Origin of the sequence: Micromonospora sp. AKA38, assembly GCF_027925725.1 — a bacterium.
In the GTDB taxonomy this organism is placed as follows: Bacteria; Actinomycetota; Actinomycetes; order Mycobacteriales; family Micromonosporaceae; genus Micromonospora.
Genome location: NZ_BNEI01000005.1, coordinates 1,990,169 through 2,220,854 on the forward strand (window position 1 = coordinate 1,990,169; position 230,686 = coordinate 2,220,854).

Annotated in this window: 188 protein-coding genes and 1 pseudogene (2 of these 189 cut by a window edge); 76 read left to right on the plus strand and 113 right to left on the minus strand. The window is 73.6% G+C overall.

Going from position 1 to position 230,686, the window contains the following annotated elements; all coding sequences use genetic code 11:
* The 5 genes from TPA0908_RS25785 to TPA0908_RS25805 all read right to left on the minus strand — a co-directional run.
* Positions 1 to 700: the 5' portion of an ABC transporter ATP-binding protein gene (locus TPA0908_RS25785; RefSeq protein WP_281942107.1), read on the minus strand. It extends 221 nt beyond the left edge of the window; the window shows 700 of its 921 coding nt (coding positions 1-700); the start codon lies at positions 698 to 700; the stop codon falls past the left edge of the window.
* Between the two features lie 91 nt (positions 701 to 791).
* Positions 792 to 1,469, minus strand: coding sequence for a response regulator transcription factor (locus tag TPA0908_RS25790; RefSeq protein ID WP_281942109.1), 678 nt, complete (start codon positions 1,467 to 1,469; stop codon positions 792 to 794).
* On the minus strand, positions 1,466 to 2,647 hold the full coding sequence (locus TPA0908_RS25795) for a sensor histidine kinase (protein WP_281942111.1): 1,182 nt from the start codon (positions 2,645 to 2,647) through the stop codon (positions 1,466 to 1,468). The genes TPA0908_RS25790 and TPA0908_RS25795 overlap by 4 nt, the downstream gene beginning before the upstream one ends.
* 135 nt (positions 2,648 to 2,782) lie before the next feature.
* Positions 2,783 to 3,124 carry a DUF190 domain-containing protein gene (locus tag TPA0908_RS25800; RefSeq protein ID WP_281942113.1) on the minus strand — a complete coding sequence of 114 codons (342 nt, stop codon included), beginning with the start codon at positions 3,122 to 3,124 and terminating at the stop codon, positions 2,783 to 2,785.
* On the minus strand, positions 3,121 to 7,350 hold the full coding sequence (locus tag TPA0908_RS25805; protein ID WP_281942115.1) for a putative inorganic carbon transporter subunit DabA: 4,230 nt from the start codon (positions 7,348 to 7,350) through the stop codon (positions 3,121 to 3,123). The genes TPA0908_RS25800 and TPA0908_RS25805 overlap by 4 nt, the downstream gene beginning before the upstream one ends.
* A 92-nt stretch (positions 7,351 to 7,442) precedes the next feature.
* Between TPA0908_RS25805 and TPA0908_RS25810 the strand changes: the two genes are divergently transcribed.
* Positions 7,443 to 7,988, plus strand: coding sequence for a carbonic anhydrase (locus TPA0908_RS25810; RefSeq protein WP_281942117.1), 546 nt, complete (start codon positions 7,443 to 7,445; stop codon positions 7,986 to 7,988).
* A gap of 98 nt (positions 7,989 to 8,086) precedes the next feature.
* Here the strand turns inward: TPA0908_RS25810 and TPA0908_RS25815 are convergent, their stop codons facing one another.
* From TPA0908_RS25815 to TPA0908_RS25845, 7 genes are all read right to left on the minus strand, one after another.
* Complete coding sequence (locus TPA0908_RS25815; RefSeq protein WP_281942119.1) at positions 8,087 to 9,253, minus strand: M20/M25/M40 family metallo-hydrolase; 1,167 nt, start codon at positions 9,251 to 9,253, stop codon at positions 8,087 to 8,089.
* Position 9,254: 1 nt separating this feature from the next.
* Positions 9,255 to 10,016 (minus strand): amino acid ABC transporter ATP-binding protein, encoded by a 762-nt coding sequence (locus TPA0908_RS25820; RefSeq protein WP_281942121.1) that lies wholly within the window; start codon positions 10,014 to 10,016, stop codon positions 9,255 to 9,257.
* Entirely contained in the window at positions 10,013 to 10,870 is an 858-nt protein-coding gene (locus TPA0908_RS25825; protein ID WP_281942123.1) for an amino acid ABC transporter permease, read from the minus strand. Before TPA0908_RS25825 ends, TPA0908_RS25820 begins: the two co-directional genes overlap by 4 nt.
* 112 nt (positions 10,871 to 10,982) lie before the next feature.
* On the minus strand, positions 10,983 to 11,924 hold the full coding sequence (locus tag TPA0908_RS25830; RefSeq protein WP_281942125.1) for a transporter substrate-binding domain-containing protein: 942 nt from the start codon (positions 11,922 to 11,924) through the stop codon (positions 10,983 to 10,985).
* Positions 11,925 to 12,016: 92 nt separating this feature from the next.
* Positions 12,017 to 12,901: a MurR/RpiR family transcriptional regulator gene (locus TPA0908_RS25835; RefSeq protein ID WP_281942126.1), complete on the minus strand. Its 885-nt coding sequence runs from the start codon at positions 12,899 to 12,901 to the stop codon at positions 12,017 to 12,019.
* A 71-nt stretch (positions 12,902 to 12,972) separates the two neighbouring features.
* Positions 12,973 to 14,400: a hypothetical protein gene (locus TPA0908_RS25840; RefSeq protein ID WP_281942128.1), complete on the minus strand. Its 1,428-nt coding sequence runs from the start codon at positions 14,398 to 14,400 to the stop codon at positions 12,973 to 12,975.
* A 131-nt stretch (positions 14,401 to 14,531) separates the two neighbouring features.
* Positions 14,532 to 15,797 (minus strand): cyanophycinase, encoded by a 1,266-nt coding sequence (locus tag TPA0908_RS25845; protein ID WP_281942130.1) that lies wholly within the window; start codon positions 15,795 to 15,797, stop codon positions 14,532 to 14,534.
* A 201-nt stretch (positions 15,798 to 15,998) separates the two neighbouring features.
* On the opposite strand from TPA0908_RS25845, the gene TPA0908_RS25850 reads away from it, so the two are divergent.
* Together TPA0908_RS25850 and TPA0908_RS25855 are read left to right on the plus strand one after the other, a co-directional pair.
* Positions 15,999 to 17,477, plus strand: coding sequence for an arabinofuranosidase catalytic domain-containing protein (locus tag TPA0908_RS25850; RefSeq protein WP_281942132.1), 1,479 nt, complete (start codon positions 15,999 to 16,001; stop codon positions 17,475 to 17,477).
* A 64-nt stretch (positions 17,478 to 17,541) separates the two neighbouring features.
* The gene (locus tag TPA0908_RS25855) at positions 17,542 to 20,298 is read left to right on the plus strand and encodes a beta-L-arabinofuranosidase domain-containing protein (protein WP_281942134.1); all 2,757 of its coding nucleotides are present in this window, start codon (positions 17,542 to 17,544) and stop codon (positions 20,296 to 20,298) included.
* Between the two features lie 194 nt (positions 20,299 to 20,492).
* Here TPA0908_RS25855 and TPA0908_RS25860 read toward each other — a convergent pair whose 3' ends face one another.
* The 14 genes from TPA0908_RS25860 to TPA0908_RS25925 form a co-directional block, all read right to left on the minus strand.
* Positions 20,493 to 21,482, minus strand: coding sequence for a LacI family DNA-binding transcriptional regulator (locus tag TPA0908_RS25860; RefSeq protein ID WP_281942136.1), 990 nt, complete (start codon positions 21,480 to 21,482; stop codon positions 20,493 to 20,495).
* Between the two features lie 360 nt (positions 21,483 to 21,842).
* Positions 21,843 to 23,345: an L-arabinose isomerase gene (araA, locus tag TPA0908_RS25865; RefSeq protein WP_281942138.1), complete on the minus strand. Its 1,503-nt coding sequence runs from the start codon at positions 23,343 to 23,345 to the stop codon at positions 21,843 to 21,845.
* Between the two features lie 26 nt (positions 23,346 to 23,371).
* A complete protein-coding gene (gene yjfF / locus TPA0908_RS25870) occupies positions 23,372 to 24,364 on the minus strand; it encodes a galactofuranose ABC transporter, permease protein YjfF (RefSeq protein ID WP_281942140.1) in 993 nt (330 codons plus the stop codon).
* Positions 24,361 to 25,434 carry an ABC transporter permease gene (locus tag TPA0908_RS25875; RefSeq protein WP_281942142.1) on the minus strand — a complete coding sequence of 358 codons (1,074 nt, stop codon included), beginning with the start codon at positions 25,432 to 25,434 and terminating at the stop codon, positions 24,361 to 24,363. Before TPA0908_RS25875 ends, yjfF begins: the two co-directional genes overlap by 4 nt.
* Complete coding sequence (locus TPA0908_RS25880; protein WP_281942144.1) at positions 25,431 to 26,972, minus strand: sugar ABC transporter ATP-binding protein; 1,542 nt, start codon at positions 26,970 to 26,972, stop codon at positions 25,431 to 25,433. Before TPA0908_RS25880 ends, TPA0908_RS25875 begins: the two co-directional genes overlap by 4 nt.
* 74 nt (positions 26,973 to 27,046) lie before the next feature.
* The gene (locus TPA0908_RS25885; protein ID WP_281942146.1) at positions 27,047 to 28,045 is read right to left on the minus strand and encodes an ABC transporter substrate-binding protein; all 999 of its coding nucleotides are present in this window, start codon (positions 28,043 to 28,045) and stop codon (positions 27,047 to 27,049) included.
* Positions 28,046 to 28,136: 91 nt separating this feature from the next.
* Positions 28,137 to 28,820 carry an L-ribulose-5-phosphate 4-epimerase gene (locus tag TPA0908_RS25890; protein WP_199199749.1) on the minus strand — a complete coding sequence of 228 codons (684 nt, stop codon included), beginning with the start codon at positions 28,818 to 28,820 and terminating at the stop codon, positions 28,137 to 28,139.
* Entirely contained in the window at positions 28,817 to 30,499 is a 1,683-nt protein-coding gene (araB, locus tag TPA0908_RS25895; protein ID WP_281942149.1) for a ribulokinase, read from the minus strand. Before araB ends, TPA0908_RS25890 begins: the two co-directional genes overlap by 4 nt.
* A 627-nt stretch (positions 30,500 to 31,126) precedes the next feature.
* Complete coding sequence (mmsB, locus tag TPA0908_RS25900) at positions 31,127 to 32,377, minus strand: multiple monosaccharide ABC transporter permease (RefSeq protein ID WP_281942152.1); 1,251 nt, start codon at positions 32,375 to 32,377, stop codon at positions 31,127 to 31,129.
* Positions 32,374 to 33,912 carry a multiple monosaccharide ABC transporter ATP-binding protein gene (gene mmsA, locus TPA0908_RS25905; protein ID WP_281942154.1) on the minus strand — a complete coding sequence of 513 codons (1,539 nt, stop codon included), beginning with the start codon at positions 33,910 to 33,912 and terminating at the stop codon, positions 32,374 to 32,376. The genes mmsB and mmsA overlap by 4 nt, the downstream gene beginning before the upstream one ends.
* An 84-nt stretch (positions 33,913 to 33,996) precedes the next feature.
* The gene (gene chvE / locus TPA0908_RS25910; protein WP_281942156.1) at positions 33,997 to 35,136 is read right to left on the minus strand and encodes a multiple monosaccharide ABC transporter substrate-binding protein; all 1,140 of its coding nucleotides are present in this window, start codon (positions 35,134 to 35,136) and stop codon (positions 33,997 to 33,999) included.
* Positions 35,137 to 35,333: 197 nt separating this feature from the next.
* The gene (locus tag TPA0908_RS25915) at positions 35,334 to 36,659 is read right to left on the minus strand and encodes an extracellular catalytic domain type 1 short-chain-length polyhydroxyalkanoate depolymerase (RefSeq protein ID WP_281942158.1); all 1,326 of its coding nucleotides are present in this window, start codon (positions 36,657 to 36,659) and stop codon (positions 35,334 to 35,336) included.
* 82 nt (positions 36,660 to 36,741) lie between these two features.
* Positions 36,742 to 38,112, minus strand: a complete 1,371-nt coding sequence (locus TPA0908_RS25920; protein ID WP_281942160.1) for an endo-1,4-beta-xylanase — start codon at positions 38,110 to 38,112, stop codon at positions 36,742 to 36,744.
* Between the two features lie 189 nt (positions 38,113 to 38,301).
* Positions 38,302 to 40,179 (minus strand): BTAD domain-containing putative transcriptional regulator, encoded by a 1,878-nt coding sequence (locus TPA0908_RS25925; protein WP_281942162.1) that lies wholly within the window; start codon positions 40,177 to 40,179, stop codon positions 38,302 to 38,304.
* A 137-nt stretch (positions 40,180 to 40,316) separates the two neighbouring features.
* Between TPA0908_RS25925 and TPA0908_RS25930 the strand changes: the two genes are divergently transcribed.
* The gene (locus TPA0908_RS25930; protein WP_281942163.1) at positions 40,317 to 41,240 is read left to right on the plus strand and encodes a hypothetical protein; all 924 of its coding nucleotides are present in this window, start codon (positions 40,317 to 40,319) and stop codon (positions 41,238 to 41,240) included.
* Here TPA0908_RS25930 and TPA0908_RS25935 read toward each other — a convergent pair.
* Entirely contained in the window at positions 41,204 to 43,078 is a 1,875-nt protein-coding gene (locus TPA0908_RS25935; RefSeq protein ID WP_281942165.1) for an AfsR/SARP family transcriptional regulator, read from the minus strand. The two genes, TPA0908_RS25930 and TPA0908_RS25935, sit on opposite strands and share 37 nt — an antisense overlap.
* Before the next feature lie 186 nt (positions 43,079 to 43,264).
* Between TPA0908_RS25935 and TPA0908_RS25940 the strand changes: the two genes are divergently transcribed.
* The 8 genes from TPA0908_RS25940 (at position 43,265) to TPA0908_RS25975 (ending at position 53,424) form a co-directional block, all read left to right on the plus strand.
* Complete coding sequence (locus TPA0908_RS25940; RefSeq protein WP_281942167.1) at positions 43,265 to 44,197, plus strand: STM4015 family protein; 933 nt, start codon at positions 43,265 to 43,267, stop codon at positions 44,195 to 44,197.
* 22 nt (positions 44,198 to 44,219) lie between these two features.
* The gene (locus TPA0908_RS25945) at positions 44,220 to 45,326 is read left to right on the plus strand and encodes an STM4014 family protein (protein WP_281942169.1); all 1,107 of its coding nucleotides are present in this window, start codon (positions 44,220 to 44,222) and stop codon (positions 45,324 to 45,326) included.
* Positions 45,314 to 46,117: an STM4013/SEN3800 family hydrolase gene (locus TPA0908_RS25950; protein ID WP_281942171.1), complete on the plus strand. Its 804-nt coding sequence runs from the start codon at positions 45,314 to 45,316 to the stop codon at positions 46,115 to 46,117. Before TPA0908_RS25945 ends, TPA0908_RS25950 begins: the two co-directional genes overlap by 13 nt.
* Positions 46,114 to 47,439 carry an STM4012 family radical SAM protein gene (locus tag TPA0908_RS25955; protein ID WP_281942173.1) on the plus strand — a complete coding sequence of 442 codons (1,326 nt, stop codon included), beginning with the start codon at positions 46,114 to 46,116 and terminating at the stop codon, positions 47,437 to 47,439. The genes TPA0908_RS25950 and TPA0908_RS25955 overlap by 4 nt, the downstream gene beginning before the upstream one ends.
* The gene (locus TPA0908_RS25960; protein WP_281942176.1) at positions 47,436 to 48,305 is read left to right on the plus strand and encodes an STM4011 family radical SAM protein; all 870 of its coding nucleotides are present in this window, start codon (positions 47,436 to 47,438) and stop codon (positions 48,303 to 48,305) included. The genes TPA0908_RS25955 and TPA0908_RS25960 overlap by 4 nt, the downstream gene beginning before the upstream one ends.
* Positions 48,306 to 48,581: 276 nt before the next feature.
* Positions 48,582 to 50,024: an arabinofuranosidase catalytic domain-containing protein gene (locus TPA0908_RS25965; RefSeq protein WP_374709261.1), complete on the plus strand. Its 1,443-nt coding sequence runs from the start codon at positions 48,582 to 48,584 to the stop codon at positions 50,022 to 50,024.
* A gap of 60 nt (positions 50,025 to 50,084) precedes the next feature.
* Positions 50,085 to 51,533 carry an arabinofuranosidase catalytic domain-containing protein gene (locus TPA0908_RS25970; protein ID WP_281942180.1) on the plus strand — a complete coding sequence of 483 codons (1,449 nt, stop codon included), beginning with the start codon at positions 50,085 to 50,087 and terminating at the stop codon, positions 51,531 to 51,533.
* A 196-nt stretch (positions 51,534 to 51,729) separates the two neighbouring features.
* A complete protein-coding gene (locus tag TPA0908_RS25975; RefSeq protein ID WP_281942182.1) occupies positions 51,730 to 53,424 on the plus strand; it encodes a serine/threonine protein kinase in 1,695 nt (564 codons plus the stop codon).
* A gap of 6 nt (positions 53,425 to 53,430) precedes the next feature.
* Here the strand turns inward: TPA0908_RS25975 and rph are convergent, their stop codons facing one another.
* On the minus strand, positions 53,431 to 56,040 hold the full coding sequence (gene rph / locus TPA0908_RS25980) for a rifamycin-inactivating phosphotransferase (RefSeq protein WP_281942184.1): 2,610 nt from the start codon (positions 56,038 to 56,040) through the stop codon (positions 53,431 to 53,433).
* Positions 56,041 to 56,471: 431 nt separating this feature from the next.
* Between rph and TPA0908_RS25985 the strand changes: the two genes are divergently transcribed.
* From TPA0908_RS25985 to TPA0908_RS26020, 8 genes are all read left to right on the plus strand, one after another.
* A complete protein-coding gene (locus TPA0908_RS25985) occupies positions 56,472 to 60,626 on the plus strand; it encodes a SpoIIE family protein phosphatase (protein WP_281942185.1) in 4,155 nt (1,384 codons plus the stop codon).
* Complete coding sequence (locus TPA0908_RS25990) at positions 60,623 to 60,922, plus strand: STAS domain-containing protein (protein ID WP_281942186.1); 300 nt, start codon at positions 60,623 to 60,625, stop codon at positions 60,920 to 60,922. The genes TPA0908_RS25985 and TPA0908_RS25990 overlap by 4 nt, the downstream gene beginning before the upstream one ends.
* Before the next feature lie 291 nt (positions 60,923 to 61,213).
* Positions 61,214 to 63,196, plus strand: a complete 1,983-nt coding sequence (locus TPA0908_RS25995) for an alpha-L-fucosidase (RefSeq protein WP_281942187.1) — start codon at positions 61,214 to 61,216, stop codon at positions 63,194 to 63,196.
* Between the two features lie 92 nt (positions 63,197 to 63,288).
* Positions 63,289 to 64,359: a sugar ABC transporter substrate-binding protein gene (locus TPA0908_RS26000; protein WP_281942189.1), complete on the plus strand. Its 1,071-nt coding sequence runs from the start codon at positions 63,289 to 63,291 to the stop codon at positions 64,357 to 64,359.
* Positions 64,356 to 65,897 carry a sugar ABC transporter ATP-binding protein gene (locus TPA0908_RS26005; protein ID WP_281942191.1) on the plus strand — a complete coding sequence of 514 codons (1,542 nt, stop codon included), beginning with the start codon at positions 64,356 to 64,358 and terminating at the stop codon, positions 65,895 to 65,897. The genes TPA0908_RS26000 and TPA0908_RS26005 overlap by 4 nt, the downstream gene beginning before the upstream one ends.
* Positions 65,890 to 66,936 carry an ABC transporter permease gene (locus TPA0908_RS26010; RefSeq protein WP_281942193.1) on the plus strand — a complete coding sequence of 349 codons (1,047 nt, stop codon included), beginning with the start codon at positions 65,890 to 65,892 and terminating at the stop codon, positions 66,934 to 66,936. Before TPA0908_RS26005 ends, TPA0908_RS26010 begins: the two co-directional genes overlap by 8 nt.
* Positions 66,937 to 67,075: 139 nt before the next feature.
* The gene (locus TPA0908_RS26015; RefSeq protein ID WP_281942195.1) at positions 67,076 to 68,317 is read left to right on the plus strand and encodes an enolase C-terminal domain-like protein; all 1,242 of its coding nucleotides are present in this window, start codon (positions 67,076 to 67,078) and stop codon (positions 68,315 to 68,317) included.
* The gene (locus tag TPA0908_RS26020) at positions 68,314 to 69,195 is read left to right on the plus strand and encodes an amidohydrolase family protein (protein WP_281942197.1); all 882 of its coding nucleotides are present in this window, start codon (positions 68,314 to 68,316) and stop codon (positions 69,193 to 69,195) included. Before TPA0908_RS26015 ends, TPA0908_RS26020 begins: the two co-directional genes overlap by 4 nt.
* A gap of 9 nt (positions 69,196 to 69,204) precedes the next feature.
* Here the strand turns inward: TPA0908_RS26020 and TPA0908_RS26025 are convergent, their stop codons facing one another.
* On the minus strand, positions 69,205 to 69,900 hold the full coding sequence (locus tag TPA0908_RS26025; RefSeq protein WP_281942200.1) for a FadR/GntR family transcriptional regulator: 696 nt from the start codon (positions 69,898 to 69,900) through the stop codon (positions 69,205 to 69,207).
* A gap of 157 nt (positions 69,901 to 70,057) precedes the next feature.
* On the opposite strand from TPA0908_RS26025, the gene TPA0908_RS26030 reads away from it, so the two are divergent.
* From TPA0908_RS26030 to TPA0908_RS26045, 4 genes are read left to right on the plus strand one after another with little or no spacing between them, the layout of a single operon-like run.
* Positions 70,058 to 71,002, plus strand: a complete 945-nt coding sequence (locus TPA0908_RS26030) for an aldo/keto reductase (protein WP_281942202.1) — start codon at positions 70,058 to 70,060, stop codon at positions 71,000 to 71,002.
* 19 nt (positions 71,003 to 71,021) lie between these two features.
* Positions 71,022 to 71,339: an L-rhamnose mutarotase gene (locus TPA0908_RS26035; protein ID WP_281942203.1), complete on the plus strand. Its 318-nt coding sequence runs from the start codon at positions 71,022 to 71,024 to the stop codon at positions 71,337 to 71,339.
* Complete coding sequence (locus TPA0908_RS26040) at positions 71,336 to 72,361, plus strand: zinc-dependent alcohol dehydrogenase (protein WP_281942206.1); 1,026 nt, start codon at positions 71,336 to 71,338, stop codon at positions 72,359 to 72,361. The genes TPA0908_RS26035 and TPA0908_RS26040 overlap by 4 nt, the downstream gene beginning before the upstream one ends.
* A complete protein-coding gene (locus tag TPA0908_RS26045; RefSeq protein ID WP_281942209.1) occupies positions 72,358 to 73,119 on the plus strand; it encodes an SDR family oxidoreductase in 762 nt (253 codons plus the stop codon). The genes TPA0908_RS26040 and TPA0908_RS26045 overlap by 4 nt, the downstream gene beginning before the upstream one ends.
* 83 nt (positions 73,120 to 73,202) lie before the next feature.
* On the opposite strand, the gene TPA0908_RS26050 is transcribed toward TPA0908_RS26045, so the two are convergent.
* Both TPA0908_RS26050 and TPA0908_RS26055 read right to left on the minus strand, forming a co-directional pair.
* Positions 73,203 to 74,852, minus strand: coding sequence for a glycoside hydrolase family 27 protein (locus TPA0908_RS26050; protein WP_281942211.1), 1,650 nt, complete (start codon positions 74,850 to 74,852; stop codon positions 73,203 to 73,205).
* 104 nt (positions 74,853 to 74,956) lie between these two features.
* Positions 74,957 to 77,032, minus strand: a complete 2,076-nt coding sequence (locus tag TPA0908_RS26055; RefSeq protein WP_281942213.1) for a family 43 glycosylhydrolase — start codon at positions 77,030 to 77,032, stop codon at positions 74,957 to 74,959.
* 310 nt (positions 77,033 to 77,342) lie between these two features.
* On the opposite strand from TPA0908_RS26055, the gene TPA0908_RS26060 reads away from it, so the two are divergent.
* Complete coding sequence (locus TPA0908_RS26060) at positions 77,343 to 77,822, plus strand: hypothetical protein (RefSeq protein WP_281942215.1); 480 nt, start codon at positions 77,343 to 77,345, stop codon at positions 77,820 to 77,822.
* A 77-nt stretch (positions 77,823 to 77,899) separates the two neighbouring features.
* Positions 77,900 to 79,216 (plus strand): MFS transporter, encoded by a 1,317-nt coding sequence (locus TPA0908_RS26065; RefSeq protein WP_281942218.1) that lies wholly within the window; start codon positions 77,900 to 77,902, stop codon positions 79,214 to 79,216.
* Here TPA0908_RS26065 and TPA0908_RS26070 read toward each other — a convergent pair.
* On the minus strand, positions 79,167 to 81,356 hold the full coding sequence (locus tag TPA0908_RS26070) for a carbohydrate-binding module family 20 domain-containing protein (protein WP_281942220.1): 2,190 nt from the start codon (positions 81,354 to 81,356) through the stop codon (positions 79,167 to 79,169). The two genes, TPA0908_RS26065 and TPA0908_RS26070, sit on opposite strands and share 50 nt — an antisense overlap.
* A 297-nt stretch (positions 81,357 to 81,653) precedes the next feature.
* Here TPA0908_RS26070 and TPA0908_RS26075 point away from each other — a divergent pair, with 297 nt between their 5' ends.
* Both TPA0908_RS26075 and TPA0908_RS26080 read left to right on the plus strand, forming a co-directional pair.
* Complete coding sequence (locus TPA0908_RS26075; RefSeq protein ID WP_281942222.1) at positions 81,654 to 82,478, plus strand: hypothetical protein; 825 nt, start codon at positions 81,654 to 81,656, stop codon at positions 82,476 to 82,478.
* A gap of 109 nt (positions 82,479 to 82,587) precedes the next feature.
* Positions 82,588 to 83,151, plus strand: coding sequence for a GNAT family N-acetyltransferase (locus TPA0908_RS26080; protein WP_281942224.1), 564 nt, complete (start codon positions 82,588 to 82,590; stop codon positions 83,149 to 83,151).
* 77 nt (positions 83,152 to 83,228) lie between these two features.
* Here TPA0908_RS26080 and katG read toward each other — a convergent pair whose 3' ends face one another.
* The 3 genes from katG to TPA0908_RS26095 form a co-directional block, all read right to left on the minus strand.
* On the minus strand, positions 83,229 to 85,505 hold the full coding sequence (katG, locus tag TPA0908_RS26085) for a catalase/peroxidase HPI (protein ID WP_281942226.1): 2,277 nt from the start codon (positions 85,503 to 85,505) through the stop codon (positions 83,229 to 83,231).
* Positions 85,506 to 85,548: 43 nt separating this feature from the next.
* Positions 85,549 to 85,977 carry a Fur family transcriptional regulator gene (locus TPA0908_RS26090; RefSeq protein WP_281942228.1) on the minus strand — a complete coding sequence of 143 codons (429 nt, stop codon included), beginning with the start codon at positions 85,975 to 85,977 and terminating at the stop codon, positions 85,549 to 85,551.
* 119 nt (positions 85,978 to 86,096) lie between these two features.
* Positions 86,097 to 87,095: a glycoside hydrolase family 11 protein gene (locus TPA0908_RS26095; protein WP_281942231.1), complete on the minus strand. Its 999-nt coding sequence runs from the start codon at positions 87,093 to 87,095 to the stop codon at positions 86,097 to 86,099.
* A gap of 384 nt (positions 87,096 to 87,479) precedes the next feature.
* Between TPA0908_RS26095 and TPA0908_RS26100 the strand changes: the two genes are divergently transcribed.
* Positions 87,480 to 87,890, plus strand: coding sequence for an ArsR/SmtB family transcription factor (locus TPA0908_RS26100; protein WP_281942233.1), 411 nt, complete (start codon positions 87,480 to 87,482; stop codon positions 87,888 to 87,890).
* Positions 87,887 to 88,354 carry an SRPBCC family protein gene (locus TPA0908_RS26105; protein ID WP_281942236.1) on the plus strand — a complete coding sequence of 156 codons (468 nt, stop codon included), beginning with the start codon at positions 87,887 to 87,889 and terminating at the stop codon, positions 88,352 to 88,354. The genes TPA0908_RS26100 and TPA0908_RS26105 overlap by 4 nt, the downstream gene beginning before the upstream one ends.
* Positions 88,355 to 88,372: 18 nt before the next feature.
* On the opposite strand, the gene TPA0908_RS26110 is transcribed toward TPA0908_RS26105, so the two are convergent.
* Positions 88,373 to 89,236 (minus strand): NmrA family NAD(P)-binding protein, encoded by an 864-nt coding sequence (locus TPA0908_RS26110; RefSeq protein WP_281942238.1) that lies wholly within the window; start codon positions 89,234 to 89,236, stop codon positions 88,373 to 88,375.
* Between the two features lie 85 nt (positions 89,237 to 89,321).
* On the opposite strand from TPA0908_RS26110, the gene TPA0908_RS26115 reads away from it, so the two are divergent.
* Positions 89,322 to 90,044 (plus strand): TetR/AcrR family transcriptional regulator, encoded by a 723-nt coding sequence (locus TPA0908_RS26115; protein WP_281942240.1) that lies wholly within the window; start codon positions 89,322 to 89,324, stop codon positions 90,042 to 90,044.
* A 22-nt stretch (positions 90,045 to 90,066) separates the two neighbouring features.
* Here the strand turns inward: TPA0908_RS26115 and TPA0908_RS26120 are convergent, their stop codons facing one another.
* Positions 90,067 to 91,032 carry a PaaX family transcriptional regulator gene (locus TPA0908_RS26120; protein WP_281942242.1) on the minus strand — a complete coding sequence of 322 codons (966 nt, stop codon included), beginning with the start codon at positions 91,030 to 91,032 and terminating at the stop codon, positions 90,067 to 90,069.
* A gap of 187 nt (positions 91,033 to 91,219) precedes the next feature.
* Here TPA0908_RS26120 and TPA0908_RS26125 point away from each other — a divergent pair, with 187 nt between their 5' ends.
* On the plus strand, positions 91,220 to 92,575 hold the full coding sequence (locus TPA0908_RS26125; protein ID WP_281942244.1) for an extracellular catalytic domain type 1 short-chain-length polyhydroxyalkanoate depolymerase: 1,356 nt from the start codon (positions 91,220 to 91,222) through the stop codon (positions 92,573 to 92,575).
* A 101-nt stretch (positions 92,576 to 92,676) separates the two neighbouring features.
* Here TPA0908_RS26125 and TPA0908_RS26130 read toward each other — a convergent pair whose 3' ends face one another.
* Positions 92,677 to 93,654: an aldo/keto reductase gene (locus tag TPA0908_RS26130; RefSeq protein WP_281942246.1), complete on the minus strand. Its 978-nt coding sequence runs from the start codon at positions 93,652 to 93,654 to the stop codon at positions 92,677 to 92,679.
* An 80-nt stretch (positions 93,655 to 93,734) separates the two neighbouring features.
* Here TPA0908_RS26130 and TPA0908_RS26135 point away from each other — a divergent pair, with 80 nt between their 5' ends.
* Together TPA0908_RS26135 and TPA0908_RS26140 are read left to right on the plus strand one after the other, a co-directional pair.
* Positions 93,735 to 94,874, plus strand: a complete 1,140-nt coding sequence (locus tag TPA0908_RS26135; RefSeq protein ID WP_281942249.1) for a sensor histidine kinase — start codon at positions 93,735 to 93,737, stop codon at positions 94,872 to 94,874.
* Complete coding sequence (locus TPA0908_RS26140; protein WP_281942251.1) at positions 94,871 to 95,527, plus strand: response regulator; 657 nt, start codon at positions 94,871 to 94,873, stop codon at positions 95,525 to 95,527. The genes TPA0908_RS26135 and TPA0908_RS26140 overlap by 4 nt, the downstream gene beginning before the upstream one ends.
* A 5-nt stretch (positions 95,528 to 95,532) precedes the next feature.
* Here the strand turns inward: TPA0908_RS26140 and TPA0908_RS26145 are convergent, their stop codons facing one another.
* Positions 95,533 to 95,739: a hypothetical protein gene (locus TPA0908_RS26145; RefSeq protein WP_374709245.1), complete on the minus strand. Its 207-nt coding sequence runs from the start codon at positions 95,737 to 95,739 to the stop codon at positions 95,533 to 95,535.
* A 306-nt stretch (positions 95,740 to 96,045) separates the two neighbouring features.
* Between TPA0908_RS26145 and TPA0908_RS26150 the strand changes: the two are divergent.
* Positions 96,046 to 96,186, plus strand: a pseudogene (locus TPA0908_RS26150) (DUF397 domain-containing protein); the annotation flags it as partial.
* A gap of 186 nt (positions 96,187 to 96,372) precedes the next feature.
* On the opposite strand, the gene TPA0908_RS26155 reads toward TPA0908_RS26150, so the two are convergent.
* The 14 genes from TPA0908_RS26155 to TPA0908_RS26220 all read right to left on the minus strand — a co-directional run bounded on the left by TPA0908_RS26155 (position 96,373) and on the right by TPA0908_RS26220 (position 111,848).
* Complete coding sequence (locus TPA0908_RS26155) at positions 96,373 to 97,389, minus strand: ABC transporter permease subunit (protein ID WP_281942254.1); 1,017 nt, start codon at positions 97,387 to 97,389, stop codon at positions 96,373 to 96,375.
* Positions 97,386 to 98,264 carry an ABC transporter ATP-binding protein gene (locus TPA0908_RS26160; RefSeq protein WP_281942256.1) on the minus strand — a complete coding sequence of 293 codons (879 nt, stop codon included), beginning with the start codon at positions 98,262 to 98,264 and terminating at the stop codon, positions 97,386 to 97,388. The genes TPA0908_RS26155 and TPA0908_RS26160 overlap by 4 nt, the downstream gene beginning before the upstream one ends.
* A gap of 127 nt (positions 98,265 to 98,391) precedes the next feature.
* Complete coding sequence (locus tag TPA0908_RS26165) at positions 98,392 to 99,843, minus strand: glycoside hydrolase family 19 protein (protein ID WP_281942258.1); 1,452 nt, start codon at positions 99,841 to 99,843, stop codon at positions 98,392 to 98,394.
* 6 nt (positions 99,844 to 99,849) lie between these two features.
* The gene (locus tag TPA0908_RS26170) at positions 99,850 to 101,592 is read right to left on the minus strand and encodes a type IV secretory system conjugative DNA transfer family protein (RefSeq protein WP_281942259.1); all 1,743 of its coding nucleotides are present in this window, start codon (positions 101,590 to 101,592) and stop codon (positions 99,850 to 99,852) included.
* Positions 101,589 to 103,352 (minus strand): ATP/GTP-binding protein, encoded by a 1,764-nt coding sequence (locus TPA0908_RS26175; protein ID WP_281942260.1) that lies wholly within the window; start codon positions 103,350 to 103,352, stop codon positions 101,589 to 101,591. Before TPA0908_RS26175 ends, TPA0908_RS26170 begins: the two co-directional genes overlap by 4 nt.
* Positions 103,349 to 104,848 (minus strand): SCO6880 family protein, encoded by a 1,500-nt coding sequence (locus TPA0908_RS26180; protein WP_281942261.1) that lies wholly within the window; start codon positions 104,846 to 104,848, stop codon positions 103,349 to 103,351. Before TPA0908_RS26180 ends, TPA0908_RS26175 begins: the two co-directional genes overlap by 4 nt.
* A 20-nt stretch (positions 104,849 to 104,868) precedes the next feature.
* Positions 104,869 to 106,170: a hypothetical protein gene (locus TPA0908_RS26185; RefSeq protein ID WP_281942263.1), complete on the minus strand. Its 1,302-nt coding sequence runs from the start codon at positions 106,168 to 106,170 to the stop codon at positions 104,869 to 104,871.
* Positions 106,163 to 106,909: a hypothetical protein gene (locus TPA0908_RS26190; protein ID WP_281942265.1), complete on the minus strand. Its 747-nt coding sequence runs from the start codon at positions 106,907 to 106,909 to the stop codon at positions 106,163 to 106,165. Before TPA0908_RS26190 ends, TPA0908_RS26185 begins: the two co-directional genes overlap by 8 nt.
* A 2-nt stretch (positions 106,910 to 106,911) precedes the next feature.
* Positions 106,912 to 107,280: a hypothetical protein gene (locus tag TPA0908_RS26195; protein WP_281942267.1), complete on the minus strand. Its 369-nt coding sequence runs from the start codon at positions 107,278 to 107,280 to the stop codon at positions 106,912 to 106,914.
* 61 nt (positions 107,281 to 107,341) lie between these two features.
* On the minus strand, positions 107,342 to 108,031 hold the full coding sequence (locus tag TPA0908_RS26200; protein ID WP_281942269.1) for a hypothetical protein: 690 nt from the start codon (positions 108,029 to 108,031) through the stop codon (positions 107,342 to 107,344).
* Positions 108,028 to 108,531, minus strand: coding sequence for a hypothetical protein (locus tag TPA0908_RS26205; RefSeq protein WP_281942271.1), 504 nt, complete (start codon positions 108,529 to 108,531; stop codon positions 108,028 to 108,030). Before TPA0908_RS26205 ends, TPA0908_RS26200 begins: the two co-directional genes overlap by 4 nt.
* Positions 108,532 to 108,740: 209 nt before the next feature.
* Positions 108,741 to 109,967 carry a ricin-type beta-trefoil lectin domain protein gene (locus TPA0908_RS26210; protein WP_281942273.1) on the minus strand — a complete coding sequence of 409 codons (1,227 nt, stop codon included), beginning with the start codon at positions 109,965 to 109,967 and terminating at the stop codon, positions 108,741 to 108,743.
* Between the two features lie 129 nt (positions 109,968 to 110,096).
* A complete protein-coding gene (locus TPA0908_RS26215; protein ID WP_281942274.1) occupies positions 110,097 to 111,182 on the minus strand; it encodes a zf-HC2 domain-containing protein in 1,086 nt (361 codons plus the stop codon).
* Positions 111,183 to 111,281: 99 nt separating this feature from the next.
* Entirely contained in the window at positions 111,282 to 111,848 is a 567-nt protein-coding gene (locus TPA0908_RS26220) for a sigma-70 family RNA polymerase sigma factor (protein WP_281942276.1), read from the minus strand.
* Between the two features lie 439 nt (positions 111,849 to 112,287).
* Between TPA0908_RS26220 and TPA0908_RS26225 the strand changes: the two genes are divergently transcribed.
* Positions 112,288 to 113,877, plus strand: a complete 1,590-nt coding sequence (locus TPA0908_RS26225; RefSeq protein WP_281942278.1) for a ricin-type beta-trefoil lectin domain protein — start codon at positions 112,288 to 112,290, stop codon at positions 113,875 to 113,877.
* A gap of 74 nt (positions 113,878 to 113,951) precedes the next feature.
* Here the strand turns inward: TPA0908_RS26225 and TPA0908_RS26230 are convergent, their stop codons facing one another.
* On the minus strand, positions 113,952 to 115,436 hold the full coding sequence (locus tag TPA0908_RS26230; RefSeq protein ID WP_281942280.1) for a S8 family serine peptidase: 1,485 nt from the start codon (positions 115,434 to 115,436) through the stop codon (positions 113,952 to 113,954).
* Positions 115,437 to 115,633: 197 nt separating this feature from the next.
* Here TPA0908_RS26230 and TPA0908_RS26235 point away from each other — a divergent pair, with 197 nt between their 5' ends.
* Positions 115,634 to 117,643 carry a hypothetical protein gene (locus TPA0908_RS26235; protein WP_281942282.1) on the plus strand — a complete coding sequence of 670 codons (2,010 nt, stop codon included), beginning with the start codon at positions 115,634 to 115,636 and terminating at the stop codon, positions 117,641 to 117,643.
* On the opposite strand, the gene TPA0908_RS26240 is transcribed toward TPA0908_RS26235, so the two are convergent.
* The 7 genes from TPA0908_RS26240 to TPA0908_RS26270 all read right to left on the minus strand — a co-directional run bounded on the left by TPA0908_RS26240 (position 117,604) and on the right by TPA0908_RS26270 (position 125,925).
* Positions 117,604 to 119,457 carry a hypothetical protein gene (locus TPA0908_RS26240; protein ID WP_281942284.1) on the minus strand — a complete coding sequence of 618 codons (1,854 nt, stop codon included), beginning with the start codon at positions 119,455 to 119,457 and terminating at the stop codon, positions 117,604 to 117,606. The genes TPA0908_RS26235 and TPA0908_RS26240 overlap by 40 nt on opposite strands.
* A gap of 118 nt (positions 119,458 to 119,575) precedes the next feature.
* The gene (locus TPA0908_RS26245) at positions 119,576 to 120,061 is read right to left on the minus strand and encodes a hypothetical protein (RefSeq protein WP_281942285.1); all 486 of its coding nucleotides are present in this window, start codon (positions 120,059 to 120,061) and stop codon (positions 119,576 to 119,578) included.
* A 69-nt stretch (positions 120,062 to 120,130) separates the two neighbouring features.
* On the minus strand, positions 120,131 to 121,075 hold the full coding sequence (locus tag TPA0908_RS26250; protein WP_281942286.1) for a hypothetical protein: 945 nt from the start codon (positions 121,073 to 121,075) through the stop codon (positions 120,131 to 120,133).
* 41 nt (positions 121,076 to 121,116) lie between these two features.
* Positions 121,117 to 122,769 (minus strand): class I adenylate-forming enzyme family protein, encoded by a 1,653-nt coding sequence (locus tag TPA0908_RS26255; RefSeq protein ID WP_281942288.1) that lies wholly within the window; start codon positions 122,767 to 122,769, stop codon positions 121,117 to 121,119.
* 109 nt (positions 122,770 to 122,878) lie between these two features.
* Positions 122,879 to 123,643 (minus strand): ABC transporter permease, encoded by a 765-nt coding sequence (locus TPA0908_RS26260; RefSeq protein WP_281942290.1) that lies wholly within the window; start codon positions 123,641 to 123,643, stop codon positions 122,879 to 122,881.
* A gap of 2 nt (positions 123,644 to 123,645) precedes the next feature.
* Positions 123,646 to 124,623: an ATP-binding cassette domain-containing protein gene (locus TPA0908_RS26265; protein WP_281942292.1), complete on the minus strand. Its 978-nt coding sequence runs from the start codon at positions 124,621 to 124,623 to the stop codon at positions 123,646 to 123,648.
* 150 nt (positions 124,624 to 124,773) lie between these two features.
* The gene (locus tag TPA0908_RS26270) at positions 124,774 to 125,925 is read right to left on the minus strand and encodes a glycosyltransferase (protein ID WP_281942294.1); all 1,152 of its coding nucleotides are present in this window, start codon (positions 125,923 to 125,925) and stop codon (positions 124,774 to 124,776) included.
* A 71-nt stretch (positions 125,926 to 125,996) separates the two neighbouring features.
* On the opposite strand from TPA0908_RS26270, the gene TPA0908_RS26275 reads away from it, so the two are divergent.
* The 3 genes from TPA0908_RS26275 to TPA0908_RS26285 all read left to right on the plus strand — a co-directional run bounded on the left by TPA0908_RS26275 (position 125,997) and on the right by TPA0908_RS26285 (position 128,746).
* Positions 125,997 to 126,935 carry a 3-oxoacyl-[acyl-carrier-protein] synthase III C-terminal domain-containing protein gene (locus tag TPA0908_RS26275; protein ID WP_281942297.1) on the plus strand — a complete coding sequence of 313 codons (939 nt, stop codon included), beginning with the start codon at positions 125,997 to 125,999 and terminating at the stop codon, positions 126,933 to 126,935.
* 12 nt (positions 126,936 to 126,947) lie between these two features.
* The gene (locus TPA0908_RS26280) at positions 126,948 to 127,766 is read left to right on the plus strand and encodes a serine/threonine-protein kinase (protein ID WP_281942299.1); all 819 of its coding nucleotides are present in this window, start codon (positions 126,948 to 126,950) and stop codon (positions 127,764 to 127,766) included.
* A gap of 131 nt (positions 127,767 to 127,897) precedes the next feature.
* On the plus strand, positions 127,898 to 128,746 hold the full coding sequence (locus TPA0908_RS26285; protein WP_281942301.1) for a hypothetical protein: 849 nt from the start codon (positions 127,898 to 127,900) through the stop codon (positions 128,744 to 128,746).
* A 383-nt stretch (positions 128,747 to 129,129) separates the two neighbouring features.
* On the opposite strand, the gene TPA0908_RS26290 is transcribed toward TPA0908_RS26285, so the two are convergent.
* Entirely contained in the window at positions 129,130 to 130,032 is a 903-nt protein-coding gene (locus TPA0908_RS26290; RefSeq protein WP_281942302.1) for a LysR family transcriptional regulator, read from the minus strand.
* A gap of 203 nt (positions 130,033 to 130,235) precedes the next feature.
* Between TPA0908_RS26290 and TPA0908_RS26295 the strand changes: the two genes are divergently transcribed.
* The 3 genes from TPA0908_RS26295 to TPA0908_RS26305 are packed head-to-tail and all read left to right on the plus strand — an operon-like array spanning position 130,236 to position 132,517.
* Entirely contained in the window at positions 130,236 to 130,385 is a 150-nt protein-coding gene (locus tag TPA0908_RS26295; RefSeq protein WP_281942303.1) for a hypothetical protein, read from the plus strand.
* Complete coding sequence (locus TPA0908_RS26300; RefSeq protein WP_281942305.1) at positions 130,382 to 131,674, plus strand: MFS transporter; 1,293 nt, start codon at positions 130,382 to 130,384, stop codon at positions 131,672 to 131,674. Before TPA0908_RS26295 ends, TPA0908_RS26300 begins: the two co-directional genes overlap by 4 nt.
* Before the next feature lie 48 nt (positions 131,675 to 131,722).
* Entirely contained in the window at positions 131,723 to 132,517 is a 795-nt protein-coding gene (locus tag TPA0908_RS26305) for a GNAT family N-acetyltransferase (protein WP_281942307.1), read from the plus strand.
* A gap of 118 nt (positions 132,518 to 132,635) precedes the next feature.
* Here TPA0908_RS26305 and TPA0908_RS26310 read toward each other — a convergent pair whose 3' ends face one another.
* The 6 genes from TPA0908_RS26310 to TPA0908_RS26335 form a co-directional block, all read right to left on the minus strand.
* Positions 132,636 to 133,658 (minus strand): histidinol-phosphate transaminase, encoded by a 1,023-nt coding sequence (locus TPA0908_RS26310; protein WP_281942309.1) that lies wholly within the window; start codon positions 133,656 to 133,658, stop codon positions 132,636 to 132,638.
* Complete coding sequence (locus tag TPA0908_RS26315; protein ID WP_281942310.1) at positions 133,655 to 134,932, minus strand: FAD-dependent oxidoreductase; 1,278 nt, start codon at positions 134,930 to 134,932, stop codon at positions 133,655 to 133,657. The genes TPA0908_RS26310 and TPA0908_RS26315 overlap by 4 nt, the downstream gene beginning before the upstream one ends.
* A complete protein-coding gene (locus tag TPA0908_RS26320) occupies positions 134,929 to 136,629 on the minus strand; it encodes a prenyltransferase/squalene oxidase repeat-containing protein (protein ID WP_281942312.1) in 1,701 nt (566 codons plus the stop codon). Before TPA0908_RS26320 ends, TPA0908_RS26315 begins: the two co-directional genes overlap by 4 nt.
* On the minus strand, positions 136,626 to 137,654 hold the full coding sequence (locus TPA0908_RS26325) for a UbiA family prenyltransferase (protein ID WP_281942314.1): 1,029 nt from the start codon (positions 137,652 to 137,654) through the stop codon (positions 136,626 to 136,628). Before TPA0908_RS26325 ends, TPA0908_RS26320 begins: the two co-directional genes overlap by 4 nt.
* Entirely contained in the window at positions 137,651 to 138,670 is a 1,020-nt protein-coding gene (locus tag TPA0908_RS26330) for a polyprenyl synthetase family protein (RefSeq protein ID WP_281942316.1), read from the minus strand. Before TPA0908_RS26330 ends, TPA0908_RS26325 begins: the two co-directional genes overlap by 4 nt.
* Before the next feature lie 209 nt (positions 138,671 to 138,879).
* Positions 138,880 to 139,902 carry a methyltransferase gene (locus TPA0908_RS26335; RefSeq protein ID WP_281942318.1) on the minus strand — a complete coding sequence of 341 codons (1,023 nt, stop codon included), beginning with the start codon at positions 139,900 to 139,902 and terminating at the stop codon, positions 138,880 to 138,882.
* A gap of 159 nt (positions 139,903 to 140,061) precedes the next feature.
* Here TPA0908_RS26335 and TPA0908_RS26340 point away from each other — a divergent pair, with 159 nt between their 5' ends.
* The gene (locus TPA0908_RS26340; RefSeq protein ID WP_281942320.1) at positions 140,062 to 140,925 is read left to right on the plus strand and encodes a TauD/TfdA dioxygenase family protein; all 864 of its coding nucleotides are present in this window, start codon (positions 140,062 to 140,064) and stop codon (positions 140,923 to 140,925) included.
* A gap of 9 nt (positions 140,926 to 140,934) precedes the next feature.
* Here the strand turns inward: TPA0908_RS26340 and TPA0908_RS26345 are convergent, their stop codons facing one another.
* Complete coding sequence (locus TPA0908_RS26345) at positions 140,935 to 142,128, minus strand: cytochrome P450 (RefSeq protein ID WP_281942322.1); 1,194 nt, start codon at positions 142,126 to 142,128, stop codon at positions 140,935 to 140,937.
* 144 nt (positions 142,129 to 142,272) lie between these two features.
* Between TPA0908_RS26345 and TPA0908_RS26350 the strand changes: the two genes are divergently transcribed.
* Together TPA0908_RS26350 and TPA0908_RS26355 are read left to right on the plus strand one after the other, a co-directional pair.
* Positions 142,273 to 143,454 (plus strand): nucleotide disphospho-sugar-binding domain-containing protein, encoded by a 1,182-nt coding sequence (locus TPA0908_RS26350; RefSeq protein WP_281942325.1) that lies wholly within the window; start codon positions 142,273 to 142,275, stop codon positions 143,452 to 143,454.
* A 22-nt stretch (positions 143,455 to 143,476) separates the two neighbouring features.
* Entirely contained in the window at positions 143,477 to 144,679 is a 1,203-nt protein-coding gene (locus TPA0908_RS26355) for a cytochrome P450 (RefSeq protein WP_281942327.1), read from the plus strand.
* A gap of 4 nt (positions 144,680 to 144,683) precedes the next feature.
* Here TPA0908_RS26355 and TPA0908_RS26360 read toward each other — a convergent pair whose 3' ends face one another.
* On the minus strand, positions 144,684 to 146,096 hold the full coding sequence (locus tag TPA0908_RS26360; protein WP_281942329.1) for a condensation domain-containing protein: 1,413 nt from the start codon (positions 146,094 to 146,096) through the stop codon (positions 144,684 to 144,686).
* A 65-nt stretch (positions 146,097 to 146,161) separates the two neighbouring features.
* On the opposite strand from TPA0908_RS26360, the gene TPA0908_RS26365 reads away from it, so the two are divergent.
* The 3 genes from TPA0908_RS26365 to TPA0908_RS26375 are packed head-to-tail and all read left to right on the plus strand — an operon-like array spanning position 146,162 to position 148,487.
* Positions 146,162 to 146,887: a 4'-phosphopantetheinyl transferase family protein gene (locus TPA0908_RS26365; RefSeq protein ID WP_281942331.1), complete on the plus strand. Its 726-nt coding sequence runs from the start codon at positions 146,162 to 146,164 to the stop codon at positions 146,885 to 146,887.
* On the plus strand, positions 146,881 to 147,162 hold the full coding sequence (locus TPA0908_RS26370; RefSeq protein WP_281942333.1) for a phosphopantetheine-binding protein: 282 nt from the start codon (positions 146,881 to 146,883) through the stop codon (positions 147,160 to 147,162). The genes TPA0908_RS26365 and TPA0908_RS26370 overlap by 7 nt, the downstream gene beginning before the upstream one ends.
* Positions 147,159 to 148,487 carry a glycosyltransferase family 2 protein gene (locus TPA0908_RS26375; RefSeq protein WP_281942335.1) on the plus strand — a complete coding sequence of 443 codons (1,329 nt, stop codon included), beginning with the start codon at positions 147,159 to 147,161 and terminating at the stop codon, positions 148,485 to 148,487. Before TPA0908_RS26370 ends, TPA0908_RS26375 begins: the two co-directional genes overlap by 4 nt.
* Before the next feature lie 106 nt (positions 148,488 to 148,593).
* Here the strand turns inward: TPA0908_RS26375 and TPA0908_RS26380 are convergent, their stop codons facing one another.
* From TPA0908_RS26380 to TPA0908_RS26395, 4 genes are all read right to left on the minus strand, one after another.
* Positions 148,594 to 149,838, minus strand: a complete 1,245-nt coding sequence (locus tag TPA0908_RS26380; RefSeq protein WP_281942707.1) for a beta-ketoacyl-[acyl-carrier-protein] synthase family protein — start codon at positions 149,836 to 149,838, stop codon at positions 148,594 to 148,596.
* Entirely contained in the window at positions 149,835 to 150,095 is a 261-nt protein-coding gene (locus TPA0908_RS26385) for an acyl carrier protein (protein WP_107155127.1), read from the minus strand. The genes TPA0908_RS26380 and TPA0908_RS26385 overlap by 4 nt, the downstream gene beginning before the upstream one ends.
* A 39-nt stretch (positions 150,096 to 150,134) precedes the next feature.
* Entirely contained in the window at positions 150,135 to 151,415 is a 1,281-nt protein-coding gene (locus tag TPA0908_RS26390; protein ID WP_281942338.1) for a cytochrome P450, read from the minus strand.
* A 94-nt stretch (positions 151,416 to 151,509) separates the two neighbouring features.
* The gene (locus TPA0908_RS26395) at positions 151,510 to 152,304 is read right to left on the minus strand and encodes an endonuclease/exonuclease/phosphatase family protein (RefSeq protein WP_281942341.1); all 795 of its coding nucleotides are present in this window, start codon (positions 152,302 to 152,304) and stop codon (positions 151,510 to 151,512) included.
* Positions 152,305 to 152,526: 222 nt separating this feature from the next.
* On the opposite strand from TPA0908_RS26395, the gene TPA0908_RS26400 reads away from it, so the two are divergent.
* Both TPA0908_RS26400 and TPA0908_RS26405 read left to right on the plus strand, forming a co-directional pair.
* Positions 152,527 to 152,868, plus strand: coding sequence for a GlsB/YeaQ/YmgE family stress response membrane protein (locus TPA0908_RS26400; RefSeq protein ID WP_281942342.1), 342 nt, complete (start codon positions 152,527 to 152,529; stop codon positions 152,866 to 152,868).
* A complete protein-coding gene (locus tag TPA0908_RS26405) occupies positions 152,868 to 153,407 on the plus strand; it encodes a P-loop NTPase family protein (RefSeq protein WP_281942344.1) in 540 nt (179 codons plus the stop codon). The genes TPA0908_RS26400 and TPA0908_RS26405 overlap by 1 nt, the downstream gene beginning before the upstream one ends.
* 37 nt (positions 153,408 to 153,444) lie before the next feature.
* On the opposite strand, the gene TPA0908_RS26410 is transcribed toward TPA0908_RS26405, so the two are convergent.
* From TPA0908_RS26410 to TPA0908_RS26420, 3 genes are read right to left on the minus strand one after another with little or no spacing between them, the layout of a single operon-like run.
* The gene (locus TPA0908_RS26410) at positions 153,445 to 154,386 is read right to left on the minus strand and encodes an acyltransferase domain-containing protein (protein WP_281942346.1); all 942 of its coding nucleotides are present in this window, start codon (positions 154,384 to 154,386) and stop codon (positions 153,445 to 153,447) included.
* Positions 154,387 to 154,439: 53 nt separating this feature from the next.
* Positions 154,440 to 154,610 (minus strand): hypothetical protein, encoded by a 171-nt coding sequence (locus TPA0908_RS26415; RefSeq protein WP_199199507.1) that lies wholly within the window; start codon positions 154,608 to 154,610, stop codon positions 154,440 to 154,442.
* 54 nt (positions 154,611 to 154,664) lie between these two features.
* Positions 154,665 to 155,948 (minus strand): multidrug effflux MFS transporter, encoded by a 1,284-nt coding sequence (locus tag TPA0908_RS26420; RefSeq protein ID WP_281942349.1) that lies wholly within the window; start codon positions 155,946 to 155,948, stop codon positions 154,665 to 154,667.
* Between the two features lie 169 nt (positions 155,949 to 156,117).
* Between TPA0908_RS26420 and TPA0908_RS26425 the strand changes: the two genes are divergently transcribed.
* Together TPA0908_RS26425 and TPA0908_RS26430 are read left to right on the plus strand one after the other, a co-directional pair.
* Positions 156,118 to 156,720, plus strand: a complete 603-nt coding sequence (locus TPA0908_RS26425) for a TetR/AcrR family transcriptional regulator (RefSeq protein WP_281942351.1) — start codon at positions 156,118 to 156,120, stop codon at positions 156,718 to 156,720.
* A 26-nt stretch (positions 156,721 to 156,746) separates the two neighbouring features.
* Positions 156,747 to 157,415: a lysophospholipid acyltransferase family protein gene (locus TPA0908_RS26430; protein ID WP_281942353.1), complete on the plus strand. Its 669-nt coding sequence runs from the start codon at positions 156,747 to 156,749 to the stop codon at positions 157,413 to 157,415.
* Between the two features lie 103 nt (positions 157,416 to 157,518).
* Here TPA0908_RS26430 and TPA0908_RS26435 read toward each other — a convergent pair whose 3' ends face one another.
* Positions 157,519 to 158,574: a LacI family DNA-binding transcriptional regulator gene (locus TPA0908_RS26435; RefSeq protein ID WP_281942355.1), complete on the minus strand. Its 1,056-nt coding sequence runs from the start codon at positions 158,572 to 158,574 to the stop codon at positions 157,519 to 157,521.
* A 461-nt stretch (positions 158,575 to 159,035) separates the two neighbouring features.
* Between TPA0908_RS26435 and TPA0908_RS26440 the strand changes: the two genes are divergently transcribed.
* The 4 genes from TPA0908_RS26440 to TPA0908_RS26455 all read left to right on the plus strand — a co-directional run bounded on the left by TPA0908_RS26440 (position 159,036) and on the right by TPA0908_RS26455 (position 164,125).
* Positions 159,036 to 161,153 (plus strand): cellulase family glycosylhydrolase, encoded by a 2,118-nt coding sequence (locus TPA0908_RS26440; protein ID WP_281942357.1) that lies wholly within the window; start codon positions 159,036 to 159,038, stop codon positions 161,151 to 161,153.
* A 274-nt stretch (positions 161,154 to 161,427) separates the two neighbouring features.
* Positions 161,428 to 162,021, plus strand: a complete 594-nt coding sequence (locus TPA0908_RS26445) for a TetR family transcriptional regulator (RefSeq protein ID WP_281942359.1) — start codon at positions 161,428 to 161,430, stop codon at positions 162,019 to 162,021.
* Between the two features lie 116 nt (positions 162,022 to 162,137).
* A complete protein-coding gene (locus TPA0908_RS26450; RefSeq protein ID WP_281942361.1) occupies positions 162,138 to 163,334 on the plus strand; it encodes an SRPBCC family protein in 1,197 nt (398 codons plus the stop codon).
* Positions 163,331 to 164,125, plus strand: coding sequence for an alpha/beta fold hydrolase (locus TPA0908_RS26455; RefSeq protein ID WP_281942364.1), 795 nt, complete (start codon positions 163,331 to 163,333; stop codon positions 164,123 to 164,125). The genes TPA0908_RS26450 and TPA0908_RS26455 overlap by 4 nt, the downstream gene beginning before the upstream one ends.
* Positions 164,126 to 164,130: 5 nt before the next feature.
* On the opposite strand, the gene TPA0908_RS26460 is transcribed toward TPA0908_RS26455, so the two are convergent.
* Positions 164,131 to 165,027 carry a LysR family transcriptional regulator gene (locus TPA0908_RS26460; RefSeq protein ID WP_281942365.1) on the minus strand — a complete coding sequence of 299 codons (897 nt, stop codon included), beginning with the start codon at positions 165,025 to 165,027 and terminating at the stop codon, positions 164,131 to 164,133.
* 95 nt (positions 165,028 to 165,122) lie between these two features.
* Between TPA0908_RS26460 and TPA0908_RS26465 the strand changes: the two genes are divergently transcribed.
* Complete coding sequence (locus tag TPA0908_RS26465) at positions 165,123 to 166,172, plus strand: saccharopine dehydrogenase family protein (RefSeq protein WP_281942367.1); 1,050 nt, start codon at positions 165,123 to 165,125, stop codon at positions 166,170 to 166,172.
* 177 nt (positions 166,173 to 166,349) lie between these two features.
* Here TPA0908_RS26465 and TPA0908_RS26470 read toward each other — a convergent pair whose 3' ends face one another.
* The 3 genes from TPA0908_RS26470 to TPA0908_RS26480 are packed head-to-tail and all read right to left on the minus strand — an operon-like array spanning position 166,350 to position 169,789.
* Entirely contained in the window at positions 166,350 to 167,003 is a 654-nt protein-coding gene (locus TPA0908_RS26470; RefSeq protein WP_281942369.1) for a nitroreductase family protein, read from the minus strand.
* 45 nt (positions 167,004 to 167,048) lie between these two features.
* Complete coding sequence (locus tag TPA0908_RS26475) at positions 167,049 to 167,756, minus strand: VOC family protein (RefSeq protein ID WP_281942371.1); 708 nt, start codon at positions 167,754 to 167,756, stop codon at positions 167,049 to 167,051.
* Positions 167,757 to 167,782: 26 nt separating this feature from the next.
* Positions 167,783 to 169,789 carry a putative bifunctional diguanylate cyclase/phosphodiesterase gene (locus tag TPA0908_RS26480; RefSeq protein ID WP_281942373.1) on the minus strand — a complete coding sequence of 669 codons (2,007 nt, stop codon included), beginning with the start codon at positions 169,787 to 169,789 and terminating at the stop codon, positions 167,783 to 167,785.
* A 218-nt stretch (positions 169,790 to 170,007) separates the two neighbouring features.
* Between TPA0908_RS26480 and TPA0908_RS26485 the strand changes: the two genes are divergently transcribed.
* Positions 170,008 to 170,556 (plus strand): hypothetical protein, encoded by a 549-nt coding sequence (locus TPA0908_RS26485; RefSeq protein WP_281942375.1) that lies wholly within the window; start codon positions 170,008 to 170,010, stop codon positions 170,554 to 170,556.
* 337 nt (positions 170,557 to 170,893) lie between these two features.
* The gene (locus tag TPA0908_RS26490) at positions 170,894 to 173,065 is read left to right on the plus strand and encodes an AfsR/SARP family transcriptional regulator (protein WP_281942377.1); all 2,172 of its coding nucleotides are present in this window, start codon (positions 170,894 to 170,896) and stop codon (positions 173,063 to 173,065) included.
* Positions 173,066 to 173,093: 28 nt separating this feature from the next.
* Here the strand turns inward: TPA0908_RS26490 and TPA0908_RS26495 are convergent, their stop codons facing one another.
* Positions 173,094 to 173,648 carry a murein hydrolase activator EnvC family protein gene (locus TPA0908_RS26495; protein ID WP_281942378.1) on the minus strand — a complete coding sequence of 185 codons (555 nt, stop codon included), beginning with the start codon at positions 173,646 to 173,648 and terminating at the stop codon, positions 173,094 to 173,096.
* Between the two features lie 84 nt (positions 173,649 to 173,732).
* Entirely contained in the window at positions 173,733 to 173,996 is a 264-nt protein-coding gene (locus TPA0908_RS26500; RefSeq protein ID WP_281942379.1) for a hypothetical protein, read from the minus strand.
* A gap of 126 nt (positions 173,997 to 174,122) precedes the next feature.
* Between TPA0908_RS26500 and TPA0908_RS26505 the strand changes: the two genes are divergently transcribed.
* Complete coding sequence (locus TPA0908_RS26505; RefSeq protein WP_281942381.1) at positions 174,123 to 175,016, plus strand: hypothetical protein; 894 nt, start codon at positions 174,123 to 174,125, stop codon at positions 175,014 to 175,016.
* An 89-nt stretch (positions 175,017 to 175,105) separates the two neighbouring features.
* Here TPA0908_RS26505 and TPA0908_RS26510 read toward each other — a convergent pair whose 3' ends face one another.
* The 4 genes from TPA0908_RS26510 to TPA0908_RS26525 form a co-directional block, all read right to left on the minus strand.
* On the minus strand, positions 175,106 to 176,041 hold the full coding sequence (locus TPA0908_RS26510) for a peptidoglycan-binding protein (protein WP_281942383.1): 936 nt from the start codon (positions 176,039 to 176,041) through the stop codon (positions 175,106 to 175,108).
* Positions 176,042 to 176,331: 290 nt separating this feature from the next.
* The gene (locus TPA0908_RS26515) at positions 176,332 to 176,709 is read right to left on the minus strand and encodes a UBP-type zinc finger domain-containing protein (RefSeq protein ID WP_281942385.1); all 378 of its coding nucleotides are present in this window, start codon (positions 176,707 to 176,709) and stop codon (positions 176,332 to 176,334) included.
* 109 nt (positions 176,710 to 176,818) lie between these two features.
* Positions 176,819 to 177,049 (minus strand): ferredoxin, encoded by a 231-nt coding sequence (locus TPA0908_RS26520; protein ID WP_281942388.1) that lies wholly within the window; start codon positions 177,047 to 177,049, stop codon positions 176,819 to 176,821.
* A complete protein-coding gene (locus TPA0908_RS26525) occupies positions 177,046 to 178,266 on the minus strand; it encodes a cytochrome P450 (protein WP_281942390.1) in 1,221 nt (406 codons plus the stop codon). Before TPA0908_RS26525 ends, TPA0908_RS26520 begins: the two co-directional genes overlap by 4 nt.
* Before the next feature lie 62 nt (positions 178,267 to 178,328).
* On the opposite strand from TPA0908_RS26525, the gene TPA0908_RS26530 reads away from it, so the two are divergent.
* A complete protein-coding gene (locus TPA0908_RS26530) occupies positions 178,329 to 178,589 on the plus strand; it encodes an SDR family oxidoreductase (RefSeq protein WP_281942392.1) in 261 nt (86 codons plus the stop codon).
* A 38-nt stretch (positions 178,590 to 178,627) separates the two neighbouring features.
* Here TPA0908_RS26530 and TPA0908_RS26535 read toward each other — a convergent pair whose 3' ends face one another.
* The 7 genes from TPA0908_RS26535 to TPA0908_RS26565 all read right to left on the minus strand — a co-directional run bounded on the left by TPA0908_RS26535 (position 178,628) and on the right by TPA0908_RS26565 (position 185,102).
* Positions 178,628 to 179,218, minus strand: coding sequence for a hypothetical protein (locus tag TPA0908_RS26535; protein WP_281942394.1), 591 nt, complete (start codon positions 179,216 to 179,218; stop codon positions 178,628 to 178,630).
* Positions 179,215 to 180,549 carry a hypothetical protein gene (locus TPA0908_RS26540; RefSeq protein WP_281942396.1) on the minus strand — a complete coding sequence of 445 codons (1,335 nt, stop codon included), beginning with the start codon at positions 180,547 to 180,549 and terminating at the stop codon, positions 179,215 to 179,217. The genes TPA0908_RS26535 and TPA0908_RS26540 overlap by 4 nt, the downstream gene beginning before the upstream one ends.
* Positions 180,546 to 181,346, minus strand: coding sequence for an ABC transporter ATP-binding protein (locus TPA0908_RS26545; protein ID WP_281942397.1), 801 nt, complete (start codon positions 181,344 to 181,346; stop codon positions 180,546 to 180,548). The genes TPA0908_RS26540 and TPA0908_RS26545 overlap by 4 nt, the downstream gene beginning before the upstream one ends.
* 27 nt (positions 181,347 to 181,373) lie before the next feature.
* Entirely contained in the window at positions 181,374 to 182,177 is an 804-nt protein-coding gene (locus tag TPA0908_RS26550; protein WP_281942399.1) for a cupin domain-containing protein, read from the minus strand.
* A complete protein-coding gene (locus tag TPA0908_RS26555; protein WP_281942401.1) occupies positions 182,174 to 182,731 on the minus strand; it encodes an RNA polymerase sigma factor in 558 nt (185 codons plus the stop codon). Before TPA0908_RS26555 ends, TPA0908_RS26550 begins: the two co-directional genes overlap by 4 nt.
* Before the next feature lie 113 nt (positions 182,732 to 182,844).
* The gene (locus TPA0908_RS26560) at positions 182,845 to 183,987 is read right to left on the minus strand and encodes a glycoside hydrolase family 53 protein (RefSeq protein ID WP_281942403.1); all 1,143 of its coding nucleotides are present in this window, start codon (positions 183,985 to 183,987) and stop codon (positions 182,845 to 182,847) included.
* A gap of 11 nt (positions 183,988 to 183,998) precedes the next feature.
* Positions 183,999 to 185,102 carry a cellulose binding domain-containing protein gene (locus TPA0908_RS26565; protein ID WP_281942405.1) on the minus strand — a complete coding sequence of 368 codons (1,104 nt, stop codon included), beginning with the start codon at positions 185,100 to 185,102 and terminating at the stop codon, positions 183,999 to 184,001.
* A 123-nt stretch (positions 185,103 to 185,225) separates the two neighbouring features.
* Between TPA0908_RS26565 and TPA0908_RS26570 the strand changes: the two genes are divergently transcribed.
* Together TPA0908_RS26570 and TPA0908_RS26575 are read left to right on the plus strand one after the other, a co-directional pair.
* Positions 185,226 to 186,212 (plus strand): TIGR01777 family oxidoreductase, encoded by a 987-nt coding sequence (locus tag TPA0908_RS26570; RefSeq protein WP_281942406.1) that lies wholly within the window; start codon positions 185,226 to 185,228, stop codon positions 186,210 to 186,212.
* 56 nt (positions 186,213 to 186,268) lie between these two features.
* Entirely contained in the window at positions 186,269 to 187,783 is a 1,515-nt protein-coding gene (locus TPA0908_RS26575) for a cellulose binding domain-containing protein (RefSeq protein WP_281942409.1), read from the plus strand.
* Positions 187,784 to 187,861: 78 nt separating this feature from the next.
* Here the strand turns inward: TPA0908_RS26575 and TPA0908_RS26580 are convergent, their stop codons facing one another.
* Positions 187,862 to 190,291, minus strand: a complete 2,430-nt coding sequence (locus TPA0908_RS26580; protein WP_281942411.1) for an ATP-binding protein — start codon at positions 190,289 to 190,291, stop codon at positions 187,862 to 187,864.
* 263 nt (positions 190,292 to 190,554) lie between these two features.
* Here TPA0908_RS26580 and TPA0908_RS26585 point away from each other — a divergent pair, with 263 nt between their 5' ends.
* Together TPA0908_RS26585 and TPA0908_RS26590 are read left to right on the plus strand one after the other, a co-directional pair.
* Positions 190,555 to 193,311, plus strand: a complete 2,757-nt coding sequence (locus TPA0908_RS26585) for a glycosyltransferase (RefSeq protein ID WP_281942413.1) — start codon at positions 190,555 to 190,557, stop codon at positions 193,309 to 193,311.
* Positions 193,311 to 194,765: a radical SAM protein gene (locus TPA0908_RS26590; RefSeq protein WP_281942415.1), complete on the plus strand. Its 1,455-nt coding sequence runs from the start codon at positions 193,311 to 193,313 to the stop codon at positions 194,763 to 194,765. Before TPA0908_RS26585 ends, TPA0908_RS26590 begins: the two co-directional genes overlap by 1 nt.
* A 4-nt stretch (positions 194,766 to 194,769) precedes the next feature.
* Here the strand turns inward: TPA0908_RS26590 and TPA0908_RS26595 are convergent, their stop codons facing one another.
* The 10 genes from TPA0908_RS26595 to TPA0908_RS26640 are packed head-to-tail and all read right to left on the minus strand — an operon-like array spanning position 194,770 to position 206,174.
* Positions 194,770 to 196,011: an MFS transporter gene (locus TPA0908_RS26595; RefSeq protein WP_281942417.1), complete on the minus strand. Its 1,242-nt coding sequence runs from the start codon at positions 196,009 to 196,011 to the stop codon at positions 194,770 to 194,772.
* On the minus strand, positions 196,008 to 197,771 hold the full coding sequence (locus tag TPA0908_RS26600; protein WP_281942419.1) for a carbamoyltransferase family protein: 1,764 nt from the start codon (positions 197,769 to 197,771) through the stop codon (positions 196,008 to 196,010). The genes TPA0908_RS26595 and TPA0908_RS26600 overlap by 4 nt, the downstream gene beginning before the upstream one ends.
* Before the next feature lie 37 nt (positions 197,772 to 197,808).
* The gene (locus TPA0908_RS26605; RefSeq protein ID WP_281942422.1) at positions 197,809 to 199,167 is read right to left on the minus strand and encodes an ATP-grasp domain-containing protein; all 1,359 of its coding nucleotides are present in this window, start codon (positions 199,165 to 199,167) and stop codon (positions 197,809 to 197,811) included.
* Positions 199,155 to 199,400 carry a hypothetical protein gene (locus TPA0908_RS26610; RefSeq protein ID WP_107155089.1) on the minus strand — a complete coding sequence of 82 codons (246 nt, stop codon included), beginning with the start codon at positions 199,398 to 199,400 and terminating at the stop codon, positions 199,155 to 199,157. The genes TPA0908_RS26605 and TPA0908_RS26610 overlap by 13 nt, the downstream gene beginning before the upstream one ends.
* Before the next feature lie 11 nt (positions 199,401 to 199,411).
* Positions 199,412 to 200,338 carry an ornithine carbamoyltransferase gene (locus tag TPA0908_RS26615; RefSeq protein WP_281942423.1) on the minus strand — a complete coding sequence of 309 codons (927 nt, stop codon included), beginning with the start codon at positions 200,336 to 200,338 and terminating at the stop codon, positions 199,412 to 199,414.
* Positions 200,335 to 201,393, minus strand: a complete 1,059-nt coding sequence (locus TPA0908_RS26620) for an ornithine cyclodeaminase (protein WP_281942425.1) — start codon at positions 201,391 to 201,393, stop codon at positions 200,335 to 200,337. Before TPA0908_RS26620 ends, TPA0908_RS26615 begins: the two co-directional genes overlap by 4 nt.
* A complete protein-coding gene (locus tag TPA0908_RS26625; RefSeq protein ID WP_281942427.1) occupies positions 201,390 to 202,310 on the minus strand; it encodes a diiron oxygenase in 921 nt (306 codons plus the stop codon). Before TPA0908_RS26625 ends, TPA0908_RS26620 begins: the two co-directional genes overlap by 4 nt.
* A complete protein-coding gene (locus TPA0908_RS26630; protein ID WP_281942429.1) occupies positions 202,307 to 203,317 on the minus strand; it encodes a pyridoxal-phosphate dependent enzyme in 1,011 nt (336 codons plus the stop codon). The genes TPA0908_RS26625 and TPA0908_RS26630 overlap by 4 nt, the downstream gene beginning before the upstream one ends.
* Positions 203,318 to 203,321: 4 nt before the next feature.
* Entirely contained in the window at positions 203,322 to 204,725 is a 1,404-nt protein-coding gene (locus TPA0908_RS26635; protein WP_281942431.1) for an amino acid permease, read from the minus strand.
* Between the two features lie 3 nt (positions 204,726 to 204,728).
* Complete coding sequence (locus TPA0908_RS26640) at positions 204,729 to 206,174, minus strand: coproporphyrinogen-III oxidase family protein (protein WP_281942432.1); 1,446 nt, start codon at positions 206,172 to 206,174, stop codon at positions 204,729 to 204,731.
* Positions 206,175 to 206,647: 473 nt separating this feature from the next.
* Between TPA0908_RS26640 and TPA0908_RS26645 the strand changes: the two genes are divergently transcribed.
* Complete coding sequence (locus TPA0908_RS26645; protein WP_281942434.1) at positions 206,648 to 207,139, plus strand: YbaK/EbsC family protein; 492 nt, start codon at positions 206,648 to 206,650, stop codon at positions 207,137 to 207,139.
* Positions 207,140 to 207,142: 3 nt separating this feature from the next.
* On the opposite strand, the gene TPA0908_RS26650 is transcribed toward TPA0908_RS26645, so the two are convergent.
* Together TPA0908_RS26650 and TPA0908_RS26655 are read right to left on the minus strand one after the other, a co-directional pair.
* Positions 207,143 to 208,357, minus strand: coding sequence for an MFS transporter (locus TPA0908_RS26650; protein ID WP_281942436.1), 1,215 nt, complete (start codon positions 208,355 to 208,357; stop codon positions 207,143 to 207,145).
* Positions 208,354 to 209,319 carry a GNAT family N-acetyltransferase gene (locus TPA0908_RS26655; RefSeq protein ID WP_281942438.1) on the minus strand — a complete coding sequence of 322 codons (966 nt, stop codon included), beginning with the start codon at positions 209,317 to 209,319 and terminating at the stop codon, positions 208,354 to 208,356. The genes TPA0908_RS26650 and TPA0908_RS26655 overlap by 4 nt, the downstream gene beginning before the upstream one ends.
* A 493-nt stretch (positions 209,320 to 209,812) precedes the next feature.
* Here TPA0908_RS26655 and TPA0908_RS26660 point away from each other — a divergent pair, with 493 nt between their 5' ends.
* The 7 genes from TPA0908_RS26660 to TPA0908_RS26690 are packed head-to-tail and all read left to right on the plus strand — an operon-like array spanning position 209,813 to position 219,046.
* Positions 209,813 to 210,829: a RidA family protein gene (locus tag TPA0908_RS26660; protein WP_281942441.1), complete on the plus strand. Its 1,017-nt coding sequence runs from the start codon at positions 209,813 to 209,815 to the stop codon at positions 210,827 to 210,829.
* Entirely contained in the window at positions 210,826 to 211,434 is a 609-nt protein-coding gene (locus TPA0908_RS26665; protein ID WP_281942443.1) for an anthranilate synthase component II, read from the plus strand. The genes TPA0908_RS26660 and TPA0908_RS26665 overlap by 4 nt, the downstream gene beginning before the upstream one ends.
* A complete protein-coding gene (locus TPA0908_RS26670; protein WP_281942444.1) occupies positions 211,427 to 212,833 on the plus strand; it encodes a coproporphyrinogen-III oxidase family protein in 1,407 nt (468 codons plus the stop codon). The genes TPA0908_RS26665 and TPA0908_RS26670 overlap by 8 nt, the downstream gene beginning before the upstream one ends.
* Positions 212,834 to 212,840: 7 nt before the next feature.
* A complete protein-coding gene (locus TPA0908_RS26675; RefSeq protein WP_281942445.1) occupies positions 212,841 to 214,163 on the plus strand; it encodes a chorismate-binding protein in 1,323 nt (440 codons plus the stop codon).
* 14 nt (positions 214,164 to 214,177) lie between these two features.
* On the plus strand, positions 214,178 to 215,974 hold the full coding sequence (locus TPA0908_RS26680; RefSeq protein ID WP_281942447.1) for a carbamoyltransferase family protein: 1,797 nt from the start codon (positions 214,178 to 214,180) through the stop codon (positions 215,972 to 215,974).
* A complete protein-coding gene (locus TPA0908_RS26685) occupies positions 215,964 to 217,763 on the plus strand; it encodes an anthranilate synthase family protein (RefSeq protein WP_281942449.1) in 1,800 nt (599 codons plus the stop codon). The genes TPA0908_RS26680 and TPA0908_RS26685 overlap by 11 nt, the downstream gene beginning before the upstream one ends.
* Positions 217,748 to 219,046, plus strand: a complete 1,299-nt coding sequence (locus TPA0908_RS26690; RefSeq protein WP_281942450.1) for a YncE family protein — start codon at positions 217,748 to 217,750, stop codon at positions 219,044 to 219,046. Before TPA0908_RS26685 ends, TPA0908_RS26690 begins: the two co-directional genes overlap by 16 nt.
* Here TPA0908_RS26690 and TPA0908_RS26695 read toward each other — a convergent pair.
* From TPA0908_RS26695 to TPA0908_RS26710, 4 genes are read right to left on the minus strand one after another with little or no spacing between them, the layout of a single operon-like run.
* Positions 219,008 to 220,558 (minus strand): amino acid adenylation domain-containing protein, encoded by a 1,551-nt coding sequence (locus TPA0908_RS26695; RefSeq protein ID WP_281942452.1) that lies wholly within the window; start codon positions 220,556 to 220,558, stop codon positions 219,008 to 219,010. The two genes, TPA0908_RS26690 and TPA0908_RS26695, sit on opposite strands and share 39 nt — an antisense overlap.
* Positions 220,555 to 221,316 carry a hypothetical protein gene (locus TPA0908_RS26700; protein ID WP_281942454.1) on the minus strand — a complete coding sequence of 254 codons (762 nt, stop codon included), beginning with the start codon at positions 221,314 to 221,316 and terminating at the stop codon, positions 220,555 to 220,557. The genes TPA0908_RS26695 and TPA0908_RS26700 overlap by 4 nt, the downstream gene beginning before the upstream one ends.
* A gap of 14 nt (positions 221,317 to 221,330) precedes the next feature.
* Positions 221,331 to 224,264: a type I polyketide synthase gene (locus TPA0908_RS26705; RefSeq protein ID WP_281942456.1), complete on the minus strand. Its 2,934-nt coding sequence runs from the start codon at positions 224,262 to 224,264 to the stop codon at positions 221,331 to 221,333.
* Positions 224,261 to 227,689: a non-ribosomal peptide synthetase gene (locus TPA0908_RS26710; protein WP_281942458.1), complete on the minus strand. Its 3,429-nt coding sequence runs from the start codon at positions 227,687 to 227,689 to the stop codon at positions 224,261 to 224,263. The genes TPA0908_RS26705 and TPA0908_RS26710 overlap by 4 nt, the downstream gene beginning before the upstream one ends.
* Before the next feature lie 206 nt (positions 227,690 to 227,895).
* Between TPA0908_RS26710 and TPA0908_RS26715 the strand changes: the two genes are divergently transcribed.
* Together TPA0908_RS26715 and TPA0908_RS26720 are read left to right on the plus strand one after the other, a co-directional pair.
* On the plus strand, positions 227,896 to 229,182 hold the full coding sequence (locus TPA0908_RS26715; protein WP_281942461.1) for an MFS transporter: 1,287 nt from the start codon (positions 227,896 to 227,898) through the stop codon (positions 229,180 to 229,182).
* A gap of 86 nt (positions 229,183 to 229,268) precedes the next feature.
* Entirely contained in the window at positions 229,269 to 230,324 is a 1,056-nt protein-coding gene (locus tag TPA0908_RS26720; RefSeq protein ID WP_281942463.1) for a thioesterase domain-containing protein, read from the plus strand.
* Between the two features lie 60 nt (positions 230,325 to 230,384).
* Here the strand turns inward: TPA0908_RS26720 and TPA0908_RS26725 are convergent, their stop codons facing one another.
* Positions 230,385 to 230,686: the 3' portion of a copper resistance CopC family protein gene (locus tag TPA0908_RS26725; RefSeq protein WP_281942465.1), read on the minus strand. Its footprint extends 238 nt past the window's final position; the window shows 302 of its 540 coding nt (coding positions 239-540); the start codon falls outside the window, past its right edge; its stop codon occupies positions 230,385 to 230,387.

Consider the following 230,686-nt stretch of genomic DNA (forward strand, 5'->3'; position numbering starts at 1 on the left):
GCAGCGCCGTGGCCTGGGGTGAGCGCACCCGTACGGTGCCGCGGGAGGCCCGGCGGGTGAACTCGGCGAGCGACACGTCGGCGATCAGCCGGCCCCGGCCGACCACGATCAGATGCTCGGCGGTCTGGGCCATCTCGCTCATCAGGTGCGAGGAGACGAAGACCGTCCGGCCCTCGGCGGCGAGGCCCTTGAGCAGGCCGCGGATCCACCGGATGCCGTCCGGGTCGAGGCCGTTGACCGGCTCGTCGAGCATCACCACCGCCGGGTCGCCGAGCAGCGCGCCGGCGATGCCCAGCCGCTGCCCCATGCCGAGCGAGAACCCGCCGGCCCGCCGGCCGGCCACCTCACGCAGCCCGACCAGGTCGATCACCTCGTCGACGCGGCGGCGGCCGATGCCGTGCGTGGCGGCCACGGCGAACAGATGGTTGCGGGCGGACCGGCCGGTGTGCACCGCCTTGGCCTCCAGCAGCGCGCCGACCTGGCGCAGCGGGTCCCGGTGCGCGACGTAGCGGCGGCCGTTGACCCGTACGGTCCCGGCGGTCGGCGCGTCCAGGCCGAGGATCATCCGCATGGTGGTGGACTTGCCGGCGCCGTTGGGACCGAGGAAGCCGGTCACCACGCCGGGCCGGACGGTGAAGGTCAGGGCGTCGACGGCGAGCTTGTCGCCGTACCGCTTGCTCAGGTCGTGGGCTTCGATCATGTGCTCAACCCTGGCCCGCGTAGCCCGGCCGGCGCGTCGGCCGGACGCGGACACCTGCGCGTACCGCGAACGCGGTACGCGGACGGCCCGGCTACCGCGCCGGCGGGTCGGCCCGGACCAGGCCGCTCTGGTAGGCGATCACCACCAGTTGGGCCCGGTCCCGGGCGTCGAGCTTGGCCATCGCGCGGTTGACGTGGGTCTTGGCGGTCAGTGGGGAGACCACCAGCCGCTGGGCGATCTGCTCGTTGCTCAGCCCGGCGGCGACCAGCGTTACCACCTCGCGTTCCCGTTCGGTGAGCACCCGCAGCCGCTCCGGGGTGGCCCCGGGCCGCGGGTCGGGCTGGGCCAGGAACCGGGCGATCAGCCCACGGGTCGCCTTCGGGGACAGCAGCGCCTCCCCGGCCGCGACGGTACGGATCGCGTCGAGCAGTTCGGCCGGTTCCACGCCCTTGCCGAGGAAGCCGCTGGCGCCGGCGCGTAGCGCCTCGAAGACGTACTCGTCGACCTCGAACGTGGTCAGGATCAGCACCCGTACGCCGGCCAGGTCCTCGTCGGCGGTGATCTCCCGGGTGGCGGCCAGGCCGTCGAGGTCGGGCATCCGGATGTCCATCAGCACCACGTCGGCGCGGGTGGCGCGGGCCCGCTCGACCGCCTCCCGCCCGGTGGCGGCCTCCCCCACCACGCACAGGTCCGGCGCGGAGTCGACGAGCGCGCGGAAGCCGGCGCGGATGAGGGTCTGGTCGTCGGCGAGCAGCACCCGGACGGTCATGCCACCTCCTGCGGGATCGGGGCGGGCAGTTCCGCGCGGACCCGGAAGCCGCCGCCGGGCCCGGCGCCGGCGTGGAACGCGCCGCCCACCGCCTCGGCCCGCTCCCGCATCCCGAGCAGGCCGAGACCGGTTCCCTGGTCGCCGGTTCCGCTCGGGCCGGGCCCGTCGTCGCGGATCTCCACCACCACGCCGGCGCCGGTGTACGTGACGCCGACCGTGACGGCCGCGCCGGGCGCGTGCCGGTGGGCGTTGGTCAGCGACTCCTGGACGATCCGGTAGGCCGCCACGTCGACCGTGCTGGGCAGCGGCCGGGGCCGGCCGGTCAGGGTCCAGCGCACCGGTTGGGCGGCGGCGAAGCCGTCGACGAGGGCGTCGAGGCGGCCCAGGCCGGGCGTCGGCTCGGTCGGCGCGTCCGGCTCACCGCGCCGGAGCAGGCCGAGCAGGGTGGCCAGTTCGTCCAGCACGGTGCGGGTCGCGGACCGGACGTGCCCGAGCGCCTCCTCGGCCGCGTCCGGCCGCTCCCGCAGCAGGTGCCCGGCCACCCCGGCCTGCACGTTGATCAGCGCGATCTGGTGGGCCACCACGTCGTGCAGCTCCCGGGCGATCCGGAGCCGTTCCTCCACCACCCGGCGGCGGGCCTCCTCCTCGCGGGTCCGTTCGGCCCGCCGCGCCCGCTCCTCCAGCACCGCCACGTAGGCCCGCCGGCTGCGTACCGCGTCGCCGGCCGCCACCGCGACGCCGAACCAGAGCAGCAGCACCACGACCGCCGGGTCCAGCCAGCCCACCCCGAGCGCGACGACCGCGCCGCCGCCGAGCACCAGGCCGCTCGCCGCGCCGGCCGCCACCGCGGTCCGCCGGTCGGTCCGGGTCGCCACCGTGTACGCGGCCAGCGCCACGGTCAGCACGAACGGCCCGCGCGCCTGTTGCACCAGCAGCGCGGTGGCCGCCGTGGCGGTGACCAGCGCGAGCACCGGCAACGGGTGGCGGCGGCGCAGCACCAGCGCGCCGCATCCGGCCAGCGCGAGCAGCACCGCGCCGACGGTCAGCGGGTCGCGCGGGGGCCCGCCGGGCGGGTTCACCGGGAGCAGGCTGACCACGAAAAGCAGCGCGGCCAGCAGCGCATCGGTCACGGTCGGGTGCGCCCGGGCCACCCGACGCCACCGCGCGACGCGTCCCATGCGGTCACCGTACGACACCGTTCGGGCGGGCACCCCGACGGGACGGATCCCGCCGGGGCGCCCGCCCGGCTCGCCGGGTCGGCCCCTACCGTCGTACCACCCGCCGGGCGGGCGGCCGGGGACGGTCCCCGGCGGTCACGCCGCCGCCCGGTCGGCGCCGAAGTACTCGGGTCTGCTGACCCAGGCGTCGCTGACGAACATCACGCCGGGCCGCTGGGCCAGGATGTCGCGCAGCCCGGTGACCACCGGCTCGGCCCGGCCCGGCGGGAGCACGGCGATGACCATGACGAGTCCGGCCCGGTCGTTGAAGAGCAGCCGCCCCTCGTGGGTGCCGTGGTGGCCGAAGCCGGAGACGCCGCTCAGGCTGGTCCAGCCGCTCACCCCGGAGGCGTGCAGCAGGGTGCGGACCGCGTCGGCGTCGTCGGCGCGCGTGACCACCTCCACCTTGACCATGCGGGTCAGTCCCAGTTCGTTCATGCCGTGTACTCCTTCTCCGTCGCGGGCGCCGGGTGGCGCGCGGGCGGCTCGGTGGCGGGTGCGGTGACGTGGCGCGGGGCGGGCAGCGCCCGCCACGATCCACCCGGCGCGGGCTCGGACCACGCGCCGGTGCCGGGGTCGACGACGGTCAGCGACAGCCACCCGCCGTCGACCAGGTGGCGCAGCCCGGGGTTGCGGCCCAGCACCGCGTCGACCAGGTGGTGCGGGGCGCGGACCACCGCGAGCAGCCGCAGCGGCTCGTGCGCCGGCCGCGTGCCGTCGGCGACCGACTGGAGCGGCAGACCGAGGCGCAGGTCGCCGCCGGATCCGGAGAGGACGCCGAGCGCGTCGCCGAGCACGGTGTGCACGGTCTTGGTGCCCGCGCCGAGCCGCTGCGGGTCGACAGTGGAGAAGTAGTACTGGAGGTTGATCCAGGCGGCCACCACGAGCGGGCCGGTCATGATCGCCTCCAGCGCCGCCGCGTCCCGGTCGCCGGTCCAGTCGTAGGAGTGCAGGAACGTCCGGCAGCCGAGGTCGACGCCGGCGGTCAGCTCGCGGGGCGCGGCGATGAACGCGGCGTTGCCGGCCAGCGCCCACTCCGGGCGGACCTGCGCCCAGTCCCCGGCCCGCCGGGGCAGGCGGCGCGGACGCGGCCGGCCGGGCAGTCGCGCGGCCCGTTCCGCGCGCAGCCGCGCGCCCGCCCCGGCCAGCCGGCCGGCCAGTTCCTCGACCGCCGGTCGCAGCCCGGCGGGCACGGCGTCCAGGTCGAACAGCCGCACCTCGTCGGTGACGGTGTCGTGCTCGCCGGCCAGCACGTGCGTGCCGTCGGGCAGGTGGATGCCCCGGTCGGTGAGGGCCGCGCGCACCTCGGGCCGGTTGAGCATCCCGGCGGCGAGACGGGCGCTCACCCCGCCCCGGTTGCCGCCGCAGGCGCCGCAGTCCAGCGCGGCGGCGTACGGGTTGTTGGCGCTGGTGGCGCCGTGCCCGCAGAGCAGCACCAGCGGCGCGAAGCCGGCGGTGAGCCCGATCGTGCGCAGCGTCGCCTCGGCGTAGTAGACCTGTTCGTCGAGGCTCATGGCGGCGGTCAGGTCGGCGACGGTAGGTGCGGTGTGGTCGGCGGGCGGCAGGAACCGGCCCGGGGCGGCGGCCCGCAGGAGCAGGGCGGCGGTGGCGAGCACGCCGGCGACCTCGACGAAGGCGAACGCGCCGACCGGGTTCGCCTTGGCGGCGGCGTAGGCGCGTCGCCATGCCTGCCGGGAGCGCGCCGCGTGGCCGGCCCGCGCCGCCTCGACGGTGGCCACCGGTCGCATGAGGACCGGGCAGCGGTCCCGCCCGCGCCGGGCGCCGGCGGTCACGGTACGCACGGGCAGGCCGAAGAAGCCGGCGAAGCCGTACGTGTCGACCGGCCCGGTCGCCTCCAGGTGGCGGCGCAGGCCCTCGCTGCGCACGTCGATGCAGAACACCGCCTGGGCGCGCGCCGGGACGTCGACGGCCGGCCGGTCCACGCCCCGGTCCAGCCGGTACCGCAGCCGTCGCCGGTACGCGTGCTCGGCGGCGGCGAGCCACACCTCGGACTGCCGGGACGGGGTCAACTGGCAGGCCACCTCCCGCAGCGTGGCCACGGTCTCCCCGGGCAGGCAGGCCAGCGTGGCGACGTCGACGTCGAGCGCGCCGGCGAGTCGGGCGAGGGCCTCCGGGGTGATCCCGGCGGACCTCGGGAGCGTGGCGGGTGTCGCGGCGGCGATCGAGTCCAGCACCGGGGGCAGCTCCAGGTGGCGCTGGGCGGCGGCGCCGGCGAGCGCGTACTCGTAGGTGAGGCGCACGGCGAGCAGGTCCAGTGGGCTCAGTGCCGGCCCCTGCCCGGGGTTGGCCTGGGCCCAGCGGGCGTGCCCGGCCCAGCCGGGCAGCCGGAGCAGGGACCGGGACAGGTAGGTGGACCAGGCCGCCGGCGGCACCCCCATCGCGCGCAGGAGCACCGCGACGGCCTGCTCGGGCGCCTCGGGCAGTGCGTCGACGAGCGTCGCGAGACCGGTGACGCCCCGCCGGGCCAGGGCCGGATCGGCGCCGGCCATCCGCCGCCAGCGCGCCCAGCAGCCCGCGTCCGTCGGGCCGGGGACCGGCCAGAGCGCCGCCGGGCGTCCGCTGTGCGCCGCGCACCAGGCGGCCACCAGGTCGTCGACGTCCGCGGTGGTCCGGGTGCCCAGCGCCCGGTCGAGCGTCTCGGCGAGGGTGTGCGGTCCGGCCTCGCCCGGGGTGCGGGGGCGGGGCCGCGCGGGCAGCTCGGCGAGCCGGCGCCGCGCGACCGCGAGCAGGTCGGCCGGTGGGGGCGGCCCGTCGTGCACCGGGTGGCCCAGCACGGCCAACTGGAGGTCGGTGACGTCGATCCGCCGGTGGCCGAGCAGGACCGCACCGGCGGCGCGCGGTGGTGGCGGGAGCACGGCGGCAAGGTCCGTCGGGGTGATCCGGCCGTCGCGCAGCCGCTGCCGGTACTCGGCGGCCGGCAGGTAAGTCCGCGTGCCGGCGAGACCCCGCAGCTCGGCGGTGGCCCGGGCGAACGGCACGCGTTCCCGGCCGGCGAGCGGGTTCACCGCGACGAAGGCGTCCAGCGGTCCGACGGCGCCGACGTGGTCGGCGGCGGCGGTCGCCGCGGCGACGACCCGCGCGCCGTCCGAGCGGTCGAGCAGGCCGGGGCGCGGCACGGTGAGCGCCGCGGGGGTCGGCCCGCCGGGCGGGGCCGTCCGGCGGGCCCGCGGCACGGCGGCGCCGTCGTGCCAAGCCCACCACCAGAGCGTGGCGCTCGGCCGGCGGCGCAGCACGGCCCCGGCGACGGCCACCACGGCGAGCACGCACGCCACGGCGCCGACGCCGAGCAGGCTCGTCCCGGACGGCAGCGCCAGCCAGCGGTCGACCACCCGCCCGGCGACGAGATGTCCGCCGGCCAGCGCCGCCACGGTGCCGGTGAGGGCAGCGGCGGTACGGGCCGGCAGCGCCCGGTCGGCGAGGGCGGACCACACGGCGGCGAGCGCGGCGGCGGCGACCAGCGCGGCGCTGAGCGCACCGCTCGCGGTGGTCCCGAGCAGCAGCTCGGTGGCGAGCACGGTGACGATCACCGTCGCGGCGGCGAGGACGCGGGACCGGGTGGGTGGCGGGCCCTCCGGTCGTGGCGTGCCGGCGGCGCGGGCCTGCGCCTGGAGCGCGCCACCGGCGGAGAGGAACGCGTACGCCTTGTAGACGGCGTGCCCGACCAGGTGCACGGCGGCCAGCCCGAACGCGCCGAGCCCGCACTGGGTGAGCATGAACCCCATCTGCGCGACGGTGGACCGGGCGAGGGTGCCCTTGACGTCGGTGCGCACCGCGGCGAACAGCAGCCCCGAGACGGCGGTGACGAGGCCGACGAGCACCATCGCCGGCATCATCCCGGGCGCGGCGGTGACCACCGGCGCCAGTGTGATCATGAGGAACCCGGCCACGTTGACCATTCCGGCGTGCAGGAACGCCGAGACCGGGGTCGGCGCGTCCAGGGTGGACGGCAGCCAGCGGTGCGCCGGCACCTGCGCGGACCGGACCATGGCGGCTGCCAGCAGCAGCGCGCCGGCGGTGGCGAGCAGCCACCCGGGCCGGTCGCCGGCGGTGGCGCGCACCGCGTCCAGGTCGGCGTCGCCGGCGGGCGTGACCAGCAGCGCGAGGCCGGCGACCAGGGCGGCGTCGCCGGCGAGGAACAGTCGCCGGGTCCGGCGGGCGGCGGCCCGCACCCTGGGCTGGTCCCGGTAGTGGCCGATCAGGCCGACCAGCAGGTGCCCGGCCGCGATCCAGCCGACGGCCAACTGCACCAGGCTGGGTGCGGTGGCCATCACCAGCGTCGCGGTGGTGGCCGCCGCCACCCGGCCCTGGAGCGCGCGGGCGCCCGGCTCGCCGTCGAGGTAGCGGCGCGCGTAGCCGGCGACGACGGCGGCCAGCCCGCAGACGAGCAGCACGAACAGCGCGGTGAACCGGTCGACGCGGACGCCGACGGAGAACGCCGGCCCGAGCGTGTCGACGCGGGTGAGCACGCCCGGTACGGCCGGGTCGGCCGCCACCCGGACCAGCAGCGCGGTGGCCGCCACCGCGCTGAGACCGAGCAACGCGCCCACCACCCGGGCGGCCCGGCGCGGGTCGGGCACCGCCAACGCGCCGAGCACCGCCGACGCGGGCCCGATCAGGACTCCCAGGACCAGTGCGACGTCCATCGCCACCTCCTTCAGACAAGCGCACTCTATTACACGATTTCTAATTCGTGTATCGTGAGACGCACGACAGTGGCTCGTCACGAGGAGCAGTGATGGACATGACCGGATCGCCGCCGCAGGGATGGCCCGTCAGCCCGAGCTTCGCCCTCGCCCGGCTGCGGGCGGGACACCACCGGTTCCGGGTGGGCGCGGCGTCCACGCCGTTCGCCCCGGCCGGCGCACCGGTGGCGGCGGTCCTCTCCTGCGCCGATCCGCAGCCGGAAGCGGTGACGGTGTTCGGCGGCGCCGACGTGTTCGCGGTCCGCGCCGCCGGTCTGAGCACCGGGCCCTCGGTGCGGGGCAGCCTGGAGTACGCGGTCGGTCACCTCGGCACACCGCTGGTGGTGGTGCTCGGCCACACCGCCTGTTCGCTGCCGCACGGGAGCGGACCCGAACGGGTGCGCGCCGCGCTCGCCGCGCTGCGCCGGCACTCCCCCCTGCTCGACCGGGCGGTACGCGCCGGCCGCTGCGGCCTGCACGGCATGGTCTGGCACGACGCGGAGCTGACCCTCGTCGAGGTGCGTCCCAGCGCCCCGCCACCGGTCCGGCGCGTCGGCCGCCTGCGACCGCCGAACCGGGCCGGGGCCCGGCTGGCCTGAACCGGGACGGCGCTCAGGGGTTGCCGCGCGGGCCGAACCCGGGCGCGACGCATTCCGGGCAGGCCGTGGCGAGCCGCCGGGCCAGGCCCAACCCGACGCTACGTGTCGGCTCGGCCGAGCGCGTCGACCAGGCCGGCCAGCAACGCCACCCGCGGCACCACCGAGTCGAGATCGAGCCACTCCCCCGGGCTGTGGTCGGCCCCGCCGACCGGGCCGAGCCCGTCCAGCACGGTCGCGCCGGCCTCGGCCAGCAGGTTGGCGTCGGCGCAGCCACCGGTCGCGGCGTGCGACACCGGTACGCCGAGCCCGGCGCCCACCTTCGCGGCCAGCTCGGCCAGCCGGCGCCCGGCCGGGTCCGGCTCCCACGGCGGGGTGGGCGCCTGCACGGCCAGCTCGGCGTGCACGCCGGAGACGAGCGGCGCGGCGACCAGCCGGCGGATCTCGGCCAGCGCGGCCTCGTACTCGCCGGTGCGCCAGGCCCGCAGGTCGACAAGCATCCGGGCCCGGTCGGCGACCACGTTGGGCCGGCCGCCGGCCTCCAACGCGCCGACGTTCACCGTCACCCCGGGCCAGCGGCCGTTGAGCTGGTCCAGCGCCACGGTCAGCCGGGCGGCGGCGAGCAGCGCGTTGGCGCCGCGCTCCGGTTCGATGCCGGCGTGCGCGGCCCGCCCGCGCAACGTCACCGCCAGGTCGGCGACGCCCTTGCGGGCGGAGACCAGGTCGCCGTTGTCGCGGGCGCACTCCAGGCAGAGCGCCACGTCGGCCTCGGCCCCGAGGGTACGCAGCAGCGGCCGGCTGCCCACCGACCCGATCTCCTCGTCCGGCGTGCAGACCAGCACCAGTTCGCCGTACCGGTGCCGGTCCAACGTGGCGAGCACCTCGACGGCGGCGAGTCCGGCGAGCACGCCGCCCTTGTCGTCGCTGACCCCCGGCCCGTACGCCCGACCGTCCTGCACCCGGAACGGGCGGGCGGCGGCGGTGCCCGGCGGGAACACGGTGTCCAGGTGGCCGGCGAGCAGGATCCGGCGGGTGCCGGCGCCCCGGCGGCGGGCGACCAGCACGTCGCCGAGCGGCCGGCCGGCCGGGTCGGCGACGGGTTCCCGCTCGACGGACAGCCCGGCGCCGAGGCACCAGCCCTGCACCAGGTCGAAGACCTCCCGCAGCCCGTCGACCTGGCCGGAGCCGGAGTCGACCGCGACCAGTCGGGCGAGCCGGTCGTGGTACGCGGTCAGCCGGTCACCGGCGGCGCGCAGCAGCGGGTCCATGTCAGAGCACCTTGTCGAGGAAGGCGCGGGTGCGCTCGTGGCGGGGTCGGCCGAGCACCTCGTCCGGCGGGCCGGCCTCGACCACCACGCCGTCGTCGAGGAACGCGACCTGGTCGGCGACCTCGCGGGCGAAGCCCATCTCGTGCGTCACCACCACCATGGTCATGCCGTCGGCGGCGAGCCCCTTCATCACGTCCAGCACCTCGCCGACGAGTTCCGGGTCGAGCGCGGAGGTGGGCTCGTCGAAGAGCATCAGTTTCGGGCGCATGGCCAGCGCCCGGGCGATCGCCACCCGCTGCTGCTGGCCGCCGGAGAGCTGGCTCGGGTAGTGGTCCGCGCGCTCGGCCAGCCCGACGCGGTCGAGCAGGCGCATCGCCTCGGCGCGGGCGCGTTCGCGCGGGGTGCGCAGCACCCGCACCGGCGCCTCGGTGACGTTGCCGAGCGCGGTGAGGTGCGGGAACAGGTTGAACCGCTGGAACACCATGCCGATGTCCCGGCGGCGCACGGCCACCTCGCGGGCCTTCAACTCGTGCAGCTTGTCGCCCTGGCGGCGGTAGCCGACCAGCTCGCCGTCCACCGAGAGCTGCCCGCCGTCGATGCGTTCCAGGTGGTTGACGCAGCGCAGGAACGTCGACTTGCCGGAGCCGGAGGGGCCGAGCAGGCAGGCCACCTCGCCGGGGGCCACGGTCAGGTCGATGCCCTTGAGCACCTCGACCGGGCCGAACCGCTTGGTCACGCCCTCGGCACGGACCATCGCCGTCATCGCACGCCTCCCCGGGCGAAGCCGCGGCCGAACCGGCGCTCGATCAGCCACTGGCCGACGGAGAGGAGGCTGACCAGGGCGAGGTACCAGATCGCCGCCACCAGGAGCAGCGGGATCACCTTGTAGTTGTTCTGGTAGACGCTCTGCACGGCGGTCATCAGGTCCCGTCCGGCGATGATCGACACGAGCGCGGTCGACTTGAGCATGGTGATGGTCTCGTTGCCCATCGGCGGGATGATCACGCGCATGGCCTGGGGCAGCACCACCCGGCGCAGGGTGAGCGTGGGGCCCATGCCGAGCGCGGCGGCGGCCTCGGTCTGCCCGTCGTCGACGGCCAGGATGCCGCCGCGGATCACCTCGGCCGCGTACGCCATCTCGTTGAGCGACAGCGCGAGCACGGCGGCGACGGTGCCGGTGATCACCACGCTGGTGGGGCGGTCGAACAGCACGGTGCCGGTGAACGGCACGGTGAGCGTGATCCGGGGGAACAGCGCGCCGAGGAACCCGAAGAAGATGATCTGCACCAGCAGCGGGGTGCCGCGGAAGACCCAGATGAACGTCCACGAGACGCCGCGCAGCACCGGGTTGTCGGAGAGCCGCAGCACGGCGAGCAGGACGCCACCGGCGGTGCCGAGCAGCATGGCGAGCAGCGTGAGCCAGAGCGTGGTGACCACGCCGTCGAGCACGTAGTCCTGGAACAGGTAGTGGGCCACGGTGCGGGGTTCGAGGTTGGGGCTGGTCAGCAACGCCCGCAGGAACATCGCGGCCAGCCCGGCCACGACCAGCGCGGTGAGCCAGCGGCCGTAGTGGCGGACGGGGACGACCCGTACCGTCGGGGTTTCGGTGGTGGTCATCGTGGGAGTGCCTCCGGCAGGGGTGCGGCGGTCGCCGGGCGCCTTCGGGCCCGCCCTCACGGAGTCGAAAGGGCGCCCGGCGACCGCGGTTCGGGGGGCGGTGGTCCGCCGGTCAGTCGATGGCCTGGTCGACGGTGGCCTTGTCGATCGCGATCGGGGTCTGCTTCCAGTGGGCCAGGATCTTGCCGTAGGTGCCGTCGTCGATCAGGGACTGCACGGCGGCCCGGTACGCCTCGGCCAGCTCCTTGTTCGCCTTGAGGAACCCGAAGCCGTTCGGGCTGGCCAGCCAGCCGTTGGGCGAGGACGGGTCGTCGACCAGCTCGGCCTTGCCGGCGAGCGAGCCGGCGGTCTCCACCAGGTTGACCCGGGTGGCGGCGACCACCTGCACGTTGCCGGCGATCAGCGCCTGCACCGCCTGCGGGTTCTCCGGGTACTCCTTGATCTCCAGCGGCCGGCCGGCGCAGCTCTGCTTGGCGTACGTGGCCAGGTTCTTCGCCTGGTTGCTGGCCTTCTGCACGGCGACCGTCCGGCCGCAGAGGTCGGCCACCGTCTTCACGCCGAGCGGGTTGCCGGCGGCGACCAGGAACCCGGTGCCGGAGGCGGAGTAGTCGACGAACGTGGCGACCTGCTGGCGTTCCTTCTTGTCGGTGATGCCACCGGCGATGGCGTCGTACTTGGCGGCCTGGAGGCCGGGCACCAGGCCGTCGAACGGCTGCTGGGTGAAGGTGGCCTTGAGGCCGAGCCGGGCCGAGGCGGCCTGGAACAGGTCGGGGTCGAGGCCGACGAACTGGTCGGTGCGGCCCTCCACCTTGAAGTCGACGAACGGCTGGTAGGGGGCGTTGGTGGCGACCGTGACGGTGCCGCGACCGCGGACGTCGGACGGGACCTTGGCGGCGACGGCCTTGTCGGTCTCGACCGGTCCGACACCGTCGATGGTGACCGAGACGGGCTTGATCTCGTCGGTGGCGCCGCCGGTGGCGGCGCCACCGCAGGCGGTGGTGGCGGCGAGCAACGCCGTGGTCGCGCCGACCAGAGCGAGGGAACGGATGCGCATGGGGAGTCCTTCCGGGGGCCGGATCAGCCAGCCCCCGGACTGTAACTCACGTTACGATCTCGGTGGGGTTACAGTTTTTTGTAACGGACGTTTCAGTGGTCGCCGAACGCCTGCTGCGCCCCCTCCATCGCCTTCAGCCGCGCGCCGGCCACCGGGCCGAGCCTGTCGATCAGCGCCGCGACCAGCGTCTCCACCAACGCCAGCGTGGGCACGAAGCTGTCGTACGGCGACGGCGAGTCGACCCGGGCGGGCAGCACCACCTCGGCCAGCCCGGCCACCGGCGACAGCCAGCGGTCGGTGAACAGCACCACCCGGGCGCCCCGCGCGGTCACCTCCCGGGCCAGCGCCAGCGTCGGCTCCTCGTACCGGCGGAAGTCGAAGAGCACGACGAGATCCCGCTTGCCGACGTCGACGAGCATGTCGGCGCGCGCCACCGGCCCGGGCGGCAGCAGCCGGCTGTTGCCGCGCACCTGCATCAGGTGCAGCACCAGGTAGTTGGCCACCAGCGCGGAGAACCGGCCGCCGGCCGCGGTGACCCGGAACTGCTGGTCGGCGAGGAGCCGCACGGCCGCGTCCAGCTCCCCCCGGGGCAGGTCGGCGAGCGTGCCGGCCACCGCCGCCGGCAGCGTCGCCGCGGCCCGGGGCAACGCGCCCTCCGGCGGCGCCCCGCCGTGCTCGGCGGCCCGGTAGGCGGTCAGCGGCGAGGTCTCCCGCTCCGCCAACTCGTCGCGCAGCGCGCGCTGGAACTCCGGGTACCCGCCGAAGCCGAGCCGGGACAGCAGCCGCAGCACGGTCGGCGCGCTCACCTCGGCGCGTTCGGCGAGCGCGGCCACCGTGCCCAGGCCGGCGGAGGGATAGGCGGCGAGCAACGTGCGGGCGACCCGGCGCTCGGCCGGGCTGCACTCGCCGAGCCGCCCACGGATCAGCGCCGCGACGCCCACCACGTGCGGATCGTCGACAGCTTCGGAGTTCGGCACGAGCAGAGCGTAACGGCCCACCGGCCCGTGGGCGGGCGGGCGTCGCCCGCCCGCCCACGAACCCCGTCCGGTCAGGACTTCGTGATCGCGCAGGCGTAGTCGGCGGCGCCGGAGCCGGCGTACGCCTCCAGGTCGAGGTGGTAGGTGGCCGAGCCGGAGGCGGTCCGGGTCAGCGTGACCGACTCGTCCGTCCCGGCGCCGTCGTTCACCGACCGGGTCAACGTGCTGCCGGTGGCGCTGAGCAGGTACAGGTCCGCGTCGTAGGCGGACGGCACCGCGCAGTTGACGGTCAGCGTCTGTCCACTGCCGAGCGTGAGCGAGAAGTAGTCCCGGTCGGCGGTGCTCTTCATGTCCCCGGTGACGGTGGCCGGGTAGGTCAGGCCGGAGATGTCGTTCGCGGCGGTCCGGGAGTCGTTCGGCTCCACCTCGGCGTAGGACGACCCGCCCGACGGCGGCGGGGTGGACGAGCAGTCGGTCACCGGCGTGCCGCTGTAGAGGCTGCTGTCCGGCACGCCGGCGCGCACGCTGCGCAGGTAGTAGCCGCAGGTGGGGCGGTTGGCGAAGTCGTAGCTCTGCCCGTCGCTCAGCTTCCAGATCTTGACGCCGGTGTAGGTGAGCGGCTGCCCGGACACCGCCACCTCGGGCTGGTGGTCGCCGAGCACCACGTACGCGCTCGGGCCGCTGAGCGTGGCCCGGCCGGCCCGGTCGACGTAGAGCGACGCGCCCTCCTCGACGCCGACGCCCCACGCCTTGCCGCCGGCGACCAGCCCGTCCTTGACCGCGCGGGCCACGAACGCGATGGTCCGGCCCATCCGGTCCCGGGTGACGAAGTGCGAGTCGTTGATCGTGCCGGCGTAGTTCGGCCAGCGGAACATGCCGGTGGTGAACGTCAACGACCTGTCGTACGGGTTGGCCAGCGCGGTCGCCGAGGTGGTGCTCGCGGTGCAGGCGTCGTAGACCACGTCGCTGTTGACGTGGTGCCCGGCGCTGCCGCCGCCGACGCCGCCGCCCTTGGCCACCACCGACTCGACCGACGCCTCCAGCGCGGTGCCCTTCCAGGCCACGTAACGGCACTGGTCGCCGCCGGCGAAGTAGACGAACTCGGCGTTGCGGATGTCCGCGTTGACCTGACTGTTGTTGCCGTCCGCGGTGGCGGTCAGGGTGAGCGTGGTGCAGGAGTTGACGCCGGCCAGCGGCGTGATCACGTCGCACTCCGGGGTGCCGGAGCCGGAGCCGGCGACCACCACCACGTCGATCGCGCCGGTGCCGCCGCGGATCGCGTCGACCGCCCTGGTCATGGTGGCGGTGACGATGCCGCCGGAGCCGTTCATGGTGTACGCCGGGCCGGACCAGCTCGCCCGGCTGGCGTCCGTGGCGCTGCCCTGACGTACCCGGGTGACCTGGGCGTGTGCGGCGGTGACGCCGAGCGGGGCGACGGTGAGCAGCGCGGCGGCGGCCGCCGTCACGGCGAGCCGGCGAGAGTTGCGGGAAGGGGACATGGGCACCTCCGAGGGGCCACGAAGCGATGAAACAGAAGTTACATCCATTACGTTCACTGCTCAATAAGTAACTTCTGTTACATGCCGGTGACGGCGGCGCCGAGCACCCGGCCCGACGCCGCCCGCCCGCGTCAGGCCGGTCGGATGCCGACCACCACATCGGTGAACGTGGTGGCCGTCGCGCCGCGCCAGGCCGCGAAGCCGGTGCCCCGGGTCAGCCGCGCCACCCACATCGGGTCCTTCTCGTACGACGTGCCGCCGACCGCCACGCACCCGGCACGAGCGGCCAGACCGTCCTCCACCAGCCCGACCATGGCGTAGTCGTAGAAGACGTCCTCGGACGGCGTCGCGGCGCACGCGCCGGCGGCCGGCCGGACGCGCGACTTGCCGGCGGCCGGCACGAGCCGCCAGTGCGGCGCGTCGTACGCGTCCCCGGCGGTGAGCCGGCTCCACCGCACGCCCTCGATCCCCCACACCCCGCCGTGGTCGGTGACCCGGGCCCGACGCAGGTCCAGCACGCCGACCCCACGCTGCCCGAGCACCCGAAGCGACTGCCGCCGGCCGCCGACGCCGGTCACCTCCAACGCGGTGTTCTCGTCCAGGCCGAACACCCGGTTGTGCCCGGTGTCCGAGGCGAGGCGGATCGACCGCGCCTCCCGCCCCCGGCGGGAGAAGTGCGTGTCGACCAGCCCGGCGGTGAAGAACCCGAACCCGCCGCGCGGCAGGTAGCCGAGCACGTCCGGATCGTCGAAGTAACCCGGCTTCGCACCGTCGCGCAGCCCCGGCTCGGTGGAACCACCGGTGATCATGTCCCGGCCGGCCATGATCTGCGCGCCGGCGCTGGTGCCGGCGACCACCGCGCCGCCCCGCAGCTTGCGCCGGATCGCGGCCAGCGCCGCGCTGTCCCGCTGCGCCGCGCCCCGGGTCATCGTGGTGACGTAGCGGTACTGGTCGCCACCGCCGAGGAAGAACCCGGTCATCGACTCGATCTGCCGGACCACCGCCGGATCGTCGGCGGCGCCCGGGTGGTCCAGGTCGATCGGGATCCACCGGGCGTCGGCCACCCCGTAGGAACGGAACAGATCGGCGTAGTAGTCGCCGTTGCAGACGCTGTTGTTGCAGTCCGGCGTGCCGGCGTCGGGATCCTCGGCGGGCACCGGCGCGCCCGCGGTGAGGATGCCGATCCGGGCCTTTCCGGGGCCGCCGGCCAGCCGGACGATGTCGTCGTAGATCTCCCGGTTGTCGTCGGCGAGCGCGCCGCCGACCAGCACCAGACTGCCGCCGTGGCGGTGCGGGTGGGACCCGGTGGCGGAGGCCGGGACCGCGGCGACCGGCACACTGAGCACGACCGCCGCGCAGGCGCCGACCCCCAGGGTCAGCAGGCGGTTCAAGGGCATGGTTGCTCCTCACAGAACCGTGAGGGCGGGCCGCGAGCAGAGCGTACGGCATCCGTGCCGCAGCGACAATGTTGAGAGCGCTAACATCGCCTCTCGTTGATCTCTGACGCCAACGAAGCGTTGACAGTCGACTATGTAAACGCCACGCTAAGAGCGATTGTTAGCGTTAACTTGGTCGTCATCTCCGTTGGAGGAGGATCGATGGACCCCACCACCACCCGTCGTCGCCTGGCGGTCGCGCTCGCCCCCCTGGCCCTGCTGGTCGCCGTGACCGCGTCCGTGATCGGCCCGACCGCGTCCCCGGCGCGCGCCGCCGGCACCGGCCCCTGCGACATCTACGCCGCCGGCGGCACGCCCTGCGTGGCCGCGCACAGCACCACCCGCGCGCTCTACGGCGCCTACGCCGGGCCGCTCTACCAGCTGCGCCGCGCGTCCGACAACACCACCCGCGACGTCGCGGCGCTCGCCGCCGGCGACGTCGCGAACGCCGCCACCCAGGACACGTTCTGCGCCAACACGAGCTGCCTGATCAGCGTCATCTACGACCAGTCCGGCCGCGGCAACCACCTGACCCAGGCCCCGCCCGGCGGGTTCTCCGGCCCGGCGGCCGGCGGCTACGACAACCTCGCCGACGCCACACTCGCCCCGGTCACGCTGAACGGCCGCAAGGCGTACGGGGTGTTCGTGGCGCCCGGCACCGGCTACCGGAACAACAGCACCAACGGCATCGCCAAGGGCGACCAACCCGAGGGCATGTACGCCATCTTCGACGGCACCCACTACAACGGCGGCTGCTGCTTCGACTACGGCAACGCCGAGACCAACAGCCGCGACAACGGCAACGGCACCATGGAAGCCATCTACTTCGGCAACATCAAGGTCTGGGGCTACGGCACCGGCAACGGCCCCTGGGTGATGGCGGACCTGGAGAACGGCCTCTTCTCCGGCGTCAATCCCGGCTACAACGCCAACGACCCGTCGGTGAGCCACCGGTTCCTGACCGCGATCGTCAAGGGCGAGCCGAACCACTGGGCCATCCGGGCCGGCAACGCCCAGTCCGGCGCGCTGTCCACGTACTACAACGGGCCCCGTCCCAACGCGCCCGGCTACAACCCGATGAAGAAGGAAGGCGCGATCATCCTCGGCATCGGCGGCGACAACAGCCACGGCTCCGCCGGCACGTTCTACGAGGGCGTGATGACCTCCGGCTACCCGACCGACGCCACCGAGAACGCGGTCCAGGCCAACATCACCGCCGCCGGCTACGCGGCGGCCACCGGCGGCAGCCGGCAGAACGTCGAGATCGTCGGCGGCCAGTCGGGCCGCTGCGTCGACGTGCCGAACGGCAGCACCACCAACGGCACCCAGGTGCAGCTCTGGGACTGCTGGGGCGGCACCATGCAGCGCTGGACCTACACCGCCGCCCGGCAACTCCAGGTGTACGGCAACAAGTGCCTCGACGCCGAGGCGTCCGGGACCACCGCCGGCACCCGGGCCATCATCTGGGACTGCAACGGCCAGGCCAACCAGCAGTGGAACCTCAACGGCAACGGCACCATCAGCAGCGCCCAGTCCGGGCTCTGCCTCGACGCCACCAGCCAGGGCACCGCGAACGGCACCAAGGTCGCGCTCTGGACCTGCAACGGCGGCGCCAACCAGCAGTGGAACCTGCGCAACTGATCCGGCGGTCGGGCGGGCGACGGCCCGCCCGGCCGACCCCGTACTCCCGTCCCGGAGGCTTCGCATGCCCGCTCCCCTCATGAACCGCCGGATGCTCCTGCGCACGACCGGCGCGACCGCCGTCGCGGCCACCGCCGGCGCCGCCGTCGGCTCCCTCACCGGCGGTGGCGCGGCCGGCGCGGCACTGGCCCCGGCCCGCCCGGACATCGGCGTCTCCGCGTACGCGTTCGACCCCGGCCAGGTACGGCTGACCGCGAGCCGCTGGCTGGACAACCAGAACCGCACGCTGGCCTACCTGCGTTTCGTCGACGTCAACCGGCTGCTCTACAACTTCCGCGCCAACCACCGGCTCTCCACCGCCGGGGCCGCCACCAACGGTGGCTGGGACGCGCCGAACTTCCCGTTCCGCACCCACATGCAGGGCCACTTCCTGACCGCCTGGGCGCAGGCCTGGGCGGTGACCGGCGACACCACCTGCCGGGACAAGGCGGTCACCATGGTCGCCGAGCTGGCGAAGTGCCAGGCCAACAACGGCGCGGCCGGCTTCAACACCGGTTACCTGTCCGGCTTCGGAGAGTCCGACTTCACCGCGCTGGAGGCCCGGACGCTGAGCAACGGCAACGTGCCGTACTACTGCGTCCACAAGACGCTGGCCGGTCTGCTCGACGTGTGGCGCCTGATCGGCAGCACGCAGGCCCGTGACGTGCTGCTGGCGCTCGCCGGCTGGGTCGACTGGCGCACCGGCCGGCTCACCTCGGCCCAGATGCAGGCCATGCTCGGCACCGAGTTCGGCGGCATGAACGCGGTGCTCACCGACCTCTACCAGCAGACCGGTGACGCCCGGTGGCTGACCACGGCGCAGCGCTTCGACCACGCCGCCGTGTTCAACCCGCTCGCGTCGAATTCCGACCAGCTCAACGGACTGCACGCGAACACCCAGGTGCCGAAGTGGATCGGCGCGGCCCGGGAGTACAAGGCCACCGGCACCACCCGCTACCGCGACATCGCCACCAACGCCTGGAACATCACGGTCGGCGCGCACACGTACGCCATCGGCGGCAACAGCCAGGCCGAGCACTTCCGCGCGCCCAACGCCATCGCCGGCTACCTGCGCAACGACACCTGCGAGGCGTGCAACACCTACAACATGCTCAAGCTGACCCGGGAGCTGTGGCAGCTCGACCCCGACCGGGTCGGATACGTCGACTTCTACGAGCGGGCGCTGCTCAACCACATGATCGGCCAGCAGAACCCGGCCGACAGCCACGGCCACGTCACGTACTTCACCCCGCTGAACCCGGGCGGTCGACGCGGTGTCGGCCCGGCCTGGGGCGGCGGCACCTGGAGCACCGACTACAACTCCTTCTGGTGCTGCCAGGGCACCGGGCTGGAGACCAACACCAACCTCGCCGACGGCATCTACTACCACAACGGCACCACGCTGACCGTCAACCTGTTCCTGCCCTCGGTGCTCACCTGGAGCCAGCGCGGCATCACGGTCACCCAGAGCACCTCGTACCCGGTCTCGGACACCACGACGCTCACCGTCACCGGCTCGGTGGCCGGGTCGTGGACGATGCGGATCCGGATCCCGTCGTGGACCACCGGGGCGACCGTCAGCGTCAACGGCACGGCGCAGGGCATCGCCACCACGCCGGGCAGCTACGCCGTGCTGACCCGCGACTGGGCCGCCGGGGACGTGGTCACGGTCCGCCTGCCGATGCGGGTGACCACGGTGGCCGCCAACGACGACGCGGCGGTCCAGGCGGTCATGTACGGGCCGGTGGTGCTCTCCGGCAACTACGGCAACACCACGCTGAGCGCGCTGCCGACGCTTGACGTCGCCTCGGTCACCCGGACCGGAGGCAGCTCGCTGGCGTTCACCGCCACCGCGAACGGCGCCGCCGTCAACCTCGGACCCTTCTACGACGCGCACGGGTTCAACTACACGGTCTACTGGCGGGCCGGCACGGGCGGCGGCGGTGGCGGCGAGGCGAGCTTCCGGCTGGCCAACGCCGCCAGCGGGCTCGTGCTGGGCATCCAGAACATGTCCACCGCCGACGGCGGGCTCGCCCTCCAGTGGGGCGACACCGGCACCGCCGACCACGACTGGCAGCTCCTGGTCGACGGGTCGGCGCTGAAACTACGCAACGTCAACAGCGGCAAGGTGCTCGGCGTGGAGAACATGTCCACCACCGACAACGCGCGGATCCTCCAGTGGGCCGACAACGGCACCGCCGACCACCTCTGGACCGTGGTCGACGTCGGCGACGGCACCCACAAGCTGCGCAACGTCAACAGCGGCAAGCTGCTCGGCATCTCCGGCGGCTCGACCGCGCAGGGCGCGACGGCGGTGCAGGACCCGGACAACGGCAGCGCGGACAACCAGTGGCGTTTCCTGCCCAACGGCGCCCGTCGGCTCCAGAACCTCGGCAGCGGGCTCGTGCTCGGCGTGCAGGACATGTCCACCGCCGACGGCGGGCTGGTCATCCAGTGGGGCGACTCCGGCACCGCCGACCACCTCTGGACCGCGCTCGTGGACACCGGCGGCTACCTGCGGCTGCGCAACTCGAACAGCGGCAGGGTGCTCGGCGTCGAGGGCGGCTCCACCGCCGCCGGCGCGCGAATCGTCCAGTGGGCCGACAACGGCGCCGCCGACCACCGCTGGCGGCTGCGCCACGGCGGGAACGGCTACTTCCGGATCCAGTGCGCGAACGGCGGTCGGGTGCTCGGCCTGAGCGGCGGCTCCGGCAGCCAGGGGGCACAGGCCGTGCTCGGCGACGATTCCGGCGCCGCGCACCAGCGCTGGCGCTTCGTCTGAGACTCGGGGTACGCGTCGCGGCGCCCCGCCCCGCGTACCTCCGTGGTGACGCCGTCGCCGCCGGGCCGGGCGACCCGGCGGCGACGGCTCCGCCCCGCCGCGCGAGCCGGCTGACCGGACACGCCCGGGGACGCCCGGTCGGCAGCCGCCGACGCCGTCCGGCGAGCGGCGGGGCCGATATGGCCAAGAGCGGTTCAGCGCACCGGGGGCGGGCCGACGCTGCGGCGCGGGACCAGCGTCGGCGCGATGGTCTGTCGCAGCGGCCCGACGCTGGCGGACTCGATCTGGGTCAGCAGCAGATCGAGGCTCGCCCGGGCCACCGCCCCGAAGTCGGGTCGCACGGTGGTCAGCGGCGGGATGAAGTAGGCCGCCTCGGGCACGTCGTCGAAACCGACCACGCTGATGTCGTCCGGCACCCGTCGGCCGTGCTCGTGCAGCGCCCGCAGCACACCGAGCGCCAGGTGGTCGTTGGCGGTGAAGACGGCGGTGACCTCCGGCATCCGGGCCAGCATCTGACCGCACCGGTAACCCGCCGCGGCCGACCAGTCCGCCGGGACCAGCGGCGGCACCTCGGCGCCGGCGAGCCGCAGCGCCTCGCGCCAGCCCTCGATCCGGCCGGCGCTGTCGAACCAGTCCGACGGGCCGGACACGTGCCAGACCGTCCGGTGCCCGGCGTCGAGCAGGTGCTGGGTGGCGGCCCGGGCACCGGCCACCTGGTCCACCGTCACCAGCGGGATCGGCCGACGCGGATCACCGTCGACGGTCACCAGCGGCACGTCGTGGGGCAGCCGTTCCAGTGCCTCGCCGGCCGACTCGACCGGCGCGATCACCACGATGCCGGCCACCCGGTGCGCGAGGTGACGCTCCACCGCGGCCGAGATGGACCGGTGGTCGAGGTCGCTGACGCTGCCCACGCTGACCGCGAAGCCGGCCTCGGCGGCGGTCTGCTCCAGCGCGGCCAGCAGCGAGGCCGGGCCGTAGAGCGTGGTGTTCTGCGCGACCACGCCGATCACCTGGGACCGGCCGGTGACCAGCGCGCGGGCCGCGCGGTTGGGTCGGTAGCCGAGTTCGGTGATCGCCGCCTGGACCCGTAGTCGGGTCTGCTCCCGCACATTGGGATGCCCGTTCAGCACCCGGGAGACCGTCTGGTGCGAGACGCCGGCGAGGCGTGCCACGTCCGTCATCGCAGGACCGCGCACGGCCACCTCACTTTCGCCACTGCCCACGTGGCCGCACCGGGTCGACGTCGACCGGGCCGGCCCGGGTGGCGACAGTCTACGCCAGTTGTCCCACCGGTCACGGTACGGTCGATCCACCGTTCGCGTCATCCTGTCGGATTATCGGAGAATTGACGACGAGCCCATTCCCCATTCGTGGCGACCACGGGGAAGCCGCAGCTCCGGACCGGTCGAAGGACCGGGGTGGGGCATTTCCGGCGAGTGCCGGCACCCCACCCCGGGCAATTCTCCGGCGCGTCAGGGGCGGAAATGGTGACCCGCGTCACGGCGACCGAACCGGTTTCCGGTGCAGAACTGCCGGCGCGATCAGAATCCGCGGGCGAGCCGGTAGTACGCCTGGTTCCAGCGCAACTCGTCGGCGAAGCGGTGCGCCTCGGTGTCGCCGTCGATGACCACCAGCTCGGTACGCGTCATCGCGGCCAGGTCGCGCAGCTCCTCCACGCCCACCGCCTGGGAGAGCACGGTGTGGTGCGGCGCGCCCGCCGTGATCCACGCCTCCGCCGAACCGGACAGGTCCGGCCGGGGCCGCCAGACCGCGCGGGCCACCGGCAGCCGGCGCAACGGCTGCGGCGGCGGCACCACGTCGACCACGTTGGCCACCAGCCGGAACCGCTCCCCCATGTCGGCCATGCCGAGCACCACGGCCGGGCCGGACGCCGCGTTGAAGACCAGTCGGACCGGGTCCTCCCGCCCACCGATGCCGAGCGGGTGCACCTCCGCCGTCGGCACGTCGGCGGCGATGCTCGGGCACACCTCCAGCATGTGCGCGCCGAGCACCAGCTCGTGCCCGAACGTCAGGTCGTAGGTGTAGTCCTCCATGAAGGACGTGCCGCCCGCCACGCCGACGGCCATCGCCTTCAGCGTCCGGACCAGCACGGAGGTCTTCCAGTCCCCTTCCCCGCCGAAGCCGTACCCGTCGGCCATCAGCCGCTGCACCGCGATGCCGGGGAGCTGACGTAGGCCGCCCAGGTCCTCGAAGTTCGTGGTGAACGCGCGGAAGCCACCGGTGTCCAGGAACGTGCGCAGACCCAGCTCCTGGCGGGCGGCGTACCGCAGCGCGTCGTGCCGCTCGCCGCCGGGACGCAGCGCCGCGTCCACCCGGTAGGTGTCGTCGTACTCCTTGACCAGGTCGTCCACCTGCGCGTCGGCGACCTGGTCGACCGCGTCGACCAGGTCGTTGACGCCGTAGGTATTGACCGAGACGCCGAACCGCAGCTCCGCCTCGACCTTGTCCCCCTCGGTCACCGCGACGTCGCGCATGTTGTCGCCGAACCGGGCCAGGCGCAGCGTTTGCATCGACGACCGGCCGACCGCCGCGCGGGCCCAGGCCGCCACCCGGCCGACCACCCGCGGGTCGGTGACGTGGCCGGCGATCGTCTTGCGGGCCACCCCGAGCCGGGTCTGGATGTACCCGAACTCGCGGTCGCCGTGCGCGGCCTGGTTCAGGTTCATGAAGTCCATGTCGATGGTGTCCCACGGCAGCGCCACGTTGGCCTGCGTGTGCAGGTGCAGCAGCGGCGTCTGCAGCGCGTCCAGCCCGGCGATCCACATCTTCGCCGGCGAGAACGTGTGCATCCAGGCGATCACCCCGACCGCGCCCTGCACGGCCGCGTCCCGGCACACGGCCAGGATGTCCGCGCTGGAGGTCAGGACCGGCTTCCAGCACACCCGGACCGGGATGTCCGGCGAGGCGTCCAAGCGGGCGGCGATCTCCCGGGACTGGTCGGCGACCTGCCGGAGCGTGTCCTCGCCGTAGAGGCCCTGGCTGCCGGTGAGGAACCAGACCTCGGGCTGGGGGTGAGTTGCCATGTTGTTGCCTTCCGCGCTAGGAGCCGTCACTTGAACCGGATGCCGATGAGGCGCTGGAGGAGGATGAACGCGAAGAGCAGCCCGCCGATCACGATCTTCGTCCACCAGGAGTTGAGGCTGCCGTCGAACGTGATCAGCGTCTGGATGACGCCGAGCACCAGCACGCCGAGGACGGTGCCGAAGACGTAGCCGGACCCGCCGGTGAGCACGGTCCCGCCGATCACCACCGCGGCGATCACGTCCAACTCCATGCCGATGCCGATCAGCGGCGCGCCGGAGAGCGTGTAGAACGACAGCAGGATGCCACCGATCGCCGAGCACAGCCCGCTGATGGTGTAGACGGCGATCCGGGTGCGCCCGACCGGCAGGCCCATCAGCAACGCCGACTGCGCGTTGCCGCCGACCGCGTACACGTTGCGGCCGAACCGGGTGTACGCCAGCACGTACGCGGCCACCAGGACCACCGCGAACGCGATCAGCACACTGATCGACACGAAGTTCCCGGCCGGATTGCCGATGCGCTCCTGGGACATGCCGGTCCAGAAGCCGTCGGTGATGGAGATCGAGGCGCCGCTGATGAACGTGCACATGCCCCGGGCGAAGAACATCCCGGCGAGCGTGACGATGAACGGCTGGATGTCGAAGAAGTGGATCGCGCAGCCCATCAGGAACCCCAGCGTCGGGCCGATGAGCAACGCGATGACGAGCACCAGGGCCGCCGGCATCCCGTCGCGCAGCAGCGCGGCCGACACCATCGTGGTCATCGCCACCACCGAACCGACGGACAGGTCGATGCCGCCGGTGAGGATCACGAACGTCATGCCGACCGCGACCACGAGAAGGAAACCGTTATCGATGAAGACGTTGAAGACCACCTGGACGTTGGAGAAGGCGCGGTACTGCGACACCCCGATGCCGTACATGACCAGCAGCAACGCGAGTGTGGCAAGCACCGGGACGTGTCGCCGGGGCAGGCTGGGCCGCCAGGACCGGACGGTGGACAACGACGTGCTGGTCATGCCGGCACCTGCTCCTTCTCCCGCTGCGGCGTGGCCGGACCGGGCTCGACGCCGCGCCGGCGCCGCCACCGGAACCGGGCCCGGAAGGCAGGGGCCTGGATCAGGCAGACGGCGATCACCACGACGGCCTTGAACAGCAGCGACGTCTGCGGCGAGATGTTCATGGCGTACACGGTGGTGGTCAGGGTCTGGATGATCAGCGCACCGAGGACGGTGCCGCCCAGCGAGAACCGGCCGCCGGCCAGCGAGGTGCCGCCGATCACCACCGCGAGGATCGCGTCGAGTTCGATCCAGAGCCCGGCGGCGTTGCCGTCCGCGCTGGACACGTTCGCGGTGACCATGAAGCCGGCGATCGCGGCGCACGCGGCGCTGACCACGTAGACGAGGAAGACGATGCGTCGGGACCGGATGCCGGCCAACCGGCTGGCCTCGGCGTTGCCGCCGACCGACTCCACGATCAGCCCGAGCGCGGTACGCCGGGTGAACGCGGCCACCAGCAGCGCCGCGGCGAGCGCGATCAGGATGGCCAGCGGCAGCGTCAGGACGTGCCCGACCCCGATGGCCCGGTAGGGCTCGGAGTTGATCGTGAGGATCTGCCCCTCGGTGACGAGCTGGGCGATCCCCCGACCGGCCACCATGAGGATCAACGTGGCGATGATGGGCTGGATGCCGATCACCGCGACCAGCACCCCGTTCCACGCGCCGAGCACCAGCGCGACGCCGAACGCCAGGGCGAGCGCGGTGAGCACGGTGGACAGGCTGTTCGGGTCGGCCGACTCGCTGATGTGCAGGCAGGCGATCGCGCCGCTGATGGCGCAGAGCGAGCCGACGGACAGGTCGATGCCGCCGGTGGCGATGACCAGGGTCATGCCGAGCGCGACGAGGATCAGCGGCGCGCTCAACCGGAGAATGTCGATCGGGGTGCCGTACAGGTGGCCGCTCTTGACCTCCACGGCGAGGAAGCCGGGCCGGTAGACGGTGTTCGCGGCGAGCATCACCACGAGCACCAGGACCGGCCAGAACAGGCGGTGCCCGGTCAGCGGGCGGAGGCGTTCGGTGACGGTGTTCATCGGTTCACCTCCTCCCGGGGGGTTCCGCTGGCGATGGTGCGCATGACGCGGTCGGCGTCGAGCGAGCTGTCGTTGTCGAGCTGGGCGACCATCTCGCGGTCCCGCATGACCGCGACCCGGTGGCTCAGGCGCAGCACCTCCTCCAGCTCGGCGGAGATGAACAGCACCGCCATGCCGCCGTCGGAGAGCTGCACCACCAGCTTCTGGATCTCGGCCTTGGCGCCGATGTCGATGCCGCGGGTGGGTTCGTCGAGGATGAGCAGGCGCGGCTCGGTGATGAGCCAGCGTGCCAGCAGCACCTTCTGCTGGTTGCCGCCGGACAGGTTGCGCACCGGCAGCTCCGGGTTCGCCGGCCGGATGCTGAGCGCCTGGACGTACTTCTGGACCAGCTCCTCCTGCCGGCGGCGCGGGATCGGGCGGAGCCAGCCGCGCGCGGCCTGCATCGCCAGCATCATGTTCTCCCGGACCGACAGCTCCGGGACGATGCCCTCCGCGCGGCGGTTCTCCGAGCAGAAGCCGATGCCCCGGTCGATGGCCTGGATCGGGGTACGCAGCGGCGCCCGGCCGCCGTCGACGAGGACCTGACCGTGGTCGGCGCGGTCGGCGCCGAAGATCAGCCGGGCCACCTCGGTGCGGCCGGAGCCGAGCAGACCGGCCAGGCCGACCACCTCACCGGCGTGGATGCGCAGGCTGAACGGGGCGACCGCCCCGCGCCGGCCCAGCTCCGTGGCGTCCACCAGCGGAGCTCGCCCGTCCGGCGCGACGGTGGCGCGTTTCTGCTGCTCGTCGAGCCGTTCCAGCACGTCCAGCTCCTGGCCGATCATCTTCTCGACCAGGCTGAACTGGGGCAACTCCTCGGTGCGGTACTCCCCCACCAGGGTGCCGTTGCGCAGCACCGTGATGCGGTCGGCGATGCCGTAGACCTGGTCCAGGAAGTGCGTCACGAACAGGATCGCGATCCCCTCGTCCCGGAGCTGGCGCATGATCCGGAAGAGCTGGGCGACCTCGCCGGCGTCCAGGCTGGAGGTCGGTTCGTCGAGGATGAGCACCCGGGCCCGCACGTCGATCGCCCGGGCGATGGCGACCATCTGCTGCACGGCGAGCGAGTACGTCCCGAGCGGCGCGGCGACGTCCAGGTCGAGGTCGAGCCGGGCCAGGAGCGCCCGGGCCCGGCGACGCGTCTCGCCCCAGCGCACGGCGCCCAGCCGGCGGGGCTCCCGGCCGATGAAGATGTTCTCCGCCACCGACAGGTTCGTGCAGAGGTTGATCTCCTGGTAGACGGTGCTGACGCCGGCCGCGGCGGCCTGCATCGGGCCGGAGAAGGACACCTGCTCACCGGCGAGCGTGACGGAGCCGGCATCGGTGCCGTAGACGCCGGTCAACACCTTGATCAGGGTCGACTTGCCGGCGCCGTTCTCGCCCATGAGGGCGTGGACCTCGCCCGGGAACAGCCGGAAGTCGACGTCGTGGAGCGCGCGCACCCCGGGGAAGGTCTTGCTGATTCCGGTCATGGTCAGGACCGGACGGTCACCCGTCATGCCATCGGACCTCTTCTGAAACGGTGGTGGCACGGGGGCCGCCGTCGGTGCGACGGCGACCCCCGGTGTGGGGCTCAGTACTTGCGGTTGGGCAGCGCTTCCTTCGCCTTCTCCTGCGTGAAGGTGGTCTCCTCGGTCTCGATCCGGGGCGGCACCTCCTCGCCGGCCTTGACCTTCTTGGCCAGGTCCATCAGCTGCGGGCCGAGCAGCGGGCTGCACTCGGCGATGAAGTTGAACTTGCCGTCCGCGAGCGCCTGCATGCCGTCCTTCACCGCGTCCACGGTGATGATGGTGATGTCCTTGCCGGGCACCTTGCCGGCCGCGGTGATCGCCTCGAGCGCGCCCAGGCCCATGTCGTCGTTGTGCGCGAAGAGCACGTCGATCTTCGGGTTGGCCTTGAGGAACTGCTCCATGACCTGCTTGCCGCCGGCGCGGGTGAAGTCACCGGACTGCGACGCGACGATCTTCAGGTTGGGGTTGGCCGCGATGGCCTCGCCGAAGCCCTTCTTCCGGTCGTTCGCCGGCGCCGAGCCGGTCGTGCCCTGCAGCTCGACGATGTTGACCGGACCGGTGGCCGCCTTCTTCTGCTCCACCAGCCACTCACCGGCGAGTCGGCCCTCCTTGACGAAGTCCGAGCCGAGGAACGTCTTGTAGAGCGACTTGTCGGCCGAGTCGACCGCGCGGTCGGTCAGGATCACCGGGATCTTGGCGTCCTTGGCCTCCTTGAGCACGGTGTCCCAGCCGGACTCCACCACCGGCGAGAAGGCGATGACGTCGACCTTCTGCTGGATGAAGTTCCGGATCGCCTTGATCTGGTTCTCCTGCTTCTGCTGCGCGTCGTCGAACTTCAGCTCGATGCCGGCCTGACCCGCCGCCTCCTTGATCGAGGTGGTGTTGGCGGTCCGCCAACCGCTCTCCGCGCCGACCTGGGAGAAGCCCAGGACGAGCTTGTCACTGCCGCCGCTGCCGGAATCGCCGCCGGTGTCGCTGTTGCCGCACGCGACCATGCCGCCGGCGAGCAGCACACCGGTCAGGACCGCGATCACCGTACGGGCCGTACTCCTGGTTCGCATTGTTCTCCTCGGGGTGGGGTGATCCGGGCGCGCGACCGGCGGGCCGGGGCGACCGGTTGTGGTGGTGGGATGAGGTGGTGCTGGTCCGGGGTCACCCGGCGGGCGGGCGCTGGCCGTACACGTTCTGGTAGCGGTCGTGGAGCGAGTCGACGTCGGCCGACGCGATCGGCAGCGGCGGCCCGAGCGCGCGGGCCAGGTGCGCGGTGCGGGCGACGTCCTCGCACATCACCGCCGCCTTGACCGCCGCGCGGGCGTCCCTGCCGATGCTGAACACGCCGTGGTTGCGCATGAGCACCGCGGGCGAACGGTGCCCGGACAGCGTGCTGACGATGCCCTTGCCGATGTCGTCGCCGCCGATCAGCGCGAACGGACCGACCGGGATCTCGCCGCCGAACTCGTCGGCCTGCGCGGTCAACCAGCACGGGATCGCCTCGCCCCGGGCCGCCCAGGCGGTGGCGTAGCCGCTGTGCGTGTGCACCACGCCGCCGACCTCGGGCATCGCGCGGTAGACGTAGGCGTGCGCGGCGGTGTCGCTCGACGGCGAGCCGGCACCGTCGACCACGACCCCGTTGAGGTCGCAGACCACCATGGTGTCGGCGGTCAGGTCGTCGTAGTCCACGCCGCTCGGCTTGATCACCATCAGGTCCTGGCCGGGGACGCGCGCCGAGACGTTGCCGGCCGTCCAGGCCACCAGGCGGTAGCGGGTCAGCTCGCCGTGCAGGCGGGCCACCGTCTCGCGGAGCGCGGTGACCTGCCGGGCGATGTCGGGGTTCATCCGACCACCTCCAGGGCCGGGTCGGCGGGCGTCACGGCGGCGTCCACCGCCGCGTTCCGGATCGCCCGCAGGCGGAGCATGACGTCGTTCGCGCCGCGGCCGAAGTGGTCGTGCAGCGCCCGGTACTCGGCGTAGAGCGCGTCGTACGCCCGCACGTTCTCCGGGATCGGCCGGTAGACGGCCTCGTCCACCCGCCCCATGGCCGCCGACGCCTCGTGGATCGACGGGTAAGCCCCCGCGGCGACCGCCGCGTGGATGGCCGACCCGAGCGCCGGCCCCTGGGCGGAGCCGATGATGCCCAGCGGCCGGTTGGTGACGTCGGCGTAGATCTGCATCAGCAGGCGGTTCGAGGTGAGCCCGCCGGCCACCACCAGGTCGTCGACCGGCACGCCCGCCTCGGCGAACGCCTCGACGATCATCCGGGTGCCGTACGCGGTGGCCTCCAGCAGCGCGCGGTAGACGTCCGCCGGCCGGGTGGCCAGCGTCAGCCCGACGACCAGCCCGCTGAGGTCGTGGTTGACCAGCAGCGAGCGGTTGCCGTTCCACCAGTCCAGCGCCACCAGCCCGTGTGCGCCGACCGGCTGGGCGGCGGCCAGCTCGGTGAGCCGCTCGTGCGAGTCGAGGCCGGCCGGGGCGGCGTGCCGCACGAACCAGCCGAAGATGTCCCCCACGCCGCTCTGCCCGGCCTCGAAGCCCCAGGCGCCCGGGCTGATGCCGCCGTCGACCACGCCGCACATGCCGGGGACCTCGGCGGGGTGGGTGCCGTTGAGCACGTGGCAGGTGGAGGTGCCCATGATCGCCACCAGCCGGCCCGGGCGCAGCGCCTGCGCGGACGCGGCGGTGACGTGCGCGTCGACGTTGCCGACCGCGACCGCGATGCCCTCCGGCAGCCCGGTCCAGGCCGCGGCGCGGGCGCTCAGCACGCCGGCCCGGTCGCCCAGCGGCAGCAGCGGGCCGTCCAGCTTGGCCACGAAGTCGGGGAAGCCGGGGTCGAGCGCGGCGAGGTACTCCGGCGACGGGTAGCGGCCGTCCTGCCGGATGCCCTTGTAGCCGGCGGTGCAGGCGTTGCGCGTCTGGACGCCGCACAGCTCCCAGACGATCCAGTCGGCCGCCTCGATGAAGCACTCGGCCCGCCGGTAGACCTCGGGGTCCTCGGCCAGGATCTGCAACCCCTTGGCGAACTGCCACTCGGCGGAGATCTTGCCGCCGTAGCGGCCGATCCACGGCTCGCCGCGCTCGTGGGCGAGGGTGTTGATCCGGTCGGCCTGCGGCTGCGCGGCGTGGTGCTTCCACAGCTTGACCCAGGCGTGCGGCCGGTGGCGCAGCTCCGGGACCTCGCACAGCGGCGTGCCGTCGGCGAGCGTCGGCAGCACGGTGCAGGCGGTGAAGTCGGTGCCGATGCCGACCACCCGGGCCGGGTCCACCCCGGCGGCGGCCAGCGCGGCCGGCACCGCCTCGCGCAGCACGTCGCGGTAGTCGTCCGGGTCCTGCAGGGCCCAGTCCGGGGGCAGCGCCGGGCCGCCGTCGGGCAGGGCCGTCTCGATCACCCCGTGCCGGTACTCGTGCACCGCGGTGCCGAGTTCGGCGCCGTCCCGGACCCGCACCACGAGCGCCCGCCCGGACAGCGTGCCGAAATCGACCCCGACCACGTACCGGTCGGTCGCCTCCACGTCGCTCATCTACACCTCCACCGCGTCACGGAGTTAGTGTTAGCGCTCACATATACATCCGTCAAGACACCTCCGCGCAACGGCTGCGTAACGGAGCCGACGGCGACGCTCCGCCCTCCGCCGCCGGCGCGGGGACCGGCCCGCCCAGGTCGACGGGAGATCCACCACCGACGCCGGCGACCGACGGTCGACACCCGGACGAGGCGCATTGTTAGCGACAACAATCGATACCCGAGGGCCGATGAGCGAGCGGATCGGGCAGCGACCCGAAGGGATGTCCGGAGACCCGCCGCGACGCCCCGCAGAAGCGCTCTCAACGGCCTGTTTCCGACCCGACCGGCGGCCGGAGGGCCGCCCGGGCGACCATGCCGCGACGGGCACAATGATTTACACAGTTTGATGTCAGCGATAACATTTCTGACCGCGCCGTGTCGCTGTGCGCCCCGGACGGACGACCCGGCAGCGCCCTCGGAGGGACGGCCGGGGCCGCGGCGGGTGGCCGATCCGGTCGGGCGCCGGCGCGGGTGTGGACAGTTGACATCGGACGCGGAACGACACGACAACTGTCGGCCGCCGCGGGTGCACGACGGCGACCGGTCGGCCGGCCGGACGGCGCACCCCCGTCCGGCCGGCCGCTCACCGGCTGCCCGCGGCCCGGCGCTTGTTCCAGATGTCGAACGCCACCGCGGCGAGCAGCACCAGCCCCTTCACCACCGACTGGATCGACTGGTCGATGCCCATGAGCTGCATGCCGTTGCTCATCACCGCCATGATCAGGCCACCCACCATCGCGCCGACCACGGTGCCCACCCCACCGGTGACCGCCGCGCCGCCGATGAAGGCCGCCGCGATCGCGTCCAGCTCGAACATGTTGCCCGCCGCCGGCTGGGCCCCGTTGGAGCGCGACGAGTAGATCACGCCGGCCACCGCGGAGAGGAAGCCCATGTTGACGAAGACCCAGAAGTTGACCGTCTTCACCCGCACGCCGGACAGCGTCGCCGCCGGCAGGTTGCCGCCGATCGCGTAGACCTGGCGACCGAAGACGGTACGGCGGGTGAGCAGGCCGTAGACGAGCACCAGCACGGCCAGGACGATCAGCACGATCGGCAGGCCCCGGGCGTGCGCGAGCTGCCAGGCGAACCACATGACGACGGCGCCGACCACCGCCACCCGCAGCACGAAGAGCGGGAACGACTCCACCGGCTGCTCGTGGCGGACCCGGGCCAGCCGGGTCCGGAACACGCTCGTCGCGTACCCCACCACCGCGAAGACGCCGATGAACAGCGTGAACGCGTCGAAGCCCTGCCCACCGAGCAAGCCGTTGAGGAAGCCGGCCGCGACCCGCTGGTACTCGGCCGGGAACGGCGACAGCGAGATGTTGTCCAGCACCCGCAGCGTCAGGCCACGGAACAACAGCATGCCGGCCAGCGTGACGATGAACGCCGGAATGCCGGCGTACGCGACCCAGAGACCGTGCCAGGCGCCCACCGCGACGCCCACGGCGAGCGCGGCGAGGATGCCGACCCACCACGGCATGCCCTCCCGGATCACCAGCACGGCGGAGACCGCGCCGGTCAGCGCCACCACCGACCCGACGGACAGGTCGATGTGCCCGCCGATGATCACGATGACCATGCCGATCGCGAGCACCAGGATGTAGGAGTACTGAAGAACGATGTTGGTGAGGTTGCCGGGGCTCAGCGAGACGCCGTCGGTGAGGATCGCGAACAGCGCGACGATCACCACCAGGGCGATGTAGATGCCGCTCTGCCGCAGGTTGCCGAGGATCAGCGTCCGCGGGTCACTGGTCCCGGTCTTCAGGGTGGCGGCCGCGCCGGCGTCGGGCGCGTCGACCTTCGGGGAGGTGGCGGGCTTCGTGCTGGTCATCCGACGAGATCCCTGTCCTTGGTCATGAGTTCCATCAGGTTCTCCTGGGTGGCGTCGCCCACCGGCACCTCGCCGGTGATCCGGCCGGCCGCCAGGGTGTAGATGCGGTCGCACATGCCGAGCAGCTCGGGCAGCTCGGAGGAGATGATGACGACGGCCTTGCCGTCCGCCACCAGGCGGTTGACGATCGTGTAGATCTCGAACTTCGCCCCGACGTCGATGCCCCGGGTCGGCTCGTCGAGGATCAGCACGTCCGGGTCGGTGAACAGCCACTTCGCCAGCACGACCTTCTGCTGGTTGCCGCCGGAGAGCTTGCCCACCACCGACATGACGCTCGGCGCCTTGATGTTCATGTCGCGCCGGCCCCGCTCGGCGACCGTGATCTCCGCGTTGCCGTCGATCCAGCCGTTGCGCGCGAGCTTGCCGAGCGCGGCGGCCGAGATGTTGCCCCGCACGTCGTCGATCAGGTTGAGGCCGTAGTGCTTGCGGTCCTCGGTCGCGTACGCGATGCCGGCGGCGATCGCCTCGGCCACCGTGCGGGGCCGCACCTGGCGGCCGTTGACGAAGACCCGGCCGGTGATGTCCCGGCCGTACGCCCGGCCGAACACGCTCATCGCCAGCTCGGTGCGGCCGGCGCCCATCAGGCCGGCGATGCCGACCACCTCGCCGGCGCGGACCGTGAGTGAGGCGTGGTCCACCACCAGCCGGTCCTGGGTCGGGTGGCGCACCGTCCAGTCCTCGATCCGCAGCACCTCGGCACCGGGCGTCGACGTCCGGGTCGGGTAGAACGCCGCGAGGTCGCGACCGACCATGCCGCGGATGATCCGGTCCTGGGTCGCCGTGCCGTCGCCCATGTCCAGCGTCTCGACCGTGCGGCCGTCCCGGATCACGGTCGTCGAGTCCGCGACCGCGGTGATCTCGCCCAGCTTGTGCGAGATCATGATGCAGGTGATGCCCTGGTCGCGGAGCCGCCGCAGCAGGTCCAGCAGGTGCGCCGAGTCGACGTCGTTGAGCGCCGCGGTCGGCTCGTCCAGGATGAGCAGCCGCACCTTCTTGGACAGCGCCTTGGCGATCTCCACCAACTGCTGCTTGCCCACCCCGAGCTGGATCACCGGGGTCACCGGGTTCTCGTGCAGCCCGACCGAGCGCAGCAGCGCCGCGGCCTCCGCGTTGGTCCGGTGCCAGTCGATCAGCCCGGCGCGACCACGGCGCTCGTTGCCGAGGAAGATGTTCTCGGCGATCGACAGGTACGGCACCAGCGCCAACTCCTGGTGGATGATGACGATGCCGTGGGACTCGCTGTCCCGGATGCCCCGGAACCCGACCGGCTCGCCGTCGAGGACGATCTGCCCGTCGTAGCTGCCGGTCGGGTACACCCCGGACAACACCTTCATCAGGGTGGACTTGCCGGCGCCGTTCTCGCCGCAGATCGCGTGGATCTCGCCGCGCCGGACGGCGAGCGAGACGTCCTGGAGCGCGGCCACTCCGGGAAAGGTCTTCGTGATGTTCCGCATTTCGAGGATGTGATCGCTCATGGAAACCGTCCTGCTCGTGGCCGTCGCGTCGGTGCGCCGGCGGGCCCGGCGACAGGTGCGTCACCGGGCCCGCCGGAGAGCGGCTCAGCCGGCCCGACCGGCGGCGACCTCCTCGGCGGTCAGGTAGCCGGAGTCGATCAGCGCCGACTTGATGTCGTCCTTGTAGACGGTCTGCACCGGCAGCAGGAACGCGGGCACGACCTTGACGCCGTTGTCGTACGCCTTGGTGTCGTTCGCCTTGGGCTCCTGCTTCTTGAGGAACGCCTCGGCGGCGACCACGGCCTGGTCGGCGAGCAGGCGGGTGTCCTTGAACACGGTCGAGCTCTGCACGCCGTCGTTGATGAGCTTGACGGAGGCGACCTCGGCGTCCTGGCCGGTGATCACCGGCATCTTCTTGGCCCCGCCGCGGTAGCCGGCGTTCTGCAGGGCGGTGATGATGCCCCGGGAGATGCCGTCGAACGGCGACAGCACGCCGTCGACCTTGCTGCCGTCGTTGTAGCTGGAGGTGAGCACATCCTCCATCCGCTTCTGCGCGGTCTCCTGCTGCCAGCGCAGGATGGCGATCTGCTCGATCTTCGTCTGACCCGACTTCACCTTCAGCGTGCCGGCCTCGAAGTACGGCTTGAGCGTGTCCATCGCGCCGTTGAAGAAGAAGTGGGCGTTGTTGTCGTCGAGCGAGCCGGCGAACAACTCCACGTTGAACGGGCCGGTCGCGCTGCCCTTCGAGCCGTCCTTGTTCTGCAGCCCGAGGCCGACCAGGAGCGCGTTGGCCTGCGCCACGCCGACCTTGTAGTTGTCGAAGCTGACGTAGAAGTCGACGTTCGGGCTGTTGCGGATGAGCCGGTCGTAGGAGATGACCGGGATCTTCGCCGCCGCGGCGGCCTGGAGCTGACCGCTGAGCGCGGTGCCGTCGATCGGGGCGATCACCAGCACGTCCGCGCCCTGCGTGATCATCTGGTCGATCTGCTGCGACTGGGTGGGGATCTCGTCGCCGGCGTACTGCAGGTCGACCTTGTAGCCCTTGGCCTGGAGCTTCTCCTTCACCGAGTTGCCGTCGGCGATCCACCGCTCCGAGGTCTGGGTCGGCATCGAGACGCCGATGGTCAGGTCGCCGGGCTTGGCCGAGCTGGTGTCCCCGCCGCCACCCGCGCCCTCACCACTGCATGCGGCCAGGCTGACGGCGATCGCGACGCCACCGAGCGCGGCCAGAAATCGTCTGCGCACGAGCTTCCTCTCCCCTGCGTACTCACGGACCCACGGATAACCCTCCTCGGAGTGTTAACGCTCACAAGATTCACCGTCAACCGATGACGGGAAATGCGCATGTCTCGGTCTCGTAACAAGGCTCGGCTACGGCCGGCCGGTTCGCCCGCGGTGTCCGGCGGCGCGACGACGGATCGTCGCGCCGCCGGAGACGTGCCTCAGAGGGCGGCGCAGGTCGGGGTCAGCCCCGACGCGCTACCGGTGCCCTGGAACCCGAACTCGGTGCTCTGACCGGCCCCGAGCTGGCCGTTGTAGTCCACATTCGCGAACCGCACCGTGCCGGTGCTACCACTGGCGGTCGCACTCCACGTGTTCGTCACACTCGCCCCACCGGGCAACGTCAGACTCACCGCCCAACTCCGCGTACCGGCCGAACCCGCCGTCACCTTCACCGTCGCCACGAACCCACCGGTCCACGAGTTCAGCGACACCGACGCCGAACACGCACCCGGCACCGGCGGCGCCGGCGTCGTCGGACTCGGCGGCGGCGTGGTCGGGCTGGGCGGCGGGGTGGTCGGGCTGGGCGGCGGCGTGGTCGGGCTCGGCGGCGGGGTGGTCGCCCCGGTGCCGTCGAAGCCGAGGAACCGCACCGCCTGGGCGGCGTCGAACGGAATCGAGTGGCCGTAGCCCTGGAAGCTGATCGCCTCGACCGGCGGCGTCCCACCGGTGCCGCCGTAGCGGGTCCGGGTGGCGCTGGCCTGCGGGTAGTCCGTCATGCTCGGGGTCTGCGAGACACCCAGCACGTTCGTCCACTGCTTGATCTGCTCGCCGAAGTTGACGTAGCTCAGCGTGGTGTCCGTGGTGCCGTGCCAGATCTGCATGCGGGGACGCCGGCCGGTGTAGCCGGGGTACGCGTTGCGGACCAGGTCACCCCACTGCTGCGGGGTCTTGGTGATCCGCCCGCCGGAGCACTCGCTGTTCCACTCCGAGCCGTTGGTGGTGGCGAAGCAGCCGAACGGCACGCCCGACGAGCTGACCCCGGCGTGGAAGACGTCCGGGTACACGCCGGCCATCACGTTGGTCATCATGGCGCCGGACGAAGCGCCGGCGACGCCGATGCGGGCCGGGTCGACCGGGTAGCGGCCCGTCACGTAGTCGATCATCGACTTGAGACCGACCGGGTCGCTGCCGCCACCGCGCCGCAGCGCCTGCGGCGACGACACGTCCCAGCACTTGCTGCTGCGGGTCACCGACGGGTAGATCACGATGAACCCGTAGCGGTCGGCCAGCGGGCTGTAGCCGGAGCCGGTGTGCATGGCCGGACCGCTGCCGGTGCAGTAGTGCAGGACCAGCAGCAGGGCCGGCCGGGCCGGGAGCCGGTCCGGCACGTACAGGTGCATCTGTAGGTTTGTCGGGTTGGTGCCGAAGTTTGTCACCTGGGTGAGCGCGGCGGCGGACGCCGGGCCGGCGGCGCTGACGACGGCGACCGCCGTCGTCAGCGCCGTCGCCAGCACGGCCGCGAACAGCGCGATCTTGGCTCTCATCGACGGTTCCTCCAAGGCGGGGGGACGGGAGGGAGGCCGCCGGCCCGGCCCACGGTGCGCGCGGGCCGGGCCGACGACGGGCTCAGAGGGCGGCGCAGGTCGGGGTCAGCCCCGACGCGCTACCGGTGCCCTGGAACCCGAACTCGGTGCTCTGACCGGCCCCGAGCTGGCCGTTGTAGTCCACATTCGCGAACCGCACCGTGCCGGTGCTACCACTGGCGGTCGCACTCCACGTGTTCGTCACACTCGCCCCACCGGGCAACGTCAGACTCACCGCCCAACTCCGCGTACCGGCCGAACCCGCCGTCACCTTCACCGTCGCCACGAACCCACCGGTCCACGAGTTCAGCGACACCGACGCCGAACACGCACCCGGCACCGGCGGCGCCGGCGTCGTCGGACTCGGCGGCGGCGTGGTCGGGTTGCCCGGCGTGGTCGGCGGCGGGGTGTTGGACCCTCCCGCGTTGAGCGCGTTCAGCACCGACGTGTACGCGGCCTTCTTGTTGCCGGCGCAGTCGAAGAGCAGCGCGTTGTCCGAGCCGCGCCACGAGTCGCAGTCCCGCACGCCCCACACCGTGATGCCGGTGCAGCGCGACACCGCCATGCAGGACCGGGTGACCGTGCCGAAGATGTTCGCCTGGTTACCGCCGGTCATCACGTCCAGCTCGGTGATCTGCACGTCCACGCCGAGGTCGGCGAAGCGCTGGAGGTTGGCCTGGTAGTCGCCCGGAATCGTGGTGCCCAGGTGCGACTGGAAGCCGACGCAGTCGATCGGCACGCCCCGGGACTTGAAGTCCCGCACCATGTTGTAGACGCCCGTCGACTTCGCGTTGACCCCGTCGGTGTTGTAGTCGTTGTAGCAGAGCTTCGCGCCCGGGTCGGCGGCCCGTGCGGCCCGGAAGGCCGCCTCGATCCAGTCGTTGCCGGTGCGCTGGAGGTTGGAGTCGCGGCGCCCACCGCTGCCACCGTCGGCGAACGCCTCGTTGACCACGTCCCAGGCGTAGATCTGGCCACGGAAGTGCGTGGCGACCTGGGTGACGTGGTTGATCGCGGCGTTGCGCAGCGCGGTGCCGGACAGGCCCTGCGCCCAGCTCGGCTGCTGGGCGTGCCAGAGCAGGGTGTGGCCGCGCACGCTCATCCCGTTGGCGCGGGCGTGGCTGACCAGCCGGTCACCGCCGGTGTAGCTGAACCGCCCCTGCTGGGGCTCGGTGGCGTCCCACTTCATCTCGTTCTCGGGCACCACGGAGTTGAACTCGCGGTTCAGCACCGTCACGTACGTGTTGTCGGACAGCTTGCCGGTGGCGACCGCGGCGCCGAAGTAGCGCCCCTTCTCGGCCGCCGACGCGCCCAGGGTCGTGCCGGCGCTGGCGTGGGGCGCCAGCGCCACCGCCATGCCGGCGGCTAGCGCGCCGGCCAGCAGGCTGGTGGACAGCAGGGCTCTCATGGGTCTCATGCGGATTCCTCTTCCGGGGTTGCAGCGGTGGTGGTGCGAGACCTCGTCCCGCCTCGACGGCGGTGCCGAGGGTCCGGCCAGCGCGGCTCGCCCGGTGAGCCTTGCGGTGCCTGTGCCCTGCCATCGACTGTGAGCGATAACATGCGGCACGTCAAGACGCGGACCGCAGCCGGCTGCGGCCGACGCCGGCTAGCCCGCCCCGCCCGAGGGCGCCGGCACGGCGCCGGAGCGGCCCGGCTCGGCCGCGAGCAGCCGGGCGGCGAACTGGTGCACGGTGCGCAGCATCGTGTACCGGGGACGCGCCGCGTGGTGCCGGGCCGTCAACAACGACTTCGCCACCAGCCCGTCGAGCACCACCCGGGTACCCGGTCGCCACCGGGGCGCGACGCCGCAGACCCGGTCCACCTCGTCCAGGCCGAAGAGCCGGGGCAGCCCACCGAGGCGGACGAAGCACCAGCGCTCGGCCGGAGTCAGGCAGTCGAGGCTGCGGTGCAGCGCGGCGGACAGCGACCGCCCGGACACCGGCTGCCCGGGCCGTCGGGGCGGCTCCAGGGTGGCGAGCGGGTTGTCCAGGTGGCGCAGCAGCTCGTCCAGGGTCCGGTCGGCCATCCGTTCGGCGGCCAGCTCGACGGCGAGCGGCAGCCGGTCGACCAGGCCGCAGATGGTGGCCACCGTGCCGACCTCCTCGACCCCCAGCTCGAAGCCGGGTCGGGCCCGAGCGGCCCGGCGGGCGAACAGCTGCACGGCGGGCATGCCGCGTACCCCGTCCGGGCCGGTGGTCAGCGCCGGCAACGGCGGCAGGCGCCACACCGACTCGTAGGGCAGGCCGAGTGGCTCGCGCGAGGTGACCAGCACGGTGACCCGACGCCCGGCCCGCACCACGTCGTGCACCAGGCCGGCGCAGGTGTCGGTGAGACGGTCGACGTTGTCCAGCACCAGCAGCAGGTGCCGGTCGGCCAGCAGCCGGGCCACGGGTGCCGGGTCCGGGCCGGCCCGGCGGACGCGGCGACGGACCGCCCGCAACGCGTCGGCCGGGGTGCGGGCGGCGGCGAGGTCGACGGTGACGACGCCGTCGGCGTACCCCTCGCCGGCCCGCTGCGCGACGGCGGCGGCGAGCGCCGACTTGCCCCCGCCCGCCGGCCCGGCGACGGTGACCACCCGCTGCTCGGCGAGCAGGCCGGACAACGCGGCGAGGTCGGCCTCCCGGCCGATCAGGTCCGCGTCGTCCCGGGCCGGGTCCGGTCCGGACGGTCTCCCGCCGGCCGCGTCGCGGGCCGGCGGAGGCGTCCCGGGTCGGCGCGGCGCGGGACCGCGTCGCAGCTCACGGCCGGCGGCGGCCAGTTCCGGGCCGGGTTCGATGCCCAGTTCGGCGGTGAGCCGGGCGGTGATCTCGGCGAGCCGGTCCCGGGCGGTCGCCCGCCGACCGGTCCGCGCCAGCACGCTGACGTGCCCGGCCTGCACGGCCTCGTGCAGCGGCTCGGCGGTGGCGAGCCGTGCCGCGACGGCCAGCACCTCGTCCGGCCGGTCGAGGTCCAGACCGAGACGGACCAGATCGAGGCCGGCGTTGACCCATTCCCGGCGGAGCGCGGCGACCGTCTCCGACCCCGGCAGCAGCGCGCGCAGGTCGGCCAGGTCGGGATCGGACCAGCCGGCGACCGCGGCGGTCAGCAGCGCGAACGCGGTCGTCCGGTGGGCTCGGCGCGCCAGGACGCGGGCCGCCTCGGTGAGCCGCCTGAACCGGGGCAGGTCGACCTGGTCCGGGTGCAGCTGGAGGCGGTACGCCCGGGGCGCGGAGACGATCACGTTGGTACGGGCGTGCCGGGGCGACGCCGGCTCCAGCGCGCGCCGCAACCGCGCCACGTAGGTGTGCAGGAGACGGCTCCCGCTGGGCGGCGGACGGTCGCCCCACAGCGACCGGGCGAGTTTCTCGATCGGGAGGTTCTCCCCGACGTGCAGGGCCAGCAACGCCAGCAACGCGCGCTGCTTCGACGGACCGAGCGCCACCGGCGTGCCGCCGTCGTGGACCCGGACCGCGCCGAGCACGGTGACGGAGAAGTGACGTTCCACGGACCGGTGATTCCCTCCCCTGACCGCTCCCTGTCTGCGCGTCAAGAATGCTGCATACCGCTCGTGCCACGCTTCTTCGTGTTTGCCGGCCCGGCGCGGAACTCTCGGCCCGGACGCGGACCAGGGGAGGATCGTCAATGACCACACTCGCCAGACCCACCGCCAACCGCCCGCTCACCCGGGACCGCCGCCCGATCGCCGCGGTGGTGGCCGTGGCCGGGGGCCTGCTGCTCGCCATGCTCTGGTCGTTCGAGCTGGTCGACCACGTGATCGGTGACTCCGTCGCCAACTCCGTGCTCGGCACCGACGCCAAGCAGACCGTGATCGGCGGGTCCGCGGCCGGCGCCCTGTTCGCCTTCGTCTCCGGCTTCGCCGGCACGTTCACCGCCTGCAACATCGCCGTGTTCGGCGCGCTGCCGGACGTCGCCGGCCGGGCCGACGGGTCGCGCCGGGGGCGCGTCGCCGCCGTGCTGGCGCCGCTGGGCTGGCTGGCGCTCGGGCTGGTGTCGGTGGCCGCGGTGTACGGCTTCGTGGCCGTGCTGATCGGGTCCCGGCTCCCCCAGCTCTCCACGGCCACCGTCGGCTCCGGCTTCCCGGTCCGGCTGGTGCAGGCGTCCGTGGTGTTCGGGCTGATCGGGCTGGCGTTCGCCGCGCTCGGCCTGGCGGCGCTGGGGCTGCTCCCGGACCCGTTCGCCAACCGGCCCACTGCCCGCCTGGTGACGCTCGGCGCCCTGGTCGGCGGCTTCCTGGTCGGGCGGCCGTACCCGCTGTTCCACAAGCTGCTGGAGCAGGCGGTGGACAGTCACAACCCGTTCTACGGCGCGCTGGCGCTCGTCCTCCAGTCGCTGGGCAACATCCTGGTGATGGTCGTGCTGGCGCTGCTGCTGGTGCTGGGCACGCGCGGCGGCGTACAGCGGTGGTTGTCCCGGCCCGGCCGGGCCGGCCTGCTGGTCGGCGTCGCGCTGCTGGTGCTCGGCGCGTTCCTGGTCTTCTACTGGGACGTGCGGCTGCCCGCCAAGTTCGGCTACGGCTGGTTCCCGACCATGCCCTGGAACGCCTGACCGTCGTCCCCGTCGCGCTCACCGGCTGCGGCCACCGCCACGGTGCGCAGCAGCCGGTAGCGGGCGCCGTCCGGGCCGGCGTCCGGCTCCAGCAGGCACTCGTCGGCCAACCGGTCGAGCACGTCGCGCACCTCGCCGCCCGGAACGATGCCGGCGCAGCGCGCGACCGCGTCGTCCGGGGAGAAGCGCAGCTCCCCCCGGGCCAACCGGGCCAGGCACGCCCGGTCGGCCGGGCGCAGCGGGGCCAGGCTGCGCCGCAGCGCCGAGGTGAGCGACCGGTGGTGCCGCGGGTGTCCCCGCCGCCGCGGTCGCAGCAGGCGGAGCGGGTCGGCTACCCGCCGGAGCAAGCCGTCGAGACTGTCGGTGTAGAGGCAGGCGGCGGCGAGTTCCAGGGCCAGCGGCAGCCCGTCCAGCTCGCGGCAGATCCGGGCCACCGTCGGAGCGTCGGCCGGCGACAGGCGGAAACCGGGGCGTACCAGCCGGGCCCGGTCGACGAAGAGGCGCACCGCCGGATTCGCGGCCAGCGTGTCCACGTCCGCCGGCCCGGGCACCGGTAGCGGGCCGAGCCGGAACACCGCCTCGCGGGCCGGCCCGGGCCGGCGGCGGGAGGTGACCAGCACGGCCGTGCGGGGGCAGCGGTGCCGCGCGTACTCGATCATCTCCGCGGCGCGCCCGGCCAGGTGCTCGACGTCGTTGAGCACCAGCAGCATCCGACGCTCCCCCACGACGCGCAGCGGATCGGCGGTGGCCGCCAGCCCCAGCGTCTCGGCGAGCAGGCGCAGCACCGCGCCGCAGTCCTGGGCCTCGGCCGCGTCCACGGCGGCGACGCCGTCCGGGAACACGGCGGCGACCCGTTCGGCGACCGCCAGGCCGGTGGCGGACTTGCCGCAGCCGGCCGGGCCGACGATGGTCACGTGCCGGTGCGCCACCAGCAGCGTCGCGCAGTGTGCGACCTCGGCATCACGGCCGATCAGCGTGCCGACGGCCGGCCCCGGCCCCCGCCAACCGGACGGCCGTGCGGTCCACGGCCGGGCCGGGGCGCCCGACGCCGCCAGGGCCGGGGCGTCCCCGGCGCGCAGCAACGCGGCGTGGATGCGGCGCAGTTCCGAACCGGGCTCCACGCCCAGCTCGGCACGGAGCCGGGCCCGGACGTCGAGGTAGTGGTGCACGGCGGCGGCGCGCTGGCCGCTGCACGCGAGCACCTCCAGGTAGCGGGCCTGCACCGCCTCCTGCAACGGCTCGGCGGCGGCGAGCCGTTCGACCACCGGCACCACCTGCGAGGTCTGCCCCAGGGCGACCGCCACCGAGGCGTACAGCAGGCCGGCGTCGACCCAGGCGGCGCGCAGCGCGGTGACGTGCCGCGGACCGGCCAGCAGGCCGGTGAGGTGGGTGAGCGTCGGGTCCCGCCACAGGTCCAGCGCGGTGGCGAGCAGTTCGAACGCGTCGTCGAGCGCGCCGGCCGCCCGCCGGCTGCGGGCCCGGCCGAGCAGTGCCCGGAACAGGCACGCGTCGACGTCCTCCGGGGGGACGTCGAGTCGGTAGCCGCCGGGCACCGACGCGATGACGTTGGTGCGGGCCCGGGGCGCGGTGTCGGGCTCCAGCGCCTGGCGCAGCCGGGCGACGTACGTCCGGACGAGGTGTGCGCCGCTGTCCGGCGCGTCGTCGCCCCAGAGCGCCTCGGTGAGCGCGCCCAGCAGGACCGGCTGCCGGGGGTGCAGGGCGAGGTAGCCCAGGACCGCGCGTTGGCGGGCGGGACCCAACGGGATCTCCACCGGGCCGCGGAGCGCGGCGACCGGCCCCAGCACCCTGATGCGGACCGGGTCCACGGCAGCGGCCATGTGCGCCTCCCCCCACCGGGAGGCTAGGCGACCGACAGGCGACTGTCCATGACGGAGCGCCACCTGCCGATGACCCACCGCACAACTGGCCGGCATTGCGCACGGCAGGAGTCCGCCGCCCCTGGTCGTGTCGGGGCCGCCTGTTACGGTTCCGCCGCCCTTGCCGCTGCCGCACCGGAGGTTGGTGTGATCAATTCGCACGTCTCGTCGTTCGCCGGGTTGCCGGTCCTGCCGTTCACACCGGGAATGGCGCTGCCGGCGGATCCGTCCGCCGTGGCCTGGCGGTTGGAGGTCGAGGAGTTCGACGCCGACCCGACCGAGTTCGCCGGTCTGGTCCGCGCCCTGCTCGACGAGGTGCCGGCCGAGGCGGTACGCGCCGTGGTGGTGGGCGAGTGGGGCGAGGCGTACGAGCGCCCGCTGCCGGTGGACCTGCTGGTCGACGCGGCGTCGAAGTGGACCGGGCTGCGGGCGGTGTTCCTGGCCGACCTGGTCGCCGAGCAGTGCGAGATCTCCTGGCTGACCCACGGGGACGTCACGCCGCTGCTGGCCGCGTGCCCGGCGCTGGAGGTGCTGTGGATCCGCGGCGCGCAGGGGCTGCGGCTGGAGCCGGTCCGGCACACCGCGCTGCGCGAGCTGCGGATCGAGTCCGGCGGCCTGCCGGCCGAGGTGGTGCGCGCGGTCGCGGCGTGCGACCTGCCGGCGCTGCACCGGCTGGACCTGTGGCTCGGCGTCGCCGACTACGGCGGCGACGCCACCGTGGACGACCTGGCCGCGGTGCTGGCCGGCGACCGGCTGCCGGCGGTGCGGCACCTCGGGCTCTGCAACGCGGAGCACGCCGACGCGATCGCCGCGGCGGTCGCCGACGCGCCGGTCGTCGGCCGGCTGGAGGTCCTCGACCTGTCCATGGGCGTGCTCGGCGACGCCGGCGCGACGGCGCTGCTGGCCGGGCAGCCGCTGACCCACCTGCGCCGGCTCGACCTGCACCACCACTACCTGTCCGAGGAGGTGGCCGCGTCGGTGGTCGCCGCGCTGCCCGGCGTCGAGGTCGACGTCTCCGAACCGCAGACCGCCGACACGTACGACGGTCGGCACTACTACTACACCGCGGTCGGGGAGTGACCGGCGGCGGTGGCGTGCTGACATGCGACTGACCGTGGTGGGCAATCCCGCGAACCGCCGGGTGGCGCTGTTCACGAGCGCGGTGCGCGCCGCGGGGCTGCCCACCCCCACCGTCCTGCCCTGGGCGGACGTGCTGACCGGGGCCGTCCCGCCGCCGGCCGGCGAGCTGGTGCGGGTCGACTCCCCGGGCGAGGATCCGCACGTCGACCGTCTGCTGCGACGGTCGGCCACCGCCGCCCGGCACGGCGAGCTGATCGGCCTCGCCGACGCGTACGCCGGTCTGGTGGCCGGGCTCGACCGGGTCGCCGCCGGGGGCGCGGAGCTGCTGAACCCACCGGCGGACGTCGCGGTGCTCTGCGACAAGCGGCGCTGCCACGCGGTGCTGTCGGCGGCCGGCGTGCCGGTGCCGGCCGCGCTGCCGCCGGTCGGCGGTTCCGCCGGTCCGCCACCGGCCGGCGGTTATGACGCGCTGCGCGAGGCGATGGCGGCGGCCGGGTGGCGTCGGGTGTTCGTCAAGCCGGCGCACGGGTCGTCCGCCGCCGGGGTGCTCGCGCTCGCGGTCGGTCCGCGCGGCGTGCGGGCCGACACCACCGTCGAGCCCACCCCGGACGGGTTGTTCAACTCGCTGCGGGTCCGCCGGCACACCGACGAGGCGACGATCGCCGCGATCGTCGACCGGCTGGCCCCGGACGGCCTGCACGTCGAACGGTGGCTGCCCAAGGCCGGCCTGCGGGACCGGGTGGTCGACGTGCGGGTGCTGGTGGTCGCCGGCCGGCCGACGCACGCGGTGGTGCGCGCCGCCCGGGGCCCGCTGACCAACCTGCACCTCGGCAACGCCCGGGGCGACCTGGCCGAGCTGCGCGCCGCGGCCGGCCCGGCGGGCTGGTCGGCGGCGATGGAGACCTGCGAGCGCGTCGCCGCCTGCTTCGCCGGCTCGCTTCACGTCGGCGTCGACCTGATGTTCCTGACCGGGTGGCGCCGGCACGCGGTCGCCGAGGTGAACGCGTTCGGCGACCTGCTGCCCGGCGTGCTGACCGACGGCCGGGACAGCTACGCCGAACAGGTGCACGCGCTGACCACCGGCCGGTGGCGGCGGTGGCGGGCGGGGGTGGCCGCATGCGCGGCCTGATCGGCAGCCACGACCTGCTCCTGGTCACGCTGGACACGTTGCGCCACGACGTGGCCGCCGAGCTGGCCGCGACGGGGCGGACGCCGCGGCTGGCCCGGGCGCTGCCCGGCGGCCGGTGGGAGCGCCGGCACTCTCCCGCCAGCTTCACCTACGCCGCCCACCACGCGTTCTTCGCCGGCTTCCTGCCCACGCCGACCACGCCGGGGCCGCACGAACGGCGGTTCGCGGCGGCGTTCCCGGGCAGCGAGACGGCCGGCGCGGACACCTGGGTGTTCGACGCCCCGGACCTGCCCACCGCGCTCGCCGCGGTCGGCTACCACACGCTCTGCCTGGGCGGGGTCGGTTTCTTCAACCGGCGTACCCCGCTCGGCGCGGTGCTGCCCGGCCTGTTCGCCGAGGCGCACTGGGAGCCGGAGTTCGGCGTCACGTCCCCCACCTGCCTGGACGCCCAGCTCGACCGGCTGGCCGAGGTGCTGGCCCGGGTGCCGGCCGCCCGGCCCTTGTTCACCTTCCTCAACGTCGCCGCGCTGCACCAGCCGAACCGGCACCACCTGCCCGGCGCCGAGACCGACAGCCGGGCCAGCCACGCCGCCGCCCTGGAGTACGTCGACGGCCGGATCGACCGGCTGTTCCGGCTGGTCACCGGTCGCGACCGGCCGGTGTTCACGATCATCTGCTCCGATCACGGCACCGCCTACGGGGAGGACGGCCACACCGGCCACCGGATCGGCCACGACGTGGTGTGGACCGTCCCCTATGCCGACTTCACCCTGCACCCGGGAGAATGGTGACCAGCACCGAACCGAGCCTCGACGGCTCCGCCTACCAGCAGTATCTCTACGCGTACCCGCACAAGACCTCCTACCGGGCGCTGCGGCCCCGGCCCCGGCTGGCCGACGTGTGGCGCGCCGAGGCGCGGGACGCGCTCTTCCTCTACCTGCACGTGCCGTTCTGCGAGATGCGGTGCGGGTTCTGCAACCTGTTCACCCGCGCCAACGCGCCGGCCGAGCAGGTCACCGCGTACCTACGTCAGGTGCGCCGGCAGGCCGGGCGGGTCGCCGAGGCGCTCGGCGCGGACGCCGGGTTCGCCCGCGCCGCGTTCGGCGGCGGCACCCCGACCTACCTCACCGCCGACGAGCTGACCGCGTTGTTCGCCGTCGCCACCGAGACACTCGGCGCGCGCCTGCCGGGCGTACCGCTGTCGGTGGAGACCTCGCCGGCCACCGCGACGCCGGACCGGCTCGCGGTGCTCGCCGCACACGGCACCACCCGGGTGAGCATCGGCGTGCAGAGCTTCCTCGACGTCGAGGCCCGCGCCGCCGGCCGGCCGCAACGCCGCGCCGAGGTGGAGACCGCGCTGGCCGCGATCCGGGACGCGCGGATCCCGTCGCTGAACATCGACCTGATCTACGGCATCGACGGGCAGACCGCCGACACGTGGCGGCAGAGCCTGGACGCGGCGCTGGCCTGGCGGCCGGAGGAACTGTTCCTCTATCCGCTCTACGTCCGGCCACTGACCGGCCTCGGGCGGCGGACGCACGCCCGCGCCGACTGGGACGCCCAGCGCCTCGCGCTCTACCGGCAGGCGGTGGAGACGCTCGGCGCGGCCGGCTACCGGCAGGAGTCGATGCGCCAGTTCCGCCGGGCCGACGCGCCGGCGCCGGACGGTCCGGGCTACTGCTGCCAGGACGACGGCATGGTCGGACTGGGCTGCGGCGCCCGCTCCTACACCACCGCGTTGCACTACTCCTTCGACTACGCGGTGAGCGTGACGCAGGTGCGCGCGGTGCTCGACGACTACCTCGGCCGTCCCGCCGACGACTTCGCGTACGCCGAGTTCGGTTTCCGGCTGGACGACGCGGAGCAGCGTCGCCGCTGGCTGCTCACGTCGCTGCTGCGCGTCGACGGGGTGGACGCCGACGCCTACCGGGCCCGCTTCGGGCGACGGCCGGTCGACGACTTCCCGCAGCTCGGCCGGCTCGTCGAGCGGGGCTGGGCCACCGACGGCGGGCTGCGGCTCACCGCGGCCGGGCTGGCCCGCTCCGACGCCGTCGGCCCGTGGTTGACCTCCGCCGAGGTCCGACACGCGATGACCGGGTACGCGTTGCGATGACGCTGTCGATCCTCTACCGCGGCCCGCTGGCGAGCTGCAACTACGACTGTCCCTACTGTCCGTTCGCCAAGCGGCAGGACCCGCCGGAGCTGCTGCGCGCCGACCGGGCGGCGCTGGCCCGGTTCACCGGCTGGGTCGCGGCGACCACCGACGTGCGGCTGTCGGTGCTGTTCACGCCGTGGGGCGAGGCGCTGACCCGGCGCTGGTACCGGGACGCGATGGTGTCGCTGTCGCACCTGCCGCACGTGGACCGCGTGGTGGTGCAGACCAATCTCGCCGCCCGCGTCGACTGGCTGGCCGACGCCGACCCCGGCTCGGCCGCGCTCTGGACGACCTACCACCCGGGGCAGGTCGAGCGGGCGCGGTTCCTGGCCCGCTGCGCGCGCCTGACCGAGCTGGGCATCCGCTACTCGGTGGGGGTGGTCGGCCTGCCCGAACACCTCGACGAGGCGCGGGCGCTGCGGGCCGCGTTGCCGCCGGCGGTCTACCTGTGGGTCAACGCGGCCGAGGGTCGCCGTTACGACGCCGAGGAGGAGGCGACCTGGACCGCGCTGGACCCGCACTTCGGCTACAGCGTCCGGCCGCACCTGTCGCTCGGCCGGCCGTGCCACGCCGGGGAGACCGCCGTCTCGGTGCTGGGCGACGGCACGGTCCGCCGCTGCCACTTCATCCCCACCCCGATCGGCAACCTCTACGACGGCTCGTGGCGGGCCGCGCTGAAGCCCCGCGGGTGCGACACGGCGGTCTGCGACTGCCACATCGGGTACGTCCACCTCAAGCCGCTCGGCCTGCGGGAGGTGTTCGCCGGTGGGGTGCTGGAGCGGATCCCGGCCGGCTGGCCGTCGCCGGTCACGACGCCGCGCTGACGGCTGGTCGAAACGGTTCCGCCCATTGACAGGCATCTGATGTTAACGCAAACATTGACGGGTGCCTCTTCGTCGGGGGGCACCGGGAGCTGAGCACATCGCACCGCCGCCGGTCCAGGGCAGACCGGCGCTGCTCGCGTCGGCTGACCGAGGAACGGCAGGGGTCGACAACCGGCCGTTCCCCGCGCGAGGCACACATCATACGAATGATGTGAACGCTAACTTCGCCTCGGTCGGTCGTCACCCCCGCTCACGGACCGGGAGGTCCCCGTGCGACTGACGCACCATCCCCGCCACCGGGCGGCGTTGATCGCCGCCGCCACCACACTCACGCTCACCACCGCCGGCCTCACCGCCACCCAACTGCCCGCCGCGGCCGCCACCGGCTGCGCGGTCAGCTACACCGTCTCCTCGTCCTGGCCCGGCGGGTTCGGCGCGAACGTGTCCGTCACCAACCTCGGCGACCCGGTCAGCAACTGGCGGCTGACCTGGACGTTCGCCGCCGGCCAAACCGTCACCCAGTACTGGAACACCACCATCACCCAGACCGGCGCCGCCGTCACCGCCGCCAACGTCTCCTACAACGGCAACATCCCCACCGGCGGCAGCACCAGCTTCGGCTTCAACGGATCGTGGACCGGCAGCAACCCCGCCCCCACCAGCTTCGCGCTCAACGGCACCACCTGCACCGGCGGCGTCAGCACCCCACCCACCACGACCCCACCACCGACCACGCCGCCACCCACCACCCCACCGCCGACGGGAAACGCGCCATGTGACATCTACGCCGCCGGCGGCACGCCGTGCGTCGCCGCGCACAGCACCACCCGCGCGTTGTTCCGCGCCTACACCGGGCGGCTCTACCAGGTGCGCCGCGCCTCCGACAACACCCCCCGCGACATCAACGCGCTCAGCGCCGGCGGGCCCGCCGACTCCGCCGTACAGGACTCGTTCTGCGCCAACACGAGCTGCCTGATCACGGTCATCTACGACCAGTCCGGCCGGGGCAACGACCTGACGCAGGCGCCGCCCGGCGGGTTCTCCGGCCCCGCTCCGGGTGGGTACGACAACCTCGCCGACGCGAAGGCGGCACCGACCACGGTGCTCGGGCACCGGGCGTACGGGGTGTTCGTGGCGCCCGGCACCGGCTACCGCGACAACAGCACCAACGGCATCGCCAAGGGCGACCAACCCGAGGGCATGTACGCCATCTTCGACGGCACCCACTACAACGGCGGCTGCTGCTTCGACTACGGCAACGCCGAGACCAACAGCCGCGACAACGGCAACGGCACCATGGAAGCCATCTACTTCGGCAACATCAAGGTCTGGGGCTACGGCACCGGCAACGGCCCGTGGATCATGGCGGACCTGGAGAACGGGCTGTTCTCCGGCGTCAACGCCGGTTACAACGCCAACGACCCGTCGATCAGCCACCGCTACCTCACCGCGATCGTCAAGGGCGAGCCGAACCACTGGGCCATCCGGGGTGGCAACGCGCAGTCCGGCGGGCTGTCCACGTTCTACGACGGTAAGCGGCCGAACGTCGCCGGCTACAACCCGATGAAGAAGGAAGGCGCGATCATCCTCGGCATCGGCGGCGACAACAGCCACGGCTCCGCCGGCACGTTCTACGAGGGCGTGATGACCTCCGGCTACCCGACCGACGCCACCGAGAACGCGGTCCAGGCCAACATCACCGCCGCCGGCTACCGCTGACGGCCACCCGTCACCGCCGGCTGACGCCCGGCGGTCCACCACTCAGCAAGGAGATCATCCATGTCCCGTCCCTCCCGGCCGCGGTGGGCGTTCATCGCCGCCGCCGCGCTCACCCTCACCACCGCCGGGCTCACCGGCACCCAGTTCGCGTCCGCCGCCGCCGCCGGCTGCTCCGTCAGCTACACCGTCTCCTCGTCCTGGTCCGGTGGCTTCGGCGCGAACGTGTCCGTCACCAACCTCGGCGACCCGGTCAGCAACTGGCGGCTGACCTGGACGTTCGCCGCCGGCCAAACCGTCACCCAGTACTGGAACACCACCATCACCCAGACCGGCGCCGCCGTCACCGCCGCCAACGTCTCCTACAACGGCAACATCCCCACCGGCGGCAGCACCAGCTTCGGCTTCAACGGATCGTGGACCGGCAGCAACCCGGTGCCCACCAGCTTCGCGCTCAACGGCACCACCTGCACCGGCGGCGTCAGCACACCGCCCACGACGACGCCGCCGACGAGCACCCCACCCACCACGCCGCCACCGAGCACCCCGCCACCGGGCGGCGACGGGCCGTGTGACATCTACGCGGCCGGCGGCACGCCCTGCGTCGCCGCGCACAGCACCACGCGGGCGCTGTTCCGCGCCTACAGCGGGCGGCTCTACCAGGTGCGCCGCGCCTCCGACAACACCACCCGCGACATCACCACGCTCACCGCGGGCGGCCCCGCCAACGCCGCCGCGCAGGACTCGTTCTGCGCCAACACCACCTGCGTCATCACCTGGATCTACGACCAGACGACGCGGGGCAACAACCTCGGCTACCAGGGCGCCGGCGGCATCGGCGGCGCGGTGCAACCGGCCGTGGCGAACCGCGAGGCGATCACGGTCGGCGGCGCGAAGGCGTACTCGCTGTTCATCCCCGGCAACAGCAGCTACTGGCGCGACGGCCACCTGACCGGCGTCCCGACCGGCAGCGCGCCGGAGGGCATGTACATGGTCACCAGCGGCACGCACGTCAACAGCGGCTGCTGCTTCGACTACGGCAACAGCGAGACCACCCGCCGGGCCGACGGCGCCGGCGCGATGGACGCGATCAACTTCAGCACCAGTTGCTGGTTCGGCGGCTGCTCCGGCAGCGGCCCCTGGGTCCAGGCCGACCTGGAGTGGGGTCTCTACCCCGGCGGCAGCCAGACCTGGAACCCCAACCAGCGCGCCTTCACCAGCAAGTTCGTCACCGCCACGCTGAAGAACAACGGCACCTCACGGTTCGCCATCAAGGGCAGCAACGCCCAGTCCGGCAACCTGTACACGCTCTACGACGGGTCGCTTCCCCCCGGCTACAGCCCGATGAAGAAGCAGGGCGCGATCATCCTGGGCAGCGGCGGCGACTGCTGCATCGACAACAGGAACCAGAGCGTCGGCACGTTCTACGAGGGGGCCATGGTGGCCGGCTACCCCTCGGACGCGACGGAGAACGCGGTCCAGGCCAACGTCGTGGCCGCCGGCTACCGCTGAGCCGATCCGGCCGCCGCCCGGTCCCACGGGGCGGCGGCCGGATCACGGGCGGACCCGGTCGCCGTGGACGGGACGCCGCACGCCGGGCAGGCCCGGGACGGACGGTAGGCTGCGGGCGGTCATCGGGGCGTCCGAAGGGGAACTGCGTGACAGGCGTGTCGGTTCGCGGGACGGTTGCGGCCTGCGGAGGCCCGGAGTGAGCGAGGGACTGCGTCCCGGTGACCCGGTCCGGCTCGGTGGTTACGAACTGCTCGGCCGGCTCGGCGAGGGCGGCATGGGCAGCGTGTTCCTGGCCCGGTCGCCGCAGGGCCGGCAGGTGGCGGTCAAGGTGGTCCGCGCCGAACTGTCCCACCACGACGAGTTCCGGGGCCGGTTCCGCAGCGAGGTGAACCGGGCCCGCCAGGTGCCGCCGTTCTGCACCGCCGAGGTGCTGGACGCCGACCCGGACCACGACCCGCCGTACCTGGTGGTGGAGTACGTCGACGGGCCCAGCCTGGTGCAGGTGGTCCGGGACCGGGGACCGATGACGGCGGCCGGCGTGCACGGCATCGCGGTCGGGGTGGCCACCGCGCTCACCGCCATCCACGGCGCCGGCGTGATCCACCGGGACCTGAAACCCGCCAACGTCCTGGTCGCGCCCGGCGGGATCAAGGTCATCGACTTCGGCATCGCCCGCGCGTTCGAGGCCACGAGCCAGCACACCCGGACCGACCAGATGGTCGGCACCGTCGCGTACATGGCTCCGGAGCGGTTCGAGAGCGCATCCGGCCAACGCACGGGCCCGGCCGCGGACATCTTCGCCTGGGGCGCCGTGGTCGCCTTCGCCGCGACCGGCCGGACGCCGTTCGGGGGCGAGTCCGCCACCGCCACCGCGATGCGGATCATGACCCAGCCGCCGGACCTGACCGGTCTGGACGGCCCGCTGCGGGAGCTGGTCTCCCGGGCGCTGGAGAAGGAGCCGACCGCCCGGCCGACGGCCCGCGACCTGCTCGACGGCCTCTTGACCGCGGCCTCGCCGCCGAGCGGGGCCGCCGTCCGGACCGCCGGGCCGACAGTGCCCGGCGCGGCAGCGGAGAGCGGCCCCGGTGTCGGCCCCGCCGCCGGCGCGGGAGCGAAAGCCGGTCCCGCACCGGGAGGCGGCCCCGACGGCGCGGACCGGGGCGTCCCGGCGGATCCGGGCACGGCCACGACGCGGCGCCGCCGACTCATCGGGATGGCCGCCGGCGCCGCCGTGATGGCGGTGCTGGTGCCGGCCGCGCTGTACGGCGCGGACCTGGTGGGCGACCGGTCCGGTTCGACGCCCACCGGCTCCGCCGGCAGCGGTTCGCCGACCAGCGGCGGCACGCCGTCCACGTCGCCGGCGGCCGGCGGGCCGACCACCGGCGGCACGCCCTCCGCGACGGCGTCCCGGACCCCGGGCGGATCGCCCTCGGCGTCGGCCGACCGGACCCGGGCCATGCTGGCCGGGCAGCGGCGGGTCCTGCTGCACGTGGTGGAGATCGACCGGGACCTGTCGCTGCCGTTCGACGGTGAGCTGACGGTCGGCGACGGCACCGGCAAGGACGCGCTCTTCGTGCTCGAACCGGTAGGCGTCGACTTTATGATCAAGTCGGTGAACCCGGACATCGCGCACCGTCCGTGCCTCGGCGTCAAGCTCGACCCCGAGGGGTACGCGTCCCTGGTGGGCGCCGAGTGCGAACCCACCGGGGCCACCGTGTTCAGCATCACCCGCGAGGGCAAGGACGACAAGGGCCGCACCTCCTACTCGATCATCAGCGACAAGTACGGCGTGGTGCAGTGGGAGGACACCGAGAAGGAGATCTACGTCCAGGAGATGGGCGACGCCCCGATCGACACCACGTTCAGCCTGGTCGACCGCGGCGCCGCCTGAGCCCCCTCAGGTCAGCAGCTCGACGTACCCGCCGGAGCCGTGCACCCGGATCCGCTGCCCGTCGCGGATCAGCCGGGTGGCCCGCGGCACGTTCACGACGGCCGGCAGGCCGTACTCCCGGGCGATGACCGCGCCGTGGGTCATCGGGCCGCCCACCTCCGTCACCAGGCCGGCCACGGCGACGAACAGCGGCGTCCAGCTCGGGTCGGTGTGGACCGTGACGAGGATGTCGCCCGGTTCGACGTCCGCGCCGGCCAGGTCGAGGACGATCCGGGCCCGCCCCTCCACCGTGCCGGTCGACACCGGCACGCCGGCCAGCGCGCCGCTCGGCACGTCGTCACGCCGGTACGCCCCGTGGACCGCCTCGCCGTCCGAGGTGAGCACGCGGGGTGGCGTGAGCGCCTGGTGGAACCGGAACGCCTCCGCGCGCTCGCGGATGAGCCGCGCGTCCACCCGGCGCGTCCGCACCGCGTCCCGGAACTCGTCGAAGGTCAGGAAGAAGACGTCCTCCCGGTCGGGCAGCACACCGTCCCGTACCAGCCGGTCGGCCTCCGCCATCAGCGCCTGCTTGTAGACGAGGTAACGGCTCACGATGCCGTACTTCGGGTACTCGCGGTAGCCGATGAAGGTCCGGACCCGGTCGATCATCCGTTGGGTCTCGTCGGCCTTGCGGTCCCCGTCCGGCAGGGCCCGGAGCCGGTCGAGCACCTCCCGGGCCTTCCGCCGGACCGCCTGCCGGCCCTCCGCGAAGCGCCGTCCGGCGGCGCCGGGCGCGACGTTCCGGACGTGGTCGAGGATCAGCGGTACGAGGGTGGCCGGGCGCTCGCTCCACCGTGGTCGGGTGATGTCGATCTCGCCGACGCACCGCATGCCGTACCGGTCGAGGTAGTCCTGGAGGGCGTCGCGTGCCTCGCGTCCGCCCGGCAGTTTCGGCAGCTCGTCCAGGAAGCCGTCGTCGTCCGCGGCGTCCCGCAGGAACGCCACCACCTCGGGGTGGGGGCGGATGACGTCGGCGACGTCGAGCAGCGCCAGCCCCATCTCCGAGGTGACGTTGCCGGGGGCGGACAGCGTGAGCGTGTCGGCGGCGTTCCGCTCGCCCAGCCACTCCCCCAGCTTGTCGTTGAGCCACCAGGTGGCCTCCATGCCGGCCATGATCGCCTGCATGTTGACCGGGTCGACGAGGGCCCGCTTGTGCTCCGGGAACGCCTCCGCCACCAGGAAGTCGAACAGCGCCGGCCCGGTCCGGGTGCCGATGTCGCGGCGCAGCGCGGCGATGCTGGCCCGACTCCGCTCGATCAGGGCCGTGACGACGGCCGGGTCGGTCTCGATCGTCGCCGACGGCAGCCCGGGGGGCGGACCGGCGGGGCCGTCGTCGGGCAGTGTCGGCACGACGTCACCGCGGTCCAGGATCGTCTCCAGCGCGTCCCTGGTCAGCGGATCCGATCTGGTCATCAGGTCCAGGAAGGCGGCCCGGCCCGCCGGTGTGGCCAGGTGCCGGGTGGCGTCGACGAACAGCCGGCCACCGGCCTCGTGCATCGGCGCCATGGCGGTCAGCCGCCACATCGACAGCCCCAGCGGCTTCATCGCGTCGGTCATCATCTGCTGGTGGCCGACCGAGAGGTAGACGTAGTTCTGCCCGTCGTCGACCACCGGAACCGGGAACAGCGTGGTGATCGGGCGGCTCTGGAGAATGTGGAGGTCGCCGTCGGCCAGGGCCCACTCCACGTCCTGCGGGCCGCCGAACCGCGCCTCGATCCGCCGCCCGAGCCGGACGAGACGGACCACCTGCTCGTCCGTCAGCGCGGGTTGCTCCCGCCGGGCCGGATCGACCGCCTCGGTCCGCGTCCCGCCGCCCGGGACGGCGCGGACGGCCCGCGGCTTGGTGGCGATGGTCCGGGAGCGGACCCGGTCGTCGCGCACCGTGAACACGTCCGGGGTGACCAGTCCGGAGACCAGGGCCTCGCCCAGACCGAACCCGGCCTCCACCGAGGCGACCTTCCGGTGCCCGCTGACCGGGTCGGCGGTGAACAGAATCCCCGCCGCGTCGGGAAGCACCATCCGCTGCACCACCACGGCCATGTGCACCGTACGGTGGTCGATGCCGTTGCGGAGGCGGTAGGTCACCGCCCGCTCGGTGAACAGCGACGCCCAGCACCGGGCGACGTGGGTGCGGATCTCGTCCGGGCCCATCACGTTCAGGTAGGTGTCCTGCTGGCCGGCGAAGGAGGCCGTCGGCAGGTCCTCGGCCGTCGCGCTGGACCGCACCGCGTAGGCGGCGTGCGCGCCGAACCCGGCCAGCGCCGCACCGATCGCCGCCGCGACCTCGCCCGGGACGGCCGCCTCCTCGACGACGCGGCGGATCTCGGCGCTGACCGTCCGGATCGCCTCGCGGTCGTCCGGGCGCAGCCGGGAGAGCCGGTCCAGGGACCCGTCGAGCGCCGGCAGGTCCGCCACGGCCCGCCGGTACGCGTCGGTGGTCACGCAGAAGCCGGGCGGCACGCTCACCCCGTCGAGCCGCCACAGCGCCCCCAGGTGTGCGCCCTTGCCACCGACGGTGGCGACCTGCCTCTCGTCGATCTCGTCGAACCCGACCACGTAGCGTCCGGCCATCGTCATGCCCCCCGTTTTTCCAGCTCATCCGCGTCCGGCCGACGATTCTGCGGCATGACCGGGGTCTTGCGGCAAGCCCCGGGGTGCGATATACGTTAGAGGTGGCAGGGAGGGTGTCTCCCTGCCATCGCTGTTTTCCGGCCCTCTCCCTCACCATCGGTGGCGTCCGGCAGCGCGCTCCGGTCCGCGCACACCCACGCCTCGGCCGGCGACGACGCGAAGCGTCGCAGCGACCGGGCGGGCAGCGGCCGGGATTGTGGCACTCCCGACGGCGGTCGGTGGCATGGCGGGGACGCCCTGAGGGCAAGACCGGAACGGAGAGCTACTCTGAGGGGCCGTTCGGGCGACTCGATGACAGGTTGTATCCGGATTTGTCGCCCACGGTGGTGCCTCGACCTGGACGAGCGGGATCTGCTGTGGTGAGGGAGACTCGGGCGATGACCGGCGCTGGCACCGACCCGCGGACACGTGCCGACGTGTTCGCCGTCGACGGTGAGATCGGCCCGGAACTGGCCCGGGTCGACTGGTCGGCCCATCCGCTGGGGCAGCCCGACGCGTGGCCGCAGAGCCTGCGGACGGCGGTGCGCATCCTGCTCTCCTCCCGCTTCCCGATGTGGATGGCCTGGGGCCCCGAGCTGACGTTCTTCTGCAACGCCGCATACCGCCGCGACACGCTGGGCCGCAAGTACCCGTGGGCGTTGGGCCGACCGGCGAACGAGGTGTGGGCGGAGATCTGGGCCGACATCGGCCCCCGCATCGACACCGTGCTGCGCACCGGCGAGGCGACCTGGGACGAGGGGCTGCTGCTGTTCCTGGAACGCGCCGGCTACCGGGAGGAGACCTACCACACGTTCTCCTACAGCCCGCTGCGCGACGACGACGGCACGCTGGTCGGGATGCTCTGCGTGGTCAGCGAGGAGACCGAGCGGGTCATCGGCGAGCGCCGGATGGCCACCCTGCGGGACCTCGGCTCCGACCCGAGCGTGATCCGCACCGAGCAGGAGACGCTCGCCTTCGCCGGTCGCCAGTTGGGGCGCAACGCGCACGACCTGCCGTTCACGCTGACGTACCTGTTCGGTGACGAGGGCGACGCGCGGTTGGCGGAGGCGACCGGGTTCGCCGCCGGCCATCCGGCGGCGCCGGCCACGCTGTCGCTCGACGACCCCGACGCGGTCTGGCCGGCACGGGCGGTGACCGAGGGGGACCTGGTCCGGGTGCCGCTGGACGCCGCCGTGTTCCGCGGCCTGCCGACGGGCGCCTGGCCGGACCCGCCGACCGAGGCGTTGCTGGTGCCGCTGCGCCAGCAGGGCGACACGCCGTACGGGTTCCTGGTGGCCGGGCTCAACCGCTACCGGGCTCTCGACGACGGCTACCGCGGGTTCGTGGAACTGACCGCCGGGCACGTGGCGACCGGGATCGCCAGCGCCCGCAGCTACCAGGCCCAGCAGCGGCGGGCCGAGGAACTCGCCGAGTTGGACCGGGCGAAGACCGCCTTCTTCTCCAACATCAGCCACGAGTTCCGCACCCCGCTGACGCTGATCATGGGACCGGTGGACGAGTTGCGCGGCCGGCTGCGGGACGCCGACGGGCCGATCCGCGAGGAGCTGGAGGTCATCCGACGCAACGGGCTGCGCCTGGGCAAGCTGGTCAACAGCCTGCTCGACTTCTCCCGGATCGAGGCCGGCCGGATGCAGGCCCGCTACCAGCCGGTGGACCTCGCCGCGGTGACCGCCGACCTGGCCAGCGTCTTCCGCTCGGCGATCGAACGCGCCGGCCTGACCTTCGAGGTCGACTGCCCGGCCCTGCCCGAGCCGGTGCACATCGACCCCGGCATGTGGGAGAAGGTGGTGCTCAACCTGCTCAGCAACGCCCTGAAGTTCACCTTCGACGGCACCGTGCGGGTCGAGCTGCGCGCCGAGCACGGGCAGGCCGTGCTGCGGGTGGTCGACACCGGCATCGGCGTCGCCGAGGAGGAGATGCCCCGACTGTTCGAGCGGTTCCACCGCATCGAGAACGCCCGCTCCCGCTCCGACGAGGGCAGCGGCATCGGGCTGGCCCTGGTCAAGGAGCTGGTCACGCTGCACGGCGGCACCATCACCGCCAGCAGCACGGTGGGCCGCGGCACCGCGTTCACGGTCCGGCTGCCGTTCGGCGACGCCCACCTGCCGGCCGACGCGATCACCGCGGCCGGCTCCGGCCGCGTGCCGGTCTCCGCCGAGCCGTTCGTGCAGGAGGCGCTGCGCTGGCTGCCCGGCGAACCGACGGCCGAGGTCGTCCCGGAGGACGCGACACCGGTCGAGGGTCCCGCGCCGGCCCGGCCGGGGCAGGTCCCGGCCCGGGTCCTGGTCGCCGACGACAACGCCGACATGCGCGAGTACCTCACCCGCCTGCTGCGCTCGGCCGGGCACCGGGTGCGGGCCGTGGCCGACGGCCAGGAGGCGCTTGAGGCCGCCCGCACCCAGACGCCGGACCTGGTGGTCAGCGACGTGATGATGCCCCGGCTGGACGGCCTGCAACTGGTGGCCGCGCTGCGGGCCGACTCCCGGACCGCCGGCACGCCGGTGCTGCTGCTGTCCGCCCGCGCCGGGCAGGAGGCTTCGATCGAGGGGCTGGAGGCCGGCGCGGACGACTACCTGGTCAAGCCGTTCCCGGCCGCCGAGCTGCTGGCCCGGGTGCGGGCGAACGTGGAGCTGGCCCGGCTGCGCAACCACCATGCCCGCTGGCGCACCGCGCTCATCGACTCGTTGCAGGAGGCGTTCTTCGTCTGCGACGAGGCCGGCGCGGTCGTCGAGATCAACGCGGCGTTCACCGACATCCTCGGCTACGGGCCGGAGAGCCTGCCCTACCTGCCGGTGCAGCCGTGGTGGCCGGACCCGGAGGCCGAGCCCGAGGCACACCGTCAGGTGTCCGCCGCGTTCTCGGTGCTGATCGACCAGACGAAGGGCGCCTTCACCGTGCCGGTGACCCACCGCGACGGGCACCGGCTCTGGATCGCGACCGCGTTCAACCAGGTCGACGACCCGGACACCGGACGCCGGGTCATCGTGGGCACGTTCCGCGACGTCACCACCGAGCACTACGCCGTGCAGCGGGAGACCGCCCTGGCCGGGTTGAGCCTGCGACTGTCGCAGGCGGACGATCTCACCGACGCCCTGCACGGGGTGCTGGACGAGATGCGCAAGCTGTGGCGCGCCGCCGGCGTGGTCACCGCCGTCTTCGGCGACTCCCCCGGGCCCGGCGTCACCGCGACCGACCCCCTGCTGCGGTGGGACACGCTGCCCGACGAACGCCGGCAGGCGCTGCTCGCGTTGCGGGACACGCCGCTGCTGACCCCGGTGGCGACGCCGGCGCACGGTGCCGGCATCGCGCTGGAGCATCCGGACGGCACCATGGCGCTCTGGATCGACCTGGGCGAGAAGCGGCCCTTCACCGAGCAGGACCAGACGCTGCTGGCGCTGCTCGCCGGCCACGTCGCCCAGGGGCTGCACCGCGTGCACCAGATCGACCAGCAACGCGAAACCGCTCTGGCCCTGCAACGGGCGATTCTCGGACCGTCCCAGCTTCCCGCCGGCTTCGCCGTGCGCTACGCCCCCGCGTCGCTTCCGCTCAAGGTCGGCGGCGACTGGTACGACACGGTCGAGCTGCCGGACGGACGCATCGCTATCGTGGTCGGCGACTGCGTCGGCCACGGCCTGCGGGCCGCCACCGTGATGGGGCAGTTGCGCAGCGCCTGCCGAGCGCTGCTGTTGCAGGACGCCAGCCCCGCCCAGACGCTGATGGCCCTGGACCGGTTCGCCGCCCTGCTCCCGGGCGCGCAGTGCGCGACCGTCCTCTGCGGTGTGCTGGACCCGGCGACGGGCCGGCTGCGCTACTCCAGCGCGGGGCATCCACCGGCCATCGTGGTGCATCCCGACGGCACGCCCGAGTTCCTCGACCAGGGCCGGTCCCGGCCGCTCGCGGTCCGCACCGGGCGGGAACGCCCGGAGGCCGAGATCACCGTGCCGGCCCGGGCCACGCTCATGCTCTACACCGACGGCCTGGTCGAACGGCGCCGTCAGCCGCTGACCGCCGGCATCGGCCGGGCCACCGCGGCGATCCAGGAGGGCCGGGGCATCCCGGTCGAGGCGCTGGCCACCGAGGTGATGGCTCAGCTCACCCCGGAAGGCGGGTACGACGACGACGTGGCTCTGCTCCTCTACCGCCACCCCGGGCCGCTGGAGTTGGACTTCCCGGCCGAGTCGTCGCGGCTGGCCGAGGTGCGCACCGCGTTGCGCGGGTGGCTGGACCGGTGCGGGCTGGCCCCGGCGCACTCCTACAACGTCCTGGTGGCCGCCGGTGAGGCGTGCGCCAACGCGGTCGAGCACGGCCACCGGGACAGTCCCGGCGGGCGGATCCGGCTGCGCGCCGCCGCCACCGCCGACGCGCTGCGGCTGAGCGTCACCGACAGCGGGCACTGGCGGGACCGGGACCGGCCGTCGGACCCGCACCGGGGCCGCGGGCTGGTGCTCATGCGTGCTCTGATGGACTCCATCACGGTGACCCCGGGGGCCACCGGCACCACCGTCGACATGCAGGCAAGGATCATCCGATGAGCACGGCCCTGACGCTCACCACCGGCAGCGACCCCGACGGGGGGCGCGTGCTGACCGCGGTCGGCGAGATCGACATGAGCAACGCGGCCGACTTCGCCGCCGCGCTCGACGACGCCGTCCGACCCGACGGCGACCCCCTCGTGGTGGACCTGACCGCGGTGGAATATCTCGACAGCGCCGGCCTGGCCGTGCTGTTCCCGCACGCCGAACGCATCGCGCTCGTCGCCAGTCCGCTGCTGGAGCCGCTGCTCACCATCTCCGGGCTGGCCGATCTGACCACCGTCCGGAGCGGTTGAGGCACCGGCCGGGGGGCCCGCGCCCGCCACGGCCGCACCGAAGCCGGTCGGAGCCGTCCTCTCACCCGGTCTCCGCAGCACCGCGCCCCGTCGTCGTGCAACTTTTAGAGACGTCGATGTTAGCGTTAACGCAGGTGGCAACGTCGGCGCAGCATTCATAAGACGTATGGCCTTCCAATTGGCCGCTGTCCACGGGACCAAAACGTTGACGTTACGCAGATGTAACGCTTAACGTCTGATGTCTCAGTCATGTGAGCCCCCTCACCCACCACCGCTTTCGGAGGGATCACCATGTCCCGTCCCCACCTCACCCGCCGTTCGCTCCTGGCCGCTCTCGGTGCCGGCGGCGCCGCGGCCGCCGTCGGCGGCGTCCTCCGTCCCGGGTCCGCCGCCGCCGCCATCCCCGGACCCGCCAGCTACGCCGAGACGTGGGCGTCGGTCGGTCAGCACCCGGCCGCGCCGGAGTGGTTCCAGGACGCCAAGTTCGGCGTCTACTTCCACTGGGGAGCGTTCAGCGTTCCGGCGTACGCCAACGAGTGGTACCCGCGCAACATGTACAACAACGGCTCCAACGAGAACAACCACCACAAGTCCGTCTACGGTGACCCGTCGGTCTGGCCGTACCACCACTTCATCAACGGCGCGAACGACCGGTCGGGCCGGTTCGTGCAGTTCGCCCCCCGGCTGCGCTCGGCCGGCGGCAACTTCGACCCCGGCGAGTGGGCCCAGTTGTTCGCCGACGCCGGCGCCAAGTTCGCCGGGCCGGTGGCCGAGCACCACGACGGCTTCTCCATGTGGAACAGCCAGGTCAACGAGTGGAACTCGGTGGCCCGCGGCCCACGGCTGGACCTGCTCCGCCTGCACACCGACGCCATCCGGGCCCGCGGCCTCAAGGTCATGGTCGCCATGCACCACGCGTACAACTTCACCGGCTTCTACCAGTGGGCGCCGCAGCAGTCCGACGCCAGCCTGCGCAAGCTCTACGGGCAACTGGGCACCGCGGCGGAGGAGCAGCTCTGGTACGACAAGCTCCGCGAGGTCATCGACCAGGCCCAGCCGGACATGATCTGGCAGGACTTCAACCTCAGCCGGATCAGCGAGGCGCAGCGGCTGCGGTTCCTGGCCTACTACTACAACCGGGCCGTGGCGTGGAACAAGGAGGTCGTCGCCACCTACAAGGACGGGTTGGACCTCGGCGGCACGGTCTTCGACTACGAGCGCGGTGGTCCCGCCGCACTGCGTCAGCCGTACTGGCTCACCGACGACAGCATCAGCAGCTCCAGTTGGTGCTACACGGTGGGGATCGGCTACTACTCGCTGAACCAGATGCTGCACTCGCTGCTCGACCGGGTCAGCAAGAACGGCAACATGGTGCTCAACATCGCGCCGACGGCCGACGGCACCATCCCCGACGGACAGCGCAGCATCCTGCTCGCCATCGGTGACTACCTGCGCCGCTTCGGCGAGTCCGTCTACGCCACCCGGGCCTGGACGACGTACGGCGAGGGCCCCACCCAGATGGGCGGCGGTTCGTTCAGCACCCCGCGCGCCGGCACCGCCCGGGACATCCGGTTCACCCGCAGCAAGGACAACCGGGTGCTGTACGCCACGTTCCTCGGCTGGCCGGGCAGCACGGCCACCGTCACCACGCTGGCGTCGGGCCGGATCAACCTCGGCACCCTGACCGGCGTGCAACTGCTCGACGCCAACGCCGGCAGCTACGTCAACCTGCCGACCCGCACCCAGGACTCCGGCGGCCTGCGGATCACCATGCCGTCCGCCGGCGCGCCGTTCAACGCGCCCGCGTACGTGGTCAAGCTGACGTTCAGCGGCCCGATCCCGACGCTCGGCGGCGGTTCGACCACCTGGCAGCGGATCACCAACGTGACAAACGGCCTGGCGCTCGACAGCGGCGGCAACGTCGCCTCCGGCTCCCCGCTGAAGCAGTGGAGCTGGGACGGCAGCACGAACCTCCAGTGGCAGCTCGTCGACCTGGGCACCGGGTACCACCGGATCGTCAACCGGACCAACGGCATGGTCGTCGACGGCTTCGGCCAGACCACCAACGGCGCCGCCGCCCAGCAGGCGCCCTGGAACGGCGGCAACAGCCAGCAGTGGCAGCTCACCGACCAGGGCAACGGGCGGTACCGGATCGCCAACCGGGCCACCGGCCTGGTGCTCGACGGGGGCGGCCAGGTCGCCTCCGGTTCCCCGGTCAAGCAGTGGAGCTGGGACGGCAGCACCAACCTGCTGTGGACCCTCGCCACCGTCTGAATCCCTGAATCCACGTCCGACGCGTGCGCGTCACGCACCCCCGGCGGTGCTGGCGACACGCGTCGGACGACGTTCCGACCTGGAGGACCACGATGACCCGTAGAGCTCTGCTGGGGCTGGGCCTGACGATGACGCTCGTCGCCTCGGCCACGCTCGCCGCCGGCTGCGGCGACGGTGCGGGGAAGGACAGCGACTCGGGCGGCTCCGCCCCGCTCGTCGGGGTGGACTACCCCCGATCCGACACCGACTTCTGGAACTCGTACATCAAATACGTGCCGACGTTCGCCGACGAGCTGGGCGTCGCCCTGAAGACCACCAACTCGCAGAACGACATCGCCAACCTGATCTCGAACGCCCAGACCTTCATGAGCCAGGGGGTCAAGGGCGTGGTGATGGCCCCGCAGGACACCGCCGCGATCGCGCCGACGCTCCAGCAACTGGCTGCCAAGAAGATCCCGGTGGTCACCATCGACACCCGCCCGGACTCCGGCGAGGTGGCGATGGTGATCCGCGCCGACAACCGCGCCTACGGCACCAAGGCGTGCAAGTTCCTCGGCACCAAGCTCGGCGGCAAGGGCAAGGTGGTGATGTTGCAGGGCGGCCTCGACTCGATCAACGGCCGGGACCGGACCGAGGCGTTCCACGAGTGCATGCGCGCCGACTACCCGGGCATCACGGTGTTCGGCGAGGCGACCGACTGGAAGGCCGACGTGGCGGCCAGCAAGCTCCAGACCCGGTTCGCGTCGGACCCGGACCTCAAGGGCATCTACATGCAGTCCTCGTTCGCGCTCTCCGGCACGCTCCAGATCCTCAAGCAGCGCGGCCTCCAGGTCCCGGCGAGCGACCCGAAGCACGTCTTCGTGGTCTCCAACGACGGCATCCCGGAGGAGCTGGCCGACATCGGCCGGGATCTGATCGACGCCACCGTCAGCCAGCCCGCCGACCTGTACGCCAGGTACGGCCTGGAGTACGTGAAGGCGGCGATCGACGGCAAGACGTTCCAGCCCGGCCCGACCGACCACAACAGCACGATCATCCAGGTGCGGGAAGGGCTGCTGGAGGACCAGCTCCCGGCGCCGCTGGTGACGAAGGACGGCGCGCCGGTCGCGGGCGAGCCCACAGTGAAGTTCGACGACAGGTCCCTGTGGGGCAACACCGCATGAGCGTCCGCTCACCCGCCTCGACCGACGGGCCGGCCGGCGACCTCCGGCCCGTCGTGGAGGCCGTCCACATCACCAAGCGTTTCGGGTCGACGACCGCCCTCTCCGACGCCGGCATCGTGGTCCGGCCCGGCGAGACGCACGCCCTGGTGGGCCGCAACGGCGCCGGCAAGTCGACGCTGGTCAGCATCCTCACCGGCCTCCAGGCGCCGGACGAGGGCGCGGTGGCCTTCGACGGCCGGCCCGCGCCGCCGCTCGGTGACCGGGCCGCCTGGCGGCGGCGGGTGGCCTGCGTCTACCAGAAGTCCACGATCATCCCCACGCTCACGGTGGCCGAGAACCTGTTCCTCAACCGGCACGACCGCGGTCGCGGCGGGCTGATCCGCTGGTCGCGGCTGCGCCGCGCGGCGCAGGACCTGCTGGCGACCTGGTCGGTCGACGTGGACGTGCGGCAGCCCGCCTCGACCCTGTCGGTCGAGCAGCGGCAGTTCGTGGAGATCGCCCGGGCGCTGTCGTTCGGCGCCCGGTTCATCATCCTCGACGAACCGACCGCGCAGCTCGACGGCGCCGGCATCAACCGGCTGTTCACCCGGCTCCGTGACCTGCGTGCCCACGGGGTGACCTTCCTGTTCATCAGCCACCACCTCCAGGAGATCTACGAGATCTGCGACCAGGTGACGGTCTTCCGCGACGCCCGGCACGTCCTCACCGCACCGGTGGCCGAGCTGAGCCGTCCGGCCCTGGTGGCGGCCATGACCGGGGAGGACGTGACACTGCCGGAGGCCGACCACCCGCCGCTGCCGGCCGACGCCCCCGTGCTGCTGTCCGTCCGCGACCTGGTCACCCCGTCCGGCGCCGAACTGTCCCTGGAGACCCGGGCCGGCGAGGTGGTGGGCATCGCGGGCGGCGGCGGCAGCGGCAAGGTCGAGGTGGCCGAGGCGATCGTCGGCCTGACCCGCCGCGCCGGTGGGACGGTCGCCGTCGACGGGCGCGTGCTGCGGCCGGGCAGCGTGCCCGACGCCCTCGACGCCGGGGTGGGCCTGGTGCCGCAGGACCGACACCGCGAGGGCATGGTGCCACTGCTGTCCATCGCGGAGAACGTCACGATGACCGTGCCGGAGCGCATCGCGCGGCGTGGGCTCATCTCACCGGGACTCCGGGACGCCGTGGCCCGCACCGCCATCACCGAGCTGGCCGTCAAGGCGGCCGGCCCGCACGTCCCCGTCGCCGACCTGTCCGGGGGCAACCAGCAGAAGGTGGTGATGGGCCGGGCGTTGGCCAACGACCCGAAACTGCTGGTGCTCATCACGCCGACGGCCGGCGTCGACGTGCGGTCGAAGCAGACCCTGCTTGGTGTGGTGGAACAGGTACGCCGCCGGGGCGCCGCCGTACTCATCGTCTCCGACGAACTCGACGACCTGCGGATCTGTGACCGCGTCCTGGTCATGTTCGCCGGGCGGGTCATCCGCGAGCTGGCCCACGGCTGGCCCGACAACGAGCTGGTAGCCGCCATGGAAGGGGTGGATCTCCACCATGCCTGAGACGCTGTCCACCACGACGTCGCCGCCGGCCGGGGCGTCCCCGCCGGCCCCGCCGTCGCCCTCCGCGCGGAGCCTGGTCCTCACCCGCCTTCGGGACCTGGCCCTGGTGCCGGCGATCGTCGCGGTCGCCGTCGTCGGCTCGCTCGTGAACCCCGTCTTCCTCAGCGCCGACAACCTCCTCAACGTGCTCCAGAGCATGTCGGAGATCGCCATCCTGGTGCTGGCGCAGACCATCGTGCTGATCACCGGCAAGATGGACCTGTCGCTGGAGTCCACGTTCGGCCTGGCTCCCGGCATCGCGGCCTGGCTGGTCGTCGACCCGGCCCTCACCCGCGGTCTCGGGCTCGACGTGCTGCCCGACGGCCTGGCGGTGCCGGTAGTCCTGCTCGTCGGCGCCCTGGTCGGCGCCGTCAACGGGCTGCTGATCGTCCGCTTCGGCCTCAACGGCTTCATCGTGACGCTGGGCATGCTGATCGTCCTGCGCGGACTGCTCACCGGGATCTCGGGTGGTCAGACGTTCTTCGCGCTGCCCGAGTCGATGACCTATCTCGGCTCGGCCACCTGGTTCGGCGCGCCGGCGTCGATCTGGGTGTCGCTGCTGTTGTTCGCGGTCGGGATCGTGGTGCTCGGCTACACCCGTGTCGGCCGGGCGTTGTACGCCATCGGGGGCAACGCCGACGCCGCCCGCGCCGCCGGCATCCGCACCGACCGGGTGTTGTGGGCCGCGCTCGTGGTGGCGAGCGTGCTGGCCGCGCTCGCCGGGTTGCTGATCAGCGGGCGGCTCGCCGCGGTGCCGGCGGCGCAGGGCGACGGCGCCATCTTCCAGGTGTTCGCGGCGGCGGTCATCGGCGGGGTCAGTCTCAACGGCGGCAAGGGCAGCGTGTTCGGCGCCTTCACCGGCGTCCTGCTCCTCTTCATGATCATCAATGTGCTCACGCTCGCCGGGGTGCCCGCCCAGTGGACCAACTTCCTCAACGGCGCCGTCATCCTGGTCGCCCTCACGGTCTCCCGGATCACCGGCGGCAAGGCGCAGACATGACGCCCGCGCCACGTCCGGCGCCGCCGACGAGCCAGCCCACCTCGACCGACCGGGAGAACAGTTGTCCGAGCACGTCACATCCGTAGAGACCATCGATGTCCGGTTCCCGACGTCGCGCCACCGCGACGGCTCGGACGCGATGAACCCGTTCCCGGACTACTCCGCCGCCTACGTCATCCTGCGCACCTCGGCCGGCGCCGAGGGACACGGCCTCGTGTTCACCGTGGGGCGGGGCACCGAGATCCAGATCCGGGCCCTGCGGTCGCTGGCCCCGATGATCGAGGGCCAGCCGGTCGACGCGCTGGTCGCCGACCCCGGGGCGCTCGCGCGCCGGTTGGTCGGCGACAGCCAGATCCGCTGGCTGGGCCCGGAGAAGGGGGTCGTGCACATGGCCGCCGGCGGCCTGGTGAACGCGGTCTGGGACCTCGCCGCCCGGCGGGCCGACAAGCCGTTGTGGAAGCTGCTCGCCGACCTCACCCCGGAGCAACTCGTGGCGCAGGTCGACTTCCGCTACCTGCGCGACGCCCTCACCGAGGACGAGGCGCTGGCGCTGTTGCGCGCCGCCGTCGACGGGCGGGCGGACCGGGAGCGCCGCCTGCTGACCGAGGGCTTCCCGGCGTACACCACGACGCCGGGCTGGCTCGGTTACGACGACGACAAGCTGGCCCGGCTCTGCACGGAGGCGGTCGCGGCCGGGTTCCGGCTGATCAAGCTCAAGGTGGGCGGGGACCTCGCCGACGACGTACGCCGGCTGGGCATCGCCCGCCGGGCCGTCGGGCCGGACGTGCGCATCGCGGTCGACGCGAACCAGGTGTGGGGGGTGCCCGAGGCGATCCGCTGGATGCGCGAACTGGCCCCGTTCGACCCGTACTGGATCGAGGAGCCGACCTCACCCGACGACATCCTCGGGCACGCCGCCGTCCGCTCGGCCGTCGCCCCGACGAAGGTGGCCACCGGCGAGCACGGGCACAACGCGGTGATGTTCAAGCAACTGCTCCAGGCCGGCGCCGTCGACGTGGTCCAGATCGACGCCTGCCGGGTCGCCGGGGTCAACGAGAACCTGGCCATCCTGCTGCTCGCGGCGAAGTTCGGCGTGCCGGTCTGCCCGCACGCCGGCGGGGTGGGGCTGTGCGAGCTGGTGCAGCACCTGGCCATGTTCGACTTCGTCGCCCTCACCGGCAGCACCACCGACCGGGCCATCGAGTACGTCGACCACCTGCACGAGCACTTCGCGGATCCGGTCCGGATCCGCGACGGCAGTTACCTCGCGCCCCGCTCCCCCGGCATGAGCGCGGAGATCCTCGCGCCCTCGCTGGCCGACTACCGCTTCCCCGACGGACCCCGGTGGGCGGTGGCGACGACCGGAGCCGCACTCACATGATCATTGACGCGCATCACCACCTCTGGCAGCCCGACCGTGGGTACCACTGGCTCGACGACCCGGCGCTGGCGGCGATCCGCCGCCCCTTCACCCCCGCCGACCTGACCACCGAACTCGCCTCGGCCGGCGTGGACGGCACCGTGCTGGTGGAGGGCGGCCGTTGCCACCCCGACGAGGCCGCCGAGTTCCTCGGTCACGCCGCGGACACGCCGGCGATCCTCGGCGTGGTGGCCTGGGTCGACATCGCCGGGGGCGAGGTCTCCGCCACCGTCCGGCGCTACCGGCACCTGCCCGGCGGGGAGCTGCTGGTCGGGGTGCGGTCGCAGGTCCAGGGCGAGGCGGACCCCGACCACCTCGACCGTCCCGACGTACGGCGCGGGCTCGCCGAGGTGGCCGACGCCGGCCTGGTGTTCGACCTGGTGATCCGTGCCGACCAACTGCCCGCCGCGGCGCGGGCGGCCCGGGCGGTGCCGCAGCTCTCGTTCGTCCTCGACCACCTCGGCAAGCCGCGCATCGACCGGGGCGCCGCCGGGCTGGCCGGCTGGCGCGACCCGCTCGCCGCGCTGGCCGCCAGTCCCAACGTCACCGGCAAGCTGTCGGGCCTGGTCACGGAGGCGGCACCGGACTGGTCGCCGGCCGACCTGAGCCCGTTCGTCGAGGTCGCCGTCGGCGAGTTCGGCCCGGACCGTCTGATGTTTGGCTCGGACTGGCCGGTGTGCCTGCTCAGGTCGGACTACCCGGGGGTGCGGCGGGCCCTGACGGCCGCGCTGCCGCCCCTGTCGCCCGGGGACCGGGGGGAGATCTTCGCCGGCACCGCCGTGCGCACCTACCGCCTGACACCACCGGCCGAACCGGCCGCGCCCGGGCCGGCGAGATGAGCCGGCCGGTCAGGCGTCCCCCGCCTGGGCGGCGAGCACGGTCCGCAACCACGCCTCGGAGGTGTTGACATGCATCAGCGCGGTGGCCTGGGCGAGCAACTGGTCGCGCGACCGCAGGGCGAGGTAGATCGCCTGGTGTTCGTCGATCGTCTTGTGTGCCGCGTTGGCCTCGATCAGCCCGCGCCAGACCCGGGCCCGCAGCGTACGGCCGGAGAGCCCGTCGAGCAGCGAGGTGAGCGTCTCGTTGCCGGTGGTCGCGACCACGGTGTGGTGGAAGGCGGTGTCGAACTGGATGAGCTTCTCGGCGTCGTCGGCGGCGGCCCGCATGTCCTGCAGGATCCGGTCGAGTTCCGCCAGCTCGGTGTCGGTCATCCGCAAGGCGGCGAGGCCGGTGGCCACCGGCTCCAGCATCCGGCGGACCTCCATCACCTCCAGCAGCGTGTCGTCGCGCAGCAACTCCACCGCGACGCCGAGACCCTCCAGCAGCAGCCGCGGGGCGAGGCTGGTCACGTAGGTGCCGTCACCGCGACGCACGTCGAGCACCCGGGCCGACTCGAGCACCTTGACCGCCTCCCGCACCCCGCTGCGCGACAGGCCCATCTGCGCGGCGAGCTGCGGCTCCGGTGGCAGCCGCGCGCCCGGCGGCAGCTCACCGCTGGAGATCATGCCGCGGATCCGCGCGATCGCGTCGTCGGTCAGTGCCATTGCCGCCCCCTTCGGGCCGGCCCACCGGGTGCCCTGGAAGTGGCTCCGTCGCCTGCGGTGGGCAGCAGCCGTTCCCACCACTATAGATTCATCCGACGTCTGCCCGACTCCGGCCGTCGTCGCCAGCCCCGCCGTCCGCGGAAAGGGTCCTGACGCCATGCGATACCGTCCGCTGGGCCGCACCGGCCTGACCGTGTCGATGCTCGGGTACGGCGCCTCCCCCCTCGGCGGCGTCTTCGGCCGGATCGACGAACGGGCCGGCATCGAGGCCGTGCGCGCCACGCTGGAACTCGGCGTGAACATCATCGACGTCTCGCCCTACTACGGCGCCACCACCGCGGAGACGGTGCTCGGACGCGCCCTGCGTGGCGTCGACCGGGCCAGCTACGTCCTGGCCACCAAGGTCGGCCGGTACGGCGAGGCGGCGTTCGACTTCTCCGCGGCCCGCACGGTCCGCAGCGTCGAGGAGAGCCTGGCCCGCCTCGGCACCGACCACCTGGACCTGGTCCAGTGTCACGACATCGAGTTCGGCGACCTCGACCAGATCATCGGCGAGACGTTGCCCGCGCTGGCCCGCCTGCGCGAGGCGGGGAAGATCCGCTTCATCGGCGTGACCGGCTATCCCCTGGCCGCGTTGCGCCGGGTCGCGGCGGCGGTCCCGCTGGACACCGTGCTGTCGTACTGCCGCTACACCCTGCTGGACCGCGCGCTGGCCACGGCCGAGCCGGAGTTCACCGCCCGGGGCACCGCGGTGCTGAACGCCTCCCCGCTGGCCATGGGGCTGCTCTCCCGGCGCGGCGCACCCGACTGGCATCCGGCCCCGCCGGATCTCCGCCGGGCCGCGACCGCCGTGGCCGACCTGTGCGCGCGACGTGGCGTCGACATCGCCCGGGTCGCGCTCGGCTTCGCCGCCGCGCCGACGCGGTTCGCCACCACGTTCGTCGGTTCCGCCGACGCCGCGGACATGGCCCGCAACGTGCGCTGGGCCCTGTCCGAGCCCGATCCCGACCTGCTCGACGACATCGAGAAGCTGCTGACGCCGGTACGTGACCTCGCCTGGCCCAGCGGCCGACCGGAGAACACCCCTATCGGAGAGGCATGAGGTGCGACGTTACGGCTGTGTGATCCGGCTGCGGCCGGACCACCGGGAAACCTACCTGCGGCTGCACGCCGCCGTCTGGCCCGGCGTCGAGCGGACGCTGCGGGCGGCGCGCATCCGCAACTACAGCATCTTCCTGCACGGGGACCTGCTGTTCGGCTACTACGAGTACGTCGGCGACGACCACGACGCGGACCAGCGTCGGATCGCCGCCGATCCGCAGACCCAGGCGTGGTGGCGGCTGACCGACCCCTGCCAGGAATCGCTCGCCGAGCCCGGCTCCGGCCACTGGTGGGCACCGATGCACGAGGTTTGGCACCTGACCGAGGAGGCTTGGTGAACCGCAGCGCGCACTACGTCGGCGACCGGAGGTTCGTCGTCGAGGACACCCGGGAGGTGCCACCCGGCCCCGGCGAGGTACGCATCGCGGTGACGTACACCGGCATCTGCGGCACGGACCTGCACGTCGCGCACGGCGCGATGGATCACCGGGTCCACGTGCCGGCGGTGATCGGGCACGAGATGTCCGGTCGCGTCGCGGAGATCGGCCCGGGCGTCACCGACCGGCGGGTGGGCGAGCCGGTGACGGTGATGCCGCTGGACTGGTGCGGTCGGTGCCCCGCCTGCCGGGCCGGCCACCAGCACATCTGTCACCGGCTGAACTTCGTCGGCATCGACTCCCCCGGCGCGATGCAGCGCTCCTGGACGGTGCCGGCCCGGATCGTGGTGCCGCTGCCGGACGACCTGCCACTGGCCGAGGCTGCCCTGGTCGAGCCCACCGCGGTGGCCGTGCACGACGTGCGGCGTTCCCGCCTGACGGCGGGCGAACACGCGGTGGTCATCGGCGCGGGTCCGGTCGGTCTGCTCATCGGCGCGGTCGCCCGGGCGGCCGGCGCCACGGTGACCGTGCTGGAGATCGATCCGCGACGCCGCGCGCTCGCTGTCGACCTCGGCCTGTCCGCCGTGGACCCGGTGGCGGCGGACCCGGTGGGACTCGTCCAGGAGGCGACCGAGGGCGCCGGCGCCGACGTGGTCTTCGAGGCGTCCGGGTCGGCAACCGGGGTACGCCTCGCGACCGACCTGCTCGCCGTGCGCGGGCGGCTGGTGGTGGTGGCGATCCATCCCACGCCGCGGGAGGTGGACCTGCACCGGATCTTCTGGCGCGAGCTGGAGGTGATCGGGGTACGGGTCTACCAGCGGGAGGACTACGCCGAGGCGGTGCGCCTGGTGCACCGCCGGGAGGTGCCCGCGGCGCGGCTCATCTCCCGGATCGTGCCGCTTGACGACGTGACCGAGGCGTTCCGGGCGCTCGCCGCCGGCGGCGACGTGAAGGTGCTGGTCGACTGTGGAGGTGGGGTGTGAACCCGTTCGACCTGAACGGCCGGCTCGCCGTGGTCACCGGCTGCCGGCGCGGGATCGGCCTGGCGATGGCGGAGGCGCTGGCGGCGGCGGGCGCGGACGTGATCGGCGTCAGCGCCGCCCTGGAGGAGACCGGCAGCGAGGTCGAGGCGCGGGTGACCGCGCACGGCCGCTCGTTCGTGCCACACCGGTGCGACCTGGCCGACCGGGCCGCCGTGCACGCGCTCGCCGGGTGGCTGGGCCGGCGGGAACGGCCGGTGGACATCCTGGTCAACAACGCCGGCACGATCCGCCGCGCCCCGGCCGTCGCGCACCCGGACGAGGACTGGGACCAGGTGCTGGAGGTCGATCTCACCGCCCCGTTCGTCCTCGCCCGCGAGGTCGGTCGGGACATGGTCCGGCGCGGCTCCGGCAAGATCATATTTACCGCCTCGATGCTGAGTTTCCAGGGCGGCGTGACCGTGCCGTCCTACGCGGCGGCGAAGTCGGGGATCGCCGGGCTGACCCGGGCGCTGGCCAACGAGTGGGCACGCCACGGCGTCAACGTCAACGCGATCGCGCCCGGCTACATCGCCACCGACAACACCCAGGCGTTGCGGGACCAGCCGGAACGCGACCGGGCGATCGTGGAGCGTATCCCGGCCGGACGCTGGGGCCGGCCCGAGGATCTCGCCGGGGCCACCGTGTTCCTGGCCTCGGAGGCTGCCGCGTACGTGCACGGCACGGTGCTCGCGGTCGACGGGGGCTGGCTCGCCCGCTGACTCCCCCGGCACGCGGCCGTCTCACGACGACGCGCCCCGGCCGGACCTGGTGGACCCGGCCGGGGCGACGTCGGGTGGACGTACTAGCGCACCGTCCATCGCTGGTTGGCGGCGGCGGTGCAGGTCCACTGGATCACGGTGGTGCCGTTGGCGGTGGCGGCGCCGTTGACGTCCAGGCAGAGGCCGGACTGCTGGTTGCGGATGGTGCCGTCGCTGTTACGGGTCCACCGCTGGTTGGCGGCGCCGGTGCAGTCCCAGATCTGCGCCTTCGTGCCCGCGCCGGCGTTGGCCGGCGAATCCAGACACTTGCCCAGCGCCTGGATGGCGTCCCCGCTGAACGTCCACCGCTGGTTGGCGGCGCCGTTGCAGTCCCAGATCACCGGCTGGGTGCCGTTGGCGGTGTTGCTCTGCGGCACGTCCAGGCAGCGGCCGGAGGCGGCGCTGACGAGCGCCCCGCCGGTGGTCGGGGGCGGGGTGCCGGTGCCGCCGCCGCTGACCCGGTAGACGACCGTGCCGTGCCCCGGAACGGTGGCCGAGATGGCGCCGGAGGTGGTGCTGGTCGCGTTGGTCCACGCGTCCAGCAGGGTGAACGACGTGCCGGTCTTGCCGATGGCGGCGGCGGTCGTGGAGATCGTCGTGCTGGCGCTGCCCTGGTTGAACAGGGCGACCGCGACGTCACCGTTGGCCAACCGCTTGGCCAGCACCCGCCGGGTCCCGTCGAACGACACCTGACCCGCCTGCAACGCCAGCGGGTCCTGACTGATCCCGATCAGGTTCGCGTTCTTCAGGATCGTCTGCGTGGCCGCGGTCATGTTGCGCAGGTCGTTGCCCGCGATCAACGGCGACGCCATCACCGCCCACAACGCGAAGTGACTGCGCATCTCCGTGTCGGTCATCCCACCCCGACCGACCTCCAACATGTCCATGTCGTTGAACGCACCCGGCTTCGCCCGCCCCGCCAGCGGCACCGTCACGTCGACGATGTTCTGGATGCCCATCGGGTAGCCGTTGGTCTGACCGGTGTTCCACGCGTTGGTGATGTCCTCCGTGGTCCGCCACATGTTCGCCACGTCACCCCAGTCCCGCTGCGGACCGGTCTTGGAGTGGATGCTGTTCGAGTTGATGCTGTAGACGATCGGCCGGCCGGTGGCGGCGAGGGCGTCGCGCATGATGTTGAACACGCGTACCTGGTCGTCGATCGTGCCGCTCGGCGAGCACCAGTCGTACTTGAGGTAGTCCACCCCCCAGGCCGCGAACTGACGGGCGTCCTGGGCCTCGTGCCCCTGGGCCCCGGTCGAGCCGGGATAACTGTTGAAGTACTGCGCGCACGTCTCGGTCAGCGGCCCCTGGTAGATGCCGAACTTCAACCCCCGGCCATGGATGTAGTCACCGAGGGCCTTCATCCCCGACGGGAACCGACTCGGGTCACCCTGGAGGTTCCCCGCCGAGTCCCGGTTCTGGTTCATCCAACAGTCGTCGACGACGACGTACTGGTAGCCGGCGTCCCGCATCCCGGAACTGACCATCGCGTCGGTCATCTGCCGGATCAACGTCTCGTTGATGTTGCAACCGAACGTGTTCCAGCTGTTCCAACCCATCGGCGGCGTACGCGCCGCGCCGTTCTCCAGCGCCGAGGCCGTGGACGGGCGCAGGCCGACCAGGGCGCCGGCCAGCAGCAGTCCGGCCGCCAGGACGGCGGTGGCCCGGCGGCGGGCCGAGCTGAGGTGTCTCATCGGTCATCCTCTCCGCGACGGTGGTACGCCCGCCGCAGGCGTTTTCCGGTGGTGGTCAGGGCAGCGCGCGGGCCGGGCGCCGATACGCGCCCGGCCCGCGCCTGTCACGGGGTGGTCAGGTCGAACCGGCGGACGGTGGCCGCGCCGCCGAGCGCCTGGGTCGCGTAGTTGAAGATTCCGAAGCGGTAGCCCATGAAGAACTGCCAGGCGTTGTTCAACGTCAGCGCGTTGCCCAGCGGGACGAAGTTCGTCCCGTCGGTGCTGTAGGAGAAGGTCGCCTGCCGCCCGCTGCCCGGTCTGATGTCGGCCTTGGCCCGCAGCCAGATCCGACCACCGCTGACCGCCGCGCCGGCGATCTCGGTGCCGGTGTTCGTGGTGCGCCAACCGCTGTCCATGGTCAGGTTGTTGGTCATCACCACCCTTGTCGCGCCGTTGTCCCGGCGTACGCCGATCCAGGCCGACGAGTCCCGCAGCATGGCCAGCCCGGTGCGGTCGCCGTCGCGCATCGTCGAGTAGTCCAGTTCGACGGTCGCCGTCGACGTCGGTCCCTGGATCCGCCGCGTCACCGTGTTGCGCGCGCTGTAGAGGTCGTTGGTGACGGTCGCCGTCTGCAGCCGGAGCCCGTCACCGACCGACCACCTGGTGTTGTCCGGGTTGTGGTTCCACTCCCACTGGTGGCTCAGCGTGGTGCCGGTGAACGTGTCCGCGCCGGTCATCGGTTGCACCGGGCGGGTCGGCAGCGGCGACGGGTAGGAGCTGCCCCAACCGCCGTTGACGGTCTGGATCTGGGGCCAGCCGTCGCTGGTCCAGGTGATCGGGGCGAGGGCGGGCACGCGACCACCGGGGTACGCGTCCACGAACGCCATGTAGTACCACTGGCCGTTCTGCGTCTGCACCAGGCCGCCCTGGTGCGGCACGCCGCCGCCGGCGATCGGGCCGGGCATGTTGAGCAGCACCTGCCGCGTCTCGTACGGTCCCCAGGGGCTGGTGGAGCGCAGGATGTACTGACCGTTGGCGGGCCGGGTGACGAAGATGTAGTAGTAGCCGTTGCGCTTGTAGAAGCGGGAGCCCTCCAGCGTGCCGATGGACGAGGGCGTGGTGTAGACCTGCTGTGTGCGCACCTGGCTCAGGCCGTCCGCGGACAGTTGCGCGACGCTCAGGGTGCTGTTGCCGTAGGCGACGTACATGGTGTCGTTGTCGTCGATGAGCAGGCCCGCGTCGTAGTAGCAGTTGTTGATCTCGGAGCGCTTCTGCCAGGTGCCGCTGACCGAGGTCGAGGTGTACACGTACGACTTGTTGAAGTCGATGCACCCGATCCAGTAGAACGTGCCGTTGCTGCTGCGGTAGTTCAACGTCGAGGCCCAGATGCCGTTGACGTACGCGCGGGCGCCGTTGAGGTCGTACTTGGTGCCGAAGTCCAGCCGGGGCACCGAGTGCCCGGCGATCTCCCAGTTGACCAGGTCGTAGGAGCGCAGCACCGGCGCGCCCGGCGAGTAGTGCATGGTCGACGAGGACATGTAGTAGGTGTCGCCGACGCGGATGATGTCGACGTCGGCGAAGTCCTGCCAGACCACCGGGTTGGTGTACGTCGACCCGCCCGGGGTGCCGCTGTCGCCGAGCTTGACCAACTGCCACTGCTGGTTGTTGCCGCCCCAGTCGCTGTACTGCACCACGTTCGCGCCGTCCGCGGTCGAGGCGTTCTGCACCTCGACCGCCTTGCTGGAGTGCCGGGCGATCAGCCGCACGTAGCCGCCGGCGGAGTCGGCGAGCCGGAACTGCTGGTTGGTGGCGTTGTTGTCCGACCACTGGACGATGCCGGCGCCGTCGGCGGTCGAGACGCCGGAGACGTCCAGCACCTTGCCCGAGTGACGCGAGCGCAGCCGGTAGTAGCCGCCGCCGGAGTCGACGAACTGCCACTGCTGCCAGGCGCCGTCGTTGCGGGACCACTGGGTGATCCGGGCCCCGTCGTTCGTCGCCTGGTTGTACACGTCGAGCGCCTTGCCGCTGTTGCGGTTGACCAGCACGTACCACGCGTTGGTGTCGACGGTCGCCGCCGACGCGCCGGACGGCGTCACCGCGACGATGCCGGCGCCGAGCAGCACCGCCAGCGTCGCGGCCACGACGCGCGACCACCGGCCGCCACGTCCCACCCGGGCCGCGAGTCTATCGATTCGCACCATGCTCCTCCTTCGTTCGGGCCGGCGCGCGGTGCGAGGACGACGGGCAGCTCAGTCTGTTAGCGCTAACATGCGAGCTGCCACGTGAGAGGGGTGCGCGCCCGGGCCGGGCGGGCACTCCGGACCGCCGACGATGCGCCACGATTCCGGAGATGCACACATCGACTGTGAGCGATAACACGGCGGACGTCAAGTCGTCACAATCATCGATGCCGCCGGGTGGGCGAGTTGGTGGTCGGTCGCCGCGGACCGGCAGGACCCCACGGTCCCGGGGCGGCTCGTCGACGGGGATGTGTCAATGTAATGTTGACAGATGACTCCGGAGCTGGCGCGCCTGTCCGAGATCGGTGCCGCCCGGGACCGGTTGGACGAGCGGGAGCTGGAGCTGATCGACCGGGCCCGGCACGACGGCGCGACCTGGGCCGCGATCGCCGACGCGTTGGGGTTGAGCAGCCGGCAGGCCGCCGAGCAACGCCGGCAACGGCTCGTGGCGGCCCGCCGGTCCCGACTGGGACGGCTCGACCGGGCCTGGTCGGCCGAGGTGGTGGCGCTGCGGGCCGCCGTCTCCGACCTGCACCGCTGGATCGCGGCGGACCGGGCGTGGAACAGCCGGTTCCGCCGCGCCGCGCTGGTGCGCGACACCACCGCGTCCGCCCTCGACGCCGAGCCGGGGCCGTTGTACGCGCTGGCCGCGTACCTCATGGCGGACCTGGCCGGCGTCGGACCGCGACTGCCCGCGCCGGCCCGCGGCGCGGCGGACCGCATCACCGCCGCACTGTCAACGAAGAATTGACGTCGCCGGACAGCATTGCCGCCATCCCACTCAAGAAATCAGGATGTGAGTCCTCCCCGCTCAACGTTGGAGGGCTCATGCGCCGCAACGCCGCACTGTTCGTGGCCATCTCGCTGCTGTCCGGGCTCGGTGGCAGCGCCATGGCCCTGGTCGCCGGCGTCTGGGTGCTGGACCTCACCGGCTCCACCGGGCAGGCCGCGCTCGCCGGGCTCTGCGTGTACGTGCCGGTGCTGGCCGGACCGTGGCTCGGCGGGCTGCTGGACCGGGCGCCCCGGCGACCGCTTGTCATCGGCGTCAACCTGGCGCTGGCCGCGGCCCTGCTCTGCCTGCTCGCGGTGCGCGGACCGGACCAGACCTGGCTGATCTTCGTGGTCGCCGCCGCCTACGGGGTCAGCTACGTGCTGATCGACGCCGGCGAGACGGCGCTGCTGCCGGCGGCGCTGTCCCCGGCGCAGCTCGCCGACGTCAACGGCTGGCGGTCCAGCGCCCAGGAGGGCATGAAGCTGGTGGCGCCGCTGGCCGGCGCGGGACTCTACGCGTGGCGGGGCGGCTACCCGGTGGCCGTGCTCAGCGCCGCCGCGCCGGTGCTCGTCGCGCTCCTCTACGCCGCGTTGCGGTTACCCGCCACCGGCGGCGTCCCGGCCACCGCCGACTCGCCGACGTCGCCGCCCGACCCGGCGGCGGGACGCCCGCCCGGCCTGCGGGCCGGGCTCGCCGCCCTCCTCGGCCGGCGCGCGGTGCGCGTACCGGTGACGCTCGCCGCCGTGTCGATCGCGATGTCCGGCTTCACCACCGCCGCGCTCTACACCGTGGTGACCACGGATCTGGCCCTGCCGTCGACGTTCCTCGGCGTGCTGGCCAGCGCGCAGGGCGGCGGGTCGGTGCTCGCCGGCCTGGCCGTGGGGCGACTCGTCGACAGGTGGGGCGCGGTCGCGGTCGGCGTCGCCGGCACCGCGCTGTTCGCCGCCGGCTGCCTGGGTCGGTGCCTGCCCTGGTCGCCGGTGACCGTCGCCGCCTCGGCGGTGATCGGCGTCGGTCTGCCGTGGACGCTCGTCGCCGCCGTCACCGCGGTCCAGACGCACACGCCGCCGGCGCTGCTCGGCCGAATCTCCGGCACCGCGAACACGCTGATGTTCGGGCCGATCACGCTGGCCATCCCGCTCGGCTCGGCGGCCGTACGCCTCGGTGGCCGGCCGCCACTCGTCGCCGCCGCGGTGACCTGCCTGGTCGTGGCGCTGCTCGTCGTTGCCGGACGCGGGCGGCGACCCCACGCGCCTGACCGTTCCCGCCGGCCGGGCGGTGGACGCGGCCCGTCCCCGAACTGCGGGGACGGGCCGCGCACGGTCAGCGCCAGGTGTCGGTGGCGGTGCGGGTGCCGCCGGCCGGCGTCGTGAAGCTCCGGTTCGCACCGGACTCCCAGGTCACCGAGCCGTCCGGGTTCTTCTTGACGTACTTGTACTCGACCGCGGTGTTCGGCGGCAGGTCGACAGTGGCCCGCCAGACCGGGTAGGTGGCCGGGGAGAGCGCGACCGCGTTCGCCGGGTTCCACCCGCCCAGCGCCGCCACGTCGCCGACCACGAACACGTTCTGGCCGTAGGCCGTGGTCGCGGTGACCGCGAACGAGGTGGCCACCGCTGTCGAGACGGTGTCGCCGCGGAACGTCTCGGTCACCGCGTACGTGCCGGCGGCCGGCGTGGTGAAGCTCCGGTTCGCGCCGGTCTCCCAGGTCACCGCGCCGGCGGCGGTCACCTTGACGAACTTGTACTCCACCGTGCTCGACCGGGGCAGGTCGACGGTGGCACGGTAGGTGCCGCCGCCCTGCGCGGTGAGCCGGACGCCGTTGGCCGGCGCCCACGACCCCAGCTCGGGGACGCTGCCGACGACGTACACGTCCTGGCCGGCGCTCGGGGTCGCGCTCACGGTGAACGTGGTGGCGACCCGGTCGGTGGGGCTGGTGGTCGGGCTGGCCGTCGGCGACACCGTCGGGGAGGCGGTCGGCGACGGGCTCGTGCCGGGCCGCGCGCCGACGTGGACCGCGACCGCGCCGTTGGCCGGGACGGTCACGGTGGCCCGGCCGCCGGAGACGGTCACCGTGCCGCCGGTGCAGCCGGCGGCGGTGGCGCCGCCCGCGATGACGTCGCAGTACCGCCCGTCGGCCAGGCCGGTGGTGAACGTGGCGGTGGTGGCGGTGCCGGAGTCGTTGATGCCGATCCACGCCCGGTCGCCCCGGTGGAAGCCGATCACGTTGCTGTTCACGGCGGTGAAGTCCGAGACCGTCTTCACCGGGCGGGCCGCGTTGGCCCAGCCGACCATGCCCTTGATGCCGACGCTGCGGGTCAGACAGTTCCAGGCCGCGCCGCAGACCGTGTCGGTGACACGCCCGGTGCCGTCGCTGGGCGGCGACTGGTTCCGGTTGGACCAGGTGAAGCTGTCGTAGACCGACGGCTTGCCGTGCGGGTACGCCAGCGCGAAGTAGTTGGCGAGCACGTAGTCGCTGCCGTTCTGGTACGACAGCACCACCCCGTCGCGCTCCAGGTCGTGGTTGGTGACCATGGCGAAGACGTTGGCGCTGGGCGCGTCGAGGTTCCAGCTCGGCACGTTGGCCAGCGAGGAGATGGAACCCAGGAACGCCGAGCGGATGCCCTTGGCGTACCCGAAGTCGAGCACGTCGCCGTTGCCGGTGAACGCCCGGGCCTGCAACGCCGGGTTGCTGGCGCCGTCGAAGATCTCCTGCGCGACGTACGGGCGGCGGCCCTCCGCCACGGTGTTGTTCAGCTTGCCGAGGATCGCGGCGAAGTCGTCCTTCCTGACGTGCTTGACCGCGTCCACCCGGAAGCCGTCGACACCGAGGCCGATCAGGTCGTTCAGGTAGCCGGCGATCTTGCTGCGGACCGCGTCCTTCTCGGTGTAGAGGTCCGACAGGGACAGCAGCTCACAGCTCGTCACCTGGGACTCGTTGTTCCAGTCGCTGATGCCGCCGGAGGTCGGGCAGTTGTCCCCCGGCCGGTGGAAGTCCCCGCTGCCGTAGGGCACCGCCGGATAGCTGTAGCCGCTGAACTCGGTGCCGGCGTACCCGCGCGTGCCGGCCGGGTTGTTGGTCCCGGCCATGTGGTTGACCACCGCGTCCACGTAGACCCGGACGCCGGCGGCGTGGCAGGCGGTGACCATGGCGGCGAACTGCTGCCGGTTGCCGAACCGGCTGTCCAGCTTGTACGACACCGGCTGGTACACCTCGTACCAGGGGTGCACGCCGTCGGGGCTGTTCGGCAGGCTGACCGACTCCTGCGGCGGAGCCACCTGCACCGCGCCGTAGCCGGCGGGGCCGAGGTGGTCGGTGCAGGCGGCGGCGACCGAGGGCCAGTTCCACTCCCAGAGGTTGGCGGTCACCTCACTGTCGTTGAGGACGGTGGCGGCGCGGGCGGGGGTGGCGGTGGTGGCAGCGGCGACGACCGCCGTCCCGCCGGTCGCGACGAGCGCGGCGGCGAGCAGCAGGCGAGCGACGCGACCACGCGGGTGTGGCCTGGGGGATTGCATGGCAGGGGTACCTCTTCCGGGTGCTCGAAAGGGTGCGTGGGGGCGGACGGCCATCCGGGTAGCGAACACCATGCGGGATTCATGAAAGTCTTTGCAATAGCTTGCGGCAAACTTTTCGAAACCGGTCCGCAACATCGACCGTCCTGAGACGCCCATGAGCAGGCCAAACGCGCCCCTGACGCGCCCGCGGGCGGATGGCAAGAATTCCAACGCTGTGGGACCGCCGGCACGACGGTTGACCGGGGCCGGCATGATCGGGGCAGCCGCACCGCCTCCCGCACCCCGAAGGGACCCGTCATGGCACACGCCCCGACCACGCCCACCCGCGGACCGGCCCGGCGGCTGCTGCCCGCGCTGGCGGGGCTCGCGCTACTGGCCGCGGCCACCGGCTGCGGCGGCGCGGCCGAGCCGGTGAGCGGACCGACGAGCACCGGCCCGGCCGGCACCTCCGCTCCGACGAGCCCGTCGACCGACCCGAGCCGGGACGGCGGCACGACAGTGGACGGACGCACCGTCCCCGCAGTGGCGCCCGGACTCGGCTTTCCCGACGGCAGCAAGGTCGACACCGTGTTCGGCGACCCGTCCTCGGCGACGGTGATCCTGACCGCTCCCCCGCCGGAGCAGGTGCTCACCCACTACCGTCAGGCCGGTCCGGCGGCCGGGTACCCGGTGGGCACCGACACCGCCGGGACGCTGCACCTCGCCGGGCGCGGCTGGACCGTCGCGGTCATCACCAGCTCCCGGGACACCACCGTCACCTTCGCCCGCGCGCAACCGGCCGGGACGACCGCGCCGCCGCAGGACGACACCGAGGTCGCGCTGACCGGCCGGGACCTGGGCGTGACGAACCTGCCGTTCAACTTCCGCTTCCCGCCGGGCAGCCGGCTGCGCGACCTCTCCGACACCACCGCCGGCGCGCGGCTCACCCTGGTCGAGCCCGCCCCGGAGCGGGTGCTCGCGTTCTACCGCGACCACCTGCCCCGGGGCTTCTTCGACGTCACCGGCGACCGCACCGTCGACGGGACCACCACCATCACGTTCGACAAGGACGACGGCGAGTGGACCGGCACCATCGAGGCGACCGACGACCTAATCACCGTCACCACCGTGCACCACCGGTAGCCCCGGATCCTCCGGGCGCCGACCACGTTGAGCGCCACGCCCCACAGCAGCGCCGCGGTCGCCGGGAAAAGCTCTGGGCAGCCCGACATGCTTCCCGCATGATCGGCTCGTGGAAACCTACCTGGAGACCGAACGCCTGCTGCTGCGCCGGTTCACCGCCGACGACGCGGACCTGCTGATCGAGTTGGACAGCGACCCGGCGGTGATGCGCCATCTGACCGGTGGCAGGCCGACCCCGCCGGAGACCATCCGCGAGCGCTACCTGCCGAACGTCCTGGCCGGCTACCAGAAGTGGGACGGCGACCTCGGGGTGTTCGCCGCACACGAGAAGGACGGCGGCGCGTTCGTCGGCTGGTTCATCCTGCGTCCGGCGCCCCAGGGCCCGCTCGACGACGTGGAACTCGGCTACCGGCTGCGGCGGGCGGCCTGGGGCAACGGCTACGCCACCGAGGGCTCACGGGCGCTGCTGGGCAAGGCGTTCACGGAGCTCGGGGTGCGCCGGGTCTGGGCGGACACGATGGCGGTCAACCAGGGTTCGCGCCGCATCATGGAGAAGCTCGGCATGACACTCGTGCGGAGATTCCCCACCCCCGCCGACATCGGGGTGATCGAGGGCGCCGAGCACGGCGGCGTGGTCTACGAGATCACCAGGGAACGGTGGCAGCGGCAGTAGCCGCCTGCCGGCCGGAAGACCGGACGAGCCCCGGCCGATCCGTGACGGATCGACCGGGGCTCGCCGGTGCGCGCGGATCAGGCCAGGTCGAACCGGTCCAGCTCCATCACCTTGGTCCAGGCGGCGACGAAGTCGGTCACGAACTTCTCGCGGGCGTCCTCGCTGGCGTAGACCTCGGCCAGCGCCCGGAGCTGCGAGTTCGAGCCGAAGACGAGGTCGACCGCGGTGGCGGTCCACTTCACCTGGTCGGTCGCCACGTCCCGGATCTCGTACACGTGCTCCTCGGACTCCGACGCCTTCCACCGGGTGCCCGGGGAGAGCAGGTTGGCGAAGAAGTCGTTGGTGAGCACACCCGGCCGGTCGGTGAGCACACCGTGCGCCGCGCCACCCACGTTGTTGCCGAGGGCGCGCAGGCCGCCGACGAGGACGGTCATCTCCGGCGCGCTCAGGCTGAGCATGTACGCGCGGTCGACGAGCAGCACCTCCGGCTCGGTCTTCTCGCCCGGCCGCAGGTAGTTGCGGAACCCGTCGGCACGCGGCTCCATCACCCGGAACGACTCGACGTCGGTCTGCTCCTGGGTGGCGTCGGTGCGACCCGGGTGGAACGGCACCGTCACCTCGACGCCGGCGTCCCGCGCCGCCTTCTCGACCGCGGCCGAGCCGGCCAGCACGATCAGGTCCGCGAGCGAGATCTGGGCGCCGCCGGCGGCGTTGAACTCCCGCTGGATGCCCTCCAGGGTCGCCAGCACGGTCGCGAGCTGCTCGGGCTGGTTGACCTCCCAGTTGCGCTGCGGCTCCAGCCGGATCCGCGCGCCGTTGGCCCCACCGCGCTTGTCGGTCGAGCGGTAGCTCGCGGCCGAGGCCCAGGCGGTGGAGACGAGCTGCGCGGTGGTCAGGCCGGAGTCGAGCACCTTGGCCTTCAGCGCGGCGACGTCGGCGTCACCGACCAGTTCGTGCTCGGCAGCCGGCACCGGGTCCTGCCAGAGCTGGGCCTCCGGCACCCACGGGCCGAGGAAGCGGCTGACCGGGCCCATGTCGCGGTGCAGCAGCTTGTACCAGGCCTTGGCGAACGCCAGCGCGAACTCGTCCGGGTGCTCGAGGAAGCGGCGCGAGATCTTCTCGTACGCCGGGTCGACGCGCAGCGACAGGTCGGTCGTCAGCATCGTCGGCTTGTGCTTCCGGGCCGGGTCGTGGGCGTCCGGGATGATCTCCTCGGCGTCCTTGGCGACCCACTGCTTCGCCCCGCCCGGGCTGGTGGTGAGCTCCCACTCGTAGCCGAACAGGATCTCGAAGAAGCGGTTGCTCCACTCGGTCGGCCGGTCGGTCCACGTCACCTCGAGGCCGCTGGTGATGGTGTCCCCGCCCTTGCCGCTGCCGTACGTGCTCAGCCAGCCCAGGCCCTGGTTCTCCAGCGGGGCGCCCTCGGGCTCCGGACCGACGTGGTCGTCGGCGACGCCGGCGCCGTGGGTCTTGCCGAACGTGTGGCCACCGGCGATGAGCGCGACGGTCTCCTCGTCGTTCATCGCCATCCGGCGGAACGTCTCGCGGATGAAGTGCGCCGCCGCGGCCGGGTCCGCGTTGCCGCGGGGACCCTCCGGGTTGACGTAGATGAGGCCCATCTCGGTCGCGCCGACGCCGGCCGCCATCTCCTTCTCGGAGGCGTAGCGCTCGTCACCGAGCCAGGTGTCCTCCGGGCCCCAGAAGATCTCCTCGGGCTCCCAGACGTCCTCGCGGCCGAAGCCGAAGCCGAACGTCTTGAAGCCCATCGACTCCAGGGCCACGTTGCCGGCCAGCACCAGCAGGTCGGCCCAGGAGATCTTCTGGCCGTACTTCTGCTTGACCGGCCAGAGCAGCCGGCGGGCCTTGTCCAGGTTGGCGTTGTCCGGCCAGCTGTTCAGCGGGGCGAACCGCTGGCCGCCGTCGCCGGCGCCACCACGGCCGTCCTCGATACGGTAGGTGCCCGCCGCGTGCCAGCTCATCCGGATCATCAGGCCGCCGTAGTGGCCGAAGTCGGCCGGCCACCACTCCTGCGAGGTGGTGAGCACCTGGGTGATGTCCCGCTTGAGGGCCTCGACGTCGAGCTTGGCGAACTCCTTGGCGTAGCTGAAGTCGGCCCCCAGCGGGTTGCCCTTCTCCGAGTGGGCGTGCAGCACCGACAGGTCGAGCTGGTTGGGCCACCAGTCCCGGTTGGTGCGCGGGCGACCGCCGGTCTTCGGGGTCGGCGAGTCGATCGCCGGGTTCTCGCTCTCGCTGCCGTGCGCGGTCACGGAGTCGTGCGCGACCGGGCAGCCGGCCGCCTCCTTGGCGTCCACGCCCTGGGCGCTGACGGGCCCGTTGTCCTGGGTCTCGCTCATCTGTTTCCTTCCGAACTGGCGGATCACTGGCCGAACTCGCGGATCACTGGGCGGTGCGGGCGGTCGCGCAGCCGGGGCAGGTGCCCCAGTAGACGACCTCCGCCTCGTCGACCACGAAGCCGTGGTCGTCGGAGGCGGTGAGGCAGGGGGCATGACCGACGGCGCACTCCACGTCGGCGATCGTGCCGCACGAGCGGCAGACGACGTGGTGGTGGTTGTCCCCCACCCGCGACTCGTAGCGGGCGACGGCGCCGGCCGGCTGGATGCGCCGCACCAGACCGGCGTCGGTGAGCGCGCGGAGCACGTCGTAGACGGCCTGGTGGGAGACGGTCGGCTGGTCCGCCCGGACCAGCGCGATCACGGTGTCGGTGTCGACGTGCGGATGGTCCCACAGCGCGGCGAGCACCGCCAGGCGGGGCCGGGTCACGCGCAACGAGACCGCCCGCAACTGGGTCTCGAAGTCGGACGTCATGCCCGCAACCCTAGTCCAGTCTTCTGGAATGAATCAAGTTTCCGCCCCGGTGTGTCGGCCGGCACACGCGACGACGGGGGCGCCGCGTTCGCGGCGCCCCCGTCGGGCGGGAGATCGGCTCAGGCGGCCGAGCAACTCGCCGTCGGCGTGTTGCTGTTGCCGTTCTTGTAGAGCGTGATGCCGAAGTTGTTGCCGTTGCCGTTCGGGCGCGCGGTGAGCGTACCGCTGGTGCCGCTCACCGACGCGTTCCAGCTGTTCTGGAGCGTCTGACCACCCTGGGTCTGGATGTTGACCGTCCAGTTGCTGCTACCGCTGACCGAGAACGTCACATTGAACCGGTCGCTCCAATCCTCGGCCCGGCTGACGCTGACCGTGCAACCGCCGTTGTTCGGCGGCGGGGTGGTCGGGTTGGTGCTGGTGCCACCGATCGTGATGTTGGAGTTGCCGCTGCTCTGGTAGCCCTCGGTGGCCAGGATCTGGTAGTCGTGGCTGCCCAGGTTCATGCCGGAGCGGGCCCAGGCGTCGAAGTGGTTGCCGGCGGTGATCGTGCCACCGACCCGCTTCGACTGCCGCACGCTCCAGTACTGGTAGAACGTCCGGGTGCCCTCGATCGAGGGCGCGTTGACGCGCTGGGTCCGGTAGATGTCGTACGTGCCGCCGTCCGAGGTCACCGTGCCCATGAAGCCGCTGCCCGGCGGGCGCCAACTGCCCCAACTGTCGACGATGTAGTACTCGACGAGCGGGTTGCGGGTCCACCCGTAGAGGGTGAGGTACGCGTTGCCGGACGGGTTGAAGCTGCCGGAGTAGCTGACCGTCCGGCGCCCGCCGGGGTTCCAGCCCTTCCCGGCGACGAAGTTGTTGATGCCGCTCCACTGGGTGCTGTACTGGCCACCGTTCCCCATGGTCATGGAGACGTTGCCGCTGTCCTTCCAGAACGAGTAGAAGTAGCCGTTGTTCGTGCCGGTGGAGTTCGACGTGACGGTCTGGTCGGCGTAGGCGGGGCCGGACAGGACCGCGGTGGCCCCGGCGGTGGCGAGCGCCACGGCGCAGGCGCCACCGAGGAGCATCCTGAGGCGTCCGCGCCTGCGGCTGCCCGAGCGGACGGGGGCTTCGTTCATGGGCGTGTTCCCTCCCTGTGGTGGCGGGCACGCGGCCGGCGGGTGGCAGCACCACCGCCGACCGACGGACATCGACCGCCATCGAGGCGAGTCGATGGCCACAGTATTGGAGCCACCCTTCACAGTGTCAACAACTTCCGGAAACATCATGGAAATCGACGCTGGCGTACGGCGCCCCGCCACAACCCCATAGAAGCTGCTCAGCGGCACTTTGAAGCGCTTCGACAACCAGCGCGACGCAACTCGATCCACCCCCCACGGGACATCACCGAGAACCGAGAGCCGAAAGTTTCGGAGACTTTCCGGACCAGCGTGCCCCAGGCCGCCGACCACCCCACCGCCCCGACATTGAACCGATCAGTTCAGTGTCGTAAGGTGAACCTCGTGGTTCAGCAAGAGACGCTCAACCGGGTGTTCGCCAGCCTGGCCGACCCCACGCGGCGCGACATCCTCGTCCGGCTCGGCGCGGGCCCGGCCACCATCAGCGAACTCACCGAACCGACCGGGATGAGCCTCACCGGCATGAAGAAGCACGTCCAGGCGCTGGAGAACGCCGGGCTCGTGGTGACCCGGAAGGTCGGCAGATCCCGGCAGTGCCGGCTCGCCGACGCCCCACTGGACGACGCGATGGCCTGGCTCGCCTTCTACCAGCAGCTCTGGGCGCGTCGCCTGGACGGCCTCGACGCCTACCTCACGCTCCGGTCCGAACCGAGCAGCCGGTCCGAACCCGAGCAGCCGGCCCGACACGACCAGCCGGACCCGACCCGACCCGACCCGAAGGACCGTGACAGATGACGATCGACCTGACCGTGACCCGACAGCTCCCCGCCTCCCCGGAGGAGGTCTTCGACGCCTACACCGACGCCGAGAAGCAGAGGACCTGGTTCGGCATCCTGGACACCGAGCCCGGCATCGTCGAGATCGAGGTCGACCTCCGGGTCGGCGGCAGGCAGACCGCGGTGTGGGGCCCCTCCCCGGACACGCTGTTCCGCGAGACGCAGACCTTCCTGGAGATCGACCGGCCGCGCCGGTTGGTCACCGAGTCCACCGGGAGCAGCCCCGACGGCGCCACCATTACCACCCGCATCGAGGTGACGTTCGAGGAGAAGGACGGCGGCACCCTGATGACCGTGGTGCAGTCCGGCTTCCCCACGCCGGAGCTGCGCGACTTCTTCGCCGGAGAGGCGTGGACCGGCGCGTTCGACCGTATCGAGTCGTACCTGGCGCGCGGGCGGGGACGCACCGCCTCGCGCGGCTGACCGCCGGCGGGGCGGCGGTCAAGAGTCGGACCCGGCCGCCGCCCGCAGGGCGTCCCGCGCGCCGCGGGGTTCACGGCCGAGGAGTTCGCCGAGCAGCGGGTCGACACCGGCGAAGAAGCCGTCCCGCGCGGCCCGGTAGAAGCCCAGCAGGAAACGCGTCCGTTGCTCCGGCACTCCGGCGGCGACCTGCGCGGCGATCCACTCCGCCTCGTCCGTCGGTCGGCACCGGATGGTCCGCCCCGACAACTCGGACGCGATCTCGGCGATCTCGACGAAGGTCGGGGCCGCGGAGGCGGTCAGGGTCGTCGGGCCGTCGTACCCACCGTCGGAGGCGAGGATCGTCGCGGCGGCCTCGGCGGCGTCCTCGCGGGCGGTCCAGGACACCGGCCCGTCACCGGGTACGGCGATCACGCCGGTCTCGCGCCAGGGGCCGGCGAACCACGGGAGGCTGTGGGCGTAGAACCCGTTGCGCAGCGAGGTCCAGGCGATCCCGGAGGCCGCCAGGAGCCGCTCGGTGGCGAAGTGGCTCCGTCCGGGGGCGAACGGGTTGTCCGGCGCGGCGGCCTGGTGGCTGGTGTAGACGATCCGCTTCACCCCGGCGGCTACCGCGGCGTCGACCGCCGCGCGGTGCAGGGCGGTCACGTCCTCGACCGGGTCGTTGGAGGAGACGAGCAACAACTGGTCGGCGCCGGCGAACGCGGTCGGCAGGGAGGCGGGATCGGCGTAGTCGCCACGCCGGACCTCGACGCCACGCCGCGCGAAGCGCTCCGCCTTCGCGGCGTCGCGCACGGCGACCACGATCTCGCTCGCGGGCAGGCGGTCGAGCAGGTGGTCCACGGTGGCGCCGTTGAGGGCGCCGGTCGCCCCGGTGACAACAATCATTGATTCGCCTTTCGCGTTACCAATGGAAACACGACCACGGTAGCCGCCTGGATCGCCGATAGCAAGTTGGTGTTATCGTTGATTCATGAGCGATGGCGTCAAGAATCGGGCGGACACCCGGGCGGCGATCGTCGACGCCGCCGCGTGGCTGTTGCACAGCGGCGGGCCCGGCGCCGTGACGACCCGGGGCGTCGCGGAGCGGGCCGGCGTGCAGGCCCCGACCATCTACCGCCTGTTCGGCGACAAGGACGGCCTGCTGGAGGCGGTCGCCGAGCGGGTACTGGCCACGTTCGTCGCGGACAAGGCCGTCGCCGTGGCGGCGGCCACGGCGGCGGACGCCGACCCCCTCGACGACCTGCGGGCGAGTTGGCGCCGACAGATCGAGTTCGGGCTCGGCAACCCGGCCGTGTTCCGCCTGCTGAACGACCCGGAACGCGTGGCCGGCTCACCGGCCGCCCGCCTGGGCAGGCAGATCCTCCAGACACGTGTGCACCGACTGGCGGCGGTCGGCCGGCTCCGGGTCCCCGAGCCGCACGCGGTCGACCTCATCCACGCCGCGGGTGTCGGCACGATCCAGACACTGCTCGCGACTCCGCCGGAGCAGCGGGATCCCGCCCTGGCCGACGCGATGATCGACGCCGTCCTGGGCCGGATCCTGACCGATGCCCCGGCCGAGGCGCCGGACGGCTCCCGCGCCACGGCCGTCGCCCTGCGGGCCCTCGCGCCGCACCTGCCGATGTTCAGCGACGCCGAACGCCACCTGCTGGTGGAGTGGCTCGACCGCATCACGACGGCGGCCGGGAGGTAGCGCGCGTACCCCGCGTCGTTCGTCAGCCCGGCGCGCCGCAGCCGTCCGCGCGCACCCCGGCGAGCATGTCGGCGGTGGTGTGCGCCCGGACGTCCGGCGGCGCGCCGCCGGTGTGTCGCGCCACCACGGCTCGGACGTGGCGCTCGGCGGGGTCGGCCAGGCCGTCGTAGACGGCCGCGAACAGGTCCCGGGCCGCCTGCCGCGGCCAGCCGGCCGGCAGGAGTTCCAGCGGCAGGTGCGGGTCGAGCGTCGGGAACCGCCGGTAGGTGTCCATCACCTCGGTGCGCGCCCGCACCGCCGCCGCGCCGTCGACCGAGCCGGTCCGCGACGCCAGCGGCGTCCACCGGCGTAGAAACTCCTGGTACTGCCGGCGGATCGCGGCGACGTCCCAGGCCTCGATGGGCGCCCGCCCGCCGGCCGCCTCCAGCACCGCGTGTCGGCCCCGGAAGACCGTGACGGCGCCGAGGGTGAGCTGGGCCAGCCGCGCCCGGGCCGGCGGCGTCAGCTCGTTCGGCGAGATCCACAACCCGTCGTACAGGGGTGCGTAGCCGAGCCAGCGGAGCTGACCGCGCAGCGCCCGACGCTGCGCGCTGTGCTCCTGCGGCAGCGAGAACGCGACGATCGTCCAGCATCCGTCCCACGGCGTCGCGGCCGTGGTGGAGGTGAGGATCCAGTTCCCCCCGGCGGAGAGGTCGGCGGCCACGGTGGGGCTGAGCCGGTAGGAGCTGTTGCGGCCGTGCCGGCTGCGTTCCAACACACCCCGGCGGGCCAGCCGGCTGATCGCGGTGCGGGCGCCGGCGCTGGTCACCCCGGCCTCCGCGAGCAGCGCCACGATCGCGGCGGAGGGAAGCGCCGCCCGGGTACGCAGGGTGTAGTCCGCCAGGAGCGTCACCGCGACGCCCTGCGGCGCCGGGCCGGACTGTCGCCGGGGCAGGCGCACCGACGGCTCGTCCGGATAGATCTCCTCGATGTCGAACGCGCTGGCCACGGACGCTCCGGACTCGGCTCGGGGACGGGACCTCGACTGTAGACGGATCATCCCCGAGCCATACACATCGTGATACGTCGATTGACACTTCCGGGACCGGCGGGAACACTATCTGCTACCCGACACGGAGCCGGGCAGGGCGCACCACCGACGACCTCAACCTGCACAGGTGATCGAAGGAGTCTCCGTGAGAATCAGAGCGAAAATGCTGCTCGCGCTGGCCGCGACGCTGGCCGCGGCCGGCCTGGTCATCCCCGCCACGCAGCCCGCGTACGCGGCGTCGCTGACCGAGGTGACCAGCTTCGGCGACAACCCGGGGCGGATGCGCATGCACGTCTACGTGCCGGACAACCGGCCGACCCGACCGGCGACCGTGGTGGCCATGCACGGCTGCGGCGGCTCCGGCCCCGGCTTCTATTCCGGCAGCGAGTTCGCCTCACTGGCCGACCGCTACGGGTACATCGTGATCTATCCGACCGCGACCCAGCAGGCCGGCTTCGGCAACTGCTTCGACACCTGGTCCGACGCCGCCAAGCGCCGCGGCGGCGGCAGCGACCCGGTGTCGATCATCTCGATGATCCGCTGGGTCCAGCAGCAGTACGGCGCCGACCCGGGCCGGGTCTACGCCACCGGCAGCTCGTCCGGCGGCATGATGACCAACCACATGCTGGCGCTCTACCCCGACGTGTTCTCCGCGGGCACCGCGTTCATGGGCGTGCCGTTCAACTGCTTCGCCAACGCGGCCGACTATCCGCCGCAGAGCAGCCAGTGCACCGGCGGCAGCATGAACCGGACGCCGCAGCAGTGGGGCGACGCGGTCCGTCAGGCCTACCCCGGCTACGCGGGTCCCCGCCCCCGGGTGCAGTTGTGGCACGGCACCGCCGACACACTCGTGCCGTACTCGCTGCTCCAGGAAACCATCGAGCAGTGGACCAACGTGTTCGGGCTCAGCCAGACGCCCACCTCCACCGACACGCCGCAGACCAACTGGAACCGGCGCCGCTACGCCGACTCCAGCGGCACGGTGCAGGTCGAGGCGTACAGCGTCCAGGGCGCCGGGCACAGCCTGCCGGCCAGTGGGATGGCCGCGGCCGCGATCGCGTTCTTCGGCCTGACCGGCACGCCGAGCCCGACGACCTCGCCCAGCCCCACCACCTCGCCCACGACGTCGCCCAGCCCCACCACGTCGCCGACCCCGGGTCCGACCACGCCCCCGCCGGGCTCCGGCGCGTGCCGGATCAGCGTCGAGGTCAACGCCTGGAACTCCGGGCTGACCGAGAACATCACCATCACCAACACCGGGGCCGGTGCGGTCAACGGTTGGTCACTGGTGTTCACGCTGCCCGGCGGCCAGACCATCACCTCGGGCTGGAACGCCTCCTACTCCCCCGCCGCCGGCCAGGTGACGGCCCGTAACGTCGCCTACAACGCCGCCATCCCGGCCAACGGGTCGACCACCATCGGCTTCCAGGCCAACCACAGCGGCAACACCGCCAAGCCCGGTTCCTTCACCCTCAACGGCACGCCCTGCACGCTCACCTGACCGGGGGTCGCCCCCGGGTCGCGCGCTGTTTCCCGGAAAGTGTGGCCATTCGAGCCCGAGTGGCCACACTTTCCGGGAAAGCGGCGGGGGCGCGGGGTGGATCAGGGCAGTGCGGCGCCGCGCGCGACGATCCAGAGGTCGTACCACTCCTCGCGAGTCAGGCCCGGGTCACGGCGGGCGGCGTCCCGGCAGGCCCGGATGCGGTCGGGGCGGGCGGTGCCGATCACCGGCGCCACCCGCGCCGGGTGCCGCTGGATCCACCACAGCACGATCGCCTCCGGCGTGGTGCCCTTCGCGTCGGCCAGCGCGGCGACCCGCTCGGTGGCCACCCGGTCTGCCGGCGTCCGGGCGGCGCCGGTGAAACGCCCGCGGGCCAGCGCGCCCCACGCCTGGAGGCCGATCCGGTGCGCCCGGCAGTGCTCCAGGGTGCCGAGCGGAAAGTCGGTCCCGGTGGACTCCGCGGTGTTCACCAGCACGCCGGCCTCGACCCAGTCGCGCCGACCCAGACTGATCTCCAACTGGTTGGCGACGAGCGGCACGTCGAGGGACGCCTGGAGGTGGGCGATCTGCGGGGCCGCCATGTTCGACACACCGAACTGCCGCACCAGGCCCTGCCGGTACAGCGAGGCCAACGCGCCGGCCACCTCGTCCGGGTCGGCCAGCGGGTCCGGCCGGTGCAGCAGCAGGACGTCGATCACGTCGGTCCGCAGCCGCGCCAGGCTCCGCTCGACGCTGCGCTCGATGTGCGCGGCGCGCAGGTCGTACCGGCCCGGTCCCTCGTCGCCGGGCAGGCGGATACCGCACTTCGTCTGGATCAGCACCCGACGGCGCAGCTCCGGCGCGCGGGCCAGCACCTCGCCGAAGACCGCCTCCGACTTGCCGTTGCGGTAGATGTCCGCGTGGTCGAACGCGGTGACGCCGATCTCCAGGGCGGCCTCGACCGCCGCCTCGGCCGCCGCGATCTCCGGCGCGCCGTACGGCTCGGCGTCCCACCCGCCGCCCAGCCCCATGCAGCCGTAGATCAGTCGGTGGCTACGGATGTCGGCATCCGCCTTGGGTACATGCTGGTCATCGGCCATGAGACGTGGATAGCACAGCACCGACAGTGACCGTACTTTTGACCGGTCCGCCCACCCGGGAAGTTTCCTAGCCTGGTGCCATGACCGAGACGCACCGATCGGCCGGCCCCCTGCTCGATCTCGGCCTCGCCGTGGCGTTCGCCCTCGGCCTGGCGTGCACCGCCATCATGCTGGCGAACAGCTGGGGTGTCGGCTACGCCGTACCCGACGGGTTGGTCGGTGTGCTCGTCTGCGGCCTGGCCCTGCTGCGGCGCCGCGACCGGGTCCGGACGGCGGTGGCCGGGCTCGGCGTGGCGGCCGTGGCGGTCCTGGTCTCCTTCGTCGCGGAGCTGCCGCAGGAGCCCGGCCCGATCACCGGGCTGGCGCTGGCCGTGCTGGTCGGCGCCGTGATCCGGGCCTGTCCCGCGCGGACGGCCGCCGCCGTCGGCGGCGCGGGCCTGCTGGTGATCGCCGGCAGCCTGCTCACGTCGCTGGACCACCAGCGCGGCCTCACTGCGGTCACGGTGCTCGACGCGCTGTGCTGGCTGGCCGCCGTCGCGGTCGGCCTCGCGTTACGCCGCGCCGACGACCGCGCCCGGGCCAGAACCGAGAGGGTACGCCGGGACGAGCGGCTGGAGCTGGCCCGGGAGCTGCACGACGTGGTCACCCACCACGTCACCGGGATCGTCGTGCAGGCCCAGGCCGCGCAGGTGGTCGGCGCGAAGCAGCCGGAGAAGCTGCCGGCGATGCTGTCCGGGATCGAGCTGTCCGGCGCGGACGCGCTGGCCGCCATGCGCCGGGTGGTCGGGCTGCTGCGGGACGCCGACGACGCGGCGCCGGCCGCGCCGGGGCCGGAGCAGCTCGCCGATCTGGTGGCCCGGTTCCACCGGCACGGCCCGCCGGTGCGGCTGGAGCTGCCCCCGGGTGGCGGCGGCTGGCCGCCGGAGGTGACCACCACGGTCCACCGGATCGTGCAGGAGGCGCTGACCAACGTGTCCCGGCACGCCCCCGCCGGGTCGGTCACCGTCACCGTCGACCAGGGCCCGGACGCGGTGTCGGTGGCGGTGGTGGACGACGCGCCGCCCGCGCCGGGCCGGGTCGGCCACCGCACCGGGTACGGCCTGGTCGGGATGCGCGAGCGCGTCCACACGCTCGGTGGCACGCTGCACGCGGGCCCCGACGACGGCCGGGGCTGGTCGGTCCGGGCCACCCTTCCGCTGCCGAGCCGGACGCCGCGATGAGCATCCGGGTGCTGGTCGCCGACGACCAGGCGATGATCCGGGGCGGGCTGCGGCTCATCCTGGAGGACCAGCCGGACATCACCGTGGTGGGCGAGGCGTCCGACGGCGTCGAGGCGGTCGCCGAGGCCCGCCGGCTACGCCCGGACGTCTGCCTGGTCGACATCCGGATGCCCCGCCTCGACGGGATCGAGGTGACCCGGGCGCTGGCCGGCCCGGGGACGCCGAGCCCGCTGCGGGTCATCGTGGTGACCACGTTCGATCTGGACGAGTACGTCTACGGCGCGCTGCGCAACGGCGCGGTCGGTTTCCTGCTCAAGGACGCCGGGCCGGCGCTGCTGGTCGAGGCGGTCCGGGCCGCGCACAACGGCGACGCGCTGGTGTCCCCGTCGGTGACGCTGCGGTTGCTCAAGCACGTCGCGGCGGCGGCCCGGCCGGCGTCCGGCCGGGCGCTGCCCCGGCTCTCCGCGCGGGAGGTCGAGGTGGTCCGGGCGATCGCACGCGGGCGGACCAACCGGGAGATCGCGGCCGAGCTGTTCATCTCGTTGAGCACCGTGAAGAGCCACCTCTCCGGCATCCAGACCAAGCTGGGCGCCCGCAACCGGGTGGAGATCGCGGCCTGGGCCTGGGATAACCGGGTGGTCGAGAGCGCCTGACCGGCTCATGCCGGCGGCTCGACGACCGGCCGGCGGAACGGGCTCCAGCCGAGGAAGCGCTGGTACATCTGCTGTGGGCTCGGACCGTCGTGCGGGTTGAGGTGGAAGTCGCGCATCGCCTCGTAGAGCAGCCCGGCCAGGTAGATGTCATCGCGGCGAGGTTGCGGTCGTACTCGGCCTTGAGCGCGAGCCGGGCGTGCGGGCAGGGCCACGGCTCACCGTCGGCCCGGCACGCCCACGTCGGGCGCACCGGCGTGTGCGGTACGGCCGTGCCGTAGCCACGCGGGCGGTCGGGCTCCGGGCCGCGGCCGGGCATCGGGTGGATGGCTGGGCAGCCGTGGGCGGGTCCGCCGCGGCGACTGGGCGGAGGTTGGGGAGACGATCGGGAGCGCGACCAACTACGCGCCGATCCGGCGAGTGCGACCGCATCGTGACGAGCCGACTCGGGCGGCAGGCGATCCTGACCGGACCGCGACGCCGCAGCGTGCGCAACGAAGCGCTATGGAACTGACCACCCCTGCGTGGAGGTCGTCGACAACCTGCCGGGCGTCGTGCTGGTCCGCGACACCAAGGACCGCGACGGCGGCACCCTGCACGCCGCCGCCGCGTCCTGGCAGTCGTTCGTGGATTTGGCCAAGCGGCTCGGTCCCACCGCCTGACCCAGCGTAGAACCGTTTGACACCCGCTACAGGCTACGAACTTGATGGCGTCAACGAGTCACCCGCAACACGCGCGACGAACACGGACGCCCGACGATCGCCGGGCCCACCCGCCTGACCCATCCTCGCCATCAAGTCTGTAGCGTGCCGGGACCACTTGTCCCCACCGGACTTCGACCAGACGCGTCAGCTCGGACGGCGCTGGACCCGCCGGAACGCGACCGCCGCCAGCAGGCCGGCGAGCAGCAGGTAGCAGCCCGACTCCAGCCACTGAACCGACCAGTACCGGCCGACCGGCTGGTAGGCGACGTCCACGTGCAGGTCGTGGTCGGCCAGGCAGGTAGCGGTGTCGCCGAACGGCCCCTCCGCCGCGCCGGTCCTCGGCGGGTCGGTGAAACACCTGTCGAAGATCGCCCGGTCCAGCGCCGTGCCATCGCGGGTACGCAGCCCGCTGACGTCGGTGATCCAGGCGTCCGGCAGGGTCAGCCCCTTCACCACCGGCGCCCCGGTGATGCCGCCCAGGCCGCGCGCCTGGTTGATGGCCGACGCGGTCATCGGCAGCGTGACGTGTCGCGCCGGCAGCAGGTGTGGCCGGACCAGGTTCGGCACCAGGAACTGGACGACCACGAAGACCAGCGCGGTCACCGCCATGGCCGGCACGGTGCGGCGCACCACCAGCCCGATCAGGACCCCGAGGACGACAGCGAACACCGCGTACGCCACCGGGGCGAGGTTGCGGGCGCCGAACAGGACGGTGCTGAAACGGTTGTCCGCGACCCGGTCGACCGGGCTCATCGCCCAGGTCACCAGTGCGGCGGCGACACCGGTCACGGCCATGGCGGCCAGCCCGACCACGGTCAGCTTGACCGCGAGCCAGCGGCGGCGGGTCACGCTCTGGTTCCAGACCAGTCGTTGGGTGCCGGCCTCCAACTCCCGCGCCACCAGCGGCGCGCCCCAGAACATGCCGAGCAGGCCGGGCACCGGCGCGAGCAGCGCCGCCAGATAGAGCGAGGTGTTCTCGTAGTCGACCGCGAGTTGGGCCAGCCGGGGGCAGTCGGACCGGCCGGCGCACTGGGCCCGGTAGGCGTGCTCGGCGTCCCGGACGTCCAGGCCGAGATGCACGACGTACGCGGTGAACAGCGCCAGCGCGACCACGCCGACCAGGGCCGGCACGCGGAACTGCCGCCAGGTGAGCCAGCTCATCGGTTCCCCTCCCCCGCCGCCCGGGTCAGATAGCTCAGCACCAGCTCCTCCAACCCGACCGGCGCCACGCGCCACGGCCCGCACGGCGGCGGGCCGTCGACCCGCACGACGGCGTCGATGTGCGCTCCGGTGTGCCGTGTCGCGACCGCCTCCACACCGGCCGGCAGCCGGTCCCGCTCATCGCGCGGGCCGACCAACCGGTGGTGCCGGGTCAGCAGGTCGGCCACGTCGCCGGCGACCTGCACCCGGGACCCACCCAGGACGACGAGGTGGTCGCAGGCCCGGGCCACGTCGCCGAGCAGATGGGAGGAGAGGATGGCGGTGGCGCCCAGTTCGGCGACCACCTCCATCAGGTCGCGCAGGAAACCGTCGCGGGCCAGCGGGTCCAGCGCAGCGGCCGGCTCGTCGAGGATCAGCAGATCGGGACGCTTGGCAACGGCGACGGTGAGCGCCAACTGCGCCCGCTGGCCACCGGAGAGCCGGCCCGCCCGCTGACCCGGGTCCAGTCCCACCAGGGCGATCCGCCGCGCCGCCAGCGCCGGATCCCAGGACGGGTTCAGCTTCGCGCCCATCCGCAGATGGTCGGCGACCGAGAGGGCGGCGTACACCGGGGTGTCCTGGGCGACGAAACCGACCCGGGCCAGGTGCGCGGCGTTCGCCGCGGGCGGCGAGCCGAGCACCCGCAACGTGCCCGCGGTCGGCGTGGTCAACCCGCAGGTGAGATTCAGCAGCGTGGACTTGCCGGCGCCGTTCGGGCCGACCAGCCCGACCACCCGGCCCCGGGGAACGTCGAGGTCGCAGTCGAGGAGCGCGGGCCGACGACCGTACCGTTTCGTCAAACCCCGGGCGTGGACGGCGAGTTCGGAAAGTGACATGGCCCGATCCTGCGGATCGGGGCCGTCGCCGGCATCGGTCCGCAGGAGGGCCGACCGCCCCGGCCGTCGTCCTTTCGGCCGGTTTCCGGGCCGGGGTGGCGGGCCCGCCGCCCGGCCGACCCGCCGGTCAGCACGACAGTGTCCCCTCGTCGCCCGGGTCGACGCCCAGCACCTCGGTGAACCGGCGGTACGCGTCGACCCGGTCCCGCACCTGCCCGGGGTTGCCGCCGCCGCACTCCAGCGCCCCGTTGATGCTGCGGACCGTCCCGCCGAACCCGGCGCCGCCGGTGATCGCCGCGTGCGGCGTGGTGGTGCCCGCGCCGGACTGGGTCATCCAGAACCAGAGCGCGGTCCGCCACGCCACCGCCGGGTCGGTGGCGACCAGGTCCGGGTTGCCGAGCAGGTCGACCCCGAGCGCGTCGCCGGCCGCCTGGTAGTTGTAGTTCCAGCTCAGTTGCAGCGGCCCGCGCCCGTGGTAGGCGGTCCGGCCGGCCGGGCACCCGTAGGGCCGGCCGCCGTCGCAGTAGGTGCCCCACGCCGCCCGGTCGATCTCGTCGACGTGGACGAGGCCCTCGGTCTCGTGGTCGACGTTGGCCAGGAACGCGGCCAGTTCCCGCTTGCGGGTCCGCTCGTCGCCGGTGGTGGCGAACGCGGGGAACGTCGCCATCGCGTCGGTCAGCCCGGCGTACGTGTAGAAGGCGTTGCGGCCGGGGAACATCGCGTCGAACGTCGACCCGGTCACCAGCGTGCCGTCGCCCTCCGGCACCACCCGCTTGTTCACACCGGCCCTCGGGGGCGCCGACGGGGTCAGGGACACCGACGGGGTCGGCGAGGCGGTGGACGTGTCCGTCCCGCCGACCGTGTAGCCGGCGAACAGGCCGCGCACCCGGAACGGGTAGCTGTCCAGCAGGATGACCGGCATGCCGCCCTGGGCCTCGACCGCCGCCGTGCCCTGGTCCCAGGCCATCAGCGTCAGCGTGAGATGGTCACCGACCACCTTCTTGTCGTCGAGCATCCGCTGGGTCTCCTCGGCCAGGTGGCAGAACCAGCGGGCGTGGGCGTGGATAGAGTCCTCCGGGTCCAGCGCCGACGCCTCGCCGCTGTCGTCGTCGTCCTCGCCGTACTGCGCGAAGACCTCGGGCGTCAACTGGGACAGGCCCTTGCGGCCCTCCTGGCCCTCCTTGTCCGCGTCGAAGTCCGACGCGTACTCGATCTGGGCGGCGAGGATCACGGGGGTGAGCAGGTCGCACTCCCGGGCCGCCGCCTCGATCGGCGCGACCAGGTCGGCGTCGGGCACACCCGAGGAGTCGAACCGGCCGCGACCGTCGCCACCGGCCAACTCGGTGAGGACGCTGCCCCCGGCGCCGGGGCCGAGCGTGCTCTCCGGATCCGGCGAGTACGAGGTCAGCTGCGACCCGCTGAGCAGGATGATGATCACCAGAACGATCAGGGCCAGCGCCGCCATCGCCGCCAACGGGAACATGCCGACCATCGAGAGGAGCAGCCAGGTGAGCTGGGTGGTGCCCAACCGGCCCGTCGCCGTCTGCTGCGCCGCCCGCGCCGCCGCCAACTTCGACACCGGCCGTCACCCGGCCCGCTGGTGCCAGGCCGCCGACGCCCGCTCGGTGACCGCCCGCGCCTCGGCCTTCGCCGCCGCCGCGATCGGCGCCGCGTCCGGCTCCTTGTACCAGGGTCGCAACCGGATCACCGCCGGCCGCACGCCGGTCGCCAGCAGCAGCGCGGTGCCCTTCGGCAATGCCCGGATCCGGTCCGCCGGCAGCACCTGCTCCTGCCGGTACGACACCGACCGGCTGCCGCCGTCGCGGGACCGGGAGTAGGTCGGGGTACGCACGTCGTGCTGGCCGACCAGGCGGGCGACCTTGTCCACGAAGTCGGCGTCGTCCAGCCCGGCGCCCAGCAGCTTGACCGTGGCGGCGCTCCACAACGCGTCCATCCCCGCCTCGCCCCAGACCCGCACCCCCTGCCGGTAGCTCTGCAACAGCGTCACCACGCTGACGCCGCGGGAGCCGAGATGGCTGTAGAGGTCGGGCAGGTCGGCGATGCGGCACACGTTCGCCGCCTCGTCCAGCACGGCGGTCATCGGCGGGTCCAACCGGCCGCCCATCCGTTCGGCGGCCACCACGCCGGCGCGGACCACGGCGTCCGCCAGCCCGGCGATCACCCCGGCGGCGGACCCGCCGCCGTCCTTGGACAGCAGGTAGAGCGTGTCCCGGCCGAGCACGTGCTCCGCCGGGACGAACTCCGGGCGGTCCGGGTCCGGGCTGACCCAGGCCAGGATCTCCGGGTCGAGCAGGCAGGCCACGCACTGTCGGGCCGTCTCGTAGATGCCGTCGCGGGTCTCCACCGCCCCGCGTACGGTGCCCTGGAGCTGGTCGGCCATGGCGTTCAGCCCGGCGTCGCGGAGCAGGTCGATGGGACTACGGTCGGCCGGGTCGGCGAGCCAGGCCAGCATCTCGACGACCGGCACGCCGCCGCGCGCGGCGGCCAGGAAGAGCGCGGTCAGCGTGTTCTGCGCCGCGGCGGTCCAGAAGTCCCGCTTCGACGCGTCGTCGTTGACCGAGCTGACGAAGTGACCGGCGAGCCGCCGCGCGCCCTCCGGGTTGTGGCAGCCGCCGAGCATGTCCCACCACATCGCCCGCTCGGTGTACGCGATGCCCTGCGGGTCGAACGTCCACACCCGGCCGATCCGGGCCCGCTCCTGCCGGGTGACCAGGTAGACGTCCGACTTGTTGGACGTGAGCAGCACCGCGCCGGGCGCGCGCAGCACCCGTGGGATGGCGATCCCGGTGGACTTCCCGGAACGCGGTGCCATCAGGTCGAGTTCCACGTCCTCGTAGGAGGACCGCAGCTCGGGGCCCGACGGCAGCAGGTCGCCGAGCAGGTTGCCGGTGTCGTCGGGGCGCAGTCGGGGCACGTCCCGCAGCGACGGGCGCAGTTCGCGGGCCCGCGCCGCGGCCGCCCTGCCCGTCATGGTCCGCAGGTCGGCCGCACCGGCGAGGTTCGCCGGCCGGCCCAGCCGGCGGACCACGGCGCGGGTGGCCGCGACCACCGGAACGGCGGCGAACGGGACCAGCCCGGCCGCGCCGCCGTACACCAGGGCCGACGGCACGCCCGGCCACACCGCCCCGGCGTCGCCGCCGAGCAGGCTCAGGTAGACGTCGAGGCGGAACGGCGGCGGGCGCCAGCCGTAGCCGCCCACCGCCGCGGCGAGCGTGCCACCGAGCCAGAGCAGGGCGAAGGCGGTGAGGTTGATCAACGCGAGCACGGGGACCAGCCAGGCCAGGTGGTCCCCGCCGCCGCGCTTCACCGGTGCTCCAGGTCGGGCCGGGAGCCGGCCGTGACGGCCCGCACCACCGCGTCCCGCTCGGCGCGCATCCGGTCCGCGTCGCCGTTGGCGATCCACCGCGTGTTCGTGTCGTGCAGGTGCCGCTCGGCGTCGGTGATCGCGACCCGGATCGGGATGCCGGGCCGCCCACCGACCTTGATCAGGAAGCGGCCCCGGCCGGGCGGTTCCTCGTTGCCGCCGTCCTGGGCCCAGCCGGCCGGCGAGGACCAGGACGAGACCAGCTCGATCTCGCGCCGGGACAGCCCGACCACGCGGGCCAACTCCTCCATCTCCGCCCTCGGCAGTCCGGCGCAGGCGACCATGCCGGCCCGCTCGACGAACCCGCGCGCCTTGGCCTTGTCCGCCTCGCTGCCCAACGCCTCGGCGTCCTTCAACGTGTGGGTGATCTTCGCGTCGGCCAGGCCGAGCGAGCGGTTCAGCCGGGTGAGCGCGTCGATCCGGTCCACGATGCCGGAGGCCGCCCGCAGCGGCCGCCACAGCTCGTCCAGGACGGTGAAGAACCAGCGCCGGGGCGCCAGGCCCGCGTCGGCGAGGGCGTGCGACGCGGACACCGTGCCCAGGCCGTCCGACCAGGCGGCGAGCATCGCGGCGGCGGTCAACTGCCCGTCCGCCTCGCCGATGCGGGAGATGTCGATGCAGACCGCGGTGGCGTCCGGGTCGATCCGGGTGGCCGTCTCCGACGCGAACGTGTCGCCCAGCGGACCGTCCACGATGCCGAGCAGCGACCGGTGCAGCGGGTCCACCGCGTCCCGGTACCGGGACTCCTGTCCCCGGTCCAGCGTGACCTGCCGGACCTGCGGCGGCCCGGTCTCCAGCACCGCGAGCAGGTCCGGCAGCCGGTACGTCCGGCCCGGCGCGGTGCGCTCGCGCAGGTGCCGCAGGCAGGCCGAGAGCACCGACTGCTCGTGGTCGCTGATCGGCGCGCCCCGCACGATGGTCAGCAGGGCGGCCACCATGTTCAGCACCCGGCCGTGGGACTCGGCGGACAGCGCCTCGCCGGCCTGCCCGCCGATCCGCGCCGCCGCCGCGCCCATCGCGCCCGGGTCGAGCACGTTGAGCCCGCCGACGCCCCGGGCGATGGAGATGACCTGCCCACCGAGCGCGCGGACGGTGTCCGCGTAGTCGGGCTTGAGGTCGCCGAGCACCAGCGGGACGACGCCCTGACCGGCCAGGCCGATCAGCATCCGGTTGATCAGCGTCGACTTGCCGAGACCCGGCATGCCGAGCATGAACAGCGACGGGTTGGAGATGTACCGCGCCCGGGTGAACCAGTTGAGCGGGTCCCCGCAGACCGTGGCGCCGGTGCTGATGTGCTGCCCGAGCGGTACGCCGGTCATCGGCGCGCCCGAGCCGGAGGCGAACGGCCAGAGCCCGCACGCCTGCACCGTGGTGGCCCGCCACATGGCCGGCGGGTCCAGCGTGGCCACCCGGCCGCCACCCAGTTCGGGCGAACCCCGGTGCGGCACCGCGTCGACGCGGTCCATCCGGGCCAGCCGCTGCCGGTACCGGTGCTCGGCCGCCTCCTCCGCGGCCCGCCGCCGGCGCGCCCGCCGCAGCGCCCGCGGAGTCTGCTCGCCGCTCTCGTCGGGCTCCCGGTCCTGCGCCTCCACGGGCGGCACCACCAGGCCGGACATCGCGGTGTCCGGACCGGACGTCCCCCGTGGCCAACCCGCGCCGAGGTCCAGCACCCGCGCGCCGTCCGCGCCCACCCCGGCCGTCACAGCGCCTCCTGAAGGTCCTGCGGGACGATCGACTGCTCCCAGGGCAGGATGCCGACCGGAAGCGCGCAGGTGAACGCCGCGGCCTGCAACCGGTCCGCCGGTCGCATCGCGATCCGGGTAGCGCCGAGCAGGTTCCGCATGGTCACGTTCGCGTCGCGCACCTCGGCGACCGAGTCGACGGTCAACGTCACCAGCATCGAGAACTCCACCAGGCCGGCGCCCGACGCCTCCTCCGCCGCGGTCTGCTCGGCCGCCTGGATCTCCGCGACCGCCCGGGCACGGACCAGGCCCTTGGTCGAGTTCGCCATGAACTGGGCGGACCGGCGGTCGGACTCGACGATCCGGGCGGAGGTCGCCGGGTCGATCGGGCGGTAGACCAGGGCCACCCGCTTGCGGCGGATGCCGGCGGCCGGGTCGAGCAGGCTGCGCAGGATCCCGGAGCGCACCACGCCGCGCGGCGCCATGGTCAGCAGCCAACTCCGGGACACCCCGGAGTCGTGCTGGTACGCGGTCACCGTCTCGACCGTGGCGGCCGGCCCGGCGTCGTCCCACTCCAGGCCGGTGCCGCCGTGCTGGGCGCGTACGTCGAGCACCTCGGCCGCGGCGGCCGGGTCGTACGCGACGCGGACGACCTCGGCGATCCGTTCCGCCGACAGCGGCTCCGCCGAGCCCCCGCCGGCGGCCACCAGCCCGTTGAGCACCCCCTGCAACCGCAGCGCCAGGTCGGCGAGCATGGTGTCCTCGTCGCGCCGGCCGCCGCCCGGCGCCGAGTAGGTGAGCGTCAGGTAGGTGTTCATCTCCGAGGACGCGTCCGGGTAGGAGCGCACCACCTCCTCCATCACCGCCCGGGCGGCGGGCGGCGCGTTCGGGGAGAGCCGGCCCAGCACCTCGGTGGCGAGCCGGGTGCCCGGGTCGGGGGCGGTCTCCACCACCACCGACGCGCCGCGCAGCCCCGGCTCGTGCGCCAGCCGGGACAGCCACTCCCCCCACAGCGCCACCCACGTGTCGACCTGGTCCGGGTCGACGAGCGACCCGCCGTCCGGCTCGCAGCTCAGCACGATCGTGTACTGGTGCCGGTTGCGGTGGTGCAGCACGCCGAACGGCCGGTCGTACGGGTCGCGTCCCTCCAGCATGGTCACCCGGCTCAGCAGCCCGGGCGGGCGGAACCGGCCACCGGGCCGGGTGGACAGCGGTCCGGAGACGTAGAGGTGCTGCCGCTTGGACCGGCGGCGCATCCACCCGACCCGGACGCCGGCCATCTGGAAGACGTTGCGGCCGTCCTGGGTGCGGATCGCCAACGGCGCCAGCACCAGCGCGAACGGGAGTCCCACCACCAGGGCCGCGTCCAGCGAGATCATGGACGCGATCAGGACCACCACGAGACCGCCGAAGAGGCCGAAGGTCCCGATCAGGCCCAGCGAGCCCAGGCCGGCCTTGCGGGGACGGCGCCAGTTGCCGTACGTGGGTGTCTTGATCTGTTCGGTTGCCGTGCTCATGCTCGTCCTCCTGGGCCGGCCTACTGTCGGTCGGATTGCGGCAGCGCTCCCCCGGCGATGCCGGCGGCGTGCCGGTGGGTGCCGGCGAGGGCGCCGGCGCTCTTCTGTGCGGTCCAGGCGGCGGCGCCGACCGCGCCGCCGACGACCCGCCCGGCCGTCGACACGACGCCGCGTCCGCCGCCTCCGGACGAACCGCCGCCGGACGGCGCCGCGTTCTCGGGCGCCGGGGTGCCGCCGCCGGACGCCGACCCGCCACCGCTGCCGGCGGACCCGCCACCGGACGTCGCGGCCCCGCCGGCCCTGGACGCCCCGCCGGCCTTCGACGCCCCGCCGGACCCCGACCCGCCGCCGCCCCGGGCCGCGCCGGAGGGTGAGCCGCCACCGCCGCCGCCCGGCGCCCGGGCCGCGCCGCCGCCGTGCCCGCCACCGGCGATCCGCCGGGCCCCGCTCGCCACGGCGCCCGCCGCCGCCGCGCCGGCACTGACGCCGGCACCCACGCCGTCGCCCGAACCCAGCGCCGCCATGGCCGGTACGACCAGCCGCATCAGCGCGGGCAGCGCGACGGCGGCCATCAGCAGGATGGCGGCTCCGGCCAGCTTGTAGTGCTTGGCGTCGCCGTCCACCGAGCCGATCATGGCGGCCCCGGAGTACATGATCAGACCGACCACCGGTTTGAACGCCAGCCAGGCCACCATCCAGGCGATGTGCTTACGCCACCACCCGCCGCCCGACTCGGTCATCGACGCGGCGGCGGCCAGCGGCAGCGTGCCGGTGAGCAGCACCATCGCGCCGAGCCGCAGATACATCAGGATCACGTGGATGCAGCCGGCGACCAGCAGCAGCAACCCGATGATGATCAGCAGGAACGCGGTCAGCCCGTCGGTCCCGCAGTTGGCGATCAGCTTGAGCTGCGCCTTGATGCCCTGGTCGTACAGGTGGTCGCTGTAGCGGTCGGCCTCCGTGGCGAGCAGGTTGAGCACGGTCCAGGCGGCGCCCACCGTGAGCACCATCCGGACCAGGCCCAGCAGTGCCGTCCAGAGCGCCTGCCCCCGGCGCAGCAACGCCATCCGGAACGCCGCGGCCAGCAACGACGCCACCGCGATGGACACCACGAGCCAGTTGGTCTGCAGATGGATCTGGTTGTTGATCGTCTCGTCGCCGAGCGTCGGCACGTCGCCGAGGTTGGCGAACAACTCCACCGCCGCGCCCAGGATGGCGCCCGCGATGTCACTGAGGATGCCGTCGATCCCGCGCTCGAAGAAGCCGACGACCTGGCCGATCTCCCCGATGTAGACGGCGTCGCCGGTCGCGCACTCAGCCATCGCCGACCCCCCGCCACAGCACGAAGCCGGTCAGCGACACGACCGCGGTGACCGGCCCGTACAGGCCGCCGGAGGTCAACGGGCGCAGCCGCCAGTCGACGTCGTTCCAGTCCGCCGTGTAGTCGACCGAGAAGTACCGTGCGGTCGCCTGCCGGACCAGCACCCGGACCACCGCCGTGCGGGGCGTGTAGCGCACCACCAGGAACCCGGCGAGTCGGTTGGTGGTCTGCGGCGGGCCGCCCTCCTCCAGCGACTCGCGCATGGCGTCGAAGTAGTCCCGCCCGAGCCCGGGCACGAGCTGCTGCCGGCTGACCGTCCGCCAGTCCGGACCGCTCATCTGGCGGGAGATCGTGTGCACCGCCAGCACCGCGCCCATCGGGGTGTGCGCGAAGCACCAGCGCAGCGGCCCGGTGGTGCGCAGCGGCCCGGCCGAGGCGGAGAACGGCGTCTGCGCCCCGTTGACCGGCCGCCAGGTGACGTCGTCCGGCGCCGCGACCGGGATCTGCTGCGCGGTGTCCACGGTGCGGCAGCCCTGCGGTCGCGACCCGTCCGGCCCGAGGCCGCCGATCACCGGCCCGGTCGCGGGCGCGGCCCGGGTGGGGTCGTCCCCGCCGCCGTAGACCGCCGCGCCGACGCCGGCGCAGAGGGCCAGCACGACGAAGGCCGCCGACACCTGCCACCGGCGTTGCCGCCAGAACGGCCCGCCCTCCACCGGCTCGGACGCGTGTCGTGAGCGCACGGTCAGTTCCCCTCGCCCTGGCCGCCGGTGCCGAAGACCCAGCTCACGATCGGGCCCGCGGTGGCGACCAGGATGCAGCCGCCCAGCACCATGCCCAGCCGGCTCATGTGCTCCGAGCTCTCGCCCCGCTTGTGCGAGATGGCCATCACCGCGCCGGTGATCAGCACGCCGAGGACGCCGGCGGCGGTGCCCGCCCAGGCGACCAGGCCGAGCGCCTGCTCGACCTTCGTGGCGAGCTGCCCGGGCACCGAGTTGCCGCCGGTGGACGGCTGCGGCACCCCGCCGCCACCGGACGGCTCGGGGTCGGGCGCGAGGCGGAACCCGACCGGGATCCGCACCAGCCCGCTGTAGTAGATGTCGGAGAGGGCCATGGGTGCTCCTTCGATGTCAGGGGGGTCGGTCAGCCGGCCGGTGGCCGGTCGGGTCGGGTGGTCACTGGCTGAACCCGAGCGCTTCGACGATCGGTCCGGCGGTGGTCGCGAGCAGGCACGCCGCCATCACGAACGCGATCTGCTTGGTGTACTCGGTCCGCTCCTCCAGCGCGCCGCGCCGCAACTGCGACGCCAACGTCATGCCGGTCAGCAGCAGGCCGACCACGGCGGCGGCGCTCACACACCACGCCATCAGCGTGAGCAGCTGCACGACCGGCTCTTCGGCGTCGTCGACGTCCACCTCGTACGGCGCGATCGACGGCGTGGTGAAGCTCTTCTTGTTGATCGCGTTCTCGCACTTGAACTTGCCCGCGTACAGGGCGCCCTTGAGCGTGCACGAGTGGGATCCGGTGATCTCCACGTTGTCCTTGGTCCGCGAGTGGCCGCTCAGGTCCACGAGCATCTCGACGTCCATCCAGACCGTGTCCCCGTCGGTGTACTCGGCGGTCAGGTCGAACGAGCCGTCGGTCGAGCCCTTCTTGCCCGAGCAGACCCGGTCGCCGTGCCCGGCCGGGTAGGTGTTCACCGTGGTGGTGGTCTTCAGGCAGATCTTGTAGAGGAACGCGGCGTCGCCGCCGTCGACGGTCACCGTGTAGCTGCCCGCGGCCACCGCCGCCGTCGGCGGGGCGAGGGCGAGCAGCGCCAGGACCAGGGCGACCAGGACCGGCCCGGACCGGACCGGCCGGATCACCGCGTCCCCCGTCCCGGCCGGGCCTCCGCCAGTGCGGCCAGCCGGGCCAGTTGTCGGGGCGGCTGCTTCGGCTCCACCCCCACCCGGTACGACGGGATCCACGGCACCCGGTGCACCGGGGCGATCGCGCGCAGCAGCCGGATCCGGCCGAGCAGCGGCGCCGGCAGCCGGCCCGGGGCGTCGGCGATCAGCACCACCCCCACCAGCCACATCCCGGCCGGGTGTCGGCCCTCCCGCATCGCGTTCAACGCGCGGGAGACCGCCCGCAGACCGTCCAGGCTGGTCCGGCCGACCACCGCGACCCGGGCCGGTTCGCCGATCGCCGGGTCCGGCCACCGGCACCCGACGTCGGTGCCGCCGAGCAGCCGGGTGAGGGTGCTGGCGCCGGCGCCGCCGTGCGCGCCGATCCAGCCGATGCCCTGGTCGGAGAGGACGTCGCGGTGTCGGGCCGGACGCTCGTCGCGCTCGGCTGGTCGCCGCAGCATCACCGGCTGGCTCATCGTCCGTCTCGCCTCCCTCGTTGCTCGCGTCGCGTCTGCCGGCCGCACTACGACGCGACCGCCCACCCGGTTCAGCGCGGATCCCAGGTTTTTTCCGGAGCCCCTCCCCGCCCGGGCCCCACCGGTCGGGGAGGGCCCGGTGACCGCACGGCGGTGGCACGACGGGCCCGGGCGCCGAGGCACCCGGGCCCGTCCCGGGGCCGGTCGGATCAGCGGGCGGTCTCGCGCCAGTTCTGGTTGCTCTGGCTGGCGGCGCACTCCCAGATCTGCAGCGGCGCACCGTCGTCGGAGTTCCAGTCGCGCACGTCGAGGCACTTGCCGGAGTGCGGATTGCGCAGCAGCCCGCCCTCGGCCACCCAGACCTGCGCCGGCCCGCCGTTGCACCACGCGAGCTGCACCTTGGCCGCGTTGTCCCGGGACGCCCACGCCACGTCCATGCACTTGTCCAGCACCGTCAACGTGTCACCGGGGCCACGGGTGAAGCGTTGGGCCGGGGTGCCGTTGCAGTGCCAGAGCTGCAACCGCACTCCGTCGGCCGACTCGCCGCCCGGCACGTCGACGCACTTGTCCGCGTACCCGCGCAGCGCGAAACCGGAGGTGGAGCGGACGACCGTACGCTTCGGCGACGGGGCCGGAGAGTCCCCGCCGCCGCGGAACGTCACCACGACGTCCGCGCAGCCCGGACAGTTGTAGACCGTCTCGTTGCCGGCGACCCGGTCGTGGGTGGACCACAGGTAGGCGCGCGGGCCGAACGGGAGCAGCGCGGCGGTGTACGCGCTCTCCGCGTCCCGGTTCGGGTTGACGCAGTTGATCCGGTCGCCCCGGGCCGGGTCCCGGACGGCGTGCGCCTCCGGGCAGGCGGCGAGGAGCTGGCCGGCGGAGCAGTCCCACCGCGCGCAACTGCCCGCCTTCTCCGGCCTCGGGGCGCCGGGCGCGTCGATCGTGATCGTGGTGGAGACCGCGTCGACGTAGCTGACGTTGTACCAGGGCGCGGCGGCGTTGTTCCGGTCGAAGTTGAACTCGGCCAGGCTCACCGGCTCCGCGCCCCGCTCGCACCGGTCGGCGAACGCGCCGCAGTCACCGACCAGGCAGCGGAACGACCCGTTCGGGTCGCCGTCGCAGCGCTGGCGGGCGAAGAACCGGCCCCGCCAGTGGCCCGGCTCGCCGGCGTCCGGGATGACGATGGTGCTCCTCTCGCCCGGACGCAGGGTGGGCAGGCCGGTGATCGGCCGCGAGCCGTCCCCGCTCTCCCCCGCACCGATCCACAGCGTCTCCGCGGTGCCGTTGACGAACGTCACCCGCTCCCCGGTGGCGGCGGTCGCCGTGCCGCCCGGCACGCCCACGATCAGCCCCGACCCGAGCAGCACGACGGCGAGCAGGGCGGACCTCCTGCGCGTCGGCCGCCCGCGGGTCGACGATCCGGTGTTCACTGCCATGTAGCCCTCCCTCGGCCTGACGCGGGGACGCGTCACGTCCCCCGACGAGTGCGGCAGGCGCACGGCCACACGACGGCGCGGGCGGGCTTCCGGTTCAACCGGAGTCGGTGCGGATCGGAGGGGTTGCGGTCAGCGGGAGATCGGCGCGGTCACCACGGAGGTGCCGTCCGGCCGGCCCACGCCGACGAAGGAGAGGTCGTCGACCGACGGCGACAGCTCCCCGGTCACCTCCTGCGGACCGGCCGAGGCGGTCCAGTCCCGGACCGGGTGGGTGACGCCGTCCCGGGTCACCGCGAAGAGCCGGTAGCGCAGGCCGGGCCGCAGCCCGGTCGCGGTGATCCTGATCGTGGAGCCCTGGCCCTCGTGGGTGGTGATCGACACGGAGAGGCTGACGCCCTGGCCGGGTGCCTCGCCGGTGGCGGTCAGCACCAGGTCGTCGCGGCCCCCGCCGCCGACAGCGGCCACGATCCCACCGGTGAGCACCGCGAGCGCCAGCGCCACCGCCCCACCCCAGAGCAGCAACCGGCGCCGGGCGGAGAGCGGCCGGGAGCGGCCGTCGCCAGGACGGGAGCCGCGACCGGACGACGGCGCCGGCCCGGTCGTGCCGCCGGGCCCTCGGCCGGGCCGCAAGGGCCGCCGGCCCGCCGGCACTGGCCCGCCGTCCGGCGCGGTCGGGCCGTCCGGGTCCGGTCCGGAGCGGGGTACGGCGGGCGACGCCGGCCGTGCACCGGCGTCCGCCGGGGATTCCGGTACGACGGGTCCACCGGCGACCGGCACGGCCGGCTCCCCGACGACGGGCGGGGTCGGCTCCCCGGCGACCGGCACGGCCGATTCCCGGACGACGGGCGCGGCCGGCTCCCCGGCGACGTCCGGGTCGGGGACGACGGGGCCGGGGACGACGGGGTCGGGGAGGGCCGACTCGACGACGGCGGTGGACGCCGGGTCGGGGCGCACGGCCGGGACGGCCCGCGGGGGCAGCACCGAGGCCGGCGGCAGGACCGCGGCCGGCGGGACGTCGAACTCGGCCCAGTCGGCCGCGTCGAGCGCGCCGAGCCCGCTGGTCACGCCACCCAGGTCGGCGGCGGCGGAGAGGCACTCGTCGCAGCCGGCGAGGTGCGCCTCGAAGGCGACGCGGTCGGTCTCGTCGAGCGCGCCGAGCAGGTAGAGCGCGAGCGCCTCGTGCGCGGACGTGGGGTGTTCACCGCCGGTGCGCATCACGCCCCCCTTCCCGACCCGACGAAGGGTGCGCCGGAACGACGACCCGGGTCACCGCGTCGGTGCCGGGATCGGACGAGGAGCCGCTGGGACGTGACATCAGGCCGACTCGATCGGGCCGATCGCCGCGTGCAGCGCCCGCACCGCGTAGTACGTCCGGGACTTTACCGTACCCTCGGGTATCCCGAGCCGCTCCGCCGCCTCCGCGACCGAGGCGCCCTTGTAGTACATCTCGATCAGGACTGCCCGGTGCTCCGGCTTGATCTGCCGCAGCGCCAGCCGGACGGTGTGGGCGGTGACCACCCGGTCCATCTCGTCGTCGGCCGAGGTGAGCCGGTTGAGGTCCGGCACGGCGACCTCGGGCGGCCGGGCCTGCCGGGCCCGGCCGGCGTCGACGGCCACGTGCCGGGCGACGGTGTAGAGCCAGGGGGCGATCCGGCGCGGCTCCTCGGCCAGCGTGCCGAGGTTGCGCCAGGCCCGCAGGAACGTCTCCTGCACGAGATCCTCGGCCAGCTCCTGCCGGCCGAGCACCAGGCGGGTGACGAAGCGCAGCAGCGGCTCGCGGTACTGCTCGTGGATCCACCGCATCAGGCTCTCGGGGGAACCCTGGCCGACGGCCTCGCCCGGAACTCCGGGCTCCACCGCCTCGTTGGGCACCGCCGACACAGAACGCCTCCCCCTGACGTGTCGGGCGTGCCCGCCCGGCCGGCCCGGCGCCACGGCACCGGACCCTTCTGAGGGAGAAGGATAACCGTACTCATCGGACGCCGTCGCCGGCCGGCGGACCGCGACCAGGGTGGCGGTGCTCACCGGGCGCGCTCCGACCGACGGACGACGACCCGGCGCGGGCCGGCCCCGCCCACGACGACGCTGGTCAGCCCCGCGCCGGGCGAATGGTGGCGAGTCCACATCGAGCACTCCGATCGACGGTCCGGCGGTGTCCGGCGGCGGAAATCGGTCCGTCCGGCGCCGTCCACGTTGACGGCCCGGTGCGCCGGTCGGTTCAATGGCGACCGGACTGGAATCGGAATGATTCCGGTCGGGTGAACCGAGGACGTCGCGCATCCGTCACGCCTGGCGACGTCATCACCGGAAGGGAAGTCCCGTGACACCCGATCTTCCTGGCCTCCGATCCCGGCTCGCCCGGATACCGCGTCGTGTCGTCGCCGCCATCGCGGCCGGCCTCGCGGTGCTGCTCATGGTGGTCGCCTCCGTGAGCTGGGGCATCGCCACCGCCCGCGACGACAAACTGACCGGCCGCAAGGTCTCCGCCGAGCATCTGACCGCCATCCGGGCCGCGGCCCGCTCCTGCCCCACGCTGACCCCGGCCCGGCTGGCCGGGCAGCTGATGACCGAGTCCGGCCTGGACGGACGCGTCGGCAAGACCACCTCGGGTGGTCGCGGCTTCGCCGGCCTGGACGACGACCGGTGGAAGTCCTGGGCGCCGTGGCCGGGCGCGGACCGCACCGACACGGCCGCCAACATCCTGGCGCTGGCCCACCAGATGTGCGACCTCAGTGGGCAACTGCGCCTGGCCGCCATCCCCGGCGACCCGTGGCGGCTGTCCCTGGCCGCGTTCCACACCGACCTCGACCGGGTACGCGAGGCGAAGGGCGTCCCGTCCGACGCGGTCACGTACGTCGACGACGTCAGCCGCTACGCGGCGTACTACGGCGAGCTGACCGCGTTCGGCGGCTCCGGCACCACCCGGCCGGACACCGAGCGCCAGCAGCCGAAGGCGGTGCCGGCGACCTACGTCAAGCTCGTGGTGCGGGCCGGCTCGGTGTGCCCGGAGGTGCCGCCCGCCGCGGTGGCGGCGCAGCTCATGGCGGCGTCGGGTTTCGACCCGAACCTGCTCGGCGACGACGGCCGGCGGGGCATCGCCCAGTTCCTGCCCGAGGTGTGGCAGGCGTACGGGCCGACGGACGCCTCACCGTGGGATCCGCAGGTGGCCGTCCCGGCGGTCGGCGTCGCGCTCTGTGCGCTGCGTCGCGACCTCGCCGGCCTCGACGGCGACCCGGGTCTGCTGGCGCTGGCCGCGTACCGGAACGGGCCGACCGCGGTGCGACAGACCGGCGGTGAGCTGGACGACGACACGCAGGCGTTCCTGCGCCGGGTGAAGGAGTTCACCGACTTCTACGCGCTCGACGGGCGGCTCACGGCGGGGCCGGCCAGCCCGAGCCCCTCCCCGTCCGCCACGCCCCGGTCGCCCAGCCCGACGCCGACGGTCAAGCCGCCCGCGCCGCGACCCAGCGTGTCGCCGTCGACCCGCCCACCGGCCGAGCCGGAGAAGCCGGCCCCGCCGAAGCGCCCGACCGGCGCGAAGCAGCTCGTCGGCAAGGAGACCGGGCTGTGCGCCAGCGGCGGCGCCGGGGACGGCATCCCGGTGGTCCTGCGGCCGTGCCGGGAGGAGCGGGCGCAGTGGTGGACGTTCGCGTCCGACGGGAGCGTCCGCGCCAACGGTCTCTGCCTGGACGTGGCCTGGGGTGAGAAGCGCGACGGCGCGCCGGTGCAGAGCGCGCTGTGCAGCGGCAACCCGGCCCAGAAGTGGAGATGGACCGAATACAAGGGCATCCGGTCGCTGTTCAACCCGGAGACCGACCGCTGCCTGGACGTGGACGGGCACGGGACGGGTGCCCCGCTGAACGCGTGGACCTGCGTGTTCAACCCGAAGCAGACCTGGTCGCTGCGCTAGCCGGAGGGTGTAAGGAGGGGCCCCTTCTTAACAGACGTCTGTTAAGAAGGGGCCCCTCCTTCACTACGTGGCGGTCAGCCGGCCCAGCGGCGGCGGCGCAGCCGGTAGACCAGGAAGCCGCCCGCGCCGAACAGCAGCGCGAACCCCAGGAGCACGGCGACCAGCGTGCCCCCGCCCCGGCCCGCCTGCGCGGCGGCCGGGGCCTGGGCGTCCACCGACGGGGCCACCGAGGCCGCCGGGTTGATCATGCCGGAGCCGTAGCGCGGATCTCCCTCGGCGACCTGCCCGCCCACCGGTTCGGCGGTGGCGCGGATGCGCTCCTCCACCTGCGCGGCGCTGAGGTCGGGCTGGGCGGCCCGGATCAGCGCGGCCTCACCGGCCACGAACGCCACCGCGAACTCGGTGCCGGTGTTGCCGATCACCTTGCCGCCGCCGACACCGAGCGTCGCCACCTCGATGCCGGGTGCGACCACCTCGACCGAGCCGTCGACGTACTTCTCGGCGAGCTGGCCGCCCGCGCCGACGCCGCCGGTGAGCACCAGCGACCCGCCGGATCCGCCCCGCGGCGACGGGAGCGTGGTGGGCTTGACCGGCGCTCCCGCCACCACCAGCACGTCGTGCTCCAGCGCGGTGGCCAGCGACGCCGCCACCGCCGGGTCGGCCAGGTCGACCCGGGAACCGAGCGCCACCACCGAGGCGCCGGTGCTGACCGCCACCTCGATGGCCGTCGCGGCGTCGGCCGGGCGTGCGTCGCCGGAGGACCGGACCATCCGCACCGGCACGATGGTGGCGTCCGGCGCCAGCCCCACCGGGCGGTTCTCGACGCTGTCGTCCGCGGCGATGATGCCCGCCATCGCCGTGCCGGAGCCGAGGCAGTCCTCGTCCCCGCGTCCATTACCGACGGTGACGTCCGCGCCCACCGCGACCCGGCCGCTGAGCTGCTGGAGACCGGCGTCGACGCCGGTGTCGACGACCGCCACCTTGACGCCGTTGCCGCGGGTCAGGGTCCACGCGCTGTCCGCCGCCATGCGTAGCTGCGCCCACTCCGACCGCCCGCTCGACGCGGTGGTGGCGGTGCACTTCCCGTCCCGGCCGGGACCGGTGGGCGTACCGGAGGGCGTGGGGCTCGCGCCCGGTGACGGGCTGCCGTCCGGCCGCGCGCCCGGCGACCGGGTCGGCGTGGGGCGGGCCGACGGCCGGCGGGGGGCCGGCAACTGTCCGTACTCGACCCCCTCACCGGCGGCGTCCCACGGCAGCACCAGGTGCCACCCGGCCCGCAGCGTGCCCGGGTCGGTGAGCCGGGCCCCGTCCGGCTGGACCCGACCGGTGTTGAGCTGGTAGATCTCGGCGGCCCGCGCGCCGCTGCCCAGGAACCGCCGGGCGATCTCGGTGAGATTCTCCGGCTGGCCCTGGTACTGCGCCGCGACCACGTAGTACTTCACGTACGGCTCGGTGTCCGGCCCGGACCGGGCGGCCGACGGCCGTGGCACGGCCAGGATCGCGCAGCCGACCATCACCACCACGAGCAGTCTTGCAAGGATGGAGTGCTTCGCCAGCACCTCGGGTCCCCTTCCGTCACCGCGGCCCAGACCGATCGGCCGTCACCGTCTATTGCGGATCAGCGCCGACTTCGTTCAAATCAATCTGAACCAGATTTCCATGGCGTCCGTCATGGAGACCGCCGAGGGTACCGGCCCTCGATGTCGAACGGCTCCGGCCGGCGGCGGGACGACTGTGTGACGAAGGCGGGGCGGCGGTGACAGGGCTGGCACGGACCGCCGCCGTGGGCGGCCGGGGACTCGACCGGATGCCGACCACCCGCCGCTTCGACCCGCGCCGGCACCGGCGGGTGCCCGGCCTGCTCGATCTGTGGCTGGTGTGCGGCCCGCGCGGGAAGCCGGCGCTGCCCACCGCGCCGGACCGCCCGCTGGACGCGCCCGCGCTGGCGGACCTGGTCCGGCGGACCGGGGACGCCGCCGACGACGTCCGGATCCTCACCGACGACGGGGCCCGCCACGCCGAGCTGTTCACCGAGGTGGCCGGCCTGCTCGGGCACGACGTGCTGGTCAGCCCGGACGGCGCGGACATCCGGCAGGTGCTGCCCGGCCGGGTGCCCGACGCCGACGACGGGCCGCTGCACGCGTTGCCGCTGGACCGCGTGACCCGGCAGCCGATGGACTGGCTGGTGCTGCAACCGCCGGACCTCGCCACCCCGCTGCCCGGCTGGTTCGCGGTGGAGGACGGTCTGGTCCGGCCCCGCACCGGCGTGGTCAACCTGCCGCTGACCACCGGTGTGGCGTTGGCCACCCGGGCCGACTTCGTGGCCCGCCGGGCCACCGCCCACCGGCTCGGCGCCACCGCGACGGAACTGGTCACGGTCTCCGTCACGGCCCGCTCCGGCGGCTTCCTGATCGGCGACTACAGCGGCACCCAGCAGGTCCGTGACGCCGGGCACCTGGCCGCGCTCCTCGGTGAGCTGCCGCTCTACGGCGCCGACCTGCGGCTCTGGCTCACCTGGCCGTCCGAGCCGGACGAGCAGGCGAAGCTCGCGGCCCAGGCCGCCGAGCTGGCCGAGACCACCGGCGCCACGGTCTGGACCCCGCCGCCGGGCGGACGCGCCGAACTCGTCGCCGACCATCGCCACCTGCGCGCGCTCGACGCGGCCGGCGGTGTCGCGCCGTGGCAGGCCCACCGCCCCCGGTACGCCGAGGGCCCGCCGGGCGTCGACGCGACAGCGGACGGTCTTCTGGTGCCGCGCCCGTCGCGGCAGCGCATCGTGGTGACCGACGCGGACGCCGACGTCGACGCCGAGGGGATGCGGGCGGTCGAGCCGCCCACCGCCGACGTGCCCGACGATCACGACGTCAGCGTCCCGGAGTCCTCGCCCCGTCCCCCGCTGGCCGCCGAGCAGCGCCGCGCCGGCCGGTACGGGCCGCCCTGGCTGCGCCCCGGCCAGCAGGTCACCGTCGAGGCGTTCGAGGCGTACGTGCCGGTCACCGGCGACCTGGAGCGGGCCGCCGCCGACGGCGTACCCAGCGCCGAGCTGTTCCTGGTCGGCTACCTGGACCCGCGGTCCGCGCCGGACCGGGCCGACCTGCTGCGGGTACGGGTCGAGCCGGGTGGCGCGATCCCGGTGCAGGTGCTGCGCTCGCACGTCCCGGCCCGCCTCCAGTACCTGCTCGGCGCCCCGGACACCTACCTGCTGCCGGCCGGCCGGCTGGACCGGGCGCGGGTGCGGGGCGCGTTCCGGGCCACCGACGACGGCCGGCTGCGCCCCGTCGACGGGCTCGACGGCGGGGCGCTACGCATCCGCCCCGCGCCGACGAGCGCGTCGAGCGCCGGGCTGCCGCACGACGTCAGCCGCTGGCCGGCGCACGGCACCCGGCGGGCGTACGCGCTGCTGCCGGCACACTCGCGCGGCCTGGCGCCGGGTTGGTTGCCGCTGTCCCGGCGGCGGCCGGCGGCCCGGGCCGGCCGGCTGCTCGTGGAGGTACGGGTGCCGCGTGGCCGTACGCTCGACGTCGTCGCCACCGCCGACGCCCTGGCCGCGCTGCCGCTGGCCCGTGGCCGCGCGGAGCGGCTGCGGCAGGCCGGCGTCGAGCTGATCCTCACCAGCCGCTCCTACGACCGGGTCCAGGTGGACCGCGTCCACCGGGCGCGGGACGGGGCGTGGGAGGCGGTGCCCGGCGTGGCGGCCGGCCCGCTGCCCGTGGTGGCGCGCGGCGTTCAGTCCGCCCCGGCCGGCCCGGCGGCCACCTCGAACTGAAGCGACCAGCGGCCGGCCGGGACCGGCCCCAGCACCACCGGCACGCAGCGTCCGTCGGTGGCGGCGGCGAGGCCGCGCGCCCCGGCCGGGGACGGGCCCGCGGTGAACACCACCGACGGCGCCGGCAGGTCCTCCCCCGGCCGCGGCGGCTCGGGCAGGCCGGCCAGGCGGCGGTAGCCGTCCGGCAGTTCGGCGCCCAGCGCCTCCCCCACCACCGCGACGCCGACACCGGCGTCCGACAGCCGCCCGGCGAGGGTCGCGGCGGCGCGGCCACACACCGCCGCCGGCCCGACCAGCGTGAACACGTCGGGCACCCGGGCCAGGTCCACGTGCAGCCGCCACGGTCCGCGACGCCCCAGCACCAGCGGCAGCACGGCCGGCGGCGCCGTCTCCCCCGGGCCCAGCCAGGCGTACGGCGGCACGCCCCGCCCGGCCGCCACCCCGACCAGCCGCACCCGGGCCGGACCGACGTCGGTCTCCAGGTCGGCGGTGAGGTACGGCGCCTCGTCCGCGGCGGGCAGCGGCGGGCGCGGCACGTCCGGCGTCGTGCCGGTGCCGGTCCCGGTGTCGGTGGGGCCGGTCCGGGTGCCGGTCGCGGTGTCGCTACCGGTGGGGCCGGTGCCGGTGCCGGTCGCGGTGTCGGTGGGGCTGGTCCCGGTGCCGGTCGCGGTCTCCGGCGACGCGGCGGGACGGAGGGCCGGGGACGCCGTCGAGGGCACCGGACGCGGCTTCGGCGCGTCGGCCGCGCCCGCGACCGACGCCCGGGGTGTGGCCGCCGGCGGGGCGGCCCCGGCGGCGGGCGGGCCGGCCGGCAGCGGGGCCGGTGACGGCGCGGGTCGGGAGCGGCCGGCGCCGGCCTTCGTCGCGTTGCGCGCCGGCGACGCCGACGAGTTCGTCGTGGTGCTCCCCGAGCGGCCGGCCGGCTGGTCCGGGCCGACCGCCGGGGACGATCCGGGCGGGTCGCCGACGGGCCGGCGGACCGCCGGCGCGGCGTCGTCCGCTGCCGCTGCCGCCGGCACCGGCTCGGGCGCGACGCGGTCACCGGCCGTCGACCCGGGCGCGGGCGCGACAGGGTCACCGGACGCCGGCGTGACGCGGTCACCGGGCTCGATCGCGACACGGTCACCGGGCGCGGGCGTGTGGTGCCGCTCGGGCGGCCACGGCCCGTCGTCACCGGCCAGGGACACGCCACGAGCGGCGCGACGCGGACGCAGCAGCACGATCGCCACCGCCGCGAGCAGCACCGACAGCACGCCCGCGCCGACGCGGATCACCATCGGGTCGACCCCGCCGTCCGAGGCCCGGCGTCCCCCCGGCGGCGGGGCGGCCACCTCCGTGGCGACCGGGGGACGCGTCGCCGCCTTCGTGGTGGCGGGCGCCCGGGTCGACGGCGGTACGCGGCTCGGCGGCGCCGTGGTGCGGGCGGGCGTGGACGGGGCGGGGACCGGCGACCGGGTCGCCGGCGGGGCGGACCGGGTCCGGGTCCGGGGCAGCGGACCGATGCGTACGCCCTGGCCCTTGGCGTCGCGGGGCAGCACGAGCACCCAGCCCGGGTTCAGCACCAGCCCGTCGGTGAACGTCTCCCCGTCCGGCTGGGCGCGACCGGTGTTCAGGTCGACTATCTCCCGGTAGCGGTTACCGTTGCCGAGCGTGCGCAACGCGATGGCGTACAGGTATTCCCGCTGTCCGTCGACCGGCGGACCGACCACGTAGTACCGGCCGGTCTCCGCCGGCGCGGCGTGCGCCGGACCGGTCGGCACCAGCCAGATCCCGACCAGCACCAGCACCGCCAGCACGGCCCACCGCATCCGCACGCGTCGCCCTCCCTCTCCTGTGCCACCGCCACCCTGCCGTCGGGCTCACTACGGACCGGACCGCCGACGGTTCAACGGTGATCGTGGTCGGATCACGGAGCGGGCCGGCGCATCGGTGTCACGGGGAGGTGGAGAAGACGCCCATCAGCGCGAGCCCTCCGCAGCAGAGCGGCACGACGACGACCAGCGCGGCCAGCGCGACGCTGTAGTTCGACCACAGGCCGAACCGCGTCACGTCGGTGCCGTAGGCGTCGTGGACGCGGTTGCGCCAGCCGCCGAACCGGAACGACAGGTGATGCGCGGCCCCCGGCTGGGCCAGCACCGACGTGGTGATGATCGGGATGCCCATGAAGTCGGTGTAGCGGACGTCGCGCGGACCGGCCGGGACCGCGATGTGCCAGGTTCCCTCACCGGGGATCGGCACCGACCGCCCGTCCACCTTGAAGCGGCTGGTCGTCGGCGCGGGCACCAGGTAGGGCCCTCGGTTCACCGAGACGACGAGCACCGCGAAGCCCGGCGGCGGCGCGATCGGATGAGGGTAGGCGACCAGGGGCGTGACCGCGCCGGGCATCGGCGGGTACGGCTGCGAGGGGAGGTAGGACACGGCTGACGATTCTGGCACGGCGGCGCACCCCCGCGCCCGCGCGCCCACCTCCGGCCACCGGTGGTCCGGTCAGCGCAGCTCGACGACCGGGCGGGTGAGGACCTCGTCGGCGTAGCCGTCGTCGGAGGCGAGCCAGCGACCGAAGTCGTCATCCCGGTAGGCGGTCGCCAGGGTGAGCCAGCCCAGGAAGAATCCGCTGCCACCGCAGGTCGCGCCGCCTCCGTCGCCGCCGCACACCACGGTCCGCTCGGTCGTCGCCTCGTGCCGGTACGGATCCTGCCCGATCGCCAGGCCCCACCGGTTCTCCTCCCGGTGCGGACCGGTGCGGTGGTCGAAGGGGTATCCGTCGGCAGGGTGGTCGTCACCCCAACGGAAAAGCGTCGTCGCGCCGGCCCCGCACGCCCACTCCCACTCGTCCGGGGTGGTGGTCCGCAGGTCCAGACGCGCGAGCCCGGCCATCGCCTCGTCGTACGAGACCTGTCGGATCAGCCGGGCCCGCGTCACCCGGCCGGCCCGGTCGAACTCGACGTGCAGCCCGCCGTCCGGCCCGACCCGCCGCATCCCGCCGACCCCCGGCTCCGCCGACGCGGCCACCTCGCGCACCCGCGGATCGTCCGGCGCCAACGCGACGCCGCAGGGGTCGAGCGCGTCCACCGCCACCAGCATCGCCGGCATCTCCACCACCCGCTCCGGCGACGTCATCGCGTCGACGAACTCGGGCACGGGCGGGAGGCCGTACTCGTCGGCGCTCTCCGCGTAGTCGGCCGCCTGAGCGGCGTCCGGCCGGAACCGTGAGCCGTCGTACCCGAGTGTCGGTCGCCCGCCCGGGACGAGCGCGAAGCGCGTGCCGTCCCGGGCGAACCGGGCCTGCCGCTGCGACCACCCGGCGCCGGCCCGGACCGCCAGGCCCCGCAGCGTCAGGCCGTGCCGGTCGGCGATCCCCGCCGCGACCCGGTGCGCGGCGTCGTCGGACATGGCGTTCCACTCGGCGGACGTGAGGGCGGCGTAGGACACGGCACGAGGATAGGGCCCGCACGCCGACCGCGCGGCCCGGCTCACCCCGCGGTGGACGCTCCGGCGTCGGCCAGCAGCCGCTGGCGCATCAGGAACTTGCGGACCTTGCCGGTCGGGCCCATCACCACGCCGTCGTCGGGCACGGTCACCACCCGGCGCAGCGTCGCGGCCACCGCCGGGCCCAACGCGGCCCGGACCCGGTCGGTGCGGTCCAGCGCCGGGTCGGCGTCGTCGGTGAGCAGGAGCAGCACCTCGGTGACGGTGGCGCCGTCGTCCCCGGCGGCGGCGATGACGGTGCAGTCCCGCACGTCCGGGCAGTGCGCGAGGATGCGTTCCTCGGACAACGCGGTGTAGAGCCAGGTCCCGCCGCCCAGGTCGACCGCGTCGCTGGCACGGTCGACGTGGTGGTAGTCGCCCCGCGCGTCGCGGTACATCAGGTCCCCGGTCAGGTAGTAACCGTTCAGCCGGGTCCGGTACGTGGTGACCGAGTCGTTCCAGTAGCCGATGGCCAGCGTCGGCGACCTCAGCCCGACGTGCCCGACCTGCCCGTCCGGCACCTCCTCGCCGGTGGCCACGTCGAGCAGCGCGATCTCGGCGAACGGGTACGGCTTGCCGACGCACCGGTCGTAGCGGTCACTGCCGGGCCGGTGGGTGATCCGGAACGCGCCGTGCCCCATCTCGGTGGAGCCGAGCATGTCGACGAACTTCGAGCCGGGCACGTCGACCGGCCCGTCGGGGGTCCAGGTGGGATGGCTGCCGACCGCGACCAGCCGGCGGACGTGCGACTCGTGGGCGCAGTCGCCGGTGTTGAACCAGTTGCGCACCGAGCTGAGATCGCGGGTGGTCAGGTCGACGCGGGCCAGCTCGGACCAGGTCACGGCGAAGCCGAACACACCGGTCGGGCGCCACCGCTCGATGGCGTCGAGGACGGTCTCGGCGCTGCGTGCGAACGGGCCGCCCTGCGCCGAGAGGCAGAGCAACTGGTAGCCGTTGCAGAGCGCCTGGTTGAGCGTGATGATGCCGGCGGCGTGCGCGGCCGGCAGCGCGGACATCTCCCGCACCTCGCCGTGCGGCCGGGACTCGGTGAGCCGTACCGCCCGGATCGCGGCGAACAGGCCGTGGTGCGAGTGGACGATCGCGGCCGGCACCCGGGTGGTGCCGGAGGAGTGGGTGATGACGACCGGGTCCTCGGGATGGTGCCGGTGGTGCGCGGGCGCCTGCGCCGGGTCGCCGGTGCCGGTCTCGGCGGCGTCACCGAGGACCGGTACGCCGAGGTCGTGCCCGCGCAGCGCGTCGTGGTCGGCGTCGACGAGCACGCCGACGCCGCGCAGTCGCCGGACGAACTCGGCCGCCAACTCGATCGGCATGTTTCCGTTCATCAGCGCCGGGATCGCCCCGAGCCGGGTGAGGGCCAGGAAGTTGAGGAACACGTCCGGCGCGGAGGTGACGTAGACCGCGACCGGGTCGCGCCGGCCGATGCCGCGCCCGGCGAACCAGGCCGCCCGGGCGGCGACCCGCTCGGTCAGGGTGGCCAGCGACAGCGGCGTCCAGGCGGGGATCCCGTCGACGTCGACGTCGAACGTCACCCGGGGCGTCCGCATGTCGGCGCCGTGCTCGGCCAACCGGAGCAGCACGTTGCCCGCGCCGAGTTCCTGGTCCGCCGCCAGGGTCGCCCGGAAGTTGTCGGCACCCAAACGAGTCGCCTCCCCACGTGACACGCTCACCGAAAGCGCCCCCGCCGCGCCAGGACACGATCAGGCTAGAGCGCCGGCCACGGCGAGACAATGGTCGATGGACGGACGGTCAGGAAACCTCGCGGTTGAACAGGTGCGACGACCAGAACAGGCTGGCGGCGGCCAGCCCGGTCATGATGAGCGCGCCCTGCCAGACCACGGTCTGGAAAATCTGGCCGGCGAACAGCGCCCGCATGCCGTCGGTGGCCCAGGCGAACGGGTTCCAGAGCGCCGCCCGCTGGATCCACATCGGGGCGAGCACGAGCGGGATGAGCACGCCGGCCAGCAGTGAGATCGGCTGGCCCACGGTGTTCACCAGCACGCCGAGGCTGTTCTCGTTGCGGACCAGCAACGCGATGTCGTACGAGATGGACGTGCTCAGCAGCACCATCACGGCCAGCAGCGCGTACGAGACGAGCAGGTTGGCCAGGTGCACGCGCAGCCCGAACGGCAGCGCCACGAGCGTGATCACGACCGCCTGCACCACGTTGAGGCACACGTGCATCAGGGCGCGGCCCAGCAGCAGGGCGGTCCGGCTCACCGGGGTCACCCGGCAGCGTTCGATGATGCCGGCGCGCAGCGCGCTGAGCAGCCCGTAGCCGGCGAACAGGCCACCGAAGAGGCCCATCGCCACGAACAGGCCCGGGACGTAGATGCGGTAGGCGTCCGCGTACGTGGAGGCGCCCCGGTCGACCATCACCACCTTGAGGAACGGCGCGAACAGGATGAGGTAGGTGATCGGCTGGGCCAGGCTGAACGCGACCATCACCGGGTTGCGCACCATCAGGCCGGCCTCCTGCTGGAAGATCAGCCAGGTGTCACGGACGACTCGCACGGTCACTCCTCCAGCGAACGGCCGGTCTTGGCCAGGAACACGTCGTCGAGGCTGGGCCGGCGGGTCTCGATCGCGCCCGGCTCGATGCCCCGGTCGTAGAGCGCCCGCATGATCTGCGGAATGGCCGTGGCGGCGCTGTCGACGTAGAGCCGCAGGGCGCCGTCGACCGGCTCGGACCCGCGGACGTAGGGCGCCTCGGCGAGCACCTTCGTCGCGGCCGGCAGGCCGCCGCCGGCCGGGTCGGCGAGGTCGGAGGCGGTGAAGTCGATCGCGACCACGTCACCGGAGATCTCCCGTTTGAGCGCCGACGGCGTGCCCTCGGCCACGATCCGGCCGGCGTCGATGATGGAGACCCGGTCGCACAGGCTGTCCGCCTCGTCGAGGTAGTGCGTGGTGAGGAAGATCGTCATACCGTCCTCGCGCAGCCGCCGGACCTCCTGCCACATCCGGGCCCGGCTGGGCGGGTCGAGGCCCGCGGTGGGCTCGTCCAGGAACATCACCTGCGGCGAGTGGATGACCCCGAGCGCGACGTCGAGCCGCCGGCGCTGTCCACCGGAGTACGTCCGGATCCTGCGGTCGGCGAAGTCGTCGAGCTGGAACGCGCGGATCGCCGCCGCCGCCAACTCCTGCGCCACGCCCTTCGACCGGCCGTGCATCCGCGCCTGGAGGATCAGGTCCCGGCGGGCGGTGGAGTCGTCGTAGGTGCCGCTGGCCTGCGCCACGAACCCGATCCGGTGGCGCACCTGGGCCGGCGCGCGCAGCAGGTCGACGCCCGCGATCGTCGCCGCGCCCCCGCTGGGGCGCAGCAGCGTGGCCAGCATCCGCAGGGTGGTGGACTTGCCCGCGCCGTTCGGGCCGAGGAAGCCGACGATCTCGCCCCGCCGGACCGCGAAGTCGACGCCGCGGACCGCCTCGACCGTGCTGGCGCCGCGACCACGCCCCACCCGGAAGGTCTTGCGTAGGCCGGTGGCCTCGATCATCGAGCCTCCTCGTGCGGCGACGACGCGGGGCCGGCCCGCGTCGCGCACCGTCCGATCACGACGGTGACCGGACGGGGGCGTCAGGTCAGGCTAGTGCGGGCCCGGGCGTGGGACAACGGTCGATGCGTTCCGGTTCGCCGCGGGTCGGCGTCACGGCGTCGCGGCCAGCGCGGCGAGGTGCGCCGCCGCCGCGCTCGCGCCGCCGGCCGCGGCGAACGAGTCGCGGACGCGGGCCGCCCCGGCCCGGTACGCCGGATCGTCGAGGACCGCGGTCACCGCCTCGGTCAGTTCCGCCGGGGTCGCGTCGTGGAAGGAGACCGCACGGCCGGCGCCGGCCCGGGTCACCTGGCGGGCGATGGCCGGGTGGTCGTGCCGGATCGGCGCGACCACCACCGGCACGCCGTGCGCCAGCGCCTCGGAGACCGTGCCCAGCCCGCCGTGCGAGACGACCGCGTCCAGCCGGGGCATCAGCTCCAGCACCGGCACCCGGGGCGCGACCAGCACGTGTGCCGGCGGGTCGGGCACCAGGTCCGCCGGAGCGGTGAGGATCACCTGGAGCCGGTCGGCGAGCGGCGCGGTGGCGGCCGTCACCCGCCGGTAGAAGTCGCGGGCCAGGTGCTCGGCCATCGTCCCGACGGTGACCAGCACGTGCCGGCGGTCCGGCGCCCAGGCGGCCCAGTCGAAGTCGGGCGCGTTCGGCCGCCGCCCCAGCGCCGGCCCGGTCAGCACACACCGCGCCGGCATCGGCGCCGGGCCGGTGAGCGCCGTGGTGGTCAGCCCGATCACCAGGTACGGCGAGAAGCGCAGGTCGAGCGTCTCGTCGACGGGCAGGTCGGTCATCGCCCACACGCGCCGCACCTGGGCCGCCACCCAGTCGGTGAACTCGGGCATCTCCGCCGTCGGCGGGGTCAGTTCCAGCATGCCGACGCAGAACGTCGCCCAGGGCACGCCGTGCCGGTGAGCGGCCAACGCGCCGGCCATCGCGTACTGGTCGACGACGACGACGTCCGGCCGGTACTCCGTGACCGCCCGCTCGGCGGCGTCCCGGATGAAGCGGTTGGCCGGCAGCACGTGCCCCGCCCAGAGGCTGCGCACCGCGGCCATCCCGGACTCGCCGTCCGGGCGGTACCAGCGTTTCCCGGTCGGGAACAGCGTGGCGTCCGGGCCGATCAGCGGACGCAGGTCGCTGCGGGGACCGCACCAGGCCACCTCGTGTCCGGCTGCCGCCAGCGCCTGGCCGATGGCGAGCGGGGCGTTCAGATGGGAGAAAACCGGCAGCACCACGAAGAGGAACCGAGCCACGTCGATATGATGCCACGTACGTTGACATCCACCGGCGTCGTTGATCTGATCCTCTCCGTGACGGTGTGCGGATGACGGCTGTCGACGCCGTCTCGGTGTTCCTGCCGGCCCGCCGCGTGCCGATCGAGAGCCTGGCCGCGCCGCTGCGCCTGACCGAGATGCAGATCCGGCTGTTCCGGCGGTTCCACGGGCTGACCGAGGTGCGCCACGACCCCGACCTGTCCCTGACCGACCTGCTGCGGCACGCGGTCGACGGCCTCACCGCGCTGCGCGACGTCGCGCACCGGGTGCGCTTCGTGGTGTACGCGCGGGCCTTCCCGGTGGTGGCGCCGTACCCGGAGAACCCGCTGCACGACGTCTGCCGGGCGGTCGGTCTGGGGCACGCGGTGGCGTTCACGCTGACGCAGCAGTCCTGCGCGAGCGCGCTGGCCGCGGTCGACGTGGCCGGCCGGCTGCTGGCCGCCGAGCCGCACCCGCCGGGCGACGAGCCGCTCGCGCTGGTCCTCACCGGGGAGAAGGCGTTCACCCGCGACGCCCAGTTCATCCCGGAGACCTCGGTGTTCAGCGAGGGCGCGTCCGCGTGCCTGGTCAGCGCGCACGGCCGCCGGGACCGGCTGCTCGCGTACGCCGCCGCGCAGCGGGGCGAGTTCGACGTCGCCGGCGGCGCGTCCCCGGCCCGGTTCCAGCGCGAGTACCGGCCGGCGCTGGCCGAGGTGATCGGTCGGGCCCTGGCGCGGGCCGGCACGACGCTTGCCGACCTGCGGCTGATCCTCCCGCACAACGTCAACCTGATGACCTGGAAGCGGCTGGTCAAGCTGATCGGGTTCCCGCTGGACCGGGTGCTGCTGGACAACGTCACCGGCGCCGGGCACGTGTTCTGCGCGGACGCGTTCGTCAACTACCGCACCGCGCGGGAACGCGACCTGCTGCGGCCGGGCGACCGGTACCTCGTGGCGGCCGTCGGCGCCGGGGACGGGGCCACGTTCGCCGCCATGGTGTTCGAGCACTGACCGGGGAGCGTCATGGGCACCGACCTGCACCTGATCCGGGCCGCGCGCCGGGAGTTCACCGGCCCGGCGGTCCTGCTCGACGATCCCGTGCTGCGCGAACGTGCCGGCGAGTACCTGACCGACCTGGTACGCCCGTCCGGCCTGCGGGTCGACGCGGCGGCGCGGGGCCAGTCCTACGGGGAGATGGCCGCCGAGCTGATCGGGGCGCTCGTGCCCGAGGACGAGCCGGTCGACCTGCTGGTGCTGGCGTTCGCCGTGCACGACGCGCTGCCCGGCCGGGCCACCGCGGCCTACCTCAGTCACGTCTGCCCCGGCACGCCGATGTCCTTCGCGCTCTGCGACCAGGGGTCGGCGGCGGCGTTCACCGGGCTGCGGATCGCCGCCGCCCACGCGTACCGCCGGGCCCTGCTCGTCGTCGTCGAGCAGTCCGTGCTGCCGTACGACCCGGGGGTCGCCGTGCCGGACCAGCACCGGGCGGTGGCGCTGCTGCTCGGCGACGGCCCGGCCGACGACGGCGCCCGGATCACCGCCGTGCGCCAACACGCGGACGTCGGCCCGGACGACGTCGCCACGCTGGCGGCGGCCGAGCTGCGCGCGCTCGGCGCGGGGGACCCGGACGTCGCGGTGGTGCTCGGCGCCGGCCTCGCCGCAGTCGGGCCCCCGCTCGGCGGACCGGTCACGGTCGCGCCGCCGGGGCAACCGTCCACCGGCGTCTGGTGGGCGCTGCTGGACCGGCTGGCCGACGACGCCGCTTCTCGGGTGGTGGTGGTCGACTACGACGCCGAACTGCGCTATCTGTGCCTGGTGGCGACCTCCACGGACCGTCCCTGACGGGACCGGCCGCAAGTGACCTACCGTTGTCCGGTGTGGACGGTGGTGAGATCACTCGACTGAGGGTGGACGGGTTGCACTCGATCGCTCACCTCCTACCCAAAGCGGGTGGCCGGTGCGGAGTGTACGAGTTGACCTTCGCCGATGGCCAACGCTACGTGGGACAGGCGGTGGACGTCGTGACGCGGTTCTGTGCCCATCGCCGGACCTGGTCCGACATCGTCGAGATCGCCTTCCGGCGGGTCAGTCGCAGCCAACTCGACGAGGCGGAGCGTGACCAGATCCGCCGGCGCGAGGCAGCCGGGGTGCAGCTTCGCAACGTCGTGCACACCACGGGTCGGCTCAGCGCCAGCGAACTGGACCTTCTCATACCACCGGCGGAGCAGCAGCGCTGGCTGACCGCCGACGAGCCGCAGCCCGTCCGCCTCGCTGACCGGCCGGTCGATTCCACCCTGCGCCACCGCACGAGCCACCGCTTCAGCCGCCTGAAGGCCGACCCTCGGTTCACCGACGAGTTGGCCCGCCTGGTGGGCGTCTACCTGCGCGCCACCATGCCGGCGCCCGCACTGACGGAGCTGAGCTACTGGACGGTCAGCGCGCTCCCGGGCACCAACGCCGGCGCTTACCCACGCCTGTTCACCGTCTCGGTGCACGCTCTGGAGACCCTGTACGTCTGCCACCGAAAACACACCCCGCACGAACTCGAGATCCACCTGAACATCGACCGGTCCGCCGCACGTTCGCGTCTTCGAGCCCGCCTCGGGCTGGCGTTGATGCACACGGCCGAGGCCCGCTACCGGATCCGCCCTGGAGTGCTGGGGCTGCGCTTCACCTCGACGCGATCCGCCCACGACGCGCTCACCAGGCCCGGCATCATCAAGGCTGCCCGAAAGCTCAACCTGGACCTCATGCGCAAAGGGCCGGCGCTGAACTGGAAGACCCACTGCCCGGAGCTCATCGAGCACGTCCTCTCCATCTGACCAGCGAACGTCAGTTAGCGAGGTATGTTCGCCGCTACCAGTTGTTCGGCCTCAACGGGCCCGCAGACTGGGCACAGCGCCGGTAGCCGGGAGCCGCAACGCCTGCTCGGGGTAGTTGCGATCCTCGCCCGCTCCGGAGACCGGGCGCAGCCGGTACTCGGCCCGCCGCCGGAGTCGAGCCGGGACTGGGTCGCGATCCGAATGTAACCGTGCGCGGATCAGGGCAGATCCGGGCGTCAGCCTGGCAGGGCGGTCCGTCACTGCTTCTCGTTCTGCCGCAGCGCTTCCTCAAGCTGGTCTTCGAGGATGATGATCCGGCAGGCGCTTCCACACTGGCGCCGTGGCCGACCATCTGGAGGGCTCGGGCGGACGCAGCCGCACGATCACATCATCGGCACGGCAGCGCCAGCGTGTACCGCTCCGGCGGCGTGGATGAAGGCGCGGATCAGTGTGGTCTCTGCGGCGCTGCGCCAGACCGGGGCGTACTGCAGCACCGGGCCGTCGGTGATGGGCACGAATGCGAGGTCACGACGTTGCCGGGAAGCGGCCGCGTATGACCCGACGGGGGACACGACGCTGCCGGCGCCGATCGCCGTGAGGGCCTCTTCGAGGGTGGCCGCGGTGGCGCCGCGCCGGATGGGCCGTCCGGACGGTGTCATGGCCGGGGTGTGCGCCTGCCACACGTAGGCCGGAACGGGTCCCTCCAGGTCCACCACCGGGTGATCGCCGAGGTCCTCCATCTCGACCCGGTCCCGTCCGGCTAGCGGATGAGCGGAGGAGACGGCCAGTACCAGCCGCTCGGTGTACAGCTCCGGCCCGACGGTGAGGTCGGGCTCGCGGATGGGCATCCAGAGCAGGCCGATGTCGACCCGGCCGGCGCGCAGCCCGCCGAACGGGTCGGAAGGGAGGATCTCGCGCATGCGCAGCTCGCATCGCGGATGCCGCTGCCGGAACAGGTCGAGGACGGCCGCGATCTCCCGGTGGTGGGTGTCGAAGGTGCCGATGGTCAAGGTGCCGACCTGTCCGCGGGCGGCGGCGGTGGCTTCGTCGATGCCTGCCGTGATCTCGCGGTAGCCCGCGTCGAGCCGGTCGCGCAGTCGCTCGCCGAGCGCAGTGAGGCGCACGCTGCGGCTGGTCCGTTCGAACAGGGCAGCGCCGATCCGGCGCTCCTGGTGTTTGATCGACTGGCTGACCCTCGCCTGGGACACGTGAAGGCGTTCGGCTGTACGCCCGAAGTGGAGTTCGTCGGCCAGTGTCAGGAAGATTTCGATGTCGCGCAGCTCCACCAAGCCGCCTCCCTCCGGTCGTTGCGTTGTCCGGATCCTGCCCCTGAACTGCGTGGATCAGGGGAAGTTTACGGCTTCGGCGCCGAACGATAACCGGTGGCTTAAGCGGCGATTCGATCTTTCGCGTTGTTCCTCCCGGTGGCGGGGGGCGATCGTGCGTCCATGAGCAAAACCTCGATCGACTTGGGACAAGGACATCACCGATGAGCAACGCCGAGGACAACCAGGCCGCCACGCAGCTCTTTCGGCCGGGGGCGTGGCCGCAGGCACTGGAGGCGTCGCAGGTCCTCGCGCTGATCCAGCCGGCTCCGCGCCAGCTGGTTGACCAGCAGGTCGAAGGAGACGGCAAGTGACCTCGGACGCTCGGACGTTGCCGACCGGGTTCGGACGGCTGTGGACCGCCCAGACGGTGTCCTCGCTGGGCGACGGGGTGTCGCGTGCCGCGCTGCCGCTGCTCGCGCTGACGTTGACGCGGGATCCACTGGCGCTCGCCGTCGTCGCGGCCGCAGGGACGCTGCCCTGGCTGCTCTTCGGAGTGCTCGGCGGCGCGCTGGTGGACCGCTGGGACCGCCGGCGTACGATGTGGGTCACGGACGCGGCGCGTGCGGTGCTGCTCGGGATACCCGCGGCGGCTGCCGTGCTCGACGTGCTGACCATTCCACTGCTCGCCATCGTCGCCTTCCTGCTCGGCCTCGGAGGGCTGTTCTTCGACACGGCCGCCACGGCCTATCTGCCGGACCTGCTCGGCCGGCAGCCCGCGCTCCTGCAGCGCGCCAACGCCCGCCTGCGCGGCGCCCAGACCGCCATGTCCGGCTTCGCGGGGCCGCCCGTAGGCAGCGCCCTGCTCGCGCTCGGGCGGGCGGTTCCGCTGCTCGCCGACGCGGTGTCGTTCGCGCTCTCCGCACTGCTCGTGCGATCGCTGCCCGCCGTGCCCCGGCCCGTGCCGCAGGTCCGTGAATCGTTGCTGCGACAGGCGCGAGCCGGCGCCTCGTACGTCTTGCGGGATCGGTTACTGCTCGGGCTCGCGCTGCGTCCGGCAGTCGGGAACGTCGCCTTCCTCGCCGTGGAGACCGTCCTCGCCCTCTTCGCACACGACCGCCTCGGCATCGACACCTACGGCTTCGGCCTACTCCTCACCGCGGAGGCCACCGGCGGTCTGCTCGGCGCGGGAATCGCCTCCCGCCTTGGCCGACGACTCGGCACCGGCACCGCACTGACCTGCACAGCCGCCCTCGAAGGGCTTGCCATCCTGGGCCTGGCCGCTGCCCCGAACCCGTACGTCGCCGGTCTCGCGCTCGCCGTTTGCGGAGCGGGAATGGGCGCCACGATGGTGCTCGGCCCCTCCCTGCGGCAGACGATCGTCCCCGCCCACCTGATGGGCCGGGTCGCCTCCACGTCCCGCATGCTCGCCATGTGCGCCGCCCCACTCGGCGCCTTCCTCGGCGGGTGGCTCGCCACCGCCTACGACGTACGCACCCCGCTCTACGCCGCCGCGGGCCTCCTCCTCGCCATGACCGCCGTCACGGCGACCATGACCAGCAACCGCCGAGTCGAGGCAGCACTGCGTGGTTCCTCCGACCCTGAGAGTCCGGCAACCCACAGCAGGCCCGCCCAGGTGACCGATGCAGTCATGACTGCCTGATCCGTGCACCCGCCACCTTTGACGTCACGACCGCCGGAAAGGCATCAGATGCTCTACTCGACCGCACGCGTCGTCACCGACCGCCCCCACCGCTACCTCAAGCAACTGGTCTCGCACATGGGGCACAAGGTGCCCACCGAGCTCGACGAGGAACGCGGGTCCGTCATCTTCAGCCTCGGCAGGTGCCTGCTGGTGGCCTCGACAGCCCACTTCGACATGATCGTCGAAGCCGGCGCGGCGGACGCCGCGGCGGCGGTGGAGGACACCATCACCAGCCACCTGCTGCGCTTCGCGACCAAGGACCCTCTCGTCGTCGACTGGCTGCCCTTGGTGCGACCCGCGACCACCGAGGATGACGGCGCTCTCCTCGCCCTCGACCGTGCGGCGTGGACCGCCGGGTCTGGGCTCCCCTCGACTCGGTTCGAGGAGCGGACGGCGTACTTCAACGAACGACGGAAGCCCGAGTCCCACCTGGTCGCCGCTCTCGGCGGCCAGATCGTCGGCGCAGTCAGCACCCATCAGACGACCCCGTTCCCGGAAGGGGCTCACGTCTTCGGCCTGTGGAACCTGGTGGTAGCCGAGCCGGCCCGCCGCATGAGCATCGCCTCAGCCCTGCTGACGGCCGCCGAGCGTCGTGTCGGCGCTCAGGGCGCCAAGAAGATCGGACTGCGCGTCCTGGCGACCAACACCGGCGCCCTACGGCTCTACGAACGGCACGGTTACGCCGTCGAAGGCCGACACGTCGACGAGTTCCTGATCGACGGCAGCTACGTCGACGACATCAGCATGGGCAAGCGCCTGACGTCGCCCCGCGCCGGGGACCGTCTGATGGTGTCCTGGTAGCCACCGCGGCTGGCGAGGTGGATCGCGAAAGCCGAGGCGGGCGGGACATCGCCGGACCGCAGGCGGAACAACGGCAGGAGTGCCTCGGCCGCCGCCGGTCCTCGGCGGTCACTGGTGCTCAGAAGCCCTCGTCGAGCGCCGCCCGGACGAACGCGCAGAGCCGGTCGTTGGCCTCGTCCGAGCCGACCGTGATCCGGACACCGGCGCCGGGCAGCGCCATCACCAGGATGCCGGCCGCCCGGGCCCGGTCGGCGAACGGCGCCGCCCGCTCTCCCAGCGGCAGCCACACGAAGTTGGCCTCGCTGGGCGCCACGGTGAGCCCCAGGCCCCGCAACGCGTCGATCAGGCCGGCGCGCGCCGTCACCAGGTCCGCGCACCGCCGGGTCAGCTCCGGCGTGACCTCCGGCGCCAGGCTCGCCACGGCCGCCGCCTGGGCGAGCGCGTTGGGGAAGAACACCGCCCCGGTCAGCGCCGCCGCCGGGAGCAGCCGGGGCGGCACCACGGCGTAGCCGACGCGCAGCGCGGCCAGCCCGTACGCCTTGGAGAAGGTGCGCAGCACGCAGACGTTGTCGTACGCCCGGAACAGCTCCATCCCGTCCGGCGCGTCCGGGTCGGTGACGAACTCCCGGTACGCCTCGTCCACGATGACCGGGACGTCGGCCGGGATCCGGTCGAGGAACGCGCGCACCTCGGCGCGGCGCAGCGCCGTCCCGGTCGGGTTGTTGGGGTGGCAGAGCAGCACGCAGCGGGTCCGGTCGGTCACCGCGTCCGCCATCGCGGGCAGGTCGTGGTCGTAGCCGTCCAGCGGCACCGGCACCGCGGTCGCACCGGCGTTGCGGACGATCAGCGGGTAGCCCTCGAACGACAGCGCCGCGTGGACGACCTCCGGCCGGGGGCCCAGCGACTGCACCAGGTGCTGGCACAGCCCGGCCGAGCCGGGGCCGACCACTATCGACTCCGGTCCCACCGCCAGCCGGGCGGCCAGCGCGGCCACCAGCGCCGACGAGGTGCGGTCCGGGTACCGCTGGAGGGTCGCGGCGCCGTCGGCGACGATCCGCCGGATGCCCGGCAGCGGCGGGTACGGCGTCTCGTTCATCGACAGGTCGACCGGCGGCGTGTCGACGGCGGTGGCAGGGGTCATGATCGCTCGCTTCTTGACGGGGCCGGCGGGGACGGGACGCGGGCGTGCCGGTCGGTGAGCAGCCCGAGCTGGTAGAGCCGGTCGACGAGGGAGAGCGGCCGGACGTCCGTGCCGGAGAGGTTGCCGGCGGTGAGCCCGAGCAGCCTCGGGTTGGCGGCGGTGCGGCGCATCATCCGTACGCCGAGCAGTTTCGGCAGCCCGGAGACGCTGGTGATCATGCGGGAGGCGTTGTGGCTGACGGTCGCGACGTGGTCGAGGCGGGGCCGGCGCGCGGCCTCGAAGGCCCGCAGCGCCCGGTCGACGGACGCCGGCGCCGGCGTGCCGCCCTCGGCCGCCAGGCTGGCCGCGAGCGTCTCCGCGTCGCCCAGGGAGCTGTTCACGCCCTGCGCGGCCATCGGGTGCACCGCGTGCGCCGCCTCGCCGACCAGCGCCAGGCCGGGCACGGCCAGGCGGTCGGTGCGCAACCGGTAGACCGCGAGGAGTTGGCGGCGGTGCAGGCTGGCCCGGATCGCGGCGCCGATCGGCCGGACCGCCGGCACGTCGGCGAGCAGCCGGTCGCACCAGGCGCCCAGGTCGGCCCGGCCCCGGAACTCGTCCCCCGTCACCTGGACGTAGAGCCGGCACCGCCCGCCCGGCAGCGGGTAGACCAGGCACAGGCCGCGCCCGGTCCGGTACGCCGTCACCTCGTCGGCCACCTCGGCGTCGGCCACGTCGAACGCGACCAGGCCGTGCGGGTACTCGCGGCGTTCGACAGTCACGCCGGCCGCCCGCCGCAGCGGGGAGGACATGCCGTCCGCGGCGACCACCAGCGCCGCCGGAACGTCCTGCTCGCCCCCGTCGCCGGCGACCCGGACGCCGGTGACCCGCCCGTCGTCGGCACGCAGCGGGCCGGTCACCCGCCGGCCCCACCGGACCTCCACGGTGGCGGGCAGCCCGTCGGCGAGCACGCCGCGCAGGTCGCCGTAGTCGGCGCAGAGGATCTCCCGGTACCCGCCCGGCAGGCCGGCGTAGTCGAGGCAGAGCAGCGGCCCACCGTCCGGGTCCCGGATGGCCAGCCGCCCGACCGGGCGGGCGCCGGTGGCGCGCAGGGCGTCGAGGACCCCCCACGAGTCGAGGATGCGGACCGTCTCGGGCTGGAGGATCTCGCCCTTGGCGATCGACGCGGGGGTGCGCTGGCGGTCGAGCACGAGCACCCGCAGCCCGAGCGCGCCCAGCGCGCGGGCGCTCGCCAGGCCGCCGGCGCCGGCGCCCACCACCACGACGTCCGCGCTCATCGGGCCACCGCGCCGGGCGCGACGTCCGGCCGCCCGGCGGTGGCCCGGCGGTACTCGCCGAGCGCGCGCAACGCGACCGCCTGGGTGATCACCGCGTTGGGGTAGCGCATGTGGTGGCGGATGTAGTTGCACACCCGGGCCGCCGGCCACCCGCCGTCCGGGCCGGCCGCCGCCACCAGCCAGGCGACGCCGCGCTCGACGGCGACGTCGACGTCGGGATCGCCGGTGGCGAGCAGGCCCTGGACGGCCCACGACGTCTCCTCGACCGTGCCGGGCGTGCCGTCGCCCGGGCCCCACGAGCCGTCCGGCAACTGCGTCCCGCGCAGCCACCGGACCGCGCCTCGCACCACCTCGTGCCGGGCGTGGCCGACCCGCGACAGCGCGCCCACCACCACGGCCGTGCCGGAGGTGTGGTCGCGGTACCAGAGGTTCTCGAACGTGCCGTCGGGCGCCGCCCGGGTCAGCAGCCAGGCCGCCGCCCGGACGATCGCCGGGTGGTCGTCGGGATGGCCGGCCTCGTGCAGGGCGAGGATCGCCTGGCTGGTGATGGCCGGGCAGGGACCGTCGTTGGCGAGTTGCGTGTCGCGGACCCACAGGCTCCACGAGCCGCGGCTGTCCTGGCGGTCGACCAGCCAGGCCAGGCCGGTACGCAGCACCGGGTCGGCGGCGGCGTCCGGATAGCCGGCGAGCGCCGACAGGATCTCGGCGGACTCCAGCGTCACCGGCCAGCCGCCCACGTTGGAGTAGCTCCACCCGCCCGGCGGCACGTCAAGCACCTCGAACGCGGTGGGCTTCTGGGTGGCGTGGAAGACGTCGCGGGTGGCCCGCAGCCGCGGGTCGGCGGCGTACCCGGCGGCGGCCAGGCCGGTCACCGCGTACCCGGAGCGGGTCAGGTCCAGGTTCGTCACGGCGTCCCAGGCGCCGTCGGGGCGGACCGCCCGCCGCAGCCAGCCGACCACGGCCGCGGCGATGTCCGGCGCCTCGCCGCTGCGGGCCAGCCCGAGCAGCACCAGCGCGGCGGGCCACGGGTCCTCGCTGAACGCGCCGGTGCGGCCCTCGTGGTCGAAGATGGCGCGCAGCAGGCGGACCGCCACCGGGCGGGCCCGGCGCAGCGTGGCCCGGCGCAGGCGGCCGGCGGGCAGCAGGTCGGCCTGCATCAGGGCGAGACCGACGAAGGGCGCGGTGCGGAACGACAGCCGCCGGCGGCGGACCCGGTCGAACAGCACGATCTCCAGCGGCAGCCGGCGCAGCGGACCGGCCTCGGCGGTCATCCCGGCCATCGTGAGCAGTTGGCGGCAGAGCAGCGAGATGGCCCGGTCGGTGACCGCGTCGACGCCGCCCATCCCGGCCAGCCGGGCCCGGCCGGCGGCGATCGCCTCGGCGCTGGCCGCCGGGGCGCTCAGCGCCAGCGCCGCGACCGCGACCGCGGTCGGGACGACCTCGCTCTCCGCGCCCACCACGCCGCCCCAGCCGCCGTCGTCGTGCTGCTGCCGGCGCAGCCAGCCGGTGCCGGCGTCGACCAGGTCGGCGCTGCCCACCGGGTCGGCGGCGTGCAGCGCGGCCACCGCGCCGGCGGTGCCCAGCACCGAGGCGGGCGGGTCGTCGCCGAAGACGCCGTCGGGGCGTCGGCGGCGCAGCAGCGCCTCGGCGCCGGCGGTGATCGCTCGCCCCACGGCCTCGGCGGTGACAGCGGTCATGGCGCGTCCTCCAGGGACATTCGACGGGGGGTGGCCAGGGCCAGGTCGGCGGGGGCCGGCCCCAGTTCGTGCCGGGCGCGCATGCCGCGCTGCGCCCACCAGGTCAGCGCCACCATCGGCAGCGCGAGCACGAGTTGCACCGCGACGCCGAGGCCGAGCCCCACCACGGCCGAGGCCAGCACGACCCGCTCGACGACCAGCACGGAGTGGGCGCGCAGCGCCACCATGACGGGCATGTCGGTGTGGTGCGCCAGCAACGGCCTCAGCGCGGCGAGGCCCACGACGCCGACGACGAGCAGGGTCGCCAGGTAGCCGGCCCGCCCGCTCCGGTCGGCCAGCAGGCCGGCGGTGAGGGCCGCGCCGAGCGTGCCGGCGTAGAGCGCCAGCACGGTCCGGACCGCGAACGGGACACCGCGCCCGACCGGCAGCGTCCGGTAGCCGCCCGCGCGGTCGCCGTCGATGTCCCGCAGCGCCCCGACGAGGTTGGACATGGCGTCGTGCGCCCAGAACGCGACGGTCAGCGCCAGCAGGACGGGCAGGACCGGGGACGGGTCCGCCGGCAGCCCGACGGCGAGCGCGCCGTAGAGCAGCGCGACCGCGCCGAGCCCGCCGCGCACCAGGTTGCCGGCGAACCCGCGGGCCTTGAACCAGCGGCTGTAGGCGACGATGCCGCAGCCGGCCAGCAACGCCGCCGTCGTGGTGCCCCAGCCGCCGGCCACGGCGAGGACCGCGAGGACCGCGAAGCAGGCGAACCCGCACCCCAACGCGGTACGCGCGCCCAGCCGGCTGGACGGGATCGGCCGGTGCGGCTTGCTGCCGGCGTCCAGCTCCCGGTCGAACCAGTCACCGAGGTAGTGGCCGCCGAGCCAGCCGGCGGTGGGCGCCGCCCAGGCCGACAGGAGCCGCCACGGATGGTGGGCTCCGTCGACCACCGCCGCCCCGCCGAGACCCACCAGCCCGACGTACCAGAGCGTGTAGGGCCGCCAGGTCTCCACGTGCGCCCGCAGCGCCCGGGCGGCTCTCACGCCATCTCGCTCGTCATCCAACGCGCGATGCTGGCCAGCACGTCCGCGCTCGCGGAGGGGGCGAGCACGGCCAGTTCGGCCCGGGCCCGCTCGGCGTGCTCCGCCATCCGCCGACGCGCGCCCTCCACCGCGTCGACGTCGCGGAGCAGGGCGGTGACCCACTCGACGTCGCCGGGGCCGGCGCCGCGCCGGTGCAGCACCGCCATCAGCTCGACGCGGTCCGTGTCGGTGGCCGCGTCGTACGCCAGCAGCAGCGGCAGGGTCGGTCGGCCGTTGTTGAGGTCACTGGTCGCCGGTTTCCCGGTCTGCTCCGGGGTGGCGACGTAGGACAGCAGGTCGTCGCGGATCTGGAACGCCGTGCCGAGGTGCTCGCCGTAGCGGGCCAGCGCGGACGCCACGTCCGGTTCCGCGCCGCCGAGCAGGGCGCCGATGTGGCACGCGGCGCGGAACAGGGAGCCGGTCTTGAGGCGGATCATCTCCGCGTACCACCGGGCGCCCTCGTCCAGGTCGCCGACGAGTTGGGCCTCGACGGCCTGGCCCCGGCACAGGTCCTGTCCCGCCTCGGCCAACGCGGCGACCGCGGCGACGACGTGGCCGGGCGGGACCGCGCCGCCACCGTCCACGATGGCCTGGAACGCCTGGAAGATGAGGTGGTCGCCGGTCACGATGGCGTTCGGGATGCCGAACGCGACCGGGACCGCCGGCCGGCCGCGGCGCATCGTGTCGGCGTCGATGATGTCGTCGTGCACGAGCGTCGCGACGTGCAGATACTCCATGCCGAGCGCAGCGGCGAGCACGTCCCGGGGCGAGCCGCCCACCGCCTGGGCGGCGTGCAGCGTCATCATCGGGCGGAGCAGCTTGCCGGCGGGCAGCAGCGCGTACCGGGCGATCGCGGCGGGCTGCTCGGTCGTCTCCGGCCACCGCCGGAGGAGTTCGGCGCGCAGCAGCCGTCCCGATTCGCTTCGGGCCAGGTCGTCGATGAAGGGCGGATATCTCGTGAAGCCAGCAACCGTCATGACGCGTCGACCCTTTCACGAAGGCTCGGCTAGTCGCCACGCGAGACGTTACCGGCCGGAACTCCCGCGAACAACCATTGATAAATGTGCCGATTCATGGGTGGAGGCGAATACGATGACGATATTCTTCGGCAAATTGGACGATGCGCAGTCAAATCGTCGACGGCCCGGCGCACCGGTGGGTAAGGGACGTGTGGCGGCTCGACCGGTCAGGCGGGCGCGAACTCCATCAGCGTGAGCCCGTCGGGGCCGTGCCAGGTGCGCCGGGGCGCCAGACCCGCGGCGGCGGCCAGCGCGGCGTGCTCGGCCGCGCTCCGCTCGCGGCCGCCCACCAGCACCAGCATCCGCAGGTCGTACGGGGACAGGTGCGGCACGTGCGGCACGGTCGGGAGCACCTCGATGACCAGCACCCGACCGGTGTCGCCGGCCGCCTCCGCGCAGCGGCGCAGGATCGCCGTCGCGTGGTCGTCGCTCCAGTCGGTCAGCGCGCGGGACACCACGTAGACGTCCGCGCCGGTCGGCAGCGGGGCGAAGAAGTCCCCGACCACGCCCGTGGCCCGGTCGGCGAGGCCGTGCTCGGCGAACGTCGCGACGGCGGTCGCCACCGGCTCGCCGCGGTCGACGAGCGTGCCGCGCAGGTGCGGGTGGGCGCTGAGCAGTTCCCGCAGCAGCCCGCCGGAGCCCCCGGCGACGTCGACCACGTGCGTCACCTCGGCCCAGGGGTAACGCGTCGCCACCTCGGGCGCGGTGAACCGCTGCTGGCTGAGCATCAGCGCGTCGAAGTAGGCGCGGTGGTCCGGGTGGGCGTCGAGGTCGGCCCAGAAGTCCCGGCCGTGCACCGCCCCGTAGCCGGGTTGGCCGGTGCGGACCGCGTGCGGCAACCCGGCGAAGGCCAGGTCCATCCGCGCGCCGAGACCGCCGAGGTCCAGGTCGGCGCCGTGCCCGCCGCCGTTGCGGTCGCAGAGCAGCTCACCCACGTCGGTGAGCGCGAAGACGTCCGGTGACACCTCGACGAACACGCCCCGGTGGGTCAGGTAGCGCAGCAGCCGGCCGAGCGCGCCCGGGTCCGCGTCGCACGCCGCGGCCAACGCGTCCAGGCTCGTGACGCCGGCCGCGATCCGGTCCGGCACGCGGAGGGTCACCGCCGTGCGTACCGCGAACGGGGTCGCAAGATCGGTGAGCCGGTCGAGCCGCGCGGCCGCGTCCCGGTCCACGTTCGCATCGATCGCCACGAGTCTCCCCTCCCCCACCGACGGGCCCGGATCATGGCCCGCGGCCCCGAATGATCCCAAGCCGGCCTCCGGCGCGTCAACGACGACGCTGGTGAGGACATTCACGATCGTGGAAGAATGTGGCGACGGGGCCGTCGCGCGCAGACCGGAGGACCATCGATGACCACTTCCACCGCCGTCGACGTGCGGCTCGTCGCCGGAGCCCTGGGCGCGCAGATCCGCGGCATCGACCTCAACACGCTCACCGACGCCGGTTTCGCGCTGGTCCACGACCTCCTGCTGAAGCACCAGGTGGTGTTCCTGGCCGACCAGACCGGGCTGACCCCCGAGGCGCACGTCGCGTTCGGCCGCCGCTTCGGCGAGGTCGAGCTGCACCCCTACCTGCCCCGGCTGGAGGGGCACCCGGAGATCGTGGTCATCGACTCCACCGACGGCGGCAAGGTCGACGTCTGGCACACCGACATGACGTTCCACCAGAGCCCGCCGATCGCGTCGATCCTGCACCTGACCGAGCTGCCGGAGGTCGGCGGCGACACCATGTGGACCAACCAGTGCCGGGTCTACGAGGCGCTCTCCGCACCGCTGCGCGACCTGCTCGACGGGCTCACCGCCATCCACGTCATCCGGATCGGCACCGAGTTCACCAGCCGCGCGGAGCACCCGGTGGTGCGCGTCCACCCGGAGACCGGGCGTCGCTCGCTGTACGTCAACCGGCTCTTCACCTCGCACATCCCGCAACTGACCCGCACCGAGAGCGACGCGCTGCTGGAGCACCTGTTCCGGTTCTCCGAGAGCCCGCAGTTCACCTGCCGGTACCGCTGGCGGGTCGGCGACGTCGCGGTGTGGGACAACCGGGTCACCCAGCACTACGCGATCAACGACTACGACGGTCTCCGGCGCGGGCAGCGCATCACCGTGCTCGGCGACCACCCGGCCGGCGACCCGCCCCGGTGGGAGCACTACGCCCCGGCGCCGGGCGAGCGCTACTGGCCGGACCGGGTCAACGCGGTGGAGAGCTACTGACCGCGTCGCTCACCAGGTGACCGGGAACGACGCGATGCCGCCGTTCATCCGGTCGTGCCGCCACGGGATGTCCTCGACCGGCACCGCCGGCGCCAGCTCCGGCATCCGGTCGAGCAGCACCCCGAGGGAGAGTTCCACCTGCATCCGGCCCAGCGCCGTGCCGAGGCAGAAGTGCGGCCCGAAGCCGAAGGTCAGATGCGGCACGGTGGGCGTCCGGTCGATGTCGAAGACGTTCGGGTTCCGGAAGTGCCGGGGATCGCGGTTGCCGGCCCAGGGCAGCGCCATCACGCACTCCCCGGCCCGCATCGCGACGCCGCCGAGGACCAGGTCCTCGCGCACCACCTGGACCCGGAACATGCTGCTCACCGACGTGTAGCGGAGAATCTCGTCGGTCGCGGCGGACAGCTTCTCCGGGGCCGCGCGCAGCTTCGCCAACTGCTCCGGGTGCTGGAACAACGCGCGCAGGCCGGCACTCGTGGAGTTGATCTCCAGGCCGCCGAGCAGCACCCCCATCGCCAGCTCGACCAGCTCGGCGTCGACCAGCTCGTGCGCGTCCTGGCCGCGTACCCACGCCGAGAGCAGGTCGTCGCCGGGCGCCGCCCGTTTCCCGGCGAGCTGCCCGGCCAGGTAGGCCCGCAGCTCGGCCTGCGCGTCGGCGGCGCCGGCGGAGCCGTACGCGGTGATCGAGTTGAGGCCGGAGATCCAGTCGTAGAAGCGGGGGCGGTCGGCGACCGGCACGCCGAGCACGTCGCACACCACGTGCACCGGCAACGGCGCCACCAGCCCCGCCACCAGGTCGGCCGGGCGGGGACCGGCGAGCATGGCGTCGACCAGACCGTCCACCAGCCGTCGTACCCGGGGCCGGAACGTGTCCATCCGGCGCGCGGTGAACGCGCGGCTCGCCACCCGGCGCACCACCGCGTGCGCCGGACCGTCCATGTTCAGCTCCCGCGGGCCGGTGGCGCCCGACGCCTCGGTCGCGCCCAGCGGCAGCCGGGAGAACCGGGCGTCGGCCAGCACCGTGCAGCAGTGCTCGTAGCTGAGCACCAGCCAGGCGGCCCGGCCGTCGGGCAGCCGCACCCGGCTGACCGGGTCGCTGACCACCATGTCGAGCAGCTCGGCGGGCAGATCGCCGGTGAACGGCTCGAACGGATAGGCGCGCGGGCCGGAATTGACGGCCACGTCGAGGTCCACGTCGGACATCGGGTAAGACTCCAACACACGTTAGTCCGGCGTCAATATCTGTTGACGGTGGCGGCGACCTTCCGCGTACGGACGTCCATCGCCTAGCATCTGTGGTCCGGAGCTGCCGTTTCACGTGCGGATTGGTCGGATTTGACTGCGCCTTTGCGAATTCTGATGTCGACGTGGGGCTGGCGGTCGCATTTCTACAGCCTGGTCCCGCTCGGTTGGGCGCTCCAGGCGGCCGGGCACGAGGTGCGGGTGGCCAGCCATCCCTCGCTGGTCGCGGCGATCACCTCGGCCGGGCTCGCGGCGGTGCCGCTGGGCGAGGACGTCGACTTCGCCGAGGCGTTCGCGGGACGGATCGGCGCGGTGGGCGACCTGGACCGGCCCGGGGCCCAGCCGACGGACCGGCTGGAACCCGCGATCACCGCCGACGGCGGCGTGGTCCGGTTCGCCGACGCCCTGCTCGACGACCTGGTCGCGTTCGGCCGGGCCTGGCAACCGGACGTCCTGGTCTGGGAGCCGTTCAACCTGGCCGCGCCGGTGGCCGCCGCCGCGCTGGGCGTGCCAGGCGTGCTGAACCTGTGGGGGCCGGACTCCTCGGTGACGCTCCGGCTGGACCCGGAGTCGGTGCTCGGGCCGCTCGCCGCCCGGTTCGGGCTCGCCGCCGCCGACGTGTCGCCGCACGGCGACCTGACGCTCGACCCGGCGCCGCCGCCGCTCCAGGCGCCGACCGCCCGCCCGGGGCGGCCGGTGCGCTTCGTGCCGTACAACGGCACGGCCGTGCTGCCGCCCTGGCTGCACCGGCCGGCGGCCCGGCCGCGGGTCTGCGTCACGGCCGGCACCATGATGGCCGGTGTCGGGCTGCACGACCGGCTGGACCTGACCCGGGTGATCCGGTCCGTGGCCGAACTGGACGCCGAGGTCGTCGTGGTGGTCGAACCCCGGCAGCAGCGCGGCCTGGGCCCGCTGCCGGCGAACGTCCGGCTGGCCGACGCGCCGCTGGCGATCCGGCTGGTGCTGCCGACCTGCGCCGCGCTGGTCCAGCAGGGCGGGGCCGGCACCACCATGACCGCGCTCACGTACGGCGTGCCGCAGCTCATCCTGCCGCAGGTCAGCGACCAGCACTTCAACGGCGAACGGCTGGCCGCGACCGGTGCCGGCACCTGGTTGGCGCCCGAGCACGCCGGCGGCGCGACACTGCGGGACGCCGTCGGCGAGCTGATCGGCGACGGCCCGGCGCGCACGGCCGCCGCGTCGATGCGGGACCGGATCCGCGCGCTGCCCAGCCCCGCCGAGGTGGTGCCGGTCCTGACCGCCCTCGCCCGGCGCACCCGGACCTGACCAGCCGCCAGAGGAGTCGCAGATGACGCAGCCGCAGCCCGTTCCGTACCCGCTCGCTCCGGCTCCCACGATCTACCACCCGTCACCGGACTACACCCGGTTGCGGGAGACCTGCCCGGTGGCCCGCGTCGAGCTGCCCGACGGGGCGTCGGCGTACCTCGCCACCCGGCACGCCGACGTCCGCCGGGTGTTCACCGACCACCGGTTCAGCCGGGCCGCCGCGGCCGGGCCGAACCGGCCGACCCGCGAACTCGGCTCGCTCGCCGAGGACTCACTCATCGGCATGGACCCGCCCCGGCACACCACGATGCGCCGGGCGGTGTCGCACGCGTTCACCGTGCGCCGGGTGGAGGAGCTGCGCCCGACGGTGGCGGCGCTGGTGGCCGACATGATCGACCGGATGGAGGCGGCGGGCCGCCCGGCCGACCTGATCACCCACCTCTCCGCGCCGCTGCCGATCTACGTGATCAGCAAGCTGTTCGGCATCCCGGAACGCGACCAGGAGCGGGTCCGGGAGTGGTCCGACGCGCTTGTCGGCGACTGGGACGCCGACCCGGCGGCCCCGCAGGCGGCGCTGGACGCGTTCCAGGAAATGATCACCGAGCGCCGGCGACGGCCCGGCGACGACCTGATGAGCGCGCTCATCGCCGCCTGGGACGCGCACGAGGACCTCACCGAACGGGAGCTGGTGTCGGTCACCGCCGGCATCTTCGTGGGCGGGCACGAGACCACCACCAACCAGCTCAACCTGTTCCTGCTGGTGCTGGCCCGCCACCCGGAGCAACTGGCCGGGCTGCGCGGCGACGACCCGGCCGCGGTCGCCCGCGCGGTCGAGGAGCTGTCCCGCTTCATCCAGCTCGGTGACAACGGCGTGCTGCTGCCCCGGGTGACCACCGAGGAGGTGGAGCTGGGCGGCGTACGCCTGCCGGCCGGCTCGGCGGTGATGCCGGCGATCGCGTCGGCCAACCGGGACGCCACGGTGTTCCCCGACGCGGACACGCTGGACCTGGCCCGCGCGCACAACCCGCACCTGGCGTTCGGCGCGGGCCCGCACCACTGTCTCGGCGCGGCGCTGGCCCGGATGGAACTCCAGGAGGCGCTCGGCGCGCTGCTGCGCCGGCTGCCCGGCCTACGGCTCGCGGTCGACGAGTCGGAGCTGCGGTTCCGGCCGGGACTGGTGGTGCGCAGTCTGGAGTCGTTGCCGGTGACGTGGGACGACAGGTGACCGGTCAGCCGCCGACCGACCCGGGCGTGACCCGGGTCGGCGCCGCCGCGTCGAGCGCCGCCTCCACGGCGACCTCCTCCACGCCGCGCAGCAGGCGCTCCGCCTGCGCCTCGGTGAAACTCGCGAAGTCGAAGATCACCTGGAGGTGCACGGTCCCCGGCTGGTCCTCGACCGTGATGAACGCCTGCTCGGGAAGGTGGTCCAGCGGGCCGTCCCAGACCAGGAACGTCTCGGCGGCCCGGCGCCGGAACGTGTCCGCGGTCACCGGCTCGTCGCGGGCGTGGTCGTCGGCCGCCGCCCGGGTGGTCACCCGCCGGTCGTTGATCCGGCAGCTCACGCGCGCCGGGTAGCCGCGCTCCGCGTCCAGTCGGGCCTCGGTCTCGGCGAGCTGCGTCGGGTCGTAGTAGGCGTACATGCCGGCGGTCATCGAGGCCCGCCGGGCCCGGGACACCACCTCGTCCACAGTGGTGTCGGCGGTGTCGACGGTCAGCACGCCGTTCTGGCTGAGCGGGGCGATCGCCTCGGCGAAGCCCGGCCGGAACCGGTTGCCCACGATCAGCTTCGCGGTGAGCGGACTGACGCCGGTGGCCCGGCCGATCGCGACGGCGATGACCGCGAGCAGGACGCGCGAGGTGTCCGTCCGGGTCCGCCGGGCGACGGCACGCACCGCGAGGTACGCCGCGGGCGAGCTGAACCGGCCGTGCCAGTACCGGTGGCCCCGCCGACCGCCGCCGGGTCGGGGCGGGCCGAACGTCAGCGGCGGGACGGACCGCAGGTGCGACGCCCAGTGGCGGACGGCCCGGTCGCTGACCCGCCGCAGCGGCGGCGTCTCCTCCCGCCGCCCGAGGTCGAGGATCTGCACGGTGCGCGGGTCGTGGCCACGGCGGACGGCCGGCCCGACCAGCCCGAGGTCCGCCAGGAGCAGCGACGTGGCGGTCCCGTCCACCACCAGGTGGTCGAAGGTCAGCACCCGGTGCACCGGCGCGCCCCGGTGCCGGACCACCGCCATCCGCACCGACCAGTCCCGGTACAGGTCGTAGGGGGCCAGCAGGCGGGCGTGCCCGAGCTGGTAGGCGAACGTCGCCACGTCGGCCGGGTCGGCGTCGTCCGGCACGTCCACCACGTCGAGCACCGTCTCCCCGGCGGCGGACACGACCTGGCACGGCCCGCCCCGGTCGTCGGCGCCGAGCCGCATCCGCAACGCCGGGTGCCGGGCCAGCAGGTCGGCCAGCTCCGCCGCCATCTGCTCGACCGTGACGCCGGCCGGCACCGGATGGGCGCCGCTGACGTTGTGCGTCCACCCGGTCTCCCGCATGTCCTCAAGGATCGCCTTCTGACCCCAGGTCAGCGGCGCGGTCCCGGCCCCGGGGCCGGCGAACGGGACGGGGATCCGCACCTCGGCCGTCTGCGCGATCACCGGGCTATCAGAGCAACGCGCATCGGCACGTGTCAACGTCCGGACGGACCGTTACGCTGCCGTCCATGCCGGACCGCGTACGCGTCTGCGTCATCGCTGCCGACGGCTCGCCGGACGAGCTGGCCCGGTGCCGGGCGGTGCTCGACCGCGACGAGCGGGCCCGCGCCGCCGCGCTCGGCTCACCCTGGCTTCGGGACCGGTTCACCGTCGCGCACGGCGCGCTGCGCGTCCTGGCCGGGCACGCGGTGGGCGTCCCGCCGTCCGCGCTCGTCTGGCGCCGGGGCCGGCACGGCAAGCCGACGTCGGACGGGCCGCACACCAGCCTGTCGTACTCCGGCTCGCTGGTCGCGGTGGCGATCAGCCGGGACCGCCCCGTCGGGGTGGACATCGAGCACCTGCCGCCGGGCCGGGACCCGGTCGGACTGGCCGCGCGGTTCTTCCACCCGGCGGAGGCCCGGCACGTCGCCGCCGGGGCCGACGCCGGGGAACGGGCGCGGCGGTTCACCCGGCTGTGGGTCCGCAAGGAGGCGGTGGTCAAGGCGGCCGGGGGCCGGCTCTGGCCCAACCTGGCGGTGGCGGTCCACCCCGACGACGTGGTCGCGTGCGTCGAGCCGGCCGGCGCGTACCGGGTCGCCGACCTGGTCACGCCGGCCGGGTACCGGGGGGCGGTCGCGTCGCCCGGCGACGCGCCGTACACGGTCGAGTTCCACCCGTTGACACTCGCCGATGTGCTTTGCTCTGATGGGTCCATGCTGGAGCGCATGATCGACCCGCCGGCACCCCGGTGCTAGAACACGACACGTCGACCACGTCGCCGCAGCGCGACCAGGTGGTCGAGAGCCTCACGGCGTTGCTGGGCCGCATGCTCAGGCCGGCCGCCCCGGTCACCGAGCGAACCCAGCTGATGGACGACCTCGGCCTCAGCTCGTCGCTCGCCCTGGAGCTGCTGCTGGAGCTGGAGGACGAGCTGGAGATCCAGATCGACGTGGAGGATCTGGACGAGGACCGGATGACCACCCTCGGCGACCTGGCGGACTACATCACCGCCAACTCCACGCCCCGTTGAGCACGGCGAACGGGCGGCAGCCGGCCCTGAGCGTGGTGGTGCCCGCGCACAACAACGGCTCCGCCCTCGACGCGACGCTGCACTCGCTCACCCGGCAGACCCTGCCGCGCGACGACTTCGAGGTGATCGTCGGCGACGACGGCTCCACCGTCGCGCTGGGCCCGGTCGTGGACCGCTACCGCGACCGGCTGGCCGTCGAGTACGTGCGCAGCGACACCAACCGGGGGCGCAGCGCCAACCGCAACGCGGCGGCGGCACGCGCCCGGGCCGACACGTTGATGTTCCTGGACGCCGACACGGTGGCGCACCCCGGGTTGCTGGCCCGGCACCGGGACTTCCACGCCGGCCGGGCCGGCCGGCCCGGGGTCCTGCTCGGCCAGCGCTACGACCTGGACTGGGCCGGCACGGACGCGCTGCGTCGGGGCGAGCCGATCGTCCCGGCGATGCTGGACGCCGAGCGCGGCGACCCGCGCCTGGAGGACATCGCCCACCCGCAGCGGATGCGCGACTTCCCGAGCGCGCCCTGGGTGCTCGGGCTGACCCACAACGCGTCGGTCGACCGCCCGTCGTTCCGGCGGGTCGGCGGGTTCGACGAGGCCATGGTGAAGTGGGGCTTCGAGGACCTCGACTTCTTCTACCGGGTCTTCCACCTGCACGGCGCGCCGCCCGAGCTGTTCCACCTCGACGTCGACGCGTGCTCGTACCACCTGCCCCACTTCCGGCGGACCACCAACGGGCTCGCCTCGATGGACAACATGAAGTACATGTTGCGCAAGCACCTGCGCTACGACATCGAGGTGCTGTACGCGATCAACACGTTCGGCCGGCACCTGGGCCGCATCCGCCTCTACCGGGACGCGATCGACGCGTACCGGCGGGCCGGGCTGGGCCGGCCGGCCGTGCTGCCCGCCACGCTCCGGGAGGAGCTGGCCACCAGCCGGGCGTTGCTGATCGGCCACGGCGTGTCCACGGTGGACGTCGGCGCCGGGTCGCACACGTTCGACCACTCGGCGCCGCCCGGCGACACGAACTCGCACCTGCTGGGCACCGTGCTCCAGCAGTTCCGGACCGGCGCGCTGGACGTGATCGTCAACGTCGACCTGTGGCGCTGTCTGCTCCCCGAGGACCTGCCGGCGTTCCTGACCCGGGGGCTGCTCAAGGCCGACCGGATCGAGTTGGTCGCCAGCCACGTCGACGTGGACCAGCGGGCGCTGCTCCCGGTGCCGCTCGTCGCGGACCTCGACTACCTGGTCGACATGCTGAACCCGCACTTCGCCCTGACGGTGACGACGCACGACGCCGCCACCCAGATCACCGTCCGCTGACGCCGTCCACCCCTCCCCCTGCCCCGCGCGCACTTGCCCGGAAAGCGTGGCCATCACGAGCGGAACGGCCACGCTTTCCGTGCATCTGCGTGGGGTGGGGGTGGGGTCAAGGGGTGGTGGGGTGGGTCAGGACGAGGCTGACGTTGTGGCCGCCGAAGCCGAACGAGTTCGACAGCACCGCGTCCACCGCGACCGCGCGGGGCTGCTTGCGGATGTGGTCGACGTCGCCGGCCGGGTCCGGGTCGTCGAGGTTGTGCGTGGGCGGCAGCAGCCCGCGCCGGAGCGCCTCGACGCCGACGGCCGCCTCGATCACACCGGAGACGCCGAGCAGGTGCCCGGTCACGCCCTTGGTCGAACTCAGCGGCGGCGGGTGCGCGCCGTAGACGTCGCGGAGCGCGGCCAGTTCGGCGGCGTCGCCGGCCTTCGTGCTGGTGCCGTGCGCGTTGACGTACCCGATGTCGTCGAGGCCCAGGCCGGCGTCGCGGACGGCCATCCGCATGCAGTGCGCCGCGCCGGAGCCGTCGGGCCGGGGCGTGGTCGGATGGTACGCGTCGTTCGTGGCGCCCCAGCCGAGCACGTCGGCGTGGCGGCGGGCGCCCCGCGCGGCGGCGTGCGCGGCGCGTTCCAGCACCAGCACGCCGGCGCCCTCGCCGAGCACGAGGCCGTTGCGACGGCGGTCGAACGGCCGGCTCGCGGCGGTCGGGTCGGCCCAGCCCCGGGCCAACGCCCGGGCGTTGCCGAACGCGTCGGCGAACGTGGGGAACAGCGGCGCCTCGGCGCACCCGCACAGCACCACGTCCGCCTCGCCGGCGCGCAGGATGCGTAGCGCCTCCCCGACCGACTGGGCGCCGGCCGCGCACGCCGTGCCGACCGACGAGGTGTAGCCACGGATGCCGAACGTGATGGCGACCCGCGCCGCCGCCATGTTCGGCAGCGTGCCGGGCAGCATGTACGGGCTGACGCCGAAGCGGCCCCGCTCGGCCCGCCGCAGCACCTGGTCGGCCAGTGTGGACAGCCCCCCGACGCCGGAGACGACGACCGCCACCCGGTACGGGTCGACGTCCCGACCGACCCGCAGGCCGGCGTCGGCCAACGCGTCCCCGGCGGCGCGCAGCGCCATGACGATCGACCGGTCCACGACGCGGGACTCCGGACCGGGCAGCACGGAGGCCGGGTCGATCGGCGGGGCGATCGCCGCGACGTCGACCACGCCGTGCACCGGATGGCCCTCCGGCGGCCGGGACAGGCCCGACCGGCCGTCGCACACCGCGTCGAACACCTCGGCGGCGGTCGAGCCGACCGGGCTCACCAGCCCGATGCCGGTGATCGTCGCGCCCGGCCGCACGCTCAGTGCGCCGAGGCCGGCTGGATGCGCTGCGCCACCGTTCGGGAGAACTCGCCGAGCGTCATCATGGCGAGCATCTCGGCCTCGTCGTCGTCGAACGCCACGCCGAACCGGTCCTCCACCCGGACCGCCAGCTCGGCGAGGCCGAGCGAGTCCACGTCCAGACCGGCCGGCCCGAAGACGGTGTCGTCGTCGACGTCGTCCACGTCGTACTTCATCTCGGTCAGGGCGGCGAGCAGGAACGCGCGGATCTCATCGGTCATGGCCGGTGTGTCCTTTCCCCAGCGTGGCATCGACCTTACTCAATCGGGATGGTTTGGCAAGGTCCCGATCGGACGGTGGACCGCCGACCCCGGCGGCGTGAGACGCACCGGCAGGTGGTCGTACCCGCGCAGCATGAGCTGACGCCGCTCGCCGGGCTCGGCGGCGAGCGCCAGCGCCGGGAAACGGTCCAGCAGAAGGGGCAGGACCAGTCGGCCCTCCGCGCGGGCGAGGGCCGCGCCGAAGCAGTGGTGCGGCCCGGCGCTGAACGCCAGGTGGCGGTTGTCCACCCGGGACGGATCGAACTCGTCCGGGTCGGGAAACCGGCGCGGGTCCCGGTTGGCGGCGCCGGTCAGCACCACCACGGTCCGACCGGCCGGCACCGGCAGCCCGGCGACCTCGGTGTCCGCCGCCGCGTACCGGAGCGCGAAGTGCACCGGCGGCTCGTACCGGAGGATCTCCTCGACGTACGCCGGGGCGAGCGACGGGTCGGCGCGCAGCGCGGCCCGCGCGTCCGGCCGCGCGACGAGCAGGACCAGGCCGTTGCCGAGCAGGTTCGCGGTGGTCCGGAACCCGGCGTTGTACATGATGATCAGGTTGGCCAGCAGCTCGTCGGCGGAGAGCTGGTCGGGGTCGCGGTCCCGGATCCGCACGAGCGCCGACACGAGGTCCCCGCGCGGCCGGTCCCGGCGCGCGGCCAGCAGTTCGGTGAAGTACGCGGTCAGCTCCGTCGCCGCGACGTTGGCGGCCCGCACCTCGCGCATCGATCGCCGGCCGATCTCCAGCACCGCGTCGAACGTGCGCACGCGGGACGGGAACCAGGCCCGGTCCCGCTCCGGCACGCCCAGCAGCTCGCCGACGACGTCGCTGGGCAGGGTGAGCGCGAACCCGCCCATGAAGTCGACCGGTCGGCCGTCCGCGCCGGCCGCGGCGAGCCGGTCGAGCAGGCGGTCGGCGATCCGCGTGATCGCCGGCTCCAGGGCGGCGACCCGGCGTGGGGTCAACGCCTGGCCGAACAGGCGCCGGACCCGGAGGTGGTCGCCGGGCGCGGCGTTGAGCATCGACGTCTGGAGGATCCGGGTCACCGGGTGCTGGCGCCAGCGGGTGCCGGCCCGGTCCAGGAACTCCGCGCCGAGCACCCGGAAGACCGGGTCCCGCAGCACCCGGTGGACCGCCTGGTAGCCGTGGACGACCAGGGCGTGCGGTTCGCCGGGCCGGAAGGCGACCGCCTCCCCCATCCCGTGCAGCCTCGCGTAGAACGGGTAAGGGTCGCGTCTCACCTCCTCGCCGAGCAGGTCGTCGAGGGAGATGGAGACACCCATGGGCCGCTCCTCGGGACACCGGTGCGCCCGACCTTAGACGGGCCGCCACCGGGCTGTCCACGGTGTCCGGACACCCGGTGGCGCCGGCCGTCCGTCAGCGCGGGGGCCGGTCGACGGTCAGGGTGGCCACCAGCGCCGGATGGTCCGTCGTGCCGCGCATGTCCACCGCCCGGCGGCAGCAGATGGTGACGTCGGTCGTCGCCACGATCTGCTGCCGGGCGCCGTCGTCGACGCGGCGGTAGCCCGGCGGTACGCACGACCGCACGTCGGGCGCGCCGCCCGCGCGCAGGTTCAGGTCGCCGCCGAGCACGGTCGGGGCGTATCCGGCGTCGCGGCGGATCGCCGGCACCACGGTGGCGAGCAGCTGCGCGCACTGGGCCAGCGCGACGGCGCCGTCGGTGTTCGCCAGGTGCGTGGTGCAGGCGTGCAGCACGGCGGCGGCGTAGAGGCAGAGCCAGACCCGCTCCTCCGGGTCCGCGAGGTCCTGCGCCGGATAGGTGCCGCGGTGCGCGCCGGCGCGGGCCCCCGGGCCGGCGAGGCGGGCCACCAGGCCGATCCCGTACGGCTGGCCGTTGACGCAGCGGGTCGCGGCGCGGCTGGGGCGGTCGCCGGCGGCCTGGAACGCGGGGACGACCCGGCCGCCCGGCCGGACCGCCGCGAGCGCGCGGGCCAGCGTGTCCACGTCGTCCCGGCAGATCTCGTTGAGGGTGACCACGTCGGGCCGTTCGGCGGCGATCACCTCGGCGGCCCGCCGCACGGAGCCGCCGGTGTAACAGCCGGCCCGGCCGCTGTTGCAGAGGTTCATCTGGAGCATCCGGACGGCGCCCGGCCCGCTGCCACCGGCGCTGGACGAGCCCGCGGGCAGCCCGGCCACGACGAGCAGGAACACGACGGCCAGCGCCCGGCGCAGCGGCCGGGCGACGCGGGGTGCGGACGACTCGGGCAGCGGAACTCCGGCGGGGTGGCGGTCTCGGCGGGGTGTGCGTGATCCTACGTGCGGCGTTCCGGCGCCACCCGGCCGCACCGCCGCCGGCCGGGTCGACGTGCGCGGGGTTTCCGGTGGTGCGGTGGGCGGGCATGAATGCCGGAACCGGTGGGAGGAGTGACGGCAATGCTCGTGGGTGGTTATCTGGGCGCGGTGCTCATCGGCGCCCTCATCGGGCTGCTCGGGCGGCTGGTGCTGCCGGGCCGGCAGCGGATCGGCGTCTTCGCCACGTTCGTCATCGGCGTCGGCGCGGCGGTGCTCGGCACCGTGGTCGCCCGCTGGGTCGGCATCGCCGACGACGCGCCGGTGCGGCTCTGGATCCTGCGGTGGGACTGGATCGTGCTCGCGCTACAGGTCGGCTTCGCGGTGGTCGGCGTCGCGGCGGCGAACGCGCTCACCTTCACCCGGCTCGCCGGCGGCGACGAGGAACACCGTCGGCGGAACGCCCGCGGCAAGGCCCGGAGCTGATGCCGGCGCCGGCCCGGATCCTGGTCTACGGCGTGTACGGCGCCGGCAAGTCCACAGTGGCGGCGCGGTTGGCCGAGCGGCTCGGGCTGCCCTGGTGCCCGGTCGACGACCTGCTGTGGCAGCCCGGCTGGGTCGAGGTGCCGGTCGCCGAGCAGCGCCGCCGGATCGAGGCGGTCTGCCGGGGCGACCGGTGGATCCTGGACGGCGCCTACCACGGGTGGCGGGACGTGGTGCTGGCCCGCGCCGACCTGGTGGTGGGCCTGGACTATCCGCGGGCGCTCTCCTTCTGGCGGTTGCTGCGGCGCACCGCCGGCCGCCTGGTCAGCGGCGAGGAGATCTGCAACGGCAACCGTGAGTCGCTGCGCAGCGTGCTGTCCCGGGACTCGATCCTGGTGTGGCACGTGGCCGCGTTCGGGCGGGCCCGGCGGCGGATGCGGGCCTGGCGGGCGGACCCGGCCGGCCCGCCGGTGCTGCTGTTCGGCAGTCCGGCGGCCCTGGACCGCTGGTTGGCCGAGCTGCCGTCGGCGTTGCCCCGCTGACCGGCCGGCACGACGGCAGCGTCGCCTCCGGTGTCGGTCAGAACGGGAGACGACCGCAGCGCCAGCGCCAGTGGCGCCCGGCGGCCAGGTGGTCGACGACCGCCCGCTGGAGCGCCGTGCGGCGCTCCAGCCGGTCCAGCGGCGTGCTCAGGGTGCGGAACACGAACCGCAGCACCTCGACGTCGGCGTCGATGCCGTCCGGCTCCTGGTAGGGCTCCAGCTCGAACCGGCGCTGGAACCGGACGATGTTGGAGTCCTCCGGCAGGTGTTCCCGTAGCTGGGGGTCGAGCAGCCAGGAGCCGCAGGAGAACTCCGTGTGGCGCTCGTCGGGGAAGTGGCGCGGAAAGAACGCCCGGGCCCGGTCGAGCGACGCGTCCACGGCCGCCGGGCTCAGCGGCCCCGCCTCGGGGATGTGCAGGCCGATGGTGTCGCCGCGCTGGTGCTGGAGTCGACCCAGCTCGTAGAGCCCGCCACGGGTGTGCAGCGTCAGCCAGCTCTGCATGACCGGCCAGCCCTCGCCGGCCATCCGCCTGTCGATCGCCAGGTTGCGGCCCAGGTCGGCGAGGGTCGCCCGGGTCACCGCGTCGTCGATGCCGTGGTCGCGGTGGTACGCGGTGACCACGTCGACCAGGGCCAGGTACGCGTACACGTAGAGGTGCCGCCAGGCCGGGCCCCGCTCGCGGGGCAGGGCCGGGCCGGGCGGCAGCCAGTCGTGGCCCCCGAGATCGGCGCGGACCAGGGCGATCGAGCGGTCGAGCAGCCAGCGCAGCTCCGGGGTCCACAGTGGGGAGCCCGGGTCGGGCCAACCCGCCATGACCTCGGCGGCGTCGTCCGGGCGGACCCCGAGCCGGTCGAGGATCGACGGCGCGTCGGCCCGGTCCGGCAGCGGCGCCGACGGCCGGTCACCGGCGAGCCGGTGCACGCGCGCGAGGTCCTCGACCGGCACTCCGAGCCGGACGGCGGTGTCGTCCAGATCCACGCGGACGACCCTACCGACGGCGTGGTCGCCGCGACAGGCCGTGCCCGGGGCGCTCAGGCCGGCTCCGGCACGCCGCCGGGCTCCCCGTCGTCGGGCATCGGCTCGGTCGGCGCCTCCGGCAGGACGTCCGGCGTGTCCGGCAGCAACTCCCCCGGGTCGTCCGGCACGTCCTCGCGTGGATCGATCGGTGGGTACAGCGCGGGGTCGAGGTCGGGATTCGTCATCGGGCCAGTATCCGACGAGATCGCCCCGACCGCCCGGGACGGCGTCGGGTACGGTCAGTGCACCGCCACGACCGCCGGCGCGGGCTCCAGGTCGGCGAGCCGGGCCGGTCGCACCACGACCAGCAGCACCGCCAGCGCCGCCACCATGCCGCCGGCCACCACCAGGGCCATCGCCAGCGCGCCGGTGCCCAGCACGCCCACCAGCGGCGCGGCCACCGCACCCACACCGAACTGCACGGCGCCCAGCAGCGCGGACGCGGTGCCGGCCGCCTCGCCGTGCCGGGACAGCGCCAGCGCCGGCGCGTTCGGCATCGCCAGGCCTGCCGCCGCCAGCACCAGCCACAACGACACCAGCAACGCGGGCAACCCGCCGACGTCGGTCGCGGCGAAGACCACCAGGGCCAGGCCGGCCAGCGTCCCCGCGGCCAGCGAGGCGACCAGGATCCGCTGCGGCGGGAAGCGGCGCAGCAGCCGGACGTTGTACTGGGTCGCCCCGATCAGGCCCACCGCACCCGCGCCGAACGCCAGCCCGAACTGCTGCTCGTCGAGTCCGTACCCCTGTTGCAGCACGAACGACGAACCGGCCACGTACGCGAACAGCGCGGCCATGGCGAGGCCGGCCACCAGGACCAGGCCCACGAAGACGCGGTCGCGCAGCAGCGACCCGTACAGCGCCGCGGTCGCGACGACGCCGCCGCGGCGGCGCCGCGCGGGCGGCAGCGTCTCCGGCAGGCCGAGCGCGGCGACCACGACCAGCAGGACGCCGAAGGCGGCCAGCGCGACGAAGACGCCGGTCCAGTCCGTCCAGCGCAGCAGCCCGCCGCCGAGGGTCGGGGCGAGGATCGGCGCCGCCCCCATCACCAGCAGCAGCCGGGACAGCAAGGTGGCGAACGCCGCGCCGCTGAACAGGTCCCGGACCACGGCCATCGCGACCACCGCGGTGGCGGCGACCCCCAGGCCCTGCACCACCCGCAGCGCGCCGAGCACCGCGACGTTGGGCGCGACCACACAGAGCGACGACGCGACGACGTGCAGGACGAGCCCGGCGATCAGCGGGCGTCGCCGCCCGACGGCGTCCGAGAGCGGGCCGATCAGGAGCTGGCCGAGGGCCAGCCCGGCCAGGGTGCCGGTGAGCGTCAGCTGGACCGCCGCCGAGGTGGTCGCGAAGTCGTCGACGATCGCGGGCAGCGCCGGCAGGTACATGTCGATCGTCAGGGGTCCCACCGCGATCAGCGAACCGAGGACCAGCACGAGCCGGAGCCGCTGTCCGCGGCTCATCAGGTCACCGGGCGTCCGGGCACCGGGCGTCGACAGCTTGTCGGGACGGACATCGGTCATCGGGAAGCCTCCGCCCGGTCAGGGCGCGGCCGGGCGAGGTTCGGTGCGGTAGTCACACCTCGGTTCAAATGCGGTGGCGCCGACCTGATTCCCGGCTGGCCGAGAGGTAACGCGGGTCACTCCGCCGAGGTCGGTAGACACTGTCTACGGCGGCTGGTAGACAGTGTCCATGCCGCCGCCCGACAGCACGCTCCGGGCCCGCCTGGTGCGGGCCGGCGTCGACCTGCTCGCCCAGGAGGGCACCGCAGCCCTCACGCTGCGCGAGATCGCCCGGCGGGCCGGCGTCTCCCACGGTGCGCCGCGGCGCCACTTCCCGACCCACCGCGCCCTGCTCGCGGCCATCGCCAGGGAGGGTTACCAGCAGCTCGGCGCCGAGGTCACCGCCACGATCGGCGGCACCGGAGCGGATCCGTACGACCAGGTGCTCGCACTGGGCCGGCTCTACCTGCGGTTCGCGCGCACCAACCACGGCATGTTCGAGCTCATGTTCCGGCACGACCTGCTACGGGGCAACGGCATCGGCCTGCGGGACGCCAGCGAGGAACTCTTCGGCGTCCTGGTCGACCTGGTCGCCCGGGCCCGACCCGAAGCGGCCGACGCCCCCGCGCCGCCGGTCGTCGCCGGCGCGCTCTGGGCCAACCTGCACGGCATCGCCGAACTGCGGCAGTGGGGCAGCCTCCAGACCATGGTGCGCAGCGACGACGTCGAACCGCTGCTGCGCGCCGCGGTGGCGGCCCACCTCGGCCGGCCCGCGCCCGGCGTCCCACGGTGACCGGGACCCACCCGCGGAGGGAACACGTGCTGTTGCAGACCGGCACCCGGCTGGTGCTCGCCCCGCTCGGCAGGATGGCCTTCCGGCCGGTCGTCGAGGGCCGGGACAATGTGCCGCGGCACGGGCCGGTGATCCTGGCCGCCAACCACCTGTCCTTCATCGACAGCGTGGTGATCCCGCTGGTGGCGCCGCGACCGGTCAGCTTCCTGGCCAAGGCCGAGTACTTCCGGCGGCCCGGCCCGCGGGGGTGGCTCACCCGCAACTGCCTCACCGGCATCGACGCCATCCCGGTGGAGCGGGGCGGCCACCGCTCGGCCCAGGACTCGCTGCGGGTGGCGCTCGACGTGCTCGCCGCAGGGCGGGCCTTCGGCATCCACCCCGAGGGCAGCCGCTCCCGCGACGGGCGGCTCTACCGTGGTCGCACCGGCGTCGCGTGGCTCGCGCTGGCCTCCGGCGCCCCGGTGGTCCCCGTCGCCGTCCTCGGCACCGACCGCATCCAACCGGTCGGCGCCCGACTGCCCCGGCCCGGGCGGGTAGCCGTACGGTTCGGCACGCCCCTGCACTTCACCCCACCGGTCACCGGCAGCGGCGGGCGGGCCCGGCGGGCCGTCACCGACGAGATCATGGCGGCCGTCCAGGCGTTGTCCGGTCAGGAAGCCGCCGGCTGCTACCTCGACCTGCCGTCCGAGGGATAGCGAACATCCTGCCGGCGCGTCGACCGCGCTCACCCGGTCGGATTTGTCCCCGCCACCGGCTCCGGGCCCGAGGCGCGGCTGGCAGGTCGGCTGACCGCCCGCCTCAGCGGGCCGGCGCGGCGGTGCTCTCCCGGACCGTGAGGCTGGTCGCCAGCTCCAGACCGGTCCGCTGCGTCGGTTCGCCGCGCCCGAGCGCGAGCGCCAGCTCGGTCGCGGCGACGGCCATCTCGGCCAGCGGCTGACGCACGGTGGTCAGCGGGGGATCCAGCAGTTCGGCGATCGGCAGGTCGTCGAAGCCGACCACGCTCAGGTCGGCCGGGATCCGCAGCCCGCGTTCCCGCGCGGCCCGGTAGACGCCGACCGCCTGGAGGTCGTTGCCGGCGAAGATCGCGGTCGGGGGGTCCGGCCGGCCGAGCAGCCGCAGCGCGGCGGCCCGCCCGCCGTCCACGGTCAGGTCGGCGCGGGCCACCAGGTCCGCGTCGACCGGCAGGTGGGCGGCTTCCATCATCGCGCGGTAGCCGTCGAGCCGCGCCCGGCAGCAGAGAATGCGGTCCCGACCGCCGATCATCGCGATCCGGCGATGCCCCAACCGGAGCAGGTGCCCGGTGGCGGAGCGACCGCCCGCCCAGTTGGTCGCCCCGACGAACGGCACACCGTCGGGCAGCTCGCTCGTGGGATCGAAGACCACGAACGGGATGCCGCGCGCCCGCAACTGGTCGCGTTGCTCGCCGGACAGCTGCGCGACGGAGACGATGCAGTCCGGACGACGGGCGAGCGTGTCGTCGATCCAGTAGCGGACGCCACCGCGCTCGGGCCCGAACTCGGTCAGCACCACGCCCACCCGGTGCGCCCGGGCCACCTGCTCGACGCCGCGGACGACCTCGACGCCCCACATGTGTTCCAGCTGGTCGAAGACCAGTTCCACCAGGTTGCTGCGGGTGGACGAGGTGGGCCTGCGGTAGCCGTACCGGCTGATCAGCGCCTCGACCCGGGCCCGGGTGTCCGAGGCCACGCCGGTCCGGCCGTTGATGACCTTCGACACGGTCGGGACCGACACCCCGGCGTTCTCCGCGATGTAGGAGATCGTGACCGGCCGGCCCGGAGCCGCTGCGGCGTCGTCCGGCCCGATGGCCGACGCGTCCGGCTGCGTCTGCGACAAGCTGGCTCCTCCCCGGCCGGCCCGCCCCTCCGGGTGGCCACCGCTGCCCGGCCCCAGGATAGCCGTCCGTCCATGCCCGTCGGTGCCGCCGGGCGCCGCCGGTGTGTGCCGGGCGGCTCGAAACTTTCCGGTCGATCTCGCGCGTTTTCCGCGCCGGATCGCGCCGGTTCGCGCCGTTGACGTCACACGACGCCGAAGACCGTCGCCGAGCCCGCCTCTTCATTGACCGTCATCTAAGAAACGCGTAGCGTTCGACCCGAAACTTTCCAGGGAGCCGGGAAGTTGCTGCCGCAGCGCGGCGATCGGCGGAGGCATCGGGCGGCGTCCGCGAGAAGCACTCCAGCGCGCGACCGTCGCGGTGGCCGCACGGCCACCGCGACGACGCCGTCGCGCCCCCCCCACCCGTCCGGAACCGTTGGCCACCGGCCGCGTACGGGCGGACAACGGCAAGGGAGAACACGATGATCCTGCGCACCCGAAGAATCCGCCTCCGGGGCGGTCCGCTCGCCGGTGCCGTGGCGGCTCTGCTGGTGGCGTCGACAATGACGGCCGTGGGCGCCCAGGCGGCCGGCGGCTGCCGCGTGGCGTACGCGGTGCCGTCGCAGTGGTCGGGCGGGTTCACCGCCGCGGTCGACGTGACCAACCTCGGCGCACCGGTCAACGGCTGGCGGCTGGCCTGGACGTTCCCGTCCGGGCAGCGGGTCACCCAGGCGTGGAACGCCACGGTCACCGCGACGGGCGGCCAGGTGACCGCGACGAACGCCGCCTGGAACGCGAGCGTGCCGACCAACGGCACCGTGTCGTTCGGCTTCAACGGTTCGTGGTCGGGCGTCAACACCGCGCCGACCGGCTTCACGCTCAACGGCGTCACCTGCGCCGGGGACGCCGGCGGCACGCCGTCCCCGACCGGCGGCCCGTCGACCACTCCGTCGACGAGCCCGTCGCCGACCGCCACGGCGTCACCGTCGACGCCACCGACCACCCCTCCCCCGGCCGGAAACCCGATGGCCACGGTGGCCGCGATGCAACCCGGCTGGAACCTCGGCAACACGCTCGACGCCATCCCCGACGAGACCGCCTGGGGTAACCCGCTCACCACCCAGGCGCTCCTGCGTCACGTGCGCTCGCAGGGCTACCGCAGCATCCGACTCCCGGTCACGTGGAGCAACCACCACGGCCCGGCGCCCGACTACACCATCGACGCGGCCTGGCTGAGCCGGGTACGCCAGATCGTCGACTGGGCGCTCGCCGAGGACCTCTACGTGATGATCAACCTCCATCACGACTCCTGGCAGTGGCTCAACACCTACCCCACCGACCGGGCCGGCGTGACCAGCCGGTACCGGGCACTGTGGACGCAACTCGCCACCACGTTCCGCGACCACTCACCGAGGCTGGTCTTCGAGAGCATCAACGAACCCCAGTTCGCCGACACCACCGACGCGCAGGGTGACACCGCGACCCGGGAACTCAACGCCGAGTTCGTCCGCCTGGTACGCGCGACCGGCGGGGCCAACGCCACCCGACTGCTGGTCCTGCCCACGCTGCACACCAGTGGCGAGCAGGCGCGGCTGGACGCGTTGTCCGCCGGCATCGCCGAACTGCACGACCCCAACCTCGCCGCCACCGTGCACTTCTACGGGTGGTGGCCGTTCAGCGTGAACATCGCCGGCGGCACCCGGTACGACACGAACGTGGAGCAGGACCTGGTCGGCACGTTCGACCGGCTGCGGGACACGTTCGTCGCCCGTGGCATCCCGGTCGTCATCGGCGAGTGGGCGCTGCTCTCCTGGGACCACACCCGGCCCGGCATCATCGAACGGGGCGAGTTCCTGAAGTACCTCGAAGCGGTCGGCTACCACGCCCGCACCCGCAACCTCACCACGATGCTGTGGGACGCCGGTCAGTTCCTCGACCGCACCACGTTGCGCTGGCGCGACCAGCGCGTCGCCGACATGATCAGGGCGAGCTGGACCAGCCGCTCCGGCACCGCGTCCAGCGACCAGGTGTACGTACCGCACACCGGCGCGATCTCCGGCCGGGCGCTCACCCTCAACCTCAACGGCCTGTCGTTCCGCGGTCTCTGGCAGGGCGACACCCCGCTGGCCGCCGGCGCCGACTACACCGTCACCGGCACCACCGTCACGCTCACCCCGGCGGCGCTGACCCGCCTGGTCGGCAACCGGGCCTACGGCGTCGACGCCACCGTCGAGGCCCGTTTCTCCCAGGGTGTGCCCTGGAAGATCGACATCATCAGCTCCGACCCGCCCACCCAGGCAGCCGCCACCGGCACGACCAGCTCGTTCACCATTCCCACCCGGTTCCGCGGTGACCAGCTCGCCACCATGGAGGCCACCTACGCCGACGGCAGCCCCGCCGGCCCGGCCAACTGGACGCCGTTCAAGGAGTTCTGGGGACACTTCCAACCCGACTACACCGCCGACACCATCATCCTGAAACCGGAGTTCTTCGCCGAGGTGAACGACGGCACCGTCACGCTCACCTTCCACTTCTGGAGCGGCGCGAAAATCACGTACCGGATCACCAGGGCCGGCACCGCGGTCACCGGCGCCCCCTGACCGGCCCCGGTGCCGCGGTGGACGCCGCGGCACCGGCGGCGGGGCGGTCAGCCGAGGCCGGGCCAGGCGGCGAGGTAGCCGGTGCCGAGGGACGGCCCCGGACCACGCCAGAACCCGGCCCTGTCGACCTGCGCCACCGCCGCCGCGACGCCGCCGGCCGGCGTAGATCCGGCCGGACTCGTCGGCGCCGATCGCGAGCGGCGTGGTGCGGCGTGCCCCGACGCCCCGGCCCGGCCCGCCCGAGGGGCGCGATCATCTGCGCTAACGTGGCCGGATGACCTCTCCAGCGACGCAGGCGCGGGGCCTGGAGACCCGGCGGCGGGTGCTCGACGCGGCGATGGCGGAGTTCGCCCGGCACGGCGTCGACGGCGCGCGGATCAACCGGATCGCGGAGCGGGCGCGGGCCAGCAAGGAACGGATCTACGCCTGGTTCGGCGACAAGGACGCCCTGTTCGACACCGTGATGGAGGTCGGGCTCGAGGAGTTGTCCCGGGTGGTGCCGATCACGCCCGACCTGGTGGACTACACGGTCCGGCTGCACGACACGTTCGCCGCCCGGCCCGACCTGCAACGCATCGCGGCGTGGGCGTGGCTGCACGAACGCGGGCGGGCCGAGCAGGTGTCGGAGAAGCGCGTGACGGGCTACCGGCACAAGATCGCGGTGATCCGGGACGCACAGCGGGCGGGACTGGTCGATCCGGAATGGCCGCCGCACCACCTGCTGGCCGCGTTGATCGCGGTGGCCACGTCCTGGCTCACCGCCCCGGTCGAGCTGCACCGGGCGCTCGGGCCGCAGCCCGACTCGGACGACGACGCCCGGGCCCAGGTCCGCCGCGCCGCGCAGCGGTTGGTCCGTCCGCCGGGCTGACGTCGTCCACGCGGGGAGAACCGCGCGACACGAACCGAACCAGACGGTTTGATTTTCCCGCGACCGGTGCTATACCTGAACCGAACCACCTGGTTTGAATTTGGGGAGGCGGAGCGATGCGCGCGGTGCTGATGGTCCTGTCCGCGGCCGACCACTGGACGCTGCGGGACGGCACGCGGCACCCCACCGGCGTCTGGGCCGAGGAGGTCGTCGAGCCGCACCGGCTCTTCTCCGCCGCCGGCTGGCGGGTCACCGTGGCGACCCCCGACGGCGTGCCCCCGACGGTCGACCCGCTCAGCCTGCGGCTGCCCGCGACCGGTCCCCGGCGCGCGCGCCGGCACCGCCGCCATCTCGCCGCCCACGCGCGGGAGTTCGCCCACCCGCGGAAGCTGTCCGAGGTGGACCCGACCGACTACGACGCGGTCTTCTACCCGGGCGGGCACGGCCCGATGGAGGACCTCGCCGTCGACCCGGTCTCCGGCGCGCTGCTGACCCGGGCCCTGCGCGCCGGCACGCCGTTGGCCCTGCTCTGCCACGCCCCCGCCGCCACGCTGGCGGCGACCGGCGAGGACGGGACGTGGCCGTTCGCCGGCTACACGATGACCGGCCTGTCGAACCGGGAGGAGCTGCTCAACCGGTTCGCCCGCAAGGCCCGCTGGCTGCTGGAGGACGAGCTGGTGGCCCGTGGCGCCCGCTACGTCCGTGGTCGCGTGCCGCTGCGGCCGTTCGTCACCGTGGACCGCAACCTCTACACCGGGCAGAACCCCGCGTCGTCCGCGCGGCTCGCCCGCCGCGTGATCGCCGACCTCGAGGCGCGGCCCGCGCTCTCGGTCCGCGTCAGCCGCACCGTCGCGGCCGCCCCGGACCGGGTCTACGCGTTGGTCAGCGACATCACCCGGATGGGCGAGTGGAGCCCGGAGACGTACGCCGCCCGGTGGCGCGAACCGGGCCGGCGGTTCACCGGCAGCAACCGGATCGGTCCGTTCTACCGTTGGCGCATGACGGCGACCGTGACGGAGGCGGTGCCCGGCCGCGTGTTCGGGTTCACCACCGCCTGGCCGTCGTCGTCCACCTGGCGTTACGAGCTGGAGCCGGTCGACGGCGGCACCCGGGTCACCGAGTCGATGACCCGGGCGACGCCCCAGATGGCGGCGGTCCGCGCCGTCCAGCGCCTGGTCGGCGTCGCGGACCGCGCCGCCCACCTGCGCGCCGGCATGGCGACCACACTGGAACGGCTGGACGCGGCGCTGCGCCGGGAGGACGACGGGGCGGACGGCGCGGCCCGGCCGACGACGGAGGGGGACACCCGGTGAGCGAGGGCGCCTGGCAGCCGTTCCGGACGCCGCTGCACTACCTCGGGCTGCCGCGCAGCGTGACGCCGCCGATCTGGCGGGAACGGCGGGCCGGCGCCGAGCTGGCCGCCCTGCGGGCCGCGCGTCCCGCGCCGCCGACGCCGCCCGAGCCGGGGGCGCCGGTGCTGGTCGTGCCCGGCTTCGCCGCCGGCGACGACCGGGTGGCGTTGCTGCGGGACTGGCTGCGCGAGGGCGGGTGGGACGCCCGGCCGACCGGGCTCACCGACGGCCGCCGCTGCTCCAGCCGGGACCTGGCCGTCGTCGAGGCGGCCCTGGTCCGCCTGCACACCGAGACCGGGCGGCCGGTCACCCTCGTCGGCCACAGCCGGGGCGGCATGTTCGCGAAGGCCCTCGCCGTCCGCCACCCCCGGCGGGTACGCGCCCTGGTCACGCTCGGCTCGCCGCTGACCGACCCGTTCGGGATCCACCTGGCGGTACGACTGCTGACCATGTGGATGGCCACCATGACCCGGCTCGGCCGCCGGGACTGGGTACGCAACTGCCCGTTCGGCGACTGCTGCCGCGAGGTCCACGACGACGTGCTGGCCGCCGCGCCGCCAGGCCTGCCGTTCACCTCGATCGCCAGCCGCAGCGACGGCATCGTGTCCTGGCACGCCTCCCAGGACCCGGCGGCCCGCTGCGTGACGGTGGACAGCTCGCACGGCGGGATGGTCGCCCACCCGGGCGTGTGGGCGGCGATCGCCGACGCGCTGACCACCAGCGACGCCCCGGGCCGGTCGCGGGCCGGGTAGCCCGGTCAGTCCGCCGGCCCGCCACGGGCCCGGCGTGCGGCGGCCCGGAGCGCGTGGTCGATCTCGGGGTGCGCGTCCACCCGCCAGGCCAGCGCCAGCGTCGCGGGCGGCGCCCCGCGCACCGGGACGTACGCCACGCCCGGCGTGGCCGCGGTGCGGGCCAGCAGGGACGGCACCGGGCAGCAGCCGACGCCGCCGGCCACCGCGCGCAGCAGCCCGGCGACGTCGGTCACGGGTTCCCCGGCGCCGACCGGCGCGGCCGGGGTGAGCCGCCACCCGGCGACGAAGGCGGCGTCGACGTCGTCCGGCAGCGGCACCTGCGGCTCCCCGGCGAGGTCGGCCACGGTCAGCTCCGGCCGTCCGGCCAGGTGGTGCCGCGCCGGCACGGCCAGCAGCCGCCGGAACGCGCCGACCGGCTCCAGGTGGAGGTCGCGAACGGCGTCCGGCGTGTACGGCGGCCACAGGTAGCCGGCCTCGGCGGTGCCGTCCCGCAGCCGCCAGACGTGCTCCCGGAACGGCACGCCGGTGAGCGTGACCTGCCAGCCCGGCAGGTCACGCCGCAGCCCGAGGACGGTTTCCGCCTTCAACTCGTCGACGCTGGCGGCCAGCGTGGTGATGAGCAGCCGGCGACCCGGCGCCGCGTCCGCGGCCCGGCGCGCGTCGCGGCGCGCCTCGGCGGCGAGGTCGAGCAGGGCGCGCGCGTGCGGCAGGAACGCCCGGCCCGCCGCGGTGAGCTCGACCTGCCGCCTGCGTCGGGAGAACAGCTCGACGCCGAGGTCGGTCTCCAGCGCCCGGATCCGCGCCGACAGCGACGGCTGCGCCAGGCCCAGCTCCTCGGCGGCGGCGGTGAAGTTCATCCACTCCGTGGCGGCGACGAAGGCCCGTACCCGCTCCAGGTCCACCGGCCCCACCCTAGCCAGGTCGGATAGGAGAAACCTCTCGACACCGCGCCAGCGTCTCTTGGACACCGGCGGTCCCGGCGGGTCATGGTCGTGGCGTGTCTTCCCTCATCATCTACGGGGCCACCGGTTACGTCGGCCGGCTCGTCGCCCGGCTCGCCGTCGACCGCGGGCTCCGCCCGGTGCTGGCCGGCCGGGACGCGAACCGGCTCGCGGCGCTGGGTCTCGACGCCTCGGTCCGTACCGCCGCGTTGGAGCAGCCGCACGCGCTGGACCGGCTGCTCGCCGACGCCTCGGTGCTGCTGAACGCGGCCGGTCCGTTCGCCGTAACCCAGCAGCCGTTGCTCGACGCCTGTGTCCGGACCGGAACGCCCTACCTCGACCTGTCCGGGGAGGCGGCGGAGTTCCTGACCGTGTGGCGGCGGGACGCCGAGCTGACCGCCGCCGGGGTGATGGCGATGCCCGGCGTCGGCTTCGGTGTGGTGCCGACGGACGCGGTGGCCGTGCACCTCGCCCGGCGGCTGCCGACCGCCCGCCGGCTGGAGCTGTCGTTCGCCACCGTCGGCCGGGTGTCGCGCGGCACGCTCGACACGCTGACCGGGGGCATGGCGGACGCCGGGGTGCAGCGACGCGACGGGCGGCTGGTGCCGGCGCGCGCCGCCGCCGAGCACAGGTGGATCGGCGACGGCGCGACGCGTACCCGGGTGGTCACCAACCCCTGGCGCGCGGACGTCGTCTCCGCCGCGCGGTCCACCGGGGTCGCGGACGTCGCGACGTTCTTCGCCGCGCCCGCGCCGATCCGCCTGGCGCTGCGCGCCGCCCCGGCCGCGCCGTGGCTGGTCACGTCCCCGGCCGCGCGGCGCGTCCGGGCCGCGTTGCTGGCCCGGCTGCCGGACGGGCCCACGCCGGCGCAGCTCGACGCCGGTCGCACGCTGGTGCACGGGCTGGTCCGGGACGACGCGGGCACGGTGGCCGAGGCGGTGCTGACCGGTCCGGACGCCTACCGGTACAGCGCCCACACCGCGGTCGAGCTGCTGGCCCGGACCGCGGCGGGGGACGCGCCGCCGGGCTACCGCACCCCGGCCGAGGTGCACGGCCCGCAGATCGCGCTGACCACGCCCGGTACGACGCTGCGGGACCTGCGGTGACCGCCCCCGGATGGCCGCCCGGCCGGGAACCGGCGCGCTGCCCCGTGCACACCCGCAACGAGGCGTTCGTGCCGCTGCCCCCGCCGGCGGTGTGGGAGCGGCTCGTCGACGCCACCGCCTGGCCGTCGTGGTACCCGAACGCGCGGCGCGTCGTGCTGACCGGCGCGGCGGAAGATCTCACCAGCGGTCGACGTGCAGCACCTCGTCGAGTGGCTGGCGCTTCGCCGGCCGGAACGTGTCGCCGGTGTAGTAGGCGGTGGGGATCAGGGCCGCCTGCCGGACATCGGCCGGGAGGCCCAGCAACTCGGCCACCTCCGCCTCGTACGCCAGGTGGAGCGTGGTCCAGGCGGTGCCGAGTCCGCGGGCGCGCGCCGCCAGCATGAAGCTCCACGCGGCCGGCAGCAGCGACCCCCACAGCCCGGCCTGGTTGCCGGCCGGCAACTCGCCGCCGCCGGAGAGCCGCAGGCACGGGATGAGCAGCACCGGCACCTGGCCCATCCGGTCGCCGAGCCACGCCACGCTCTCCCCGACCCGCCGCTGCACCGCGGCGCGCTCGGGCTCGTCGACGAACAACCGTGCCGCCGACCCTTCCGACGCCAGGTAGCTCTCGACCGCGCGGCGGTAGAACCCGCCGATCGCGGCCCGTACGGCCGGGTCGGTGACGACCACCCAGTGCCAGCCCTGCCGGTTGGAACCCGAGGGCGCCTGCAGGGCGATCTCCAGGCACTCCCGGACGAGGTCCATCGGCACCGGACGGGTCAGGTCCAGCCGCTTACGCACGGTTCGGGTGGTGGTGAGCAGGTCGTCGGGGGTCAGTGGCAACGTCGGCATCCCGCCAGCGTGGCACGCCGGCGGGCCGGTCGTCCCGACGGGTGGTCAGCCGCCGGTGGCCACCGGTCGGATCACGGTGAGCACCGCACCCGCCGGGTCGGCGAGGGCGCACACCCGGCCGGTCATGACGTCGCTCGCCGGCACCAGCACCCGGCCACCCGACCGGGCGGCCCGCGCGGCGGTGTCGTCCGGATCGGTCACCGCCACGTAGACCATCCAGCCGGTCGGAAGCAGGTCTCGCAGCGGCGGCGGCATCCGCAGCCGGCCGGCGACCGGGCCGGCCGGGCCGGCGAGCAGGGCGTAGGAGTCGTCCGGGGCGCCCGGCGGCACCGAGGCCCGCAGGCCCAGCGCGTCGGCGAGGAACCGGTCGGCCGGCTCCGTGTCCCCGGTCATGTACTCGTACCAACAGGGCTGGCCCACCCCGGAGGCCGCCGCCGGCGCGCCGGCCCGCAGGCGGAAGGCCGCGCCGAGCGGATCGCGCACCTCGTCGCCGGTGACCCGGGCTCCGGCCCGCTCGGCGGTCGCCCGGACGCCGGCCGGATCGGCCGCGCCGAAGACCGTCCACCACCGGGCCACGCCGTCGCCGCGGCGCAGCTCGGCGGCGACCACCCCACCGGCGTACGCGGTGCCGCCGTGCGCGGTGGTGGTGAACGTCCAGCCGAACAGGTCACCGTAGAAGTCACGCGCCGCATCGAGGTCGTCGGTGACGAGTTCGGCGCCGATGGGCGACGCCGGGGCGAGGGGTGGGGTCACGGGGTCCTCCGGGTGCGGTCGGTCGGTCAGGGCTCGGGCGGCCGGACGACGGTCGGCACGACGACGGTGTCCTGCCAGGCGTGGGCGGTCCGACGCAACAGGTCGTCCAGGGGCGCGGGACGGCCCAGATGGTAGCCCTGCCCGGCGTCGACGCCGAGCGAACGCAGCGCCGGAACCAGGGGCGCCTGCTCGACCGACTCGGCGACGGTCCGCATGCCCAGGCCGTGCGCGGCGCGGACGACGGCGTCGATGAGGACCGGGTCCGCGCCGCCGCGGTCCGCCTGCCGGACGAAGTCCCCGGCGATCTTCACGGTGTCGAAGGGCAGGTGCTTGAGATAGGCGAACGACCCGAAGCCGGCGCCGAAGTCGTCGAGGCTCAGCCGGCAGCCCGCGGCGCGCAGCGCGTCGGCGAGGTGTCGGACGGCGGCCACGTTGGTGATCGCCGCGGTCTCGGTGACCTCCAGTCCCAGCCGGTCGGCCTCGATGCCGGCGGCACGCAGGGTCCGCACCACCCAGTCGCCGAACCCCGGTGACTCCAGCGAGCGGGCGGAGATGTTGATGTCCAGCCGTAGGCGGGCCCGGGTGGGACCCGGCGCGGCCAGGGCCGCCGTCGCCGTGGCCACCACCCAGCGGTCCAGGTCACCGATGAGGTCGTCGCGTTCCACGGTGGGCAGGAACTGCGCGGGCGACAGGGCCGGCTGCACCCCGTCGCGCAGTCGGATGAGCAGCTCGTGGCTGATCACCCGGCCGGTCGACAGGTCGACGATCGGCTGCGCGTCCAGACTCATCCGGTTCTCGTCGAGCGCCCGGCGCACCCGGGTCGTCACGCTGACCCGGCGCACGGCGTGGCGGTACTGCTCGGGCAGGTAGAGCCGGGCTCGGTTGCGGCCGGCGTCCTTCGCCTCGTAGAGGGCCAGGTCGGCGTGCGCCAGGAGGGTGTCGCGGGTGTCGCCGGGCTGCCGGGCGGCGGCGCCGATGCTGAGGGTCACCCGCAGCCCGGCGCCGACGGTCGGCACCGGGGCACGCACCACGGCGTCACACATCGCCTCGGCGAACACCACGGCGCCCGCCGCGTCCGCCCCGGGCAGGACGACGGCGAACTCGTCCCCGCCGAGCCGGCCCAGCACGGTGCCGGGCGGCAGCTCGTGCGCCAGCAGCCGGGCCAGCGCGCGCAGGACCTCGTCGCCCACCGCGTGCCCGTGCACGTCGTTGATGTCCTTGAAGTTGTCGATGTCGACGAGCAGCAACGCGCCGGTGCCCTGGTCGTCGGCGAGCAGCTCGTCGATGCGGGCCAGCAGGGCGCGCCGGTTCGGCAGGTCGGTCAACGGGTCGCGCTCGGCGAGGCGGGTCAGCTCGTCCTGGACCCGGCGCATGTCGGTGATGTCGTGGGCGGTGCCGAGCACCCGCGTCGGCGCGCCGACGTCGTCGGTGAAGACCTCGCCGTAGCACTCGAACACACGCATCGTCACGCCGTCGGCGAGGAACATCCGGTGCGTGTACGAGAAGGGTTCGCCGGTGCGCAGCGCCGTGTCGAGCGTGCTCTCGATCATCGCCACGTCGTCGGGGTGCAGCATCCGGCGGTACGACCCGTAGTCGAGGGTCGTGCCGGGCGGCAGGCCGAACATCTGCAGCAGCACGTCGCTCCAGACGACCGCGTTGCCCCGCACGTCCCACTCCCAGGTGCCGACCTTGGCGAGCTGTTCGATGTGCGCCAGCCGCCACCGGTAGTTGCGTCCCCGCTCGCGCTCCTCGCGTTCGGCGCTGACGTCACGCACCTCGACCAGCCGCAGCCGCTGGCCCGCGTGCTCCATGCCGTGGCACCGCATCTGAAACCACCGCAGGGTGCCGTCCGCGGCGGGGACCGGGAGGTCGGTCATGCTCTCGCCGGGTGCCAGGCCGGCCAGCGGCAGCTCGTCCAGGCCCGGTCCCAGCCGGTGACCGGCCAGGTTGCGCCACAGTGGCCGCCCGTCGGAGGCGAGGACCACCAGGGCCGTGGTGATGGTGTCGGCTGCGATCACCGACAGAGCGCTCACTCGGGATCACCCACTTTCTGCACCGACCGGGAGCCCGGCACGCGACGAACGACGGAAGGTCATCTTGCCGCGACGCGGAGTCTATCGACGCACCCGACCGGTCCGCCGTCGAGCACCCCCCTGCGGTGGCCGCGCCGACGGTGTTCGCGGTGAGCGGAACGCGTTGTCGCGAAACTCCGTAATCATGTAATCATGTAATCACGAGCAAAGGAGTCGTCATGTCCCCTCGCCACACCCCGCCCCACGCCCGACCCGAATCCACCGCCGACGCCACCGGCTGGATCACCGGCGTGACCCCGGACGGATGGTTCTCCGAGCCACCGCAGGTCGTGATCGACCGCGACGAGATCACCATCTGGGGCCGCCTGCCCGAACCCCAGCTCGCCGCCGACGTCACCGACGCCGACCGCACGGCCGCCCAGGCCGGGCGGATACTCCGGTTCCGGGAGGACACCCGCGACGACCGCGTCCGCGTCGCCCGCCAGGTCGAGCACCGCTACCAGCGCAAGGTGAGCTGGGGGGTGCGCTGCGGGGCGACCGAGCAGTTGTTCTCCCACCTCGCCGCGCCGGTGATGACCCGGCTCCGCCAGCCGGAGCGGCAGATCCTCGACACCCTGGTGGACGCCGGCGTCGCCCGTTCCCGCTCGGAGGCGCTGGCCTGGTGCGTCCGGCTCGTCGGCCGGCACACCGACGACTGGCTGACCCAACTACGACAGGCCATGACCACTGTCGACGACCTGCGCCGACAGGGCCCCGACGGCGTCTGACCGGCGCGGCCGGGCCGGCACGCGCCAGGCGCCACCTACCGCGACGGCAACTGACAGAGCGGCGGCGGGTACGGCGTGATCCTGGCCGACGACCAGATCATCGCCGACTGCGTCTGATCCACCGGGTGCCGCGGGGGGCCGGTCCGCGGCTGCGGGCCGGCCCCGCGCCACCGTCCGGCCTCTACACTGTCCGACACGGAGGACGGTCTCCAGGAGTTCCGGGTTGCGGTCGGGGTTCATCTCGGCGTCGTGCCGGAACGCCGTCTTCCTGCCGGTCCGCATGTCAAGGGTCGGGACCGGCCCCGGCGACGCCTAGACTTGACGTCGAGGTGCATCGATGGACAGGGGCCCTGGGCGGCTGGCGTGGGACCGGCCCGACCCGAATCCGACGACCGGGCGCGACGAGCCCCGGAGCCGTCCCCCGCTGTGGTGCGGGGTCCTGGGCCCGCTGCACGTACGGGTCGACGGGACCGACGTGCTCGGGCCGGGCCCGCGACAGCGGGCGCTCGTGGCCGCGCTGGCGCTGCGGTACGCGGCCGGCGTGCCCCTGTCCGCGCTCTCGGCCCGGGTGTGGTCCGAGCGCCACGACGTGGACCGCGGCGCGATCCGCGTCCTCGTGCACCGGCTCCGGCAGCGGCTTCGGACCGCCGGTCCCGACGCCGACGCCGGCCTGCACCGCACCGCCGACGGCTACCGGTGGGACCTCGGCCCGGGGAGCAGCGACCTCGCCGACCTGCGTCAGCTTCGGGACCAGGCCCGTCGCGCCGAGGCGAGCGGGGACCTGGCCCTGGCCGTGGACCTGCTCGACCGCGCGTCGGCGCTGGTGCGCGGTGCGCCGTGCCAGGGCGTCTGGTCGGATCCGGACCGGTGGCCCGAACTCGTGGCGGTCGGCGAGGAGGTGCGGGAACTGCGGCGGATGTCGTTCGACGCGCGCCTGCGGCTCGGCGACCACCGGACGGTCCTGCCCGACCTGGCCGCCCTCGCCGCGCAGGAACCCACCGCCGAGTGGGTGCACGACCTGCACCTGCGCGCGCTGTCGCTCGCCGGCCGGTACGACGAGGCCGTCACCGCCCATCGGGCCTTCCGCCGGCGGCTGCGCGACGACCTCGGGGTGGAGCCGAGCACCGCGCTGGTGCGGACGTACCGCCGGATCCTCGACCACGACGAGCCGCTGCCGGGAAGCTCGCCGTCGGCGCGCGAGGTGATCCGGGCCGGCGCGGACGACCGGTCGCCGACGCCGGGGAGCCGAGCCGCGCTGCGGGCGTTGACCGAGGCCGGCGCCTACATCGCCGACCGGGGCGACTACCGGCGGGCGGCGCACTGCCTCACCGCCACCCTGCGGCTCGGTGGCGACCCGGCCGCCCGCGCCGAGGCGTTGCTGCGGCTCGGCGAGGTCCGCTACCACCAAGCCGGCGCGGGGCTCGACGAGCTGGCCCGCGCGGCGACGCTGTTCCGCCGGGAGAACCGGCGGCACCAGGCCGCCGAGGCGCTGTCCTGGCAGGCCCGGGTGCTCTGGCTCCGCCCCGGGGACGACGACTCCGCCCTCCGGCGGGTGGCGGAGGCCGTCGACCTGATCGACGACCGCGCGCCCGACCCGGCCGGCGCGGCGGCCCTGGTCAACATCTGCGGGATCCTGGCGGTCAGCGACCGGGGCCGGGCGGCGCGGCGAGCGGGGCTGCTCGGGCTGGCCTGGGCCCGGCAGATGTCCCTGACGCCGCTGGACCTGCGGGCCCGTGCCAACCTGGCGCTCGTCGACCTGACCGCCGGGGACGCGGACGTGGTCGCCGAACTCGCACACCTCACGCAGGCGTACCGGGACCGTCTCGGCTGGGTGCCGCCGACGCTCTGGGTCGCGCTGGCCGACGCCGAGGACCGGCGGGCGCGGCTCGGCCCGGCGGCCACCTACCGGGAACTGGCCGTGGGGAGCATCCGCGGGCAGGAGGCGACCGCCGACGTGCCGTGGTTGGTCGCCGAACGGGTGCGGGAGGCGTTCCAGCGCGGCCGGTGGACCGCGGCGCGCGGCGCGGGCGTCCGCTACCTGCGCGGCGAGCACCGCCACCACCGGATGGCCTCCGAGGTGCACGTCGTCCTGTCGCGCCTGGCCCTGCACCAGGGCGACCTGCCGGCCGCCGACCGGCACTCCGGCGCGGCGGAACGCCTGGCGCGGCGCGACGGCGGGGCGACGCTGCTCGGCCCCGCGCTGGTGCAGCGGCTACGGGTGCGGATCGCCCTGGGCCGGCCGCGCGCCCGCATCACCGCGACGGCGGAGGAGTTGCTGGACCGGGTGCACGGCGCGGCGCTCACCAGCAGCTTCGGCGTCGACCTGCCGTTGGCGTTGCGCGAGGCGGGCCTCGACGTGCGCGCCCTCGCCCGGCACGCGCCCGTCGAATCTCCGTGGCGGCAGGCGGCGGAGGCGGTGCTGGCCGGCGACATGGCACGCGCCCGGCGGACCTACCTCGCGGTGGGCAGCCGGGGCGACGCCCGACAGGTGACGGCGGCGGGCGGGTGACCGCCCGCCGCCGTCGGGCGGTCACCGGTCAGTTCAGGCCGGCGAAGTCGAACGGGATCGAGCTGCCCCGGCTCACGCTCTGGCCACAGGTGCCGGCCGAGTTCCAGACCTGCGGCGAGTCGTAGCGCAGCATCTCGAAGTGCAGGTGCGTGCCGCCGATGCCGGGCGGCGAGACCCCGCCGGTGTAACCCATGTAGCCGATGCCGTCACCACGGTTGAAGTACTCCCCCACCCGCATCCGGGAGACGAACCCGTCGAGGTGACCGTAGAGGGTGCTCCAGCCGTTGGTGTGCGTGATGATGACGAAGTTCCCGTAGCCGCCGGCGTCCCAGCCGATGTAGCTCACCGACCCGGCGTAGGCGGCCGAGATCACCGACCGGTAGTTGCCGGCGATGTCGTAGCCGTCGTGGTTGTCGTAGCCGGGGCACCGGTCGTCCACCTTGCTGGTGATCACCCCGGTCGCCGGCCACTTGACCGCACCGTAGGCCGCCAGGGCCGGTGCCGGCGCGGCGCCCGCACCGAGGCCGAGGCCGCCGGCCACCAGGGCGGCGATCATGAGTACGCGGAGAAATGTCCGTCGCATGGCGGAAGTCCTGTCGTAGACGGTGGGTTTCCGAAGCGCGCGCCGCTGGACCAGGACAGTAACGACAGGACCGTTTCATCACCGTTACACCGGCCGCGACCTGCGCCGACTCCGGCTCTCGGCGTCGATGGACCCGACGAGCAGGATGTGGACGTGGGGATCCCGGCAGCCGGCCAGTGGCGGGAGCGCCCGGAGAAGTTCGGGCCGCTGGTGCGGCCGGGCGCCGCGCAGGGCGAGCCAGAGGAGAAGCGCGGTGCGCGCCTCCCGGGCCACGGGGGCCGTCGCCCGGGCGAGGACAGCCGTCGCGGCGAGTGCGGTGAGCGCGAGGCCGAGGATGCGGAGTGCCATGCCCGCCATGGGAACACCTCCGCCGGGCAGGACCTACCGCTGCGCGTCCACCCGGGGTGGATCCGGTCCACGCGGGGTGGACCGCAGCGACGTGGGAGTGGACGAGGACGCCCATAGCATGGCGACGTGGACGAAGGACGAAGCAACCGTTGGCCGGGCGTATCGTGTGAATCAGACGCCTGGCCGTTCTCCCCGGACCTCGCCGTCTTCGAAGCACGGCGGGCGGTCGGCCAACTCGCCCGGACCTTGGGCGACGGGCTCGATCCACCCGGCCTCGACGGCCTCGACGTGGACCCGGTGCTGCGCTACGTCTACGCGGTCGACGTCCTGGAGGCGACGTTGGCCCGAGTCCGGGAGGATCTTGTCGCCGAGGCGCGGGCGCGCGGAGTCGCGTGGGCGAAGATCGGTTGCGCGTTGGGCGTCGGGGACACCGCGGCCCAGAAGAGGTTCCGCGACGGGCTCCGGGGTGGCCGTCTCGAGGAGTTGACGGTCGAGGCGATGACCTGCTGGATCGCCCGACAGGCCGCGACGCCGCACCAACTCCGGGAAGAGGTGGCCACCGAGCTTGCCGGCGTCACCCCGCTGGAACGGCTCGAATACCTGGCCCGCAACGCGCTCGGAAGCATGCGGGAGATCGACGACCTCCTGGCGCTCGCCGGGTCCGAGCCCGCGACCGCCCGGGGCGTCCTGCGAAGCGCGTGCGGCAGGATCGAGCGGGTCGCCAGATCGGTGATCGCCGACCATGAGATGTGGGACGCGATGGCCGACTGGGCCGGTCAGGCCCGAACCGTCGACCAGACGAACTACCACGCGTCGACCGCCTACCTGCTGCACGCCATGCGACTGCTCGTCTTCGCCCTGCTGCATGCCCCCGATGCGGAATCCGGGAACGTCGAGCAGTTCCGGAGGTTCCTCGCCGAGATACGGCGAGCCTATGCGACCGTACTCCTCATCTTCGAGCGTTTCGATGTCGGCTCCGCGGTCCCGTCACCCGAGGCCGCCGACGCCGGCCCCGGCTGAGCAGCCGATCACCAGCGCCGGCGACGACGCACATCGGACGGTCGACGGCGCGGCGTGGTCGCCTCGTCACGCCCGGGCGCCCCCGGTGGTCAGTAGAAACATCCGGTGGCGGGCAGCGCCGAGGGCGCCGGGACGGCGGCGCCGTCGTAGACGGCGAGCAGGAGCTGCTGCGGGCAGCGGTTGGCGCCGTTCACCCGGATCTCCAGGTGCAGGTGCGGCCCGGTCACGTTGCCGGTGGCCCCGGTGTAGCCGACGACCTGCCCGGGGCTGACCCGCGCCCCGGCCGCGACCACGCGGGACGACAGGTGGCAGTAGAGGTAGTACGCGCCGTCGTCGGCGGTGAGGCCGATGCCGTTGCCGCAGCTGCCGCCCGCGTAGCCGACCGTGCCGGCGGTGATCGCGTACGTGGTCACGCCGGTCACGGTGGGCAGGTCGATCGCCGGGTAGTCGTGGTGCGGATCGTCGTACTCCGACCGGGGCAGGACCGACCGGTCGATGATCGGCGCGTAGAGGCCACCGCCACCGCCCCCGCCGAGCAGCCACTGCCAGGTCGTCGCGCCGACGGTGGTGCCGCCGGTGAGCCCGCGCCCGGTCTTGAAGGCGGTCACCGCGTCGGTGGTGCCGGCGCCCCAGGCCCCGTCGACAGTCAACCCGTACCCGTACTTGTTCAACGCGGTCTGCAACGCGCGTACCGCGTTGTTGTTCGCGCCGGGGTCCAGCGTCACGACGAGCCGCGACCAGGTCAGGGCGCCGACGACGCCGTCGGCGGTGAGGCCGTTCGCGGACTGGAACGCCTGCGTGGCCGCGGTCGTGCCGGCGCTGAAGGCGCCGTCCACGGTCAGGGTCTGGCCGTGGTGCCGGAGCAGGAACTGGGCCGAGGCGACGTTGGCGCCGGACATGCCGGCGCCGATGGTCGGCCAGGCCGGTGTGGCGGCCTGCGCGGCGGCCGGGCCGACCAGGACGGCGGTCAGGGCGAGCACCATCACGGCCAGTCGGCCGGTGAGGCGTCGGAGGGAAGTCGGCATCGGGCGCTCCTCATCCAGGAGGTGACCGGCCGGTTCGCTGGCCCGGCCCGTCCGGTCCGGGACGGCTGCCGGACCCGGCACCAGTATCACGACGGCGATAAATATTTACAAGAGTTGAGAAAGTGTAAAAGGTTTTCGCCGGCGGATCTGCGGTGGACAGGACAGTTCCTGGCCGCCGCCGAGGCGGTGCTGCTGGGCAGTGGTTCCGCGCGGCCGGGCTGGTGCCGCAGCCGGAGTGAGCCGGCCACGCGGGCGTGGCGGCCGTCGCCGTCCCCGCGTCGCCGGTCGGCTCAGTGCAGCCGGCTCTGCCAGTCGCCCGGCACCCGACCCTCGGGCCCCGGGGCCGGCTGGTCGAGCGGATGCGCGTGCGGTTCGGCCAACTCCGGCCCGCCCGCGTGGAACCGGTCGCGGGAGTAGTCCCAGAACCACGACTCGCCGGGCTCGAAGCTCTGCACGATCGGGTGGCCGGTGGTGGCCGCGTGCGCGGTCGCGTGCTGGCCGGGCGACGAGTCGCAGCAGCCGACATGCCCGCAGGCCGCGCAGCGGCGCAGGTGGAACCACCACCCGTCGGTGGACCCGCACTCGACGCAGCCCGGTCCGCTGGGCGGCACGGCCGGGTCGATCGCCACGGTCTCGGCCGGCGACGCCGACTCGGGCAGGTCGTTCACGATTGTTCCCCTCCGGTTGGTGACCACGTGCGCGCTCCGGCCTGCATCATGTCGCCCTCCGGCCGGTGGTGCATCCGCGTGTCGCCCGATCCCGCCGTGGACGTCCCCGTCAGGTGACCCGGATCGCCCCGGCCGGGCAGAGGTCGGCGGCGCGGCGCACCCGCTCGGCGCACTCCGCCGGCGGCGCGGCGGCCAGCAGCAGCACCAGCCCGTCCGCGTCGTCCTGATTGAACACCTCCGGCGCGGCGAGCACGCAGTTCCCCGAGCCGCAACAGGCGTCCCGGTCCACCTCCACCCGCACCGTCCGCTCCTCGCCGACGGGGCCGCCGGCAGCGGTCACCAGGTCACCGGCAGCGCGTCGAGACCGAAGACGATCGAGTTGTCCCGGGTGCTCAACTCCTCCGGGGCGGCCGTCACGCGCAGGTCGGGAAAGCGGCGGGCCAGCCCCGTCAGCGCGATGCGCAACTCGGCGCGGGCCAGCGGCTGCCCGATGCACTGGTGCACCCCGAACCCGAAGGCCACCTGCTGGTGCGCCTGCCGGTACGGGTCGAACCGATCCGGATCGTCGAAGACCTCGTCGTCCCGGTTGGCCAGGGAGATCAGGGCGATCACGCCCTCGCCGGCCCGGATCGCCCGGCCGCCGATCTCGACGTCCTCGGTGGCCACCCGGAGCACCCCGGTCCGCAGGACGCTCAGGTAACGCAGCAGCTCCTCCACCAGATCCGCGGTCCGGTCGGGCTCGTCGCGCAGCAGCGCGTACCGCCCGGGTTCCCGGGTCAGCAGCAGGACACTCAGCCCGATCATGTTGGCGGTGGTCTCGTGACCGGCGACGAGCAGCAGCATCGCCATCCCGACCAGTTCGTCCACGTCGAGTTCCCCCGGCTCGACCCGTTCCCGGATCAGCCGGCCGAGCAGATCGTCCGATCCGTCGGGCCGGGCCCGCTTGGCGTCGATCAGCGCCCGGAGGTAGTCGCGCAGCGCCCCGAACTCGTGCCGGAGCTGTTCCGGCGGCAGCTCGCGATCGAGCAGCGAGCGGCTGCGGGCCTGGAAGAAGTCGTGGTCGGCGTAGGGGACGCCGAGCAGGTGGCAGATCACCATGGACGGCAGGGACAGGGCGAAGGTCGACACCAGATCGGCCGGGGGCCCGGCGGCGGCCAGGGCGTCGAGCGACTCCTCGACGCTACGCCGGATCAGCGGCTCGATCCGACGGACATTCTTGATCATGAACTCGGCGGTGAGCATCCGGCGCAGCCGGGCGTGCTCGGCGCCGTCCATCCGGAAGAACATGCCCTTGCCCTCCTCGGCCTCCCGGGGCGGCAAGGGGCGCAGCAACGGAAAGCCGGGGCGGTAGAAGTCGGCGCTGAAGGCGGGGTGCCGCAGCACTTGACGGACGTCGGCATGCCGGGTGACCAGCCAGGCCGCGGCCCCGGTGGACAGGCGCACCCGTCTCACCGGGCCGGCGTAACGCTGGCGCTCCGCCTCGTCCAGCGGGGCGAACGGACCTCGGGTGGGATTGACCGGCGGCCAGAGCGGCAGTTCCGCCTCCACGGCACCCATCACATGGACCACCTCCGATTGAAGCGTTGAGTAGTCACATCGGTGCGCCACGTTACTCATCGATGAAGGTCGACACAATCCCCACGGTCGAGGCCCGGCGCGCGGTCAGCGTGCGCTCCGTACCGGGGCGCACCGAGACCGAGATGATCGACGCCTGGCAGGCGGCGTCCCCGGGCGTCCGGGAGAGGATCGACGCCAGCAGTCCACTCGGGCGGCTGGCCGAGCCGCGGGAGGTCGCCGAAGCCGCCGCCTGGCTGCTCAGCGACCGCGCCTGCATGGTGACCGGCGCGATCCTGCCGGTGGACGGCGGCGCCGGCGCCTGACCCGGCCCGGGGCAGCCCGCGTGTCGCGGAAGCTCGGACTACTCGGACGGTCGGCCGCGGGCCGGGCCGGCGGCCGGGTAGGCGATCAGCCCGCCGAGGGCGAGCGCCACCGCCGTCAGCGCGGCGGCCCGGCTGTCGGCCGGCTGGGCCTGCCACGTCGCGACCGCTCCCCCGGCGCCCCCCTGCGGGTACAGGGTCGCGACGGCGGTCCAGGCCAGCGGCACGAACCACGACCGGGCGGCACCGAGCACCGTCGCGCACAGCGCGGTCAGCCCGAGCAGCCCGGCGGCGTCGCGGACCACCATCCCGGCGGGCCCGAACCGGGCGCCGGTGTGCCGGGTGGCGAGCAGCACCAGCAGGACGACCACGAGGCCGGCCAGCAGGTGCACCGCGCGCCGCCGGGGCCACCGCATCGAGGCCGTCCGGTCCAGGCTCTCGTCGGGGCCGGCGAGCGTGGGCGCGAGCACCACGACCATCAGCGTCACCGTCATCACGACCACCATGGGGGTGGCGTCGCGTTCCGTGGCGAAGGCGAGGCACAGCGCCCAGACCGCCGCCGCGCCGCCGAGGGCCGCGGCCAGGGCCAGCGGTACGCGTCGCGAGCGCAGGTACAGCAGCGTCCAGGTCACCTGGCGCTCCCGGACAGCATCCCGGTGGTGTCCCGGCAGGCCCGGAGCGCGTCGCGGACGGCGGTGACCCGGGCCAGCGCCTCCCCGTCGGGCAGTGCCCGCAGCCCCTGCCACAGGGTGACCGCCTCGGCGTTGATCCCGGGATCCTCCTCGATCATTCCGGGGACCAGACCGACGTCGGACCGCGGCTCGCGGCCCAGGAGCCAGTAGGCCGCCGCGCGCTCGACCACCTCGTTGCGTTGCTCGCACCGCCCGTCGTACGCCACGCCCAGTCCCCTGACGACCTGGTTGACCACGGCGGCCGGGTGGGCGAGTCCGCCGTCTGCGTCGATCCGGACCTCGATCGTGACGACACCGTGCCGGGCGACCGGCCACCCGTCGTCCCCGATCGTGCGGGTGTCCTCGTGCACGGCGCTCGGCGCGTCCGGCAGCTTCGCCAGCGCGGCCAGCCCCTGCCGGGCCGGCGGGGTCAACGTGCCGAGCACGTTCGCGTGGACCCGGCTGACGCAGACCGTGGGCGTGTCACCGGTGCACACCAGTTCCCGGGCGACCGGGTCCACCGGCCAGTTCAGCGCGTCCCGGTCGCGGGGGACGACAGCGGTCGCCGCGACGAGCCCGAGCACCACCGGCAGCGCCGCCGCCGTCCGGGTCCGCCAGCCGCCGGCCACGAACAGCAGCAGACCGGTGACGGCGAGCGCGGCCAACCAGATCGCGAGCGCGCCGCTGACCCGGCTGTCGATCGTCTGGTAGTCGTGGAACCGACCCGAGCCGTGGACCGGCGAGAGGGCCGCCGCCTGCCGGTCCGCGGGTCCGACGGCGCTGAAGAAGACGACGAGCACGCCGCCCACCGCGAGCGCCGGGGCGGTCACCAGGGCGGGGAGCATCCGCCCGATCCCCAGGCCGAGCCACACCGCGGCGACCAGGGAGAGCGCGCCGACGCCGGTGACCACCGCGAAGGTCGGCACCGGCCGGTACGGGGCGGTGGGGGCGATCCGGGCGAGGCCGGCGGCGGTCACCACCAGGTAGCCGAGCGCGAAGGTGAGCGCCGTCGCGCCGAGCACCGGCAGCATCCGCGCGGCGCGGGGCCGGGCGGTGGTGGCGAACAACTCGGTCACCTTCGCCCGGTGCTCCCGGCGCCCCTGCCAGGCCCCGGCGGCGAGGGCCAGCGGCCACAGCAGGAGCAGGTACTCCCGGACGGTCATGGCCAACGCCATCCAGCCACTCGACCACCGACCGGTCGCGCCGTAGAGCGCGCCGACGCCGACCACCACCGCGACCAGCGCGCCGCCGACCGCGGCGGAACGACGCAGTTCGATCCCCAGGATGCTCATCGGGCGGCCTCCGCGCGGTGCCGGCGGAGAAGCGCGGAGTAGCCGCGCTCGGCCGCGCTGTCGCCGGCGTGGCCCTGGTCGCCCTGCGCGCTCAACGCCTCGGGCGTGCCCTGCCACACCAGCCGACCCTCGTTGACCAGGACGACGTCGGTGCAGGCCGCCGCCACGTCCTCGACCAGGTGGGTGGAGACCAGCACGCAACTGTCGGTGCCGAGGTCACGCAGCAGCTCACGGAAGTCGAGGCGCTGTTCCGGGTCGAGACCGACGGTCGGCTCGTCGAGCAGCAGGAGGCGGGGATCGTTGACGATGGCCTGGGCGATGCCGGCGCGACGCAGCATGCCACCGGAGAGCGTCTTCAACCGGGCGTCGGCCTTGGCGGTCAGCCCGACCCGGTCGACGGCCCGCTGCACCGCCGCCGGGATGCCGGCCTTCGGCATCTCCTTGAGCCAGGCCATGTACGCGACGAACTCACGGACCGTGAACCGTGGGTAGTAGCCGAACTGCTGCGGCAGGTAGCCCAGCGTGCGGCGGACCGGTCGCAGGTCGGCGCGCCCGTCGACCGGATGCCCGAGCAGCGTCAACCGCCCCCCGGCCGGGGTCAGCACGGTCGCCAGGGCGCGCATCAGGGTGGTCTTCCCGGCGCCGTTGGGGCCGAGCAGTCCGTGCACGCCGGAGGTCAGCGTCAGGTCGAGGCCGTCGACGGCCAGGTGTCGCCCGGCCCGGACCCGCAGCCCCGTCGCGTGGATCGCCCAGGGGTGGGTGGTGGCGGTCGTCTCGACCGCGCGCACAGCACGCATCATCATCTCCATCGGTGGTCGCGGTGACTAGTCGCGGAGGGAAAGTCGCCGGAAGCCGTCGAGCCGGAGCAGGGCGAGGACGGTCAGCAGGGCCGTGGCCAACGCCCAACCGCTTGTGCTCCCCGCGGCCAGCAGCACCGGCATCCGGGCGGTGGCGAGGCTGGGTGCGATCACCACGAGCGTCCAGGCGGCGATCAGGCCGATCGCGGCCCGGCGCACCCCGACGAGCGTGCCCAGCAGCAGCGCGGCGGCGGCGAACGCCAGGCAGGGCAGCAGCATCAGGGCCATCGACACCCCGATGCCGGCGCCGACCAGGGCGAGCGCGGGAACGACGCACGCCAGCACCGCGGCCGTCCGCCGCAGCAGCATGGTCAGCCCGGCGGCGGGTGTGGCGGCGATCAGCTCCCAGGCCGGGTCGGCCCGTCGGTGCCAGGCGACCGCCACCCCGGGCAACGGCGCCAGCGGTGCGACCAGCAGCACCAGCGAGGGCTGCCCGGTCCACAGCACGCCGAGCAGCGCGGCGCAGGCCAACACCACGACGGTCATGGCCAGCCACGGCAGCAGCGTGCCGACGAACCAGCGGTGGCGCAGCACCGACCAGGACCGGCGGGCGGCGACCGGAGCCGGTGCCGCCGAGATCTCCCGGTCCAGGGCCGTCGCCACCCGTTCGAGCACGGCCCGGGTGGCCGCGGTGGTGCTGCCGGCCAGCCGGGCCCGGCAGTCGGCGCAGTCCTCGAGGTGCACCTCGATCGCCCAGACGCCGGGCTCGTCGAGGTCGGGTGCTCCGGCGGCGTAGCGCTGGAGCTGGGTCAGGCTGGGGTGGTTGCTCATGACAGCGCCTCCCGTAGGGCGATCCGGGCTCGCCGTACGCGGGACTTGACGGTGTTCTCCGGCACGCCCAGCAGCACCGACGCCTCGCGCGGGGAGAGCCCGTCGAGGACCGTGGCCCGCAGCGCGGCCCGGACCTCGGGCGGCAGGACGAGCAGCGCCTGCTCGAGTTCCTGGCCGACCCGGGCCGCCATCACCTCGTCCTCGGCGGCGGGCGCGGTGCTCGGGGTGAGCGGCACCGGCGGCACCTGCGCCGTGCGGGCCCGACGACGGAACGCGTCGACCAGGCGGTGCGCGGCGATGGTCCACAGCCAGCCCACCGCGCTCCCCCGCGCCCCGCCACCGCTGCCACCCCGGGCACCGGCGAAGCTGTCCGCCGCCCGCCAGACCGCCAGGTAGGTGTCCTGCAACACCTCGGCGACCACGTCCGGGTCCGCGCACCGGCGGCGCAGCCGCACCTCCAGCCAGGGCGCGGTACGTCGGTACAGCTCGTCGAACGCCCGCCGGTCGCCACGGGCCACACGTCGGACGAGTTCGCCCTCGTCTGCCGCGTCCATGCCTCTGCTCACGTCCGGTAAGACGACCACCCGGGCCGTCCCGGGTCCCGATCCGCTGTGACCTGTGCCACTCGCCGCGGGCGCCGGTCACCGGCGCGACCGGTCCGGGCAGGTCAGGGCGTCCAGCGTACGCCCGGGTTCACCCGCCCGGACCAGTCGAAGACGGCCATGTTGTCCCACTGGTTGCCGGTGCCGTTGATGTCGGCCGGGTCCCAGCCGTTGCCGCGCACGGCGTACCAGGTCGGTTCCCAGTAGAAGACCCCGATGGCGCCGGCGTTGCGCGCGGTGTTCTGCACCCAGTCGAACTCCTGGGCCTGCCCGGCCCAGGAGGCGGCGATGCCGTCACAGGTCGCGTCGCCGACGGCGTTCGGTTCGCCGTCCGCGTCGTCGCGGGTGAAGGGGTACGCGGTCTCCACGATCACCACCGGCTTCCCGTAGCGACCGCGCAGGTCGACGATGTTCCGGTAGAGGTTCGCCAGCGTGCCGTGCCACATGCAGTAGTACGACAGGGCGGTGATGTCCCACTGCACGCCCTGGGCGCGGATGCCGTCGTAGAACCAGCGGGCGTTGGCGTTGCTGTCGGCGTCCGCGGTGTGGATCATCACCGGGATGTCGCCGCCGCACGCCTTGGTCGCCTGGTAGCCCTGCTTCAGCAGGCCGGCCAGCGGCGCGAAGTCGTTGTTGACGACCTTCCCCTCGTTCCACAGCATCCCGACGTTGATCTCGTTGCCGATCTGCACGCTGTCCGGCGGGGTGCCCTGCGCCCGGAGGCTGGCGCAGACGTCGTAGGTGAAGGCGTACACGTCGGTCCGTAGCTGGCTCAGGCTGTGGCCGGCCCAGGCGGCCGGCTTGTACTGCTTGCCGGGGTCGGCCCAGGTGTCGGAGTAGTGGAAGTCGACGAGCACCTTCAGGCCCTTCGCCCGGGCCGCGCTCGCCTGGGTCAGCACCCGGCTCTTGTTGTTGTAGCCGCTGGCCGGGTTGTTCCAGACGCGCAGCCGGACGTAGTTGACGCCGACGGACTTCAGGATGTCCAGGGGGTCGCGGGCGACACCGCCGGCGTCGTAGTACCTCGCGCCCAGGTCCAGGCTGCGCTGCAAGGAGGAGACGTCGGCGCCCCGCATGCTGAGTGTGTTCGCGGCGGTGGCCGGCGCGGGCGGGCCGCCGAGCGTGGCGGTGACGGCGAGGACGCCGGCCGCGACGGCCGCGAGCAGGGCCCGGGGGCGGCGGCGGTGGGGTGCGGCGGGACGGGTGCTCACTGCCCTGCCCCTCACGGGCCGACGGCGCAGGGGGCGCCGTTCAGCGTGAAGCCGGTCGGCGGCGCGTCGCTGGCGTTCCACCGGCCCTGGAGGCCGAAGGTCGCGGAGCCGTTCGGCGCGAGCGTCCGGTTCCAGTCGACGTTGCGGGCGGTCACGGTGGCGCCGGTCTGCCCGACCGTGGCGTTCCACCCCGAGGTGAACTGCTGGTCGCCGGGGAAGCCGAAGGTGACGGTCCAGCCGTCGACCGACGCCGTCCCGGTGTTCTGGACCGTCACGGTGGCCACGAAACCGCCCGGCCACTCGGACTGGTTGCGGTAGGTCACCCGGCAGGTCGACGGCGGAGGGGTGGGCGGGGTGTCCGCCGTGGGCAGGGTGACCGTGTTGGACGCGATCGACACGTTGCCCACCGCGTCCCGGGCCCGCACGTAGTACAGGTTGCGCAGCGGCGTCGACGGGGGCAGCGCCGCCGTGTAGGTCGTGCCCGCCACGGTGGCGACGCGCGTCGAGGTGAACCAGCCGTCGAAGCGGTAGACGTCGTACCCCAGCACGCCGACGTCGTCGGTCGACGGCGACCACGACAGCGCGGCGGTCGTGCCGGTCACCTCGCCGACGGTCAGGTTCTGCGGGGCGCTCGGCGGGGTGGTGTCGGGGCCGGTGTCCGTCACGGGGGTGACCACGGTCACCGTGGCGCTCGCGGCGGAGCGGTGTCCGAGGCTGTCCCGGGCGGCCACCCGGAACGAGTACTGGCGACCGGGCTGGATGTAGCCGGTGATGGTGGTGGTGGTGACGTCCCCGACGCTGGCGCTGTAGAGGACGTCGTCGAACGGCTGGTAGTACGTGATGTCGTAGCCGGCGACGGGGCAGCAGCCGGGGGTGGCGGCGGTCCAGGTGAGGGTGACCGACACGCTGCGTACCTCGCTGGCGGCCAGGTTCGTGGGCGGGCTCGGCGGGAAGGGCGTGGTGCTCGGCGTGCTCGGCGCCGTGGTCGGCGCCGAGGACCCGACCGCCGGTGTGGTGCTCAGCGTGGTGCCGAGCACCGCGGTCACCAGCACGAGGGCGGCCAGCAGACCCGACCGTGGACGGCGGAACGGCGAGGACGAGCAGACGCCTGTCATACCTCGACGATGCCCGCAGATATCGATGATCGCCAACATGTCCCACACCTCGGTCGATCTTGACCACCCGACCGCCCGAGGATAAGTTGAACACGTTCAAACAAGGTCGGGCGAGGAGGGACCATGAAGGTCGTCATTCCTGGCGGCACCGGGCAGATCGGCACCGTCCTGGATCGGGCGTTGACCGCCGACGGCCACGACGTGGTGCTGCTGACCCGCTCGCCGGCGGGTCCGCGTCAGGTCCGGTGGGACGGCGCCACGCTCGGCGACTGGGCCGAGCGGATCGACGGCAGCGACGTGGTCGTCAACCTGGCGGGACGCAGTGTGAGCTGCCGGTACACCGCCGCGAACCTCGACGCCATGATGAGGTCCCGGGTGGAGTCCACCCGGGTGGTCGGCGAGGCCATCGGCCGGGCGGCCCGACCGCCCCGGGTGTGGTTGCAGATGAGCACCGCGACGATCTACGCGCACCGCTTCGACGCCGCCAACGACGAGCACGCCGGCCTGATCGGCGGCGACGAGCACGGCGTGCCCGGATACTGGGCGTACAGCGTCCAGATCGCCCGGAACTGGGAGGCCGCGCAGGAACAGGCGGCGACTCCCCACACGCGCAAGGTCGCACTGCGGTCGGCCATGGTGATGAGCCCCGACCGTGGTGGCGTGTTCGACGTGCTGAGCTGGCTGGCGCGGCTCGGCCTCGGCGGACCGGTCGCCGGCGGCCGGCAGTACGTCTCCTGGATCCACGACCGGGACTTCGTCCGCGCCGTCCGCTTCCTGATCGCCCGCGAGGACCTCGCCGGGGCGGTGAACCTGGCCGCGCCGCACCCGTTGCCGCAGCGGGAGTTCATGCGCGCGCTCCGGTCGGCCTGGCGGATGCCGGTCGGCCTGCCCGCCACCGGATGGATGGCGGAGCTCGGCGCGTTCGCGCTCCGGTCGGACACCGAACTGCTGCTGAAGAGTCGGCGGGTCACGCCGGGACGACTCACCGACGCCGGGTTCACGTTCACCCACCCCCACTGGCCGGCCGCCGCCGGGGAGCTGGCACGACGGCGTCGCCGGGGACAGGGCCGGGCGACGGCCGACGGCACCGGCCGTTCCCCGGCAGGTTGACTCCTGCCGGACGTCCTGCCTGTCCCCCCACATCGGGCGTTGCTTGACTCGGCGTCATGACACACATTCGGAAAGCGATCGCCCGTACGGTGGTCGCCGGAGCGGTGATCGGCGCGACGACGCTCACCGGGCCCCTCGCCGGACACGCGGCGTCCGACCGGCCGGAGGCCACCCGCGCCCCCGGCACCATCCTCGACGTCATCCCGGCCCGGACCGTGGACCGGATGGTCGCCCAGGCCCCGCTCGTCGACGCCGCCAACGTCATCCGCACCGCGGTGGAACGCGCACCGGCCCGCGGCTACGCCGGCATCGGCCTGGTCGACGACCACGTCACCCTGTGGTGGAAGGGCGCGCCACCCGCCGACGTCACGGCAGCCGTCACCGCCGCCCGCCGCACCGCGCCGGTCCAGGTGGCCGACGCCACCTGGTCCCGCGCCGACCTGCGCAAGGCCGCCGCCCGACTCACCCCGGTGGTGGAGGCCGGCCCGGCGGGCGCCGGCCGTTCGGTGCGACTGCGCACCGACGGCAGCGGCATCGAGATCGCCGTCGACCGCACCCCGGGCGCCGCGCTGCCGAAGCTGCCGGCCACCGGCGTCCGGACCAGCGTGGTCACCCGCGACCGGATGGTGCCCCGGTCGCGGGCCAACGACGCCGCGCCGTTCGACGGCGGCGCGGGCATCGGGTTCACCACCCCCGGGTGCACCGCCGGCTTCGGCGTCCGCAACGCGGACACCAACGCCGGCTACGTCCTCACCGCCGAGCACTGCGGCGCCGTCGGCTCGCCCTGGCACGTCGGCTGGAACACGTCCACCGGCACCGGCACGCTCGTCGGCTACGCGGTCGACAGCAACGACGACCACGACACGATGATCATTTCGACGTCCGCCCCCGGGGACCACATCTACGTCGGCGGCCAGCACGACGAGGTCCGGGCCCGGGTGGCCGGCTGGACCGAGGTCTTCCCCGGCCAACTGCTGTGCCAGTCCGGGTACACCTCCGCCGGCGAACTCGGCGGCCCGGTCTGCAACCTGCGGGTCGAATTCCACTACGACGACATCGAGGACCTCGTCGAGGCCACCCAGCTCGACGGCGACGAGGCCGCCCGGGGCGGCGACAGCGGCGGTCCGGTCTACGCCGTCAACGCCGACGGCACCGTGCTCGCCGCCGGCACCACCACCCGGTCGGCGGGCCCGGGCTTCGGCTTCCAGGACTTCGCCACCGCCCGCGACGACTACGGCAACCTCGTGCCGGCGACGGCGAGCGCCAGCACCTGCCGGGTCTCCTTCGTCGTCACCAACTCGTGGAGCACCGGATACGCCGCCAGCGTCACCGTCTACAACGACGGCCCGGCCGTCAACGGCTGGTCGCTGGGCTGGACCTTCCCCGGCGGCCAGGTCGTACAGGGCCACTGGAACGGCGTCTTCCAGCAGACCGGCCCGGCGGTGACCGTCACCAACGAGGGGCACAACGCCGCCATCCCGACCGGGGGCGCCGTGAACGTCGGCTTCACCGCCGACGGCTCCCCCGCCGTGCCGGCGCCGTTCACGCTCAACGGCACCACCTGCAACTGACCTCGTCCACCGACCCGGGCCCCGCCGCACCGTCGGCGGGGCCCGGCCGTCGTGCCGGACCGGCCCGGGCCGGTCCGCTCAGGCCGGCCGGTTCCGCCGCACCAGACCCTGGACCAGTTCCCGGCGCAGCGTGGCGCGCAGCGTCCGCACCTCGGGGGCGTCCAGTTCGCCGCACCTGTCGAGCGCCCGCCGACGCAGCCGGCCGGCGTCGTCGCCCAGGTCCGGGTTCGCGTCGGCCAGGACCGCGAGCGCGTGCAGCGTCTGCGCCTCCCACCACGGGCAGGACAGCGCCGCGTACAGGGCCAACGCCGCCCGCAGCGCGTCGGCCGCCGCCTTCGCCCCGCCCAACGCCTGAAGCGCGAGCCCGTACCGGTGCACGGCGTTGGCCTCGCTGAACGTCGCGCCGCACCGCTGGAACACCCGGCGGGCACGGTCGTACTGGTCGGCGGCGTCCCGCCACCGACCCATCCCGGCCAGGTCCGCCCCCAGGCTCATCATCGCGCCGGCCCGGGCCACCGCCGCGCCGGTACGGCTGAGGCCGTTGCCCCGGCCGTAGAACGCCAGCACCTCGCGGTGCACCCCGGCCGCCTCGGCGAACCGGCCGAGCGCGGCCAGCGCGGCGCCCTGCACGCTCGCCGCGCTGTACTCGCCGAGCGCGTACCCGATCTCGCGGAACAGGCCCACCGCCCGGTGGCTGTGGTCGATGGCCGACCCGCCGTCCCCGGTCCGGACCTGGATCGCGGCGAGGTAGGTGAGCGCCCACGCCTCCTCGCGGCGGTCCCCGATCCGCCGGGCCAGGTCCAGCGCCCGGCCGAAGGCGGCCAGCCCGTCGGTGTTGCGGTCCCGGCAGAAGTAGCGGGCCCACCCCAGGAAGTTCAGGAGCACGGCCTCGTCGTGCGGACTGCCGGCGGCCTGGGCCGCGGCCAGGCCCAGCGAGAAGATCTCGTCCCAGGAGTGCCGGTGGCTGTTGGCGTCGGAATACCAGTGCAGCGCCCGGGCGACCGCGACCACGTCGGCGTGCCGACCGCGCCGGGACGCGTCGCGCAGCGCCGCCAGCCAGTTGCCGGACTCCCGGTCCAGCCAGTACGCCGCCGCCCGGTCGTCGTCGAACTCGGAGTCGGCCCGGCAGGCGACCGGTTCGAACATCGCACCGGCCTGCCGGGTACGCCACAGCAGCCAGTCGACCATCCGGTCGTGCGCCCTGGTCCGGGAGACCCGGTGCTCCTCGGCGTCGAGGCGCTCGGAGGCGTAGAGCCGAACCAGGTCGTGGAACTGGTAACGGTCCCCCACGGTCAGGAGCACCCCGGCCTCGACCAGCTCCTCCAATGCCGCGGACGCGGTCTCCTCGTCGGTGCCGGCCACGGCGGCGACCAGCGCGGCGGCGAAGTCGGCGCCGGGAATCAGCGAGGCGCGTCGGAACACCCGTGCGGTCATCGGGTCCAGTTGCCGGTAGGAGACCTCGAACGCGGACCGGACGTCCAGGTCACCGGCGGTCAGCACGGTCAGCCGCCGGCGCTGGTCGTGGAGCAGATCGACGAGCCGGCCGACCGTCCACTCCGGTCGGCTGGCGAGGCGGTTGCCGGCGATCCGGAGGGCCAGCGGCAGCCGGCCGCAGAGCTTGACGAGTTGATCGGCGGCGGCCGGCTCGGCGGCTATCCGGTCGGCGCCGACGATCGCCGTGAGCAGCAGTCGACCGGCCACCGGCGAGAGCAGGTCGAGCGGCTGCCGGACCGCGCCGGCCAGACCGGTCAGCGGACGCCGGCAGGTGACCAGCACGAGACACCGGTGCCCGGCCGGCAGCAGCGGACGCACCTGGGCCTCGTCCGCGGCGTCGTCCAGGACCAGCAGCAGCGGCCGGTCCCGCGAGAGCGTGCGGAACAGCCCACCCCGTTCGGCCGGGGACACCGGTACCCGGCTGTCCGGCACCCCGAGCGACCGCAGCAACCCGGCCAGCGCCTCGGCCGGGTCGACCGGTCCGGCCGGTGGGCCACCCCGCAGGTCGACGAAGAGCTGCCCGCCGGCGAAGGCCGGACCGAGTCGTTGACCGGCCGCGACGGCGAGGCTGGTCTTGCCGATCCCCGGCGGGCCGTGCACCACCACCACCGAGGCGGTGTCCGGTCGCCCGGCGGCGACGTCGGCGGCCAGCGTCGCGAGCCGGTCCAGGATCTCCGCGCGGCCGGCCAGGTCCGGCAGGGGCGCCGGGAGTTCCCCGGGCACGGCCACCGCCGGGTGGTCGTCCGGCCCGACCGGACGGTCGGACGACTGCCGCTCGGCCCGGGCCAGGGCGACGAAGCGGTCGCGGTCCGCCCCGGCCAGCCGCAGCGCGTCGGCGAGCAGCACCACCGTGCGCCGTTGCGGGTTGCGGACCCGACCGCGTTCCATCTCGCGGATGCCGCGGACGCTGGAGCCGGCCGCCTCGGCCAGCTCCTCCTGGGTCAGCCCTCGCTCCAGACGGAACGCCCTGAGCACCGCCCCGAACCGGTCACGCTGCACCTGACTTGTCGGCATGTTCCCCCCACCACCCGACGCCCCACAGTGACGTAACGCGGATCGATGATCCCACGACGGTGACCCTCCGCAGGGCACTGTGGACGGACTGTGATCATTGCCATGTCGGACGGCGCACCATCCGTAGCACGTCCTAGGAAACTGGTTCACCTGCCGGCCGATCGGCCGCAGCGCATCAGTCGGCGGGTCGTCGTAGGCTCGGCAGATCGCCACCGCTGCGGGGCGTGATCGCCGTCCGTGCCCTTCGGACCAGGGAGATCCGGATGCACCTGCCCCTCGACACCCCACCGTCGAGCGCGCCGAAGACCGCCGTCCTCTGGGGTGTCTCCTTCGACGGCACGCCGATGTCCGGAATCGTGGTCGAGTTCGTCAAGCTCGCCGACGTGTTCCGCCAACGCGGCCACCGCGTGCTGCTGGACATCGGGTACGACATCAAGGAGGACAAGAACCGCTTCTTCGATCCCTACACCGACGAGGCCCGATGCCTGCCGTCCTGGATCGAGCTGACCCGGGTGGACGGGCTCGCCGACGTCGCCGGCTACGACCCGGCGTTCGTCCGCGACACGCTGCACGCGGTACGCCACGGCGACCCCCTGCCGTCCCGTACCGACGCGGTCAGCGACGCGATCGCCGACCGGATCGTCGCCACCTGGCGTCGCCACTCGGTGACGGCCGTGCTGGTGGAGAACGGCACGCTGCCGGAGAACGTCGCGTACACCCGGGCGCTCTACCGCGCCATCGAACGGTACGGCCGGGAGACGGGCCTGGGCACCTACGTGCTGTGGCGTGACCACGACCTGATGTGGACCAGTGAGCCGGCCACCGGGAAGTACGGCGTTCCGCCCTACCCGCACGCGGTGCGCCCGGTCGACTCGCCGCACATCCGCTACCTCGCCCTGCACGAGCAGGCCCGCCGACGCACCCTGGACTGGTCACCCGGGCTGCGGGACATCCGCGTGCTGCACAACTCGTTCCGGTTCGAGCCGGCGGAGCCGGCCCTGGTCGACGGCCGGTTCCGGGCGTACCACGGGATCCCCGACGACGCGGCCCTGATCGCGCGCTTCACCCGGCTGGTGCCGCAGAAGCGGATCGACCGTGACATCGACCTGCTCGCCCGGCTGATCCGGTGGTTCGCCGACCGAGGGGTCGACCGGCCGGTCCACCTGTTCGTCGCCGGCGATCCCACCGAACACCCGGCCACCGCCGCGGCGCTGCGGGCGTACGCCGAACACCGGCAGGTCGCCCACCGGGTGGTCTTCGGTGGCCGGCTGGCGCCCCGTGACGTGCCCCCCGGCCCGGAACGCGGCCACACGGTGGCGGACCTGCTCGCGCAGGCCGACCTGACGTCGTTCCTGACCTCGTACGACTACGAGAGCTACGGGAACCCGATCGGCGAGTCGATCGCCTCCGGGGTGCCCTACCTGACCACCCGCTACGAGATGTACGACGCCGTGTACGGCAGCAAGGGGCTGCACGCCCCGGTGCTCGACGTGACCCCCACCGATGAGGCGCCGATCACCGACGCCTTCGTCGCCGAGGTCGCCGAACTGCTCACCAATCCGGTCCTGCACCGCCGGGTGGCGGCCTTCAACCACACCCGCGGCAAGCGCTACTTCGCCGCCAACCGGGCCACGGAGCTGGTGGACGAGCTGCTCGGCGCCGCACCGCCGCCCGCCCGCCGGCCCGGGCCGGCGGCCCCCGAGGTGTACGGCCGGGCCGGGCGGGCCGCCGTGCCCGCCCTGACGGCGGAAACCCGGATGACAGTCGTCCTGCCGGTGCTCAACGAGGCGGCCAACCTCGCCGCGGTGCTCGGATCGCTGGCCGGCCAACGCGGGCCGGACGGCCCCCTCGACCGGGCGCTGTTCGACGTGCTGCTGGTCGACAACAACTCGACCGACGACACCGTGGCCCGGGCCCGCCGACTGGCCGCCGCCCATCCGGGGTTGCGCGTGCACGTCATCGGGGAGTCCGCGCAGGGCGTGTCGTGCGCCCGGAAGGCCGGCATGGACCTCGCCGCCGAGCGGGCCCGCCGGCGCGACGCCACCGACACCGACCTGCCCCCGTTCTACCTCGTCTCGGCGGACGCCGACTGCCGCGTCGACAGGTACTGGTTGTCGGCGCTGCTGACGGCGATGGACGGCGGCAAGGCCGCGATCGGGGTCTGCGACTACCACTACGACCCGGAGCACTTCACCGACCGGCCGTTGCTCTGGGACGCGATCGACCGGACGCTGCGGTGCCGGGCGGTGACGTTCGGCCTGTTCGGCGGCTTCCCCGACGGCAAGGGATTCGCGGTGGAACGGCAGGCCTACGAGCGGGTGGGTGGCATCGAGCTGTCCTACCAGGTCAAGGACGGCCGGTTCGTCAACCACCTCTCCGACGACTGGGACTTCGGCATCCTGGTCCGGGCCAGCGGCGACGACATCACGTACGTGCCCCGGTCCCGGGTGGAGATCAACCCTCGCCGGGTCGACCACGCGATCGACGAGGTGATCGCCGGACGGGCGTACGGCGCCGGCGGCATCATCACCATGCGCGACATCCGCCCGGACGCCGACCACTCCCCGGTCGTCGACCTCACCGAGGACGAGGCGGTCCAGGCCTGGGAGTTCTCGATCAAGGACTTCGTGCCGAAGAACATGATCCTTCCGGTGTTGCTGACCCCGGCCCTGCTCCACGAGCGCGCGGTGATCGAGTTCTTCACGCCCGCGCTGGCGGACCGGCTGGCGCGCCGCGTCGCCGAGATCAGGGCCGAGAGCCGGTTGATCGACTTCGTCCCCATCCACTCCTACAAGTCGCCCAGCTTCCGGCTCTACTTCGAGTTCGCGGCGGAGTTGTTCGCCCGGCTCCGCGCCACGGTCGGGCCGGACATCGGATATCCGCCGCCGCTGCCGGACTGCCTTCAGGAGATCCGGGAGGAGGGCGATCCCGCGCGGTTCCGCGACTTCGTCCGCCACTACTGCGAGGACCGCGAATCCGGCGCGGCACACGACTACTTCGGCAACGGAGGAGTGTTCTGATGAGCGACGCCTACGAGGACGCGCTGGCCTCGCTGTCCCACCTCGACCCCGGCCATCCGCGGCCCGCCGTCGTGGACGTGCTCGCCGCACCGGAGAACCGCCGGCTGCTCGAGTACGTCGCCCTCGATCCGTTCGGGTCGCACGTCTTCCCCGGCGACATCCCGGACGCCCCCGTGGACTCCTTCCTCGACGACCTGAACGCGCAACTGGCGAACACCCGGCCCATCCACCTGTGGTCCTACATCCCGACGTGCAGTTACCGGTGCCGGTTCTGCCAGTACCCGGTGGTGCTGGTGAAGGGCGACCCGACGGTCACCCGGGCCAAGGTGGACCGGTGGGTCGACCTCAACATCCGGGAGGCCCAGCTCTGGCTCGACCGGGTGCCGAACCTCCGCGACGCCCCGATCGGCGAGTTCAACGTCTTCGGCGGCACCCCGTCCCTGATGTCGCTCGACGCGGTGGCCCGGCTGCTCGACTTCTACCGCGGCAACTTCGCCTTCACCCCGGACACCGCCATCCGGTTCGAGGGCGACCCGACCACCTTCACCGAGCCGCTGTTGGAGTTCCTGCTGGAGCAGGGCTGCCGCAAGCTGTCCTGCGGGGTGCAGTCGTTCGACGACCCGGTGCTGCGGCTGTCCGGGCGGGAGCACGAGGCCGTCGAGTGCCGGGCGTTCCTGGCGAACACCCGCCGGCTCGGCTTCGACTGGGTGACCGTCGACCTGATGTACGGACTGCTCGACCAGACCGTCGACAGCGTGCGGCGTGACCTCGACACCGTTCGGGAGTACGAGGTGCCCGGCCTGGTCTGCACCAAGCTGCACCTGCGCTCGTACGCCGACACCCGCACCGGTGTCGCCGGTGACCGGCCCGCCGCCTGGCAGTTCGCCGGCTACCGGGACCGGCTCGCCGCCGCCGGCCACCACTGGCCCACGCTCGGCGAGCAGTACCAGATGCGCGACGTGCTGGCCGGCGGGTTGACCGCGGCGGGCTACCGGGAGCACCCGACCATGTACTTCCACCGGGCCGGGCACGCCCCGGAGATGTGGAAGGCCATCATGGTGGACCAGGACCGGCAGGACGCCGAGGTCGCCATCGGCCTGGGCGGCAGCTCCAGTTGCCGACGCTCCGAGGCGATGACCGAGGTCAACGAGCGGCGTTACGTCGAGGCGGTGGAGGCCGGTGTGCTGCCGCTGGCCTCGGCCACCCGGTTCGGCCCCCTGGCCACCGAGTCCCGGTCGATCAAGATGGCCCTGTCGACGCTGCAACCGCTGCGGGACGACCTGCACCGGGAACGGTTCGAGGGCCGGTCCCTGTTCGACGAGCCGTGGGGCGGCGCCTTCGCCGCCCTTCAGCGCCGCGGCCTGCTCACCACGGACCGCGACGCCGGCTCCGTCACGCTGACGTCCACCGGCGAGGTCCTGGTGGAAGCCATCATGCACACCGAGTTCGGGTAGCGCCTCACTGATCCGCGCCTCGACGGCGGAGCCCGACGTGCGACTGGACCAGGTACGTCACGCCGGCCAGGAGGGAGAGCACGCCGGAGAGGACGACGGCCCCCCGGTATCGGCCGGCGGACATCAGGGTCCCGTAGGCGAGGGAGGCCGCGGCGCTGCCGGTGAAGATGCCCATCCGCTGCACCCCGTTGACGAACGCGCGGGTGCCCTGCGCGGCCCGGCTGTTGGCGAGGTTGTCGAGGACCGGCATCTGGGCGTAGTGCGCCCCCTGGCGCAGCAGGTACCAGAGCACGAAGAGGCTGGCCGTGCCGGCGGTGGCGCTCAGGATCTGCAGGAACAGCGCCGCGATCATGGCGAAGCCGGCCACCCGGAGGGCGCCGCCGCGCTTCATCAGGGGAAACAGGACGAAGATGCCCAGGACGCTGGCCAGGCGGTCCGCGACCAGGAGCCAGCCCAGCGACTCGGTGGCCAGGTGCAGGTAGTTGACGGCCACCAGGTTGATGAAGCGAATGGCGAGAACACCGGCGCCGCCGACGAGGACGGCGAGGACGAACAGGCCGGCGAGGTGACCGGCGTTGGCGCGCAGGGCCGGCAGCACCGGGGGGCGGGGCTCGCCGGGCACGACGGCCGGCGCGGCGTCGCGGCGCCACATCGCGATGCGGGCCACGCCGATCAGCACCGCCAGGACGGCGGAACACAGCAGGTCGAAGCGGTACCAGCCAGCGGTCTCCGCGCCGACGCGGGCGAGCAGCACGCCGGCCACGTTGCCGACCGCGGAGGCGGTCAGGAAGGCGACGAAGCCGGTACGGAACAGCGCGAAGCGTTCCTGCTCGTCGTGGATGGCCGAGGCGAGCACGGCGTTGACGCTGACCAGCATCAGGGCGGAGCAGACGCTGTTGAGGCCGAACAGCAGCAGGTGGGCGGAGAGGCTGTCGACGAACGGGATCGCCAGCATCGTGCCGGCGAAACCGAAGCTGCTGAGCAGCATCATCGGTTCCAGGCCGAGCCGGTCGGTGAAGGCGCTGAGCGGCAGCACGATCACCGCCATCACGGTGAAGCCGACCGAGAAGACCTGCCCGGCGCCGGCCGGCGGGATTCCCACCTGCCCCAGGAACAGGGCGTAGTACATGTCGAACAGACTGGTCGCCAGGCCGAAGAAGACCTGGCTGAGCACGAAGCCGGTGCGGACCCGCCGCAGGTGGTGCTCGCGGCGGGTCACGGAACCGGTGTCCGGAAGCAGGGTCACCGAGCAAAGTCTCCCGTCAGCGGGGTGCGCGCCGGGTGCGACGCGCCGAGCTCTCGCCCGGCCTTGGACACCAGGATGCCGTCGAGGTAGAGGTGGTCGAGTTCGGTGCGGACGAAGGTGCAGAGCGCGTGCAGCGGTGTCTCGACGATCGGCTCCCCGGCGTCGTTGTACGACGTGTTCAGCACGATCGGCACCCCGGTCAGCTCGTGGAAGGCGGAGATCACCGCGTGGTAGGCCGGATTGTCGTGCGCCGAGACCGTCTGCAGGCGGGCGGTGCCGTCGACGTGTGTGATGCTGGGGACGCTCTCCCGGCGGGCCGCGACGACCTGCGGGACGAGCAGCATGAAGTTGCTGTCGCCGGTGAAGTCGAACCACTCCCCCGCGTGCTCGGCGAGCGCGGACGGGGCGTACGGGCGGAACGGCTCCCGGTGCTTGACCACGTTGTTCAGGTAGTCGCGCATCGCGGGGTGCCGGGGGTCCGCCAGCATGCTGCGGTTGCCCAGCGCGCGCGGGCCGATCTCGGAACCGCCGTTGAACCACCCCACGACCCGGTGCGCGGCGAGCAGTTCGGCGACGTCACGGGGGCCGGCCTCCCGCGAGGTCAGCTCGACCCCGGTGTGGTCGGCGACCCTGCGCACCGCGTCCAGCACCTCGTCCCGGGAGTACGCCCGGCCGAACGACGCCGTCCGCATCACCGAGGGACGCCGGTTGCCGAGCAGCTCGACGCTGCCGTAGAGGGCCGCGCCGATCGCGACGCCCGAGTCGCCGGCCGCCGGCGGGATGAAGAGGTCACGGAACGGCGACTCGGTGCGTACCCGCTCGTTGGCGACCGAGTTGAGCATGACGCCACCGGCCATGCAGAGGTTGTCCGAGCCGGTCAGCTCGTGCGCCACGCCGGCGAGGTGCAGCATCGCCCGCTCCAGCTCGGCCTGCACGTGGTGGGCGACGTCCTCCGCGAACGGCGACTGCCAGCGCAGCGGGTCGGCCGGGTCGTAGTCGGCGCCCTCCTCGGCGAGCAGCCGTTGCCAGATGTCCTCGAGATCCTTCTGGGCGGAGCGGATGTCGAACCCGTCCAGCGTCAGCCAGTGCCCCCAGTCGGGACGCGGCCGACCGTAGGGCGCCAGCCCCATGGTCTTGCCCGCCTCGGGGTAGCCTCCGCAGCCGAACACCCCGAAGTCGGGGGTGCCGTACCGGGTGACGAAGCCCAGCCGGGCGGTGAAGAAGTCGTAGAACAGGCCGAGGCTCAGGTCGGAGTAGTCGGCCGGGTAGCGGCAGGCGGTCACCGGCGCCAACCGGTCGCCGTCGCCCCGGAAGAGGGTGTGCTTCTCGATGGTGCCGTCCGGGAACCGGGCGCCGGCCTGGTCCACGACGAGCACGGCCGCCTCGTCGTACCCGGACGGGTGGTAGGCGACGGCGGCGTGGGCGCGGTGGTGGCCGGGCAGCGGCAGCGCGCGGACCTTGCTCTTGTCCTTGATGGGCAGCTCGCGCAGGATGCGGTGGACGGCGCCGTCGCCGAGGGGTCGGTTACCGACCACGAGGTCCACGTCGTCGATCCCGGCGCCGACCGCGTCGAGGCAGTAGGCGATCGCCTTCATCGGCAGGGTCTTGGTGATGCGTTCGAAGTGGCCCTGCACGAGGAAGCCCTCGGAGTGCTTGATGCGGTCCAGGCGCTCCTCCTCGACGGCGACGGCGATCTCGCCGTCGCGAACCAGGCAGGCGGAGCGGTCGTGACTGAGGTTCAGACCGAGCACGAGAGACATCGGACTCCATTTCCTGTGTCGGAGCGGTGCGGGCTGGTCAGGGCGTCGGGCGGCAGCGGTCCATCGCTTCGGCGAGGCCGTCGAGGATGCGGACCGCGTCGTCGCGCAGCGTCAGCGGGTCGGTGGTCCGCAGGAAGAGCAGGCCGGCATAGCCCAGCACGCCGGTGTTCGGGTGGTAGCGGGGCATCGGGCTGCCCGGCTCCTGGGACTGGCCGCGCACCAGCTCGACGCTGGTGGCGGGCGACACGAGCGACGACCAGTCGACCCGGTCGGGGTCGAACGGCGGCAGGACGGGCCAGGGCTTGCCCGCCGAGTCGGACGCGATGACCGAGAGGGAGGCGGCGGCGCAGGTGGCGTCCGAGGGCAGGAGCAGCCGCCCCGGCAGCTCGGGCCGGTCGCCGAGCGCGGCGGCGTGCTGGAGCGCGACGAGGTCGACGCCGTAGACCTCGAGCAGCTCCCGGGTGACCGCCGCACCGCCGGCGCGGGCCGCCGACTCCAGCAACCGCACCGTGCCGTCGGCCATCAGTTTGAACTCGGTGTGGGTGGCGCAGGTGTCCAGGTCCAGCGCGTCGACGGCGCGGCGGGCGACGTCCGCGATGCGCTGTTGCAGCTCCGGCGCCAGCACGCACGGCGCCTGGTTGCTCAGCTCCACGTACACCGGGATCGTGGGCAGCCGCGCGGTGATCGCCAGTGGGTGGTAGGTGCCGCCGGTCACCAGCCCTTCGACGCTGAGGTAGTCGCCGAAGCCGGGCTCGGTGTACCAGCCGTCCGTGCTCGACTCGATGACCTCCTCGGCCAGGAATTGGGGTCCGCTGGAGCTGCCGTGCTCGTACATGCCCGATCTCCTCGCGGCGTCGACGGCCGCCGCGAGTTCCCGCCACACCGGTTCGACGTCGTCGCCCGGCTGGATCGTGGCCTGCCCGATCGAGCCGGCGCCCAGCACCGACTTGACGATCACCGGGCCGGCCAGCTCGGCGCAGGCCGCGGTCAGGTCGTCGAGCGAGTCGACCGGGCGGAACGCCGGGTTCGGCACCCCGGCCGCCGCCCAGGCGCGGCGCATGAGCAGCTTGTTGCGGGAGGTCGCCGCGCCCGGACCGGGCCCGGGCAGGCCGAGCCGCCGGCAGGCCGCCGCGGTGGGCACCACGCAGTACTCGGAGAAGGTGAGCACGGCGTCGGCGCGTACGGCCGTGGCGTGCGCGACGATCTCGTCGGCCAGCGGGGCGTCCGGCCGGGCGTGGTGGAGCCGGCGGCACAACCGGAACAGGAGTTCGCGTTGCCAGGGCTGGGGCTCGCCGACCAGCAGCACGTCGACGATGGCCCGGCTGGTCAGCCTCGGCAGCAGGTACTCCAGCGCCGGGCCGCCCTTGCCGTACACCAGCAGGGTCACTGGTTGCATGCGTCATCGCTCCTGTTCGCGGGGGCCGACCGGGAGAAGCCGGTCGGCGTCTGCCAGAGATGGGTACGCAGGGACGTCCGCATGGCCCGCAGTTGTCCGTCGATGGTGTGCAGGTCCTCGCGGCTGGGGCGCCGCGGCGCCGGCCCGAGCAGGGGCAGCAGCACCTCCACCGCTTCCAGCAGGCACAGCACCGCGTCCCGCTCGGCGGTGACCGGCCCGGCGTGCACCGCCACCGTCAGGCGGCTCAGGTGCCCCAGCAGGTCTGCAGGACCGCCGTCGCGCTGTCCAGTTTCATCCGGGCCTGCTGCCACACCAGGCTCCGCGGCGACTCGAGGACGGCCGCGGCCACCTCCTCCCCTCGGTGCGCCGGCAGGTCGTGCAGGAACACCGCCTGCGGCCAGCGGTTCAGGAAGGCCTCGTCGATGTGGAAGGGCCGGAAGGTCTGGCGCCACAGCGGGTCCTCCTTGACGGTTCCGGTGGTCTGCCACCGTGTGGTGTACACGCAGTCGGCGACGTCCGGCAGGTCGTCTCGTTCGTGGGTCTGGCGCACGCGGGCGCCGGCCACGGCGTCCTTTGCCGCCGCGGCCAGGGTCGCGGCGTCGAGGCCGTAGCCCGGCGGGGTGTAGAGGGTCAGCTCGGCGCCCGGGATCCGGGCCAGCGCGTGCGCCAGCGCGGAGGCGGTGTTGTTGCCCTCGCCGACGTACACCACCCGGATGCCGTCCAGCGGGCCGAGGTGCCGTCGCAGCGTGGCCAGGTCGCACACCGCCTGGGTGGGGTGCTCCTCCCGGGCCATCGCGTTGATCAGCGGCAGGTTCCCGGCGTCGCGCATCCGGGCCAGCTCGGCGACGCTGCGGGTGCTGCGGATCACCACCCCGTCGAGCATCAGCCCGAGGATCCGCGCGGTGTCCTCGGCGGACTCGCCGGTGTTGGTCTGGAGGCTCTCCGGCCCGTAGGGCAGCACCTGCGCGCCGAGTCGGAGCGCCGCCACGCTGAACGCGGTGCGGGTCCGGGTCGAGGTGCGTTCGAAGAGCGTCGCCACCACCGCGCCGGTCAGGCTCGGCGGCACCGCGGCCGGGTCGTCGGCGACCCGGACGGCGGCGTCGACCAGGTCGGTGAGCTGCGCGGCGGTGAGGTCACGCAGGGAGATCAGGCTGCCCCGACGGCCGGTCATCCGAGGTCCACCGTCGACCCGAGACCGGTGCGGACGGCGTGGCGACGCACCGCCTCGATCAGGGCGACGTCGAGCACGCCCATCCCGAAGGGGTTCACCACGGTGAAGGAATCCGTGCGGACGAGCCGGTGCCGGCCGGTGACCAGGCCGCCGATCGTGCCGTCGATCGCCCGGCCGGTGGCCGAACCGGGGCGGGTGACCCGACCCTGCGCCATCAGCGCGCCGAGCGGACGCCGGGGATTCTCCGCGACCAGGTCGACGTCGTCGACGTAGAGGGCGCCGGCGGCGAGCAGCGCCTCGACGGTCAGGTCGGCCAGCGACACGTTGACCACCAGGGCGCCGGCGGGTATCCACGCGGGCGGCAGGTAGCCCGCGTCGGCGGTGGTCGTGGCGATCGTCACCTGGCTGGCCGCGACGGCGGTGGCCGCCTCGGCGGTGACGCGTACGTCCAGCTCGGGGCGGAGCCGGCGCAGGCGTTGCGCGAGGCCGTGGGCCGAGGCGCCGACGTGGTCGTGGAGGGTGACCCGGGACAGTCGCGGGAGGGTCTCCAGGAGAAGGGCCGCGTGGGTGCCGCCCTGCGCGCCGCAGCCGAGCACGGTCAGGCTCTCCGCGTCCGCGTGTCCGGTGAGGTCCACGGCGAGGGCGGAGACGGCAGCGGTGCGTACGGCGCTGACGATCCCGACCTCCACGACGGCCATTATCCGGGCGGTCTCCGGGTCGAAGCAGAGTCCCACGCCGCCGGCGCGTTCCAGTCCGGCCTCCGGATTGGAGACGCTGGCGTTGATGATCTTCATGCCGTAGGCGCCCGGCACCGCGCCGGGCATCCCGATGGACCGGGTGTACGCGCCGCGGCTGTTGTCCCAGCGCAGGTACGCCTCGCCGGGCAGCACGCACCGTCCCGCGTCGTGGTCGGCGAGGGTACGCCGGACCAGCGCCACCACGTCCAGCGCGTCGAGGCAGCGCAGGACGTCGGCGCGGGACAGCACCGCGACACTGCCCGGCCCGCGGAGCCCGGGCAGCCCGGCCGTGAACCATCGGTCGACGGAGGTGGTCACAGGAGTCCCTCCTCGTGGAAGGCGTCGAGCCCCTCGGGCAGGTCGAGGACCCCGCAGGAGCGGAACAGTCGGACGGACTGGACGGCCTGGTCGCGCGTGGTCCGACGCACCGACTCCGGTGGGTAGACGTCGCGGACCACGTCCTCGACCTGCGTGGGGGTGAGCCCGGCCGCGGCGAGGTTGGCCCGGGCGGGCCGCAGGTCCGGCCGCAGGCTGTGGCCGATCAGCCGGGGCAGACAGCGTGCGGCCTCCCGGCGGGCGGCCGGGTCGAGCCCGGACCACACATCGCGGAACAGGTGCGAGAAGAAGACGTGGTGCCTCCCCTCGTCCCGGGCGTGGTCGCGAACCGTCTCGCGGACCAGCCCGACCACGTCCGGGTCGTTCGGCAGCTCCGCCAGCAGCGTCGTCACCAACGTCTCGAAGACGACGACCTGGAGCAGTTGCGGCAGCGTCCCACGGTGCGGCATCGCGCCGGAGGAGATGTCGTCGAGGCGGTTCAGGAACGGGGTGAAGTCGTACGGCAGCGCCTCGACCCGGCTCGCGGACTCCAACTGCCGCACCACGTCGAACGAGTAGAGCGCGTGGTACGCCTCGTCACAGTAGATCTTGAACGCGTCGAGGCGTACGTCCCGGCGCAACGGCGCGTCCACCCGGCCGTTCGCGAGCATCTCCGCGGCCCGGTTGACCACCCTCGTCTCGAAGTGGGCGGTGAACGCGAAGTAGTGGTAGGCGTGTCGGGCCACCAGCGCGGTCCGGGCCCCGTCGGCCAGGCCGTCGAGCAGTTCGTGGTCGAGGTAGGGGATCAACCTGGCCGGGAAGAGCACCCTGCCGCCGTCCATCTCGTCGGCCAGCACCCGGCGCGGATCCACCCGCACGCCCGCCCGGTCGAACCAGTCCCGCAGCGGATCGGCGTTCATGCGGTGCTCCATTCCACCGGACCGCGGACGACAGCCGGCGGATCCGTCCCGAACCCGTGCGCCGCCCGCCAGTGCGGGGAGTACACCGTGTCCAGGTAGTTGCCGGCGCCGTCGGCGCAGACGCAGACGACGTCGGTCAGCCGGTCCCGCTCGATCAGCCGCAGGGCCGCCGCGACCAGCGCGCCCGAGCTGGCGCCCACTCCGATGCCGGTCTGCTCCAACAGCCAGACAGCGGCGGCGACCGCCTCGGCGGGACGGACCCGTTCGACCGGCCCGTCGGCCGCCGAGACGAAGCCGGAGCACTTGCTGGAGCCGATCCCGGACAACAGTCGCGGACCGTCGGTGTGCCCCACCGCGTGCGAGCCCGGCACGTCGACCCCGACGACCGTCCACTTCGTGGCGCGAGCGGCGTAGCTGCGCAGGCCGGACAGCGTGCCGCCGGTGGAGACGGCGGCCAGGACGACGGTGTCGGCGGGAACCTGCCGGGCCAGCTCCGGCGCGGTGCCCCACTCGTGCGCGGCCGGGTTGGCGGGATTCTCGTACTGGTTGGTCCAGCTCAGGGTGGGTCGCTCGGCGAGCATCCGGTCGACCAACGCGAGGCGGCTGAGCAGGTAGCCGCCCCGACCGTCCTCGTCGGTGGCCACCACCACCGAGGCGCCGAAGCGCCGCATCTCGCGTACCGCGTAGGCCGGGGTGCGCGGGTCCACGACCGCCGTGAACGGCACGTGCGCGGCGGACGACAGCGCGGCCAGGGCCACCCCGAGGTTGCCCGACGTGGACTCGATGATGCCGCTGACCGGGTCGACCCGGCCGGCCACGGAACCGAACAGGGCGACGGCGGTGCGGTCCTTGATCGATCCGCACGGGTTGAACGATTCGAGTTTGAGCCGCAGCGTCCCCTCCCGGCCGCCGGCCGTGACCGGCACGGAGACCACGGGGGTGTCGCCCACCAGGAGCGGGATCAGTCCGGCCCGTGGGGTCGGGACGGCGAGGTCGGGACCGGTCATCGGGTCACCGTGCCCCGACCGGCTCGGGGGCGTCCGGATCCGGCGTTCCGGCCGCCCGACGGCGCCGGGCGTGGACCGCGTACGCCACCGGAACCGCCACCAGCAACGGCACCCCGCTGAGCATCGGCAGGCCGAACGTGTCGCTGAACGCCATGGACCCGAGCACCGCGGCCAGCACGACCATGGCCAGCACCACGGCTACGGCCAGTCCGCGGTCCGCCGGACGTTCCGCGCGCCGGTAGGCGAGGTAGGTGGCGAGGATGAGGATCCAGGTCAGCAGCGCACCCGACAGCGAGAACCCGATCAGCGCCAGGAACGCCCGCTCGGGGGCGACCGCCGCGAGCAGGGCCGCCAGCAGCAGCCCGGCCCCGGAGACCAGCAGCGCGGGCAGCGGCACGCCGCGCCTGTCGACCCGGCCGAACAGTCGTGGCGCCTGGCCGCTGCCGGCCAGTCCGTGCAGCGTGCGACTGGCGACGTAGACGTTGGTGTTCATGGCGGACAGCGCCGCGGTCAGCACCACCGCGTTCATCACGTGCACCGCGGCCGGGACCCCGGCGATGTCGAACAGTCGGACGAACGGGCTGGCGTCCACCGAACCACCGGCCGCCGCCTCGTTCCAGGGCACGAGCGAGACGACGACCGCGGTGCCGAGGACGTAGAACAGCAGCAGCCGCAGCACCACACCGCGGGTGGCGGAGACCAGGTCCCGGCCGCCGGCGCGCGCCTCGCCGGCGGCCACGGCGAGCGCCTCGGTGCCCATGTAGCTGAAGGTCACCAGCACCATGGCGAGCCAGATGCCGCCCACGCCGTGCGGCGCGAACCCGCCGTGGTCGGTCCAGGCCGACAGGCCGGTCGCCGACCGGCCGCCGAGACCGACGAAGATGGCGACGGCCCCCAGGCCGACGAAGACCACGATCGTGATCACCTTGATCATCGCGAGCCAGTACTCGAACTCGCCGAACACGCCGACGGTGAACGAGTTGACCACCAGCACCAGCGTCGCGAAGAGCACCGCGGGCACCCACAGCGGCAACCCCGGCCACCACAGCTTCAGGTAGATGCCGACCGCCAGCGCCTCGCTGCCGATGTTGACGACCCCGGCGATCCAGTACCACCAGCGCTGCGCGAACGCGGGGCCCGGGCCCAGGTAGCGCTCGGCCATGCCGCCGAACCCGCCCGCGTCGGGATGCGCGGCGATCATGCGGGTGAGCGCGTACGCGAGGGTCACCGCGACGGCGCCCCCGATGGCGTAGGCGACGGTGACCGCCGGACCGGCGGTCGAGATCGCCTGACCCGAGCCGAGGAAGAGGCCGGTGCCGATCGCGCCGCCGAGGCCGATCATCCTCAACTGACGCCCGGAGAGCTCCCGCCGCAGCGATGCGCCACCGGAGGTCGACTGTGCGGTCATGGCCTAGTGCTCGACAGTCGGCAGCAGGGGGCGACGGCCGGCGGTGGCCACGCCGGCGCCGACCGGGTCACGTTCCAGCGGCGAGAAGTCGTACCTGTCGAGCGGATCCCGCTTGAGGTCGACGATCCGCGAGTTGGCGTCCTGGATCCGGGCCAGGACCTGCGGGCTCACCAGACGCAACGCGATGCTGTCGGCGACCGGTACGCCCTTGTCGGTCAGCCGGATGGCGTCGTCGTCGATCCGGATCAGGTCGTGCTCCCGGTACGGCGCCAACTCGGCGGCGAAGTGCTCGGCGGGGTCGACGCCGTAGCGGCTGCGGAAGTCGTCGCGCCCGACGCCCCGCGAGCGCAGGTTGAACATGACCGCCCGGCGCATCCGCTCGTCGGTCGACAGGTGCACGCCGTGCCAGACCGAGGGGTGACCCGCCTCGACCCGCTGCATGTAGCCGTCCATGGTGCAGTCGTTGTAGTACTGCGTGTTCCCGACGTAGCCGAACCCGGAGACGCCGAACGGCAGCAGGTTGGTGTCCTCGATGGAGTCGTACTTGTTCTCCTGCTGGCGGGAGTGGGTGGCCGCCTTCGAGTAGTAGAACAGCGGACCGCGCCGGAAGCCGAGCCGCCGGGTCAACGCCTCGGTCATGAAGTGCATGCGCAGCCGCTGCCGCAGGTCGGGGAAGATCCCCGGCTCGTTGCGGTAGTGCGCCGAGATCGGGTCGGCCTGCTTGAACATCAGCGGGAAGATGTTGAACTTGTCGACGCCGTACCCGATCAGGCTGGTCAGCGTGGTGTACCAGTTCTCCTCGGTCTGGTACGGCAGCCCGAAGATCAGGTCGACCGAGTGGTTGTCCAGGCCCCGCTCGTGCAGCAGGTCGAGCAGCCGGTAGACGTGGGACGCCTCATGCCCACGGTTGAGCTTGCGCAGCACCCGGTCGTCCATGGACTGCACGCCGAAGACCCACCGGTTCACCCCGGCGTCGCGCAGCGCGTCGAGCCGGTCTGTGTAGTCGGGGGCGTCGATGACCGACGGGTGCAGCTCGAAGGTGATCTCGGCGGTGCCCGGGACGTCGATGTGCTGCCGCAACCGGGCGAAGAGCGCCGTGATCTGCGCGGCGGACAGGTAGGACGGGGTGCCGCCGCCGAAGTAGACCGTTTCCGCGGTGACCCGGTGCGGGAGCATGCCGGTCACGATCTCGAGCTCACGGTGCAGCGCGGCGAGGTACCGGGTCACCCGGGGCGAGTCCGGCCGGATCTCCTTGGCGAAGTGGCAGAACGTGCAGCGCTGTTCGCAGAACGGCAGGTGCAGGTAGATGTTCGCGTTCCGGGTCAGGCCGGTGAAGGTCTCGGCCGGGGTGATCTCCCCCATTGCCTTGAGCGGCGGGTAGGTGCCGACCAGATAATAGTTTTCGATCGGTTGCAGAATGCCGATGTCGGCCAACTGGTCGACCGGCATCGCGGCCAGGCTGCGCTGTGCTTCCGCGCGGATTTCCGAAAAGGGCGGAAAGGATGGGGACATGGGTAGGCCCTCCTGTTGTCCCGGGCGGGCGGAACGGCATGGTGGCGGCTTCGGTCATGCGGTGGCCGCCACCGCGATGTGGTGGCCGTGCCTGCGAAAGAGCAGGAAGAAGCTGTCGCCACGGCGACAGCACAGGGCGACGTCAACAGGTTGACAGATAACTCAGGTCTGCCGAATGGCGTGGCTCATGCGCGAGAACTCCCCGTGTCAGCGCTGCGTCGAGTTACCGCGAAGACCTCGCGGCTCACTCTGGTGGCCGGGAAATAGTTAACCCCCGCCCCTCGGGTGGTGTCAACGGAACTTCCATGATCCTTTGTCGGCATTGCCTCGCGCTACTGACACTTCCCCATCGAACATACAAGTCGGACATTGTCCGGATACTCTTGCACCGGACCGGTAGTGTCGGCGACATGACACATTCCCGCGATGCGGTACCGACGCCGATGCGCATTCTCGACCGGGCCGGGGCAACCTATGCGGTGGCCACGCATCGGGCCATCCGCACCAGCGACGACGTGGCGACGCTGCTCGACTTCCCGGTGACGCGATCGGTGAAGACCCTGGCCTTCCAGGGCCCACCGGACACCGTGGTGCTGGCGGTGCTGCCCGGGCCGGCCCGGCTCGACTACCGAGGGCTCGCGGAAGCCGTCGGCACCTCACGGTCGCGGCTGCGCCCCGCCGACCCGGCCGTGCTCGACGCGCTCGACATGGAGCCGGGCGGCGCCAGCCCGCTCACCGACGCCGACGGCGTGATCACCGTCTTCGACGTCGCGGTCGCGGGCATGGGCCCCGTCTACTGCGGCAGCGGCCGCAACGACCGCACCCTCCAGGTCGACGGTCGCGACCTGCTCCGGCTCGCCCGCAACCCCCGGGAGGCGCCCATCACCCGCGCCGCGGACTGACGCTCACCCGGGCCGGGCGAGGGCTGTCCGCCGGGCCATCGCGCCGCGCAGCGCGAAGGCCGCGGCAGCCGCCGCGAGGCCGGCCACGGCGCAGGCCACCCAGAGCGTCGTCGGCCCGGCCGCCGCCAGCACCGTGGTGCCGGTGAGCGGCCCGACCAGGCTGGAAGCGCCGTACGCCATGCCGAACAGACCGCTGTAGCGCCCCTCCGACCCCGGCGGGGCGAGCTCGGTCACCACTGTCGGCCCGACCGTGGCCACGCCGATCTCCCCGAGAGTCCAGATCAGCACCGCCAACGCGTAGACGGGCACGTTCCGCGCGGCGGCCAGCAGCCCGAAGCCCAGTCCCGTGACGGCCAGGCTGCCGGCGTAGACGGTCGGCCTCGGCCAGTCGGCCAGCCGTCCGGCGAGCAGCGGCTGGAGCACCAGGATCACGATCGGGTTCACCGCGATGACCAGCCCGTACGCGGTGGGCGGCAGCCCCTGGTCGAGCATGGTCAGCGGCATCGTCACGTACGCCTGCACGAGCAGCACCGCGAACACCAGGAAGGTGCCGGTCACCGCCCACAACAGGGCGTCGGCGCCCGGGCTCGCCGCGCCGCCCCGGCCGCCGTCGTCGGCGCCCCGCCGCCGGTCGGGCGGCAGGAGTCGCGCCGCGACCAGCGCGAAGATCACGCAGCTCGCGGCGTCGACGGCGAACAGCAGCACGAAGCCGCGCGCCGCCATCAGGCCGCCGGCCAGTCCGGCCACCGCGCTGCCCAGGTTGACCGCCCAGAAGATCAGGCCGAAGGCGCGCGCCCGGTGCTCGCCGGGGACCGTGGCGACGACGAGCGCGGCGAGGGCCGGCCGGTAGAGGTCCACGGTGAGGCCGTAGAGCACCACGGCACCGACAAGCACCGGCAGGGTGCCGGCCCAGGGGATCAGCATCGCCGTCACCGCGGTGGCCAGCAGGCCGGCGACGAGCGTGCGCCGCCCGCCCCAGCGGTCCGCCAGCCAGCCACCGAGCGGCTGGGACACCACGGCCCCGGCGCCGAAGCTCGCCAGCACCAGGCCGACCGTGCCGGGCGACAGGCGCCACTGACCCGACAGGTACAGCGCGAGGAACGGTTGGATCAGGTAGCCGAGCCGGTTCACCAGGCTGCCCGCCCAGAGCACCCAGAAGGCACGCGGCAGCCGGCGCCGCCCGGTGGCGGAGCTGCTCTCCTCGACCAGGTCCGTCATCGTCGCACGGTCACCCGGTCACCGCCGGTGGACTCGAGTTCGCCGATCACCCGGTCGAAGAAGTCGCGCAGCTTGGCGCGCATCGGCGCGAACCCGGCCGGATCGGCGCCGGACACCCCGTGGATGTGGTTGGCCAGCAGGTGGTAGGTGTTCGCGCCGACGTCGAGCTTCTTGACCTCGTTGCCGCGGCCGAGGCTGAAGACGCCGACGCCCTGGCCCTCGCCCCACCGGAAGATCTCGTAGAACGCCGCGCGGTAGACGTTCTGACCGGGCGTCACCAGGGCCGGGTCGATGCCCTGGGCGAGGATGGTCAGCTCGGTGCCGGTCGGGTCGAGGAAGCAGAGCACGGCCTGGACGGTCGCGCCGTCGGTCCGCGACTGCCGCAGGAAGAGCCGCATGCGGTCGCGCAGCGGCGAGTCCAGGACCAGTTCGAGGGCGGTGGACGACAGGTGGTTGAAGCGGTGTCCGTACTTCGCCAGGTTGAGCGCGTGCAACCGGTCGAAGTCCTTGAGCGCCGCGGGGTCGGCCGCCGCCCCGGCGCCGTCGAGGACGCGGTGGTCGTACTCGGCGTCCGCGCGGCGCACCAACCGGCGCAGGTCCCGGTAGCGGGAGTTGCCCAGTTGGGCCCGCAGGTCGTCGTCGACGCCGGCGCGCACCTGGTACTGGGCCTCCATGAACCAGGGCAGATCGAGGAAGCCGTCGCGGGCGAGCGCCGTGGTGTCGTCGGTGGTGCGGATCTGCGGGTAGAGCAACCAGTCCGCGCCGGCCTGCCGGGCGCGGTCCCGATCGGTCCTCCGACGTTCGTCACCGGGCGCCGGGATGCGCATCTCGTAGAAGTGTCCGGCCGGCACGAAAGCCGTGCCGGAATTGCAGTCGTCGTCCTGCATTCCGACATCGGCGGTGACGGCCCACCAGTGAATTATCTTGTGCAGCGGCACCGCCGGCTCGGCAACGCCGTACATTCTGCAGAACATTTCCTGGAAAGCCGACCCGGCCGTTTCCCACATGGTCAGAGAACCCTTTCTCCGTACACTTTCCACGGAGCCCCCGCCGCGCGCTCCGTGCCCATGATGTCAAACCACCCTCCGGTCCGCGCACCCGCGCGGTGGGTGTTTCATCCAGTTTTGCGGCTTTTGAACTTACCGGTTGGGGTTTGCCGATCACTCTGGCAGGCTTTCCCGAGCCTCGACTTCGAGCGTGCTGAACTGGCGAAACTGCCATTGCATAGATCAACGACTAACTGCTGTCCGGCTGTCGGGTGGACGCCGCTGCCGTCGCGTGTCAGGATGGGCGAGCCGTCGCGGCGTTGACCGGAGTGGGACACGACGACGTTCCCCACGGTTTCGCAGAGCCAGATTACTCGTTCTGGCGGCCAGCCCTGCCGCCGAACGCGACAGTCACCACGGGGAGGGCGTCATCGTCATTCGACGTGTCCGCGGAATCCGGTACGACGAGGTGCAGGCCTACCAGCCGGCGGCCCGGGATGTCATCACCCAGGCCGAGGTCGACGCCGCCGTCGAACACATCACGAGGGAGCCGGGCGCCGAGTGCCTGCGCGTCGTGGTCTTCGGCGCCGCCGAGCTGGCGCCCGAGGGCGAACGGTCGCTGCGGGCCCTGACCGCCGGTCCCCAGTACCCGGCCACCGGCCGGCCCGGCATCGAGGTCACCGCGATCGTTCCGCTGCCCGGCGCGGAGGTGGAGGTGGTCGCGCTCGACGCCGGCACCCGCCTGGTCCGCACCCACGAGGACGGGGCCGAGGTCCGACGGCTGGTGCACGTCGCCGCGCCCGGTCGCGACGGGTCCACCTTCGAGCAGGCGCTGGCGGCGCTGCGCGGGCTGGAGGAGATGCTGTCGCGGGCCGGCATGGCTCCCGACCACATCGACCGGACCTGGTATTTCCTCGCCGATATCGAGGAGACCTACGGCGACCTGAACAAGGCCCGGGACGCCACGTTCGACAGGTGGAAACTCACCACCTACCCGGCGAGCACCGGCATCGGCGCCGGGCTGCCCCCCGGCCAGGCGGTGGCCGTGATGGCCGAGGCGGTCGCACGGGACGGCGTGGCGGCGGCGACGCCGTTCGGTACCGACCTGCAGTGCGCGCCCTACGACTACGGTCCCCGCTTCGTGCGCGCCAACCGGTCGCGTCGCAACGGATGCCAGGTGGTGCACGTCTCCGGGATCTCCAGCATCGACAAGCAGGGCGTCTCCCTGCCGCAGCACGACGTGCGGGCCGCCGTGGACTACGCGATGGCCAGCTTCACCGACCTGCTGGCCGGCGCCGACCTGTCCCTGGCGGACCTGGTGAGCTGCTACGTCTACTGCAAGGACGCGGAGGCGCGGAGCGCCTTCGAGGCACACTGCTCGGACGCCGGCCTCACCCTGCCGCACCTGTCGAACACCGTGGACGTCTGCCGCCCGGAACTGCGCTTCGAGATCGAGGGCCGGGCCGTACGGCGGGAACCGGCATGAGCCCCCGCGTCGTCGTGCTGGACAACTTCGACTCGTTCACCTACAACCTGGTGCAGTACCTGGCGGTCGCCGGCGCGCGACCGACGGTCCTGCGCAACACCGCGGAGCTCGCCGAGATCGCCGCGCGGCGCCCCACCCATCTGGTGCTGTCGCCCGGTCCGGGCTCCGTCGAGAATCCCGGTTCCTACGGCGTCTGTCTCGCCGCCCTCGCCCACTACACCGGTCGGATCCCGGTGCTGGGCGTCTGTCTCGGGCACCAGGCCGTCGGCCGGTTCTACGGGGCGCGTACCACGCGACTCGCGACCGTGCGGCACGGCCACGTGTCAACGATCCGGCTGCGCCGAACCAGCCGGCTCTTCGCCGGGGTGCCCAGTGGCTTCCCCGCCATGCGCTACCACAGCCTGGCGATCGCCCCGGCCACCCTGCCGGACGACCTGAGGCTCGTCGCCAGCGCCGACGACGACGAGTGCGTGATGGCCGTCGAGCACGCCAGGCAGCCGGTGTACGGCGTCCAGTTCCATCCGGAGTCGATCGGCACGCCGGCCGGGCAACTGATCATCGAGAACTTCCTGTCCGTGACAGGTTCGAGGAGCGACCGTGGCTGAGGAATTCATCTTCGATCTGACAGACGCCGGCCGGTCGGAGGTCGTCGACCAGCTCATCGAGGCCGCCGAACACATCCCGGGGCTGGTGTTCACCTATCCGCCGATCTCCCTCTGGGAGCCGCGGGACGCCACCGCCTCGGACCCGGACACGCTCTGGGCCGGCAGCGACACGTTCTCGCACAACCTCTACATCCACATTCCGTTCTGCCGCCAGAAGTGCAGCTTCTGCTACTACAGCGTGGCGGTCGTGCAGAACGACACCCAGGTCATCTGGGACTACCTGCACTGCCTCGAGAAGGAGGCGCTGCAGTACCTGCCGATGATGCGGACCAAGAAGATCGAGACGGTGTTCATCGGGGGCGGCACGCCCAGCCGGCTCAACCCCGAGCAGATCGACTTCCTCTTCGAGCGGGTCATCCGACGCTTCGACCTGTCCGAGTGCCGCGAGATCACCTACGAGTGCTCGCCGGACTCGGCCACCGAGGACCGCATCGCGACCATGGCGGCCAACGGGACGAACCGTCTCTCCATGGGGGTGCAGTCGCTCGACCCGGAGATCCTGCGCAAGTCCCGCCGCGCCGACACCCCGTCCAGTGTGGTGCGCACCTACTACCACATGGCCGACAGCGGGGTGCCCAACGTCAACATCGACCTCATCGCCGGCATCGAGCGCGAGGCGTTCGACAACATGCAGCGGACCATGGACGCCGTCACCGCGCTGGAGCCGATGCCCACCCAGATCACCCTCTTCACGCTCTCGGTGCGCAAGGGCGCGATCAACGACACCACGCTGCGCGAGGAGGACCACGCCAAGCTCTTCCGGCGCAGTCTCGCCCTGTTCCGGTACGCCAAGCGCCGGATGACGGCGAACGGCTACTGGCAGTACTCCCGCAACCTCTTCCCGCGCGACAACTGGATCTTCCACTACCAGGACAACCACTGGGGCAACAACGGCTACGTCCTCGGGCTCGGCGCCAGCTCCTACAGCCACTCGCACGGCTACACGTACGGCAACGCGTTCACCTTCCGCGAGTACATGCGCCGGATCCAGGCGGGCGGGTCGGCGGTGGAGAAGGCCTTCCCGCTCTCGGAGGACGAGTCACTGCGCCGGCACCTGGTGCTGGCGATGAAGCACCGCGAGCTGGACGTCGCGCGGTTCAACTCGTTCTATCCGGTGGGCTCCGAGCCGCTTCGGCAGTTCCGGCCGGTCTTCGACGCGCTCGCCGCGCTGGGCATCGTCACGGTGGAGGACGGGCGGATCGCGTACACGGAGGACTATGCCGACCTCAGCGACCGCTACACCCGGTTGTTCTACTCCAGCGGCGTCAGCGACGCGGTCCGGCGCGGCGTCGGGCAGCTCACCGGCGCCGGCAGCAACGCCTTCAACTTCACGCTCTAGGACGCCGATGTCGGCGCCCACGTCCACCGCCACGACCGCCCGCGTCTCCTTCGCCGGCGACCCGCACGATCTCGTCGAGCCGCTGACGGAGCGGTTCGGATCGCTGTTCTGCTACCGCCTGCCCGGGCGGGGGCGGCGCACCCTGTTCGCGTCGCTGTCGGACGTGTGGCGGGTCACGGCCGACGGGATCGAGCGGGACGGCGAACGATTCGACGGCGACGTCGCCGCCCTGCTCGACCACCTGCTGGCCGAGGCGAGGCGCGGCCCGGGCCCCGACGTCGCGTTCGCGTTCTCCTACGACCTGTCGCTGCGGCTGCGGGCCGAGGCCGGCATCCCGGGCGGTCCGCCACCGGCCACGGCCCCCGGGCGGCTGCTCGGCTTCGCCGGGCCGCTGCGGCGCGCGGTGGTCCACGACCCGGCCACCGGCACCCTGAGCTGCGCCGCCGAGGACCGGGCGGACGTGGTGGCGGCCTGCGCCCGGACCATCGCCCGGACCGCGCCGCCGCTCACCGCGCCGCTGACCGAGGTCGTCGCCGACATCGACCCGGTCCGGTACGCGGGGCAGCTCGCCCGGACCCGTGACCACCTGCTGGCCGGCGACGTCTACCAGGTCGTGCTCTCGGTGCCGGTCCGGGTACGCCCCCGCACCTCGCTGCCGCGCTACTACGCCGACGTCGCCGCCCGGTACGCGACGGCCGACTACTCCTACTGGTTCGACCTGGCCGGGACCACGGTGTTCGGCAACTGCTCCCTGCCGCACGTGCTGGCGCGCGACGGCCGGGTGAGCAGCCGGGTCTTCGCCGGCACCCAGCCGGCGGCGCGGACCGACCGGGAGCGACAGGATCGGGGCGCGCTGCTGCGCGGCGACCCGAAGTACTTCGCCGAGCACATCATGCTCGTCGACCTCGAACGCAACGACCTCGGCTCGTACTGCGAGCCCGGCACCGTGGTGGTCGACCGGTTGTGCGAACCGTTGGTGATCGGACCCACCACGTATCTGGCCAGCGACGTCTCCGGCCGGTACGACCCGGCGCACGGGCTCGGCCGGGTCCTGCTGGCCAGTTTCCCGCGCGGGGTCGTGGTCGGCGCGCCCAAGCTGCGCGCCCAGGAGGTGCTGGCCGAGATCGAGGGCGAGCCGCGCGGGTTCTTCGCCGGCGCGGTGGGGCTCTACGACGCGGCCGGCGACGCGTTGACCTCCAACACGATCGTCACCTGCGCCGAGCAGGACGGGCCGGACGTCCTGCTGCGCTGCGGCGGCGGCGTGGTGGCCGGCTCGGAGGTCGCGCAGGAGCTGGCGGAGTTGGAACTCAAGCTGCGGTATCTGCGATAGCGGGGTGAGTTGGCATGATCGTCGTCGGGTTCAACGGTTTCACACGGTCCGCGGAGCTGTTCGGCCGCCTGTACCGGCGCTCGGGCCTGGACCGGTACCGGGTGCTGGGGCACGACGCGGCCGTCGCCGTGGTGGTCGACGGCGAGCTGGTCGCCGCCGTGGAGGAGGAGCGGCTCAGCCGGGTCAAGAAGACGTCGGACCTGCCGGTCAACGCGCTGCGCTGGGCCCTGCGGGAGGCCGGCGTCGAGCTGGCCGACGTGGACCGCTTCGCCTTCCCGTGGAGTTTCACCGCGGAGGTCTGGGCGACCGAGCGGGCCGGGATCCTCCGGTCGGCCGCCGCCGAGCAGGAGCGGGCCGACCGCCTGGCCCGGCTGGAGGAGTTGCGCACGACGCTGCTGACGCCGGAGGCGATCAGGGCGGACTTCGCCGCGCGGACCGGCTTCACCATCCCGCCCGACCGGCTCCGGCTCGTCCCGCACCACCTCGCCCACCTGTCGTGCGGCTACCACACGGCCGGCTGGCGGGACGCCGCGTTCCTGGTCAGCGACGGGCGTGCGGAGCGCTACTCGTCGATCATGGGAGAGATCCGGGACGGCGAGGTGACGATCCTGGCGGACGCCACCGTCGACATCGCCAACAGTCTGGCGCTGCTCTACAGCAAGGTCACCCGCTATCTCGGCTTCGTGCCGAACAACGACGAGTACAAGGTCATGGGGCTCAGCGGCTTCCATCCGCCGCTCGGCGCGGACAATCCGCTGCTGCGCGAGGTGGTCACGCTGGAGGACACCGGCGGCTACCGGCTGCGGGTCGGCAACCCGCTGCTGGACACCCAGGCGTACTACCCCTTCTTCGATCAGATCTTCGAGTGTGCGGGCGACCGCACCGACTGGGACTTCCGGTGCCGGGTGGCCCGCGCGGTCCAGGACACGGTCGAGGTGGTCACCCGACACCAGGTGGCGGCGCTCGAACGACGGACCTCCGCGCGGCATCTGATCATCGAGGGCGGCCTGGCGCTGAACTGCGTGAACAACACCAAGCTGCTGGAAGGATCCCGGTTCGAGGACGCCTCGGTCAGCTTCGGCGCCAGCGACCCCGGCGTGACGATCGGCGCGGCGGTGTACGCGTCGCGGGAGCTGGGTCGTCCGGTGCGCCCGTCGCCCGTCCCCTACCTGGGACCGCGGTACACCGACGACGACGTCCGCGCGGCCCTCGCCGCGGTGGGCGACCGGGTCGAGTGGCGTGAGCTGGCCGAGGACGAGCTGTTCACCGAGGTGGCCAAGCTGCTCGTCGACCCGGTGGTGATCGGCTGGTTCCAGGGCGCCGTCGAGTACGGCCCGCGCGCCCTCGGCAATCGCAGCATCCTGGCCAACCCCGCGTTTCCCGATATTCAGGACGTCATCAACATCCGCGTGAAGCGGCGGGAGCCGTTCCGACCGTTCGCACCGGTGCTGCCCGCGGCCTCGGCGCCGCGCGTCCTGGAATTGGGCAAGAAGAAGGCCTCTCCCTACATGACATTCGTCTTCCCGGTCCGGCCCGAATACCGGACGCTCGTTCCGGGCGCCGTGCACGTGGACGGCACAGCTCGCGCCCAGACCGTCGACGAGACGGACAATCCGCTGCTGGCGGGCCTGCTGCACGCCTTCGAGCAGGTCACCGGCGTGCCGTGTCTGATCAACACTTCCTTCAACGTCGCGGGGCAGCCAATCGTCGGGTCACCGGCCGATGCGCTAAGCTGCTTCCTCGATACGGAAATCGATTACCTGGTGCTACACCACTTTCTGATCAGCAAGGTGGCTTCCGGTGAGTCCTGACTTTGTCGGCCCTTACTGCCTCATTCATTCCGAGGGCAAGGTCAACTACGCCCGCGGCGAGGCCGTGCGCTCCTGGTCACTCGCCGAGGTGCCCCGCCCGGCCACGCACCCGGTGTTGACCATGGTGCCCTACGCGCAGTTGCGCGAGCGCGGGTACGTCTGCCACGACGACAACGAGCCCCTGATCTCTCTGGTGCCCAGCGAGTTCCGTGAGGTCGAGCTGGAGTCGTTCGCCGACGCGCACGCCGACGTCCGGGTGGTCTCCGACCCCGTGCACACCCCCGGTGACGAGGAGTTCGCCGCCCGGATCGACCGGGTGATCAAGGAGGAGATCCAGCGCGGCGAGGGCTCCAACTTCCTCATCTCGCGGCGCTGCGACGTGACCGTCGGCGACTTCGGGCCCGACGTCGCGCACACGATCTTCGCCCGGCTCGCCCGCAACGAGATCGGGGCGTACCTGACGTTCTGCTTCTTCGACGGGGAGCGCTACTTCATCGGGTCCTCACCCGAGCGGCACCTGACCTACCGTCGTGGCACGGTCACGATGAACCCGATCTGCGGCACGCTGCCGCGGGCGGCGCTGCAGAAGCGGGCCGACCTCATCGAGTTCCTCTCCGACCGCAAGGAGGTGAACGAGCTCTTCCAGGTCGTCGACGAGGAGCTCAAGATGATGTCGCGGATCTGCGGCGAGGGCGGCGTCGTGCACGGGCCGTACCTGAAGGAGATGAGCGCGCTCGTCCACACCGAGTACGTGCTCGAGGGCAGCGCCACCATGAGTCCGCTCGACGCGTTCCGCGAGTCGATGTTCGCGGCGACCATGGTCGGCAGCCCGCTGGAGAACGCCGCCCGGGTCATCCACCGCCACGAATCCGAGTCCCGGGGCTACTACTCGTCGGCCCTGATGATCCGTGGTCTCGAGGACGACGGCCAGGAGTGGCTGGACAGCGCCATCACGATCCGGACGATGGTGGTGGACACCGACGGCCACGCCGTGATCCGCAGCGGCGCCAGCGTGGTGCGCGACTCCGTGCCCGCGAAGGAGTGCCGTGAGGTCCGCACCAAGGCCGAGGGGCTGCTGAAGGCGATCACCACCGCGGAGCCGCCCGGCCCCTTCCTCGACCGGTTCGTGGACGACAAGGTCATGGAGGTGCTCAACAGCCGCAACCGCTACCTGTCGCGCTTCTGGATCAACAGGCAGTTCGACGACCGGTACGCCGCGCCCGAACTCATCGGCCGCTCGGTGCTGATCGTCGACAACGAGGACCAGTTCACCGAGATGCTCAAGCACATCCTGGAGCACCTCGGGCTCAAGGTCACCATGCGCGACTACCGGGAGTCCGGCATCGGCCTGACCGGTTACGACCTGGTGCTGGTCGGGCCCGGGCCCGGCGACCCGAACCAGCTCGACGACCCGAAGATCGCCCAACTGCACCGCATCGTGGGCGAGCTGATGGCGGCCGGCACGCCGTTCCTCGCGGTCTGCCTCGGCCACCAGATCCTCTGCCGGCTGCTCGGCATGACCGTGCACCCGGTGGACCCGCCGTTGCAGGGCGTGCAGGAGACCGTCGACCTGTTCGGGCGGGCCGAGCCGGTCGGCTTCTACAACACGTTCTTCGCCGACGCCCCGGCCGAGGTCCCCGCGGGGGTGACCATCGCGGTGGAGCCCGACGGCCGGGTCGTGGCGCTGCGTTCCGAAGGCTTCACCAGCTTCCAGTTCCACGTCGAGTCCGTCCTCACCACCAACTGCATCACCATCCTCCGGGAGGCGCTGTTGTGGCTGTTGACCTGAGCCTGCCGTTGTCGGCGGGTTACGGCGATCTGACGCTGCTGGTCTGTGGGTTGTCCACGGACGGCACACGCGAGCGGTACCTCTTCGTCGACCTGGGCGCCCGCAGGGTGCGGGAGACCACGATCGACATCGGTGACCTGCGCGCCCGCCAACTGGCGGTGCTGCGGGACCGGCTCGGCGACGGTCCGGTGCCGTACGGGCTGGGTCGGCTCGATGATCTGCTCTCGTACTTCCTGCACCCGCACAGCTTCGTGCAGACCGCGGACGGCGAGGTCGTCGTCTCCTTCAAACAGGCGCCCTACCTGCGCCGACTCGGCCGCGACGGCGGCTCGCACCTGTGGCCGCCGGCGACCGAGCTGGACTTCGCCGCGATGCAGAGCTCCACCAAGTGCGAGGTGGAGCCGGGCGTGATCGGGTTCGCGATGACCGACACCGAGGACCGCCTGCGCCGCTACCACGACCCGGAGCAGCCGTTGCGCAGCAGCGCCTGGCGCTACGACCTGCGCACCGGCGCGGCGAGCCGGCTGGGCGACCTGCCCGAGTTCGCCTGCGACACCATCCACGAGCTGGAGGCTTCGCCGAACGGGTTCATGGTCGGCGTCGACATGGACCTGTCGGTGCGCCCCGGTCCCGACGGCCGGGTGCGGGGCACCGACGGCGGCAGCTTCGACGTCACGCGGTACGCGGCCAACGAGTTCCCCACCGGCCGATTCGTGGTGGCGGACGAGAAACTGACCCGCGCCTCGGTGCACACCACCGGTGCGAGCTGCTCCGCGCACGTCGACGTCGACCTGGACGACCCGGACGTCTTCTACGTCTCGTGCAACAACATCTCGAAGTGGCAGAACAACGTCGTCGTGCACGGGCCGGGCGTGCTGGAGCGGTGGCGGTACCAGGACGGCGCGGCGGTCCGGGAGGCGGCCCACACCGGGCCGACCTTCCTGCGCATCACCTCGCAGCAGCTGTTCCACCGCGACGGCCGACAGCTGATCGCGGTCACCGGCTTCCCGAACCGGCTGTTCGTCCTCGACCCCGCCGACATGTCCACGGTGTTCGACCTGGAACTGTTCGCGCACGAGCCGGTCCAGCCGCCGTTCATCTGCGCGAAGAACAGCCAGTCGCCGCTCTACCTCGCGGTCGAGCCCGGCGGCCGGTACGTCTTCATGACCGGCGCCTCGACGCTCTTCGTCGTGGACCTGGACGAGGGCCGGGTCGTCGAGCAGGTGCCGTTCTGCGAGCCCGGCTCACTGATGGCCACCGCCCACATCGGGTTCGTGCGCTGACGGACGCCGACGCCGAGGTGGTTCCGGCAGGGCCCGTCGATCCAGCTTGCCGTTCGCGTTGAGGGGGAAGGCGTCCAGGCGCACCACCCGGGCCGGCACCATCGACGCGGGCAGCCGCTCGGCGAGATGGTGGCGCAGGTCCCGCTCGCCGGGGCCGTCCGGCGGCCCCACCACGTAGCCGACCAGACGTTCGGCGCGTCCCTCGTCCCGGCGCAGCACGACCACGGCGCCGGTCACCGCCGGATGCCGACGCAGTGTCTCCTCGATCTCGCCCGGCTCGATCCGCTGCCCGCGCAGTTTGATCTGGTGATCGAGCCGACCGAGGAACTCCAGCATCCCGCCGGGCAGCCAGCGCACGAGATCGCCGGTCCGGTACAACCGGGCGCCGTCGCCGAAGGGATCCGCCGGGAACCGTTCCGCCGTGAGACCCGGCCGGCCGAGATATCCCCGTGCCAGGGCGTGGTCCCCACCCAGGTGAAGCTCCCCCGGCACGCCCTCGGGCACCAGGTTCCCGTCCGCGTCGAGGACCCGCACCACGACGTTCGCGATCGGCCGGCCGATCGGCACCGAAGCACCGTCCTCCACCGGGCGGCACGGCCACCAGGTCACGTCGATCGACGCCTCGGTCGGCCCGTACAGGTTGTCGATCCGGGCCCGGCTCCGCGCCCGGAACCGGCGCACCGCGGCCGGCGGGAGGGCCTCACCGCTGCAGACGACCAGCCGCAACGCGTCGCACCCGTCCCAGCCGGGCTCGTCGAGCACCGACTCCAGCATGGACGGAACGAAGTGGACGACGGTGATCCGCTCCCGCCGTATGACGGCCATCAGGTATTCCGGGTCGCGCTGCCCGCCGGGCCGGGCCATGACCAGACGGGCGCCCTGCGCGAGCGGCCAGAACAGCTCCCACACCGACACGTCGAACGTGGCGGGGGTCTTCTGCAGGACGGCGTCGGCGCTGGTCAGGGCGTACTCGTCCTGCATCCACCGCAGCCGGTTGACGATGCCGCGGTGCGGCACGGCGACGGCCTTGGGGCGCCCGGTGGAGCCGGAGGTGAACAGGACGTAGGCCAGCCCCAGGTCCGAGCGGAGCGGCACCGGGGGCCCCGGGACGCCCGCGCGCAGCTCGGTCGCCGAGACCGCGAGCACGGGACGGCTGCCGGCGACGGCCTCGGCCGCGGCCTTCAGCTCGGGTTCGGTAAGCACGAGGACCACGCCGGCGTCGTCCAGCATGCCGGCGAGGCGGGGCGCGGGGTCGCCCGGTTCCAGGGGAAGGTACGCGGCGCCACTGAGCAGCACCCCGAGCAGCAGCACCGGGAAGCGGGCCGAGCGTTCGGCGTGGACCGCCACCACGGCGTCCGGTTCCACCCCCGCCGCGGTGAGCAGCCCGGCCACCACGCCGGCCTGCCGGACGAGTTCCTCGTACGTCAGCGACTCACGCTCGTCCACGACGGCACACGCCCCGGGTGTCCGGGCGGCCTGCGCCAGCACCAGCTCGGGCAGGAACGCCGTCACCGGGCCACCGCCGTCGGTTCGGCCAGCGCGGTCAGGGCGGCCCGGGTGGCGGGCGCGGTCGGCATCTCGTCGGCGGACAGGTCGAGCCGGAGCGTCTCGACGCCGGGGTGCTCGCCCGGGTAGTCCCGGCTGGCCAGCACCACGTCGGCGGGCCGGGGCGGCACCGGGTCCGCGGACGCCGAGAGCAGCACGTGCAGCCAGGCCACGTACCTGTCGACGAGTTGTTCGCGGGTGTCCTGGCGTTCGTCGTCCGGCAGGTCGTTCGCCCGGGCGAACGCGTCGAGGTCGTCGTCCAGCGTGCTCGTGATCACCGCGAGGGCCCGGGCCGGGTCGGCGTCGAGCGGCACCGCGGCCGGCTCGCCCTCCCGCAGGGTGGCGCGGAAGGCGCGGAAGTCGTGCTCCACGGCGCCCCGGTCCTGCCAGGTGGGCTCCACCAGGACGAGCGGCACGCCGGTCCGCTCGGCGGTGCGGACGGCGGTCGGCGCGGCGCTGCAGTATCCCACGATCAGGGCCGGGCGTACGGGTAGCCGACGCACGGCCGCGGCGTACTCCTCGGCGAGGTCGGTGGTGGCCCGGAACCCGGGCCCGCCCAGGAGCGTCTCGACCGGGTCGGCCCGGTACACGGGCCGGTCGTGGGGCGCCGAGGCCAGCAGTTCACCGAGCCCGGCCCCGGCGGAGATGCGGATGAAGTCGATGACGACGAGCGGTGCGCCCGGACCGTCCGCGAGGACTTCCAGGGTGGGCGCCGGTGCGGTCACTGTCTCTCCCTGTGTCACTGGTTCGCGCCGGCCGGCAGGCGGTCGAGCGCCGCCCGGGTCAGCCCGCGCACGGTAGGGTCCTGCGCCAGGATGCGCAGCGGCACGCGCACGCCGCACCGCTGTCGCAGCCGGCTGAGCATCCGCACGGCGACCAGCGACTCCCCACCCAACGCGAAGAAGTCGGAGTCGGGTGCCACGTCGGTCGCCCCGAGCAGGTCCCGCCACGCCGCGATGATCTCCCGTTCCACGGTGACGGCGGGCGTCTCGGGTTCGTCCGGCTCGGCGGGCGGCTCCGGAGCCGCGGTGTCCGCCGCCTCCTCCCCCGCCGCCGGCTCGGTGAGGTCGACCCAGTGCCGGACGCGTTCGAAGGGGTACGTCGGCAGCGGCACCCGCCGGGCGTCCGGGTCGAGCCGGAACGCGGCCCAGTCCGGCTCGACGCCGGCGGTCCAGGCGGTCCCGAGCGCCCGCAGCAGCGCCGGCAGCGCGGCGGTGCCCGGCTCGGCCGGCATCGTGGGCGCCACCGGCACCCGCCCGCCGCCCGCCGCCCGGATCAGCGCGGTCAGCGCCCGGCCCGGCCCGACCTCGAGGACGACCGGGTGGCGCGTGGTCAGCAGCTCGGCGGCGGCCTCCCGGAACCGCACCGGCTCGCGCAGCTGCCGCACCCAGTGCTCCGCCGGACGGGTCGCGCCCTCGACCACCGACCGGCCGGTCAGCCCGCAGTGGACGGTGGTGGTGACCGGGTGGTGCGGCACCGCGCCGACGACCGCCCGGAAGTCGTCGAGGACGGGGTCGAGCAGGCCGGAGTGGAAGCCGTGCGCGGCGGGCACCGGACGCACCCGGAGGCCGGCGGTGGCGCACCTGTCGGTCAGCTCCCGCACCCCGGCCGGCGAGCCGGAGACGACGGTGACGCCGGGAGCGTTGTCGGCGGCCACCTGCACGTCCGGCGGCAGCAGCGCGGCCACCCGGTCCCGGTCGGCCAGCACGGCGGCCATCCGGCCGGGCGGGGTGCGCTCCACCAGCCGCCCGCGTTCCGCGAGCAGCGCCAGGGCGTCGGTCAGGCGCAGGCCGCCGGCCAGGCAGAACGCGGCGTACTCGCCGACGCTGTGCCCGATCATCCGCTGCGGTCGCAGGCCCCAGTCGAGGAGTTGGGCGCCGAGCGCGTACTCCACCAGGAACAGGGCGGGCTGGGCGATCGAGGGACGGGCCGCCCGGTCGGCGGCGTACGGGTCCAGGAGCGCGGCGCGGACCGGATCGGCGGTGCCCGCGGGCAGCGCGTCCAGCCCGGCGTCGAGCCGCTCGCGGACGCCGGGCAGCCGGGCGTGGAGGTCGGCGGCCATCCCGGGGAACTGGCTGCCCTGCCCCGGGAAGGCGAACGTGAGCGTCGCCCGGCGGGGCACGACGACGGGCTCCGGATCGGTGCCGAGCTGCCGCAGCAGGTCGGCGCGGTCGGTGGCGACGATCGCCCGCCGGACCGGCCAGGCGGTACGGCCGACGCGGCTGGTGTGCGCGACGTCGGCGAGTTCCCACCCGGGTGCCGCCGTCAGGTGGTCGGCGAGCCGCCGCGCCGCCGCCCGTACCGCCTGCGGGGTGCGCCCGCTCAGCACGACGAGGTCGGCGTCCGCCGCGGACCTGGACGTGCCCGGGGTCGGGGGCGCCTCCTGGAGGACCACGTGGGCGTTGGTGCCGCCGATGCCGAACGAGCTGACGCAGCCCCGGCGCGGCCCGCCCCGCGCCGGCCAGGGCTCGGCCGTCGGGTTGACGCGCAGGCCGGCGTCGGCGAACGGGATGTCGGGGTGGGGCCGGTCGTGGTGCACGGTGGGCGGCACGACGCCGTGGCGCAGGGCCAACAGCATCTTGATCATCCCGGTGATCCCGGCGGCGGCGTCCAGGTGGCCGAGGTTCGGCTTCACCGACCCCAGCAGGCGTCCGCCCGCCGGCCCGCCCGGCCCCAACGCCGCGCCGAGGCCGGCGACCTCGATGGCGTCGCCCATCTCGGTGCCCGTGCCGTGCGCCTCCACCACGTCGATGTCCGCCGGGTCGAGGCCGGCCCGGGCCAGGGCCATGCCGATCACCTCGGCCTGACCGGCGACCGCGGGCGCGGTGTAGCCGACCTTCGCGGCCCCGTCGTTGTTGACCGCGGAGCCGAGCACCAGCCCCAGGATCGGATCGCCGTCGGCCAGCGCGTCGGCGAGGCGTCGCAGCACGACGATCCCGGCGCCGTTGCCGGCCACCGTGCCGGCGGCGTCGCGGGAGAAGGCCCGGCAGTGCCCGTCCGGCGCGCCGATGCCGTTCGGTTCGTAGCGGTAGCCGCGCTGTTGTGGGGTGCTGACCGTCGCGCCCCCGGCCAGGACCAGGTCGGTGTCCCCGCTGTGCAGGCTCTCGCAGGCCAGGTGCACCGCGACGAGCGAGGTCGAGCAGGCCGTCTGGACGCCGATCGCCGCGCCGCGCAGGCCGAGACGGTACGCGATCCGGGTCGCGGCGTGGTCCTTCTCGTTGCCGATGATCATCGGGAGCGCGCCCAGCTCGGCGAGCAGGTCCGGTCGCCCGAGCAGGTGGTTCGTCAGGTAGGTGTTGACGCCGGTGCCGACGAAGACGCCGATGCGGCCCGGTTCCCGGCCGGGCGGGTGGCCCGCGTACTCCAGCGCCTCCCACGCGCACTCCAGCAGCAGCCGGTGCTGGGGATCGGTGATCATCGCCTCCCGGGGTGGGAGGCCGAAGAAGGCGGCGTCGAAGTCCTCGATGCCGTCGAGCACGCCACGCACCGGCACGTAGTCCTCGTCGTCGCGCTCCGGTTCGGGGACGCCGGCGGCGGCGAGCTGCTCCGGCGTGAACCGGGTGAGCAGTTCCCGGCCCTCGACCAACGCGTCCCACAGTTCGTCGAGCGACGCGACGCCGGGAAAGCGGCCGGCGACGCCCACCACGGCGACCGGTCCGCGTCCGGCGCTCACCGCGTCGCCGCCGTGGTCGCCGGGCCCGCGCCGCGCAGCCAGCCGGCGAGCGAGTCCACGGTGGGGTGGCGGTAGAGGTCCAGCAGGACGATCGACCGGTCGGGCAGTTTGTCCCGCAGCAGCCGGTGCACCCTGGCCAACTGCAACGAGTCGCCGCCCACCTCGAAGAACGGCTCGTCGAAGTCGAAGTCGTCGTCGCCGAGCACGGTGGCCCAGACCTCGGCGATCAGCGATTCGAGGTCCTCCGCCGGCGCGCCGGGCGGTGTCGGGGCGCGGTGCGGCGCCGGGGCCACCTGCTCCTCGACCCGGCGCAGGATCGCCCGGGCGTCGACCTTGCCGTTGCTGGTGAGGGGAAGCGCGTCGAGCAGCACCCAGCGTTTCGGCACCGCGTACGCCGGCAGGATCCGCGACACCGACGCGCGCACCTCCTCGACGAGACCGGCCTCCGGCGGGGCGACCAGCGCCGCTACCAGGAAGCGGCCGTTCTCCGCGTCGCCGGCGACCACGACCGCCGCGTCGGACACCCGTGGGTGCGTCGACAGCCGGTGGGTCACCTCGTCCTGCTCGACCCGGTGGCCGTCCAGTTTGACCTGCTGGTCCCGGCGGCCCAGGAAGCGCAGCCGGCCCTGCTCGTCCCAGCGTACGAGGTCGCCGGTCCGGTAGCAGCGGGTGCCGTCGCCGAGCCGCCGGAACGCCTCCGTGGTCCGCCGCGGATCGTCCAGGTAGTCCAGGGCCAGCCCGGCGCCGACGGCGCACAGCTCGCCCACCGCGCCGGGTGGCAGCAGCTCGCCGTCGTCGTCGAGGACCAGGACACCGGTGCCGCACACGGGCCGCCCGATCGGGACGTCGTCCGGCAGCTCGCACGGGTCGTCGACGTGGTGCACGGTGGTGAAGACGGTGTTCTCGGTGGGGCCGTAGCCGTTGGTGACCCGTAGCCCCGGACAGGCCCGCAGCACGGCCGCGACCTGCCCGGCCGGCACCACGTCGCCGCCGGCGAGCAGTTGCCGGAGCCCGCCGAAGGCCGCCGGGTCGTAGTCGGCGAGCACCCGGAACAGGCCGGCGGTCAGCCAGGCGACGGTGACCTCACGCTCGGCGAGGAAACGGGCCAGCTCACCGGGGTGCGGCACCGGGCCCGGGAAGATCTCGACCCGGCCGCCGGTGAGCAGCGGGACGAACAACTCCATCGTGGACGCGTCGAAGGCCAGCGGCGCGAGCCGCAGGAAGCCGTCCCCGGGCTCGGACCGGAACAGGTCGGGGTCGTGCACGAGGCGCAGCACCGCGGCGTGGGTGATCCGGGCGGCCTTGGGCTCGCCCGTCGACCCGGAGGTGAACGCCAGGTAGGCGACCCGCTGCGGATCGGTCGGCGCGGCCACGGGAGGGACGGCGGCGCCGGCGGGCCGGGACGGCCCGCTGAGGGCCGGGCCGACCCCGGCGAGCCGGGCGATCCGCGGATCACCCACGACGGCGGCGGGGCGGCACCGGGCCAGCTGCGCCGCCACCCGCTCGTCCGGGGCGTCGGCGTCGAGACCGGTGTACGCCGCCCCCAGCCGCAGCGTCGCCAGCACGGCCACCACCTCGGCGGTGGCGGGCGGGGTCGCCACCACCACCGTCGACCCGGCCGTCACCCCGGCCTCCGCGAGGTCGGCGGAGAACCGCTCGGCCAGGTCGAACAGCTCGGCGTACGTGGTGCTGCCCTCGGGGCCGCGCACGGCGATCGCCCCGGGTCGCCGGCGGACCTGCTCCGCGAACGCCTGCCACAGCCCGGTCACCGGGCCGGCGTCCGGGCCGCGGCCCCACTCGTCGAGCCGGGCGCGCTGCCGCTCGGACATCCCCCGGACCGTCCGTAGTGGCAGGTCGCGGGCCTGCGCCAGCGCCACCAGTGTCGCCTCGAACGCCTCGGCCAGCTCCGCCGCGCCGGCCGGGGAGAGCGCCGCCAGCCGGTGCTCCAGCGCGAACCGGGGGCGCTCCCCCCAGGCCTGGAGGTAGAGCATCGCGTCGAAGACCGAACCCCCGTCGTGACCCTCGTGGACGGTCGCCGTCCCGGCGGGACCCGGCAGCGCGGCGGGGATCAGCTCGTCGTGGGCGGCGAACCCGATCTGGACCAGCGGGTTGCGGTCGATCGCGCCGGCCGCGCCCAGCTCGGACACGAGCGCTTCGAACGGCAGCTCGGCGGCGGCGACCGCGTCGGCGAGGGCGTCGGCCACGGCGGGGCCCAGCGCGCTCGCGGGCGCGTCGTCGTCCCACCGGCAGCGCACCGGCACGACGCGGGTCGCGAGGCCGACCACCTCACCCAGCTCGGCGGTCGGGCGGCCGGCGGCCGGCACCCCGACGAGCAGGTCGTCGACCCCGCACCGGCGGCCCGTGACCAGCGCCCACGCGGCCAGCAGCACCGCGGGCCGGGTCACGCCGGCGTCGCGCGCCAGGTCGTCGCACGCGGCGGTGGCCCCCGCCCCGAGCGTGAAGGTCAGCCGCGAGCCCGGGCGGCCCGGCCGACCGGTGGCGCCGGGCCGACCGGGCAGCTCCACCACCCGCGGCGCCCCGGCCAACTGACCGGCACGGTGCCGGCGCAGCTCGTCGGCGGGGCGGGCGTGTTCGAGCAGGACGTCAGGGGGGACGCCCGGCTCGGCCGATGGCACGGTGCCGCCGAGGTAGGCCCCGGCCAGTTCCCGCAGGAGCAGCCCGACCGCCCAACCGTCGAGCAGGGCGTGGTGGGCCAGCAGCGAGACGACGTGGCTCCCGCCCCCGGGCAACTCGGTCAGCAGCCACTCGGCGGGCGGCCGGTGGAACGGGTCCAGCCCGGACGCCAGCTCGGCGAGGTGGGCGTGGGCGGCCGCGACCGGGTCGCCGTCCGGGGTGTAGTGCCCCTGTTCCCGCAGCACCGGGCGCCACCGGCGCAGGACGCGACGCCCGGGTTGGTCGGCGTCGGCGTCGAACACGGTGCGCAGCGTCTCGTGGCGGGCGGTCAACGCGTCCAGGCAGTCCCGCAGGTGGCGGGCGCGGGCGGGACCCGGGCAGCGGAGGCTGAACAGCAGACGGTAACCGACACCCGGCCACTGCTGCTCGTGCACCAGCATCGCGTGCTGCGCGGGCAGCAGGGGACGCCGGTCCGCCGCCGGGCGCTCCCGCCGCCCACCGCGCTCCAGCGGCCCGCTGCGGCCGAGCGCGGAGACGAGCGGCCCGGGACGCAACAGGTCGGCGAGGTCGATCCGCAGGCCGAGCTCGCGCTCGGCCCGGGCAACCAGCCGCATCGCCCGCAGCGACGTGCCGCCCAAGGCGGCGAAGGATTCCCTCGAATCAGCGGGAAACCGATTCTCGGAAATGCCGAGGACATCGCGTGACAACTCAAGGAGGGCAGGGGAAAATGCATTTTCCAAGACGTCAGAACCCCCGTTTTGACGACGCCTGCGCGAGTGCGGGCCTCCCATGGAGAGGCCCGCACCGGAACGTAGCACGCGACCGCAGCGCCGAGCAATCCACGCGGGTCAGTGTCCGCGGCGCGGGTGCGGAGTGCTGTTAGAATCGCTCGCGTCAATGCGCGTGTCCAGGTGTCCCGTCCCCGGGCACAGAGAGATCAACGAGCCGGGATTCGCCATCTCGCACGCGGAACACGCAGCTCAAACGGGGGAACGGCATGGCGTCACCGCAGTCCACTCTGTCCAGCGCCGACGGCGGCGGGGCGCCGCGGGGGCGTCTGGGAGCCGCGCTCGGCGCCCTCCTCCCGGTGAGCGGCCCCGCCCGCTGGCTCGCGGCCGCCCAGTTGGCCGGCAGTGTCGGCGCCGGGCTCTACCTGGCCGGAGCCCCGGTCTACTTCCTCCGCGCCGGTGACCTGACCGTCGGCCAGGTGGGAGCCGGGCTCTCCGCCGCCGCCCTCGCCGGCATCGCGGCGAGCGTCCCGGCCGGCCGGATGGCGGACCGTTACGGCGCCCGCCGGATGTCCGTCGTGTTCGTGCTGCTCCAGGCGCTGTTCGTGCTCCTGCTGCTGGCGGCCGACCGGTTCTGGCTCTTCGTGCCGCTGGTCGCGCTGGTCGCCGTCGCCGAGCAGTCCTGGGACGTCAGCCGCGACGGCATGATCGCCGCTGCGGTCACCGGAAGCGACCGGGTGCGCGTCTCGGCGTACCTGCGGAGCGTGTTCAACGCCGGCTTCGCGCTCGGCACGCTGGCCGCCGGCCTGGTGCTCGCCGTCGACTCGCCTGCGGCGTACCTCGGCATGCTGGCGGCCGTGGCCGCGTGCTGGGTCGCGGTCGCCGGGCTCTACCTGCTGCTGCCGGCCTGGCCGCGGCCCGCCCCGACGGACGGCGCCCGGGAGCGCGTCCGACCCCTCGCCGACCTGCCCTACCTGCTGGTGGCGCAGGTGAGCTGCCTCACCCGGATCGGTGAGACGATCCTACTGGTCGGGCTGCCCCTCTGGATCGTCTCCGCCACCGACGCGCCCCGCCCGCTCGCGGCATGGCTGACCGGCATCAACACCGTGCTGGTCGTGCTGCTCCAGGTCCGGGTGTCGCGGGCCGGCGACACCATTCCGTCCGCCGCCCGCCTCCAGCGGTTCGCGTTCCTGCTGCTCGCCGCCGCCTGCCCGGTGGCCGCGCTGACCGGCCGGCTGCCGGCGGCGCCCGCGATCGCGGTGCTGGTGCTGGTCGCGGTCCTGCTGACCTTCGCCGAACTCGGCGGCGAGACGGCGCGGTGGACCATGCAGTTCGGTCTCGCCCCCGAGCGCGCGCAGGCCCGCTACGCCGGGGTGTTCCGGCTCGGCCAGGCGGTCCCGGCGGTGGCGGGCCCGGCCCTGGTGACCGGCCTGACCGGCGGTCTGGGCGCCGCCGGCTGGCTGGTCCTCGCCCTGATCCCGCTGGCCGGCGCCGCGCTCAGCGGCCCGGTCGTGGCCTGGGCCCGCCGCACGCGCCCGGAGCCAGCCCCCTCCTGACCCGTCGGGCCACGTCGCGGGTCCGGACACCAGCAACGCCGCGGACCTCCTGTCCGCGCCAGTCGACCGCCAACGGGGGAACCGGAATGACACAGACGACCACGGCCGTCCGGGACGGCCGACCACGAGACGCCATCGAACTGGTGCTGCTGCGCATCTGGCGCGACCACCTGCGCAACCCCGCCCTCGGCGTCGACGACGACTACTTCTCCCACGGCGGCACGTCCCTCCAGGCGGTGCGCACCCTGTCCGAGATCCGACGGCGCACCGGAGTGTCCCTGCCGCTGCCCGTCATGGCGCGGGCCAGCAGCGTCACCGCGATGGCCCGGCTGCTGCGCGACGGGTTCACGGACACGCCCACCCCGGTCGTGCCGATCCGGCCCGGGGACCCCGGCGGTCCGGTGGTCGCCTGTGTGCACCCGCTCGGCGGCAGCGTGCTGTGGTACAGGCACCTCGCCGACGCGCTGCCACCGGGCCACACCTGCCTCGGATTGCAGGCGCGGGCCCTCGACCCGCGGATGCAGCCGGATCACACCATCGGCGAGATGGCCGCCGCCTACCGCGCGGAACTGGCCCGCACCTACCGCCCGGAGCAACTCGTCCTGGTCGGCTACTCGTTCGGCGGGCTGGTCGCGTACGAGATGGCGAGCCGGATGGCGGACGACGGCGAGCGACCCGCCGCGGTGGTGCTGCTGGACACCGCCGTGACCCGCCGCGCGCAACCACCGGCCTCCCGCGCCCGGCTGCTCTGGTCCCTGGTCAACCACAATCTCGGCCTCGACCTGCCGGCGGACGAGCTGGCCGGGCTCTCCCCCGAGGCGATGTGCACGCGCATCCTCGACGAGGGGACCGCCCGGGGTGTCCTGCCGCCCGGCTTCGGCGCCGAACGGCTGCGCCGCCTCGTGGAGATCTATCCCATCAACGCCGAGGCGGAACGCGTCTACCGGCTGCCGTCCTACCCCGGGTCACTGGAGCTGGTCCGCCCGCAGGAGCCACGCGTGGACGAGGAGAGCCTGGAGATCTGGTCGGAACGGTGCCGGGGCGGCGTCCGCGTGCACCGGGTGCCCGGTTCGCACCTGGATCTGCTCGCCCCGGCCCACGCCCCGGCGGTCGCCGAGGTGATCGCCGGGCTGGAAGCCTGATCGGCCGCCGTCTCGAGGCCGCCCGACCCGGGGACCGGGTGGCGCCGCCGGGTGGCCGGGTCAGCGCACCCGTGGCCGAAGCAGCAGGACCGACACCAGGCCGGCCACCAGCACCAGATCGATGAGGACGAGCACCAGGGTGCTCGTGTCCCGCTCCAGGTGGTGTTCGTGGGCCGGGGCGGCGACCTCGACCGGCCCCGTGGGGGTCCCCGCCCCCTGGCCGACCGTGAAGGTGGCGATCCCGGCCACGGGCGTGCCGTCGTCGAGTTCGACGTGGTAGCCGACCTGGTAGGGGCCGGCGCGGCTGGCCGAGACCGGGACGCTGATCCGGTTGTCGTTCAGGACCGGATCGCCGGTGGAGA

Bases quoted from the DNA above. Each gene is read 5' to 3' on its own strand.
- TPA0908_RS26020 (WP_281942197.1), top strand. From the start codon at position 68,314: ATGATCATTGACGCGCATCACCACCTCTGGCAGCCCGACCGTGGGTAC.
- TPA0908_RS26055 (WP_281942213.1), bottom strand. From the start codon at position 77,032: ATGGTGCGAATCGATAGACTCGCGGCCCGGGTGGGACGTGGCGGCCGG.
- TPA0908_RS25840 (WP_281942128.1), bottom strand. From the start codon at position 14,400: ATGTCCCCTTCCCGCAACTCTCGCCGGCTCGCCGTGACGGCGGCCGCC.
- TPA0908_RS26010 (WP_281942193.1), top strand. From the start codon at position 65,890: ATGCCTGAGACGCTGTCCACCACGACGTCGCCGCCGGCCGGGGCGTCC.
- TPA0908_RS26185 (WP_281942263.1), bottom strand. From the start codon at position 106,170: ATGGCTGAGTGCGCGACCGGCGACGCCGTCTACATCGGGGAGATCGGC.
- TPA0908_RS25830 (WP_281942125.1), bottom strand. From the start codon at position 11,924: ATGCGCATCCGTTCCCTCGCTCTGGTCGGCGCGACCACGGCGTTGCTC.
- TPA0908_RS26640 (WP_281942432.1), bottom strand. From the start codon at position 206,174: ATGCCGGTCGACCAGTTGGCCGACATCGGCATTCTGCAACCGATCGAA.
- TPA0908_RS26485 (WP_281942375.1), top strand. From the start codon at position 170,008: ATGTCCCCTCGCCACACCCCGCCCCACGCCCGACCCGAATCCACCGCC.
- TPA0908_RS26385 (WP_107155127.1), bottom strand. From the start codon at position 150,095: ATGACCGATGAGATCCGCGCGTTCCTGCTCGCCGCCCTGACCGAGATG.
- TPA0908_RS26545 (WP_281942397.1), bottom strand. From the start codon at position 181,346: ATGCGTGCTGTGCGCGCGGTCGAGACGACCGCCACCACCCACCCCTGG.
- TPA0908_RS26280 (WP_281942299.1), top strand. From the start codon at position 126,948: ATGGGCACCGACCTGCACCTGATCCGGGCCGCGCGCCGGGAGTTCACC.
- mmsB (WP_281942152.1), bottom strand. From the start codon at position 32,377: ATGACCAGCACGAAGCCCGCCACCTCCCCGAAGGTCGACGCGCCCGAC.
- TPA0908_RS26050 (WP_281942211.1), bottom strand. From the start codon at position 74,852: ATGAGACACCTCAGCTCGGCCCGCCGCCGGGCCACCGCCGTCCTGGCG.
- TPA0908_RS26095 (WP_281942231.1), bottom strand. From the start codon at position 87,095: ATGAACGAAGCCCCCGTCCGCTCGGGCAGCCGCAGGCGCGGACGCCTC.
- katG (WP_281942226.1), bottom strand. From the start codon at position 85,505: ATGAGCGAGACCCAGGACAACGGGCCCGTCAGCGCCCAGGGCGTGGAC.
- TPA0908_RS26570 (WP_281942406.1), top strand. From the start codon at position 185,226: ATGAAGGTCGTCATTCCTGGCGGCACCGGGCAGATCGGCACCGTCCTG.
- TPA0908_RS25885 (WP_281942146.1), bottom strand. From the start codon at position 28,045: ATGCGAACCAGGAGTACGGCCCGTACGGTGATCGCGGTCCTGACCGGT.
- TPA0908_RS26420 (WP_281942349.1), bottom strand. From the start codon at position 155,948: ATGACCGATGTCCGTCCCGACAAGCTGTCGACGCCCGGTGCCCGGACG.
- TPA0908_RS26675 (WP_281942445.1), top strand. From the start codon at position 212,841: ATGTCGGCGCCCACGTCCACCGCCACGACCGCCCGCGTCTCCTTCGCC.
- TPA0908_RS26650 (WP_281942436.1), bottom strand. From the start codon at position 208,357: ATGACGGACCTGGTCGAGGAGAGCAGCTCCGCCACCGGGCGGCGCCGG.
- TPA0908_RS26210 (WP_281942273.1), bottom strand. From the start codon at position 109,967: ATGGCAGTGAACACCGGATCGTCGACCCGCGGGCGGCCGACGCGCAGG.
- TPA0908_RS26540 (WP_281942396.1), bottom strand. From the start codon at position 180,549: ATGAGCATCCTGGGGATCGAACTGCGTCGTTCCGCCGCGGTCGGCGGC.
- TPA0908_RS25945 (WP_281942169.1), top strand. From the start codon at position 44,220: ATGCGACTGACCGTGGTGGGCAATCCCGCGAACCGCCGGGTGGCGCTG.
- TPA0908_RS26005 (WP_281942191.1), top strand. From the start codon at position 64,356: ATGAGCGTCCGCTCACCCGCCTCGACCGACGGGCCGGCCGGCGACCTC.
- TPA0908_RS25825 (WP_281942123.1), bottom strand. From the start codon at position 10,870: ATGACCACCACCGAAACCCCGACGGTACGGGTCGTCCCCGTCCGCCAC.
- TPA0908_RS26205 (WP_281942271.1), bottom strand. From the start codon at position 108,531: ATGAGCCAGCCGGTGATGCTGCGGCGACCAGCCGAGCGCGACGAGCGT.
- TPA0908_RS25855 (WP_281942134.1), top strand. From the start codon at position 17,542: ATGCCCGCTCCCCTCATGAACCGCCGGATGCTCCTGCGCACGACCGGC.
- TPA0908_RS26425 (WP_281942351.1), top strand. From the start codon at position 156,118: ATGCCGCCGCCCGACAGCACGCTCCGGGCCCGCCTGGTGCGGGCCGGC.
- araB (WP_281942149.1), bottom strand. From the start codon at position 30,499: ATGAGCGACGTGGAGGCGACCGACCGGTACGTGGTCGGGGTCGATTTC.
- TPA0908_RS25970 (WP_281942180.1), top strand. From the start codon at position 50,085: ATGTCCCGTCCCTCCCGGCCGCGGTGGGCGTTCATCGCCGCCGCCGCG.
- TPA0908_RS26400 (WP_281942342.1), top strand. From the start codon at position 152,527: ATGCTCGTGGGTGGTTATCTGGGCGCGGTGCTCATCGGCGCCCTCATC.
- TPA0908_RS26590 (WP_281942415.1), top strand. From the start codon at position 193,311: ATGAGCGACGCCTACGAGGACGCGCTGGCCTCGCTGTCCCACCTCGAC.
- TPA0908_RS26530 (WP_281942392.1), top strand. From the start codon at position 178,329: ATGAAGGTCGACACAATCCCCACGGTCGAGGCCCGGCGCGCGGTCAGC.
- TPA0908_RS26440 (WP_281942357.1), top strand. From the start codon at position 159,036: ATGATCCTGCGCACCCGAAGAATCCGCCTCCGGGGCGGTCCGCTCGCC.
- TPA0908_RS26115 (WP_281942240.1), top strand. From the start codon at position 89,322: ATGAGCGATGGCGTCAAGAATCGGGCGGACACCCGGGCGGCGATCGTC.
- TPA0908_RS26680 (WP_281942447.1), top strand. From the start codon at position 214,178: ATGATCGTCGTCGGGTTCAACGGTTTCACACGGTCCGCGGAGCTGTTC.
- TPA0908_RS25800 (WP_281942113.1), bottom strand. From the start codon at position 3,124: ATGAACGAACTGGGACTGACCCGCATGGTCAAGGTGGAGGTGGTCACG.
- TPA0908_RS26525 (WP_281942390.1), bottom strand. From the start codon at position 178,266: ATGGGTGCCGTGGAGGCGGAACTGCCGCTCTGGCCGCCGGTCAATCCC.
- TPA0908_RS25850 (WP_281942132.1), top strand. From the start codon at position 15,999: ATGGACCCCACCACCACCCGTCGTCGCCTGGCGGTCGCGCTCGCCCCC.
- TPA0908_RS25875 (WP_281942142.1), bottom strand. From the start codon at position 25,434: ATGAACACCGTCACCGAACGCCTCCGCCCGCTGACCGGGCACCGCCTG.
- TPA0908_RS26075 (WP_281942222.1), top strand. From the start codon at position 81,654: ATGGCACACGCCCCGACCACGCCCACCCGCGGACCGGCCCGGCGGCTG.
- yjfF (WP_281942140.1), bottom strand. From the start codon at position 24,364: ATGACCAGCACGTCGTTGTCCACCGTCCGGTCCTGGCGGCCCAGCCTG.
- TPA0908_RS26130 (WP_281942246.1), bottom strand. From the start codon at position 93,654: ATGGCCGATGACCAGCATGTACCCAAGGCGGATGCCGACATCCGTAGC.
- TPA0908_RS25985 (WP_281942185.1), top strand. From the start codon at position 56,472: ATGACCGGCGCTGGCACCGACCCGCGGACACGTGCCGACGTGTTCGCC.
- TPA0908_RS25990 (WP_281942186.1), top strand. From the start codon at position 60,623: ATGAGCACGGCCCTGACGCTCACCACCGGCAGCGACCCCGACGGGGGG.
- TPA0908_RS26470 (WP_281942369.1), bottom strand. From the start codon at position 167,003: ATGCCGACGTTGCCACTGACCCCCGACGACCTGCTCACCACCACCCGA.
- TPA0908_RS26390 (WP_281942338.1), bottom strand. From the start codon at position 151,415: ATGGGTGTCTCCATCTCCCTCGACGACCTGCTCGGCGAGGAGGTGAGA.
- TPA0908_RS26070 (WP_281942220.1), bottom strand. From the start codon at position 81,356: ATGCAATCCCCCAGGCCACACCCGCGTGGTCGCGTCGCTCGCCTGCTG.
- TPA0908_RS25805 (WP_281942115.1), bottom strand. From the start codon at position 7,350: ATGGACGTCGCACTGGTCCTGGGAGTCCTGATCGGGCCCGCGTCGGCG.
- TPA0908_RS26160 (WP_281942256.1), bottom strand. From the start codon at position 98,264: ATGTCACTTTCCGAACTCGCCGTCCACGCCCGGGGTTTGACGAAACGG.
- TPA0908_RS25920 (WP_281942160.1), bottom strand. From the start codon at position 38,112: ATGAGACCCATGAGAGCCCTGCTGTCCACCAGCCTGCTGGCCGGCGCG.
- TPA0908_RS26445 (WP_281942359.1), top strand. From the start codon at position 161,428: ATGACCTCTCCAGCGACGCAGGCGCGGGGCCTGGAGACCCGGCGGCGG.
- TPA0908_RS25995 (WP_281942187.1), top strand. From the start codon at position 61,214: ATGTCCCGTCCCCACCTCACCCGCCGTTCGCTCCTGGCCGCTCTCGGT.
- TPA0908_RS26605 (WP_281942422.1), bottom strand. From the start codon at position 199,167: ATGCAACCAGTGACCCTGCTGGTGTACGGCAAGGGCGGCCCGGCGCTG.
- TPA0908_RS26550 (WP_281942399.1), bottom strand. From the start codon at position 182,177: ATGAGCAACCACCCCAGCCTGACCCAGCTCCAGCGCTACGCCGCCGGA.
- TPA0908_RS26490 (WP_281942377.1), top strand. From the start codon at position 170,894: ATGGACAGGGGCCCTGGGCGGCTGGCGTGGGACCGGCCCGACCCGAAT.
- TPA0908_RS25860 (WP_281942136.1), bottom strand. From the start codon at position 21,482: ATGACGGACGTGGCACGCCTCGCCGGCGTCTCGCACCAGACGGTCTCC.
- TPA0908_RS26715 (WP_281942461.1), top strand. From the start codon at position 227,896: ATGGCGTCACCGCAGTCCACTCTGTCCAGCGCCGACGGCGGCGGGGCG.
- TPA0908_RS26310 (WP_281942309.1), bottom strand. From the start codon at position 133,658: ATGACCCCTGCCACCGCCGTCGACACGCCGCCGGTCGACCTGTCGATG.
- TPA0908_RS26600 (WP_281942419.1), bottom strand. From the start codon at position 197,771: ATGTCTCTCGTGCTCGGTCTGAACCTCAGTCACGACCGCTCCGCCTGC.
- TPA0908_RS26615 (WP_281942423.1), bottom strand. From the start codon at position 200,338: ATGACCGGCCGTCGGGGCAGCCTGATCTCCCTGCGTGACCTCACCGCC.
- TPA0908_RS26625 (WP_281942427.1), bottom strand. From the start codon at position 202,310: ATGAACGCCGATCCGCTGCGGGACTGGTTCGACCGGGCGGGCGTGCGG.
- TPA0908_RS26575 (WP_281942409.1), top strand. From the start codon at position 186,269: ATGACACACATTCGGAAAGCGATCGCCCGTACGGTGGTCGCCGGAGCG.
- TPA0908_RS25845 (WP_281942130.1), bottom strand. From the start codon at position 15,797: ATGCCCTTGAACCGCCTGCTGACCCTGGGGGTCGGCGCCTGCGCGGCG.
- TPA0908_RS26555 (WP_281942401.1), bottom strand. From the start codon at position 182,731: ATGGACGCGGCAGACGAGGGCGAACTCGTCCGACGTGTGGCCCGTGGC.
- TPA0908_RS26330 (WP_281942316.1), bottom strand. From the start codon at position 138,670: ATGACGGTTGCTGGCTTCACGAGATATCCGCCCTTCATCGACGACCTG.
- TPA0908_RS26415 (WP_199199507.1), bottom strand. From the start codon at position 154,610: ATGACGAATCCCGACCTCGACCCCGCGCTGTACCCACCGATCGATCCA.
- TPA0908_RS25960 (WP_281942176.1), top strand. From the start codon at position 47,436: ATGACGCTGTCGATCCTCTACCGCGGCCCGCTGGCGAGCTGCAACTAC.
- TPA0908_RS26645 (WP_281942434.1), top strand. From the start codon at position 206,648: ATGACACATTCCCGCGATGCGGTACCGACGCCGATGCGCATTCTCGAC.
- TPA0908_RS26710 (WP_281942458.1), bottom strand. From the start codon at position 227,689: ATGGGAGGCCCGCACTCGCGCAGGCGTCGTCAAAACGGGGGTTCTGAC.
- TPA0908_RS26720 (WP_281942463.1), top strand. From the start codon at position 229,269: ATGACACAGACGACCACGGCCGTCCGGGACGGCCGACCACGAGACGCC.
- TPA0908_RS26665 (WP_281942443.1), top strand. From the start codon at position 210,826: ATGAGCCCCCGCGTCGTCGTGCTGGACAACTTCGACTCGTTCACCTAC.
- TPA0908_RS26635 (WP_281942431.1), bottom strand. From the start codon at position 204,725: ATGACCGCACAGTCGACCTCCGGTGGCGCATCGCTGCGGCGGGAGCTC.
- TPA0908_RS26180 (WP_281942261.1), bottom strand. From the start codon at position 104,848: ATGAGCACGGCAACCGAACAGATCAAGACACCCACGTACGGCAACTGG.
- TPA0908_RS26295 (WP_281942303.1), top strand. From the start codon at position 130,236: ATGAGCAACGCCGAGGACAACCAGGCCGCCACGCAGCTCTTTCGGCCG.
- mmsA (WP_281942154.1), bottom strand. From the start codon at position 33,912: ATGAGCGATCACATCCTCGAAATGCGGAACATCACGAAGACCTTTCCC.
- TPA0908_RS26510 (WP_281942383.1), bottom strand. From the start codon at position 176,041: ATGCCGACTTCCCTCCGACGCCTCACCGGCCGACTGGCCGTGATGGTG.
- TPA0908_RS26195 (WP_281942267.1), bottom strand. From the start codon at position 107,280: ATGGCCCTCTCCGACATCTACTACAGCGGGCTGGTGCGGATCCCGGTC.
- TPA0908_RS26565 (WP_281942405.1), bottom strand. From the start codon at position 185,102: ATGACAGGCGTCTGCTCGTCCTCGCCGTTCCGCCGTCCACGGTCGGGT.
- TPA0908_RS26585 (WP_281942413.1), top strand. From the start codon at position 190,555: ATGCACCTGCCCCTCGACACCCCACCGTCGAGCGCGCCGAAGACCGCC.
- TPA0908_RS26090 (WP_281942228.1), bottom strand. From the start codon at position 85,977: ATGACGTCCGACTTCGAGACCCAGTTGCGGGCGGTCTCGTTGCGCGTG.
- TPA0908_RS26015 (WP_281942195.1), top strand. From the start codon at position 67,076: ATGAACCCGTTCCCGGACTACTCCGCCGCCTACGTCATCCTGCGCACC.
- TPA0908_RS25930 (WP_281942163.1), top strand. From the start codon at position 40,317: ATGACCACACTCGCCAGACCCACCGCCAACCGCCCGCTCACCCGGGAC.
- rph (WP_281942184.1), bottom strand. From the start codon at position 56,040: ATGACGATGGCCGGACGCTACGTGGTCGGGTTCGACGAGATCGACGAG.
- TPA0908_RS26405 (WP_281942344.1), top strand. From the start codon at position 152,868: ATGCCGGCGCCGGCCCGGATCCTGGTCTACGGCGTGTACGGCGCCGGC.
- TPA0908_RS26000 (WP_281942189.1), top strand. From the start codon at position 63,289: ATGACCCGTAGAGCTCTGCTGGGGCTGGGCCTGACGATGACGCTCGTC.
- TPA0908_RS25915 (WP_281942158.1), bottom strand. From the start codon at position 36,659: ATGAGAGCCAAGATCGCGCTGTTCGCGGCCGTGCTGGCGACGGCGCTG.
- TPA0908_RS25935 (WP_281942165.1), bottom strand. From the start codon at position 43,078: ATGGCCGCTGCCGTGGACCCGGTCCGCATCAGGGTGCTGGGGCCGGTC.
- TPA0908_RS26500 (WP_281942379.1), bottom strand. From the start codon at position 173,996: ATGGCACTCCGCATCCTCGGCCTCGCGCTCACCGCACTCGCCGCGACG.
- TPA0908_RS26580 (WP_281942411.1), bottom strand. From the start codon at position 190,291: ATGCCGACAAGTCAGGTGCAGCGTGACCGGTTCGGGGCGGTGCTCAGG.
- TPA0908_RS25890 (WP_199199749.1), bottom strand. From the start codon at position 28,820: ATGAACCCCGACATCGCCCGGCAGGTCACCGCGCTCCGCGAGACGGTG.
- TPA0908_RS26355 (WP_281942327.1), top strand. From the start codon at position 143,477: ATGACGCAGCCGCAGCCCGTTCCGTACCCGCTCGCTCCGGCTCCCACG.
- TPA0908_RS26025 (WP_281942200.1), bottom strand. From the start codon at position 69,900: ATGGCACTGACCGACGACGCGATCGCGCGGATCCGCGGCATGATCTCC.
- TPA0908_RS25950 (WP_281942171.1), top strand. From the start codon at position 45,314: ATGCGCGGCCTGATCGGCAGCCACGACCTGCTCCTGGTCACGCTGGAC.
- TPA0908_RS26365 (WP_281942331.1), top strand. From the start codon at position 146,162: ATGCCGGACCGCGTACGCGTCTGCGTCATCGCTGCCGACGGCTCGCCG.
- TPA0908_RS26060 (WP_281942215.1), top strand. From the start codon at position 77,343: ATGACTCCGGAGCTGGCGCGCCTGTCCGAGATCGGTGCCGCCCGGGAC.
- TPA0908_RS26265 (WP_281942292.1), bottom strand. From the start codon at position 124,623: ATGATCGAGGCCACCGGCCTACGCAAGACCTTCCGGGTGGGGCGTGGT.
- TPA0908_RS26340 (WP_281942320.1), top strand. From the start codon at position 140,062: ATGACCACTTCCACCGCCGTCGACGTGCGGCTCGTCGCCGGAGCCCTG.
- TPA0908_RS26065 (WP_281942218.1), top strand. From the start codon at position 77,900: ATGCGCCGCAACGCCGCACTGTTCGTGGCCATCTCGCTGCTGTCCGGG.
- TPA0908_RS26030 (WP_281942202.1), top strand. From the start codon at position 70,058: ATGCGATACCGTCCGCTGGGCCGCACCGGCCTGACCGTGTCGATGCTC.
- TPA0908_RS25815 (WP_281942119.1), bottom strand. From the start codon at position 9,253: ATGGACCCGCTGCTGCGCGCCGCCGGTGACCGGCTGACCGCGTACCAC.
- TPA0908_RS26655 (WP_281942438.1), bottom strand. From the start codon at position 209,319: ATGTACGGCGTTGCCGAGCCGGCGGTGCCGCTGCACAAGATAATTCAC.
- TPA0908_RS26305 (WP_281942307.1), top strand. From the start codon at position 131,723: ATGCTCTACTCGACCGCACGCGTCGTCACCGACCGCCCCCACCGCTAC.
- TPA0908_RS26450 (WP_281942361.1), top strand. From the start codon at position 162,138: ATGCGCGCGGTGCTGATGGTCCTGTCCGCGGCCGACCACTGGACGCTG.
- TPA0908_RS26495 (WP_281942378.1), bottom strand. From the start codon at position 173,648: ATGCGACGGACATTTCTCCGCGTACTCATGATCGCCGCCCTGGTGGCC.
- TPA0908_RS25810 (WP_281942117.1), top strand. From the start codon at position 7,443: ATGGACATGACCGGATCGCCGCCGCAGGGATGGCCCGTCAGCCCGAGC.
- TPA0908_RS26275 (WP_281942297.1), top strand. From the start codon at position 125,997: ATGACGGCTGTCGACGCCGTCTCGGTGTTCCTGCCGGCCCGCCGCGTG.
- TPA0908_RS26105 (WP_281942236.1), top strand. From the start codon at position 87,887: ATGACGATCGACCTGACCGTGACCCGACAGCTCCCCGCCTCCCCGGAG.
- TPA0908_RS26155 (WP_281942254.1), bottom strand. From the start codon at position 97,389: ATGAGCTGGCTCACCTGGCGGCAGTTCCGCGTGCCGGCCCTGGTCGGC.
- TPA0908_RS25795 (WP_281942111.1), bottom strand. From the start codon at position 2,647: ATGGGACGCGTCGCGCGGTGGCGTCGGGTGGCCCGGGCGCACCCGACC.
- TPA0908_RS26110 (WP_281942238.1), bottom strand. From the start codon at position 89,236: ATGATTGTTGTCACCGGGGCGACCGGCGCCCTCAACGGCGCCACCGTG.
- TPA0908_RS26630 (WP_281942429.1), bottom strand. From the start codon at position 203,317: ATGACCGGTCCCGACCTCGCCGTCCCGACCCCACGGGCCGGACTGATC.
- TPA0908_RS26315 (WP_281942310.1), bottom strand. From the start codon at position 134,932: ATGAGCGCGGACGTCGTGGTGGTGGGCGCCGGCGCCGGCGGCCTGGCG.
- TPA0908_RS25820 (WP_281942121.1), bottom strand. From the start codon at position 10,016: ATGACGGCGATGGTCCGTGCCGAGGGCGTGACCAAGCGGTTCGGCCCG.
- TPA0908_RS25880 (WP_281942144.1), bottom strand. From the start codon at position 26,972: ATGACGGGTGACCGTCCGGTCCTGACCATGACCGGAATCAGCAAGACC.
- TPA0908_RS26345 (WP_281942322.1), bottom strand. From the start codon at position 142,128: ATGTCCGACGTGGACCTCGACGTGGCCGTCAATTCCGGCCCGCGCGCC.
- TPA0908_RS26135 (WP_281942249.1), top strand. From the start codon at position 93,735: ATGACCGAGACGCACCGATCGGCCGGCCCCCTGCTCGATCTCGGCCTC.
- araA (WP_281942138.1), bottom strand. From the start codon at position 23,345: ATGGCAACTCACCCCCAGCCCGAGGTCTGGTTCCTCACCGGCAGCCAG.
- TPA0908_RS26215 (WP_281942274.1), bottom strand. From the start codon at position 111,182: ATGCGCACCGGCGGTGAACACCCCACGTCCGCGCACGAGGCGCTCGCG.
- TPA0908_RS25790 (WP_281942109.1), bottom strand. From the start codon at position 1,469: ATGACCGTCCGGGTGCTGCTCGCCGACGACCAGACCCTCATCCGCGCC.
- TPA0908_RS26140 (WP_281942251.1), top strand. From the start codon at position 94,871: ATGAGCATCCGGGTGCTGGTCGCCGACGACCAGGCGATGATCCGGGGC.
- TPA0908_RS26320 (WP_281942312.1), bottom strand. From the start codon at position 136,629: ATGACCGCTGTCACCGCCGAGGCCGTGGGGCGAGCGATCACCGCCGGC.